We start from the raw sequence: 230,686 nt of genomic DNA on the forward strand, positions 1-230,686 counted from the left end.
ACAGGTTTTGCAAATATATCAAGTATGGGAATCTGTGTATCAGGAATATCAGTATTCTGTCCAGATAAGAGAGGACAACTATCAAAACTTGCTTTTAGAGGGATGATAGGTGGTTTCTGTGTAAGTGTATTAAGTGCATTAATTGTAGGCTTGATTATTGCAATTTAAAATATTATAACAATGATGAGAGTCAATGTTTCTAAAACAAGCAGTTACAAAGTTAGTTATATAAAATAATAATATAAAAAAAGATGTGGGCTTCATAGTTTAAAATGAAGCCCATATCTTTTTTTGTAAATTGAAGTTTTTTTCAGCAGCTTCCTGACTAGTTTTGATTTTTATTCAAATCTACATGGAGTACATGCGTAAGCTCTGGACTATAACTAGCAAGTTGCCCATTTTTTATCTCAACAAAGATATCTCCAGAGCGGTTGTAAGGCATTAGCAAATATGGTAAAATAATAAAAGAAAATGCGATTTTTAGACGTTATAGAATATGGAGGGAAGAGTTTATGACAGAAAAGGAAAAAATGTTAAGTGGGAAACCATATAAAGCATTCGAAGAAGAACTATCATCTGAACGCCAATATGCAAAAGAAATGATATTTGACTATAACACTCTACGCCCAAGTCAATGTGAGAAGCAAAAGGAAATTGTAAAAAAATTATTAGGTGTAGTTGGAAATGGGTTCCATATAGAATCACCATTTCGATGTGACTATGGATATAATATTTTTATTGGAGAAAATTTTTATAGTAACTACAATTGTACTATTTTAGATTGCGCTAAGGTTACAATTGGTGATAATGTTATGTTTGCACCAAACGTAAGCCTTTTTACTGCAGGTCATCCTATTCATTTTGAACCTCGAAATGCAGCACTTGAATATGCATTTCCAATTAATATAGGCGATAATGTTTGGATAGGAGGCGGTGTTATAGTGAATCCAGGAATTACTATTGGTGATAATGTAGTGATTGGCTCTGGTAGCGTTGTAACTAAAAATATTGCATCTAATTCTATAGCTGTAGGTAATCCTTGTAAAATAATAAGAGAAGTTACAGAGGAAGATAAGAAATACTACTTTAAAACTTTAAAATTTAATAAATAGAATACCCCTATAAAATAGGTATTTACAAATAACACCGGCTAGATAGCAATTGATAAATATCTTTCGAAATGTTTGACATAAAAATACTCCTCCTTGCAATTTTTGATAATTAGCTTATCTCAATTATTGCCAAGAAAGAGTACTTTTTATTCTGGTTACACAAAATTATTTACAGGCCTTATCTATATCAATCATTCATAAATAGAATAATAGGTCTTATTTATGAATACATTTATAACTTGCCAAATTTTTTAAGATGGTCAATCACACTCATTGCATTCGTGTCTTTTACATTCATTGCAATCGTGTCTTTTACATTCATTACAATCGTGTCTTTTACATTCATTGCATTTGTGCCTTTTACATTCATCGCATTCATGTCTTTTACATTCATTACAATCGTGTCTTTTACATTCATTGCATTCGTGTCTTTTACATTCATTACAATCGTGTCTTTTACATTCATTGCATTCGTGTCTTTTACATTCATCGCATTCATGTCTTTTACATTCATTGCAATCGTGTCTTTTACATTCATTACAATCGTGTCTTTTACATTCATTGCATTCGCGTCTATTACATTCATCGCAATCATGTCTTTTACATTCATCGCATTCATGTCTTTTACATTCATTGCATTCGTGTCTTTTACATTCATCGCAATCATGTCTTTTACACTCATTCCATTCGAGTCTTTTACATTCATTACAATCGTGTATGAGGGACTTTTTACGTTGTTGTTTATCATATTCGCTCATATCAGCGTGCCAATAACTATACATAGTTTTACCTCCTAGCAGTATCAGTTTTTCTAACTGCTACTCTATGTTATTCAGATAAAGATATATTGTGATTAATTATCTAGTATTAAAATGTTTGAGGACTAGTTGCACCGAAAGGTAAGCTAAGAAAAAATATTAATAGGTTAACAGAGGGGATGTGGTAACTTTTAACCATGCTGAGTTATATATCACTTATAATATGACTTGATGGTGTCATATTATAAGTGTATACTAAAGTAGGGTGATAAAATGCAAATTAACCGATTATTCGAAATCGTATATATCCTGCTTGATAAAAAAACAGTAACGTCTAAGGAGCTTGCAGAGCGATTTGAAGTATCAACAAGGACAATTTATCGTGACATTGAAACGCTGTCCTCTGCGGGAATTCCTGTATATATGAGCAAAGGTAAAGGAGGAGGAATTTCTCTTTTATCTGATTTTGTGCTTAACAAAGCTGTTTTAACTGAGAAAGAGAAAGCGAATATTATATCTTCTTTAAAGGCTGTAAGTTCAGTCAATCTTAGTGAAACAGATACCGCACTTGAAAAACTAAGCAGTTTATTTGGGGAAACTAATACAGACTGGATTGAGGTGGATTTTACATCTTGGCATAATGCAGAAGAAGAAAAAGAGCTGTTTTGCAACTTGAAATCTGCGATACTGAGTAAAAATACCATTTCATTTTCTTATTCTAGTGGCAAGGGTGAAAATACAAAACGTCAAGTTTATCCTCTAAAACTGTGTTTTAAAGGACAAAGTTGGTATTTGTACGGATACTGCAAAACAAGGTGCGATAATAGATTTTTCAAGTTAAGACGAATGAAATCGTTATCTGTTCTTGATGAAACTTTTCATAAACGACCACCCACACAAGTGTTTAGTAAAAAAGATATGTTAAAAGAAGATTTTATTACACTAACGCTCAAACTATCAAAAAAGATGGCTTATCGTATATATGATGAATTTAACACTTTTGAACAGCTTGAAGATGGTAGTTTTATTGCAGAAATTATTTTTCCAAAGGGAGATTTGATTTTTAACTATATCACTTCTTTTGGCGAGGATTGTGAAGTGTTATCTCCTGAAGAAGTTAGACTTGATGTGAAAACAAAGCTTCAAAATACTCTTAAAAACTATTTATAATATGACATACAGTTGTCAGAGTAAGTGTCGTATAATAGCCTTATCAAATAAATGGAGGTTATTAAAAATGAATTATGAAATGGTAAATTTAGAGCAAAAAACAGTTGTCGGTGTTAGCGCAATTACTAGTAACGGTGATCCTAAAATGAGTGCAGTTATTGGTGGACTTTGGGAAAAGTTATATCAAGGTGGAGTGAATCCTGCAATCAAAAATAAGATTAATGAGTACGCTATTGGACTTTATTCTGACTACTCAAATGACCAATATTGTGTGACTGCAGGCAATGAGGTTTCAAAACCAGAGAATGATGAACTGGCTGTAAAAATTATTCCTGCAGGAAAATATGCAAAGTTTTCAGTACACGGACATATGGAAAAAGTAGTTGCCGAGGCTTGGGGCGAAATCTGGAAAATGGACTTGAACAGAAGTTTTACTGGAGATTTCGAGGAATATCATAACAGTGATTGGGAGAATGCAGACATTGATATTTACATTGCATTAAAATAAAATCCAATTTAGTGGGTGTGAAAGGAGTGTGATAATATGGAGATTATAACATTAACAAAGGATTTCTTCTCGCTGATACATCACAACCATTTTATGAACTTTTATATTTACCTTTTAAAGAAAATATATCAAAGCCCCAGTTCAAACCTCATGTGAAAACACCACAAATTATAGAGCGAGGATTTGTTTTGTATTACTCAAATCAATGTCCTTTTACAGTTAAGTATGTTCCACTTATTGAAAATGTGGCAAAGCAAAAAGGAATTCCGTTCAAGAGTATCCTCTTTGAAACAACGGAGCAAGCACAAAATGCTCCTGCTCCGTTTACCACATATAGTCTGTTTTACAATGGTGAATTTCTGACAAACGAAATACTGTCAGAGAAAAAGTTTGAAAAGATATTAACTGAAAAGGGTTTGTAAGGAATTATTTGATTAAGAGATTTAGGGGTGGTTTAATGCATTACCAAGAATACAAATCTATTCTTTCGCCTAAAAACGGAATGAATATATATAGAGGTTGCAGTCATGGGTGCATTTATTGTGATAGTAGAAGTAGCTGTTACAATATGAAACATGATTTTTGTGATATTGAAATTAAGAGAAATGCACCCCAAATGCTTGAAGAGACATTAAAACGCAAACGAAAAAAATGTATGGTTGGTACAGGTGCTATGAGTGACCCATATATTCACGTAGAAGAAGAACTTTTGTATACTCGCAAATGCCTTGAAATCATAGATAGGTACGGCTTTGGACTTTCTATATTAACTAAATCAAATAGAATTTTACGTGACTTAGATTTGCTTAAAAGTATAAATAAAAAATCAAAATGTGTTGTGCAGATGACTTTAACTACATCTGATGAAAAGTTGTGTAGCACCATAGAACCTAACGTTTCAACTACAAAAGAGCGTTTTGAAACTTTGAAAATAATGAGTGAAAATGGAATTCCTACGGTGGTTTGGTTATCACCATTTTTGCCATTCATAAATGACAGCGAAGAAAATTTCCAAAGACTATTAGATTACTGTATTGAAGCAAAGGTTTATGGGATTATGTGTTTTGGAATTGGGTTAACGTTGCGTGAGGGAAATAGAGAATATTTTTATGAAAAATTAGATGAGTGTTTCCCCTATATGAAGCAAAAGTATATTAAAACGTTTGGTAATTCTTATGAGTGTCACAGCGATAACCACAGTAAACTTATGAAAATTTTGTATTACGAATGTAAAAAACATAGTATTTTAGTGGGAGTAGATAATGTTTTTTCCTACTTGAATTCATACGAAGATAAAAATTCAAATGATCAGATTAGTTTATTTTGATAAACTGGGCGGACTAGATTAGCTCGTCCAGTTTTGTATATTAGTAAATATCGACTTTATGAAAGGATACTCTGGACTATTTTGGGCATGTAAGGAAAGAAAACAGATCCATCACATGTTAATATGTGTGGATCTGAAATATATTAATTAAGATTCATTCGTTTATCGTTTTTAAATATCTTTCTTGAGGGGTTGCCCTCAACCCTGTAAACTCTATTGTTTGTTAAATCATAAATTGACGACCAAACGGTGTAGTGAGTCAAAATATAGCTTTATGAAACTATTATTATGATAAGATTATTTTCGATATTATGCAAGTATTTTAAGAAAATTTCTTTTAAAAATGATATAACTGTCTTTGATGAATATGTAAGCTCAATTAATACAGAGACTTTGGTTTGTCCATTTTGTGGCGCTAAACATGCATTATATCCATTTCGGGTACATGCTTTTACTACTTTTAGCACTATTAATCTACTAAAATCATATTGATTGTAAAAATTTATTACAAAGTGTGATAAATAATGATAATATTATGTATAAGAGTTACGACGCAGTTGTTAGATAATGTGCAGTAACAAAAGTTGAGGTTAGAAGGAGTTGATTAAATATGTCTGATAAAAATAATATTAATAATGAGAATCCCAATAATAATGAAAAACAAGATAAACAGAATTATTATCTTGGTGCTGGAATTGGAATTGGATTAGCATTTGGGGCAGCATTTGGAGTACTATTTAATAATATAGCTATTGGAGCTGGATTGGGTATGCTTCTTGGGATAGTCATAGGTGTACTAATGGATAAAAATAAAAAGGATGTAAAAAGAGACTTAATTAAAGTTGTTTTAGTGAGTATTATAGGTGTAATTCTTGTATCATCGGTACCTAAGATTATTGATTATTTATGGTAATTTAACTGTTATTATATAAATTTACTGATGCACATCATTCTTAAAAGGCGCCTAACAAAGTGATACGCCTTTTATGGTTTTGTCATCTATGATAACTAGGGCTTACAGGTACGCTGGACCTTGTTGTAGGTTATTTATAATATGCTAATATACCTTTTTGGCGGGATAGGCAAAACTACCCAATTTAACTTCTTTGACCTTTTAATTTTTTTGCACGAAATCATAAATTTCATATTAATTAGGCAAAATAAATTCCCGATATTTATTATAAAATCCTATTTAATTCCAATGAGTGAAATTAAACCATTTGCTAAAGTTTCTCCCCGTCAACCGTATAGCCTTTTTTTAGTAGTACATTTCTTAATTTTACATTTGTATAAATTATCTGTTCTTTAAGTTCAATAACGCCTACATTCAAATAAAACTTTAAAGGTAATTTATCTATTGCTTCGTATTGGGTAGCTAGCCAACACTGGATTTCATAACCTTTTGGGCAATAACTATAGGAAACAGACTGAGAAAGCACGTTACCGAAAACTTCAGAATGTTTTAATCCGAAGTAAGCCGCAGCTAACCCACCTAAACTAAATTCACCGATTATGGACTCAGAACTTTTAGTAGAAATATTATAATTATCTCTGACCCATGGAATTATTTCTTTAACTATGATATTTCCGAAGGTAAATATGGCTTGCCTTTTTGGTGTACGGGAACCATTCATGTAAAAACGGGCCACCTCCCATTTTTATACATATTATATTTGAATTTACTCTGAATAATAGTGATATATGGTACATAATGGTATACTTTACTTATAAGTTGGTTCATAATGGTAATTTATTGTTCATTAAATGACTTTAAAATGAAGAGGGTTTTTATATGAAAAAAATAATATCTTTTCTTTGTCTAATTTTAGTAGTATTATTTTTATTGGTTTATAAACAAGTTGGTAAAACCGACAATGATGTAGTAAGTATTGGAAAATCAGATAAGTTTAGCCAAGGGGAAATGAATGATGCAACAAATTGTGTAAAGAAAAAATTCAAGGATTTTAGGGGATGTAGTCTTACAAAATTATGGTATGACGAAAAGAAATCAAATTATTTTATTGGAGATTACTTGAAATATGGAAAAGGTTCAGCGAATGGTGTCAAGTCTGAGAATGTAATTGTTTTGCTTTCTACTATTAATGTGGATTTTTCAGGAGGTGATGGGAGTTTTAATCCAAATTCAACTTATTCTAATTGGAATTGGACATTAATAAGGGATAGTAAAACAGGTAATTGGCGAGTTGACGATTGGGGATATTAAGACTAATACAACTGAAATGTTAGCAGTTTATTCAAGTAAGTAAACTACAACTTATTTCTTTGATTTAAATAAAGCCTGTATTTTTAAAATATCTTAATTAGGAAAAATATAGTTTAGATATTTGGGATGTGCTCGTTTGTTTAAAATAAAAAATATTTTACATATTAGGAATGGGAAAAACAAAAGACGTGAAAATTAAATTTCATGTCTTTTTCCTTTAATTATTAACATTATAAACAATTGTTTTTATTTTCAGTTAGACTTTCATTGTACATTTTTTTTGCTCTAAAGGCCCGATTACCGTATATTATTGATAATATAAGAAGAATTATAAAAGGCAGAAATCGTAAAATTACAACTGGGGTTTCAAAAATAAAAGCTCTCCAAAAGTCATCTCCATTTTTCTCCCATAGTCCAGGTGTTAAGTATCTCAAATTATTGGTTTTTAAACTAAACATATAAACTAACATACACACACAACTACAAATACACTGATCAATAAATCTTTTGTATCTTGCCAATTTTGATTCTGTATCTGAAAAAATATCCGACAAACCTATATTTGATAACTTAGGAATAAAATATTGTCCTCCTGATAATGATAATCGTGTTCCTGAAACATGCTCCCAACCAGCATCTTCAAATAAAATTTTATACTCCTCAAATTGTCTTTTACTTTTGAATACACGATAATCAACTCTATAATGTAAATCTACAGAATCTTCTTTAACAAAGGTATAAACTCCAAAAAAACTATATTTTTTAAGCACAAATCCACATTCAGCCATTTCATTTAAGTATTCTTCCTCTTTATCCATGTCTACGAACGTCTTAAATTTTCTCATGATTTTTGCTCCCTTCTACTATTAAACTACATTTTGAGAGATATTTATTAAATGCCTCATTCTAGCAATCTCCAGGTTTAATACCTCTTTCCCCTCATCAGTAAGCACATACACTTTTCTTCGTTTATCTTCACTTTCTACTGATCTTATTAGTTTTTGCTTCAAAAGTTTTTCAATAGCACCATATAATGTACCAGCAGCAACTTTAACTTTATTTTCACTTAACAGATCTACATTTTGCATAATTGCATATCCGTGAGAGGGATTTATAAGAGAAAGCATAATGTAAAATGTTGTTTCTGTAAGTGGTAAGAATTTATTGAAATTCATAAAATCCTCCTATTTTTTTATTCCGTATATTTCATACATTTAAATTTTATAACGTAAAACTGTATAGTTATACTATATAATGTTATACTGTATATGTCAACAGTTTTAGAAAATAATTTAGCGGTCAAGATTCTTATTCCTGACCGCCAAATTCCATATAAAAAATTTGCACTTTTAAACCATAAAAACCATTCAATATAATAAACGTTATAGTGAACCAAAATAAAAAATCATCTGAGATTAGCAGCGGGTTTCGTTTATGAGTGCAAATCACTTAAATAGCATAGGCTTTAGCACTTAAAATAGCACAATATTTAATGGAAATAACGGATGTATTAACAAAAAAATACATGCGTTATAATTTTTTTAAGGAAATATATTCAATTTTATATAATATATTTGTATATAAAATTTAGGCTCTGTTAGACAATAATGTTGATATGAGTATATTCACCTAAAGATGTGCTACCTCAGACCGTCAAATCACCGAAAAAGCCAGCTCAGGCACCAAAAATATGCACAATGCAAGAACTAGGATTCCTATAAAAATAGCAGCTAGCTTTAAAAAGTGTGTCGTAACTTGCTTCATAAAAAGAACATCACTAATTGAATTTTATCAAAACGTTAATCATTTTCTGGTTTTGTATCTAGAAGATTTTTTAATAGTTTTTGAAGCACGTCCACAATAGCGGTGATGATACTTGTTGCTAAAATACCCATTAGACTTAATGATATAGGACCTGCTGGGTCATCCCCTGAGACTTTAGCAATTACCTTTAAGGTTACTATCCCTAACACGATAAAGAAGATGGTTGTTAAACCACATTTCTTTATGACCTTCAAAGATTTAAGTGATAACTCGGAGAAAGCATTGTTCCTTTCAATATAGGTTAATAGTTTAAAAGCTTGATACAATGCAACAGAAAACGCAATACAGCATCCATAAGCATATCCTAATAATGGATATAGCGAGTAGTCCCTTGGATGTGCTTTTGGTTCTCTAATGGCTAGCCTAGGTAACCAAAAGATACACAAAGCAAGCACCGCAATTCCAATCAGAAAAATAATTACCTTTAAGAAAGTGGTTGAACCATGTTTAACATTCATTTAAAGCACCTCACTAACTTTATTCTAAAATGATTTTAACACATAATTTATCGTTTTACAATATATTGATATCGTTTTACAATATATTGATATCGCTTTTTATTATATTATTATTATTGTTGTATTATATCCTTTTAATTTTGACAAAAATAAAATAAGTTTTGCCTGTATAAATTGTAAGTTAGATTTTAGTTAGCCATAATATTCTTTAATTGTGACAATAAGGTAGTCCGATATTGGACTACCTTATATTCGGGTACAGCTGACATACGTGGTGCGTCCCGACAGGGCGTATATTCTAGCAGGTGGGAATCCTGTCAAGGTAAGATTTAGCAAATCGCTTTGTATCGAGTCTTAGAGATGTTGCGGTAACGTAACATTTTAAGCGTAGACAGAAAGTTAGCGAGGTAGAATTGACTGGGTGTGCGACCTTTTTAGTTAGCGAAAACGTTGTGTAGTAGTGATGATAAGCTTTCTAGGCTGATAGAATAGTTACTTAAGAAATGGTTTCTGTTAGTTAACTGATATTTTCGAGTCCGGCATAGGAGCCAATAATCTTATGGATACTGAGGCTTACTAATACTCCTGCCAGCGTTGCAGTAATGTAATGTTGCGAAGCATAGGTGAAGACGGAGACACTGGCTGTAAAGTCACACTTCGGGTACTGTTGCATATGAATATAATTTCCTTGTTGTTAAATTTCGTAATCAATGATGCCTATCCCTAGTTCAGATGGGAGGTTGAATTAATTTTTCTACTTCAATGTATATACCTGGGTACAGATGGAGGATAACCTTATGGTGGTTATAGATTAGGTGTAAAACCTAACCAGGTAAGAACTGAGAAAAACGGAGTAAAGAGGAGTTCTAAGTGCAATATTTAAGGAGAATATATCGGTAAAGGTGATTGACCTAACGGATAAGGATTAATAAGTCGATTCTGTAATGTTTGAGGACTAGTTGCACCGAAAGGGTAAGCTAAGAAAGAATATTAATAGGTTAACAGAGGGGCCGTAGTACCGCTTGGATATCATATCAAGAAATGTGGTAAAGGAAAGGGCCTTAGACGTTTTAGTGTATAAAATTATTTTTGTAAATTCTAATTCGCCAAATTAGATGAAAGAGACTATTCGTACAGAAAGGAGGTGGAGACTCCTATGAGTACAAACAATATTTATTATGTAGATATGAAAAAAAGATTTGAAAATTTCCAGAATAATAGAATAGATATGCGTAAACTGCACGAATTAGTTTGCTCGGAAGAGAATGTTATGTTAGCAGTAAGACAATTAGGGAAAAGTAAAGGTCGTATGACAAAAGGCCCTGATGGCTCAAACTATGATACTTTAACGGAACGATGTTTTTGTGAACTAGCAGTAATAGTTAGAGAGAGACTATATAACAAGAAAATGGATTATGTAAAACGTGTGTATATTCCTAAGGGGAATGGAAAGAGAAGACCAATAGGTATTTGCAGTGTGTGGGACAAACTAGTTGAGAAATGTATACAATTAGTTCATTTGGATTTAGGGAGCAAGTATCTACACATAATGCAATAGCTAAAGTTAAAAATCAATGCACAACTATGCCTTATGTATTATCAGTTGATATGGAAGACTATTTTGGAACATTAGATGCTGATGTAATGTATAGAGAGTTATGGAGTATCGGTATTAAAGATAAAGTGATTTTGAATTATTTATATCGTTTCATTAAAAAAGGATACTTTGAAAAAGGGTGTAAGATATATGACCCTAAAGGAAGTGCACAAGGAAGTATATTAGGACCTTTACTATCTAATATTTATTTGCATAGATTTGACGTTTGGTTAAGAGACCAAGGTGATGATTGGCATGATAAGAGTACGAAAAAGTTTGTTAATAGTAATGGTAACTGTAGAAGAAATATGAGATATACTAATTTGAAAATTGGTATTCATGTAAGATATGCTGACGATATACTTATACTTTGTGAAAGTAAATATCACGCTGAAAAATTTAAATATAGCGTAAATAGGTACTTAACAAAGAACTTGAAATTGAAAATCAATCAAAATAAGACGAAAATATATGATTTGAATAATGATAATATGAAATATCTAGGATATAACTTTAGTTTAAGGAAAGTGAATAATAAATATAATAAGACTAGAAATATGCATTGTGTCAATGACTTACCAGAAGATAAAGCAGATATAATTGTTAAGGAATGTAGAATAAAGTTGAGTAAGATTAAGAAAGAACCTAAATATGAAAACATAATGGCTTGGAATATCTATATAATAGGGTTACATAACTATTTTAGAGGGATGAATGAATTTAACGAAAGCTTTGGAAAGCTAGGATGGCGGATTTACAAGAGATTTTATAACACAATGGAGGATAAAACTACATTTACAACTAATCAAGAATTTAAGGATAACTTTATGAATGGAAAATATAATAGTTGGGGTAAAACTGGATACTATTTGTATGGAAGTAGTAAAATTCCTATAGTGCAGATAGGTTGGGCTAATTGGGATAGTAATCTAACACATGCTATTAGAGGTAAAGTAACTAGGCCTAACCCATATGATTATGGAGAAAAGAAAAATCATAAACCTGGAGTTTCACTGGAAGATATAAAATATCTAGTAGAAAATTCGAAGTGGTCAAATGAGAGCAGTAAGTATTGTGAGTTTAGAATTAGCAAATATAGTAGTTGCAAAGGTAAAAGCTATTTGTCGGGCGATTTTGTGTCTGTTGAAGAATATCATTGTCACCATAAAACACCACGTGGTAAAAACGGCAAAGATACGTTTGATAACTTGTGTGTATTAAGTGTAGAAGAACATAGGATACTACATAGTAAAACTCCCGAAAGACTATTAACAATAGTAAATAAAAAATTTCATAAAAGAGTTAAGAATTGATTGATTTAGTAGCTTAGAAATAAGCAATATAAATATGTTGGAAATTCATAGAAACGTTGGAAAGCTGTATGCGATGAAAGTCGCCCGTACAGTTTGGGAGAGGGGAAAAAGCCGAGGTAAAAATATCGGAGCTTTACCTATTCTCATGGTAACCCAGCAGTGAATGGTATTGAGCTTCGAAAAGTTGGTCAATGATGTGGCAGAAACGTTCACGTACGTGGAAAGCAACATTTATTTGTGCGTTAAAGCGAGTGCAAATAAACGCATCCGTAGTCAGAGGCCCTACCTAGCTAAACATTGAGAATATACGGAAACTCGGGGAGATCCTACTTGGTCTTTTCAAATGAAAAGTATGCAGTACAAACTGAAGAAGTAAGGAACGCAAATGCTAGTAGGAAGTCGGATACTCTCATAGTACTAAAGATAACGGGTAATTCCGGAGGAAGGAAGGAGAGTAACATATGAAATCGCTTAAAAGAGAAACACTGCCCAGGTTTAGAACTGGAATAACAGTGAGAACAAAACTTGTAAGCATAGCACAAGTAACTCGCAGAAATAAAGAAGCAAAATTCTGTTCATTGGCTTATTTAATGAACAAGAATACTTTAACAGAATCATTCAATAGACTGAATGGCTCGGCCTCTGCGGGTATAGATAAGGAAACTAAAGAAAGTTATAGGAAAAACCTAGATGAAAATTTGAATAACTTAGTAATCAAATTAAAGAAAGGAAGCATAAGCAACCTTATGCTAGATATTGGGCATCTGATGGTGTAAGAGTTAGAACAGGAGTTGAAACTTTAAATGCATCTTATAATCCACTTTTGATGATATATTGAAACTTGCCCATTCAATAAAACAAGGTAAGTATCAGCATCATTAATAATGAGTAAATTAGGCTCCTATTCAAGACAAAATGGTTTAGCGAAGGCATTAAGTGAAATTGGAAAGATAGAAAAAACAATCTTCATATTAGATTATCTTTCGGATGAGAATTTCAGAAGAAAAATCAATACGGGATTAAATAAAGGTGAAGCAATAAATGCTTTGGCTAGAGCTTTATTTTTTGGAAAACACGGAATGCTTTATGATAAAGATATTCAAAGACAAGTACAAAGAGCTACTGCTCTCAGCATGATTATAAATTCAATAACCCTTTGGAATACATTATATTTACCTAAAGTTATTGAGAAACTAAAAGAAACAGAAGAAGTTAATGAATTATATATGAAGCATATTTCTCCTTTAGGATGGGAACATATAAATTTTATTGGACAGTATAGTTTTGATGATAATTATGATTATGATTTAGTAAATAATATGAGACCATTAAAAGCAAGCTAATAAAAAACAGTTACCTATTTCAATTAAATTGAATTTATGGTAACTGTTTTTTCTTAATGGGACTTTTGCACAAATTGCGAGCACTACCCCATTATAGTATCATATGGATACTATAATGAAGAAGAAAATTACAGTTAAGAATATTGCACATCAGGTAAAAGTAACTTACTATGATAGAACATTATTTACTTAAAAATTATTTTATTTTTAATGTATAGTAAAATATTTATTATAACATTATCTATATAACCAATGGTCTCAATGACAAGAGAAAGTAATTTCCAAGATGATCAGCTTTTATTATACTCTTTCATTCGGCAGTAAAATGGTAAATATGCTACCTTTTCCAAGTTCGCTCTGCACTTCTATGGTACCGCCGAACAGCTCTACAATTCGTTTTACAATGGCAAGACCCAGGCCATTTCCCGCTTTGGAGTGAGAAGTATCGCCCTGATAAAATTTATCGAAAATGTGAGCTTTAGTCTGTTCATCCATACCGGCTCCATTGTCCTGAATGGAAAACCGGATGCCACCGGTTGAATTTAAAAGACTTACACTGATAAGTCCTCCCTGATAAGAGAATTTGACTGCATTATCCAACAGATTAATCCAGATTTGCTGTGTTAAGTCGTCGTTTCCGTTAAAAATCACTTTATCCAGTTCTACATTTACAAAAATCTCTTTTACAGACCACTTCGGTTCTGTCATAATAATTGACCTTCTGATCTGCTCATCCAGTCTAAATAGGGATTTATCTGAAATGATTTCAACGTATTCATATTTAGACAGATTAAGAACATTGGTGGAAAGTTCCGCCAGACGTTCAGATTCAGCAATAATAATATCAAGGTATTCTTGTTTTTCTTCCTCACTGAGATTACTGTTTTTAAGCAACTTGGCAAAACCTCGGATGGATACAATGGGTGTTTTGAATTCGTGGGAAAAGTTATTGACAAAATCGCTGCGGAGCATTTCGAGGGATGACAGATCATGTATCATTTTATTGAAGCTCTGTGATAATTCTTCCAACTCGCCAACGCCTTTGATATCCAGGTGAGGGCTAAAATCACCCTCGGCGATCTTGTGTGTGGCGTCAATCACTTTGCGGATGGGACCCAGCGCTTTTTTACTAAAAAAAATGGTGATTGTTATTCCAAGAAAAATACAGAACCCGATTAGTGCAAATAAAAATCCGTAAAGTTTGTCTCCGCGTATGTTCGTACTGTCGGTGTTTGATAATGAAAGCAAACCTATATGGTGAAATACCATCATAATGAATATAGTCAACATGAGTGCTGATATCATGACTGCAAAAACAAACAATACTAGTGAGGTGGTAAGGTTCAACTTTTTTTTGATTACATTTTGGTGTTTCATACCTTTTTAACCGCTTTATATCCGATCCCGCGCACCGTTATAATTTCAAACTCCGTCCAATCCCTGAACCTGTCCCTTAAGCGGTTAATATGCACATTAAGTGTGTGGTCATCGGTTTCGGATTCCATTCCCCATATCTCATCCATGAGCTGTAAACGGGTAAATATCATGTTTGGGTATGAGAGCAGCTTGAATAAAAGGTAAAATTCCTTTTGCGGCAGTGTAAACACTTCATGCTCACGGGATACGGTAAGCGTATCATAATCAAGCACTGCTTCGCCGATAGTGAGCTTATGATCACTTGATATTTGTGACCTGCGGAGTAGCGCTTTGATGCGCAGCACCATTTCCCGCTCATCAACGGGTTTGATCATATAATCATCTGTGCCAGCAATAAAACCCTGTCGTTTGTCCTTCGGAGACTGTCTTGCTGTCACCATTAAAATCGGCAGGTTTTTCCACGATAGTCGAAGCTGTCTTGTCAGCTCGTATCCGCCCATGTTTGGCATCATTAAATCCAGAATAACAAGATCAACGTGCTGTTTATCCATAATTTCAAGTGCGGCTACACCATCATTCGCTTGCAATGTTTCAAATCCATTTTGTTTTAAAACTGCGCACATCAGTTTTCTTGTGTTTGTATCATCTTCAACAACTAATATTCTGACCATTATGAACACCTCCATTTATATAAGTATAGCATAAAATAATGACTCTAAAATATCAACTGAATATCAACAGAAATTGTGATTTTTGTTGATATTCAGTTGATATTTATCTAGTAAACTAATGCATATAACGCAAAAGGAAGTGAATTCTATGTTGGACTCAAACTAAATAATGTACAAAGAAACTATAGGAACGGAGAAAATGTTGCCATTTTGAAAGAATTGTCACGAGGATTTGTTTTCCAAATCCATATCATGAATTGGGCATCAAACCTCATTGTGGAATGTTGAGATTGCTTTATTATGATGTGATCTATAAAGAATGTAAAAAAAAGCAAGCTGTTGGAATAATAAAAATTAGCGGGCATGAACGGCATGACCCTTCAGGAAAGGAGAAAATAAATTTGGAATATATAGAAGTAAGTCATTTGACTAAGGATTATGGTCATGGAAGAGGAATATATGATGTTAGTTTTAAAGTCTCAAAAGGTGAGACCTTAGGTTTTCTTGGACCAAATGGTGCAGGAAAATCTACAACGATGAGACAGCTTATGGGATTTTCAAAACCGCAAAGTGGAACCGCAGAAATATTAGGAATGAACTGCAGTGAAAAGTATAGTGAAATATTGAAGCATGTAGGTTATCTTCCAGGTGAAGTTGCACTTCCTGATGGACAAACAGGATGGCAGTTCATAAAAATGATGCAGGGATTACGTAAAAACGGAAATAATGATGAAAGAATTAAGTATCTTATAGACAGATTTCATATGGATCCTTCACCAAATGTGAAACTTATGAGTATAGGGGAAAAAAGGAAACTGGCTGTTATTGCAGCCTTTATGGGTGATCCTGATGTATTACTTTTGGATGAACCCACAAGTGGTCTGGATCCAGTTATGCAAGAAGAGTTTATTAATTTTATTCATGATGAAAAGGAAAGAGGAAAAACAATCCTTCTCTCTAGTCATATATTTAGTGAGATTGAAGAATTATGCGACAGGATAGCCATTATAAAGGAAGGAAAGATATTAACAATTCTTAATGCAATAGATGTAAAACATGGATTAAGGAAAGAATTTAATGTCATTCTCAAAACAAAGGATGAATATAATCATTTTTTAAATGAAGGATTTGAAATAACTTATAAAAATGATAAATATAATAAAGTTGTAATAGTTATGGAAGATGCAATGACAAATAAATTCCTAGAAACGATTGCAAAATACAATGTTACTGGGTTTTCAGAGGCTTCTATAAGTCTTGAAGATTTTTTTATGCATTTCTATAAGAATGATAAAACGTTTGGAGGTGTTAAAAGTGGAAGAAATCATAAAAGTTGAACACATTACCAAGGATTACGGTAATGGAAGAGGAATCTTCGATTTTAATTTTAGCGTTAAGAGAGGCCAGATATATGGGCTTGTAGGAACAAACGGTAGTGGAAAAACAACTACACTTCGTAGTATGATGGGATTCGTAAAGCCTGATAAGGGCAATGTTTCCATACTTGGCATGGATGCATGGAAAGACGCTTTTGAGATTAAGAAGTTTATAGGTTATGTTCCTGGTGAAATTGATTTTCCTGACGTTGGTACTGGGACTACATTTTTAAAACTCCAGGCAGAATTTCTTGGTATAAAAGATATGACATATACTAATGAACTTATAGATATGTTTAAACTTGATACAGATGCAGAACTTAGAAGAATGAGTAAGGGGATGAAGCAAAAAACTGCATTAGTTGCAGCATTTATGTCAAAACCAGATATTCTTTTGTTGGATGAACCATCTACTGGGCTTGATCCTCTTATGAGGGATATGCTCATTGAGCTTATACTTGAACATAAGCGTTTAGGTAAGACAGTATTCATGAGCAGTCATATTTTTAAGGAACTGGAAGCCACATGTGATGCTGTTGCATTCATACATAATGGCCATTTTATAAATTTTGTAGAAAGGTCAATGCGTGATCCAGACATGGCTAAGATCTACAAGGTTGGATTTGAGGATACAAATGAATATGAGAAATTTGCAAACAGCAAAAAATTTAAGATACATCGTAAGAATGATAACTATAAACATCTAATGCTGTTTGTAGATGATGGCAACATAAATGAACTGTTTGCCGAACTTGCAAAATACAACATACGATATATCAAATATATTCCATATACATTGGAATTCTATTATACACAAATTATTGAAAAGGAAATAAAGATACAGGAGGGAAATAAAAATGTTTAGTTTACCATTATTTAAGCAGTCAATAAAATCAAATTGGGGAATTTGGCTTGTTATGACAGTTATTATGGATTTAATTCTTTTACAGCTTACGTCCATGAAAGGAATTGCTAGTTCAGGATTGGTTGATACAATGTTTTACGGCATGCTTGGTATAGTACTTCCTACTATTTATGTAATGGTTACAGCGAATAAACTTCTTGCAGCACAGGTTGACAAGGGTTCAATGGCATATATACTTTCAACACCGACAAAACGTTCAACTGTAGCATCTACACAAATAATATTTATGCTTCTTTCGCTGTCGGTAATGTTTTTATCTACAACACTTGTTCATACCATTACTAGTGTAGTTATTCAAGACAGTATTGCATTAAAAACAGTTATTGAACTAAATCTTGGTGCATTTGTATGTGTAGCTGCATTGGGCGGAATCTGTTTTATGTTTTCAGGAATATTTAATCTTTCCAAAAATGCTACAAGTTCAGGCGGATTAATTTGTATAATATTTATGATGTTTAATATGCTGAAAATGTTCTCAGAGTCTGGTGTTAAAGGATTTGATAGCTTTAAATATTTTACAATAGTATCTTTATTTGATGTAGAGGGTATCACTTCGGGGGGGAATGCATGGATATGGAAGATATGTCTTCTTCTTTGTATAGCAGTAATTACTTATACAGTCGGTTCGATTTCATTTCAAAAAAAAGATTTACCCTTATAGAAACAATTAATATTAAAAAATGTATTTGTAATAAGAATTATATCCTAATGTTGAAATTTCTTGATAGTAATAAAAATAGTTAAAGACTTTGAAAAGATTCCAAAATTGCAATCTACGATAAAGAAAACATGAGTAAAATCCAAATGGCAATTGAGTTTATAAAATCCTTACCACAACCAGCGAATAAATGTTATGTTTTATGTGATAGTTGGTTCATATGGGGAGCCGGATGCCTAAGTGCGACAAGAAGTGGCTTCTTCTTGTAATAATATTAGTGCAGAGTAATCTGCTGTCTTAGTAGTAAAGACATTCCCATCTGAAACTGCGTCAGAAGTAACTCTGGGGTGGGTTGCATGAGGAAAAGGCTAATTGATTATCTAATATCCAAGATGGTCATGGGCAAGGGAAAGAATGGTAAGGTCTATGATTAAGCGTCGTTAACGGCAGCAATAGATAGGATATGATTAGATATTGCATTACAGATAGGAAAATGCAACTTTGGACGTGCATATGCAACTACCCAAATATCTGTCGGTGTATTGATTAGACCTAACCCATTCGCAACTAATGGAAGTCAAACTTGATAAGCCCTATGGAGTCCATGGAAATGGTAGGTCGACCGTAAGGAAGATACAACTCTTTAGAGGGTAAAGGAACGTTAGAAAAAGCAAAAGCTACTATGGTTTAAACCAACAGAAATAAGAAATAACTGTGTAGATAATGTCAAATGACATACCCGAAAGGGTGCCGACTTCTAACTGGTGTACAACACGGAATAAAGCGAAAAGTAAAAGAACTACAAAGATTGCTGAAACCTTTGATAGAGATAGATTAGCTAAGACATATAATAATGGAATTTCTAGTGCTTTACCAGTAGAAAACGTAAATGCCTTTGGTGCTGGTGGGATTTATTCAAGTGCAGAAGATTTATGTACTTTTGCAACAACTTTCACTAAAAATTCAAATGGAATCCCTAAAGGCAATGGAGAATAAGGAATATCTAAAAGGTATTTGGTCAGAAGATACTGATAATACATTGGGCTACGGATTAGGCTGGGATAGCGTAAATTTCTATCCATAATTCGTAAAAGAGATAAATGGGAAAATTTATATTAAGCAAACCGGCTATGCAACTTTTCCATTTCTAGGTCAAACAATATCAAGTTTGTATGTAGCACAAAAAGAGGATGTAAATAAATTAACAGAAAGTGTTTCACAAGCTTGGGCAAAAAGAGAGGGTAAGAAATATTTCTTAATAAACGAAAAATACTCTTCATTAATGTATATGTTGGCATGTCCCGATGTACAAGTTAGCCTTACGAAAGGTCCTGAGGGATATGTTCTCTCAAATAAAATTGTAGATAATAATTCAGCCGTTGCTACCTTAGATGGTCCAGGTGTATTGTCACGTGACCTATTGGACTACACAATTTATAAAAAGGTTAAAGATTGAATCTATTTATTTTTAGTTTATTTTTTGTTGAAAATCTATAGATAATAAGGAGCAATAGGTACAGCTCCTCTGAATTTTTATAAAACGGGTGGACAAAAAAGTTTAGACGATAAAAGTGGATATAAAATCAAACCAACTAATTAAGAAATCCATTATTAGTTCTTCCCGATCATATCTGACTTTTATTTTTACCATAATAACAACCTCCTTGTTCTAAAGAGGTTGTTATTATAGTACTTTATGTGTTAACTAATGTTGAATCCCATATATGTTTGGAAGTTCTGGGGGGGTGTAGTCCCGGTACAGAAATTCATATCCAAGAGGAGAAAGTCGCTTTACGTCATCATGTTTCAATAGATGACCTGCATTTCTGATAGCATCCAATGCCTTTTGAAGATGAGATGTTATATTTAACAATAAGAAAGACCCATCTAGCGTCGAGGCCACTGAAAAAAGCACTCTCTTTTCAGTAAGTTTTTTAGGCTTGAACAGAAAAAACATGAAATACCCATATTTTTGGATGTTTCATGCTTTTTCTTTTTATATTTTTATATTTAAGTTAAAAAAGCCTTATTTCATGCCTTTCAACTTGATTATTCTCTTTAGATTCACAGTGAAGATTGATAACGCACCTTGCATTTGCATGCTAATTAAACCTGACGATGTTGCTACATCATAGCCATGCTGGTGCTTAAGTTCACTGTTTTTAGCCTCTATCATATAACGTTCTCTAGCACGTTTTTTAAAATACTCACTTTTTTCGAACTCTATTTGATCTTTGTGAGTATTTGACTTTATTGAAACCGAATAAGTTTTAGATTTAGCACCTTCTTTATAGCACCCATCTTTATGAACACAATTTTTACACTTTTCTACATTAAAATAGTAAGTTAGCACTTGATTTTTACCAACATTCTTCTTTCCCTGTTTTGCTTTTTTAATAGCCATATGGCCTGCCGGACATACAAATAAACCAGCATCTTTATTAAACTCAAATTCATCTTCTTTTTTTCGCATTCCTTGTGAAATTACAGGATTTAGTCTTGAAATTAATACAATTTTATTTTCTTTTGTATATTTTAAGTTTTTCATTTCAGAATAAGCTGTATCTCCAATTACTTCATTAACATCTATACCAGCCTCACGGCTTTTTTCTATTAAGGCTATGAGCTCCTTTCCATCACTTTTTTCGCCAGTTGTAATAACAGCTGCTGTAATTAAACGTTCTTCACTCATAGCAAGGTGTGATTTATATCCAAAAAAAGAACTATCTTCAGTTTTATGCCCCACTTTTGCATCCTCATCTTTTGATAGTTTTAGATTTTCTAAGTCATCATTAATAGCTTCCATTAAGTAGTTTAATTTAGTTTTCACAGCTGGATTTGCTGCAGTTTCTGGCTTCTCGTTTATGCTATCAATTAATAATTTGCAGTACTCAAGAATATCTTCAAGTACTCCAGTTGTAACTTTATTAGGTAACTCTTCTTTAATACCAGGATGTACTCCATACAATGTTTTTCTTAAGTTTTTTGCACGTTTCAATAATTCTTCGCTCGCTGACTTTTGGTTATAACGTGACTTGGTATGCGTAGCATCAACTATTATTGCTTTACTTTTTAAAACTCCCTCTTTTATAGCAAGTTCTACAGTCTTGTTTATTAATAAATCCAATAAATTCATGTCTTTAAGGCGAAGCTTTCTAAATTTAGTTAATGTACTTGAGTTTATTAAATTTGTTTCTTCTGGGGCTAAATTTAGAAAATATTTAAAGGACATATCATAAAGAGTTCTTTCAACAACATCTTCATCAGACAATTCATATATTACTTTCAAAAGTAAATATTTAAATAGCATTATGGGGTTAATAGCACCTCTACCCATAGATGAACTATAGTTAACCACCAATTCATCATAAACAAATGAAAAGTCAATAAGGTCATTAATTTGCTTTAAAATGTTATCTTCCGGAATAATTAACGAATATAAGCTATGGTATGTATTTATTTTTATTTCCAATTGTCCTTTTAGCATAATAGTATAGCCCCTTTTATTTTAGTCTACTATACTAATTCGACATATCTTTTAAAATTCCTTTTTGTTTTTAGTCTTTTACATAAAAAAAATCGCCATCTTTAATTCGATGACGATTTTTTTTATAGTTTTTCAGTGGCCTCCTAGCGTCAGATGGGTCTTTTAATATTATTTTATGGGCTGTAGCCTCTTTATATTTAACTGACTTTCTCGTATCCATTTCTTAGTATAGCAATAATTATAAAAATCAATAGAAAAATATTAACAATAGTAGAAATACACATGGTAATTAATCTTTTCTTAACGGAAAGCATGGTATAAGAATAGAAAACTTAGTTGTTGTGGAGGAAATTGAAAACACATTATTTATTATAAAGTGACTAACTAAGCTAATGCTAAAAAACCTTTATGGATATGAACACTAAGTAGTGGGTAAAATATTTATGCATATAAAAATAGATTAGGCTAGAATACTGACTTGATATTTATTTAAATGAGATTTAAAGTAATGAATAGGAGAGGTGATTACAACGGGAAAAATAAAAGCTTTTTATACAATGCCACATCCACCTATAATAATTCCAGAGGTGGGACGTGGAGAGGAAAAAAAGATAAAAAACACATACGATGCTTGCGTGCGCATTGGAGGCGAAATATCAGAGTTAAAACCAGAAGTAATAATAGTAGTGACACCACATGGAACTATGTTTTCAGATGCCATAGCTCTTTCTTTTGAAAGTTCTATTTCAGGAAATTTAAAGCAATTTGGGGCGTCAAAAGTTTCTATGAATTTTGAAATAGACATGGATTTGACAGGGAAAATTATGGCTAAGGCACGCGGTAATAATATACCAACGGTAGAAGTAAGCACAAGTTTTCTTAAAAAATACGATAGAGAATATGAATTAGATCACGGCAGCATAGTTCCACTGTATTTTGTTGTTGATAGGTATAATTCTTTTAAGCTTGTTCATATTACCTATGGGGGGCTTAGTCCTATACAGTTATATAAATTTGGTAAACTCATTAAAGAGGCAATAGAGGAGAGCAATGAAAATGCTGTATTTATTGGAAGTGGTGATCTTTCACATCATCTTAAAGATGAAGGACCTTATGATTATAATCCCTATGGAGAAGTGTTTGATGCCGAAATAATAAGTCTATTGACAAAAGGTGATGTATCAGGAGTATTTAATATAAATCCAGAAATGGTTGAAAATGCTGGAGAATGTGGCTTAAAGTCTTATTATATAATGCTTGGAGCAATGGAAGGTAATGAAATAAAGGGAGAACTCCTTTCCTATGAAGGCACCTTCGGAGTGGGCTATGCGGTAATGAAATTTGACCTTAAAAACAGTGATAGAGATATATTATCAGAAATTACTAATGAAAAAAGAAAAAAATATGAGGAAAGAGTAAATAACGAAGATGTTTATGTTAGGCTTGCCAGAGAAAGTCTTACTCATTATCTAATAGAGGGTAATTTCATGGATCAACCAAACTATGTAACAGAGGAAATGATAAATAATAAAAGAGGGGTATTTGTGTCTCTTAAAAAATTTGGACAGTTAAGGGGCTGCATAGGCACAATTTTTCCAGTAACAGAAAGTGTAGCAAGTGAAATAATGCGAAATGCCATTGAAGCAGGAGAAGGGGACCCAAGGTTTAGTCATGTATCGGAGGGAGAACTTGAGGATATTGTGTTTTCCGTAGATGTTTTAACGGAGCCTATAGCAGTTTTAAAAGAACAACTAGATCCAAAAAAATATGGAGTTATTGTGAGAAGCGGTAGAAAGAGTGGACTACTATTACCAGATCTTGCTGGTGTTAAGACCATAGAGGAGCAGATAAGTATAGTATTAAATAAAGCATCAATTTCCCCAAATGAAAAATATTCTATAGAAAAGTTTGAGGTTATAAGGCATAAATAGGAGTGGTAATTATGGAAAAAGAAGCTTTGTTTTATGAAAAACAAGGAGAGGTAGTTTATTGCAAACTTTGCCCTCATAATTGCCATATTCCAGCAGGCGGTCATGGCATATGTAATGTACGGGTAAATAGCAAGGGAAAACTTTATACGATAAATTATGGAGAAATAACTTCTATGGCTCAAGATCCCATAGAAAAAAAACCACTATATCATTTTAAGCCAGGAAGCAACATACTTTCTGTAGGAAGCTTTGGCTGCAATTTTAGCTGTGGTTTTTGCCAAAATTACTCCATATCCCAAGGGAGAGCAAAGAGCGAATATGTACCACCAGAAAAGTTAGTGGAAATATGCAAAAGTCTGGAAGGGAATATTGGAATAGCATTTACATATAATGAACCTTCTATTTGGTATGAATATGTATACAATTCATCAAAACTATTAAAAGAAACAGTAAAAGATATAAATATAGTGGTGGTTACGAATGGCTATATTAAAGAAGAACCTCTAAAGATACTTCTTCCATATGTGGATGCTATGAATATTGATTTAAAAGCGTTAAATAACAAGTATTATAAGGATATATGTGGAGGCAGTGTGACACCTGTTATGGATACTATTAAAATAGCATCAAAACAGTGTCATGTAGAGGTAACTACTCTACTCGTAAATGGAGAAAATGATTCTGCAGAAGAAATTGAGGGAATTGCAGGATTTATTGCCTCATTAAATAAAGATATTCCACTTCATTTATCAAGATATTTTCCAAACTATAAGATGGATAATCCTGCTACAAAAGTTGAGGTAATGTATAAAGATAGGTATACAGCAAAAAAATATCTTAACTATGTATATTTAGGTAATGTAGCAGGCACGGATAACTCAACTTATTGCCCAAAGTGCAGTTACAAGCTTATTGCAAGAGAGGGATACCGGCTCCATGTTAATACTAGTGATGATATATGTCAAAAGTGTGGTTATAAAATAAATATTATACTTTAAATTAACAATAATATCCAAAGCTAAATTTATTTTGCAGAAATATAGTTTGGAGATTTTATTTCACGAGGTTTAATAGATGTTGAGGTACCCAACCACCTACATTCAAACTAATAAAAAAGCCACAGTAAAAAATGTACTGTGGCTTTTTTGATTCAATATAACATCTTGGTTTTTTCACACCAATATACTTAACTTCCCCTATTTATACAATTCTTTAACTGCTTTTCTTGTTTCAATTAAAATTTCTTCAACTTCTTTTATATTATTTCTAACCATGCCTATAAATAACATATCTATTATTGCTAGCTGTGATATTCTCGAGCTAATTGCACCTTCCCTTAAAGATTTTTCTACTGCTGGCACACGTAATACTACATCTGAGATATCAGCTATCTTATTATTTACACTAGCCTTTGTTATTGCTATTACTGGAACCTTCCTCTTTTTTGCATTTTCTACACATTTAATAACTTCTCTTGTTTCCCCTGAGTAGGATATTGCTATTGCTACATCACCTGGCTCCATTAATATAGATGAGGTTATTTGCAAATGTGTATCTGTATGTGATATACATCTCTTATTTATCCTGCTTAACTTATAATAAAGATCTTGACCAACTAAAGCTGATACTCCTACACTAAATATATATATATTTTTAGCATTTATAAGTAATTCTATTGCATTATCTAGTTCTTCTTCCTTTAACAATCTAACTGTCTGTTCCATGATAGAGGCTACTGAATTTTTTATTACATGAATTATATTTTTTGTTCCTAAATCTTTATCTAAGTATTGAAACCTTATTTCTTGATCCATTTTATCTAAATTTATAGATAACTTAAGCTTCATTTCATTTAAGCTATTAAAACCTATTTTTTTAGCAAACCTAACAACTGTTGGAGCTGATGTTTTAGTAGTATAGGCTATATCCTTAGCTGACATTGATATGATACTTTCCTTAGTTTCTAATAAATAATCTGCTATTAATTTTTCACTATCTGTAAAACTATCGTAATTTTGCCTTATATATTGTAATACGTTCATAATATCACGCCCTATTTACATTTGATGGTAGCTCTAATTATTTACTATATTAAAGTAAAATTTTCTACCACCCTTTATATATTTTAATAGATAAATATGCTTTTGTAAAACAGAAGCTACAACATTTGTCCTATAATCACTCTTTTGACTTGTTTTTAATATTTGTAATTCTCCCATATACCTCATGTAATTTTCGTTATCTATAATAATATCTCCATAATTTTTATCCACTGTATTTAATGCCTTTATTTTATTTTCATTAAGAATTAATCTACTTTCACTAGCTCTTATAGCATCTCTAGCCTCATCTTCTCTTTGGGTGTAAGTTTCAGTAAGTAACATTAGGGTTACAGTATCGCATTCTTTTAATTCTATAAAAAGCTCTACTGCATCTGGATTTAATCCAGATAAATCTTCTAGTTCTTTTTTGCTTGGAAGTGAATCACCTATAAATACAGATTTATTTCCTAATGCAAACAAATGATTCGCAGCCTCTCTTACCTCTATATCTCTATGATCTTCTAAACTTGGTAATCCATCATATAATGGACCTCTTTTTCTATTATTTGATTGTACAAAAGCAGAAGCTTCTATTCCTCTTTTACTTAAAATAGTATTTTTCTCTTTCATACATTCTTCTGAAATACCTGTACCCACTCTTGGATAAAAATTATGTAATGCATCAATATTTTTGTAGTTAGGGGGATATCTATCTAGGTTTTCAAAAAAATCTTTAGTTATTGTTGATGCATTTAGTTGAATTTTAATTCCATAAGTGTTTTTGCTCATTTTAGATATTTCTTCTTCTGTATATCCAAAATCTATTCTTATAGTCTTAACCCCCATATCAAATAGTCCCTTCAAATCCATATCATTTAAGTCTAAAAACTTAAATGTGTTAGGAGAAATATCACTTATTATATCCATATTATATTTTTTAGCCAACTTGAAAAATTCTTGTGCCTCAGTCTTTAATATGCTATAATTTGCCTCTGGTATATGAAATGAGGTAAATATTCTAGTAAATCCAAGTTTATGAGCATCATTTAATAACTTTATATTTTCTTCCTTTGTATTGTCTAGTCCAAAATAAATAGAAAAACCATAACTCATAAAAATCCCTCCTTCAAATCATAAATTGCTATTCTACTGGATCTTCAAAACCTAACATGTTAGTAAAGAAATATCCACCTATATAGGATACCAATACACCTAATAAGAATACTGGCATTTTTCCATTTGCAATTAATAATGCGAGTGGTAATCCTGATACACCTAATGCAACTGCTCCTACCTTAAATATTGCCATAACCGCTCCACCTAGTGCTGCTCCAAAACAAGCCCCAACAAATGGCTTTCCAAGTGGTAATGTTACTCCATATATTAATGGCTCTCCTATTCCTAAAAATCCTGGTATTAATCCATTTTTAGCTACTTTCCTTAATCTTTCATTTTTTGTTTTTCGGAGTACTGCTATAGTAGCTCCTACTTGTGCCATTCCAGCTGTTGCTAATATAGGAAGTAATACTGTAAATCCAACATTAGCTATTAAATCTGCATGTATTGGAGTTAATGCTTGGTGCATTCCTGTCATAACGAGTGGTAAGAATAACCCTCCTGATATTGCTCCTGATATAACTGATATTATCATATTATCTGATGCTATGGTTTGAGCTACGACTAAACCTATACTATCTGAAATAAATCCCCCTATTGGTTGGAGTATAAATAATGCTACTAAAACTGAAATTGTAAGTGTAACGAGTGGTGTAACGAATAAATCCAATACATCGGGTACAAACTTCCTACAAACCTTTTCAATGTAACAAGCTAAACTTACTACTAATATTACTGAAATAATTCCCCCACGTCCTGGAGTTAATGCTGTTCCAAAAAGAGTTATCGTTGCAAGTGCTGGCGATGAAAGGATACCACCTAATACTCCACCCATCATTGGCATTTGTGAACCGAATTCTTTAGCTGCATTTACACCAACTAAAATTGATAATATAGAGAATACTCCATTGCCTATAAGAGCTATTATTTGAGCTGCAGTTGTGGTTTTATATACATCTCCAAAATATACTCCTGCTATATTATTAACCGCAAGTACAAGCCCAGAAGCTACGAATAGTGGTATTAAGGGAATAAATATATTCCCTAGTTTTTTTAGTATGTTTTTAAACTTAGTATCATTCTTTTCTTTTAATTTACTTTTAGTTTCTGCTACTGCATCTTCCCCTAAAACTACATTTCCCCCAAGTATTTTTGTGACTTCTTCAGTTACCTTATTTACCTTGCCTGGTCCATAAATAACTTGTAATTGTCCCTCGGACTCAACCACTCCAAGGGCTCCTTCAGATTTTTTTATTTCATCTATTTTAGCTTTTGAAAAATCTTTAAGTTCTAATCTGCATCGCGTCATACAGTTTGTAACAGATTTTATATTATTTTTCCCTCCAACTAGCTCCACTAAATTTTTAGCTATATCTTTATTTACCATAATATTTCCTCCCTATTTTAGATATTATTTAGTGCTTTTGCTATATATCCTTTATTTTCGTCTAATATGATTTTTGCTTCCTCTTTACTAAGATTTGATAATATCATGAATATTGATAGCTTAACATCAAAATCTGTTTTATTTAATATTTGTGATGCTTCTTCAATAGCTATTCCTGTTGCTTCGCAAATTATTAACTTAGCTCTCTCAATTAGTTTTTCATTTGTTGATTTTACATCTACCATAAGGTTGCCATATACTTTACCTAGCTTTATCATAACTCCTGTTGATAACATATTTAATACTAGTTTTTGAGCTGTTCCTGATTTTAATCTTGTTGATCCTGTCACAACTTCTGCTCCAACTACTGGTTCTATTGATATTTTCGATGCCTTTGAAACTTGTGTATTAGCATTACAAGTAACTGAAATGGATAATGCTCCTATTTCATTTGCATACTCTAGTCCTCCTATAACATATGGAGTTCTACCTGATGCTGCAAGTCCTACTATTGTATCATTCTCTGTTATATTTTTATTTTTCAAATCTTTTACTGCGAGTTCCTTAGAATCCTCAGCTCCTTCCATTGCACTAAACATAGCTTGTTTACCACCTGCTATAATCCCTTGTACTAGTTCTTCAGAAATTCCATATGTAGGTGGACATTCCGATGCATCTAAAATTCCAAGTCTTCCGGAAGTTCCTGCACCTATATAAATTAATCTCCCTCCTTTATACATTCTTTCAACTATACAATCTATGGCTTCTACTATTTTAGGAAGTTCCTTTTCCACGGCTTCTGCTACCTTTTTATCTTCATTATTTATTTTTTTTACCATTTCTAAGGTTGAAATCTTATCTATGTCCATGGTATTTTCATTTCTACTTTCTGTTGTTAGTTTTTTTAAGTTTAATATATCCATATTTCCTCCTTTATTACTGCTCATTTTTCTTTTGTGTACGGTTTCATCTTATGAGATTATATTAGCATAACTGAAATTACATTTCAAGTATTTCTTTAAAAAAAGTTATTTCATTTCATCTTTTTTATTAACCAAGTCCTAAAACATATTAATATTATTATTTTCTACATATTTAAAATAAATATTCTGTATAAGCAATTTTAATCAACATCCTATTTTTTTAGAAACTCAAATTATAATATTAAATTCAAAATAATATGGGGGACAAAGACTACTATTAATAAGAGTACCTAATTTGGTATTCTTATTTTTGTTGATTGCCATAGGAATGCATATAGTTCCATTGATAACGTAACCATTGATAAACCTAATTATTTTCAAAAAATCTTATGCATAATACTTGAAAATTATGTTACAATTAGTATGAAAATGTATAAATTATTCATATGATAGAATATATTGGAAATATGAGCTTGATTTTATGTAATGAATGGAACATAGAAATAAAGCTCAATATTGTCTAACATAGCCTAATTTATAAAAGAAACTAATTGAAATTGATGGAGGATATAGCATATGAGAATAGCTGACGCAATAATAAAGACACTTACACTTAATGAAGTGAAGTGCGTATTTGGAATACCATCTGCAACATTTGCGGGTATACTGGATGCTTTAAATGACAGTGATATAGAATTTATAATAACAAAGAATGAAGCAGGAGCTGCTTACTGCGCTACAAAATATTCTGATTTATCAAATAAATTAGGGGTATGTATGTTGGCAGGTGGTGTAGGTGTAAACAATGCCATCAATGGAATTGCAGACGCACAAAGAAATAAACTTCCTATGCTTGTTATAAATGGGGATATAAAAAGGTCTTTCATGGGAAAAGGTGCTTTACAAGAATTTGATAATATAAAATTGCTTAGTAGCTTAACAAAATACTCGAAAAATATTTTAAATGAAGATGAAGTTATTGAAGAGATTGAAAAAGCAATTACAATTGCCATGACACCACCATGTGGTCCCGTTGCATTATCAATTCCTTTTGATATTCAAAATAATGAATTAGTAGGAATTCTTCCTACTAATAAAATAGTTATTGAACCAATGCAGTTTGATAAAAAAAGTTTAAAAGAAGCTATTAATGAGATTAATAATACTCAAAAGGGATTAATCTTAGTTGGTAGAGGTTCAAGAGGTATTAGTAAAGAAATAAAAGCATTAAGCGAAAAACTTAAATGGCCTATAATGTCTACACCCAATGGTAAAGGAGTTGTGCACACAGACTTCCCTTATTATATTGGAAATTATGGATTTTGTTCAGCAGATGGAGCTGTGGAGTATGTAGAGAAAGAACAATTTGGTTGTCTATTAATCCTTGGTTCATCTTTAGGACAAGCCGCAACAAGGGATTACAAGGATATTCTCGTTAAAGATAGAAAAGTTATAAGAATTGACTGGGATGTAGCGGAGTTTAATAAAGTTTATAAGGAAGATATTTCTGTTTGTTATGACCTAAAACAAGCAGTAACTTTAATTAGTAACAATGTATCAGTAAAGGAAAATCCATTCATTAAACCTTTGATGAATAAGCCTTATGTAAAGAACCATACAGGTATGTCTTTAAGACTATTTGCTGAAAAAATATCAGACTTACTACCTGCGGATACTTGTTTCGTAAGTGATATGGGGGACTTTTTTAATTATTTATTTAAGTATATGCCAATAAAGGAGACAATGGATTTTCAAACAAGTATAAATTACGCATGTATGGGAACCGGTGTAGGGGGAGTTGTAGGTTCGTACTTAGCGAGTCCTGATAGAACATATGCTGTAATGGTAGGTGATGGTGGGTTTTACATGAATGGAATGGAAATACTAACAGCTAAAGAATATAATATACCTATTATCTACTTTGTTGTAAATAATTCAATGTTAGGGCTTGTTAATAATGGATTAAATGTACTATATGGTAGAAGTTGCAAAGGCAAAGTTAAATTTGCTAAAAAAAGTATAGCTTCTATTGCAGAAGCTATGGGAGTAGAAGCTATACAGATAACCTCAAATGATGAAGTTGATAAGATAAAGGACTTGCTACACAATAGAACACAACCATTACTTATTGAATTAGTTACTGATGGTTCAGAAATTGTTATAGATACTGATAGATTACAAAAAGTTAAATCATCTCCTGCGGAGAGCTGTGAAGATTCGAGAAGATGAATTTGAATTAAATGAAGAAGTAATAAATTAAGAGCATCCGTTTGGATGCTCTTTTATCAATCTCAGTCTCAAGCTATTTAGGGAAATATCCCGGGGGACATTAACAAATTGGGAATACAATTTGTCTTGCTAAAACTTAATCTGCGGAGTAGCCTTTTCTTTCTCATCCACATTGAAGAAAGGTTCTTCTTTGAAACTAAACATGCTTGCAATCAGGCTTGATGGAAACATTTGTACAGAGTTATTGTAATCCATAGCAACATCGTTGTAAAATTGCCTTGCATAGCTAATTTTATCCTCTGCTTTTGACAATTCTCCCTGAAGCTCAAGAAAATTTGTATTTGCCTTAAGTTCTGGATATGCTTCTGCTACAGCGAACAATTTTCCAAGAAACTGTGTTAACTCACCATTAGCCTTCATCATATCGCCAGGTGTATTTGAGGAAAGATAGTTAGTTCTGGCTGAGGTTACTTCTTCAAAGGTACTACGTTCATGATTAGCATAGCCTTTTACAATTTCAACTAGGTTAGGGATAAGATCAAATCTTCTTTTTAGCTGTACGTCTATTTGGCTCCATGAATTCCTCACCTTATTACGTTTGATTATGAGGTTATTATAAAGAAAAATCAGTATCAGTACTAGTGCAGATATTATAATTACTGGAATTAACATAAAAATCGCTCCTTTATTCTTTTTTAATTATGACGCATTAAAATGCGCCACCGCCGCCACAACCGCCACCGCCACCGGAACTACCGCCACTAAAGCCACCACCACCACCAGAAGATGATGAATTCTCAGAACTTGCAACGCTTTGTGCTGTGGAAATTGCGCCCTCCACGGTATGGATAGTATCATCAAACATTGCACCAAAGCCACTGAAGTAACCATAGCTTGCCCCATACATATAGGTGAGATTATTATTATTTAGATCCTCATCGCTGAAAACAATAGGAAGCTGTTTTATAACTTCCTTTGCGACGCCAAGAGAGATGGCGTAAACAAGATAGTGTTCCCATAATATAATAGACGGAATTTCAGCTTTATCTAATCTGCTGAAGTCTTTTAAAAAGTTTTTGAAGGACTGCCACATTGCATGCTGCTCATTTCCATATGCTGTTCTTCTTTTTATTAATGTTGAGAAAATCACCATTATAACCCCTTGAATTATGGCAACTACAGCAATTGGAGTAAACAGTAGTAATGTAACAGCTATTCCAATTAATAAATAAGAAAATCCTGCTAATGTTCCAAGTAAGATTCCCTTTTTACAGGTTTGATCAAAAAAATCATTTTTAGCAGCTTCCTTACATGCGAGTGTATTCCATTTATCATAATCAGCCTTAAATTCTAGTGCTTCACCCTTTTCTTTAACATAATCTTTTATTTCATCAAGGGCAACATAATTTCCGTTTCCTATTTTATCTATAAACCAGTTTATCAAAAACTCTTCGTGCGTCTTTAAAGTTATTGATGGTGCTTTTTCATTTAAGGTAATTACATATTTATCTATCTCCTTACTATTAAAGAAACCCTTTTTAGTAATCTTATTTTGAGAAATTATAAGTTGCTTTTTTCTTGCAAGATCCATAAGGGTAGCCATTACATCTCTAGTATTTACTTTGCCAAAGGACATTAAAACACTCATTTCTGCGGGGGTATAATCACCCGGAAGCTCCCTGTAATACTTGCCATAAAAGTTTGGTTTAATTTCTTTATCATATTTTTTATATATATAATAAATTATTGGAAACCATAACAGTATGAGAACTATTGCTAGAGGGTTGCCTACAGATTTACGCTGCATTTGCATTTCAACCTGCTGCTGCACCTCCTTCCTTGATTCCTCTCTTGTTTTATTTGCTTCATCCGCAAGGGTAGCTTCATTTGCCATTATTCTAGGTAGTGCAGCTTCATCTACTACATTACTCGATCCAGGAACAAGATTTATAGGGAATAAAACCAGGGTTTCTATAAAAGTACCCGGTGACACTGTAGGCACAGTAAATTCTACAGTACGGTTATCTAATATGGAAGATTCGCCTATAAGGGGCCCATGAGCAAATATTTTCAAATCCTCTTTTGTAGCTCCAGGTGGAAGTGTTATTTTTATTTTTATGTTATCCAATCTAGTTTTCCACCTAGAGTCAACTATCTTTCTGTTAAACTCTGCAATGTCCTTATATTTTGTAACAGCATCAATTAACTTGTATTTTATAACAAAGGTTTTTTCTTGATTTTTTGAAACCTCAAAAAGCTTAAGCCTTGCCAAGGTTCCTTCCTCTATAAAGTTATAGGTGCCTGGTTTGCCTGTGGCATCAAGAGAATTACCGGGATTTAGCTGAAGTTCTTTTAAATTATAATTTTCCAGTACATAAACTTTTTTGTCTTTTAAGCCTTTTGTAATAGAAAAATCAACATCTCTAGTAACTCCATTAAACTTACCGTCGAAATTATAAGTAAGCCGCTCTTCAAAGTTAGCTGAACCGTCATTATTTACTATTACATTAATAGCATACCTAGATAAATTATATGTTTTAGTTCCCGAAGCATATACTTGTTGTTCAAATGTAGAGAGAGTAAAAAGAACAATTGCCAAAAACATTTTAGTAAAAATTGTTGTGAAACCCTTTTTCATAAATTCACCTTCCTATAATCTTATTATATACAATTTATTCAAGGAATTCACTATATTTCATATTTTAACGACATTTCAAAAGGAAAGTTTAATTATGAATGTAGCTAAAGATTTAAAATCAGTAAATAGAGTATAATGTTTTGAAAAATTTGACACTTCCTTGCTTTAATTAGATTTACATATACATAAAGAGGAATTATATTACTTGATGTAGAATGTAGCATATAGAATATTTTACCATATACGGAGGTGTTTTTATGAAAGGAGATTTAAAAGAAGCAAGAGAATATGCAATCATTAGTAGTAATTATGTAAAGGATTTCATGAATTTAGAGGAATGAGAGACTATGAAAAGAATTGAATTAGTATTTAATACGTTATGCAAAGGCATTTATGAAAGTGACGATAAAGCTAGTGGATTTTCAGCTATTGAAATAGCTGAAAAATTAAACATACAAAGAACTAATGCCTGCAGTGATTTAAATGCTTTAATTAGAGAAGGAAGAATAGAGAAAATTAAAGGGAAGCCAGTTTTATATACAGTGAATAATTATGAGAAATTGGCTATTAAAGCAAATGTTGATATTTTTGACAGTATAGTTGGGGCAGGACTAAGTCTCAAAAGTGCTGTTGAGCAGGCCAGAGCTGCAATAATTTATCCACCTAAAGGCCTTCATACTCTTATACTTGGAGAAACGGGTACGGGTAAGTCCATGTTTGCAGAATTAATGTTTAAATATGCAAAAGAAATCGGTAAGTTAAAGAGTAATTCACCATTTGTAATTTTTAACTGTGCTGATTATTATAATAACTCTCAATTATTGATGTCTCAGCTATTTGGAGTTAAAAAAGGGGCATATACTGGTGCGGATAGAGATAGAGTAGGACTTGTTGAAAAAGCAAATGATGGGGTTCTTTTCTTGGATGAAGTACATAGACTTCCACCTGAGGGGCAGGAAATGCTCTTCTATTTAATGGACAAAGGAATATATAGAAGATTTGGTGAAACGGAAGTTTACCATAAAGTCAATATATTAATTATAGCTGCCACTACCGAAAACATAGATTCCTCCCTTCTGAGGACTTTTACAAGACGTATACCTATGATTATTACATTACCTTCACTTAAAGAGAGGACGATTTATGAAAGGTTTCAAATTGCAAAGCAGTCGTTTAAAGAAGAAGCAGTTGCAATAAAAGGTGATATTTCAATAACTGCCAATGCATTAAAGGGGATGTTATTATATGATTGCAGTAATAACGTAGGACAACTCAAAAGTGATATAAAAATCTCTTGTGCCAAGGCTTTTCTTGCTAAGATGATGAAAAGGGATAAAGAGGTTTGTGTGCATAGTGAAGATTTGCCAAGGTATGTACTTAGGGGATTGCTAAAGGCTAAAGAGTTTAAAGATGAATTAGAAAAATACGCAAAGAAAGATATAATAATATTCGCTCTCGATGAAAGTAATGTTACGGAAGAAAAAAATTTAAAGGTATTTAATTTTTATGAAACTTTAGAGGTAAAAAGAAAGCTGCTTGAAGCTAGAGGCTTAAATGAAAATGATATAAAAATTATTATGAGCGTAGATATTGATACGTACTTAAAAAGATATATATTTAATATTTCCAAACAGAACCTAGATGAGTTATATAAGGTTGTGGATAAACGGGTGGTAGATATTGTGCAGGAGTTCCTAGAAAATGCAAGTAGGTTACTTGATAAAGAATTTAGCAAAAAGATTTTATATGCTCTGGCTATGCATGTTGGATGTTCAATAGAAAGAATAAATAGAGGTAAAGAAATAAAAAATCATAAGCTTGAAGAAATAAAAAAACATAATTCATTAGAATATAAAATTTCCAATGAATTAAAAGAGAAGATGGAACAAAAATTTAATGTTTTAGTGCCTGAAGATGAGATTGCATTTATTACTATGTTTCTAATTATAGATAAAGAAGAAATAAAAATCGAGGGAAAAGTAGGAATTGTTGTCGCTATGCATGGCGAATCTGCGGCGACTTCTATTGCAGATGTAACTAACAGGCTACTTGGGGAAAATCATGCAGTAGGATACAATATGCCTCTGGATCAAAAGACTGAGACTGCATTAGTAAATCTGACTCATATTATAAAAACTACTCATAATGGAAAAGGAGTGATACTTTTGGTTGACATGGGGTCACTCGTATTATTTGGAGATATGATTTACGAAAAGACAGGTATACCTGTAAAAACAATTGATATGGTATCTACCCCCATGGTTTTAGAAGCAACAAGAAAGACACTTTTATATTCTACTCTTGAAGAGGTGTACGATTCTTGTATTAATTTAAGCCCTTTTATGGGGAAAATGTATAAGGATTCTTTGAGATTTGAATCTAATATTAAGAAGGATGTCATTATTACAGCGTGTTTAACTGGACAAGGAGCAGCACTTAAGATCAAAAATATACTAGATCAAAAATTTAACTTACAAAGCAAGGGAATTGATGTTATTCCTATAAATATTGATGATAAAATTAGTTTTAACAAGAATATACAAAATATAAAGAAAGAGAGAAACCTGCTTGGAATAATAGGGGCTGTGAAGCCAGAGGATGATAGTGTTTTATATTTAAGCACATATGAAATTTTTATACCTGAAAGGTTGGAGTATTTAGGGGAAACAATCGATACAATTAAGACTATTGAAAACATGAAACAAGTAATTGAAGAAAATGTATCCATTGATGCTAACAAACTTATAGAAAGTTTTAAGCTATTCTACCTAAGACTTTTGAATAATCAAGTAATTTTGGATGAAAAAAATTCAGTGGGCCTTATACTACATATATCATGTTTAGTTGAAAGGATATTAAAGAGAGAAAAGTTAATATCAACTAAAAACAATGAAAAATTCTATGATGAATACATAAAGGAAATTAATATTATTAAAAGTTGCTTAAAACCTATAGAAGAAGTATTTAATATAGGAGTTTCTAAAAGTGAGATTGTTTATATAACAAAAATTGTGTATTTAATATAATACTCATATGTGTATTTACTCATTATTAATATAAATACACATAGATACACATAAATAAATGTTGCTATAAGTCTTAAGATATAAGGATTCTAAAGATAAAATAGTTTTGGCACAATACTTGCTCTATAAAAGAGTGTAAGAGGAAATATTTAAAAGGAGGTATTGGATTGGAAAAATTTATGTTTTTCTTTCAAGAAAAATTTGTTCCACCAATGATTAAGATTGGAGAGCAAAGACATCTTAAGGCTATACGAAATGGTTTATCAGTCACAATTCCTTTCATAATATTAGGTAGTATATTTCTAATAGTGGGCAATTTACCTTTTCCATGGTGGGCGAGTTTTATAGGTGATTTTGCAGCTAAGTTAAATGCCCCAGTTAATACAACATTTGGTATTCTATCTTTACTAGCAACGGCTGGTATAGGTTATAATTTGGCTAAAGATTATAAGTTAGATCCTATAAGTGGTTCCATATTATCTATAGTTGGTTTTATGTTAACTCAAATGACAAAGGATTATGGTCTCGACATAACAAATTTCGGTGCAACAGGATTATTTACAGCAATAATAATTGCATTGATAGCTGTTGAAATATTAAGGTTCTTCGTCAAGCATGATTTTGTTGTTAAATTGCCCAGTGGAGTGCCACCGGCTATTGCAAACTCTTTTGCATCTCTGATTCCAGGTGGAGCAGTTATATTATTAGTATGGTTAATAAGAGTTGTTTTAGGGTTTGATATAACATCATTTTTGGAAATTGTATTCAGCCCGCTGGTATTCGCACTTAATACACTACCAGGAATTTTGGTATTAGTAATATTCATTTGCCTTCTTTGGACTGTGGGGATACATGGGGATGTTGTTATGGGAAGTATTTCAACACCGATATTCCTTCAATATATAGTCGCAAATACTCAAGCTTATGCACATCATCAACCGATACCATATATTACTGCTGAAGGCTTTTATTCAATGTTTTTATGTATAGGTGGTACTGGTTCGGTTATGGCAGTTGTCTTTCTATCATTAGCCTCAAAAAGTAAAGTTTATAAAGCATTTGGAAAATTGGCATTCCCATCATCAATATTTGAAATAAGCGAGCCGGTGGCTTTCGGATTTCCGATAGTTTTTAACCCATTTATGTTTATACCATTTATATTAACACCCGTGATATTAACAATTTCTACTTATTCCTTAATGTACTTTAATATAATTGGAAGACCGATAGCTTTGGTTCCTTGGACGATGCCACCAATAATTGGGCCATTCTTAGTAACAGGTGGAGATTGGAAGGCTGCAGTCTGGTCAATTATATCAATAGGAATATCTGTTATAATTTATTATCCATTCTTTAAAGTAGCAGAAAAACAGCAATTGAAAAATGAAAAAGAGGAGGATGTTGTTGAAGTAACTGAAATAGCTAATATGTAATATTTAGAAACTGCAGGAACTAGAACTATCTTAATCATATGGTGTAAGCTATAGAATTTTTACAAAATTTATTTATAGAAAATGGAGGGTAAAAGATGAAAATAATATTAATGTGTGCAGCAGGTATGTCAACCAGTCTTCTTGTTACAAAGATGGAGGATTACACAAAAAAAATTAACAGGGATGATATTCAAATAAGTGCTAGATCAGTTGAAGATTTAGATGAATTTGTAGATGATTATGATATATTTTTACTTGGGCCACAGGTAAGGTATAAAGAAATATGGGTTAAAAGTATAGTTGAACCTAAAGGTAAAAAATTTGCTAATATTCCACCACAGGTTTATGGCAGGTTTGATGGTAAAAAAACTTTAGAATTAGCATTTAGTTTATAGTAATTATAAGTGGTTTTAAATAAAGATTGAGAAATACCAGGAGGCGAAATATGAACTTAGAAGAAATTATATTTAAAATAATTAGCCATGCAGGAATTGCACGTTCTATGTGTTTTGAAGCTTTATATTTGGCTCGTGAAGGTGAGTTTTCTAAGGCTGAGGGGCTTATTAAACAAGCCAAAGATGAGTTAATTGAAACACATGAAATTCAAAATTCTATGATTCAAAAAGAGGCAAAAGGAGAAAAACAAGAAATTAGTCTTCTACTAGTACATGCAGAAGACCATTTAATGACTGCAATGCTGGCAAAAGATTTAATAAGCGAAATGATTGAGATGTACAAGCGAAACTATAAATAATTAGGAGATGGGTTTTGTGACAAAAAGAGGACTCAAAATTGCTACGATAGGTGGTGGTTCAAGCTATACTCCAGAATTAATAGAGGGTTTTATAAAAAGGTACGAGGAGCTTCCAATCAAGGATATATATTTAGTTGATGTTGAAGAGGGTAGGGAAAAGCTTGAGATAGTTGGAGCCCTAGCTATAAGGATGGTAGAAAAAGCTGGTATAGATATGAAAATCCATTTAACTTTTGATAGAAGAGAGGCTATAAAAGATGCTGATTTTGTTACTACACAGTTTAGAGTTGGATTTTTAGATGCTCGAATTAGAGATGAGCGAATACCACTTAAGCACGGAATTATAGGTCAGGAAACAACAGGCGCTGGTGGATTTGCAAAGTCTCAAAGAACTATCCCTGTCATTTTGGATATTTGTAAGGATATTGAAGAGTTGGCACCAGAGGCATGGCTGATAAATTTTACAAACCCATCAGGAATTATAACTGAAGCCGTGCTAAAATATACAAAAATAAAGTGCATAGGACTATGCAATGGACCCATTAACATGGAATTTCAAGTTGCGAAAACGTTTAATGTACCAAAGGAATATGTTTATATAGATTTTGTTGGATTAAACCATTTATTATATGGAAGAAAAATATTTGTTAAAGGTAAAGATGTTACTAATGACTTTATTGAAATGACTATTAAAGGAAAACAACAAGGTTTAAAGAATATTCCAGAGATATCATTTGAACCGGAATTTGCACGTTCTTTAGGAATGTTTCCAATAGATTATTTAAAGTATTATTATATGAGTGATAAAATGCTTGAGGAAGCCGCAATAGCAGCTGCAGATGGAAGAACAAGAGGAGAGGAAGTTAAAAAAATAGAAAAAGAACTTTTTGAACTTTATAAGGATCCTAATTTAAGTATTAAGCCTCCTCAATTAGAAAAAAGAGGCGGAGCATATTATTCAGATGCTGCATGTTCTATCATAAACTCTATTTATAATGATAAGAGAGATTTGCACGTGGCAAACGTAATGAATAATGGTACATTATTAGATTTACCAGACAATGTTGTTATTGAAAGAAATGTTATAGTTAATGGTAATGGTGCATACCCTATAAGTGGAGGACATCTGCCAGTCAAGATAAGGGGGTTAGTTCAATTAGTAAAGGCCTATGAAGAGCTTACCGTGGAAGCGGGAGTAACTGGAGACTATGGGACAGCACTTCAGGCATTAGCTATTCATCCATTAGTAACATCAGCATCAGCAGCTAAAAAAGTATTAGATGATATAATAGATGCTAATAAAAAATACTTGCCGCAATATAAATAAAATAAAGGCTTATTAATGAAAAATTCCTTATGGAAAGAGGAGATAAATAATGAGACAATTGGGGATTTCAATATATCCAAGCCATGCTAGTTTAGAAGAAAACATAGCATATTTAAAGCTTGCACATAAATATGGTTTTAAAAGAGTATTCACATGCCTTTTATCAATAGAAGGTGATAAAGACAAGATAGTTAAAGGATTTAAAGATATTATAGTTGAAGCAAATAAATTGGGTATGGAAGTAATTGCAGATGTTAATCCTAGGGTCTTTGGAGAATTGGGAATAAATTATGATGATTTATCTTTTCTTAATGATTTACACGTTTACGGAATAAGGCTTGATATTGGATTTAGCGGACTTGAAGAATCAATTATGACATTTAACTCTTATGGACTTAATATTGAAATAAACATGAGTAGCGGAGGCAAGTACCTTGAAAATATAATGAGTTATAAACCAAATACAGAAAAACTTTTAGGATGTCATAACTTCTACGCACATAGATATTCAGGTTTGAATTATGAACATTTTATACAGTGTACAAAACAATTTAAACAATTTGGAATAAGAACAGCAGCGTTTGTGTCTTCTAAGTATGCTACATTTGGTCCTTGGCCAGTAAATGAAGGTCTATGTACTTTAGAAGCACATAGGGATCTACCTTCTAAAGTACAAGCAATGCATTTATTTGCAACTGGACTTATTGATGATGTAATTGTAGCTAATGCTTTTGCTTCTGAAAAAGAACTTAAGGATTTAAGTGAAATTAACAAAGAAAAACTAACTTTTGATGCAATACTTGTAGACAGCATTCCAGAAATTGAGAAGAAAATAGTATTAGAAGAATTTCACTTTAATAGAGGGGATGTATCAGACTATTTAATTAGGTCTACTCAAAGCAGAGCAAAATATAAGGGTCATGAATTTATACCATTTAATTCCCCAGATATAAAGAGAGGGGATTTACTTATAGATACATCACTTTATGGTAACTATGCGGGAGAATTTCAAATTGCACTAAAAGACATGAAAAATTCAGGAAAAACCAATGTGGTAGGAAGAATTATAAAAGAAGAGTTGTTTCTATTATGCTACATAGAGGCTTGGCAAAAGTTTGCCATAATAGAAGACAAGTAAGTTTGAGAAGGGATGTTTGCAATTGAACTCGATACACCAATTTAAGGTAATTATGGTATAATTAAATAGGAATTTTGTGTCGTAATACTTGAAAATGATGATTACATAAAGCTTGTAAAACAGTTTGATAGACAAATATAAAGTAATTATAGCTGTAGGAGATGAAGGAATGAATAGTAATTTCAATTTATCTGAATATATGAATAATGGCATTGAAAATGTTGTAAGGGGGATATTAAAGGCATCCTTTAAAAATACAAAAGAAACAGCATTTGTATTAAAATATGTATTATCAAGTAGGGAAGCAAAAAAGAAGAGAGGGAGATTTGAAAGAAAAGGAGAAAATGTTCCTGCATTTTTGATTTCTAGCATAACCAGTAGATGTAACCTGTTTTGTAAAGGTTGCTATGCAAGGGAATTTAACTCCTGTGGAGAAGGAGTACAAAAACAACAGTTGTCTACCGAAAGATGGGAAAGTATTTTTATGGAAGCTAGGGAGATTGGAATTTCTTTTATACTGCTTGCAGGTGGAGAACCTTTAATGAGAAAAGATGTTATAGAAAAAGCAGCAAAGGTGAAAGAGATTATGTTTCCTATATTCACCAATGGTGTAATGCTCCAGGAAGAGTATATAAAGCTATTACATGAAAATAGAAATCTTGTACCTATACTTAGCATTGAAGGAGATATGGAGCAGACAGATGGTAGGCGAGGGGAAGGAACTTATGAAGTTTTAATGAATGTAATGGACAAACTTAAGGAAAAAGGTATTTTGTTTGGGGCTTCTGCTACGGTGACAACTGAAAATTTCATGACTGTCTCCAGTAAAGCTTTTTTTGACAAGCTATACAATAAAGGCTGTAGGGCATTAGTTTTTGTAGAATACGTGCCCGTGACAAAAGAAACATGGAAGCTTGCACCTACTGAGAATGAGCGCAAAAAATTGGAATGTGAGCAGCACAAACTTAGAAAGCACTATGAAGATGCTATTTTTCTATCCTTTCCTGGTGATGAGAAATACTCAGGGGGATGTCTTGCAGCTGGAAGAGGCTTCTTCCACATTAATGTAGATGGTTCAGCAGAACCCTGTCCTTTCTCACCTTATTCTGATACAAACTTAAAGGAATGTACTTTAAGAGAGGCTCTGAAGTCGCCACTATTTACAAAACTTAATGAAACAGGAATGCTGATTGGAGAACATGCGGGTGGTTGCCTTCTTTTTGAGAAAGAAAAGGAAGTGAAAGAATTAATTAATAGCGGTTAATAAATTTAAAACATATATACGCAAATTTAATAATGAAAAGGAGTGAATTTTTTATGAATATTAATGCAAATGTAAGGTCACTGGTTAATGCTTTCTCAAAAATAGAAGAAGTGGAGGGCATCTTATTAGCTGGATCACACGCAACAAAAACTAATGATAAAGATTCGGATTATGATATATACATTTATACATCTAAGGAAATACCAATATTAAAGAGAAAGGTAATTACTGATAAATATTGTAGTTACATGGAACTAAATAATACCTTTTGGGAAACCGAAGATGATGGATTTCTAAAAGAAGGTAATATCCCAGTAGAAATTATATATAGAGACTTAGATTGGATTGATGGTTTATTAAATAGAAACTTAGTAAAATGTGAAGCAGATGCAGGATATACAACTTGCTTTTGGGCTAACTTCATAAATTCGATTATACTGTATGATAAAAATGGTGATTTAAATAAGCTGAAACAGAAATATGAGATAGGATATCCTTATGAATTAAAGAAAAACATAATAAAAAAGAACTATCCACTACTAAAGCTTCAAATGCCTTCATATTATTATCAAATAGAGAAGGCTTTAAAAAGAAATGATTTTATTAGTGTAAATCATAGAGTAGCAGCATTGTTTGCAAGTTATTTTGATATTATATTTGCAATAAATGAAATGCCGCATCCAGGTGAGAAAAAAATTCTTAAGATCATAAAAGATAATAATTTAAGAGTGCCTACAGATATGGGAATAAACGTTAATAATATTTTAAAGTATTCAGCAGTAAATGATATAACAATATTATTAGAAATAGATTTATTGATTGATAAATTAGATATATTGCTAAAGAATGAGGGGATACCATATGGTAGATAGTTCTTATTAACAACCCCTTCGACGAATCAAGATTGAAAGTGAAATATCATTATTTTGAAACTTCCATAGAGTTGGATTTTAGCTAGCATTTTATAAACTATATTAGTTGAAATAAAATCTGAATTTTGAAAAATAAGAAATATGAATGCAGAGGTGAATGATTTGTCATGTAAATCTAAATATGCTTTGATTATTGTAAGTTTAGTTTTAGTAGGGATTTTTTTTATGTATGGTAGTGTAAATTCTAAGAATAAAAATCCTAAAACTATACTTCCTGAAACTACTGGGGTAGAGACTTTTAGTGGCGTTGTAAAAAATATTGAAACTATTGAAAACATTGTTTTTATAGTTGTCGGTAAAGATAGTAAAGAAACAGTTTATTATACAAGCACAGGTAGGGCTGTTGCAAAGGAAGTTTTAAAGCTCAAGGTTGGTGATAATGTGGATTTAAAATATGCACGTGGAGCTCCCAAAAAATATAAAGAAGTAATTGCAATGCCACTATTAAATATTAAAGTTATAGAATAAACTAATTTTTAATTTCTATTTACTATACACTATAAGACATATGTATGTTTTTTAGACAGTTTTACAAATTTGATTATATACAATCCTTTCGTTTGAATTTATATTGTACCTATAGCAAGTTAACCAAGTGCATGCAAGTGTTGCACTTGGTTAACGTGATAAATACAAAATTGACCTAGGCTTATGGCTTATGCATAATTTTTCAAATGGAGGGGTTTAAAATGAGATTTAATTTTGATCAAACTATTGATGTAGAAAAAACAAATGCTTATATGGTTGGTGCTGGACTTGCATCACTTTCTGCTGCGGTATTTTTAATTAGAGATGGACATGTTCCAGGAAAAAACATTCATATATATGAAGAATTAAACATCACAGGTGGGAGCATGGATGGAAGTGGTGATGCTGAGAATGGTTATGTAATTCGTGGTGGAAGAATGTTTGATAGGGAAGCTTATGCTTGTACTTTTGGAGTAATGGAAAGCATTCCTTCATTAACTGATCCTAAAGTTTCAATACTTGATGAATTTAATGCTTTTAATAAAAAAATTCACACCCATGCAAAAGCTAGATTAATAGATAATGATGCTAAAATAACTGATGTATCAGCTTTGGGACTTGTTCGCGCTGATAGAATGGCATTAATGGATATAATGATTAATTCTGAAGATTCTTTGGGAACAAAAACTATTAGAGAATGTTTCCCAGAACCATTTTTTAAATCAAACTTCTGGCTTCAATGGACTACACTCTTTGCATTTGAAACTTGGCACAGTGCTAAAGAATTAAAGAGATATCTTCATAGATTTATTCAAGAATTACCACGTCTAAGTGATTTATCTGGAATACGTCGTACACCATATAATCAATATGATTCAATGTTATTACCTATGACAAAATGGTTAGAGACGCAAGGGGTTAATTTTGAATTAGATTGCAGAGTAACTGATTTTGAATTTAAACCATCAGATACTGAAACTACGGTTACAGCATTCAAATGTGAAAAAAACGGGAAAGAAACTAGAATAGAAGTGGGTGAGGGAGACCTTGCATTTGCTACTATCGGTTCTTTAACAGCGGGTACTAGCCTTGGTTCAATGACTACACCAGCAAAGATTAACGACAAAAGTGTAGGTGGAGCATGGGATCTTTGGGAGAAAATTGCTAAGGGACGTCCTGAGTTTGGTAAACCTCAAGTCTTTGATGAACGTGTTGAAGAATCAATGTGGCAGTCTTTCACAGTTACTCTTAAAGACCCAACAATGTATAAAAGAATAATAGAATTCTCAGGAAATCAACCAGGAACTGGTGCTCATATGACATTTAGAGATTCTGCATGGCTCATGACAATAGTTGTACACAATCAACCACATTTTCTTAATCAACCTGATAACATACAAACTTTCTGGGGTTATTCTTTGTTCCCATATGCAAAAGGTGATTTCATAAAGAAGAGGATGGTGGATTGTACTGGTGAGGAAATATTAACTGAGGTATTATATCACCTAAACTTTAAAGAGGATATGGAGAAGATTCTTAAAACGTCTATTTGTATACCTTGTATACTACCTTTTACAACAGCACAATTTTTAACTAGAGAAAAGGGCGATAGACCACAAGTTATTCCAGAAGGTTCAACTAATTTAGCATTACTTGGACAGTTTTGTGAAATAGAAGATGATGTAGTATTTACTATGGATTATTCTGTAAGAGGCGCACAAACTGCTGTTTATAAATTCCTAAATCTAAATAAAAGAGTTACACCTATTTATAAAGGACAGCATGATGTTCGTGTACTAATTAATTCTGCCCTTGAAATGATGAAGGATGATAACTTAAGTAAAGAAATAAATGCACTTAAATCTATGATATTGAAATAAGCTAATGACAGTTCAGCTTCGAAGAAGATGAATAGCACCGAAGGTGATAAATAGCACCGAAGGTGATAAATAGCACCGAAGGTGATAATTAACGGGACGGTTGTCCATTTTTCTATAAAAAGAAGATTGGACAACCGTCCTCATTAATGTCTAGATAAAGCACCAAGCATGCTGCCTTCAACCACATTTCGCATCTTTTCTACCATGATTTGAGGTGAGTCTTTCATGCCGGTTTTAATCCACTGAACGATTATACCTACAAAAGCATGGGTATAAAAATCAGCAATAAACTTTTTGTCCATATCAGGAACATTCATGCCTAAGGATACATCATTAACAATCCCCATAATAAGTTCGCAACTAAAGTCAAAGAAATATCCATTAAAAGCATTTTGACCAGGTGTGTTAAGCGCATTAATATAAAAGGAATTATTATTCATTAGGTAGCACAAGGTTCTATACATACCATCAGTCCAATTTTCATAACGATTGCAGTTAGCGATGCATTCTGTAACTTCAGTGTAATAAATCCAATTCACAAGATCGAATTTATCTTTAAAATGATAATAAAATGTTTGTCTATTAAGTCTACAATTGTCTGCAATGTTTTGAATTGAAATCTTTGACAAAGGAACTGTTTTCATTAATTGTTTTAAGGATAAAGCAAGGGCCTTTTCTGTTATTATTGATTCAGACATAATAATCACCTACAAAAACTAGTTTTAATAGTAATTATACACCATAAATATGGATTTTTTGTAGATAGTTCTATAATAGAAAATTAAATTTCACGTGTTTTTTAGACAAACACTCAAAAGTGTGTAAATACAATTAACGTTACTAGGTTTATAATAATAGATAAGATATTTATTATTAACGGGACAAAATGGAGGGAAATTTTATGAGTAAAAAATCAAGCAAAAATGGTATGAACGTATTACTTACGTTAGGTGCAATAGCTGGTGCGGCTGCTGTAGCAACTATTAGTGCAAAGAAGTTTAAAAATAATTCTAAAACAACGATAGATTTATCAGAAAATAGAAATAATGAAGATAGACAAGTTTATTTTATTGGTGGAGGGTTAGCTTCCTTAGCTGGTGCTGCTTATCTTGTACGAGATTGTAACTTTAAAGGAGAAAATATTCATATTATTGAAGGAATGAAAATCTTAGGAGGCAGTAACGATGGTGCAGGAGATGCCATAAATGGTTATGTATGCCGTGGCGGTAGAATGTTAAATGAAGAAACCTATGAGAATTTTTGGGAATTGTTTTCAGGTATACCATCCCTAGATATGCCGGGTAAAAGCGTTAAAGAAGAAATTCTTAATTTTGATCATTTACACCCAACACATGCACAGGCACGGTTAATTGATAAAGATGGAGTAATTCTAGATGTGACTAGTATGGGCTTTAATAATTCCGATCGTATGGCTCTTGGAAAACTTATGATTACTTCAGGAGAAAAATTAGATAATAAGACTATTGAGGAATGGTTTAGTCATACGCCACATTTCTTTGAAACTAATTTTTGGTATATGTGGCAAACAACCTTTGCTTTCCAAAAATGGTCCAGTCTTTTTGAGTTTAAGCGTTACATGGAACGTATGATTTTTGAATTTTCTCGTATTGAAACTTTAGAGGGGGTTACACGTACTCAGTACAATCAATATGAGTCTGTTATTCTTCCATTAAAAGCTTACTTAGATAACTTTGGAGTTGATTTTAGTATAAATGCAACTGTAACTGATTTAGATTTCAAATCAGGAGATGAAATTACAGTAACGGCTATGCATATAGAAGAAAAAGAAGTTGAAAGGGTTATTCAGTTAAACCCTAGAGACGTTTGCATTATGACAAATGGATGCATGACTGACTGCGCAACTCTTGGTGATATGTACACACCTGCAGAATATAATCCAAGCAAACCAATATCTGGTGAACTTTGGGCGAAAATAGCTAAAAAGAAAAGAGGTCTTGGAAATCCAGAACCCTTCTTTGGACATGCAAATGAAACTAATTGGGAAAGCTTTACCGTGACTTGTAAGGGTAATAAATTGTTAAACCTAATTGAAAAATTCTCCACTAATATTCCAGGTAGTGGCGCATTAATGACATTTAAGGATTCTAATTGGTTAATGAGCATAGTTGTTGCAGCTCAACCACACTTTAAAAATCAGCCCATTGATACAACTATGTTCTGGGGCTATAGCATATATACTGATAAAGTTGGTGATTTTGTAAAGAAATCAATGCGTGATTGTACAGGTGAGGAAATGCTAATAGAACTTCTACACCACATGCATATGGAAGACAAGCAAGAGGAAATTATGGACACTATAATTAATGTTATTCCATGTATGATGCCGTATGTAGATGCTCAGTTCCAGCCTCGGAAGATGACTGATCGTCCAAGTGTTGTGCCAGAATGCTCAACAAATTTCGCTATGATTAGCCAGTTCGTTGAAATTCCAGAAGATATGGTATTTACAGAAGAATATTCTGTACGCGCAGCAAGAATTGCGATATACACGTTATTTGATGTAAAAGATAAAACTATTTGTCCAGTAACTCCTTATAGAAAGAATACGAGGATATTAAAAGAAGCATTAAAAACTTCATTTAGATAAAAAATTCGGAAATATAAGTAGGGTTGCTTTTGCAAATCTATTTATATTTTTTTGAGCGGGTAAAATTAAGTTCTATCTGTTACATTCTTTATTGATTCCTTTCAAAAGGTAAGTTGTATAATGAAATGACCGAAGAGTAACAAAAAATAAAGACTCAAGAGAAATACTCTTGTATAATGTTAAGTGACTAAACCAACATATACGGGAGGATTTCAAATGAGTCAATTAGATTTTATCACACAGAGCAGAAAAGGTAAACACATAACATACGAGGAACGCATAAAGTTAGAAGCTTTACACAAAATGGGACTTAATTCAACTCGTATTGCGGAGCAAATAGGTGGGCGTTCAGAACGTACAATAAGGCGTGAAATTGCTAAAGGAATTGTAGAACTATTGAATAGTGACTTAACCACTCGAATGGAATATAGCGCAGAAATTGGGCAGTCAGAGCATGACAAACAAGGTGCCGCTAAAGGTCCTGCATTAAAAATAGGAAAAGATCACAAATTGGTGAGGTACTTAGAAAAAGCTATTGGTATAGATGGCGAATCTCCGTATGCAGCTATTCAAAATATCACAAATAAAGATCTACAATTTGAAACAACTATTTGCTTCAAAACTGTGTATAACTATTTGGATAATAATTTGTTTTTAAATATAAGTAACAAAGATCTGCCTGTTAAAAAGAATGCTAAAAAGAGAAACTATAAAAAAATAAGATCAGCGTATAACAATACCAAAGGAACTAGCATATCGGAGAGACCTGCAGCGGTAGCTGCACGTGATGAGATAGGCCATTGGGAAATGGACACTGTAGTTGGCAAACAGGGTACAAAAACTGTCTTAATGGTGTTAAGTGAAAGAGTAACTCGTAAGGAGTTAGTCTTTAAAATACCATCTAAATCACAGGCGGCTGTCGTGAAAGAATTGGACAAATTGGAGCGTAAAATGGGAATGTTATTCTCAAAAACATTTAAAACAATCACCTGTGATAACGGCTGTGAGAACCTTGATTTCGAGGGTATTGAGAACTCAGTAAGAAATAAACGAAAGAGAACTAAAGTGTATTATGCTCACCCATATAGTTCATGGGAGCGAGGCACAAACGAAAATATCAATAAAATGATACGACGATTTATCCCAAAAGGTGTGGATATTTCAGCATTCTCTAAAAAACAAATTATGCAAATACAGCACTGGATCAACAATTATCCAAGAAGGATTTTCAACGGTTTATCTGCCAATATGATGGAACAGAAAACCATTACAACTTAACATTATATTTTTCTTCAAAATTTCGGACATTTTATATTGCAATCTACATGATTCCTTTCAAAATGAATTTTAAGTGTACTTTATTTTATTTCTATGATATAATATCTTTATACAATACAAACAATAATAATTATTAAGAAATATTTATTGGTGTTTATTAAAAAATTGTCGTTATAACCAATAAAAGTTGAGAATTATTTGTTGAAATAGGAATACTATAATGTTAATGATAACATTTTAATATGGATAAATTTATATAATATGGAGGGATAGCAAATGTCAATTTATGATTTTAAAGCAATTACAATCGATGGTGAAGAAATATCTTTGGAACAATATAGGGGAAAGGTATTGGTTATAGTTAATACAGCAAGTAAGTGTGGATTTACACCACAGTATGAGGGTTTGGAGAAGATTTATGAACAGTACAAGGATAAGGACTTTGAAATACTAGGCTATCCAAGCAATCAATTTGCTGGGCAGGAACCAGGTGAAAGCAATGAAATAAAGAATTTCTGCACAATTAATTATGGAGTGAGTTTTCAATTGTTCGAGAAGGGTGATGTAAGAGGGGAAAATGCCCTTCCGCTTTTTAAATATTTGACAGAGGAAGCAACTTTCAGAGGTTTTGATCTGAATAAGCCTAATGAAAAAAAACTTAATGATATACTCTACAAAAGATTTCCTGAATTCCTAGAAGGGGATTCAGTGAAATGGAATTTTACAAAATTCCTTATTGGTAGAGATGGCAATGTAGTCGGAAGATATGAACCAACAATTGAGCCGTCAGCTATGTCAACAGATATTGAAAAATTATTAGCGGAGAATGATATATCTGAAATTGACAAATCAGAAGTTGACGTAGACAATAAAAAAATTTATACTGGCAAAGATGATGAAGAAGTTTTAAATTGTGAAGGAAAACCTTGCAACTTTGTATATAATGATAAAAATGATTAGTTAGTTAATGACATTTCAGAATGGAATTTAAAAGGATTAGTAATGAGAATTTTACATAAAATTCCTTATTGCTAATCCTTTGATTTACTTAGATAAATCCTTTTTACTTCCATAATAAGAAACATTTATTTTTGTTCCTATATCTACAAGGGTACCGGCCTCGGCATTTTGCATGAATATTTTTTTATTGTTATTTTTGGAATGATTGCCCTTACGGGCTTTGTCATCCATATTTATAGGTGTTTTCTCCCCAAGCTCTAATTGAATGTTATCTAGAATTTCTTTAGCATCATCAAGGGTTTTGCCATTTAATTGTGGGACAGTAACCTGTTCAATTTTTTTTCCTTGGCTTATAACTAAATCTACTTTGCCATCTTTTTCATAGGATGTATTTACCTCAGGTGATTGACTAATAACTAAACCCTGAGCAATACTATCACTATATTCATTTGAAATATTGCCAAGCATAAAGCCATTATTAACTACAGTCTGATTTGCAATATCTTGGGTCCTTCCAATAAGTGAGGGCACAAATTTATTTTCAACAACGGATAGTTGTTCATCTGACTGTTGTTTTTTATCAACATGCTGTATCTCATCTGACTGTAATTTTTCATTTGCTTTTGGAACTGTAGTTTCGACAATGGGAGCTGGTGTATTAATAGAAGTCCCGTTGGATATAAATTTACCTAAAATGGAAGCAATCACAACTAAAATAATTGAGGCAATAATAATTACTGCCTTTTTATTATTAACGGTCTTCTCATTCCCCGTTATTACTTCGTTATCTTTTTTATTTGCTGCTTTTTCAGCGATGGATGCTCCACTCATAACCGTTGTGAAATTGTCTTTTATATCAGGAAATATTGTTGCACCCATAATATTTGTAGCATCATCTAGGTCATTATTTACCTTAACTTCATAATTAGAATCTTCTTTAATTGCATTTATTATATCTGCCATGTCCTTAGCCGTTTGGTATCTTTTAAAAGGCTCTTTTTGCATTGCCTTCAAAATTACCTGGTTTATGTTTTCAGGAATATCTGTAATGATTTCTTTGGGCGCAGTAACGGGTTCATGAATATGCATTATAGCTATGGAAATAGAGCTTTCTGCATTATAAGGTACTTGTCCAGTAATCATTTCATACATTACAATACCTAAGGAATATATGTCTGTTCTACAATCTATAAAATTTCCTTTTGCTTGTTCTGGAGAAAAATAGTGTACGGTACCCATAACTTTACTAGAATTGGTTATGGTTCTTGAATCAGCAACTTTAGCTATTCCAAAATCCATAACCTTAACTATATTATCTTCTGTTATCATGATATTATCCGGTTTTATATCTCTATGAATTACATTGTTAATATGTGCACATTGAAGTGCTTTGGCTATTTGGAGTGAGATATCTAAAGCCTTTTGCGAAGTAAGTCTAACATTTTCATTTATTAATTGCTTTAATGTTATTCCATTAATATATTCCATAACTATAAAATTAATATGGTTTTCTGCACCAACATCATGAATATTCACGATATTTGGATGTGACAATCTTGCGATTGAAGTAGCTTCCCTTTTAAATCTTAAAACAAACTCTTCATCATTACTTAACTCTGCTTTTAATATCTTTACAGCGACAAATCTATTTAACAAGTGGCACTTTGCTTTATAGACAGTTCCCATACCGCCTTCGCCAATTTTCTCTAATAACTCATATCTATTTAAAAGTAATTTTCCTATCATATTTAGCCTCCCATGAAAAACGGCAATGTATTTATTATAACATAGTAGCACTTATGAGACGTTTATCTTTAATTAAACTACTAAGTTTTTAATTGCTTGTTTTGGAAAACCAATGTCCGCATCTGATTTTCAATATAATTTTATCAATAAAAAATGAAAACAGAAGGCTATTTTACTTTTTAAAAGTAAAATAGCCTTCTGTTTTTTATTTTTAAGAGGAAATTTCAATTTTTCCGTTTATTGTATAATCTTTACCATTAACGCATAAAGTTATTTGTTGCTTATTTTCGCTGGTAATAATAACTTTATGTGTTTTGATATTTATTTTAAGTAATGATTCTCTAAACAAAACATTAAAAGAGAATGAACTCCAATTTTTTGGTATAAAAGGATTTAAAAGAAGCTTTCCATCTTTTACTCTCATCCCAGCAAAGCCTTCAACTACGGACATCCAAGTTCCAGCCATACTAGTAATATGACATCCATCTTTTGTATCGTTATTGTAATTGTCTAAATCTAGTCTTGCAGTTCTAAGATACATTTCATAAGCTTTTTCATGTTTTCCTAATTTTGCAGCAAGGATAGTATGCACACAAGGAGATAAAGATGACTCATGTACTGTTCTTGACTCATAAAATTCAAAATTTCTTCTTATGGTATCTAAATCATATCTATCTTGTAGAAAATATATTCCTTGCAATACATCTGCTTGTTTTATAAAGCAAGATCTAAGAATTCTATCCCAAGACCATTTTTGATTTAATGGTAAATTTTTGCGATCCAAGTCTTTTACAAGAATCTGCTGCTTATCCATATATCCATCTTGTTGCATGAATATCCCTAGCTCTTCATCTACTGGATAATACATATTTTTAATGATATCTTGCCATTTACTAACTTCTGCTTCTTTTAAACCTAATTTATTTACTAACTCTGAATATCTCCCAGGTTCATTATTTTTTAAATGATTAATTACACAAGTAGTATATTCTAGTGTCCAAGCAGCAATTCTATTAGTATACCAGTTATTATTTGAATTATTTTCATATTCATTAGGGCCAGTAACTCCAAGTATTACATATTTTCCTTTGTTTGAAGCAAAACTAACTCTTTCTTCCCAGAATCTTGAGATCTCTACTAATACTTCTAATCCATATTGACCTAAATAACATTTATCTCCAGTATAATTAACATAATTATATATACCATATGCTATAGCACCATTTCTATGAATTTCTTCAAAAGTTATTTCCCATTCATTGTGACACTCTTCTCCATTCATAGTAACCATTGGGTATAGAGCACCTTTTGTAAAACCTAACTTTCTTGCATTTTCTTTAGCTTTTTCCAATTGCTTATATCTATAAAGCAAAAGATTTCTAGATATACTTGGATCAGCAGTACTTAAATAAAATGGTATGCAATATGCTTCTGTATCCCAATAAGTACTTCCACCATATTTTTCTCCTGTAAAACCCTTTGGGCCTATGTTTAATCTATCATCTTCTCCAGAATATGTCTGATTCAATTGAAAAATATTAAATCTAATAGCTTGCTGCGCCGAAACATCTCCTTCAATAACAATATCGCTTTGTTTCCATTTTTCACCCCAAGCTATTGCTTGATCTTTAAGTAATAATTCAAAACCGCTTCCATAAGCTTTATCTAAAATTTTTCTATTAACAGCCAATAATTCTTCTACAGCGTAATCTCTTGAAGTTACATTGCAAACATACTTATACACTACGATTTCTTCATTTTGTTTTACATTTAAATTAACTATATTACCTACAAATTTTTCTGATTCTATAAATTCTGCATTAAAATCTACCTTTTTATCTGCTCGAAAAATATCTAGTTTCATTGAAGAACACACATAAAAATCAAGTTTTTTTGTTTTTACTATTAAAGATGATTGTTCTTTATTGCACTGCTTTGAGATTTCATCCCAAAATTTTTCATCATAATTAGAATCCGCATTTTTTATATCACCATCTAAGTAAGCGGATATACACAATGTACCTTCAAAATTAACTGGTGTAATTGAATATCTAATTGCTCCTATTTCTTTTGCAGCAATACTTACAAATCTCTTTGCATCTACATTTACTTCTTTTCCGCTAGTAAGCTTTGCGGTAAAGCATCTATGTAGATATCCTTCTTTCATATTTAAAATTCTCACAAAATTTTTCACTTCACATTTTGCAAGGTCTAGTGTTTCTCCATCAACACTAACATCTATTCCAATCCAATTGGTAGAATTTAATACCTTTGCAAAATATTCTGGGTATCCATTTTTCCACCAGCCAACTCTTGTTTTATCCGGATAGTAAACTCCTGCCATATAACTTCCCTGAAGAGACTTTCCGCTGTACGTTTCTTCGAAGTTAGCTCTTTGTCCCATATACCCATTTCCTATACTAAAAATTCCTTCAGATACTTCATGATTATCTTGGTTAAAACCTTCCTCTATAATATTCCATTCATCTAATTTTAAATATTGTTTCATATTGAGTCTCCTTTACAATAAATTTAATAGTTTAATAATTTAATTTTTCAAATGTCATTTCTTTCAAAGAAGAAACAACGATATTAGCTTTATTTAAAACAAGTGGATCGCCGATTCCAACACTATACATTCCAGCATTTATTGCGGATTCAATACCCGCCTTGGCATCTTCGAAAACTACACATTCAGAAGGGGATACACCAAGTTCCTTTGCACCCAATAAGAAAACTTCTGGATCGGGCTTTGCATTGCTTGTTTTAGTTCCATCGATTATTGCATCAAAGTGATTAACTAATTTTATATTATTTAATATGGTCATGGCATTTTTACTTGCAGAACCTAGTGCAATTTTAATCCCATTATTCTTTAATTCTTCTAAAAATTCCACTGTACCAGGTAAAATTTCATCAGGGGTCATCTTTAAAATATACTCACGATACCAATTATTCTTTTTCTCTGCAAGAGTCATTTTTTCTGCTTCAGTTAAAGTTAAACCTCCTATATTTAAAAGTATTTTAAGAGATTCCATTCTACTTATACCTTTTAAGCTTTCATTTTGCTCCTTTGTAAAATCAAACCCTAATTCCTTAGCTAGTCTTCTCCATGCTAAATAATGATATTTAGCAGTATCTACAATCACCCCATCTAAATCAAACAAACAAGCCTTAATCTTTGTCATTGCTTTTTACCTCCATTTTTTATTATTAATAAACTTTTAATACTTATATCTAAAAAAGCTATATTATTTATACTAATTCTAATTGCCAAACCATTTGGATACTTTTACTTTCACCTGGCATTATGCTGCTCATACCTCCAAGAATTTCAAGCTCAGTGTAGGCTAGCTTATCATCCACATAAACTTCAACATTACTTCCATGTGGATATACAACTTGTCCTTCATACTGAAATTTCTGCGTAAGTAAGAGGGTTTTGTGTTTATATGCACTGCAATAATATCTTAGTATCGCATCATCTGTTACTACACCTACTTTAAACTTCTCTTCATTGTTACAATTCAATCTTAAAATTTTTCTATCTTCTTTTCTCAAAGAATAAGCATTGTTTGAAGGTATATCAAAATCTTGATAAAATGTTATTCCTCCTATAAATACGTCAGAGTTTAGTTTTATATCTATATATCCAGGAGATAATGCTTGGGTATTACCCCAAACTGCCCATTGTACTGGTTCTTCATTTAAGTTAACTATGGTTTCCTTTATAGTTATATGATTACATTTATCTTCAAATAATATTTCCCTTATAAATTTAAGACCAACAATGTTTGATATAGGACTACTTAATGTGACTACTAATGAATTTTCTAACTTAGCTATGTCGTATTCAAAAACATTTAGATCAATATCAAATATTGGAGGCCATGCCCATTTTGTTTGTGGAGCAGGCCAACCTTTATATCCTCCAAAATTAAGCCAGTTTTCTGGAATATATTCAGCTTTTATATCACCTTTAATTCCTATAAGATTCGCATTTCTATATAACACATTTAAATTTTCTGTTGAAAACTCTAAAATCCTACCACCCTGCTCTGGGACTATAATTACCTTTATTATTCCGTTTTCAAGTATTATCTCTTGTGTGTTTTTACACTTTACTATTGAATAATTTAGCATACTCAAAACCCTTCCGTTTTAGGGGAATAACCCCAAACTTGTATCTATTTCTACTCCATAATGGTCTGACACCACGAAGTCGTTTTTGCCATTAAATATTACTTTAGAATATTTAACATCTACACATTTATTTGTTAAAATTAGATCCAGCCTTAAATCATTTTTATTTAAATCCCATCCATCTATTTTACCTTTTACAGTTATACCACAATCTTTTTCCTTAGAGAGGGTATAAGTATCCTTTATTCCTTTTTTCATTAAATAATCATAGCCTTCATTTGATGCAAAAGCGTTATTATTAAAATCTCCCATAAAGAATGTTAATCTGTCATTTTTCATATTATTAAGTAACTTATCTACTTGATGACTGAACGGTTCTTCTTCATCTTGCCACCAGCCTAAATGACAAGAGTAGAAATCTATAATTTCGTTATTTATTCTAATTGAAGCTTTTACGACCTTTCTAGTTTTCCAAAAATCCAAGTCCTTGCTGTTGCTTATGAAAAATGAGTAAGAATCTTCTTCTATTATTTTATGTTTAGTTATAATACTTACCCCTTCTTCATATATTCCATAACCTATATGAGAAAAATCCCACAGCATTGAGTATTCTTTGCATCCTAAGTTCTCTAATTCTTTTAATAAAACTAAAGCAAAATTATCTTGTTTTATGTTATTAAAGGCTATATTTTCCTTTATAGATTGATTTACTTCTTGCAGGGCAATTACATCAAAATTTTTTTCTTTTATAGTATTTGCAATAATGCTCATCTTTTCTTTTGGGCTTTCTTCCATCCAAGAATGACAATTTAAAGTTAATAATTTCATTTTAGACTCCTAATATATCTATAATATCCGATTTTAAAACATCTGCCTTTGGTCCATATATAGCCTGTATCCCTTTACCTTTAATTATTAAGGCTAAAGCCTTATTTTTTTTCCATTCATTTTCTTCGGCAACTAATAAATTATCTTTTACTGTTACACGAAGACGGGTCATACATGCGTCCACATCTACAATATTTTCGTTCCCTCCAAGTAATTCAATAATGGTTGCGGCTTGACTTCCTTTTTTACTAGCCTCAACTTTTTGATTTACAGTAGAATCAATTGAATTTTCCTCCATATCAATTTCATTTCCGTTACGGCCTGGAGTTGCTATATTAAATTTCTTGATCATAAATTTAGATACAACATAATTTATGCAGAAAAATACGACGGTCACCAGTACATATCTTATAAGATCACCTATAATCCCTGCTTTTACAATCATCGGTATACGTGCTACAAGCTCTATAACACCAAAACTGTGAACTCGCAGATTAAATATGTCCGCGCACATAAATGCAAAGCCTTGCATAACTGCATAAGTACCATATAATATTGGTGAAACAAACATAAACATGAATTCTAATGGTTCAGTAACACCTGTTAAGAAAACTGCAATGGCTGCTGAAAAAAATACTGATTTATATTTTGATCGTTTTTCATTTGGTACACTTTTATACATAGCAAGTGCAACACCCATTAAGGAGCCAGCTCCGCCAATCATTTGGCCAACTTTAAAACGTGCTGGATGAATTGTTGCAAGTAAGTTATTATATGCACTCATATCTCCAGCGGCTTTTAAGTTACCTAAGTCAGTAACCCATGCAAGCCAAAGCGGATCTTGTCCAAGTATAAGACTACCTGCATTAGCTCCAGTTAATACTTTATATGCTCCACCAAGATCTGTATAATTTATTGGTATTGTAATCATATGATGAAGTCCAAAAGGTAGTAATAGACGCTCAAGCGTACCATATATAAAGGGTGAAATAAATGGTGCAGTATTTTGTGATGTTGCAATCCATTTGCCAAATCCATTTATAACTGATTGAGCAAATGGCCAAACTATTACAAATAAAAGTGCAACAACGCTGGAGCCTGCGATAACAACGAATGGTACAAATCGTTTACCATTAAAGAATGCAAGTGCATTTGGTAATTTATTATAGTTATAATACTTATTAAATAAAACTGCTCCAAGAAAACCTGATATAATACCAACAAATACTCCCATATTCAATGCTGGGGATCCAAGAACAGAAATAAAGTAATCTTTAACCAAAAGGTGCTGACCTGTTAAGGAAGTTACTGTTGCATGAGCATCCGTGAGCATCTCATTGGTAATATTAAATACATTACCAGTAATTTTATTTATTAAAATATATGCAATGAGTGCTGCAAATGCTCCACCAGCACGCTCTTTAGCCCAAGAACCACCGATAGCTACAGCAAATAATAGCCCTAAATTAACTATTAGCCCCCATCCTATACCTCCCACAACTTGCGATAACGTTTGCACAAATGAAGAATTAGGTGCTGCTATTCCTATAACTGATCCTAATGAAATCATTAGTCCACCTGCTGGCATAACTGCGACCACCACTAATAATGCCTTACCAAATTTTTGCCAAAAATCGAATGAAATTATTTTTGATTTGTTCTTAACCATAGTCCAATTACCTCCAATATTGATTTAATGAATATGTATTTATAAAAATTTCAATACGCAATTGTATTTTTATATTAAACATGTGCAAACGTTTGCGTTCTTTATTAAAGTATATTTCATAGTGAAAATATTGTCAATGAAATATTAAAATAAATTTCTAAATAAAATTGTACCCATGTTTGAACTGTACACCATGTTTCATCCAATAAATATTTTTCAATCAAGTCATTTGCAAGAATGTTGTTGAAATTTTAGGATATAATATATAAATAATCACTTATATGTGGAATAGACATATTATAATAATTAGAACACATATTGACAATTGGAATAGGTTGGAATACAATAGTTTTAAATTAAAAACTGTGAAGAGGAAAAGTAAATAGTATACTGTTCAAAGAGAGAGAAACTCACCGGCTGAAAAGTTTCTTGAATAAGTAATATTGAAAACCACCTCTGAGTTGATTACTGAACTTAAGTAGGTAATTCCGCAAACCGGCGTTAGTGGTATTGAGTGACAGAGGTGAGTTTAAACTAAGCCTTCTGTAATTTGGGTGGAATCGCGATAAAACTCGTCCCTTATTTTGGGACGGGTTTATTATTTTTTGAAGGAGGAATATTTATGTTAAAGGTTGTAATAAAAGATGGAAGTGTAATAAATTCTAATGAAGAAGAAGGAAAAAGGGCGCTTAGACACACCACATCCCATATACTCGCTCAGGCAGTAAAGAGATTGTATCCAAATGCTAAATTGGCTATAGGTCCTGCAATAGATAATGGGTTTTATTATGACTTTGATGTGGAAGAACCCTTTACTATGGCTATACTTGAGAAAATTGAAGAAGAAATGAGAAAAATAGTTAAGGAAGATTTAAGACTCGAGAGATCAGTTATTTCTCGAGAAGAAGCTTTAAAACTTATGAAAGATAAGGATGAGATTTATAAAATAGAACTTATTAATGATTTGCCAGAGGATGAAGAACTAGTTTTCTTTAAGCAAGGAGATTTTATAGAACTCTGTGCAGGACCTCATGTACTATCAACTTCAAAGGTAAAAGCCTTTAAGCTATTATCAGTTGCAGGAGCTTACTGGAGAGGCAGCGAAAAAAATAAAATGCTTCAAAGAATATATGGAACGGCATTTGCAAGGAAAAGTGAACTTGATGAATATTTGAATATGCTTGAAGAAGCGAAGAAAAGGGATCATAGAAAACTTGGGAAAGAGCTAAAATTATTTGCTTTAATGGATGAGGGACCAGGATTTCCATTCTTTCTCCCTAATGGTGTAGTTTTAAAAAACAAATTAATTGAGTACTGGAGAGAAATTCATAAGAAGGCAGGTTATGTTGAGATAGAAACTCCTATGGTGTTAAACAAAGAACTTTGGGAAACATCTGGGCATTGGTCTCACTATAAAGAGAACATGTATACAGTCAATATAGATGAAGAAGAATTCGCTATAAAACCAATGAACTGCCCGGGAGGAATGCTTGTATATAAATCAGAAACTCACTCTTACAGGGATCTACCAATAAGAGCGGGAGAACTAGGTAAAGTGCACAGACATGAACTATCTGGAGCTTTGCACGGACTTATGAGAGTTAGAGCATTTACACAGGATGATGCTCACATATTCATGTTGTCAGAGCAGATAAAAGAAGAAATAAAGGGTGTAGTTAAACTTATAAATGAGGTTTATGGAAGGTTAGGGTTTAAATATAGAGTAGAGCTTTCAACAAGACCTGAAAATTCTATGGGAAGTGATGAAGAGTGGCAATTAGCAGAAAGCTCACTTCAGGGCGCTCTCACGGAAATGAACATGGATTTTAAGATAAATGAAGGAGACGGGGCATTCTACGGACCTAAAATTGACTTTCACTTGCAAGATAGCATAGGACGGGAATGGCAATGTGGAACTATACAACTAGATTTACAGCTACCACAAAGATTTGACCTTCAATATATTGGCAGTGATGGAGAAAAGCACAGACCAATTGTTATACACAGAGTAATTTTTGGTAGTATAGAAAGATTTATTGGCATTTTGATAGAACATTTTGCAGGCAAGTTCCCAACATGGATATCACCTGTACAAGTTAAAGTACTGCCTATATCGGAGCAGTATAATGATTATGCAAAAGATGTAGTAAATAAACTGGAAGAAAATAATATCAGAGTTAGTTTAGATGGTAGAGCAGAAAAAATAGGATATAAAATTAGAGATGCTCGAAACGAGAGGTTGCCATATATTATTGTTATTGGTGAAAAAGAAGAAAACTCAGCGAGTATATCCCTTAGAAGTAGAAAGAATGGTGATGAGGGCAATTGCTTACTTGAGGACTTTATTTCAAGAATCATACAGGAAATCGATAGTAAAAGGCTAGATGATTAATTGTAAAAAACATGAAATTTAATTATACCATTTCGGTTATTTTTAAAATAAAAAACATTCTATTCAATATAATAAGGCTACATTCCTTTAAGATAATTTAAAGGAGTGTAGCCTTATTAGTGATTTGCTGTTCCATGACTGCAGTTTCATTGATAGGTAAAAGATATCGAAGGGATAAATGTACCTGGTACTTTAAAAACCTCACTTAACTTATTTTCTTTCAGGTTATAACAATACAAGCTGTTAGGATAAGTTGTTAGCCCCATGAAGTTTGCTTCATGCGCCCCACTGGGAACTGCAACAAAGTAAATACTTTTCTCATTAGAGCTGAGACAGGCTATATATGGTTGAGAAATTTCAATAATCTTATTTGTTTTTTTTAGCTGTTCTTGAGTTAGTAAGCTACTTACTTTATTTCCATTTACAACTAACTTATAAAATCCTCTTTCAGTGTTTTTTACGCCTGCTCCTCCTAAAATTATAAAGTTGCCTGATTTTGATAAAGAAATTGAATCTAATCTCACAGCATTTATCTTAGCCAACTCTTTTTTTTCACCGCCATTTGTATTCATTTCCATAATAGTGTACTTTATTTTCGAAGATTCATTTTGTTCCTCAAACCTCTTTGTTATAAATTCATTATAAGAAAATGTTAGTGCAATAATCTTATTTTTATATATATAAAAATCTTGTACAGCAATATCAGAACCAAATTCTAAAGTTTTCCCATATTTTTTATCAACATCTATTTTTGATATTTTGGGCACAGGAGAGTTTTTATCTCCACTTTTCGCAAAAATTATATTTCCCTTTTCATCACCAAAGTTTACGTTAAATTGACCTAAGGGATCATTAGTAATTTGATATGTTTCTTTGGTAGACATATTAAGCCTAAATACATCCCATGGGTTGGTTCCGATGGCGTCAGAATAAAGTAAGATATCTCCTTTAGTATTAACTTTACCGGTTACTACTACATCTCTATTGTTTAATATTTTTTGCTTTATTTGTGTCTTAGTATTTAGCATCCATAAATCGCTTTTATTTTGAGAATTGCAAACTGTTATAACTATCCATTCGCCTTTGCTTAAATTTAGTGAGTTCTTTGACAGTGTACTATTTGTTTTATGAAAGACAAACAGTGCACTCAAAGAAATGAAAATAACTAAAATTAATATCATGCACACAATGTGCTTTTTTTTAATACTGAGAATACTTTTAATTTTACTAAGTATCAAAATACAACACCTCAAGTCGCTATTTTATAGTAAATAGGGATAAGATAAATAGAATTGATAAAAAAGAGCGAATAATATATACGATAAATGGAGAGCAATGTTTTACTTTTACTATATATTATGAAGGGAATTGTGAAATAAGTCTTCTACTGTGACTGTTAAATTTAAAAAATCCTGCTAATAAAATAAATTAGCAGGATTTTTTCTAACATTTATTAATTTTCAGTTTTTAAATTTCTCATATATATTCTAAAAACAAGCTCTTCTAAAAAGTTGAACACACTTGTGGTTATCAAGTATATCCCCACTGCAATTGGAGCTGCTTTAGCAACAAATAAACCAGCTACTGCCATTATTATGATATTACTCTTGCTCATTGTAGCCTGGCCTTTAATTTCTAAAAAAGTTACATATGAAAGCAGGCTTGGGGTTAAGGATACAAGCATATATATCAGTGGAACGATAAAATAACTGTCTGAGATCTTAATACTAGACACCCAAGGTATAAGATATGTACCTACGCTCACAGGGATTTTATTAAATACACTCCACATAGTCATTAATATAGGCAGTTGGAGTAGTGTTACTAAGCACCCCATCATACTTTTTGCACTTTGGACAGATTGTTTTTTAACTTCTGCTTCAAGTTTTTCTTTGTTATCTTTATATTTTTCCTTAAGTTCTTTCATTTTTATAGCAAACCTTTGCTGCTGTTGCATGGATTTTTTTTGTTTGAAAGACATTGGTGAAAGTACTAATCTTACACTTATCGTAAGTAAAACTATTGCTAGGCCCCAATCCCCAGTGAAATTAAAAATTGAATTTAATAAACTACTTAAAAAATTAAAAATGATGTTCATATTTATCCTCCTTCGAATAATTTTGGCTAAAACATCATTTCAATTTTAAAACGATCTGTATATATCCACATACCATATTTCTCATAAATAATATAATCTTCTGGAAGTATTTTCTTTATAAATCCGAGCCACTGAATTAAAATATTTCTTGCAACATTTTCTTCAGTTTTATACTTAAGATTTTTATAGGAGTATACAGTATAAGAGACTATGCTAGCAAAACATATAACTAAAAACATTAACTGAATTAAATTTATTAAGTCATAATTCAACTTACACACCTCCTCACTTGCTATTTTTAAACATTATAACATATATTATGGACAATATTACATTTGTAAAAAACAATAGGATCTTTTCATGAATATTTCTATTTCCTGTAAGTCAATTTTGTCTTTGCCCCCAACCTCTTTGCAAAGTAATATATGATATTTCCAAAAAAACATTTATACAAGGGAAGGGGGATTTTTGTTGCATATGCAACATCAACTTGTCCAGTCTCTTTCCAATACTTATTGTCATAAAACTCATCCTCAGTTCCAGCATGGCTCATCCCACGAAAAATATTATAAACCAATAAATTCACAAATGTTGGAGAATATAACTTCCCACTATCAACGTCCTTGTAGAATTTCTCAGCAACTCTTTCGCATCTTTTAGTCACTTTTTGTGGAGGTTCATACTCTCCGTAACTATTCGATATAACTGGAAGTTCATATCCACGATTAAATCCCCAACACATAAATGTTTCTCTTAAGTATTTGGTACAGCTTTTAGCGCCATTTCCACCTGCAGTGGATACCGCGAGCATCTTCTTTCTGAAAAAGCTTGGTCTATGAGTTTTAAAAGCCAAATGATCTATAAAATTCTTCATCAATGCGCTCACATGATTGCTATAGCAAGGACTCGTAATAATTGTCGCATCATTTTCTTCAATTTTATCAATAAGTTTCTGCACTTCCAAGTGATGGGGGCAACTTTTATTTCCTCTAATAAAGCATGAACTACATCCGGCACAAAAGGGGAGTCCTATTTCTTTTAAATGTACCTCGTCAAAATCTATATTTCTATCTGAAAGTTCTTGCATATGTTTTTTTACTATTTCCACAAGTGCCCAGGTATTTCCTTTATGTGCACTCCCATTGATAATTAGTATTTTCAATTAAATCATCTCCTTCGGAGCTGAAAGATTAACGACTTCAGAAGGGGATTTATACTCCCACTTATATAAGTGGGAGACTTCCCTTCTGAAATGTCGTTAACATCACCACCTATCTAAAGGCTTATTTATAATAGTATATCTTGTGATTTTTTCCCACACAACCAAAAGTATGCTTCCAATTAGGTAGCATACAATATCTTTTATATCAAATGAAGTTCCGATAATTGTTGAAATCATTTTATTGTTTTCTAAATGTAGCAAATCTACAATATGATAATATTGACCCAATTCTACGGCTGAAGCAAAAAAGAATAGGTAAATAGGTAAAAACTTTATTGGTTTTTGTATAAACCCTCTTATGAAGGTGTACATTAAAATAACTACCAGAATATCTCCAATGTATGGTCGAATAATGGTGTCATTTATAAAAAGTGCAATAATTGTTTCAGTTATCAATAAAATAATAAAACTCAATATATACTTAATGTTTATTTTCATAAAGACCCTCTACTTTCACTCATTTACTTTAAAATAAACAGAAATACTTAAAGTGGTTTTACTCTAAGTCACTCCAATATTACGTTTATTCCTTGTTGCAAACGGCTTATATTTTCCATTATATTATATATATACAATGCAATTGAATCACCTTTATTATATCGTAAAGCAAACAAATTACCATCATTTTGAATTTATTTTAATTTTAACGACATTTCAGAAGTCAAGTCTCCCACTACTATAAGTGGGAGTTATATACATTAACAAAGAGAAAACTTCAGTGAGAGTATAAATATCCTTCTGAAGTCGTTAATATTGTAGCACCGCAGGTGATGATTTAATGTTATACTTGATGATATAAAAAAAATGGAAATAAAAATACATTTTTTAACCGTAATAACGGTAGGGGGGAAAACTATGAAAAAAAAATCTAATAACTTAATTATCAAACTAATTGTCGGTGTAGCACTAGGGTTAGGTATTGGTTTAGTATGTCCTAAAAGCTTAATGGTTGTAATTGTTACCATTAAATATATACTAGGACAAATAATCTTCTTTGCTGTACCACTTATCATCATTGGATTTATAGCACCATCTATCACTAAGCTAAAACAGAATGCTACAAAAATGTTAGGTATTGCTGTTTTTATAGCTTATGTATCCTCAATTGGTGCTGCAACTATGTCAGCAATCGCTGGATATGCAATTATACCAAGTCTTTCAATAACACCTGCTACTGAGGGATTAAAAGAGCTACCTGCATTAATCTTCAAACTTGATATACCTCAAATTATGCCAGTTATGAGTGCATTAGTATTCTCTATGGTTATTGGATTAGCTGCAACATGGACAAGCGCTAAAACAATTGAAACCGCTTTAGATGAATTTCAAAACATGGTTTTAGAAATTGTTACAAGAATAGTCATTCCTATTCTTCCTGTTTTCATAGCTTCAACATTTGCGACTCTTGCTTATGAGGGATCTGTCACAAAACAACTTCCTATTTTCTTAGGTGTCGTTTTAATAGCAATTGTTGGGCATATTATCTGGCTTACTGCTTTATACGGCATTGCTGGTATATACGCAGGTAAAAACCCTATGTCTGTTTTAAAACACTATAGTCCTGCATACTTAACAGCAGTTGGGACAATGTCTTCAGCTGCTACACTACCGGTTGCATTATCATGTGCAAAAAAATCAGATTCACTGAGACCGGATATGGTAGACTTTGGTATTCCTCTGTTTGCAAATATTCACCTTTGTGGTTCTGTTTTAACTGAAGTTTTTTTTGTTATGACTGTTTCACAAATTCTTTATGGAAAGCTTCCAAATCTTACATCTATGGTAGTATTCGTTATTCTACTTGGTATTTTCGCAATAGGTGCTCCTGGTGTTCCTGGAGGAACTGTTTTGGCTTCTTTAGGTCTTATCGTAAGCGTTTTAGGTTTCAATGAAACGGGTACTGCACTAATGATTACAATTTTTGCGTTGCAAGATAGCTTTGGTACTGCGTGTAATGTTACTGGGGATGGTGCGTTAACGCTGATGCTTACAGGATATGCAAATAAACATAAATTATAAATATATTAAAAGGCCAGGCACATCATGGAATTATTATCTATGATGTGCCTGGTTTTCTAATATGGTAGTTTTAATATCCATATAAGGACATTAATAGAAAATTGGAGAGGGAAACCTCTCCTTCTTTATTAGCAAAAATCTGATTGCTATTAGTGTTTTTTATTGGTAAAATATACCGAAGATAATAAAGAAACACTAGAAGTTGTTGCATGGATATATGGTAGTAATATTATTTGTAAAAAATATAGTAACCAGTGGATGTGCCAAAAGCCTAAAGTATAGGTAAAGTATAAAGCACAAAATAAAAACATATAAAGAGGAATTTAATATGAGCAAAATACTAGTTGTTGAAGATACACAAAGGCTTAGAGCGGAATTAAAAGTATTATTGGAGCGTTATGGATATGAAGTTATAGCTCCTGAAACATTTGATAATATTATAGATGTTATTAAAATGCAGCAGCCGGAACTTCTGATGCTAGATATTAACCTACCTGTATATGACGGTTATTATATCTGCAGAGAAGTGCGAAGATTTTCAGAAGTTCCAATTATTATAGTAACCAGCCGTGACAGTGACATGGATGAACTTCTGAGCATAAAATTAGGTGCAGATGATTTTATAACAAAGCCATATAACACAGAGATACTATTAGCTAGAGTAAATGCAGTACTAAAACGGTGCGAGGCAGGGAATAAATCTAAAGAGGGGATGGAATGTAGTGGACTTACCATAAATTTATATAACAGTTCAATGGCAGCAAATGGAGTAAAGATTGACATTACAAAAAATGAACTAATTTTATTGACAAGCCTTATAAAAAGAAAAAATGAAATTGTGTCAAGAGAAGAATTAATGGAAGAGTTATGGTCTGCAGAATATTTTGCTGATGATAATAGCCTTTCTATAAATATGACAAGACTTAGAAAAAAATTAGATGAAATAGGCCTTAAAGAGTTTATTAAAACAAAAAGAGGACAAGGGTACATAGTAGAATGAATATTAGAAAATATTTGAATGATAAGAAGCTATTTCTATGCTGTAATACACTACTTAGCATTCTGTTAATACTGTTCTTGATCTATATTAATATAGAGAGTATCTGTTTATTCGGTATTTTAATAATCTGGTATTTCCCAATTCTTTTATTTATGACAATTGATTACGTGAAGAAAAAGGAATTTTATGATTGTGTTATTGAAAGTACAGAAAAAATAAATGAATTATATCTGATAAAGGAGACACTTGATGAACCTGACTTTTTCGAAGGAAATATTATATATAATACATTTGGAAAAATTGAAAAAAGTGTTGTTAATAAAATTTGTGAATACCAGCAGGTGACGGATAATTATAAAGAATATTTAGAAATATGGCTGCATGAAATAAAAACACCATTAGCATCCGCTGAACTTATTATTGACAATAATCCGTCACAGGTGACAAAGAATGTTAAAACTGAATTAAAGCAGATAGAACGTTTACTGAATCAAGTATTGTATTATTCAAAGAGTGAGTATGCTGAGAATGATTATTTAATTAAAAAGCTTTCATTAGAGCGTGTTGTCAAAAAATGTTTTAAGACCTTTGCAAAATCTTTTATTTACAATAGAATACATTTAGAATTTGACAATCTTGAGGTGTTTGTATATTCGGATGAAAAATGGCTTAATTTTATTTTACAGCAGATTATAACAAATGCTATTAAATATTTAGATAAGGACGAGAAAATCATAAGAGTTACAGCAAAAAAAAGAAATAATCAAATAATACTTACGATTGAAGATAATGGAATTGGTATATCAGAATCGGATATTGAACAGGTTTTTAATCATGGATTTACTGGTGAGAATGGAAGAATCTACGGCGAATCTACAGGTATGGGGCTATATATATGTAAAAAGTTATCAGATAAGTTAAATATAGCTCTTAGCATAGAGTCAACCGGAGGAGAAGGTACAAAATTTAATATAGTATTCCCAGTAGGCGGAACAATGTGTTTTGAGTCATGATAATCATAATCATGACTTATTTTTTTGCTCAGTAATCTTTCAAAATTGAAAGATTACTGAAATGTAAATCAATATAGGATTATGTAAATACGTATTATACTTAGTACATAAAGTGTTAGACGAGGAGGAAATAAAAGATGAAAGAAATATTAAAAGTAAGTCATATAGAAAAATATTATGGTACAAAAGGAATGCTGACAAAGGCGTTAGACAGAATTTCATTTAGCGTTAATGAGGGAGAATTTGTTGGAATTATGGGACCATCGGGAAGCGGAAAAACAACGCTGCTTAATTGTATATCAACGATTGATGATATTACAGGTGGTGAAATAAATATTAATGGAACAAGAATAGATGGAATGTCTGAGAATAAATTAGAAAAGTTTAGAAGAGAAGAGTTAGGTTTTATCTTTCAGGATTTAAATCTCCTAGACACATTAACAGCATATGAAAATATAGCACTTGCACTAACGATTCAAAAGAAAAATCCAAAAGAAATAGCAGCAATGATAGAAAATATCTCAGAAAAATTAGGAATAAGAGATATATTAAATAAATATCCGTGTCAGATGTCGGGCGGACAAAAACAGCGTATAGCATGTGCGAGAGCGATTATTTCAAGACCATCCCTTCTTTTAGCTGATGAACCGACGGGAGCTTTGGATTCTAAATCAGCTGCTCAGTTTTTAGATTCATTAGAATATCTAAACCGGGATATGCAGGCAACCATACTAATGGTTACGCATGATGCATTTACAGCAAGCTATGCGAAAAGAATTCTTTTTATAAAAGACGGCAAACTCTTTACAGAGATAAAAAGAGGCAAAGATAGCAGAAAAGATTTTTTTGACAGAGTCATTGAAGTAATAACAGAAATGGGAGGAGAAACCAATCATGTATTTTAAGCTGGTATATAAAAACGTTAAAAAAAGTTTTGGCGATTACCTTATTTACTTTATTACACTGACATTTTCGGTTGCCATGTTTTTTACATTTAATTCATTGGATTCACAGGCTGGATTTTCGCAAATCCAAAGCAGTCAGGAAATGATACTTAATCTTTTGGAAAATATTCTAGGAATCATTTCGCTATTTGTATCAGTAGTCATCGGTTTTTTAGTTATATATGCAAATAATTTTCTGATTAAACGAAGAAAAAATGAGTTTGGTATCTATGGAAGCCTGGGAATGGGACGTAACGATATTTCAAGGATGCTTTTGATGGAAACTTTATTAATTGGAATAATAGCAATGTTTTTCGGTATTATTTTAGGAATATTTGCTTCAAAAGGGTTACAGGTAGTAACAATAGAGATGTTTAGAGGCGACAAATCGCTAGATTTATCAAAATATAAGTTCGTTTTTTCGTGGAGTGCATTACGTAAAACTGCTATATGTTTTGCAAGTATTTTTGCATGTGTTGCCGCATTTAATATTAAGATAATTAAAAAGAATAAGCTGATTAATTTATTATATGATATAAAAAGCGATAAAACAAAATTTATGTCTGTGAAAGCAGGGTTCTTAGCTTTTACATTATCGCTTATTATGTTAGTCATTTCCTATGCAATTATTTTGAATATCGGGCTTAAACCAAAAAATAAATTGTTCTTTGTAAGTTTGGGGTGTGGCGTAATAGGAACATATTTATTCTTTTTATCATTGGGAAGCTTTATAACAGAATGCTTACGTAAAGTAGATAAGCTATATCTAAAAAACATAAATTTATTTACAATAAGGCAGATTGGGAATAAAATAAGTAAAAATGTGATTTCATTGACAATTATCACACTCATGCTATTTTTAACAATTACAATTTTATCAAGTGGAATTGGTGTGAATAAAGCTATTATTGGGAATTCTAAATTTAACCAGCCTTTTGAGGTTACAATATATGGATTAGCAGATAAAAAAGCAGCATTAGAAATAATGAATAATAAAGACACGGTTATTAAAGACGACATAAAGGAAATCTATGCATATGAAGTTTATGAAAGTGGAATTCAGATTAAAAGTTTAATGAGTGATAAATATTTATCAGACATTACTAAAAATGACATGAAATTATTAAACACACAGCAGCAGATTGCAGTTATGAAACTGTCAGATTATAATAATTTGATTGGCATGGAAGGCAGAGAAAAATTACAGATTGATGATAAATCTTACGCAATCTGTTCTAACAATAAAATTGTTGTGAATGGATTAAAAGGAAAAGCTAATGCGCTCTCAATAAATGGAAAACAGTTTAAGTCAGAAAAAGATGAGTGTTTATATAGCAATTTTAGTAATATAAATGATCCAGCCTCAACAGCAATCATTATTTTAGCCGATGATCAGGTGAAAAACTTTAATGCGAGCATGGGCGGCCTTGTAATTAATACATTTAAGGATTTAGACATTGCGGTTATTGATAAGTATGATAATGAATTATTAAATTACGGTAATTACATTGCTGCATGTCGTGTAATGAGACAGATTGGAAATTTAACAACATCAATGTTGGCTTCTTTTGTGGGAATATATGTAGGCATAATCTTTTTAGTGTCAAGCGGCGCCATACTTGCAATTCAGGAGTTGTCAGAAGCGAGTGATAGCAAAAGAAGATATAAAATGCTTCGAAAACTTGGGGTTGGAAGAAAACAGGTTAATAACAGTATATTAGCGCAGATTTTGGTTTACTTCTTGGTTCCATTTGCAATGGCATTATTACACTCATGTGTCGCATTAAAAGTTATCGGTAAGCTTATTAAACAGTTGGGCACAACGAATATGATGACAAATATTATTATTGTTTCTGCTATTGTATGCTGTATATATGGAATATATTTAATGATAACTTATGCAGGTGCTAAAAGAATGAATAAGTAGTATGGGAATGTGCAACCATGGGTGCTGATTGAATGAGGTCAACTTAGAGATTTAGTAACCTTAGATGAATACAGAAAACATTTAACTAATCTGAAAAAATAGGTAGGCAACATAGTATTCTATGATGTTATATCTGTTTTTTTAGATTAGTATTTTATTAAGCTTTTAAAATATAACATAAGAATATATTATTGTAACAATAGTTTGTGATAGAGGTTGCTATTAAAAAAGTGAAATTTATGTAATGAAATGAAAAAATTTACGTATTAACATATGAGATTACTTGGCCGGGTAAAAAACAAAGAAGGGAGGGCTTTAAAAAGATGAAGCAACTTGCATTGTGTGATATTTCATATAAAAAAGAAGTTACAGAAGAATTATGTAAAGAAGAAATTGCTCATATTTTTGAAATCTATTACAAAAGAGTTTTCAACTATATGTATTATCGCGTTAATAGCATTGAAACGTCAGAAGACCTTACAAGTCAGGTTTTTGAAAAAATAATGTTTAAAATAGACATTTATTCTAAACATAAGTCACCTTTTGAGGTGTGGATGTTTGCTATAGCTAGAAACATAGTAAATGATTATTTTAGAAGCTTAAAAAAGCATAAATTATTCTCTATTGACACAATTAAGGACTTGGTATCAAAAGGAAAAACTCCAGAAGAGATAATATTATCAGCAGAAAGTAACAGTGAACTTTCAAAGGCTTTGAAGATGTTGAATGAAAGGGATCGAAATATTGTTTCTCTTAAGTTCGGTGCAAATCTTAAAAATCAGGAGATAGCACAAATATTAGATATTACAGAAGGCAATGTTGGAGTAATACTTTATAGAACAATGAAAAAGCTAAAAAAGAAAATTGAGGAAGAGAGGGAACAATATGAGCAATAAGAAAATTGAAGATAAGTTTTCTAGAGAAATAGATGCTTATTTTAATGGGATAGAGGATAAGAAAAAAATAGAACAAAGTGAATATAGCGAACTTTTAGAATTTAGCAAGAGTATGTCAAAAGAAGATTTCAGTAAAGATAGCGATAAAAAAGGGGTATTTAATAAAACTTTGAAAAGTATAAATGAAAATAAAGGAGAGAATATTATGAAGAAATCAAATAAATTTAAAAAAACTGCTATTGCAGTAGCAGCAATATGTATAATAAGCGTTTCTGTAATGCAAACATCCTTTGCTCAAGATATAGCTGAGAAAGTAATAAAAACTATATCTTTAGGACATATAAGTGTTATACAAACGGAACCATCTAAAATAAAAGAGATGAGACTTACGGATGAGTATAAAGGCAAAGTTTTTGATAAACAAGGAAAGCAAGTACAAGTAGTTACGAAGGAGAATCGCAACGAATTATTCACAGCAAAAGGTGAAAAAATTGCTCATATGCAGAATGGAAAAATAATAACTGTAGCTGAGCAAGAAAAAATGGACAAAGAAAGGGAAAAAGGCGTAGTTGAAGTAAAAGATTCTAGTAAATTAAATGAATATACTTGCTTTGATGTTAAGCTTCCAACGTTTTTGCCAGAAGGATATAAATTTGATAGAGCAGAATTTTATAAGGAGAAGAATGAAACAAAAGTTAAAAATAGTAAATATATTGAGTTGTATTTCACTAATGAGAAATCTGGAAAGTGTATACATGTGCAACAAAGGTTTCCAGATGAAACCACTAAAGGTGAACTTTCAACAGACGGTATAATTGAAAAAACGAAAATTAATGGTGTAAATGCTGTAATAAGTAATAATAGAAGCATTGATTGGGAAACTAAAACTGCAATTTATTTTTTAGCGGGTAAAGATGCAGGAATTACAAAGAGTGAATTAATAAAGATTGCAGAATCTATTAAATAATCATTAAGGCATATGAAAATAAATCACAAGTAATGGATATTACCATACTTGTGATTTATTTATTTTTTTTAATGTATGATCTTTATTTATGAAAAAAATGTTCCAATGTGTGGTAAAAAATGATAATATTACATAAAGGATTGAGAAGCAGTTGTATTTTGTGACGAAGGTGTCATAAACAAATATAAAATAGATTGAAATATATAAAGGAAGCGTCTGTGTGAAAAAGTATGAATATAAATGTGTCTTTATAGCAGGGGCTGGTGAAAGAACAACAGGGATAATGAATGAATATGGAGAATAAGGGTGGGGGTTTGTTAGGCCTTCGTAGTGTTGGCATTATTATAAAAGATTAATTGAAAATCACTTTAGGGTCAAAATATGAATCAATTGAGGGAGACGTAATTGAATAATCAAAATGATAATATTAATAAAGCATTACTTGTGATAGATATACAGGAGGATGCTACAGGAAAAACAGCAAAACGACCATATAAAAATTCACAAGAACTTATTAGTAATGTGAATTTAGTTATTGAAAGTAGTGAAAAGAAAGGAATTACTGTTATATATATAAAGCATGAAATAAATAGTAATTTTTTAAATAAAATTGTAATGAGAAACAGATTTATCAAAGGAACGCAGGGAAGTGAGATAGATTCAAGAATAAAGATTGTTAATAATTATATTTATTCAAAAGATAAAGGAAATGCTTTTTCAAATCCTAAATTAGATAGTTTCCTTGAACAAAATCATATCAATGAAGTCTTTATTGTTGGATTAGATGCAACTGCATGTGTATACAGGACATCAATAGGAGCAATAGATAAAGGATATAAATCAATAGTTTTAGAGGATGCAATAGTAACCTCAAATATGAGGAAGATGCCAAAAATATTAGAAAAGTATGAGAACGAAGGGATACTCTTAACTACAATTCAAAAGTTTAAACAAAATAAATAATGAGTTCCTTAGAGTACAATTTTCTTTGAAGGGTACAAGTATAAAATTTATACTTAATAAGACTCATTTTTCATAAAGAGTAGATTAATCCTAAATATACGATTGATGAACAATCGTAAAAAAATGTGTCGTAAGAGTAAGACAATATAAATGAAGGGAGTTAAATATGGTTATTCCAAATTCAGGTAAAGTATATCCAAGAAGTAATGATTACCAAACAATATATCTTAAAAATGTAATTACAAGAGATAATATAAGAGTTGGAGATTATACAATATATAATGATTATTATAGTGATCCAAGGGATTTTGAAAAAAATAATGTATTATATCAGTATCCTGTTAACAATGATAAGTTAATAATTGGGAAGTTTTGTTCAATTGCATGTAAAGCGAAGTTTCTCATGACAAGTGGAAATCACACAATGAAATCAATATCTACTTATACATTTCCAATATTTTATGAGGAATGGGGTTTAGACGTAAGTAATGTAACAGATGCTTGGGATAATAAAGGAGATATTGTAATTGGCAATGATGTGTGGATAGGTTATGACGCTATAATTATGGCAGGTGTGAAAATTGGAGATGGTGCAATTATTGGAACTAGAGCAGTAGTTACTAAAGATGTTCCACCCTATACTATTGTTGGAGGAATACCAGCAAAAGTTATAAAGAAAAGGTTTAGCGATGATGTAATTTTAAAATTGTTAAGAATTAAGTGGTGGGATTGGACAGATGAAAAAATCCAAGCAAATATTAAATATATTCAATCAGGAAACATTGATAAGTTAGATAGAAGGAAACTTAAGGGAATGTAGAAAAATAAATGAACAATACTGGTCATTGCTTAACTTGAGCATCCTTGAGGCTGAATATAGAAATAGTACAATTTATGGGATGGTATACTTAATTTTAAGTTTATAATAGATAATAAGTCTCCATTTCTTTAAATTATTTTAAATCGTGGAGACTTATTATGTTGAATGATGTTCATATGTATTTTTACCAATTTTCATAATGTATTAGTTCTTTAAGTTTTTTTCGCGTACGAGCTTTTGGTGTTTCATTTGCATAACCAAGAGTAATAATGCCAACTACATATTTATCATCAGGTATATTTAAAATTGGTCTTATTTCTTCTTGGATAAACCATGCAACACAACAAGTACCTAATCCTAAGTTATCAGCTTCAAGCAGCATATGTCCTATACAAATTGAGGTATCTCTGATTATCTGCTTAAGTTCTTCTTGTGAACTATCTTCATTTAATAATACACTTACATCGTCTTCTATTCTGCAACGTATATCTGCTACACATACAATAAAAACTGGAGAAGAAATCATCCATTTTTGGTTATGAGAAACTTTAGCTAATTTTTGTCTACTTAATTCGGATTTTACTACAATGAAATGCCAAGGCTGCGTGTTACTACCAGATGGAGCAAGTCTTGCACTCTCAAGTAGCTGTGTTATTTTTTCATTTTCAACTGGTTTATCAATATATTTCCTTATACTTCTACGCGCTGTAATTTCTTTTATCATAGTTTTAGATGCCTCCTTAATATATATAGTGTAGCACAGGCTACACTATAGCCCTGTTAATATAATATTTAAAATTGATACGTAATATTAGGCCTTTACGAGCACTTTTGTAATTTCAGAGATGTACATTGTATGATAATCCTTGTTTGGATACCATTTTGCATCATTCTCTTTGGACTCGAAATTTTCAGGCGACATTGTATCATGATATACCTTCCTACAAACAATTATCATGTTTGCTTCTTCAAAGGATACTGTATCGTCAACAAAATAAGGAGTGAGTCCAGCTTCGTTTACCTTATCTGTGTCTCTTCCTGAAATGCTACCACATATATTTAGGGCTTTCCTATACTTCTCATCAAAAAAAGCAATCGTAAACATGTCATTTGCATCGATAAATTCTTTCGTATATCTCTGAGGCCTTATGTATGTGGTAACAACATTCATTCCCCAATATACACCAACACCACCCCAACTGGCAGTCATTGTATTAAATTTCTCCTTATTCCCTGCTGTTATCAGCAGCCATTCTTTCCCGATTTTTGTGAAAGGGTTGAACTGTAATTCCTCGACTTTAATTTCTTTAAACATAATTGTCCTCCTGTAAATTTTTTTATAGTTTATAACAAATAATTAACTTATTCATTATCTAACCATATTAACATATACAAACATGCAGACCAACTCTTAAAACTTTTATTATACAATTTATACATAATTATGTTAACTGCTTGAATAACTATAGGGATATATCGTATAATTGAATAAAGATATAATGTAAGGTTTTATTTGAAAGCGTACATTCATTTTTGTTTAAAGCATTGGCATCATCAATCGCAAATCAGTAATAATTGAACAAGTGGTGAAGGCGGTAAGTAATATACTATACGAATAGGAGTGGAAATTATGTTTGAAATCATAGATAATAAAAAGGAATCACTAGATGGCAAGAGACCCCTGAGTAGAATTGCTGTAGAAAATTTAAAAAAATATTTTGATGTGGAACTAACATATAATTCTAATGCGATAGAAGGAAATACTCTGACAATAACTGAAACTAAAGTAATCTTGGAGGATGGCTTAACTATAGGAAAAGGTAAGAGCTTAAAAGAACATTTAGAAGTAATTAACCACAAGGAAGCAATTGATTATGTAGAAGACATTGTAAGTGAAGATACGGATATATCAGAAAGGGTTATTAAAGACTTACATTACTTAATATTGAAAAGTATAGATAATAAGTATGCTGGAGAATATAGACAAAATAATGTAATTATCAGTGGTAGCAAGCATATACCTGTAGAACATTTTTTAGTGAAAGAAAAAATGACAGAACTAATAGAGTGGTATAATTGCAGCAAGAATAAAAAACATCCAATAGAATTGGCAGCAGAGTTTCACTTTAGGTATGTGTATATTCATCCTTTTACTGATGGAAATGGAAGAACTGCAAGGCTTCTTATGAATCTTATATTAATGAGAAATGGATACCCTATAACAGTGATAAGGACTGAAAATAGAGAGGAATATATGAAAGCATTAGAATTGGCTAGTTTAGAGGGGAAGTTAGAGGGATTTATAAAAATCATTTCAGGAGCTGTAGATAGAAGCTTAGATACGTATCTATATTTAACAAAATAATTTAGAAATAAAAAGCCATGGTTACTTCTGTTTTATGAAGTATTCATGGTTATTTTAATTTAGATTTAATTTCATCTATAGAATATGGTATATTATAGGTAGATTATAGGAGTATGAACGATAATTCGTAAAATCATTAAGGGGGATGTCATGTATAAAATATTGATAATTGAAGACGAAGAGAAAATTAGAGATATAATAAAAGAATCTCTTTGTAAATGGGGTTTTGAAGCCTATGCAGTTAATAACTTCAATAATGTATTTGAAGAATTTGTGAAGGTAAAGCCGGAACTTGTTCTAATGGATGTAAATCTGCCTGCTTTTGATGGATTTTATTGGTGTAATAAAATTAGAAATGTTTCTAAGGTGCCAGTAATATTTTTATCTTCAAGAAGTACAAATATGGATGTTATTATGGCAGTGAATACGGGTGCGGATGATTACATTACAAAACCTTTTTCTCTGGATATACTTATGGCAAAAATAAATGCAATTTTACGTAGGACCTATTCTTATGGAGATACAAGTTTGGATACTATTGATTATAAAGGCGCTGTGCTATCATTAAGGGATAACACCCTTTACGTAGGCGAAAAATCAATTGAACTAACCAAAAATGAATTTAAAATATTATATGTATTAATGAAAAAGCATGAAACCATAGTAAGCCGCGAGGATATAATGCAAGAACTTTGGCAAGATGAAAACTTCATCGATGACAATACACTAACAGTTAATATAAACAGACTGAGAAAAAAGCTAAAAGAAATTGGTCTTATAGATTTTATTAAGACCATTATAAATCAAGGATATGTTATTAAATGAGCTTTATTAAATATTTAAAGGAGAACCTAAAGCTTTTAGTATTTTACTTTCTTCTCATGGCTTTTATTTCATTAACTATATGTTTAGACAGAAAAAATCGCGTACTTACTTCTAATTTACTTTACATAATATTTGTTTCTTTTTTCATGTTAATAATTTATATTAGTATAGATTATTATGAAAAATCCCAGCATATTAAAAAGCTTTTATTCGTTAAAAATTCAGAAGATAAAACTCCTATTTTACCGGGTCCAATAGATTATAAAGATGAAATATATGCTCAAATAATTCAGATGATTTATGAAGATTTCCTGAAAATTGCAAGAAGCACGGAAACAGATTTCAAAGAAAATGCAGAGTTTATGACTGCGTGGGTTCATGAAATTAAAACTCCAATTACTACATCAAAGTTATTGATTGAGAGCACAGGCGCTACATCTTCATCCTTAAAAGAAGAACTTGAAAAGATTGAGGATTATGTTGAAAAGGTACTTTATTATTCAAGAAGTAATAATTTTTCTGAAGATTATATCCTTTCAGAAGTGAGTATCAACAAAGTAATTAAAGAAAGTATTAAAAAACATTCAATTATATTTATAAAAAAACATATTAAATTAATAAATAATGTACCTGAACCCCTTATTATAGATACCGATAAAAAGTGGTTGCTTTTCATAATTGATCAAGTTGTTTCAAATTCATTAAAATATACCAGCAATGGTGGAAGCATAATATTTAAACATATTAAAGTTGCAAAAGAGGTTTTATTAATAGTAGAAGATACGGGAATAGGCATTAAAAGTGAAGATATAAATAGATTATTTAAAAAGTCTTTTACAGGTTTTAACGGAAGAAACGAAAACTTAAAAGCTAGTGGAATGGGTTTGTACCTTTCTCAAAAAATTGCTAAAAAACTTGGCCATTATATTACCCTAGAATCAGAATATGGTAAAGGCACCAAAGTAATTATTCATTTTCTAAAATGGGATAATTACTATGATGTTACAAAAATGTAAGGTGAAGTAAGAGCGGTATATTTTGATTTTTGTATAATTCAATCTTTTGCGTTTGAGCGCTTTTTATTGTGTGTGAAAATTTACAAGTTGGAGATAACTTGAGGATGAGTGTAACACATTTATAGTACATAATAAAAAATGTAGTCAAAATGACGTATATATATTGATTGCAAATTTATTTTGGAGGTTGATGACAATGAATAAAAAAAGATTGATAAAATTAGTATTGGCAGTTGGATTAATAGCTTCAAGTACGGGAGTAGTCGCATTTGCAAGCCGAAATTCTGCTAGTGTGACTAAAAATGTTGTTAAAGTGGCGAGTGAAAAGACGGAGATTGCTGTGAAGAAGGATATTTCGGACACTTTGGCGGTAAAAGGTAACACTAAAAAAGTAACGAATAATCTTACAAAAGAGGAGCTTACCCAAAAGTTGAAAAAATTTGAAGGTAGAACAGAAAAGGATAGCCTTGCAACTATCCAAGAAATAGAAAATATGATAAAAGAAATTGAAAACGGTGGAGGCCGTGGGGTTTGTGTAGAGATAGATACACAAACAGGTCAGGTTTTAGACATATATAGGCTCGCGGTACCGGAATAATGTTAGAGTTCAGTGGTTCAAATAATTCTATTGTAGGCTTTACGCGTTATAATTTAAATACAATGAAATTTGCAATATAATTCCCAATGCAGAAAAAAATAGTAGGTGGTTAAAGAATGATAAATATATTAATTGTGGAAGATGACGTGCCAATATCAAATTTAATTAAACTTAATTTAAATATGGCAAACTATGAGTGTAAGCAATGCTATGATGGAGAAGAAGCTTTAAAAATGATACAAAATGAAAAATTTGATTTAGTACTTCTTGATATAATGCTTCCAAATATGGATGGTTTTACTTTATTTGAGAAGATAAAACCATTAGAATTACCTGCAATTTTTTTAACTGCTAAAAATTCTGTTGAGAATAAAGTTAATGGGTTACGAATTGGTGCAGATGACTATATTACAAAACCATTTGAAGGCATAGAGCTTATTGCAAGAATTAAAAATGTTCTAAGGCATTATAAAAAAAATACTGAAATATTTAAATGCAAAAATTTAGAAATAAATCTTCGGGAGCGGACAGTAAAGGAAAAGGGGGAAATCATTGATCTTACATTGAAGGAATTTGAACTTTTGGCATTTTTAGTACGAAATAAAAACATAGCACTTACAAGAGAGCGACTAGTAGAGAAAGTTTGGGGTTATGACTATATTGGAGAAACTAGAACTATAGACAATCATATTCAAAAACTAAGAAAAAAATTAGACTTAAAGGACAATATAAAAACAGTGTTTGGTTTAGGATATAGATTGGAGGAGTAAATGAAACTTTGGGAGAAAATATTCATATGTACATTAATAGTTTTTCAGGTTTTTTTCATTTCTTCCAGTGTATATTTGATAAATAAAAGCTTTACATTAAATTTAGATAGTGAAATTAATTCTGGAATAAATGAGCAAAATAGACTATGTAGCTTATTGGAAGCTAATATGTATTTAGCAAAAATCTATAAGTATACCAATCCTGAACAGTATCAATTTAGCAAAAAAGAAACAGATTCAATTATAAGCACATACATGAGTTATTTTAAAGGTGAAAAAATATACATAAATATAACAGATGAGTTCGGCGAAAAAATTTGTAATGATTTTAAGGGAAATGCCAATATTACAAAGGCAGAATTGAATACACCTTTAAATAAAGTTACTTATGCAATACGAGATGTAAATAGTAAATCATATGTGTTTATAAATAAAAAAATAAATTTAAATAATTATTATTACAGGATTTATTATATAAAGGATATATCAAGTATTTATGAAAATCAAAAATCTATGTTTAACCTTTTAACCAGGTTAAATATAATTATATGCATTAGCAGGCGTTATGGTAATATTAAGTAAAGCCATTGTGAGGCCTATAAATAAACTCATAAAATCAACTCAAGAAATATCTGAAGGTAATTTCAGTGAAAGAGTAAGTGTAGGGTCCGATGATGAGATTGGATTACTTGCTAAAAACTTTAATAATATGGCAGACGTAATAGAAGATAAGATAAATGCACTAGAAAATGTATCAGAGGATAAGCAAAGATTTATTGATAATTTATCACATGAAATTAGGACTCCTTTGACTTCAATAATAGGGTATGCTGATTTTTTAAGGATTAATAAATGTGATGAGAAAACCACTATAGAATCCTTAAATTATATATATAATGAAGGCAAAAGATTAGAAAAATTATCTTCAAAATTAATGGATTTGATAATTTTAAAAAGAGAAAGCATAAAAAAGAAGAATATCAATGTAAAAAAACTTTTATATGAAATTAATAGTCATTTACATCGTAAGCTGAGGGATAAAGAAATAAATTTGAAAATTATAACAGAGGATTTTGATATACTAATAGACAAAGAATTGGTTGTTATTTTAATAAGCAATATAATTGATAATGCAGTAAAGGCATCTAAAATAGGGGATGAAATTTGCTTAAAGGCTTATATGAATATAAATCCAATAATTGAAGTTAAAGACAATGGGGTAGGTATTGCTAAAGATGAGATAGAAAAAATTTTTGAGCCTTTTTACATGGGAGATAAATCTAGGAATAGGAGTAATAATGGTGCTGGCTTGGGGCTCTCAATATGTACACAAATTGCTGAGGTTCATAATGCTAAAATTTGTGTTGAGAGTAATTTAGGCAAGGGTACTACTATGCGGATGGTGTTTAAGAATATAAGTTGCCACCTATAAAATAGAGATAATGGGACTAATGTTTTAATAATAGGAATTGTGAGTAGATATAAATAAAATGTTTAAAAAGTCTTTTACAGGTTTTAACGGAAGAAACGAAAACTTAAAAGCTAGTGGAATGGGTTTGTACCTTTCACAAAAAATTGCTAAAAAATTTAGTCATTATATTACTCTAGAATCAAAATATGGTAAATGAACCAAGTAATTATTCATTTTCTAAAATGGGATAATTACTATGATGTTACAAAAATGTAAGGTGAAAGAGCAAAATGTAAGCCAAAGCAATGGCGGTATATTTTGCTTTTTTGTATACTAAGAGTGTAAAGCATATTCAAAATAATTAACATTAACGACATTTCAGAAGGGAAGTCACCCACTTCTATAAGTGGGTGTTACATACTATAACAAAGAAAAAACTTCAGTGGAAGTATAAAACTCCTTCTGAAGTCGTTGATGCTATAGCTTCGCAGAAGATAAGAGTAGTCACGGAAACTAATATGTAAAACTTAATTATGTATAGAGTCATTATAGTGCTATAAATTTTATGTTCAGAGAGCAGTTAGGAATAAAAATAGGTATAGCAAACAAGCCTACACGATGCAGGAATTTTCAGAAAAAAGTACTTAATTGTCAAACAGCTACTCTAATAAATTTAAAATACTAAAACCTGAAACTTTAAGTCTTGCATCTAGATGAATATTAATTCCAGCAATCATAGTCATAAATGAATAACGTTTTTTACCATGTATTCGTAAAGTATGAATTTTATAATCATTTAGAATACGATTGTTTATACGTTCTGAGCAGGTTCTAGTTTTATAAATAGTTTTCCATTGTTTTGAGCCGCGAGGCACAGGAGTAAACAACCGCAAATCCCATGATGGTTTAGTGTAGATTACTCGCCCATAAGGTGAAGGTGAGCACTGTTCACAGCAAGAGCAACTAGCAACCTTTTTTAAAACTAAAGGGCAACGCCATTTAAGGCGTGAACGACTTTTTTCATAACCGTTATAGACCATTTCATGGCCACCAATACAGATAGGAAATCCTTTTTCATTAATATCTAGAGTAACTGGATATTTTGAATTTCCTTTGTTTTTGGAGTTCAGATCAATAAAGGGATTAATGTTCCATTTAGAACATAATTCATATGTAGGGTAGTTATCATTAGCTGAGTCAAGAACATAATTTGATATAGTGAACTGCGGTAACAGTTCTCTAAATTCAGCTAATGCTACTATTCCAGTGACACTGTCGTGTCTGCTTGCCTCTACAAATCGTAGATAAATAGGTAGATCTATCTTATATTTTTTATTATAGACAGATAAAGCATAGAGAGTGTAGCCATAAAACCAACGATTTTCATGGCTGTCCCAACCCCAATTAGCATTTATGTCAGAAAGTCTACGAGGGCATTTGCAATCGTAAATTCCATTTTCACGGCAGTCACAAACTTTAGAACCATAGTAAGAAGACTTACAGTGAACACAAGTACCATCGCCGCCAACTGTAAGGTTATCTTTTTCTATTAAGTTAAGATTAAAAGAGGGTTCTACAGCAACTAATGAGAATATTTTTTGAAGCAGCCTTTCGGCTCTTAGGGAAAATGAGCGACCAGCTTCAAAAAAATCTGAAATTCTCTTAACAACACCAGTTTTTTTATTAGGAAGCTTTTTATTTTTCCCGGGTGCCTTAATTTTAGAGGGTTTCTTCTTATACGAATATATTTTTTTTAGGTTTACCCTGTCGGTAGACAGATTTGAAAGCCATAATCTAGAGATAAAATCATAATGAGCACCAAGTGATGGGACATTATTTTTAGTGCAGCCTATACAGGTTGCAAGTAACTCACAGGCATGAATCTTTTTAACCCAGTTGGTAATGCTTGTTTCCTTTTGAAAAAGCATTAAAGAAAATGAACGAAATATCTCAGGTTGAAGAGTTGCAGGTCTACCAATATTAGAATAATAAGGTTTTAATATCTCTCTAAGAATATCTAAGTCTAAGCAATACAACTTAGAGATAGAAGGTTCAAGTTCTATAATTTTTTTAGGAAAAGCTTTGTAGAAACATGAGAGATTTAAAATAATAAATTGCTGATAATCAGCATGAGAGCTCCAATTTTTAAGCATAAAATAATCCTCCTATTAAAACATGTCTTTAAGAGGAGGACCGCAAAATTTTACAGGCTTGTCAAGTGTTTTATGCAAAAAAAGTGGGGGAATCAACAAAAATTAATGATACTAAAAATGAGTAATCACAGGAGCTAAGGAGTTTCCGTGAAAGCTCGATAATTTAACGGGGGGTATTTATAATGACAGAAGTATTAAAGATAGAAAATCTAAGAAAAGTTTACGGATCAAAATTTGGTGGTGTAAAATATACAGCACTTGATGATATAAATTTGAAAGTAGAAAATGGTGAATTTGTAGCAATAATGGGACCATCTGGTTCAGGAAAAACAACCTTTTTAAATGTAATATCAACTATTGATAAACCAACCTCAGGAAGTGTTTTAATCCATGGTGATGACATAACCAAACTAAAGGAGCCCAATTTGTCTAAATTTAGAAGAGAAAAACTTGGATTTATATTCCAAGACTTTAATTTGCTTGATACTATGACTCTAAAGGAAAATATTGTACTACCTTTAGCTCTTGCAAAAACTCCTTATAAGATTATAAAGACAAAGTTACAAGACATAAGTATTAAGCTTGGCATTAGGGACATATTAAGCAAATATCCTTATGAGGTATCAGGAGGACAAAAGCAAAGAGCAGCGGCCGCAAGAGCAATGATTACTGAGCCTTCTATGGTGCTCGCTGATGAACCTACAGGTGCTTTAGATTCCAAATCTTCCAAAGAATTGCTCGGATGCCTTGAGAATTTAAATGAAAAAAATAAAGCTACAATTCTTATGGTTACTCATGATGCCTTTGCAGCATCTTATTGTAAGAGAATTGTATTTATTAAAGATGGTAAACTATTTAATGAAATTTATAAAGGGGATAAAACAAGGAAGGATTTCTATCAAAATATATTAAAGATTCTTTCAGTCATAGGAGGTTCTACAGATGACCTTAATTAGTATGGCTGTAAACAATATAAGAAAAAACTTTAAAAATTACTGGACATTTTTTCTAAGTTCTACCTTCAGTGTTTTTGCATTATATCTTTTTATGTCTATTGTAAATAATGCAGATGTGAAAGTCCAACTAGGAAATATGAAAAGCTTTATGGTTTTATTTATCGTAGGTGCCTATATGATTGCAGGCTTTTCTGCATTTTTTATGTGGTATTCTAATACTTTCATTATAAAGTCAAGGAAGAAAGAATTTGCAACATATATGTTACTAGGTATGTCTAAAAAACAGACCGCAACATTGAACTTTATAGAAAATTTGATAACTATAGCTGGCGCCTTTTGCAGCGGAATTGCTTTAGGTCTGATTTTCAGTAAATTTTTTATAATGTTATTATATGCAATGATAGGAGCTACAGCTGATGTGTCATTTCAAATTAGTTTAGAGGCTTTAAAAGTTTGTTCTATAGTATTTGGAGCTATGTTTATAATAATTAGTATTCACAGTTCTTTGCTTATATACAGGGATAACCTTATAGATCTTTTCAATTCATCAAAAAAAGCTGAAAAAGGGTTAAAAGTATCCTTTTTAACCATGATAATTAGCATCCTTTCTATAGTTTTCTTAGGCTACGGATATTATATGGCTATTAGAAAGACTGCTGCTAATATTCTTCTGGCTCCTATAGTAGTATTGTTAGTGGTTATAGGCACTATATTATTTTTTACAAGCTTTACTTCTTTAATTATATATATTAGTAAAAAGAATGAAAAAAGTCTATTTAAAGGAACAAAGATTATATACATTTCACAGCTTTACTATAGATATAAAGGTAATGTAGGTACCCTAAGTGTAATAGCAGTTACAACTACTGTAGCACTTTGTGCCATGATTACTTGCTTTGGACTTTTTAATCAAGTCGAAGAAAACTCAAGAAACATGAGACCATTTTCTATAGAATACACAAATGGTACTAATAATACAGATACAATTTTTGAGGATACTATTAAGAATTACAAAGAGATTTCAGTTGTATATAAGGACAATATGGAGTTTCTTAAGGTGAAAACTAAAGATATCTTGCTTGGAAATGATACATTTTTAGTTTTAAACCAAAGTAAATTTAATAAGGTTAATAGTCATGAAAAATCTGATACAAGAGTAAATTTAAAAAATGATATGGATTGTGATTTTGTTCAAGTAGCCAACGCTGTTTCTGATAAAAGTGTAATTGGTAAAGAGGTTAAGTTAGCCGGCGGAGATAAAGAATATAAACTAAAAGTAACCGATACTTATACAAAATTCTTTATAGCACTCGATGGTGCTAGACCAACGTTTATTGTTAAGGATAGCGTCTATTCTCAAATTAAAAGTACAATCTCTAAAGAGAATACCTATAAAGTAACGGGATATATGCTTAATAATGATTTCCTTTCACAAAATTTTATTGTAGATTTGAAAAGTAAAATACCGCCAGAAAATAAGCTTTTAACCTTTTATGAACATTTTATGGATGGCATAAAGTTAATGGGTATGATGGGCTTCATTGGGGTATTTATTGGATTACTATTTCTTACAGCTACAGGAGGTATTATATATTTTAAAATGTCTATGGAAGCTGCGGAGGATAAAAACAAATTTATAATTCTTGAAAAAATAGGGGTTAGTAAAGTTGAAATAAGAAAGGCTGTTTCAAAGGAACTCATGATTTTATTTGGAGTACCCTTCGTTGTGGCAACACTAAATACTTTTGTCGCATCAATTACACTTGGAAAATTCCTGCGATTTAATATTACTAAAGAATTTATTATTGTAATTTTAGTTTATGCAGTGCTTTATAGTATATATTATTTAATAACCTTAAAATCCTATATTAAAACCGTAAGTAGCTCATATTAAAATAGAAGGGTAAATTATCTTCTGCGAAGCTATATTGACGACTTCAGAAGAAGAGTTAGACTCCTACTGAAGTTATCTCTTTATGATTAAATAATCATTTCATATAATAAATGGTATCCTGAGCCAAATCCTTATTATATGAAATGATTTTTCTTTTATTTATAAAAGAAATTATACAAGCATTACTGATTATTTAAACAATCCCATTCTTGTTAGAAAGGGGTTTATTAACAGTAGTATAATTAATAATAATGCCATTTTACCGAAAACACTTCTTAAAATTTTATTTAATTTAGGATAATTTGTTTTACTGCTATAATTTCCTACTGTAAGAAAAGCTAATGTAATAATGCTATCTGTAATTTTAAAATATAATGTATTTGTTATTCCAATTTGTTTCATAAAAAAGGAACCTAAATAAACATCTCCTATGGTTAATGCAAGTAATGTTCCAACAAATACAATACCGATACTAAATACAGATAAAAATTTCTTGATTGTAAAATTATTGCCAATATTAACAATAGACTGTTCTGAAGTTCCTTCTATATCCTCATACTTATGATTATAATAGGTGTAGCAAGAATGATTAGTAATAAACATTAGTAATATTATTATAGTACATAGTTTATACGCCTCTATTGGATATATATACGTAATTAATGCTAAGACTCCAATCAAAACAAAGAGGATATTAATTGCAAGTTCGGATGATTTTTGACTTATCTCAAAGAACCTTTCATCATAAGTTTGTTCAAAATGTTTTTTACCATTATTATTTTTATGGGTATTCCTATTTGGCAAATATGTTATTATCCCCGCTATAATAGATCCTGACCCTATAACAAACATTAAGTTATTATTAAAATAATATTTGCTTGAAAAAACAAAAGTTAAGCCTATAATAATCTCAAATATAGACAGATAATATCGTAGTGCATAGTTTTTTGCGAATTTTTCCACGACTCATTCCTCCTCAAAGATAAATACTTCTTCAATTACTGTACCAAAAAATTTAGCAATTTTATGAGCAAGTAATATTGACGGATTATATTTTCTATTCTCTAACGAATTTATTGTTTGTCTTGATACCACCATAATATTTGCTAATTCTTGTTGGGTTAATTGATTTTCTTCTCTTAACTTTTTAATTATATTCTTCAAAATTTTTCTCCTTTTATCAAGCTAGCTTTACATATATTATATAATTGCTTTTTTTACTTGTCAAGTTAGCTTGACAATAGATTTTAATAGGCCATTAAAGTCGAGGCACTTAATCATGTTCCTGTTTCACTAAATCCTGCTCAAAAAAATGTTATGTTATATTCGTTTATGTAAATTATATTAGAAAAAAATATTGACAACAGTATGATATTTACAGATAATATGGTTAGTGTACATGGAGCGTATGGTGTGTATTAAACACATTAACAGTTAGTTAGGAGATGTAAAAATTCATGCAAGATTTAAAAGCAAGATTAATTGAATCAATTATGCATTCTATTATTATAATGATAATCTCATTGTTCATAACATATCTAATCATTATAAATTTATCTAATATATTTTGGATGTCAATGATCTCTATAATTGGAGCGATATTCTTAATAATTTATATTAAAAAGCCATACGACAAAGAATGTTTAATCATTAATAGTTGGTTATGTATGATATTTGCAATTTTTATTGGAATCTTAATTGGAAAGATTGTTCCATTATCAAATTTAATTGGAGTAAGTATCGGAATACCAGTATTCGATATAATCAGTTTTATGAAAATCGGTTCAAAAACTACAAATGCTAAAGTTATGTCAAATAAAAATTTAATGTCAAAATTAATAGTATATGGTAAGTCATTTAAAAATAATAATCCAATACCAACAAAAGGGTTAGGGGATTTTTTATTTTATACAATACTACTTTCAGGCATATATAAAGTAAGTAATGATTCTAATTTTGTATTTTATGGGGCATGTTTAATATTTTTAGGATGTGCAATAAATTGGATTATAGTTTGTTTTATATATAATAAGAAATGGTATAAGGGGTTCCCAGCAACATTTATCCCTCTTATGTCACTATTACCATTATTTTTGAAGCTTGTAAATTGAATGTTTAGTTCATAAATATTGTTAACATAGCTTTATAATAATCAATAAAAAGTGCCTGTTTCATTGCCAACTATTGATATGGGACATATTATATATATAATATGCCCCATATCAATAGTTAGTTATAAAGTCTTCCCAATGCGTCTGCTCCAAGTATAGCTGCATATACATCATCTACAGTAACCGCAAATGGCATATTATGAATAGTTTCTCCCACTGCGCAGGAAGTTTCAGCGACCCTTCTTATATCTTCTTCTTTTATTTCTTTGATTCCCATTTCTTCTAAAGTAACAGGCAATCCTAAATCAATACAAATGCCTATAACATCATCGAGTTCTTCTTGTGGGCTATTTTCTAAAACTAATTGAGCTAGTAATCCAAAGGCTACTTTTTCTCCATGATATAAGTGATGACATTCCTCAAGAACTGTGAAACCATTATGAATTGCATGAGCAGCTGCTAGCCCACCACTCTCAAAGCCTATACCACTTAAGTATGTGTTAGCCTCTATTATATTTTCAACTGCTGGAGTACAAACTCCTATTTCTACCGCTACTTTGGCTTTAATACTATCTTCTAATAAAGTATTATAACAAAGCTCTGCTAAGGCATAAGCAGCTTTGGTAATTTTACCGCCACTCATATTTGATGCATTAGATTGCTTGCAAGCTCTTGCTTCAAAATATGTCGCTAATGCATCTCCTATGCCTGCTACTAATAATCGAGCTGGGGCCTTAGCTACTATTCCTGTACCAACTAAAACTACATTTGGACTATTTGGTAAAAATAAATATTTGCTGAAACTGCCTTCTTCTGTATATATAACGGAGAGTGAACTGCAAGGAGCATCTGTTGAAGCAATAGTTGGTACTATTACCACGGGTAGATTTTCATAGTAAGCTACAGCCTTAGCAGTATCAAATATTTTACCTCCGCCTATTCCTATAATGACATCGCAATTATTAGTTTTTACGTCTTCTCTTAATCTATCTATTTCGCTGTTGCAACATTCTCCATTAAATTTTTGAAATGTAAGTTTAACGTCTGTCCCTTTAAAGCTTTTATCTATAATTGGTTGGTTTCTCTTGATGCCATTAGAACTTGCAATTATATAAAATGATTTTCCTAAGTTTTTTGTATGTTCGTTTAAGTTTCTTAATTCTCCATTTCCTTGAATATATTTTCCAGGTGATATTATTGTCTTTAGCATTTTTCCAACTCCTATTGTTTAGTGGCATTATTGTTCATATATATTTTAACATCAAAATACGGGTCTTTCTATGAAGCTGGTTAAAAAATTAACATAATGATGTAAAGAATTAGTATAAACTACCGATTTTTTAATGCAATATAGTATTGTTCATAAATTATTATCATATTTGTCATGTTACTGTCACATAATAGGACTAGTATTAATGAATAGGATCCCCCTATAAAATAGATATTTACAAATAACACCGGATAGATACCGGTGTTATTTTTTTGCATTAAATTTCAGGTTTATTGCTATAAAAATCAATGTAATTGCTGATTGTAATAAATAGCTAAAAATCTTATAATGATGAAAGGCGATTAGAAAATGAGTGGGCATTTTTAGTTTGTTTAATAATGAAAATAAAGTAGAATCTCAGTAAAATAGATAAGTGCAACCAGTAGTTGACAATAAGAAAGCTGGAGTTGGTAGCTTTTTTATAACTATTTTCGTAGGATGGATATGGAGGTGTTAATAGTGAATTTTTCAGAAAGACTACGAAAATCAAGAAAAGAGAAAGGATTTTCTCAGGAAGAGTTAGCTGATAGAATAGGAATATCGAGACAGGCTGTTTCAAAATGGGAGTCAGGTCAATCAAATCCTGATACTAATAATTTAATAATGCTAAGTGAATTATATGGAATAAGTTTAGACGTTTTACTAAAAGGAGATCATGAAAAAGTAGAAGAGATAACAAAAGTCATTAATAGAAGGTTCCATTATGAATATAAAAGCAAGAGAAAAATTTTTGGAATTCCATTAGTTCATATTAATATTGGACTAGGAATTTATGAAGCAAAAGGAATAATTGCAATGGGAAATATTTCGAGGGGATTAATATCATTAGGAATAGTTTCGCTAGGCATGTTAAGTTTTGGGGTTGTAGCGATAGGGCTGATAAGTATAGCAAGTATAGCTATAGGTATTTTAGGTGCTCTAGGGGGAATTGCCATTGGTACTATTGCCATAGGGGGAGTAGCAATGGGAGTAATTACCCTTGGAGGGTTATCCATTGGAATGTATTCAGTAGGTGGTTGTTCAATTGCATCAGAAATAGCAATAGGTAATTATGCAAGGGGACATATAGCAATAGGAAGTAGTGCCAATGGGGTGAGAACTATTATTGATACATCATCTAATGGTAATTTTGCCAATATTACAGCTGCGCAGATAGAAAATTTAATCAAAGAAGAGTATCCAAAATTATGGGATCCTATTGTACATTTTATGACAATGTTTTTATAGGGAGGATACTCAGGGAGAAAATTTGTTTAACATAATGATAAGTAGATCTTTTCAACAATATTAATTAGCCTGTATTTGCAATATATATGTGAATACAGGTTAATTTTTTGAGTATCTGGAAACAAATAATTACTTCAAATATTATTTACGACGTAACAATGTTATGTTACACTAAATGTATAATAAAAAAACAATATTGTTAAATAACCTCAAAGCATAAAAGGAGTGGCAATATGGATAAAGAGTTAATAACGAAAAAAGAGTTGCTAGAAGTCACGAATGTTTCCTATGGGCAGTTGTATAGATGGAAAAGGAAAAGTCTTATACCAGAAGAATGGTTTATAAAAAAATCTAGCTATACAGGTCAAGAAACCTATTTCCCAAGGGAGGAAATATTAGATAGAATAGAAAAAATTATTAATATGAAAGGGGATGCATCATTAGATGACCTGGCACAAATGTTTTCACCACAGTTAGCGGATGTGTTTTTAAATGAGAGCGAGTTATTAAAAAAGAAGATTGTTACGAAGCAGACATTAACAATGTATAAAAACATCTATGGAGAAATAAAAACATTTTCTTTTAAAAAAATCTTATATATTTCACTATTAGAAAAGAGCTTAGTATCTGGTAATGTATCTTTAGAAGAAAGTAAACTTATAATAGAGACTTTAGAAGGAAATTATAAGTCGTTAGAAGGTAAAAATTGCGAGATGATTTTTTTAAGAAAATTTGGGATGGCGCTATGTTTTTTAATTACTGTTCCTAATGAGGTTTATATAGAAAAAGATGCAAAAATAGTATTAAGGCTTAATATTTCACAGTGCATCGAGGATCTTAAAATTAAAATTTAACGACATTTCAGCTCCGCAGGAGATGATTTAATATAGAAAAATATGGGAGGTTTAATATGGAAAAGATGAATAATAATGATATAAAAATAAACGGCTCAGGAAGTTCAGGTGGTGGAAAATATAATAGTGTAATTATAAGTGGGTCAGGAAAAATTAACGGTGATTTAGAGTGCATAGACTTTAAAACTAGTGGTTCATCAAAAGTTGCAGGTAAATTAAAAGCAGAAAGTATAAAAATCAGCGGGTCTGCAAAAATTGAAGGTGATGTAGAAGTAGGAGATATAAAGATAAGTGGATCCTCTCATATCGTAGGAAATGTAAAAAGCAAAAGCATAAAAATAAGTGGATCAACTCATATAGAAGGAAGCCTATACGGAGAAGAAGTTAGTGTAGCGGGCTCAGTGAATATAGGGAAAAATTGTGAAACGGAATGTTTTAAGGCTAGTGGTGGTTTTAAAATACAAGGATCATTAAATGCAGGACAAGTAAATGTTAAACTAGGTGGGAAATGCATTGTAAAAGAAATTGGTGGCGAGCATATTGAAATAAAAATTAATTTTTTTGACAATTCTTTGGTTAGAAAAGTAATTGATAAAATGTTTAATTCAAGAAGTGAGTTAACCACAGAGCTAATAGAAGGGGATGATATATATATCCAAAACACCAATGTAAAAATAGTAAGAGGAGATAATATTACGGTAGGTGAAGGTTGTAATATAGGGCTTTTAGAATATAAGGGAGAGATTAATATTTCCGATGCGTCCATAGTTAAAGAGGTAAAGAAGCTATAAATGTAATTAAAGTAAAACTTAATTATCTATTGAAGGTGTTTAAAAGTATGTATTTATTGTATAATCATAGGATATTATCATAAAGTATAAAAGGAGAAATTATGAGTTTAGCTTTTCTAAATATGATTATATATATCATCAGAAATATATTATTAATTAAACAAAATATTTTTTGGTCGAGATTTCTTATAGTGAGGCTTTAAAATCTATTCCCAAAATAGTTATTATAAACCATAGATTAGAAAAATTATTAGTTGAACAATTTATTATTAGTAAGAAACAGTAGTAGGGTTAATCAATAGACGAGGATTAGAAAATTAGTTTTGAAAAAATTTAGAAGATTGGTAGGCGAGTGTTATGAAAAGAGTATTTGCACCGGGATGTGCATTAATGATTTATAAACCAGAGTTAGGGAAAAAAGTACTGGATTTTTTAAATAGTGAGTTAGGAGATATAGATGAATATTTAATTTGTTGTAATCATAAACCTAATTTGGAAAATGGAACACAAATAATAAATGTCTGTGCTGGTTGTGATAGACGGTATAGGGAACTTTATGAAGAAGTAACGACAATTTCACTTTGGGAGATATTAGCTGAGGTAAAAACATTCCCATTCCCAGATTATAAAGGAATGGAAATGACTATACTTGATCCATGTCCTACTCGAGATCAGGAAAGAGTGCATAATGCAGTAAGAGTGCTATTGAAAAAAATGAATATCAATTTGGTAGAACCAGAAAAGACGAGAACAAATGGTACTTGTTGTGGAGATAGCTTTTATGGTGTTCTTTCTGTGGAGCAGGTTAAGGAGCAAATGAAAAAACGTGCTCACGAGATGCCTGCTAGCGATGTTGTTGTTTATTGTGTTTCTTGTTCTAAATCAATGTATATAGGTGGTAAGAAACCGAGGTACTTAGTAGACCTTTTATTTGGAGAGGATACAATACCGGGGACATTTGAACCAGATGATTGGCACGGGCAACTTAATAATTTTATAAATGAACATTAAAAATTTTTTAGTTTCAACAGGTACTATTTTTAAAGTATACTCACGAGGGCAATTATATGCCTTCTTTTTTTATCTCCAATAAGTCCCAAAACAAGCCAAATGGAATACCTGCACGTTTTCTGAATTCGCTTTTATCAAAATTTTATTATACTAAACATATAAGTCATTTAAGCTTGACTGAAGTTAGTTTATTTGACAAAGCCATATTTGTAAATTTGTTAATGCTAATTAACGAATTCAATAATACCAAGTATTATTAGCAATATACCTGAAAATAAGGGTGCGTATTTGCCCAAAATTTCACCTAATACATGATTACCTACGGCCTCACCAAATATAATTGTAAGAATACTTAATATAAATGTAGATATGACTGTAAGTTGAATATTTACTCCGGTTATACTTGCAGCTACTCCGGTTCCTAAATTGTTAAAGGTTAATCCGAATGCTACAATGAGAGCTTCTTTCATATTTATATCGCCAGAGTTATCTAAATCTGATTCTTCAGCATAATCAATCATTTCACTAATGTTTTTCAAGGCAAGTGCCTTTGAATTAGTCTTATTTAAAAGATTTACTATACTTTGGATTATAAAATATAATCCCAATATAATAATAACTATAGCACCTAAACCATTAGCTATTGAGTGAGGTAAAAATTTTGATATATATGCTCCAATTAACATAGATAAAAGTGTTCCTACGGATGTTACAATGGCTATTATAAGATTTGCAATTATACCTATTTTTACTTTCTTTATTCCGTAAGCTATTCCTACAACAGCGTTATCTAGGTTAGAGGATAAGCTAAATGATAATGCTGATATAATTAATGACATATAGGTTCTCCCTTTTCATTATTTACATTTTAATATATGGGTTATAACCTTATAAGGTGAAGAATTATCTTCAATGGAAAAAGTGTATAACATCAAAAAGGGATATCTGATGAGAAAAACTAATGAGAGTAGTATTAATATATAAAAAAATTAGGATACTATTTATAGTATCCTAATCAATGAGTTTTTGTGTTATCTACTACGTAATGCGTCTATCGGATCCATTTTTGAAGCCTTTAAGGATGGATAAAAGCCTGAAATCATACTTAAAACTACGCAGAATAGTAAAATTAAACCAGCATCTGCAAGTGGCAATTTAGCTACTTCCATATAAGGAGCATTTGCAGAGATATTCTTTAAGAAACCATAAACTGCTGAATTGATGAGTTTAGATGCACCTAAAGTAAATAGTAATCCTATGCCCGCTGATAAGACGCCAATAATAAATGATTCTGCAACGAAAATATTCAAGATATCTTTTTTTCGTGCGCCCACGGCGCGGAGAATACCTATTTCCTTAATTCTTTCAAGTACAGAAATATAAACAACTATTGATATCATTAGAGCTGCTACAAGAATTGATATTCCGGAAAATCCCATAAGTGCATAACGCACTTGTTTCATTGCTCCATCAACTTGCGAAGATATAGTTTTACCGGTTAATTCAAATTTGTATTTATCTTGTGAATCATTTAATTTTTGGAGGCTTGCATCTAAGTCTTTAGTATTACTAGAATATAAAACTAAGGAAGGGCTTTCCAAAGTTGTTTTATCTATTTTAAACTCTTTTTCATAAAAATTAATTGCCCAATCACTCGTTGCGTAATAGGTATCAATTAAAGTTGTAGTATTGGCAATTCCGGCGATCTTCCAAGCTTTCACAATGGGTACTTCAGGAATACCACTTTGCTCACTATGTGGATTAGAACCTTGTTTTAAATAGCGAACGTACATATTTTTACCAATTAAGTCCTTGAGATCACCACCATTTTTTTCTAAATCCTTCGCAGTGGAAAGTGAGATAACAATTTCATTTGTGGAACCTGCTTCTGGAAGGCTGCCATATTGAATGTCATTTTTAACATCTTCTAGCACCCCTGGAGCCATCATCATAACCAATTTTTCTCTAGTGGATTGGTCGGACAGTTTAGTCATCAATTTTTCATCTTTAATTATGCTTTTATCTAAAGAATAAAATTGTGCAACAGGAATTCCTTTGCCTCCAATTTGAAAGTAATAGGCATATATATTTTTATCTAAGGACATAACTGAGTTTATATCACTATATTTTAGAGGCTTAATATTTTTTAGAGACTTATCAGTATTTTCTTTTAACCCTACAGTTATTGCATTTGTTGGAAATATGCCTTTAACTTGAGTATCAACTGCATTAGTTGTACCTGAAGTAATAGCTATAGCTAAGGCAATTCCACAAATACCTATAGAAGTACCAATAGCTGTTGCTAGGGTTCTACCTTTTTTAAGCCATGCGTTACGAAGTGATATTTTTAAGGATGATAAAAAGGACATTTTTGATTTTGTTTCTATTTTTTCTATAATAGGCGCAGCGGTTGACACCGAGGCCATATTTTCTTCAATAGAAATTAACTTACCATCTTCCATTTTAACAATTAAATCTGCATAAGCCTTAGCAAGGTCCGGTGCATGGGTAACCATGAGTACTAGTTTATCTTTTGAAATTTCTTTTAATAATTCCATAACTTGCTCACCTGTTTTAACGTCTAAGGCGCCAGTTGGTTCATCGGCTAAAATTATTTCTGGATCATTAGCAAGAGCACGGGCAATAGCAACACGTTGGCGCTGTCCACCTGACAGAAGGTTTACTTTCTTCTTCATTTGATTTGATAGTCCAACTTGCTCTAAGAGGCTACATGCTTTTTTCGTTTTATTTTGCTTAGATATTCCTGATAAATCTAAAGCGAGTTCCACATTTTGGATTGATGTTAGTGAATTAAGCAAGTTAAACTGTTGAAAAATAAAACCCACTGTATTTTTTCTATAAGTGTCTAAATCTTTTTCTCCGGCCTCTTTTAAAGATTTTCCGTTAACAATAACATCACCTTCAAAATCCTTATCCAAAGCTCCTATTAAGTTCATCATTGTTGTTTTTCCGCAACCAGAAGGTCCAACAATTGCCACGAGTTTTCCATTAGGTAAATCAAAAGAAACATCATCTAATGCTATAACCTGGTGCTTACCGATTTTATATGTTTTTCTTAAATTTTTAATTTTTAACATTTACTATTCCTCCTATTCATCACGCAATGCGTCGATAACTTGAATTTTAGTTGCTCTTTTAGATGGAAAGTGTCCCGCTAAAACTGCGACTAATATACTGATAACAATTAGTCCGGCAATAGTTACAAAGGGAATTTTAATATCTGTAAATGGGATACCGGTTAATGGGATATTTACGATATTATCTGCATTAATATTTAATACATTATTGATTATTCTATTTGCAATTGGTTGTATTATAAAAGCTACTAGAACTCCAGTGACCCCTGCAAAAAGACCAATTAAGGCAGACTCAGCTTGGAAAATACGAGCAATATCTTTATTTCTTGCTCCCACAGCTTTTAAAATACCTATTTCCTTTTTACGCTCAAGTACACTTGAGAAAATTACAATCCCTATTAAAATTGTTGAAACTACGAGTGCTAGTGATATAAATACAATCATAACCGCCTCGGCCAAATTAATTAAAGTTTTGATAGCAGTTTTAACCATAACAATTTGTGAGGTTGCGGAAAAGCCTTTTGTTTCCGTCATTTTATTTCCGCCAATACCGCCATTTTCCTTAGCATTAATGTAATTTAATACAGCTTCATTGTTATGAACGTCTTTTATAACCACTTCTGCATTTACTATGCGGTTTTCTTTTCCTATAAAATAGCCATCATTTTTTAGCCATGTATTAACTGCATCATAAGAATAATATGCAGAGGCTGAGCTTAAGGCTATTTCATCCACAACACCGACAACTTTAAAATCCTGTGTATATTTTTTACCTAGAATTTCATCTCCTGTGATTGGATTTGTGGTTTTCTCCTGAATTATTACCTTGAGTTTCTTACCAATGGCTTTTGTATAATCATCTTTATCTGGGTTCATGCCATACATTTCAATTACATTTTTAGCCATATCCTTATTTACTAATAATTCATTCTTATTGTCCGTTGGTACACTACCTTTTAGTGCATGCTCAATGTTTGTAAGATAATTTTCACCAGCTAAGGAGTTAAAGGGAATATCCTTTAATTCTTTATTATTTGCTTCAAAAGAAGTAATATCTTTAACATTTAGGTCTTCTCTAACATTTAATACGTCGGGATTTTTCTTAATGCTGTCATAGACATTTATATTCTTTGGGTAATCAGTTTTTTCAATCGCCGCATCTTTAAACTTCATAGATGCTTGTATTATGTTAGCACTAGCAAAAGAATTTGTTTGAATATCTATGTAATTAGTTGCCCCATTGCTAAGCCCGATAACTAATAAAATACCTGCTATTCCAATTGAACCAGCAATAGTGGTTACGACTATTCGTCCCATTTTCTCTTTAATATTTCTAAGGGATAGTTTTATGGCATTTCCAAAAGACATGCTACCATCTTTCTTTTTTAGCTCTGATTTTAAACTATTTTTTTCAGATTCATTAATTTTCTCGTCTTTTTGAATTTTACCATCTAGAATAGCTACAACGCGGGTAGAGTATTCATATGCGAGTTCTCGGTTGTGAGTAACCATAATAATTAACTTATCACGAGCAACATCTTTAATAAGCTGCATAATTTGAATCCCTGTTTTTTTATCAAGGGCTCCTGTTGGCTCATCTGCTAGTATTATGTCTGGATCATTTGCAAGGGCTCTTGCTATAGCTACACGTTGTTTTTGGCCTCCAGATAATTCACCTGGCTTATGATCCATATGTTTTTCCAGGCCTACCTGTTTAAGTAAGCTTTCTGCACGCTTTATACGATCCTTTTTTGATAGACCGATTAAATTCATAACAATTTCAACATTTTCAAGTGCTGATAAATGTTCAATTAAATTAAAGGATTGAAAAATAAAGCCTATATTGTTTTTACGATATAAATCCCAATTCTTTTTTTTGTATTTTTTAGTTGATTTTCCCTCAATAATTAAATCACCTGAAGTTGGCCTATCGAGGCCAGCGATTATATTTAAAAGTGTGGATTTTCCACAGCCTGACGGTCCGAGAATTGAAACCAATTCCCCTTTTTCAAAATTAAGATTTACAGAGCTAAGAGCGTTGAAACTCTTCTTTTTTTCAATAGTATATTCCTTTGAAAGATTGTTTAATGATAAAAGCATAAATAACTCCTTTCGAATCCATTAGTGTATTTCCATTTTTGAGCTTATACATTTATAATAGCAATTGAATCTTAAATAAGCCCTGTGTTAATCTTAAATCTACCTTAAATCATCCCCTGGGTCGCTGCATTAACAACTTCTGACGGAGCTTTAGATTACCACTTATAGATGTGGAAGACTTCCTTCTGAAATGTCGTTAAATAACAAAGGAACTCCCTCAAGATAGAAACAAATTCTAAAGTGAGATAGTTCCTTTAGTTATTCTAATTTGATGATAAATTTACAGCCTTTTCCTATAGCAGTTTCAAGGCTTATTCGTCCATTATGTTTCTCGATTATAGTCTTAGTAATTGCAAGTCCGAGGCCCGTACCTCCAGTTTGAGAGTTCCTTGCGCTATCCACTCTTTTAAAGGGCTCAAATATTTCAGCGGATAGGTCCAGAGGAATTCCAATTCCATTATCCAGAATTTCTAGTACTACTTTGTTAAAAGAATTCTTTAATAAAATTTTTATTTCTGTACCTCGCTTATTATATTTTAAAGCGTTATTAAGAATGTTAATGAGGGCTCTATCCATTTGTTTCACATCAATAAGAACAACTTTTTTATCGAATGGTATCTCAAAAGAATATTTAAAACCAGCCTCTTCGATTTGAGGTATTAATGAGGCTATAAGCTCTCTTAAATATTCACAAATATCTACGCTTTTAAGATTAAGCTTAAAATCTGAGCTCCCCATTTTAGATAATTCAAATAAATCTCCTATTAAACTATTGGCTCTTGAACTATTATTTATTATAATGCCCAAAAACTTTTCTCTGTCACAGTCCGATATATCCTTGTTATTCATTAGTAAATCAGAGTATCCCATTATATTAGAGAGGGGAGTTTTTAAATCATGAGATATATCTAGTATTAGTTTTCTCCTATTATCTTGAGATTTTTCTTTTAGATTTTTCTCGCTTTCAATTTTTTCTGCCATTATGTTGAAAGCATCTTTAAGCTCCCCAAATTCGTTTGTCGATCTCAAATCAACCCTGGCAGAATAATCACCGCCTGCAATTGTTGTAACTCCACTTAATAATTTTTTTAAAGGTTTTACAAAATTATTAGAGGTTAACCGTGAGTAAATAATAAGCCCAAGGATAAAAGAAGTAATATTAATTAAACCACCTAAAATTAGAATAAATATAAAATTGTCTATGGCTCTAGGAATTCCATTTTTATCGAAAAAAATGCCATTAACGAATTGAGTTTTAATAGGAATAACTATTTTTAACCAAAAATCACCGTTGTTATTATAGCGTACATTATAATAATATTCTTCTTGATGCTTGCCGCTATTAATTAAGAATTCACTAAACTCACTCTTAGTATATTGTTCTATATTCTTCGGATTTATTCCCCTTGAAAAAACAACCTTATAATTTTTGTCAATTACCTGAACCCCACCTTTATATTTTAAAACCTGAGAAAAATCTATATTCTCATAGTCATCTCTCATAATTTGAGAAGCTGATAGTTCTGGTATTTCATCATGTTTTATTAATCCCTTAAAGCTTACTGAAATGATTAAGGACACTATAATGAAGATTATTGTAGAAAAAATAAATAGTAATAAATAATTTAACAAAAGCATGTTTGCAACTTTCTTTTTTTTCATACTTTATTCCTTAGCCCTAAGTTGTTTTCCAGCTTATAACCAATTCCTCTTATAGTTTTTAAGTACTGAGGATACTTTGGGTTATCTTCAATCTTGTCTCTTAAATGGCTAATATGCACCATGATTGTATTATCATCGCCATCGCAAAAGTAAGCATCTTCCCATACCGCTTCATAAAGTTGCTTTTTTGTATATACTCTTCCTACGTTTTCCATAAAAATTTGAAGTAATTTTAGCTCCTTTGCATTACATTCTAATTGTTTATTATCTTTATATACACTGTAACTATTTTTATCAAAAGTTAAATCTCCTATTTGAATAATTAACTTATCGGGTATTTTTAGCGCCATTTTGTACTTGTAGGATCTTCTTAGTTGCGCATGGACCCTTGCGATTAGTTCAATGGGATTAAAGGGTTTGACCATATAGTCATCAGCACCTAGTCCCAGTCCTAATATTTTATCTGAATCTTCACCTCTTGCGGTTAAAAAAATTACAGGGATTTCACTTGTTTCTCTTATCTTTCTCAGTAAATTGAAACCATCAAGCCCCGGCATCATTACGTCAAGAATAGCTAAATTGATTTCGTTATTCTTAAATATCTCCAAAGCTTTTAACCCGTTTTCTGCATCATATACCGTAAAGGCTTCTTTTATAAGATGTAATTCCAATAGTTGCCTTAAATCCTGATTATCCTCTGCTATTAAAATATTTAAGATGTCCACCTCCATGTCTAAAATTTACTCTTTAACGACAGTTCAGAAGGAAAGTCACCCACTTCTATAAGCGAGAGTACCTACTATAAGTAGGAGTTACTTACCCTAACAATAGAAAACTTCAGTGGGGGTATAAATCTCCTTCTGAAGTCGTTAATATTGCAGCACCGCAGGTGATGATTTAATTATGCCCTAGGGTGTAGAAATTATCAATTAATATTATTAAAATTAATTGTCTCAATCAGAAAGTCGTTGTGCAAACAGTTTTAAATTATTAGTATAACAGTTTTAAATAACAATATATATGATAAAATAATAGGTATATATAATTTAGAAAGTTAAGGGGGAAGTATAAATGGCTGATCAAAGACTTAACAAACTTGCAAAGCTACTTGTGAATTATTCTACTAAGGTTAAACCAGGTGATTTTGTATTTGTATCTTGTGATGAGGTTGCAAGACCTTGGATGGTAGAGGTAGTAAAGGAAGCTGTGAAGGCAGGTGCTCATGTGGAAACTGTATTAACTTCGCAGGAGGTATCAGAAATAAAACTTAAATATAGCAGTGAGGAGCAGCTTCTTCAAGAAAATCTGCTTTTTAAAACTATGCTTGAAAAGGCAGATGTGTGGATTTCTGCTTGGGGAAGTAGAAACACAAAGACAAACTCAAGAATTGATGCAGATAAATTTAAAATGTATTCCCAAGGGGAAGCAAGCTGGAGAAAAATATATTCTGAGAAGATGGGCAATGGGTCGTTAAGATGGTGTGGCACACAATTTCCTACTTATGCAGATGCTCAGGAAGCTTCAATGAGTTTTAGCGATTATGAAGACTTTGTTTATGGGGCAGGACTACTTGATGCGAAAGATCCAGTAGCAGAATGGAAAAGGATAAGCGCAGAGCAAGAAAGATGGGTTAGATACCTTGATACTAAAAAAGGATTACAGTTTATTTCTGAGGGAACAGACATCAAAGTAAATATAGAAGGAAGAAAATGGATAAACTGCGATGGAAAAGAAAATTTTCCAGACGGAGAGATATTTACTTCACCTGTTGAGGACGGAGTGGATGGAGTAATTACCTTTAGCTTTCCAGGAATATATATGGGTAAAGAAATTGAAGGGATAGTTTTAGAGGTTGAAAAAGGAAAGGTGGTTAAAGGATCAGCCACGAAAGGAGAGGACCTACTTAAGGCACTTCTTGAAACGGATGAAGGAGCACATAGCTTTGGTGAGGTAGCTATAGGCACCAACTATGGCATTGTGGATTTTACAAGAAATATGCTTTTTGATGAAAAAATTGGTGGGACGGTGCATATGGCTATTGGCGATTCAATGCCTGAAGCAGGTGGACTAAATAGATCTACTATTCACTGGGATATGCTTTGTAATATGAGAAATAGTGGGAAAATTTATGCGGACGGTGAATTATTCTATGAAAATGGAAAGTTTATTGAAGGCATATTAGAAAAGTATAAATTATAATATAAAAGATAGGATTTCCTATCTTTTTTTATCCTGAAATTTGTAAAAATTATTTACTTTTTTCTATTTAATTGCTCTGCAATAATTATTGATAAATACTTACCAGTATTTTTTGCTTCCGAAGTAGTATTAGTATAGGAGCCTAGTTCAATTAATACTGCATTACCACTTCTATTCTGGTTATAAAAACCAATTCCGCGATTAACAAAAGTAATTTCTAGCCCTCTTAAAAGATTAGGATACAATTTATTTGATATTCCTATCATGGAATCTATCAATTTTTTCTGTTGAGCATATTTGGGGTTTTGCTGTGCGATTACAAACATAAATTGGGCAACATTTTCCCCGTCTATTTTCGTCGTTACTGTATTCTTATCGTTTACACTATCTCTATGTAAATCAATAATTAAATCAAAATTTTCATATACTTTTAAATACTTATCTAGAGTAACACCAGATTTCTTGTAGGCTTTAGGATAATATGGCTTATCATTTACCGTTTTATCATGTATAACGGCGATTCCATATTTTTTTTCTAGGTTCTCCTTTATTACATCCCCTACAGCACATACATTTCTTGTTTGATCTGTACTACTGTTAGTTTTAGAGGTATCATTATCCGAGGTCCGATAAGCTTCTGAGGTATGAGTATGATATATTAGGACTCGAGGCTTTTTTCTATTTAAGGGTTGTTTCAAGTCTGGACCAGGGAGATTTGAAACAACATTTGGGTCTTCAGACTTATTTACCTGATTTTCAATTAATTTAAAGGGTATAACTGTTTTTATATTTTCGCCTTCATTGTTAGTGCTATTTTCATTTTTAATTTCATTATTAACATCCTGTTTTCCAGTGTTTGGGGAATTAATTGAAGCTAATGTAAGGTTAACAACCTTAATATAAAAGTGATTTTGAAATTTTCGTTCATTGCTTGCATTAACACTTTTAGTTAAAATTAAGCCTAATAAAATAATAATGAGAAACGTGGAAATACTTAAAAACATTCTTCCACTATCATCTTTTTTAACAACTTTACGCCTCATCTTGATCCCCCCACTACATTTTTATCTTTTATTTAGATGAAGTCTTTTGAGTATTTTTTAATGCTGAAACGAGTGCATTTACACAAACTTCAATATCGCTGTCGCTGGATATATTATTTCCAAGCTCAATAACTGTTGAATTGTTAGATAAATCTTCATTGAAATAAGATATTCCAAATTGATAAAAGTACATTTCGGATTTAACTTCTTTTGAATTTTTAATATTTCCTAATAGACTGTCAACAAATTTTTTATTTGCTTTATAACGCGGGTTTCTTTTAGTAAATTGAAATACCATTTTTCTCGCATTAGATTTTTCATTTTCTATTATATTGGAGTGTATGTCTATTAAAATAGTATTTGAATATTGCTTGACATTTTTTGTTATTAAAGCACGTGCAGCTTGATATGATTTATTATAGTCTGCCGGTGGGTCACACTTTATAAAATGGCTATTAAAACCTTCTTTTACAAGTTTATTGCTCAATAAAGCACCCACGTCAGATACTTTCATTCCAGAGGGATAAGCTTCATCAGCGTGACTATTGTAAATTACTATGTCAGCTGAAAATGGTACTATAGAATAAGTATTATCACTTGTTGATTTTTTTATAATAGCTGCTGAGGCTGTATTTGGTGTGTTTTTAACTGTACTTTTATAAGTTATTACTGGTGTTTTTACTTGCAATGTTGTAGCTTTAACAATATTTTTATCAGAGATTATGTTTGAAGTGTTTATGGCAATACCGAGCCCTCCTATAATAACGAAAACGACCGTCCCAAGTAATATACCTTTGAAATTTATCTTCCTATAGTTTGAAATCATAATAATCCTCCTTTTTATTTCAAAACTATTTAAAACCATTGAAGTAGTTCCTATAAGTCTATTGCTTTTGCCAGCCAGCTCCAATACTTTTATTATTGTATTTCCATATTGCAGGTTTTCGCTAGCTCCTAAATAAGAAATAACCTGACCATCGCAGGAAATTTCACAGTCTTGTCTCATTTTATGAAAAGCATAGAGCAAGAGAGGATTAAACCAGTAAATTATGGACAATAAAGTAATAGCATAATTTATAAATATATCCTTGTTTTTCAAATGGGTTAATTCATGCATTATAATATATTTAAACTCTTCATCACCAATATTGGCGGCTACACTGACTGGAATTAATATCTTTGGTTTAATCAATCCACACAAAGAAGGGCTATTTATTTTTTGCGAATATGATAATTCTACCTCAGTTCTTATATTCATAGCTTTCTTGCATTTATTTAGAATTTCTCTATGTGTGCTGTTTATATTTTTTATAGACGTTCCAACAATATCCTTTAATTTTTTATATCCTGTAACTAATATCGCTATTGATAATGAGGTGCCCAATATCCATATAAAACAAAACACTTTTTCAATATTAACTTTGTGGTTTAAAGGAATACGGTTAGCCTTACTAATTACACTTTTATTTGAAGGGTGCATCGCATTTATTGATATTGGATCGCTTAAGGTTACATTTGTAAGTTCTTTTGAAGAATTACTTTGTGTTATTTGTGTAGCTTTATTTGTAGTACCCTGTACATGAAAATTTTCATATAAATTAGAAATGTTTAAAGGGTTTTGTGGCCCAAATGGAATTATTAATTTTATAATTAATATTAACCATATATAATAGTGGAAAGTAAAATTTAGTTTATTTCTAAATATTCCTTTGAAAATTAATATCATTAGTACAATTACGCTACCAATTAAAGATGAAAGTACAATCATCTCAAAAATATTTAAAAAATCCACACGCATCAACCTTCCCTTTTACTTGATTGGTTTAGTATATCTTTTAATTCCTCTATATCTGTTTCAGATATTTCTTCTGATTGGGCGAAAGTTAAGATCATAGATTTAATAGAGCCATTAAATACCCTATTAATAAAGGAGTGACTTTCAGATTTTATACATTCATCTTCTGATATCAAAGAAAAATATAAATATTCATAACCTAATTTATTAAATCCAATTGCATTTTTATTTAATAATCTGTTTATCAGACTTTTAACTGTAGCTGGTTTCCAATCGGATTTATCCTTTAATTCTTGTATAATATTGATTGATGAAATTTCAGAATTAATCCATATTATTTTCATTATTTCCCATTCAGCATTTGATATCTTGGGAATTTTACACATTCCATATCACCTCATTTCAATTACAACTGTAATTTGTATTATTCTATACTATATTCCTCTAAATAGTAAGTATTACATTTCTATTTAAATAGAACTAAGGAGTAAACCAATAAAGATTTATGATATTACAAATTATGCTTGAATGGAATTTTGAGCTGATAGATTGATATCTTTTTTGCTTTTAGGAATACCTTAATATGGGGTGGTGAATTAGATGAATTGGAAAGAAGAGTTAGTTTTACAATTAAGAAATTTGACTATTGATAAAAATATTATTAGTAGCTTTTTTGTTCCGTGTTAATTGATTTTTAGTACTCAATAATGAGTTACAATTTTTGTGTAGTCATTAAATCATCTTCGCAGGATATGATTTAATAATAAAGGAATCTGAAATAAAATGTGGAATACTAAACTTAATAGGATAATAAATTAAAATTTACCAATTTTTGCTTGGATATTATCGTTGTTATTATTAAAAAATTGGTAGATATAGGATCCTATATCCCTTTGGGGGTAGATAGTAGGGAGAGTGGATGTATTGCATAAAATGAAAAAAGTTTTTGTAAGCGCTAGTATACTAGTAATTATTGCTGCTATAATTTTTAAGTTTGATATACCTAATAAGATATATGCAAAAAAATTCTTAAACATTGATATTGAGAAAGCTAAGAGCATAAAAAATAATATTCCGAAAGATATTTTGGAGAGTATTGTTGAAAGCAGGGATGCAACGAGTGAAAGAAATCAAAGCATAAGGACAATTAATGACTTCAAAAAAGAGTTTCTTTATAAATATGAAAACTTAAAAAATACCCCGGATTATATAGAAGTAGATGAATCAAAAAAAGGAATTTCGGTAGATGGAGAAAAGGCTATAGAGGATATAGAATATATTTTTAAAGAATTGAAGTATGGATATGCTGGTTATAAATATTTTGGAGGAGATGAAAAGTTTCTAAAAGCAAAAGAAAATATTTTAATAGAATTTAAGAAGTTGCAGAAAAAGAATGGCAGAATTGAATGTAACGAATTAGAAAAAGTTATGTGTGAGAATTTAGATTTTATTCAAGATGGGCATTTTTCTATAGGGGGTGGCAGAACATGTAAGGAGTCTATTATGTACACTACTGAAAAATACGAAGTTATAAAAAAGGATAACTCTTATTTTTTGAAATTGAATAACGATATGAAAGGTATTGTTACTATAAATAAAGAGGAGCCTGAAAAATACATTAAGCCTTCTATAGATGAAAATGGAAATATTGTATATAGATTATGTAGATTATATAAGAGTAATGAAGATATGTTATCAATTGACCTAAAATTTAAAGATGGTAATAAGGACAATAATATAAGTATTAACTTAGAGAATACATCAAAAAATTACGTGCATAAAGGAAGTAATAATAGTTATAAATATGAAGAAGTTTATAAAATACCAGTAATTGATTTAAATTCTTTTGAACCATCTGAAAAACTTGAAAAATTTGTGGAAGATGGTAAAAAAATATCTAAGAAAGATTTAGTTATAATTGATTTAAGAGGGAATTACGGCGGGAATGAAATATATGCTTTCGATTGGATTAAAAATTTTACAAATCAAGAGTACAAATCACCGGGCTTTAGTTCAACGCTACTTACTAAAAATTCAAAAGATGCATTGCTTTACAACGGTAAAAAAATGGTGGGACCAAAGGATTATCCTAAATTTGAACAGCAACTTAATGATATGTATAAAAATAAGAAAAGTGATCTTAAATATATCGGTTGGTCAGAAGTAGGACATGATGATTCAACTCATATTAATAATGAAAAGATAATTTTTGTTTTAATGGATAAGAATACAGCTTCAGCAGGTGAAGGCTTTGTAAAGGCATTAAAAAGTTGTAGTAACACATTTTTTATAGGTACAAACACAAGTGGGATGTCAAATATAGGGAATGTGGGATATTATGTTCTACCAAATTCTAAGATCGATATTTTTTTTGGAAATACTCTTTTTGTAGATAATGATTTAGAATGGAGAGATGGATTAGGAGTTTTACCTGACTTCTGGGTTAATTCTAAAGATGAGGAATATAGATTACTTAAATTCATAAAGAATTACTCAGAAGGCAGTATCAAAAAGAATGTGCAGAAATAAGCGGAAATAAGCGGAAATAAGACCAATAATATTAATATAAAACTGTCTAGATTAACTTTATAGTTGATTTAGACAGTTTTTCTCTAATCTCATCAGTAAGGTCCGAACTCGTAATTATAACATCTATATCATCTAAAGTAGCAAATTTATAGGTGCCATCAACATTAAATTTTTCTTTTTCTACAAGTAAAAATACTTCTTTACTATTAGAGACTATAATTTCTTTAACATTACCATCTTCTAATGTAACAGTACCTACGCTATTTGTAATTAAGTTTATTCCAGAACTCCCCACAAAACCTTTATTAAAGGTATATTTAGATATACTCTTAGTTGCCTCTGAACCAAAAACCCCACCAGATTTATTATTATATACTCCACCTATACATATTAGCTTAACGGTTTCATTATCATTAAAAAGGGGTGGTATTAGTGACATATTGGTTATTAAAGTTAAATTTTTAGTACTATTAGATATTAATTTAGCTAACAAAAAGTTGATACTTGAGGTATCTAAAAAAATCACATCTCCATTCTCTATAAGGGAAAAAGCTTTTTGAGATATTAACTCTTTGCTATTTAAGTTTACGTTCATTCTAGTAGTTATAGAGCTGTTTTTAGAGATCTTTCTATTTAGGATAGCTCCACCATAGGTCCTTTGAAGGGCCTCAGATTTTTCTAGTCTTTGTAGATCCTTTCTTATCATACCTTCTGAAACATTAAATCGTTCACTTAGTTCTTTAACTTTTATTCTACCGGTTTCATTAAGTATACTTAAGATTTGTTCTAGTCTTTCTTCAGTAAACATTTAAGCACCTCATCAATTATTATCATTTAGTGTTGTTGCTGATTAATATTATAACATTATTATCTAAACTTACAAAATATATTGAATAAAAACTTTAAATAGTATACAATGATAACAAACAATAGAAAACAACTCAAATTAATTAACAGAAATATTTAAAAGATGTTATAATTTAGCGTGATAAGGTAATGCTTAGCGTGATATTTTATATATTAAGACATTTGAAAAAAAGCTAGCCATGTTAATGGTTAGCTTTTTTATGCATATAGTCACAATGCATAGGCAATATTATAGGATGCTCCGTAACTGTAGTTTTTGTAGCTCCTCTATACAATTTATAAATAGGAGAGCTGTTGAATTAATATATGAATATTTAAAAATTAAAACAAAAAAATCATATAACCATCTTACTGCTCCATTTACCACACCTATCTCCAAAACAGCCTACAGTTTTTTCACCATCTTTTATTTCAATTACTTCACAATTGTTACCACAACCATTGCACTCTATATTTCGAGGGGCAAAATCATTGAAAGCTACTTCAAACCCTTTGAAATTTGTTTTTCCTGTCTTCATAACTGCTTCATTTGCAAGTACTGCCGCTCCAATAGCACCCATTACATCGTAGTGCTCTGGAACATGAATCTCAGTGCCTAAGGCTTTTTCAAAAGCTACTTTAATGCCTATATTCGCTGCAACTCCACCTTGAAAAAATATTTTTGATCGAATTTGTTTTCCTTTCCCTACATTGCTTAGATAATTCCTAACCATTGCCTCACAAAGACCTCCTATTATATCGTCCTCATTATATCCAAGCTGTTGCTTATGTATCATGTCAGATTCCGCAAAAACAGCACATCTCCCAGCTATTCTTACAGGTGATTTTGACTTTAATGCATACTCTCCAAAATCTTCAATAGGTATCTCTAGCCTTTCCGCCTGCCTATCAATAAAAGAACCTGTGCCTGCTGCGCAAACCGTATTCATTGCAAAATCTGTCACTATGCCATTTTTTAATAGTATTATCTTTGAATCTTGACCTCCAATTTCTAATATAGTACTTACATCTTTATCAATTTCGAGTGCTGCCACTGCATGAGCAGTAATTTCATTTTTTACTATGTCAGCGCCTATTAAAAAAGAAGCCATATGTCTTCCGCTACCTGTAGTTCCAACTGAGCTTATTTGCTTACTATCGTATTTTTCACTTAGAATTTTAAGTCCATCTTGGATTGCTTTTATAGGTTTACCTTTTGTTCTTAAATATAATTTTTCAATAACTTTTAATGTATTATCTAATAGTACAATATTAGTACTTACAGATCCCACATCAACTCCCATATAGTACATTGTTTTTCCTCCTCTCTAACATATCTACAAATGCTTCTATTCTAGTAATATACCCTGCCTCTCCAGTCATTTCATCTACTATCAAAGTCATTATCGGAAAATCTTTATCATTTGAAATTGCAGTCAAAATTGATTTTGATACAATTTCTGGCATACATCCCATAGGAAAAATTTGAATGGCTCCATCAAAATTCTCTTTTTCAGCAAGGAGTACTTCTCCTATGCACTCTCTAGCGTGCCCACCGATATAATATGGGAGATATTCTCTAGAAGCTCTCCTTATGTCAATTGAGTTAAGCTTTAAAGGGCGAAGTGCTGTATCTTTAATCCACCAACTAGGAGTAAGCATTCGTTTAGTGGCGACCCCATAATCCATAAGTTTATCTTCTATAGAAAGATTAGAAAAGGGTTCAATTATAGTATAAATTTCACCGATAATTGCAATTTTTACTGGGGACTTATGTTTATTAATAGGAATCTCGTTTATTTTATTTTTATATTCTTTTAGAATATTCACCATCTGTGATGGCGAACTTGCTTTCGAAGCATTAAGGGTACATTCTTTTAAAAGGCCCTTAAATTCTCCTTTGGTTACCTCGAATCCTGTTAAATAATGTGCTTTACTTTCAATTTTTTCTATTAGCTCAATTACATTATAGGCTACCTTTAACGCTCTAATTTTTTGAGCTTTACCTAATGGGCTATTACCCGTGATATTGGATAGGCGATTTAAGAATTCTTCTTTACCTATGTCAAAAGGGCTATCAACTACGATAAAAGTCAAATCGTGTCCTAATTTCTTTAGCGCATTCATCTGTAATTCACAGTACTCGCCAAATCTACAGGGACCACAGCTTCCAGGGATAATTATGGTATCCGCTCCAAGATCTATACTCTGTAAATAATTGCCCATCATAATTTTATAAGGTAAGCACATTTCTTCTGGAGAAAACTTTGAACCGAGCTCTAACGCCTCGTTACTACTAAATGGTGGAACTATGCATTCTATACTCAGTCCATCAAATAGTGCTTTAGCTGCAAGATATGTGTTGCCTAAATGTGGAAATGTTATCTTCATTATTATTTTTCCTTTCAATCATATCAATAAAGGCCTCAAGCCTTGTGTCTAGGCCGCCTTCACCAGTATGTTCATCAACTTTTAAAACTAAAAGAGGGAAATCTCCAATTTTTTCTTTAATAAGTTCTAGTACAACAGAGTCTATTCCACAAGCAAAGGATGATATGTATATTGCTCCATCTATTTCATTATTTTTAGCTATACTAGTTGTAAATCCATAAGAATTTGCAGCAAAAGTCCAAAAGGGCCTTTTAAAAAGAGTTTTTACTTCTGCCTTAATTTGTTCCTCCGCCATATATTCCTCTGTTATAACTCCTACACCTAGTTTGTTTAATTTTTTTACTATATTCATATTAATGAAAGTATCGTAAAGATTATATGGATGTCCTACTAAAGCAACATTTTTTTTAAAGCCTTCATCTTTAATCCCAAATTTAAAATTCCTCTGTGTTTCTAAGGCTTTGTTAAATGCAACGCTTACCTTGCTATTATCTTTCGTAATCATTCGAGCTAGTTTTTTACACCAACAATATAATTCTTTCTCATTAGTTGCATATATAGGTTCTGTCATTACCTTTGGCAAATTGGGTATGCTATACATTATCATTTCTGGAAGTCCACAAAACTTAGGGCATATAAATTCGCGTGCGCGGACCCTCATAATTCTAGGTATTATTAGTAAATCACATCTGTCCTTTATATCTAGTATGTGTCCATGAAATATCTTTATGGGCAAACAAGCCTCGTCTACACAGTATTTAACCCCTCCATTTAAAATGTTTTTGTTTGTATCAGCAGATGTAATTACTTCTGCACCTAATTCAATTAAAAACTTTTCTATAAAAGGAAAGTATTTATAATATAATAAGCCTTTAGGAATACCAACTTTCATAATTTCCTCCTTACATCCTTTTTTACTAGCACTTTTTAATTCTGAACTATTAAGCTGAAAAGTATTCGTAAAATATAAAAAAACTGGATTTAGTATCCATGATTTAGCGACATTTCAGCTTCGAGGGTGATGATTTAATATTATTTATATATGACATAAAATTCCGAAAAATGCATTGGATTTTTATCGTTGTCGTATTATGGTATAATAAAACAATACTCCAAAGGAAGTACGGGATTTAATTTTAGGGTGAAGCTTTATGTGAAATTAAGGTGCCTATACCCTAACCTGTCAACTAACCTGGGAGGAAAAAGGAATGGAAATAATGACCAAATTTAAAAGTCTTAAATCTATTTTATTAACAACAACATTAACAATTGGTGTATCAATGCTTACATCACAAAATATATTTGCAGCTACATCAACAACTAAAACTTATACTGTTAAAAGTGGGGATTGCCTATCTTCAATAGCGAAGATGTATGGACAATCATTAAATAACTTAAGGAAAGCTAATAACAAATGGAACGATTCTATTTTTCCGGGTCAAGTTCTTAAGATTTCAGGAGGAGATAGTGCTACGGTGAAACAAACAACACAAACGAAGAGTGATTCACTTAAAACTTATACTGTTAAAAGTGGGGATTGCTTATCTTCAATAGCGAAAAAGTGTGGACAATCATTAAATGATTTAAGGAAAGATAATAACAAATGGAATGATTCCATTTTCCCAGGACAGGTTCTTAAGATTTCAGGAGGTACTAGTTCTACTGCAGCGCAAACATCGCAAACAAAATCTACGGCAATAAAATATACAGATAGCGATTTGAACTTGCTAGCTAGATTAATAACCGCTGAAGCAGGAGGAGAAAGTTATGAGGCTCAGGTTGCTGTAGGCGCAATAGTTGTAAATAGAGTTAAGAGCAGTTATTTCCCAAATTCAATCAAGGCTGTTATTAATGAAAATACAAATGGGCGTTATCAATTCACCCCGGTATTAAATGGTAACATTAATAGACCTGCAGAGGCAAGTGGAATGAAGGCTGCAATGGAATCACTTAATGGAAATGATCCAACAAATAAAGCTTTGTTTTTTTACAGTGGAGCTACTCCCAAAGGATTGACTGAGCCACAACCAGTTTCCAGAATAATAGGTAATATGACATTTGTACAATTGATAAAAAAGTAAAGTATTACTTTAGTGAAATGTGTAAAATAAAAGTATAATACGACAATACATAATAGTAATATAATTCATTGGCACTTGTAGAAAATTTACAGGTGCTTTTCTAATGGCTAATAATGGAGCTATTAATTCTTATGGATTACACAGTTATTAAAAGTCTATAAGTCAGTAATTATTAAATTTCAGAACTTAATTAAAATCTTTTTTAAGTGGAATTAGTTGTTGAATTTTTTGATTATGCCGCATTCATACAAGTTAGAAAATATTGTTTTAATAATGGCATAAATAGGGACAACAGCAAAGGCAGCCAAAGGTCCACCTACTGCAACTGCACCTATTACTAAGAAGATGTCAGTTAGAGGGTGAATTTTCATTGCATGAGACATAATTGCAGGCACAACAACCCTTCCTTTTAAAGTTTGTACAATGATGAATACAATAATAAGTTTTACTATCATGAGAAATCCCATGCTTAAAGCAATGATAGAGGGAATAATCATGGAAATAAAAAAACCTATAAAAGGAATAAAAGCCAAAATAAAAGTTATTGAGGAGAAAAGTAGAGCATTGGGAATGCCTATTATTTTGTAGGCAATAAATATCATAATGGATAAAGAAAGAGCTACTTTTGCTTGACCTGTAACATAAGCATCCAATACCTTATTGCTCTCAGAAAGAATTTTCAGAACAAGTTTTCCATACTTTTTAGGGGTTATGCACATGATTTTATCTTTAAATTTACAACCATCTTTAAGCAAAAAAAATAATATTATTAACACAAGAAATAGAGTTGAAAATGTGTGCATTGCATACTTTACTGCAAACATAAGGGTTTGACCCAAATTATGCGTATAAGTATTAGCTATATTGGCAAATGTTTTATATATCTCAGGGGGTATATAGTTATTAATTTTATTCATTATTTGATTAACAGGGTCTTGGCTTTTCATAAAATTGGTTAGTTCTTCTATTGTTCCATTAAACTGAATTGCAATATAATTACTAAAAAAGGTTATAGCACCTGTGCCAATAGATACTCCAAGGATTAATGTTAATAGAGCTGAGGTACTTGGTTTTAAACCATTTTTCATGAAAATTGTATTTAATGGGTTCATAATATAAAACAAAAACACAGAAAATATAAAAGGAGTTAAAAATGATTTAAAAAGTATAATTATAATTTTATGAACAAAGAACATCTTACTGAAAAGAAGTATGGCCAAAAAAATTAAATTAATAATCAGCAAATTTTTTAGTATGTTATTTTTAAGCATAGTCATACACTTCCTTTGATTTACTCCATATAATATAGTTTGAGCATGTAGCTATATACTTATTCATTGCTAACAAATAGATATATCTAAACATTAACGTCTTTGTCTTTCTTCTTTTAATGTTTTGTCGCATAATAAATATTTTTGTAGATATAATAATAAAAGATAGTTTATTAAATCAAACAAAAGGGGAGATGAAATTATGAAAAACAAACCAGATGACAGGAGAGATAATGTAGATAAAATTCAGGAGAATATTGATAATTCTATTGAAAATTTTAACCTTGCTGAAGAAGCTATTGAAAAAACAGATGATGAAAAAATTATAAATTCACTAGAGGAAAAGAATGAGAGAAGAAAAGAAGCTATTACAGGCATGAGAACAGAAATTAGAGAAGAGGCAATAGATAAAAAAAACGGATATAGATAGAGTAAGAATACAATAATCAGAAACGGTATAGCAATATTTAGCTATACCGTTTTTATGAATTTTGTATGTAAACATACTGGTATTTCATTTGCTTTCGCAGTATATATTAAGCATCTTTAATTTGATAATTATAATTATTATTATATTTTCATGTTATTATGGTAAGAAATTAGAAAAGATAGATAAAGCTCAATTTATACGTGTGTTTAAATAAATTTAAGGGGTATGATTTTATGAAGAATGAGATATTATTAAAAAGTGTTGATGATAATTTGGAAGAAAAACTTATAGAGATACGTCATAATTTTCATAAGCATCCAGAGTTATCTAAAGAGGAGTTTAAAACAACGCAGACTTTACGTAAGCTATTAAATGAAGCTCAAATTCGAGTACTTGATCTACCACTTGAAACAGGGTTAGTTGCAGAAATAAAAGGATTTAAGGAAGGGCCTATTATTGCAATTCGTTGCGATATTGATGCGTTGCCTATTATTGAAGAAACAGATTTAGATTATAAGTCAGAAGTTTTTGGAAAAATGCATGCTTGTGGACACGATTTTCATACAACTGTTATTTTAGGTGCAGCTTATTTATTAAAACAACAAGAATCAACATTATCTGGAACAGTACGGGTTATATTTCAACCAGCTGAAGAAATAGGGAAGGGTGCAGAAGACATTTTGGCAAGCGGAGTCCTATCAGGTGTTGATGCAATTTTTGGATTGCATAGCTCACCAGATTTAGAAGTAGGCAGTTTAGGAACAAATGTGGGAGCTTTGACTGCAGCAGTTGATCGTTTTGAAGTCGAAATTGCAGGCACTGGAACACATGCGTCATCACCGGAAAAGGGAACAGATCCGATTATTGTTGCAGCTCATATGATTACAGCATTACAAACAATTGTTAGTCGTAATGTTAGTGCATTTGATCAAGTACTCATTAGTGTTACTCACTTGGAAAGTGGTAATACATGGAACGTAATTCCCACTACAGCTTATTTTGAAGGAACTGTGAGGACGCTTAAGGCTGAAACACGTGAGTTCGTCCCTAAAAAAATGCTGCAAATAGTTAAAGGAATGGCTGACTCATTTGGTGCAACTGCCGAGCTAAAATGGTATTGCGGACCGCCAGCAACAAATAACACAGCGAAGTGGACGTCTGTTGCATTAGAAGTAGCAAAAGAACAGGGATATGTTATTAAGGAACTTCCTCAAACCCTAATTGGAGAAGACTTCGCTTATTATCAAGAGCAAATAGAGGGTGCATTTGTTAGTATAGGTACAGGTGTGTCATATTCACTTCATCATCCTAAATTTACAGTAGATGATGCGGCAATTCTACCAAGTTCAAATTATTTTGCGAAACTCGGTAGGCGCGCATTGCTTATTTTAACAGAAAAATAAAGTCGATTTATGAAACAAGATTAAAATGGTAATGTGCTAATAACCATATATGTGCTATAATATACCTTTATACAATCAAATATTATCTGTTGAAAAGTCTTATTTTCAATTGTATTTTATAATGAATGCAAATAAATTATAGTAATGGAGAGATGAAAGTTGAAATACAAAAAAAAATTTACTCTGATTGTTTTATTTCTAGTATTTTCTATGAACTTAAATGTTTTCGCAGTTAGTAGTAATGACACTGCTAGTTTACCAACAATATATGGGAAAGCAGCCATCACTGTAGATGTTGCAACTGGCGAAATAATTTACGCGAAAAATGTTGACAAGCTAACGTACCCAGCAAGTACAACAAAGTTAATGACCGCGCTATTGCTCGCTGAGAACAGGGAAAAAACTGATGAAATAAAATATACGCAAAGTGCAAAAATCCAGCCTGCAGATTCATTAAATGTTAATTTTCATCCAATTGGACTTGATGAAACTATGTCAGGTGCTGACGTAATGGATGGACTGTCACTGTATTCAGCGAATGATCTGGCCTATATGATTGCAGACGATGTTTCAGGAAATGCTACAAACTTTGAGAAAACGATGAATGATAAGGCAGCCCAATTGAACATGACAGGAACTCATTTTGTAACTCCTAATGGGCTTTCGCGTCCCAATCATTATACTACGCCCTATGATATGAGTATATTGGCTAGAGCTGCATTTTTAAACCCATGGGTAAAAGAGTCAATGACTAAAAAGAAAAGTACCATATCAACATCAAAAGGTACAATTTTTAAAATTGAAAATAGCAACAAACTCCTTGGCGTCGATGGTTGTATTGGCGGGAAAACGGGATATACTTCACAAGCTGGAAGATGTCTTGTAGCCTTTTATGAAAGAAATGGTAGAGAAGTTATGGGAGTTGTTATGGGATCAGTTATGGATGCCAAAGACACTTATGTTTTCAATGATATGGAAGCCATAATTAACTATAGCTATAATTTACAGCCAATAGTATTACATACAAATAATTCAGTTATAAGAACTGAAACATTAAAATACAAACCGCTTGTATTCTTTGGTCCAGAGAAAACTATTAACGTACCACTGGTAGCTAAAGAAGACGTTAGCTATTATAACAACGAAGCAAACAAAAAAGAGTTGAAGGAAAATATAAACTTAACCAGTATGTCTGTTTCTAGTCTTAAAGGGAATAAGAGCGTTGGAACTTTGACACTAACTGAAAAAGGGAAAGTCAAAAATTACAAGCTGTATTCAACGGTTTCGAAAGGATCTTTACTAAAAAATAATATGCCTATATATCTTATGGCTACTGGGATATTTATTTTGTTTTTAATAGGAATAGCGGTTATAATAAGAATTATTAATTTAAATAAGAGAAAAAGAAGAACCCATAAATTTAAAAGGAATTTTTAAAAGTGGATAAAAGGCTGTATTATGGATATTAAATCCATAATACAGCCTTTCTTAACGTGGATGGCTGATATACTTGTACTTTCAGTGTCATCAAGGCGAAGTATTTACTCTAAGAATTTAATTAATAGCAGAAAAAAATAAACTCCTTATAGAATCCTTATAATTACTTAGTATTATAAAACTATAGTAAACGAAAGGAAGATGAGTATATATGAATAATTATATTTTACAAACAAAAAATCTTTGCAAGAATTTTAAAAAACAATGTGCGGTAAATAATATTTCCCTGTCCATTGAGAAAAATTCTGTCTATGGATTGCTAGGACCAAATGGTGCTGGAAAATCAACTCTATTAAAAATGATTACGGGAATGCTTCATCCAACATCAGGAGAAATTATTTTCGAAGGTCATGAATGGAGCAGGAATGATCTTTCTAATATAGGAGTTTTGATTGAATCTCCACCTCTTTATGAAAATCTTACGGCTGTTGAAAACCTGAAAGTACGAACTATTCTTTTAGGACTTTCAGATTCCCGTATTAAAGAAGTACTGGAAATTGTGGATTTGACGAACACAGGAAAAAAGCAAGCAGGACAATTTTCTATGGGAATGAAGCAAAGGCTTGGAATTGCAATTGCACTACTAAATAAACCCAAATTGCTAATTTTGGATGAGCCTACAAATGGCCTGGATCCTCTTGGAATACAAGATTTAAGAGAGTTAATACGTTCTTTCCCGGCGCAGGGAATGACAGTTATTCTATCTAGCCATATATTGTCTGAGGTTGAACTTATTGCAGATCACATTGGTATCATCAGCAATGGGGTACTTGGGTATAATGGCAAAATTAATCCTGGTGAAGATCTGGAAGTACTTTTCACAGAGGTTGTGAAAAAAAATAGGAAGGAGGGATTATAATGCTTAAATATTTACAGGCTGAAAATTTAAAATGCAAGGGAACATTTATAAAAAAATTGATTCTTATCGCACCTATAGTTATTTTGTTAGTTGGATTTATGACCGGAAAATATTTCGAAGCCAATAGCTTCAATCAGTGGTACATGATGATTTTGCCCGGATATATTTCAATAATGGCAGTAATGACTAACGAAAAGGAGCAAAAAAAGTTGCGCTATAGGGCTGTATTTGGTCTACCAATTTCTTTAAAAAAAGTATGGATTTCAAAAGTTTTGGTAAACGGGATTTATATGACTTTCTCATGTATGATTTTGTTAGTTGGAATTTTTTTAGGAAGTTATCTAAGGATCACTCCCATACCGGCTTTTAGTGCATTTGCCGGAGCTGGTTTGATTGCAGTTACATCTTTATGGCAGATTCCACTTTGTATGTTTTTAGCGAAGAAACTGGGAATGCTAGGAACAGTTTTGATAAACGCTGGAGTTGGAACTGTATTAAATGTTATGGCTGTAAGTACATCAATGTGGTGGATTTCTCCTTATAGTTGGACGTCACGTATTATGTGTCCCATTCTTGGGATTTTGCCAAATGGAGAGTTAGCAGGCATAGGAGATCCACTGCGAAATCCGGTCGTGATTCCAATTGGAATTGTTTTGTCAGTTGCCCTGTTTATCTTGCTACTGATTGTTACCGCTAATTGGTTTGAAAAACAGGAGGTTAATTAATATGATTGCTTTACTTAGGTGTATAAAATCGGATTTTTATAAATTAAGACATACTTCTATTCCGTGGATTCATTTACTTATTCCACTAGCAGGAGCGCTTATATTTTCATTATATTACCATACGACATCAAAGAACTCAATTACTGATATAGAAGGGTATCTGGATGCACTGGCCATTGTTTTTCCTTTGCTCATAGGATTAATCAGTGGGATAGTAATTGAGCAGGAAGAGCAAGCTGGAGTGTTTCAAGTAATGCTATGTACTTCAAAATCAAAATGTACTACGTATTTAAGCAAGTTAATTCTTTTGCTTTTATTGGGAACTTTTTCTATTGCACTTGCTGTAGGAGTATTTGCACTTGGATTTCACGTATTGCCCTACTTATTTTATTTAAAAGCAGGTGTAGCATTAATTATAGGAAACATATTTCTTTATATCTTGCATGTGTTCATTAGTCTTCAATTTGGAAAAGGAGCTTCCGCAGGGCTTGGAGTTGCAGGAAGTCTGATTTCTGCTCTGATGCTTACTGGTCTTGGTGATTATATATGGTACTTTGTTCCATGGGCATGGAGCGTGAGGTTTTGCAATCGTATGTTTGAAAAGTTGAACTATCCTGCTTTTAGTGCTGAAATAGTACTTGATATGCAAAAGGGATTATTTGTCATGTTATTTGCCGTATGTATAGCCTTTGTTGCAAGTTTATTTTGGTTCAAAAAGTGGGAAGGAAGAAAGTCACATGAATAAGGAGGAATTGTTGTGAAGATTAAAAAAATATTGATACCTTTGCTTGCAGTTTTGTTTTGTACATTAGTAATAGGGTATTTTGCAAAAGATACTATAATTAAAAAAGTAAGGACACATGCACTTAAAGATAAAATTGTTTGCAAGGTCAATGCTAAAAATGCTACTCAAATCAGTTATAAGGAAATAACTTATCAAATTTCAAATGTTTCATTGGATAAGTCTAAAATTGGGGGATGGAACGGAATTATTGACCGAGTGGCAGCTATTGACAAAAAATATTGTATACTTGAAGAAAAGGAAATTGATTCGTCTGCCCAATTAACGATAGAGGATGTAGTTAAGAATCTTCCTAAAGATACAAAGTTTGTTGTCTCTTTTCAAAATGTTTGTTCAATAAAAGATGTGGATACTAAAGACGCCATTGCCGTCCAAGTGGATAATAACTTTTACAAAGCGATTCCGGTAGGAAGCGCGTCTACTGATAAAACAGTCATAAAATTATCTCCTGCGGAGTAAAAATAAAAGTGCTTATAATAAACTTCGATATGATTTGGAATTTATGGATAATATAAGTTGAATTGATGATATTTTGCCTTTATACTATTTATAGAGAACATACGAGGAGTGAGGAACATGGCAAAAATTTTGGTTATCGATGATGAACCCGATATCCTGGCTTTAATTAAAAATATTCTTCAGAAAGATAATCATTTGGTAACTACAGTTGTAAATCCTGAAAAAATTTTAACTAGTGAATTTTCAAACTTTGATTTGATTTTACTGGATGTTATGATGCCGGGTATGGACGGTTTTACTTTTTGCAAAGAAATTCGTGGAATTGTAGACTGTCCCATTATTTTTCTTACCGCAAAAACTATGGAAATAGATATTATGTATGGGTTAGGGCTTGGCGCAGATGATTACATTACGAAACCATTTGGAGTGGGGGAACTAAGAGCCAGAGTAAATGCTTACCTTAGGCGTGAAAATCGCGAAAGACGCAGTACTCTTTGCGTATCCGGGGTGAAGTTTGATTTATCTGGTAAGGAAATTTTAGTAGATGATAAAAAAATTCCCTTTACCAAAAGTGAATATAATATATGCGAATTTCTTGCCAGAAATCAAGGCCAGGTTTTTTCAAAGGATAAAATATACGAGGCCGTTTATGGGTATGATGGTGAAAGTGACAGCTCGGCTATTACGGAACATGTTAAAAACATACGAGCAAAGCTAGCTGTTTTTGAACTGTCCCCAATTGAGACGGTATGGGGGATAGGATACAAATGGAAGTAAAGAAAAAAGCTTTTACTTTAAAAACAGTCTTTTTTAAATATCTATTAACTTTAGGACTTGCATTTATTGTTTTCGCCGGACTAAATATGGGGATTTATAATCTAGGCGTAAGAAATGGTGTAATTCTTATACCAAGTTACAGCGAGGATTTGGCTAGGCAATCCAAATCATTACTTGCATCTACACCTAAAATCACAGAGAATATGATACCTTATGGATGTAAATTTGCTGTTTTTGATAAAAAATACAAAGTTGTAAAAACAAATTTAGAGGGCCAATCCTTACTGAACGCAACAGAATATGCTAAAGGTACTTACCCGAAAAATGGAAGTAAAAAGTACTACTATTTTATTGAAAGGCAAGATGGGTTTTGTGTTTTACAGTACTATGTTCAAATGAGCTACCAATCTGAGTTTTTAAATCAACATTTACCAGATCCCGAAATAATTATGATTATAATCTTTGTTATCTTATATTTTTCTATTGTTTTAATTATTACCACTATTTATGCAAAAAAATTAAATAAACATTTAAGGCCCCTCCTGCAAGCTACTGAAAAAATCAAGAAGCAGGATTTGGACTTTGACATAAAATATTCAGGAATTAAAGAATTCAATAATGTACTTTTATCAATATCAGACATGAAAACAGAATTAAAAAAATCATTAGAACAGCAATGGAATATTGAGGGAGCAAAGAAGGAGCAGATTTCCGCTCTTGCCCATGATCTTAAAACTCCACTAACCATTATCAAAGGAAATGCTGAATTGCTGTCTGATTCAACATTAGATAAGGAGCAACGAGAATATATTGATTATATTTCAAAAAATACTAGGCAAATAGATCAATATATAAAAACACTGATTGATATTTCAAACTCAGAAAAAACTCTTTTTCTACAACTGGAAAGGATAGATTTTGAAAATTTTATTGGCACAATTCACGAGCAGCTTGAAGCCATTGCCAATACCAAGGGACTTAAAGTTGAGTTTACTAAAAGTGACGTTCCTAGGTCGATTATGATTGATAAGTCTTTGCTTCAACGTGCCATTATGAATGTTATTTCGAATGCGGTGGATTACTCCCCAAATAACGGAAAAATTTATTTTGATGTAAAATCCATGGATAATAAAATAAGATTCATTACAACAGACAGTGGAAAGGGTTTTTCAAAGGGAGATATCAAATCAGCCACAAAACAATTTTATATGGGTGATTGTAGTCGCGCATCGAAAAGTCATTATGGGATAGGGCTGTACATTACCCAATCATTTGTAAATCTGCATGGGGGAACCATCCATATCACTAACTCACCTGTAACTTATGGCGCACAGGTAACAATAGAGATTCCAATTTGCAAATAGGGGAATGGAAATTTTTTTGACAGCAAGTTCAGAAAATATAATAAAAAAAGTCCTCAAGCGATTGAAAACCAATCATTTGAGGACTTTTTTTGAAAATAAGCATAAATTATTTTGTGGTTCTATTTTACTATAAAGTAGAAAGGGTCTACAAAATTGAACGATATTACAGAGTATTTTAGTTCTCTTTGGTAAGTTGTATACTCTAATCTTAAGAAATCTTAAGGTTTAATTACAATTTTCTTAAACTCCTTCTTGTAATATAAGAAAGTAAGGAATATTCATTTTACTTTGTTGAAAAATTTTCAACGGTTTATCTGCCAACATGATGGAGCAAAAACCATTACAACTTAATATTATATTTATCTTGAAATTTTCGGATATTTTATATTGCAATCTACAATTTTATTTATTTTTTTACTTTTATGTATACATTTGTACCCAATATGCCTTATAATTACATGGGAAGTTTTACATGGAGTAGCTTTATACCATAAATTGTAAAGGTGCATATAAATGGAGGCAAGGTAAAATGGATAATTAAGCAAAAATGAATGAATGTATGTGTGTAGACAAAAACATTGGATTATGTTAAATAGAATGTTTAGGGTTATTAATATATTTAGATTATATAATGAACATAAATATTGATTGCGAATAAGAATTAAAAGAAGAAAATAGATTTTTGAAATATAGAGAGGAGGCATATTTATGGACTTTATTGATACAATCGAAAGTTATTGTACTGGCGATAAAGTAGCTCATATGTATAGGAATAGTAACTTAACCTATAGGGAATTAAAAACAAAATCTGATTCACTTGCTGTAAATATTATAGATTTATTTGGAAAAGATAAAACTCCAATAATAGTTTTTGGACATAAAGATCATTTAATGCTTATATGCTTTTTAGCTTGTGTAAAAAGTGGACATGCATATATTCCAGTGGATAGCTCAACACCAACTACAAGGATTAAGGATATTTTATTTATTTCGGATGCTAAGCTAATTATAAACACATCAGATGATTTAATTGATATTCCTGCAGATACAATATTGAATAAGAGTGAAATAGAAGAACATTTATTACAATACGAGAATAAAATACCAAGTAGGGGTTATAGAATTAAGGATGAAGAAGTTTATTACATTATATATACTTCAGGAAGTACTGGAAATCCAAAGGGAGTGCAGATAACTAAGAATTGTATTCAAAGCTTCATCGATTGGAGTATGGATTTAACTGATAAAAAAGATAAAATATTTATGAATCAAGCACCTTTTTCTTTTGATTTATCTGTTATGGATACTTATTTATCATTGGTTTCTGGTTCAATACTATATAGTATTGATAAAGAGATGATTGCTAATTTACCTGAGCTTTTTATAAATTTTAAGTCTTCAGGAATTACAACTTGGGTTTCAACTCCGTCCTTCGCAGAAATGTGTTTACAAAGTGAGCAATTTAATGAAAATTTATTACCCAAGTTGAGACAAATGTTATTCTGTGGGGAAACACTTTCTAAGGAATGCGTAAAAAAATTATTCGAAAGATTCCCTAAAATTAAAATAATAAATTTCTATGGGCCAACAGAGACAACAGTCGCAGTAACTGCAATTGAAATAAAGAAAGAAATGCTTTTAAGTAAAGAAAAGCTTCCAGTTGGGTACGTAAAAAAAGACTGTGAAATAATCATAGAAGAAAATACAAATGAAATATTAATAGTAGGTGACAGTGTAAGTATAGGCTATTTTGCTGATTCTATTTTAACAGAAAAATTATTTTTTGAAAAAGAAATTCTAGATGTTAAAAAGAGGGGATACAGGACAGGAGATACTGGTTATATAGTTAATGGTCTATTATATTATGAGGGGCGAATAGATAATCAAATAAAACTTCATGGTTATAGAGTGGAAATTGAAGATATTGAAAATAACATAAGAAGACTTCCTTTCATTAAAAATGCAGTTGTAGTACCTATTAAGGAAAGCGGTAAAATTAAATATTTAGCAACAGTTGTAGTGCTAAATGATAAATTTGAAGGAAATATAATTACCTCAGTTAAAAATTCCTTGAAGGATTTATTGCCTTCATATATGATACCTCGTAAAGTAAAGGTAATAGAAGGTTTACCGATAAATGGAAATGGCAAAATTGATAGAAAAAAGATAATGGAGGAATTTTAAATGCTTCCTTATGGAGATTTTTTGTATTTCTATATAATGATTTTAGTGCTAATTCCAGCAATTGTTGTTGGTTTGCTTGGCAAAAGGATAAAATGGTATGGACTACCGTCAAGCTTATTTATGATGTATTTAATTTTTGGTAAATCAAAACAGCAAATTAAATATTTAATTATATTTTTTATAATGGAATTTTTGTTGATTATTATTTACAGCTTTATAGTGAAAAAATTTAAACAAAGATGGTTACTTTGGATAATGATCTTTATAGGTCTGTCACCTTTAATCTACTCAAAGTTTAGCGATATACTTATACACAGAGAGCTTGGATTTCTAGGGATTTCTTATTTAACTTTCAAAGTCATTCAGATGTTAATACAAATTTTTGATGGGTATATTACCAAAATAAATATTTTTGATCTTGCTTATTTTATGTTGTTTTTTCCAACCTTAAGTTCTGGACCAATTGACCGTTCACTTAGATTTACGGAGGAAAGTAATAAGGTTATAAAGCCCAGACAATATGTTGAATATTTAGGTGATGGACTATTTAAGATTCTACAGGGAGTAGGCTACAAATTCTTAATAGGTTATTACATACAACAACATTTTATTAATGTAATATCATTAAGACCACACACTTTAATAAATGCAATTAAATATATGTATTCTTATAGCTTTTATTTGTTTTTTGATTTTGCCGGTTACAGTTTGATTGCCATAGGCGTAAGCTACATAATGGGAATAAAAACGCCTGAAAACTTTAACCTTCCATTTATAAGTAAAGATATAAAAGATTTTTGGAACAGATGGCACATGAGCTTATCTTTTTGGTTTAGAGATTTTATTTATAATAGATTCGTAATGACTGCCATTAAGAAAAAATGGTTCAAGAGTAGATATACAGCTTCCTACATTGGTTTCATGATAAACATGATAACCATGGGGCTATGGCATGGAATTCAGTTGAATTATGTTGTTTACGGTGCCTTTCATGGGATTTTGCTTATAGTTACAGATTGTTTTCAGAGAAAAGTACTCTACAAAAAAATCAAAGGAAAAGGTTATTTTAAAATTGCTTCAACTTTTGTAACTTTTAATTTGATATGTTTTAGTTTTTTAATATTTTCAGGATATTTATTTAAATAAAGGAGGAATTTATATGCAAGAATTAATTTATAGTATATTAGAAGAAATTACTGGTGAGGATTTACATAACGAAAGTGATGTGAATTTATTTGAAAGCGGAAGATTGGATTCATTAGGAATTATTGAACTGATTGTAGAATTAGAGGATAAAGCTAAAATCAAACTTGATCCTGCAATTGTTGAAAGAGGAGATATAGAAACGCCAAACAAAATTATTGAATACATTCAAACTCTCTCTGAATGTAGAATGTAATGAAAAAGGTCATAGCTTTCGCTTGTTCTATTATTATTAGTATTTGTTTTTTATTTTGTTATCAAAGCTATTATAAAGGTCTTATTTCAAAAAAATATTATGATAAATTCGGAGAAAATTTATCTGCATATAAATTTAAAAGCGTAGCACTTCAAAGCATGGGAGCAAGACAAGGTGATAATCTTTTTATGTTTGGTTCCTCTGAAGTTGTAAAGACTACTGCATATTCTACTCATCCAATTAAGGTTTTTAATGATAAAAAAAATGGTTTCCAAATCAATATTATAGGACAAGGAGGTTATAAATCCTTAGTACATACTGCTAATTTTGGAGCAATTGGTAAGGAACTTACGGGGAAAAAAGTGGTTTTCGTACTTTCTCCACAATGGTTTTTAAAGAACGGCATTAATGAAATTGAGTTCGAAGCCAATTCTTCTGAAGCACAGGTATATGGATTTTTGTTTAATAGGGATATTAGTTTAACTACAAAGCAAGAGTTTTCTAAAAGAATAATATCAATTACTGACAAAAAGGCAAATAAACACTTTGATATTATGAGAGACTACTGCTCTCTTTATAGTAATAATGACCTATTAAGTACATCTAAGAGATATTTAATGACCCCTTATTACAGGATAAGATACGAGCAATTAATGTTAAAGGACAATATAAATAGCATTAAATATCTTAAGCCTAAACTTGCAAAATATAATGAGACGAAGCATACAAATATTAACTGGAATGCGGAATTAAAAAAAGCCACGGAGATCGCAGAATCAAAGTCTAATAATAATAAATTTGGTATGGACAATAATGCGTATAAACACGCGATTAGAGGAAATCTTCATGAAATAAAGGGGTCTATGAAAAAGGACTCTTATAAAGTATCTCCTGAATATGAAGATTTTAAATTGTTGTTAGATGTTTGTAAAGAACAAGGAATCAAACCACTATTTCTAAATATCCCTGTAAACGGCAAGTGGTATGACTATGCTGGATTTAATAAAAATGATAGGCTAGCTTATTATAAAAAAATAAACACTATGGTTAATTCTTATGGATTTGAAGTTGCTGATTTTTCAAAATATGAAAATGAAAATTACTTTCTAATGGATAGTTCACACTTAGGCTGGAAAGGTTGGGTATATGTTAATGAAACTATTGATAAATTTTATAACAAAAATGAAAACTAATATAATTTTTATGACAACTATGTATATTATTGTCATTTTAGGCTGTAGTTATGTATTTTTATTTCAGCCAGATGTTAAAATTTCATATATATATAATCAGTTTTAAAGCTATACAATTATGCATGTAGTACTATCTATATGTAACATTCTAAATAATACAAAAAACTCTCTGCAGCTACAGAGAGTTTTTGCATTATTTTTAATTTTCAATTATTTATTGCAAAATTTCTTAATATAATAGTATAATGATGAAGGATAGGTTTTTAAAAACTATATAGGGTTTAACGACATTTCAGAAGGAAAGTCTCCCAATTCTATAAGTGGGAGTTATATACCCTAACAAATAGAAAACTTCAGTGGAAGTATAAATCTCCTAATGAAGTCGTTAACATTGTAGTTCCGCAGGAGATGATTTAACCTTATGTTCTTATATCATATAAATAATATGTTATATATACTAATTTTCTATAGGAACAGGACTGGCTTTCTTAGTTTTATTAATTAGAATTTTGAATTTTGTATAAATAATATATTCATATTTTTGATAGTAAGAAAAAAGGTTTAAAGTTTTTTAAAAAGATTATTCATTGTATATAAGCAATTTGAAGCTATATTATCTAACATAATTTTAAAAATGTTATTTTTGGAATATTCTAATTTCTGGGTTTTACGTTTTTCTGTGGTACAATAAATTTGAATTTAACTCATATATATCTATAAAATATTAAATTTACAAAAGAAGGGGAGGATAAAATGATGAACTTTTTACAAACAATTATCGGCAAGACAAATGATATTCTATGGTCCTATATACTTATTGCACTACTTATTTTTATGGGGCTATATTTTTCTTTTAAAACAAAATTTGTTCAATTTAGATATTTAAAAGAAATGATTTCTCTTTTAACTGAAAGTGTGGGGAAATCTATTTCTAAATCTGATAAAAAGAAAGGTACATCTTCATTTCAAGCATTTTGCATAAGTACTGCTTCTAGAGTTGGAACTGGAAATCTTGCTGGAGTTGCTATTGCTATAGCGCTTGGTGGTCCTGGTGCAATATTTTGGATGTGGCTAATTGCTTTAATAGGCGGTGCTTCAAGCTTTGTTGAAAGCACTCTAGCTCAAATTTATAAAGTTAAAGATAAACATGGCTATAGAGGTGGGCCTGCATACTATATGGAAAAAGCACTTAATAAAAGATGGATGGGAATTATTTTTTCTGTATTAATTACTGTATGTTTTGGTCTTGTATTTAACTCTGTTCAATCAAACACTATATCACTTGCTTTTCAAGAAGCTTTTGGTGTTAAAACTATAATTACTGGTTTAATTTTATCAATATCTACAGCAATTATAATTTTTGGTGGAGTTCAAAGAATAGCTAAGGTTACAGAAATCATTGTTCCTATAATGGCTGTTGCATACCTGTTAGTTGCTATATTTGTTATTCTTAAAAATATTTCTTCTCTACCATCAGTAATTTCACTTATATTTAGAAGTGCGTTTGGTTTTGAACAAGCTTTAGGCGGTGGTATAGGTGCGGCAATGATGATGGGGATTAAACGAGGACTTTTCTCAAATGAAGCTGGAATGGGAAGTGCTCCTAATGCGGCAGCAACAGCAGAAGTAACTCACCCTGTAAAGCAAGGACTGATTCAAACTTTAGGAGTATTTACGGACACAATTTTAATATGTAGTGCAACAGCATTTATAATATTATTATCTGGAACTTATACAACTAAAGGATTAACTGGAATACAGCTTACGCAAAATGCTTTAAGCTCACAAGTTGGGGCTTGGGGAAGTACCTTTATTGCTGTATGTATATTCTTATTTGCATTTAGCTCAATTGTAGGAAATTACTATTATGGCGAGACAAATATAGAATTTATTAACTCAAATAAAATATATGTTTTATTATATAGAATTACTGTTGTAGGTATGGTTTTTGTTGGCTCTGTAGTAAAGATTCAAGTAGTTTGGGATTTAGCGGATTTATTTATGGGCTTAATGGCAATAATTAATTTAATCGCTATATTCCAACTTGGTAAAATTGCTTTTGCAGCATTAAAAGACTACACCTTCCAGAAAAAGCAGGGTAAGAATCCCGTATTCACAAAGAACTCTATTGAAGGATTAAAAAACGTGGAATGTTGGGATGAAGAATAATTTACCTCAATTTAAATAACTCTTATTATGTGTGCTAATAAAAAAGATGGAAATTAAAATAAACTGCGATCCATGATTTGGATCGCAGTTTATTTTTTTGTGAAAACACAATTATAATTAAGACTTTATCAAATCATTAAAAATAACAAATAACCGGAGTATTAACATCAATATTATTATATATCGTCATTGCAAAATCGTCTGATGCATTTATACAACCATGAGAACCATTTGTTAAATATATACTTCCACCAAAGGAGTGTTTCCACGGTGCACCATGTATCCCAATGCCACCATTAAATGGCATAAAGCAATTGACAGGTGTATTGTAACCCGGTCCCTTTAAGCTGGTATTTTTTGCTTTCCATTTTAATGCATAAACACCTGATGGTGTTGGTGTATTTTTGCTTACATCACCAGTAACAACATCTCCTTCTACAATAAGAGCACCATTCTTATAAAACCACATATGTTGGTTTGTCAAATTGATTTCCACATAGGTATTCCCGATATCATTTGCATCATGAGATACTGCGGTTTGGGCATACTTGGGCTGTTTTGTTATGGTTTGTCCACCTTTTATAGAAACAATTAAATCATTGACTTCTCCTGTGCGATCAACTAACCATCCATAATCGCCCCCACCTACATTTACCGTTGTTCCGTATGATGTAGCAAAATTTCTTTCATTACCATAGGTATTATAATTATTGCTCAGTTCGCTTACATAATCTTTCATTTTATTTTCATCGAATGAAATTGCAAGGTTGTCATTAACTACTAGCCAGTTGTGTATTATAGAACCATCTAAAACTTTCTTACCTCCAGTAAAGGTATAAGTGATTTTTGAAGCTACATATTTATCTAGCAAAATTTTAGTGTTTTTAACTTCTTTGGAACTTGAATTATATTTTGGATTAATGTATTGATTTGTTGTCTCCAAATTTATTGTTGTTTCGCCTTTGAGAATTGCATTTACTACAGTTGCATACATTTGCTTGCTATTGATTATGTTTCCCATAATTTCTTTTACAATCACATAGCCGGTATCTGAATATTTAAAACTAGGATTTTTAGGTTTAATTGCTTTCTTGTTATCAAAACAAGAGAGTTTATCAAAATGTTTTTTTAATAGTTTTTCATCATAGGTCACTATGTCAGGTAGTTCAGAAGCTTTTGAATTAAAAACTTCATAAATCCACGCAAAAGAATTCTGACTGTCTTTTAAAACTTGAATTTTATCCTTTGCATTATATTTAAGTCCAATGTCAGCAGCTTTAAGTTGTTCATTCACACCACTTCGTTCTTGAAGGGTCAGTGTATATGTTTTGCATTTTGATAATAAGGCTTTATCTAATTCATCTACTGTTTTACCAGAAGCATTTATGCCATTAATTACAGAACCAAAATAAAAATGGTTATTAAAATATATTGACATACCTAAATATAGAACAAAGATAATAGAAAAAGAAATTATACTAATACGAATAGATTTTTTGCGTTTTATTGTTTGTATTTCCATGAGGCACCTCTTTTAATGTAAATTTAGTATTTCATATTAATCATATTCCAATATGTAGGAAATGTAAAGTAACCTTAGCGAATATTTTTACATTCATGTAAAATATTCGTTAATAAAAGCAGAGATTAACGAATGATGCTCTAACGCCCCACTTACAGTAGTGGAGGACTTTCCTTCTGAAATGTCGCTAAAGTAATTCGCTTAAATTTTCAGTTGTAAGACAAATACTGTTATTTTTCATAATAAAAAAGACCCCTTAACTAATTATTTAATGCGACATCAAAATTAGTTGGCGCTGCGTTAATTAAACAATATGAAATTAAAATAGTATCTTTGCAATGATCTACCATATAGATTAATTATATCACAACAAGTTTTTATTAGCGAGTTATGAAGAAAAAGGGAAAATTGTGCTAGACAAAAATTAAAGGAATGCACACGGTTGTGGCATCCCCTTGAATTTCATTATTTATTATATTTATTTAAAGAGATTTCTTTTGAAAAAGAAGAATCTTTTACCATGCTAAAAAACCACCCTATTACAGCACCAACTAACGATGGAACTACCCAAACAAGACCCTGCTTAAATAAAGGTATAGAACTCAAAAATGACATTTTAAGTCCAACTTGATCTAATGAATCAAATATACTAAAAACAGCAGTAAATAGCATGCTGAAAGAATATACAGAGCTATAACCTTTAAATAGGTTATGGGAGAATGCAAGTACAATAAGTACTATCGCCATAGGATATATGACTGTTAAAACAGGTACAGATATACTTAATAGTTTAGTTAAGCCTACATTTGCAAATAACATACTAAATAGTGTTATTGCAGTAACCCAAATTTTATAGTTAACCTTTGGAACCATCCTTGAGAAGTATTCACTACATGATGTTATAAGACCAACGCAAGTTGTAAGGCAAGCAAGTCCAAAAGTTAAACCAAGTATTATAAGACCATTTGCATTAAAAAGGTAAGATACTACATTTGTTAATGTTTGCGCTCCATTTTTTGTAGCACCAAATCTAGTTTGAGCAGCAGCGCCTAGGCATGAAAGCATTAGATATATTACAGTTAAAACAAGACCAGCTATAAGTCCAGCTTTTATTGTATAGGAGCTTAAAGCTTTTTCATCTGTAATTCCTTGTTTCTTTAAAACTAATGCAACAACTATACCAAAATTAAGTGCAGCGATGGCATCCATAGTCATGTATCCATCCAAGAATCCTTTTAACACAGGAAAGCTAGCATAATCTCCAATTGGAGCATTGAAGCTACCAATTGGTTTTACTAAACTACCTATAAATACAATTAATATAAGTATTAAGATAGCAGGGGTTAGTACCTTCCCAAAACGATCCATTAATTTATTAGGATTCATACTTAGCCAAAAAGCTAAACCAAAGAAACACAATGTATATAGAAAAAGAGGTAAAGCTCCACCAATAACTGATGGTGGTAAAAATGGTGCTATGCTTGTTTCAAAAGACAAACTTGCAGCACGAGGTATGCCTAAAAATGGTCCTATTGATAAATATATTAATAATGTGAAAATAAGCGCAAAGGGTTTATTAACTCTGCCAGCTAAATTTTGAAGACCATCAGCTTTTGCAACAACTGCGACAGCCAGGATTGGTAGACCTACTGCAGAGGCAAGGAAGCCAGATAACGAAAATAAAAGATTTGTACCTGACATTTGTCCAAGTACAGGAGGGAAGATTAAGTTTCTCCAGCTCCAAAAAACATTGAAAATAGCATTAAACTAACTAGCATTAAACTTTTTCTTGATAATTTATTCAGAGTAATTCCTCCATAAATATTATTTTTTTTTAATTTTGGTATTATATCGCTAATATCAATGTCGCTATCCACTAAACCACCCCCTTTAAAATAAAAAAAGCCCGTCCCTATAAAAGGGACGAGCGAGTATGCACGTGTTACCACCCTAAATCTATTAAAATTATAATGAATAACTTTAATAGCACTTAGCAAGATACCAATCGATATCTGTTCCTTGTAATGGTGGACAACCATTAAACCTTATTATATTTCAGGTTTACTTCTCAGAGATGATTTTCGGATATAGACTGAACGTTGACTCTCACCAAATGTCAACTCTCTTTAGAACAGATACTAAAACGTACTCTTTCTCGTCATCAAATTTATAATTTATATTAAAAAAGAATATATCATATTAAAAAAGAATTGTCAATAAATAAATAATATTACTATTAAAATTAACCCAGTTTTTGACAAGAATCTGACTCTTTATAAAGATTGGAAGTAAAGATAATTACTTTTTAAATATTAGTTAATAGGTGTCACTCAAAGGATTGTTTTTAGGGTATAATAGATTAATAAAATAATAAATCATACCTTGAAAATATTTATTCTTAATATTAAATTAGAAGGTAGAAGTTAATTTTTTTTATATAAAAGATGTAAAAAATAAAAAAAAGAAGGTAAAAAATATGAAAAATAATATAAACAAAAACATGGAAATAATGAAAAAAATTATTGAAGAAAAAAAAGCCAAATCTTCAAGTCAAAAGAATGCTAAGAGACCACCAATTTACGGACCACAAAGTCCAGCATCAGGTAATGGTGGAGGATTAGTTGGTAGATAATCTATAAGTATAGAATGAAAGTTATCATAATTAACAAGGGGATTTGTTCAAATTCCCTTGTTAATTATTTTTTTTCTATAATATTGATTAAGAAGAGTTTAATTATAGTCAAATTAGATAAATTAGAATCAATATGGATATTTTCAGATACATCTTCTTTAGAAATATTTATAAATGGGATATTAGAGCTTGATTGGGAATGAGTTTATAATAATATGAAAAGAAAATAAGTTACTAATTAGGCATACCATATAGTAAATGCCTGAGTAGTAACAATTATAAATATCCCTTATTTTAGAGTAGATATATATATATTTAGTACATTTTGTGCGTCAAGCGGCTTGAAATTTCCAAGTTTTCCTCGTGCAGTAGATTGCTTGGCCATTTTCTCTAATTTTTATTCACCAATTCCAATTTCACTTAATGTGGAAGGTATTCCTAATTCACCGACTTAATTATAATAATTCAATATCCTCATGTTTAGAAAATTCCTCTAAAATATCCTCTACTAGGGCGTGTTGTAAGTTTCTATAATTTCTCGCCTTGCAAATAAGCCTTAAGTTTAAACAAACTTTTCCGGGTTCCATAGAAGTGTATACTGTATGAGAAAGGTTCTCGTAATAAATAGGAAGAGTTTTTGAGGCTATATTTAGTGAATCTTTTGCTTCTTGCTCAATATCTCCTACTTTATCATTAGCAATAGATAGTAATATGCTTTTAGCTTTTTTCCAATTACTTTTAAGTGTAAGGCTTATTTTAAGTTCATTCCAAGTAAAAGGGAATGAGTTAGATTCATTTATAAGATCTTCAGTGAGAACTTTTATATTTGGTATATGAGTAATTCTTCCAGTACTTTGTCCATAGATTTTGTTGTCATTTTCCATAACCTCAATTAGGGTAGTATAAAACCAGTCTATAGCTATTACATCACCAAGACTTTCCCCAAGCTTTATTCTATCCCCAAGTTTAAAAGGCTTATGAGTATTAATTATAAGCCAACCTAAAAAACTTGCTACAGGATCACGAAAGGCAAAGGCTAGTCCAGCTGAGAAAAATCCTAAAAATGTAAGTATATACTTAGACTCATACATCCATATTGGTATAATCACTACAGCAGTTAAGATATTTATTGATAGCGAGGATGTTTTTTTATTATGTTATTGGAATCAAGATTGGATTTATTAATAAATGAACATATACTTTTTTTTACTAAATAAAAAATCATTATTAACATTAAAGTTATAATGATTTTTATCAAAACACCTACGGTTTCAAACTTTAAGCCTAGCTCTAACAAAAATTTAATCAAATGATTTCTACTCCTTTATAACAATTTTAACTATATATAGTTAATCACTATAAAGTAAATTGGTACCTATGTCAATTACAGTGTTAAAAAAGTTGTGAAATTCATTATATAAATTACGAAACCAGATTAAAATGGCAGTGAGCGTATAAAACATATGTGGTATAATATTGTTTTGTACGCTCAAATATTATCTGTTAAAAACTCATATTTTCAATTGTCTTGTAAAATGCTATACTACAAACTTTATGAAATTGACGAATGACATTATAGTATTGAAAGGAGAATTAATATGGAAATAGAATCAGTTGCTGCTATGGGGGTATATATACTTATTTTACTTTTAATAGGCTATTATTCTTACAGAAAAACAAATGATATTTCAGACTACATGATAGGTGGAAGAGGGCTTGGACCTATGGTAACAGCACTATCTGCTGGTGCAAGCGATATGAGTGGCTGGATGCTAATGGGACTTCCTGGTGCGGTTTATACAAAAGGAATATCTAGCATTTGGCTTGGAATCGGTTTAACAATAGGGGCTTACTTAAATTACCTTCTGCTTGCTCCAAGATTTAGAATTTATACAGAGGTTTCGAATGATTCATTAACTGTTCCAGATTATTTAGAAAACCGCTTTAAAGATAAGTCTAATATGCTTAGACTTGTATCTGGGATAATAATACTTGTGTTCTTTGTGCTATATGTTTCATCTGGAATTGTAGCAGGGGGGAAATTATTTGAAAGTATATTTAACTCTACATATACAGCGGGTGTAGTTGTTACATTATCGGTAGTTGTACTATATACATATTTTGGAGGGTTTTTAGCAGTAAGTCTTACAGACTTTTTCCAAGGATCCCTGATGTTTGTTGTACTAGTTGTAGTGCCAATTGTAGCATATATGAATATAGGAGTAGATGCTGGTACATTTGTTAATAAAATAAAAGTTATTGACCCAGCTTTATTTGATATGTTTAGAGGAACAAGTGTTGCAACTATTATTGGACTTTTGGCATGGGGACTTGGATACTTCGGACAACCACATATTATTGTCCGTTTTATGGCAATTAAATCTGCAGGGGAATTAAAGTCAGCAAGAAGAATAGGGATTACCTGGATGACCATAGGTCTATTAGGTGCTGTATCAAGTGGACTTATAGGACTTGTATACTTTACAAAAAACAACATCCCGCTTAAGGATCCAGAAACAGTTTTCCTTCGTCTTGGAGATGTTTTATTCCATCCATTTATTACGGGTATTATATTAGCAGCAGTGCTATCAGCTATTATGAGTACTATTTCTTCTCAACTATTAGTTTGTTCTAGTTCTATAACAAGGGACTTTTATTTAACATTCTTAAACAAAGAGGCATCAGACAAGCAGCAAATGAAGATAGGGAAAATATCTATACTTATAGTTTCAGCTGTTGCCACATTCTTTGCATATTTGCCAAACAAAACTATTCTTAATATAGTTGGGCAAGCATGGGCTGGTTTTGGTTCATCCTTTGGACCTGTTCTTTTACTAAGTCTTTATTGGAAGAGAATGACTAAATGGGGCGCTCTATCAGGTATGGTTGTAGGAGGCTTAACAGTTATTGTATGGATTGTTTCTGGATTATCTACTTATATGTATGAAATGGTTCCAGGATTTATATTATCGCTCATAGCTGTTATAGTTGTTAGCGTTATAACTGAAAAACCAGAAGAGTCTATAAATAAGGAATTTAAAGAAATGGAAGAAATATTAGCAAAGTTTAAGTGAAAATATTGAGTTCTCTTGTATATACATTGAGAACTCAATATTTTTTTATTTGTTACAGTAAATTTTATTTTTATAGTCGCTTTAATATGCTTTATAGCAGGTAATTATCACTTATAGGAGTGGGAGATTTTCTTTCTGGAATTTTAAATATAGAAATAAGGGTATAAAAATACAAGGAATGATGGAAGATAATATAGATATGTAATTACACCGAATTGAGAACTAAGTCAGGTAAATTAAATAATGAATGTGAATGATAGAGGAGGGACAAATTATTTATGAATACAATTGATGGAATAAAACTTGAAATATATAAAAATGAAATATTATCTGAATTAGGAGTTGAATTATATAAACTAAATAATAAAGATATTGAGTGTTTAGACGACGCAATATTATTTAGTAATGAGGGAGATAGACTTAAAAAATTATTATAGAAGAATGTGGGGTTGAGTTCTTTGCATAGTTTAAAAGATCAAATTAAAATACATGAAAATAAATAGTATACAAAAAAATCCTAAAAATATAACTGGAAATTAAATTTCCAGTTATAAAGTATTTCAAATAATAAATTAACACAAATTTATTTATTTTCTTGTATTATACCTTTTAATTTTTCTAATAAGCTCTGTGGAGAAATCTCTTTTCCAGAAGGTATTTTCAATATTTGTGAGGCTGATTTGCTTAAATACACTCGTTCTTCAGTGCCGCCGGCAACATAGAAAATTCCTTGTCCTTGAAATTCAAAATATCTTATTTCTTCTTTAACTTTTAAAGTTTGTTTTATACTTGAGTACAGTTTCATTAAATCTTTACTTCGATTTTCTCCACCCATTTTTACTGGCTTAACATTAGTTGCAACTACAATTCCCTTTGGCTGATCTTGATTCATCATAAACCAAAGTCTTTCGTCTGTTCCTTTCAAAATCCCTGAAATTGTATTTCCATTAAAATCTAAAACATCCTTGCTTTGAGCAATATCATAAATTGGAATAGAAAATTTAGAAAGTTTCACTCCGTCTACTCCACCTTTTTGTACTTGTCCCATTTGAAGGGATTTATCTGTACTCTGTCCTTGTCCTACCACATAATCATTTAATGCTTTATTTGCAATGGTATCTTTTGTTTTATCTGCTGCATTTGTAACCATTGATCCAATGGTAATACAACCTGCTACGGCTACTATGCAGACTAAAATTTTTGTTCCTTTTAGCATTTTTGTTCCTCCTATGAATTTTGAATTTTTCAAACGATTATTGACTGTAATTAGCTAATCTTTTTACATTTTATCTTTTACTGAAATTATTTATGTAACCCACCCATGTTTGTTTTGAACTGTTTTTGTAACTATTAACTTCATAGTCAGAGTGCTCTCCATACCAAGGGTCCATAATTTTCACATAGTTTGTTCCATTATTGCTATAACAGCCATCTAAAACTTGTGCATGTCCACCACCACTAGTCCATGAAATCATTGTCTCCATTGGATTACCTGCATTAATTTCACTTTGAATGCGTGTATAAGAGGGAATAGACTGGCTGTAATTGGCATTTAATCCGAAATTTCTTAAGCCGTTAAGCATTTCATTTGGATAACCTGATTCGTTGACTAAGCTCCCTTTAACGGAAGTAACTACCTGTTCTTGTGTCACATTATAACCATAGTGTTGTAAAATAGCACTTGTTGTAGTTGCCCAACACCATTGGTCCATTCTTTGTTTAATGTTTGGAACTGTTGCACTTGTGTTTGTATTAGGGTCTTCCGGTGGGTTTGTGTTCGTATCTTCCGGAGGATTACCATATACTATAGCAGAAGTAACATAAGCTTTTTGATTATTTCTATCTGTATAAAAGAACCATTTAGTATCTGGTATTCCTGACCAATAATCTCGAACTGAATCTCCTTCTACCCATCCATTAAAATTGACTCTTGTATTTCCAGGAATACTATCTGTTTGTCTTGATGTAAGGGTTGGACCGCTTCGAACATTACACTTTGATCCAGTAACACCTGAAAAATTTACATAATGCTCCTGGGTTGAGCTACCTAAAGCTTTCACCTTAATAGAGTGCTCGGTAGGTGTTTTCGCCTCTATCGGCTTATTTATTGCTCTTGCTGCAAATGCGGGTTGCCAAGTGATTAGAAGCGTACTAACAAATATAACCCCATAGAGACTTAGTTTAGAATAAATTAGTTTCATTTTTGAGCCCTTTTTTTGTTTTAACAATTTTATTTTCCCCCTTTATATAATTAGAGCTTTCACGGAAACTCCTTAGCTCCTGTGATTACTCATTTTTAGTATCATTAATTTTTGTTGATTCCCCCACTTTTTTTGCATAAAACACTTGACAAGCCTGTAAAATTTTGCGGTCCTCCTCTTAAAGACATGTTTTAATAGGAGGATTATTTTATGCTTAAAAATTGGAGCTCTCATGCTGATTATCAGCAATTTATTATTTTAAATCTCTCATGTTTCTACAAAGCTTTTCCTAAAAAAATTATAGAACTTGAACCTTCTATCTCTAAGTTGTATTGCTTAGACTTAGATATTCTTAGAGAGATATTAAAACCTTATTATTCTAATATTGGTAGACCTGCAACTCTTCAACCTGAGATATTTCGTTCATTTTCTTTAATGCTTTTTCAAAAGGAAACAAGCATTACCAACTGGGTTAAAAAGATTCATGCCTGTGAGTTACTTGCAACCTGTATAGGCTGCACTAAAAATAATGTCCCATCACTTGGTGCTCATTATGATTTTATCTCTAGATTATGGCTTTCAAATCTGTCTACCGACAGGGTAAACCTAAAAAAAATATATTCGTATAAGAAGAAACCCTCTAAAATTAAGGCACCCGGGAAAAATAAAAAGCTTCCTAATAAAAAAACTGGTGTTGTTAAGAGAATTTCAGATTTTTTTGAAGCTGGTCGCTCATTTTCCCTAAGAGCCGAAAGGCTGCTTCAAAAAATATTCTCATTAGTTGCTGTAGAACCCTCTTTTAATCTTAACTTAATAGAAAAAGATAACCTTACAGTTGGCGGCGATGGTACTTGTGTTCACTGTAAGTCTTCTTACTATGGTTCTAAAGTTTGTGACTGCCGTGAAAATGGAATTTACGATTGCAAATGCCCTCGTAGACTTTCTGACATAAATGCTAATTGGGGTTGGGACAGCCATGAAAATCGTTGGTTTTATGGCTACACTCTCTATGCTTTATCTGTCTATAATAAAAAATATAAGATAGATCTACCTATTTATCTACGATTTGTAGAGGCAAGCAGACACGACAGTGTCACTGGAATAGTAGCATTAGCTGAATTTAGAGAACTGTTACCGCAGTTCACTATATCAAATTATGTTCTTGACTCAGCTAATGATAACTACCCTACATATGAATTATGTTCTAAATGGAACATTAATCCCTTTATTGATCTGAACTCCAAAAACAAAGGAAATTCAAAATATCCAGTTACTCTAGATATTAATGAAAAAGGATTTCCTATCTGTATTGGTGGCCATGAAATGGTCTATAACGGTTATGAAAAAAGTCGTTCACGCCTTAAATGGCGTTGCCCTTTAGTTTTAAAAAAGGTTGCTAGTTGCTCTTGCTGTGAACAGTGCTCACCTTCACCTTATGGGCGAGTAATCTACACTAAACCATCATGGGATTTGCGGTTGTTTACTCCTGTGCCTCGCGGCTCAAAACAATGGAAAACTATTTATAAAACTAGAACCTGCTCAGAACGTATAAACAATCGTATTCTAAATGATTATAAAATTCATACTTTACGAATACATGGTAAAAAACGTTATTCATTTATGACTATGATTGCTGGAATTAATATTCATCTAGATGCAAGACTTAAAGTTTCAGGTTTTAGTATTTTAAATTTATTAGAGTAGCTGTTTGACAATTAAGTACTTTTTTCTGAAAATTCCTGCATCGTGTAGGCTTGTTTGCTATACCTATTTTTATTCCTAACTGCTCTCTGAACATAAAATTTATAGCACTATAATGACTCTATACATAATTAAGTTTTACATATTAGTTTCCGTGACTACTCTAATTAATGAATTTGGGATGAACATCCCTACACAACAATATCATTTATGTTGAAATATATGTATAATCCTTAATTGTATAGTATAATAATTGCATTATTTGGTATAAAGTATGTTTAAATGTCATTCAATGCAATTTTCGTGTCGTTCAATACAATTTCATTGACAATTAGCTATTTACTTGTTAAATTTGACATATAAGAAATTGTTTTTATTAAGGAAGTAATTGCATGAGATTATCAGAAGAGTTTAGTATGAAATTATCAAATTATATAAAAAGAAAAGTGCCTAATAAGACAGAAGAGGACTTAGAAATTATAAGGTATGGGATAGAAGTGTTATTTATGAATATTACAAAATTTCCTATTATTTTAGCTGTAGGATATGGAGTAGGTTTATTCTGGTATACGCTGTACACCGTAATAATCTTTGGGATTTCGCGTCGCTTTGTAGGAGGAATCCATGCTAGAAAAAGTATTACATGCTTAATCTCTACAGGACTTATAATATTGGGTGCCATATATATTTCTTTAGCATCTCAACTTACCATTATTGTAAAAGCGTTTATTTTTATAGTTGTTGTATGTATATTTTTTAAATATGCACCAGCAGATACAGAGGAAAAACCTTATTTAGATAAAAATGTTAGGCAAAATCTGAAAATAAAAAGTATACTTACAGCTATTGTTTATTTTCTTTTTTCTATATATATAAAAAACCCATTTTTTTCTAATATCTTTATGTATATACTATTGGTAGAAGCCATTCTTATATGTCCGATTACATATAAAATATTAAACAGGAGGTATAACAATTATGAATATTACAGAGAAAGTATCTGAAATTTTAGCAATTAAAATAAGCAATATAGCTACGAATATAGCGCATACATCCACTAAAGCTTGCATTGGTTATGCTTTAGAAGAACCTAAAATGCCAAAATCATTATTAAGAAAAGCTAAGTAGTCTTATCTACCTAGCCTCTATATACAAATCTTGAATAAAAAATTCTTTTTTAACAGATGTTTTTAATAAAACATTAGGATATTTGTTATTTACAATTTCTCTTACATTATTTAAACCTATTCCACGATTTTGACCTTTTGTGGAATAGTTTTTTTTGTATATCTTGCTTATATTTACATTGCTATTATAAGAATTAGCAATAGTTATATTTAAACATTCATCTTGAATGAAAGATATAGATACAAATTTCTCTTTGCTATCTTTTGCCGCTTCATATGCATTGTCTATCAATATACCTACAATTCTACATAGATCTATAATATCTATATGAAAAGTATCTATTGTATCTAAAATCTCTACTGATAGAGTTATATTATCTAATTGAAATTTTACTATTTTAGAAGTCAATAATCCCTTTAAACCAGCATCTTTTATTTTTTTTAGCTTAAGTATTTCATTGTTTTCACATTCATTAATTAACTCTACATTAAAAATTCTTTTTAATTCTTCAATATTATTGTCTTCTAAATATCCTCGTGTCATAAAAAGAATATTATTACAATCATGTTTAAACTTAGCTACATCATCTACTAAATTTTCTATAATACTAGTATATGTTTTTAATTGTATAAATTTTTGTTGCTTTGCTTTTAACATATAATTTTTATGGGAAAAGATCAAAATCAGAATTATGCAAACAGTAGAAATTAGAAGTACAATAACAACGGTATAATTATTGAAGGACTTATATGATAAAAAATAGATAATAATAAATACAATCATTAAATTTGTAATAAATATAGTATTTACCATAAAATCATTATCTTTAATTCTATATTTAGAAATTAAAGATATAGTAAATATTTTTTTAAAGTTAATTATAAAAACAGCAATGAAAAATATTACAATATTAAACAAAATAAATATTATTTTGTTTGTAGATAAAATTTTTAGATTAATATTTAATATATTAGTAAAAAATTGCATTGTTAAAGATTCAGATAATGTCATTATTAGGGTTATAAAAAATGTAGTTTGAATCAAAGATAAGATATTGCGTTCAAGTAATACGGCTAAAATTATCATAAGAAATATAGTGGTAATGATAACCTTATAACCATTTAAATAATTAAACTTAAGCACATAATAGTATAATATAGAGACACTTAGTATTATTATGAAATTGTTTATATTGATAGTAAATTTATATTTTTTTAATTTACAACCAATATATAATTGAACATAAAACATAATAAATAAAAGAACTATATTTATTATCCACACGCATTGTTCACCTCTTTTAAACCTGTCCTAGAAATAGGGCATCTGTCTCCTGTCACCATTTCCACATAAGGATTATTAGAATTTTTACATACGATTTTTATATATTTCTTATTCACTATATTTGTTTTATGGGTTTGAATAAAATTATTATCTAGTGAATTCATTAATTCTTTTAACGTGCTGTAAAATTCAACGATAGTATTGGTACTATGAAGAGTCACTTTGCGGCTATTTTTTATAGTTTCAATATAAATAATATCTTGAAGCAGTATATTAAACATTTCTGCACCTATTTTAATTACTAATTTCTTTGGATCTTCATCTTTTTCCTTATTCAGTATTTGGGTAGCAATTAAAAGGCTTTCTTTTAACTGATTTTCAAGATGTATGCTTTTATTTATGAATGTTACCACACGTAGTTTGTATTGAAACACTTTAAAACTTAATTCAACATGATTGGTAACAAAAATCATTTCACCTGAATACTTATCTAATTTTCTAATCTCTCTTCCTAGGGTTAACCCGGTTTTTTCTTCATTTAAATCGATATCCAATATGTATATGTTATTTTCAACATTATTTTTAACATATGATATAACATCAGTGGAATTATTAAAAGTTAACACAGTGAAATCTTTGAAATCCATTTCTTCTTCGTAAGTTTCCACAACTATATTTTTTAGCAGACTCACTGTTTTGGGACAATCATCACATATAAGTATATTAATCATTATTTAACCTCCTTTTGTTATATGTCTAGTATGTTGCAATTAAGATATTAGAGTGAATAATATGCTTAATTAGATTCTTTAATACGTTGAAATTGAGCTATGGTAATGATGGGTGATCCACTGTAGTTTAAGTATTATATACTTGACAGCAGGATACCAATTGATATGTTGATAGAGGATTGAATTCTAATTTGTTTTCTCTATTATAGATATATTCTACAGATATATTGGAATACCTTCAAAAATTGACAATTATACGGAGAGGTATGAAGGTGAAATTGTTGAATAATGATAGGATAAGCCTGCTTGTTTTAATCTCTAGGGTGACTAGTTGAAGCATAAAAATAATTAATGAAGCATAATAATGATTAATGAAGTTTTAGGAAACTAATTCTGTTAAATAAATATATTGGTCAAAATGTTTTATTAACTTTGATTTCATGGAATTTTATCCCAGAGGTTTATTTAGTCATAATGAATATAAATTCTAAAAAAGTGGGGGAATTTATACTTTGGGCAAAACCACATTAATAAGCAAAAACCAGCAGTTTTATTTTGACTGCTGGATTTCTAAGTTTTATTAACGAAAACGGTCCGAGTAATATTTCAATTCTAATATATATTTATTACAGGTTAACGCATAAATGGTCTTTTTATAAATATTGCAGCTTCGCAGAAGATGATTTAACGTGACTACAATATTTTATAGACATTTTACTAGTTAAATTTTGATGTTTCATTATAAATCATTTAAAATAATAAAAAAAATGTCATATATTATGTTGCGAAATTAGTTGACTATAAAGAATATTCTCTTTACTATATAAGTAGTTATATACATAAAAACACTGTATATACAAATTATAGAGGGGGAGATTATATGAAAAAAGCAATTTCAATCTTAACTGCAATGGCAATGGTGGTTTTAATTAATCCAGCTAATGCAAATGCATCACAAGGAAAGCCGGCAAATTTTGTAAAGGTACAATCATCAGAAAAATTGTCAAAAGACATGAAAGGCGTGCATAAATTCTTTAAGGGAAATAAAACCGTAGTTGAAGATTCAGTGAATAAGTTGGAAGAAGTAAAATCAAATGATGATAAATTGGGTTTTAAGCATATCAAAACTCAACAAATGGTAAATGATATTCCGGTTTATGGTAATGAATATATTGTTCATTTTAATCAAAAGGGTGAAGTATATGCTGTGAATGGTAAATATGATGCTAACGCAAAAAATGCAAAAATAAATAAAGAACAGTTAATAGGTGAAAACAAAGCTCTTGAAATTGCAAAAACGCAAGTTAAATTTGATAAGCTTGAGGCGGATCCAACTACTAAACTTTACCTATACAATATAAATGATAAATATGTTCCAGTTTATGTTGTTTCATTAAGCTTTCTATCACCAACACCAGGAAATTGGAAGTTCTTTATAAATGCTGAAAATGGAGATATAGTAAAAAAAGGCAATAAAATATCTAAGGTTGCTGCTACAGGAACAGGTTTAGGTGTACTTAATGATTCTAAATCATTAAATCTTGACAAGGTTTTGGTACGTAACAAGGCTCAATATCAATTAAGAGATACCACAAGAGGTAATGGCATAACTACTACTTCAGCGGCTAATACTACTAACAAAATTGGTTCTATAGTCTATTCAACTACAAACGTAATTAATGATAAAGCTGCTGTAGATGCACATTACTATGCAGGAGTTGTATATGATTATTATAAAACTAAATTCAATAGAAATGGTTTTGATGGAAAAGATATGGAAATTAAATCTACAGTTCACTACGCTAAGAACTATGTTAATGCTTTTTGGAATGGAACTCGAATGATTTATGGAGATGGGGATGGTATTGATTCTATTGAATTATCTGGAGCTTTAGATGTAGTGGGTCACGAAATGACACATGCAGTAGATGAAAAAACAGCAAATCTTGAATATGAATTTCAATCTGGAGCATTAAATGAATCTTTGTCAGACTCTTTTGGTGCATTCATCGAAAATTATGGACAAGCTGATAAATTTGACTGGTTAATGGGTGAAGATGTTTGGACACCTAAAGTAGAGGGTGATGCATTAAGAGATATGTCCAATCCAACTAAATATGGCGATCCAGATAATATGAGTAAATTTGTAGTTACTCCTAATACGCAAGAAGGAGATTGGGGTGGAGTTCATACAAACAGTGGAATTCCAAACAAAGCTTGTTATCTTATAGCTTCAAATGCTAACGTAGGGATAGCTAAAGCAGAACAAATTTATTACCGTGCTTTATCTAATTATTTAATTGCAACTTCTAACTTCCACGATGCAAGGGTTGCACTTGTTCAATCCGCAACAGATCTTTACGGTGCAGATGGATCAGAAGTTGCTGCGGTGAATGCATCTTGGGATGCAGTAGGAGTAAAGTAAAGAATGGACTATTTGATGCTGATTGTGATAATTTAATAGATTAGGATTAAAAAAACTAACTCGAATTTTTATTTGTGAGTTAGTTTTTTTAGTAATTAGTTCCAAATCAAATTTGCCCATTCTGGATGATCTATAAATGGATTTCTATTGTGTTGATAATTCTTATAGATTACATCATTTCTGTGTCTTTCAAAAGCATCAACTGGATCCTGGGCATTCCATTGTAATAAAACAGATAATTTACCTATATAAGGAGCTGTATTATTATTGGTTAATTCGTTTAGCTCTAAATTTACTTCTCCATGCTCTCCTTCATAACGCACTGCCATATAAAACAGCATCCTAGCGATATCCCCTTTTACGCTATCTCTTGGTTCAAAGGAATCACTATCAGATTTACATAGAGGTGCTTCAGAATTAGGTGTACCACCCATATCAAAGTCTAAATTTCCTCTTGCGCTGTTTACAGATACATCGGCTGGTCTAAGGTGATGCAAATCCGTTCCAGCTCCTGCGGTAGTTCCAAAATTACCATGTGATTTTGCAAATACATGTTCTCTATTCCAATTATCTACTCCGCCTCCAGTTGTAAGCTCTCCTTGGGAACGTCCGGTATAAAGCAAGATCACGTTATTTGCATTGTTTGGGTCTTCATCTGTATTTCTTAATGCATCCCAAACCTGTTTATAAGAAAGCTTAGTATGATTATCAATGATATCGTTTAATGTTGATTTAAGACTTATGCCTGTTTTACCAATTGCAGATGCATAGTAGGTACTGTCGTATGGTGAAGTAGTACTTGAAGCTGTAGGTTGCCTAGCTAGATGACCTTGTACTGCTTTTAAGGTGTTGTTTTGTGTAGCTGCAAATGATAAGTCAAATAAAAAAGACGAAAGAACAAAGGATAAAATAAGCACAAAACTAATTACGAAGCTTCCTTTTTTGAAAGTTTTCTTGTTCGAAATTAACGCCCCCTAATAATAATTTAACATAATTAATAAAACTTATAACTTTCCCCATAGCATCTAAATTTAATTCATATAAAATATCTATATGCTTTTAGGTGATAAATTATTTCATTGATTATTAAATAATATAAATAAACACAAAAGGAATGACTTATTTCCCTTACAGAGATTGGAATTGATGCAGATAAGCTGTGTTGATAAAAGCTATAAAAAATTGTCCGTCACATCACCAATCTTTTAGAGAGAAAGAATGGAAATGAAACGAACAATCTATGTTAATATAGTTATGAGAGCCAAAGTGGATTTTTCAACGACATTAAAAATGCAAAAAATATCTAACACATAACAATAATTTTATATGGTGTGGTCTGAGCTGGTACACTCTTTGTGGTAGCGCCATAGACAATAATTAGATTTCGATTTGTAGGGTTATTGCTAAATGATTGCCCATTTTCTAAAACTATCTGAGTATTGGGGGCAATGTTTAATTTTAAATTATTATCGCTACTAACCAACTTATCGTTAAAATAGTCTACTTTCACATTTTGATATTGTGTATCTCTTGCCATAACAATTGATCTAAATTGTGGCGGAAAAATGAAAGGAACAGGTGCATTTGCATCATAAAAGCCAGTTACCATATCTCCAGGTATCACCATTACATGGTCTACAAAGTAAGTAGTCGGCGTAACCACGAAATTAACTAAAGTTCCATATACGTCTTCTACAGACATTAATTTATAACATCCCGCGCCTTCTTCATTTGCCCCTATCCAAAAGTCATTAATCATGGTAATCATACCATGGAAAGGTTGGAATTTTTCCATCTTTATTCCTCGATTCTTTAATTAATATTTTAAAAACATTGGAAACTATTAATATTTCTCAAATCCATTCCGAAAAATCTCCATCTATTTCTATTCCAGCGGAAACCGGATATAGATCTAGGACCAACAAATGTAAGCCATGCCCAGAAGCCTCTTTCTCTCCTTGGCCATATATATACAAATCTATAGAGGCAAGGTCTAATTGCACCTGGGTCTATAGCTAGAGGGGTAGCACCAAATTGTTGTGATTGAGGCTGCGATGGTGTAAAGTTTGGAGGTGCAGAAGACGGTCCACCCTGAGGCCCTTGTGCGAAGGATGTAAAATCATCCATTTGTCTGTATGGATACATTAAAGGGAAATCTTGAGTTTCTAGTTCATAGTTATACGTTGGATTATAAAATCTAATAGTATCTTCATCAATATACATTTAACTAACTCCTTAAAGTATTTACAATACAGTATATGATTACTTATAGGTTTTGTTATTCTTAATTTTAGGGGCTCGTAGTAGAAAAACGAATTGAGTTAAGTGAATTTAATAATAATATATAAAACAATGTAAAATATTGCAAAAAAGTGTGAATGATGTTAATATGAAAAGGATTTATAGAAAATTTTAGGAAATGAAAGATTTGTAAACGATTCCTAGAATATTAATTAATTGGAGGGGGTTCATAATATGAATGGGACAGGGGTTAAAAAACTTACATGGAAAAATCTAGCGCTGATGGCTTTTGTTATGGTATGGGGATTTGGGAATGTTGTTAATAACTTTGCAAATCAAGGGTTAAAAGTTGTTGGATCATGGATAATTATTATTTCATTATATTTTATACCTTATGCATTAATGGTAGGGGAATTAGGTTCTACATTTAAGGACGGAAAAGCAGGAGTTAGTACATGGATAAAATCTACAATGGGTACAAAATTAGCTTACTTAGCAGGTTGGACTTATTGGGTAGTGCATGTACCATATTTAGCACAAAAACCCCAGTCAATTTTAATAGCATTAGGATGGGTAGTAACACAAAATGGAAAATTCATTAATGGTTTTAGCCCATTAGTGTTACAATCAGTAACATTAGTACTATTTTTATTTTTCCTGTGGTTTGCTTCAAGAGGTGTTAATTCATTGAAAAAAATAGGAACCATAGCAGGAACATCAGTATTTGTAATGTCAATGTTATACATAGTGATGATGATTGCAGCACCTTCAATTACAGGAGTGAAAATTGCAACAGCACACATAACATTAAAATCTTTTATTCCGGATTTTAACTTTGCATACTTTACTACAATATCTATGCTGGTGTTTGCGATAGGTGGCTGTGAAAAAATAGCACCTTATGTTAACGATACAAAAGAGCCATCAAAAAATTTCCCAAAGGGAATGATTGTACTTGCAATAATGGTAGCAATGTCAGCATTATTAGGTTCAGTTGCAATGGGAATGATGTTTGATGGAAATAACATTCCAGTAGATTTAAAAATGAATGGACAGTACTACGCATTTAAAACATTGGGTAATTACTATGGCGTAGGAAATTTATTTTTAATTTTATATGCAATTGCGAATATGCTTGCTCAAATTTCTGCATTAGCGTTCTCCATTGATGCTCCTTTAAAAATATTATTTGCAGAAGGAGATAAAAAATATATTCCTGCTAGTCTAATGAAAACAAATAAATATGGAGCTCCAATTAATGGATACAAAATGACTGCTGTTTTAGTTGGAGTTTTAATAATTGTACCAGCCTTAGGTATTGGAGATATGAATACCCTGTACAACTGGTTATTAGATCTAAATTCAATTGTTATGCCAATAAGATATTTGTGGGTATTCTTAGCATACATGGCTTTAAGAGGCTTTGCTAAAAAGAAATTATCTTCTGAATATAAATTTATAAAAAATGATAAGATAGCATTCATAATAGGTTCATGGTGTTTTGCATTTACTGCATTTGCATGCATTATGGGAATGTTCCCAAAAGTAAAACCAAGCTCATCAGAGTATACTTTCCAACTTGTGCTTAATTTATTAACACCATTTGTACTTTTATGCTTAGGATTAATATTGCCTCTAATTGTAAAAATATCAAATAAACGAATTACCATAAATAAAACAAATATTACAAAAAAATCTTAGAATATATCTTAAAATCTAAGGGGAAATAATAAAAATTGACTTAAGCGGATAAAGCCCTAAATTCCATGGGCTAAGGCCGTTTAATTTTTTTTGTAGTCTAATTCCATTACTAAGGGAAATTGACAGTAAACTGAAAAAATGGTAAGATGGGATATTAATAATAATTTTAGATCTAAAGTTGAAAGGAGAATTGTATAATTTTTTTGGAGTACAGGTAATTGTTTGTATTTAAGGAGAAAGTAATCATTGTAATAGCTGAATTCCAATTTACCGACAAGTTCTGTTTCTATTTATATGAATATGAAGTTAATATGTACAAAGTAAATCATCTTTAAAAGAAGTACTGATTTATTTATTATAAAAACTATAAAGATTAATTAAGAGGGAGGTTACATAAATCAAAAATTCAACAAAGCATTCAATAGTTATAGGTTTTGCATTATTTGCAATGTTCTTTGGCGCAGGAAACCTAATTTTTCCACCAACATTAGGAAAAGCAGCAGGGAACTCAGTTTTATTATCAATTATAGGCTTTCTTATTACAGGAGTTTGTCTTCCTCTATGTGCAATAATTGCCTGTGCTAAAATTAATGGTACTTTCGAAAAAATGGCAGATAGGGTAGGTCCAATATTTTCTGTGATAGTCTCTATTGCTTTAATTCTTGTAATAGGACCTTTATTCGCAATTCCAAGAACTGCTGCAACAACTTTTGAACTGGGAATACATCCTTTATTTCCATTAATTGGACAAAACATATCGATTATAGCTTTTTTTGCAATAGTGCTTGCATTTGCGCTTAAACCTTCTTCAATAATTGATAATATAGGTAAAATACTTACACCAGCACTTTTATTAATGTTAACTATAATTATAGTTAAAGGAATAATAGATCCTATTGGGCCAACTGTATCTACATCTTACCAAGGTGGATTCTCAAAAGCTTTAATAGAAGGATATCAAACAATGGATGCTATGACTGGTGTTATATTTTCATCAATAATTCTTGCATCTATTAGGGCAAGAGGTTATGAAAGCTCAAAAGATATAATGAGGATAACTATGAAATCGGCTGTAGTGTCTTTAATCGGTTTATCCTTTGTATATACTGGACTTATGTACCTTGGAACTCAAACGACTACTTTGTTCTCAAAAAGTATATCTAGAACTAGTCTGGTTACAGAAATTGTTAGATTAGACCTAGGTAGTATTGGTAGTGTTATACTTAGTTTATGTGTTACTATTGCATGTTTAACGACTGCTATAGGAATACTTTCAGCTGGATCAAAATTCTTTGCTAAACTTTCTAAGGGGAAATTATCTTATAAAAGTATTGCTATTAGTATGGCTTTAGTAAGTGGAGTAATGGCTACAAAGGATGTTGATAGTTTAATTAAATTGGCAGGTCCAGTTTTACAAATTATATATCCAATTGTAATTGTTCTAATAGTTACTACCTTGCTTGGCGATATAGTGAAAAATAATAAGGTAGTTGCTATAACTACCTACACAGTTTTAATAGTAAGTGTTTTAAATACTATAAATGATTTAACAGCAAATAGCATTGGGTTCTTTAAATATGTTCCTTTATCCAATCTAGGATTTGCATGGATTATACCAGCTATACTTGCTTTTGTAATTTCTAACAATTTAGTGAAATTAAATGAAATTACTAAAAATAGAGGATTAGTGGATTAATCCACTAGAATCTTTTAAGTTATAAAGACTACATAAAAACTGGAAGCTTTTGATTCCTATTCATTATTAAAAATCTTATTTCGATACTCCGTAGGTTTTAAACCAGTATTATTTTTAAAGAGTTTATTGAAATAAGTTACGTCTGTAAAACCTATCATTGCTGAAACCTCATAAATTTTATATTGGGGTTGAAGTAATAGTTTTTTAGCCTCATCAATACGTATTTCACTTAAGATATCAATAAAGTTACTACCAGTCTCTTTTTTTATCAGCTTACTAAGGTACCAGGTACTGATATATAAATAGGCTGATACATCTTTTAAGGTTAAGCCCATAGCTACATTCTCCTTCATAAAAGACAGGGCTTTAACTACAAGAAACTTAGAACTTTTTTCATTAGTATTAAGTGATTTATCTTCCATGATTGTAACGTCATCACTTAAATTGTAATTTTCTTTAACTTTTCTTTTCAAATTCTTAAAGATTTCTTCATTTGATTTTACTTTTTTAAGTTCAAGAATAGCTTCTTTAATGGAGAGGATTAATTCCTTAGTATTTGTGGGTTTAAGAAGAAATCTAAAGGCTCCAAGTTTAACAGCTTGTTGGGCATACTCAAAATCTCTAAAGCCAGATAATATTATTATTTTACATTCATGCTTATGTTTTTCTAGTTTAGAGATCATTTCTAAACCATTTAAACCTGGCATCCTAATGTCAGTGAAGACAATGTCAGGTTGCATTGATGAAATCATTTCTAGTCCTTCATCCCCGTCTGAGGCTTCACCTATAACGCTGCACCCTAATGAATTCCAATCAATAACAGTTTTTAGGCCTTCTCTTATGATTTCTTCGTCATCAATTATAAGTACTTTAAACATTTAATATACACTCCCTTTTATATGTCGGCGGGTACTTTAATTGTAACAATCGTACACATACCCTCTTGACTTTCTATTGTTAGTCCGTAATCTTTACCATAAAGTAGTCTAATTCTGCGATGCACATTAATTACGCCAATCTTAGAATTATCCAAGAAATTTTCTGACTCTGGAAATTTATCATCACTCATGTCTTCTATTAGGGCTAGTAATTTGCTTTTTTCAATACCTAACCCGTCATCTGCCACAGTAATAATTAGTTGATTGTTTTCCTTCTTTATTATAATATCTACTGTTCCTCCACCCTTTTTCATTTCAAGTCCATGGTATATTGTGTTTTCAATTATAGGTTGAATTAAAAGCTTAGGAAGCCTGTTATTTAGGGTGTCTTCATCAATATTTAAATTAAATCCTATTTTCTTTCCAAATCGTTTCTGTATTAAGAATTTATAGCTTTGGATATATTCGATTTCTTTATAAACAGGAATAAATTTCTCGTTGCTCCTATTTAGGTTTGCTTCTATAATGTACGAAAAAGCAGAAATCATTTCACTGACCTCATCATCACCGTGAATTTTTGCTTTCCAGTTAATGGACTCAAGTGTATTATATAAAAAATGAGGATTAATTTGAGCTTGCAATGCATTAATTTCAGCTTGCTTCATTACAATTTGCTCTTTATATACTGTATCAATTAGGGTCTTTATGTTTTTCGACATTTTATTAAAGGTACGAAATACGAAACCAAATTCATCCTTGCGATCACTTTCTATTATTACACCCATATTACCATTTTCTATTTCCTTCATTCTTTTTATTAATACCTTCAGTGGATGTATCATTGTATTATATAAGTAATTTATAAGTAATAAGCAAATGGGAAGAGTGGCTATACATAGAATTATACTAAATTTGGCTACCTTTCGTATCTCTTTAAACAATACGTTTCCTGAAATTCCAACAACAAGTTTCCATTTGGTTGGTTTAATTGTGTCATATATCATATATAGAGAGTCACTTTTAGTCTTTATCTCTCCTTCACCTTTGTCTAAATTAGAATTAAGAAAAGATTGTATGGATTTATTAGTATTTACATCAAAACTATCATTTATAAATATTAATTGGCCATCGCTACTATAGAGACCCAAAGTTTGCTTTGAGTTAATCATGGTATTGTTAAATATTTCCATAAAACATTGATTATCTATTTTAAGGGCTAAAAGACCCACTACCTTATTCACATTTAATGAATCGTATATGGATTTTGCTAAGTATATACCATCTATTTTCCCGTTTTTACTTGCTACATACCACACTGGAGAGCCTTTTCCTTTTATGGCTATCTCATTTAACTTATCCATATTAGCGTAACAATCCGTAGTAGCAGCAAAGGCTCTATTTGCTTGAAAAACCTTTCCACTATCAGAGTATTTAATGAGAATTTCGTTTAGCTCATATTTAGCGAAAAGTAAAGATTGTAAATACCGTTGAAAACTGTTTTCATATATAAAATCTAAATTATTAGTATTAATTAAAGTGTTGGTATCAATTATTTTACTATCATAAAAAAGCTGTATAGAGTAAAGGTTAAGCTTATCCATTCTGTCTGAAAGCGAATGGGTTAGTTGTTGGGCCGCACTTTGATAGTCCATTATAGCTTTTTCTTTAATCGTTTTTGAATAATTCACATATCCTAAATAGCCAATAATTATTATAGGATAAAGAATGAATAGAATTGCAATAATAATAAGCTTGGATTTCATAGAATGTTTTGTCATAATAAAAGTCCTTTCATAAGCTGATTTTAATTTTAATATGTTTTCTATAAGTATACCTTATATTAGGCTGAATGAATTCCGGAACTAATTATATATTAAAAAGAAATTATCACAAAAAAGCATTGATTCATATGTGTAAATTACCATATTTTGGAGACAAGCCAAAATAAACAAATAAATACCAATATGGACTGATTTAAGTTTTTGATATGAATGTTATAATATGATTGTAAGTAAGAAGTATCATGTAAACATTTACTTGCTAATTTGAAAAGATTCAATCAGTATTATTAATAAGCACAAAGCTCATAATTTAATATTTTAATAATATTGTAGAAATAAAAATAGGGGGATATCAAAATGAAGAAATCCAAAAAATTGTTTTGTTTGCTCATGACAACTGCTGTTTTAACTTCAGCTTTAGCTGGATGCGGTAGCAAGAATTCAGCTACAAGTACAACAGTTGCAGAGGAGACGGAAGTAACAATTAGAGTAGAAACAACTTTTACTGGTGCAGACCCATACACCGAAGTATGGCAACAGGCTATAAAAGATTTCCAAGCTAAAAATCCGAAAATTAAAGTTATAGATGAAGCTACTTCTGCTGCAAGTGAGGCTTTTAAAACAAAAATAAATACTGATTTCGCTTCAGGTAATGAACCAGATGTAACATACGGATTTAATAGCGCATCTGGAAAACCGCTTGTTGATTCCGGTAAGGTAATTTCTTGGGAAGATGAATTAGCTAAAGATGCTACTTGGGCTGCAAACTTTAAGAAATCAGGACTAGATGCTGCAAAGTATAATGGTAAGCTTTATGCACTTCCTTACATTGGTTTTTTTGAAGGAGTATGGATAAATACCGATTTATTTAAGAATAACGGACTTGAGATTCCTAAGACTTATGAAGATATTATAAAGGCTATTCCAGTACTTAATGCAAAGAACATAACCCCAATCGCTTGTTCGTTTGCTGAAGAACCACATTATTTAATTGAGACATTATTACTTTCACAAGGTGGAGCTTCCGGTCATAGTAAATTATTTGATGCGAGTTGGGCTCCAGCACTTGCATTAACTAAAGACCTTTATGATAAAAAAGCATTTACAAAAGATGCCTTAACAATTAAACAAGCTGCTTGTTCTCAGGCTTTTGCTGATAAGAAAGCTGCAATGTTTATTTCAGGTTCTTGGGCAGGTGGAGCATTTCAGGGTATGGAAAATGTTAGTGTAATACCGTTCCCACTAGTACCAGGTGCAAAAGCTAATGCTAATGACATCATTGGTGGTACAGGCACAGGTTGGTATGTAACTAAGGCTCTTAATGATAAGAAAAATGGAGCTGGTATTAAATTTGTTAAGTTTATGACAGAGCCAGAACAACTCGCTAAGTTTGCTGAAAAAGGAGGGGTTCCACTTGAAAATGTACCATCTTCAACTACAGGTGGTGCACTAGCAAAAAATATCGGTGACTTTACGACTAAAGCTACTAGCATGACTGGTCCTGCTGGAGATAATATGAATCAGGAAGCCTTTACAGCTATATGGAAAGGTATGCAATATATAGCTTCTGGAAAGAAGACATCACAACAAGTACTCGATGAGGCACAAAAATTAGTAAAATAGTCAAGACTCAGTAGTAATATCTCTAATTAATAATATTTTTAATTAATAATACACAATGCTCAATATATAATAAATTTTATTGATCATTGTGTATTTTAAAATAATGTTTCGGGGAGTAATGAATATGATTTTAAAGGATAAAAAATATGCTTTTTTATTTTTAGCGCCAGCCCTTACTTTAATTACGGTTTTTCTATTCAATCCGCTAATCCAAACATTATATTTTAGTTTAACTGATTGGCATTATTTTTCAATGAAAAAGTCTTTTATTGGTTTAGAAAATTATCGGAGACTTCTACATGACCCAGTAGTTGGGATAGCAATTAAAAACACACTATTATTAATAGTATTATGTATTATATTTGAAATTGGATTCGCTCTACTCCTTGCTATGTTAATGGATGGAGTCAAGAGGGGTTTTAAGATTTATAGGACAGTTTTCTTTTTTCCTGTTGTAGTATCAGGTTCCGCAATAGGACTTTTGTTCTCACTTACATATCAGTATGATGCAGGTCTTTTGAATAACATTTTAGGTGTATTTGGTATGTCAAAGACAATATGGCTAACTGAAAAATCTTCAGCATTACTTTCTATGATGCCGTATATTTGGCAAATGACAGGTTTTTATTTTGTAATATTTATGACCGCACTTACAAAAATACCAAGTGATATATATGAATCAGCATCTTTGGATGGTGCAACGGGATTAACCAAATCAATATATATAACACTTCCACTTATAAGGGATGTAATAATTACAACTATTGCTTTGGTAATTACATCAGCTATAAAGGTTTTTGATATTATATTTACAATAACGCAGGGTGGTCCTATGAATTCAAGTCAGGTTTTGAGCACATATATATATCAAACTACATTCCAATCTATGAATCAAGGCTATGGGTCTGCACTATCTATTCTTATGGTTGTTATAGGAATTGGTTTGACGATTATTACTACATTAATATCAAGGAAAGATCCAATAAGTTATTAGTTGTTATGGAGGGGTGTTAGAGTATGTTAAATTCGAAAGTTTCAAAAGATATTTATATAGAAAAAAAGCATATTAATTCAAAAGTTAAGATGTCGAAGATTATTACACATTTTATATTAATAGCATGGGGTATAACAACCATTGCACCAATAGCATGGGTTATTATGAATAGCTTTAAGAGTTCATCTGAAATAATTTCTAGCGCTCTTAGTTTTCCAACTAAATTTAATTTAGATAACTTCAAATCGCTTGGAAAATATTCTCAAATAGACATTCCTAGGGGGTTTTTTAATAGTCTTGTTATTTCTGGTACTGTTGTTGTATTAGTATTAATTCTTGGAGCAATGGCTGCATTTGTACTAGCAAGATTTAAGTTCTTTTTAAATGGACCAATAATGATACTTTTAGTTGCTAGTATGCTTGTTCCACAGTTTGCAGTTATTATTCCTAATATTAAAATATTGCAGTTTTTTCATTTTAATAACACTTATTTAGCTGTAATAGTACCACATACTGCTGGATTTTTAAATTTTGCTATAATTATGATGACAGGATTTATGAAGTCTCTTCCTGTTGAGCTTGAAGAAGCTGCGATAATAGATGGGTGTAGTATACCAAAAATATTTATGAGAATAATAATCCCATTGTCTACTCCAATACTCGCAACCTCAGGTATAATGATTTTTTTATGGTCTTATAATGATTTACTTCTCCCACTTGTATATCTTACAGGGGAATTAAGACCTATAAGTGTGCTTTTAACACAAATTTCAAGCCAGTTTAACACGGATTATGGTGCGATGATGGCAGCGCTCACAATAACAATAATTCCAGTGATAGCACTCTATGTAATTTCTCAAAAATATGTAATTAAGGGTATGATGGCTGGTGCTGTTAAGGGATAAGGAAAACCAACCTAACTGAAAGGATTTGATAATATTACTGTGCTTGTACTTTAGAAATATCCAGCAATGCTAAGGAGTTATTTAAAGAAGAACTAAATCAAGTTAGTAGTACAATTAAATTATAGTAAAGGGAGAAGATAAAATGAAATATGGATATTTTGATAATGTAAACAGGGAATATGTTATTGAACGCCCTGATGTACCAGTATCTTGGACGAACTATCTTGGGGTAAAGGATATGTGTGCTGTAATTTCTCAAAATGCAGGTGGGTACCTATTCTATAAAAAGCCACAGTACAATAGAATAACTCGTTTTAGACCAAACGGCGTACCACTAGATAGACCTGGCCACTATGTTTACCTTCGTGATGATGAATCTAGCGACTATTGGACAATTTCTTGGCAGCCAGTTGGCAAAGACCTTAAAAAGGCAAATTATAAATGCCGTCATGGGCTATCTTATTCCAAATTTTCCTGCGAATATAGCGATATAAGTGCAGAACAGATTTTGTTTATTCCAGTAAACGATGATGTAGAATTATGGGATGTAAAGATAAAGAACAATGGAACAACTCCACGTAAATTAAGTGTGTTTTCTTATGTAGAGTTCTCATTCCAAAATATTGATATGGATAATGAAAACTTCCAGATGAGCTTATACGCATCAGGTTCTAGTTATGAAGATGGAGTTATAGAAAATGATCTTTTTTATGATAATGGTGAGACAGGTTATCAATACATAGCATCGAGTTTTAAACCAGAGAGCTATGATTGTTTAAGAGATAAATTCTTAGGAAACTACCACACTGAAGATAATCCAATAGCTGTAGAAAAGGGAATTTGTAGTGGGAGCTCAGAACTCGGTGGAAATCACTGTGGTGCTTTACATAAAAAAGTAATCTTAGCTCCAGGAGAAGAAACTAGACTTATATTTATGGTTGGTGTTGGTGCAAGGGCTAAAGGCATGAAAATGAAGGCTAAATATTCAAATGTTGCTACTGTAGATAAAGCATTTGATGAACTTAACGAATACTGGGAAAGGAAATTATCGGCATTCCAGATTAAGACACCAAATGAAGGCATGAATACCATGATAAATACATGGAACCTTTATCAAGCAGAAACAAACGTTGTGTTCTCAAGATTTGCTTCATTTATAGAAGTAGGTGGAAGAACAGGACTTGGATATAGAGATACTGCTCAAGATGTTATGTGTGTTCCTCATACAAATCCTAAAAAGTGCAAACAACGTATAATTGAACTTCTTCGTGCACAGTCGAGCATAGGCTACGGATTACATTTATTCCAACCAGAATGGTTTGATTCAGAGGTTGCTAAAATTTTACCTTCAAAATCACCAACAGTTTTACCGACTCCAAACATGTCAGATGTAGTACATGGATTAAAGGATGCATGCTCAGATGACGCATTATGGCTAATTGCAGCAATATGTGAATATGTACAAGAAACTGGTGAAGTCCAGTTGTTTGATACGATGGTTACTTTTGCTGATGGAGGAGAAGCCACGGTATATGATCACATGAAGAAAATACTTGATTTCTCAAGGTCGCAGGTTGGAGCTACAGGGATATGTAAAGGTCTTAGAGCAGACTGGAATGACTGCTTAAACCTTGTAGGAGGGGAAAGTGCTCTAGTATCTTTCCTGCATTTTTGGGCACTTAACAACTTTGTTGAATGTGCTAACTTCTTAGGTAGAACAGAAGATGTATCGGTATATAGCGCAATAGCGAGTAAAGTTAAAAAAATATGTGAAAATGAGCTTTGGGACGGGGAATGGTATATTCGTGGAATTACATCGGATGGAGAAAAAATAGGAACTCAAAAAGATGAAGAAGGAAAGGTTCACCTTGAGTCAAACACTTGGGCTGTTATTTCTGGTGTAGCGGGCCCAGAAAGGTCTAAGGCTTGTATGGATGCGGTAGATAAATATTTATATTCAGACTTTGGTCTACACTTAACATCACCATCCTATACCAAACCAAATGATGGAATAGGTTTCGTAACTCGTGTATACAAGGGAGTTAAGGAAAATGGAGCTATCTTCAGTCATCCTAATCCTTGGGCTTGGGTTGCTGAATGTATGATTGGACGTGGTGAGAGTGCTATGAAGTTCTACGACGCATTATTACCTTATAATCAAAATGATATGATAGAGACTCGTGAAGCCGAACCATACTCATACTGTCAATTCGTGATGGGAAAAGATCATACAGCTCACGGTAGAGCAAGGCACCCATGGCTTACAGGAAGTGCTGGTTGGGCATACTATGCAGCAACTCACTACATGCTAGGAGTTCGTCTTAACTTTGATGGCATGATTATAGATCCATGTATACCAGGAGATTGGACAGAATTCGAAGTTACTCGTCTATGGCGTGGAGCAACTTATAATATAACCATAAAAAATCCAAATGGAGTACAGAAGGGTATTAAAGAAATAATTTTAAATGGAACGGCAGTGGAAGGTGCTATTAAGCCACAAAAAGCTGGTTCACAAAATATTATAGTTGCTATAATGGGCTAATAAAAGTAAGTATATTAAAATTAGTAAAGGAGTTAAAAATATGATTAAATTTGGTACTGGTGGATGGAGAGCTTTTATAGGCGAAGATTTTACAAAAAAAAATGTACAACTTCTTTCTCAAGCTCTTGCAAACCTTATGAAAAATGAAAAATGTGAGGGCAGTGGCTTTGTAATAGGTTATGATAATAGATTTTTATCTGACAAATCAGCAAAATGGGTTTCAGAAGTAATGGCTGGAAATGGAATAAAGGTTTTTTTAGTAGGAAAATCTGCACCTACCCCTCTAATAATGTTCACTGTGAATTCTTTAGATGCATACTATGGTGCAGCTGTAACAGCAAGCCATAACCCAGCTGATTACAATGGACTCAAAATATTCACCAGGGGTGGAAGAGATGCTAAAGAAGACGTTACAAGAAGTCTTGAAGAAATTATAAACAATATTACTATAGATGATGTTAAGCTTGTTATCTTTGATAAAGGAATAGCAGATGGTTTAATTGAAATTATAGATCCGTTTAATGAATTTATAGATTCAATTATCAGCATGATAGATATAGAGTCTATAAGGAATAGCAAACTAAAGGTAGCTCTTGACCCAATGTTTGGAGTTTCAAAGACTTGCCTTCAAACTATACTTTTAACTGCAAGATGTGAGGTTGAAATAATAAATAATAGACACGATACCTTATTTGGTGGAAGATTACCTTCCCCAAGCACACACACACTACATCGTTTAAAGGATTTAGTAGTTGAAAAAGGATATGATATCGGGATAGGGACAGATGGGGATGCTGATAGACTTGGAATCATAGATGAAAAAGGTAACTTTATTCATCCAAACGATATTCTTTCTGTGTTATATTACTATTTATTAAAGTACAAGGGATGGAAAGGTGGAGCTGTAAGAAACCTTGCAACCACTCACCTCCTAGATAAAATAGCAGCGAGCTTTGGTGAGGAATGCTACGAGGTTCCAGTTGGTTTCAAGAACATAAGCTCAAAAATGGAAGAAAAGAATGCATTAATCGGAGGAGAAAGCAGTGGTGGATTAACTATTCGTGGGCATATTAAGGGAAAAGACGGAATATTTGCTGCTAGCCTTCTAATCGAATTGCTTAGTGTAACAGGAAAAAGCTTATCGGAATTACTTGAAGAAATTCATAAGCAATATGGATACTTCTACATGACAGAATCTGATTATAAATTCAGCATAGAAGACAAGGAACAGATAAGGACAAAACTTTTCGTAAATAAGTTAATCCCAAATTTTGGTTATAAAGTAGAAAAAACAAACTACGAAGATGGCTTAAAGGTATATTTTAGAAATGGTGGCTGGATTATAGCAAGATTCTCTGGCACAGAACCGCTTTTAAGAGTATTTTCTGAAATGGAAAATGAAGCTATGGCCAATGAAATAAGTAATATTATGAGAGAATTCTTAAACTTATAAGTATATTAATATTGCAGCACAGAAGGTGATGATTTAACAAAAGGTGTATTTTATACCTAATTATGGTATAGAATACACCTTTTATTTTTTGATTTAATTTTAAAAAGTTACCCATAACAAAAGGAATTGTGTTCACAATTTGTTTGCGGCCATTGGTGGTGTCCATGTGTTTCAATTAATTAGTGGACTTGCTGTAATATTACATATATAATAGTATGTGGAATATTTTATTAAAAGGGGGCAATTTATGAGAAATGAAGTTAGTATTAAAAAAATAAGAAGAGATGCAGAAGAGTCATTCAGAAAAGGTGATTTTTTTTGTTCCGAAGCTATTGTTAGCTCAATAAAAAACAATTTTGAAATTCCAATGCCAGATGAGATGATTGCAATGTCTTCAGGATTTCCTCTTGGAATAGGAAAATCAAAATGTGTTTGCGGTGCTGTATCAGGCGGAGTAATGTGCATAGGTTATTTCTTTGGAAGAACAACAGCTGGAGATCCTAAGGTGCAAAATGCTCTTAAGTTTGCTAATGAATTACAAGAGAGCTTTAAAAATAACCATAAGGTGTTATGTTGTAAAGTCCTTACTCACGGAATGGACATGACTTCTGGAGAACATCAAGCACAATGCATTTCCTTTACTGGGGAAATAGCTGAAAAAGCTGCGCAAATTATAGTTAGAGAGCTCGGCCTTGTAAATATTGATGAATAAGGTGGTAAAAAAATGAAAAGCCTGATAGAAAAAACTCCTGTACCAATTGCAGGGTTAATGTTAGCTTTAGCAGCAACTGGTAATCTATTATTATCTTATGGTGATATATACAGGAACATCTTTGGAGTTGTAGCTTCATTAATATTAGTACTCCTTATATTTAAGATATTTTTTGATACAAAAAGTGTAGTAGAGTCTTTTAAAAACCCAGTTGTTGCCAGCGTAATGATTACTTTTACTATGGGTTTAATGATTTTGGCAACTTACATAGTTCCGTATGCTCATTCAATATCCTTTGGTGTGTGGTCTTTTGGTTTATTACTGCATTGTTTTTTACTAATTTGTTTTACTGCAAAATTTATTTTTAACTTTGATATAAAAAAAGTTTTTCCAAGCTATTTTGTAGTTTATGTTGGTATTGTGGTAGCAAGTATGACTGCACCTACCTATAATTTAATTAGTCTTGGAAAAGGTATTTTCTGGTTTGGCCTTATATCATATTTATTATTGTTGCCTATTGTGATTTATAGGACATTCTTTATTAAGGGAATTCAAGAGCCGGCACTACCAACTATTTCAATATTCGCGGCTCCAGCTAGCTTATGTTTAGCTGGATATTTAGCATGTTTTACAGTGAAAAATAATTTTATATTAGGCTTTTTAGGAGGTCTAGCATTTATAATGTTCTTAGTGGTGATTTTGTATTTACCAAAGCTACTTAAAACTAAATTTTACCCAAGTTATTCTGCTTTTACTTTTCCAATGGTGATAAGCGCAGTTGCTATGAAGCAACTTAATGGGTATCTAGTTAATATTAAAGAACCAATATATATGTTAAAATATTTGGTTAAATTTCAAGAAGTACTAGCTGTTTTAATCGTTATTTATGTTTTAGCAAGATACTTTAAATTTCTTTTTCTTGAGGATAAAATCTCCAAAAATTCTAAAATAGACGAAGCGATCTAAACATATAATAAATAGGACTGTGATTAGATTGGATATAAAGCTAATTATAGTCTTTTTATTACTTATATTGGAAGAAAAAAGCTTAAGAAGCTATTAACAGAAAAGCCTCAAAATGAACAGAATATATATGATAGACAATTTGATAACTGGGCGCCATATTACAAATAATTCAAAGACCAATATTTGCTAAACATATCTCTGTATGTTATTATGTTCAGATGATAAATACTTTTAAACATAATATATTTAAAAATAAAATATTATGTAGGGGGAATGGAAAATTGAACAAAAAAATTATTTCAGCCGTAATGGCACTTGGTGTAATTATAAGCGTTGGTTCTACTACCGTATATGCAGATTCTGCATCAGATAAGGCAAAAATTCATCAGGTTCAAACTCAAAGAAACGACCTTGAAAGCAAAGTTGAGATTATGAACAATAAGCGTGAAACAATTGTGTCTAATATCGATAGTAATGAAAGCAGTATAGCTATAACACAAAAGAATATTAAGCAAACAAAAATAAATATTGAAAAAGCAGAGGTTGATATCAAAGCAGAACAGATTATTTTTAATAAAAGAATGAGAGTAATGTATATGAATGGGTCATCAAGCTATCTAAACATTATGCTAAGCTCAAATGGTATGGATGATTTTATATCCAGAGTAGAAAATATTAAAAGGGTAGTAACATTTGATCAAAAGGTTATGAAAAATATGAAAACAAAAGAAGCAGCAATTAATTTAAAGAAGGTAGCGCTAGATGCAGAAAATACAAAGTTGCTATCTTTAAGGGTTGAGAATAAAAAGAATTTAGCGATTTTAACAGAACAAAAATCAGACCAAGATGTATTAGCATTAAAATTGAATGCCCTAGAAAATCAATATGGCGCACAACTGGTAATAGATCAAGCTAATGAAGCAAGACAAGCAACAGAAGAAAAACAAGCATTAATTGATTCAAAAAAAGCTAATAACAAACGGAATGAATCTCCTAAACAAGTTGTAAAAACTCCAGAAATAGCTAGTTATACTTCAGTGCAAACTAAACCTATAGCAATCAAAAATGACTCAAGTGATTTGGACTTGCTATCAAGATTAATAACTGCCGAAGCAGGAGGAGCATCTTATAAAGCTCAAGTTGCTGTAGGCGCTGTAGTTTTAAACAGAGTTAAGAGCAGCAGTTTTCCAAATTCAATCAGTGCTGTTATTAATGAAAAAACAAATGGTTTTTATCAATTTACTCCAATACTAAATGGTAACATTAATAGACCTGCACAGGCAAGTGCTGTTAAGGCCGCAAATGAAGCACTCAGTGGAAATGATCCAACAAATAATGCACTGTTTTTTTATAGTGGTAGTGCACCTAAGGGCTTGACTTTACAGCAACCAGTGTCATTAAGAATAGACGATTTAACATTTATTAAAATGCTAGAAGACTGACTATAGAGTATTTTTGATAACTTCTTAACTAAAGATTTAATTTTAATACAATCATATATATTTATTGCTTAGGACTACATAATTATTAATCATCTTAAACTCAGATGTTGTTACTGGGATGGTACAGAGAATTATTATGAATAAGGGAGTTCACTTTGTGAACTCCCTTATATATATACAAATATTTAATTTTGAACTAAGTAGAGATTAGTAATTTTTTTAACTAAAGTATTTTTCTTTGTCTTATCACATATCTTAAAGACCTCTTATTTATAAATTGTACTAACCTCTAAAAACTTTAACAACTTAATTTGAAACATTGGACTATCCCCTTTCTATTAGCAATTCTTTTAGTTTATCTAATGAAGGTTAATATCTTTGTGGAATCACTTCCATCTCTTGTACTAATTAAATTCTGTTGTTTTGTTTATAAATTAATAATATCATAGTAATAGATGTTTGTAAACAACTATTTTCAATTAATAATAAATGTTATTTAAGAAGAAATTTCAATGATTGTTAGTGGAGGAGGGATATATAAATAATAATGATGAGTATGAGTAAAAAATATATGCATTTACATCTCCTATATTAATAATACGCTGGTGTGAAAAAATTTGCAAACTAGTGATTTAAGTAGAATATATGTTAGTATTAAAATATCATATGTATATATTAATAGAAAACTAAATGCTTCACAGTATTCTTAAACTGTGGTGCATCCGAAAGAAAATACGTACGTAATATAAAGAAGGAGATAAAAAAATGAAGTTAAATAAGATTCATCATATAGCTATTATTTGCACAAATTATGAAAGATCTAAAGAATTTTACGTTAATGTTTTAGATTTGAAAATCATTAAAGAAACATATAGAAAAGATAGAGAATCATATAAGCTCGACTTAGGTGTTGGAGAGAATTATCAAATAGAATTATTTTCTTTTCCGCAATCACCTAAAAGGGCGAGCTATCCTGAAGCAAGAGGACTAAGGCATCTTGCTTTTGAGGTAGATAACATTGATGAGGCGATAAAAGAACTGGCTGATAAGAATGTAATTTCTGAGCATATTAGAATTGATGAGATTACGGGGAAAAAATTTACTTTTTTTAGTGATCCAGATGATTTACCTATAGAATTATATGAAAAATAGTAGGATAGCATTTTAAAATTGACAACTGTATGTCATAGCATAAATATCTTTGAAGAGCTTTTTTAACTTGAATAATTTCCCAAGGGTCTGGCCCATTACAGAGATAAAACAGACAAGCAGTGTTGCTCAAAAGGCTGTTTGTAGGGTATAATAAATTAGTAAAATAACAAGACCTACCTTGAAAATATTTATCGTGAATATTAATTTAGAAGGTATTAGTTATGAAGTTTTTTTAAGCCGTAAAAAATAAAAAAAAGAGGGTAAAAATATGAAAAATGATATAAACAAAAACATGGAAATAATGAAAAAAATTATTGAAGAAAGAAAAGCAAAATCTTCCACGCAAAAAAATAATAAGAGAGCATCAATCTATGGATCACAAAGCGCATCATCAGGTAATGGCGGAGGTTTAGTTGGTAAAAATAACAGGGGTCAATGAATAAATTCCCTTGTTATTAATAAAATATATGTAACTCTAAAAGTTTATTTCATAGAGAAATCTAGGGGTAGGCTTTTTTTTATTGATTAGCAACTCTCAAATTCAACTAAATATGATATTATCATTAACTTATGGGCATTATAATATAAAATAATTAGTAAAGGAGATGCTTTTTATGAGTCAAAATAAAACCATAGCTGAAAACAATCAAAATATTATACCTAATAGTGAAAATAGTCTGAGCCAAAATATGACCATGAAACAAAAAGATCAAAGCCTTATGGCTAATAGTTTAGATAGTGAAAATGCTAAAAATGGATATAAGGTTAATGGAAATGCTAGCGTGCAAGCTGCTAATCAAGGAACTAGAAATAAAAACTAGATGAATTAATTTACTTGGAAATCTTAAAATGTGAAAACACAGTAGAGTTATACTTTCTCTACTGTGTTTTTTATATAAATTAACAAGATAGTGAATTAATTAGTACAAAAGTTAATTTATTGGTGTACATATTCCTTGTGTAAATTGCGTAATTGCGCCAGTATTAATGTTTACTAAATATAAACATAAGGAATATTCTTGTTCAGGATTAACAGGATCTTTGTAAGATTTTCCTATCGCGTAATAATCATCACCATTATAAATACCTGTTCTCTGGAATCTTTGATTAGTTGTATTAAAAGTTTCGTTAGTATCTAATTTTACTTTTGATTTAACTAAATCCATTGCCTGTAGTTAAATACACAAAGGGGAACAGCACACATATTATTACTACTGGGGTTGGTATAGCATGCATAGTTATCGCTCCTTTCTCAAAATGTATAAGTTATACTGCTGTTATAGCAATTCTTTCTTTGAGTAAATGTTTATAGATATATTCATAGAAATAAAGAGGATAGCAATTATAGCCACAATCGGTATCAAGTACTGGACCAATATAGGCATTGCAGACAATACCGTAAAATCGAGTTTAATATTGGCTTTTATTAATACAGTCAATAAAAATGGAGTTCCCATGATCAATATCATGAAGAAATACTTTGTTTTTTCAAAGCCAAATTTATATTGTACAGGTGTGTATACGCCAAATAGGATTACTGAAATCAGCAGTGCAATAAGATAGTTGTATGGAGTAAGATATTCAATTTTGACAAATAGCAGTGCTAATACGTTATATGCCACACAGCAATAAGCAAAGATCAATAGGAGAAAAGCATATCTTGCTTTTACAAGACTACTGCGGGAGTATGGCGTAGAACACAGCAGAGCTTCAGCTTTAGGGTATTTCATTTCGGCCATCAAAACATATTGATACAACATAAACACCGAAAAAATCACCGATAACAAAAAAGCACTAAGCCCCCAAAATTGGGATGGTTGTATCATCATAAAAAGGGGTATAGCAAATGGAAAAGTAACTAAAAGCAGCAAATATTTTTTTATAAGTAAGATATCTTTTTTAACAAGATGTACCAGCATTATTTTCCCCCTCCTTCGACATAGCCCAGCATAATATCTTCTATGGTAGGTCTTTCAACCAAAATGTCTTTTATGCTTTTTTGAACTTGAGATAATTTATTGGTGATACCAGTAAATCCAAATCCTGTTTCTTGAATATTTAAGAACAGTTTTCTGGTTTCAATAGTCAAATCCTTGCTATCACCTTTTACTAATCGATGGGTATCAATCAATGTATCCTTTTCTTCCTCGAATAAAATTTTGCCATTGTTAATAAGAATTATCATATCTGCAACTTTATCAAGATCTGAAGTTATGTGAGTTGAAAAGAAAACGCTCTTGCCACCTTGTTTCATATAATCTGTCAAGATATTCATGAATTGGCTTCGAATTAAGGGGTCAAGTCCACTTGTAGGCTCATCCATAATAAGTAAGTCTGCCTCATGGGAAAGTGCCAAAGTTAATGCGAACTTCATACGCATACCTTTTGAAAGTGTTGAAATCTTTTGGCGTGGATTGAGTGAAAAACGTTCCATATAGGTTTTGTAATCCTGCTCATTCCAACTTGAATACGACGGTGCAATAATGCTTTTCATTTCTTTCATTGTCAATTCATCATAAAAGCAGCCATCATCCAGCACAACTCCAATACGGTTTTTCAACTCATGCCCATGTTTATCAATATCCTTTCCAAAGAATTTGATAGTACCGGCACTTCTCATTACAAGACCAAGAATGGTCCGTATAGTGGTTGTTTTACCAGCCCCGTTAATACCTATAAAACCTGTAATACAATCTTCCTGTAAAGAAAAACTAACATCGGAAAGGGCAAATTTATTATAAGATTTATTTAATCCTGATACTTCTAATACATTGTTCATTGTTCATCCCCCTCATATAAAATAGAGCTTTCACGGAAACTCCTTAGCTCCTGTGATTACTCATTTTTAGTATCATTAATTTTTGTTGATTCCCCCACTTTTTTTGCATAAAACACTTGACAAGCCTGTAAAATTTTGCGGTCCTCCTCTTAAAGACATGTTTTAATAGGAGGATTATTTTATGCTTAAAAATTGGAGCTCTCATGCTGATTATCAGCAATTTATTATTTTAAATCTCTCATGTTTCTACAAAGCTTTTCCTAAAAAAATTATAGAACTTGAACCTTCTATCTCTAAGTTGTATTGCTTAGACTTAGATATTCTTAGAGAGATATTAAAACCTTATTATTCTAATATTGGTAGACCTGCAACTCTTCAACCTGAGATATTTCGTTCATTTTCTTTAATGCTTTTTCAAAAGGAAACAAGCATTACCAACTGGGTTAAAAAGATTCATGCCTGTGAGTTACTTGCAACCTGTATAGGCTGCACTAAAAATAATGTCCCATCACTTGGTGCTCATTATGATTTTATCTCTAGATTATGGCTTTCAAATCTGTCTACCGACAGGGTAAACCTAAAAAAAATATATTCGTATAAGAAGAAACCCTCTAAAATTAAGGCACCCGGGAAAAATAAAAAGCTTCCTAATAAAAAAACTGGTGTTGTTAAGAGAATTTCAGATTTTTTTGAAGCTGGTCGCTCATTTTCCCTAAGAGCCGAAAGGCTGCTTCAAAAAATATTCTCATTAGTTGCTGTAGAACCCTCTTTTAATCTTAACTTAATAGAAAAAGATAACCTTACAGTTGGCGGCGATGGTACTTGTGTTCACTGTAAGTCTTCTTACTATGGTTCTAAAGTTTGTGACTGCCGTGAAAATGGAATTTACGATTGCAAATGCCCTCGTAGACTTTCTGACATAAATGCTAATTGGGGTTGGGACAGCCATGAAAATCGTTGGTTTTATGGCTACACTCTCTATGCTTTATCTGTCTATAATAAAAAATATAAGATAGATCTACCTATTTATCTACGATTTGTAGAGGCAAGCAGACACGACAGTGTCACTGGAATAGTAGCATTAGCTGAATTTAGAGAACTGTTACCGCAGTTCACTATATCAAATTATGTTCTTGACTCAGCTAATGATAACTACCCTACATATGAATTATGTTCTAAATGGAACATTAATCCCTTTATTGATCTGAACTCCAAAAACAAAGGAAATTCAAAATATCCAGTTACTCTAGATATTAATGAAAAAGGATTTCCTATCTGTATTGGTGGCCATGAAATGGTCTATAACGGTTATGAAAAAAGTCGTTCACGCCTTAAATGGCGTTGCCCTTTAGTTTTAAAAAAGGTTGCTAGTTGCTCTTGCTGTGAACAGTGCTCACCTTCACCTTATGGGCGAGTAATCTACACTAAACCATCATGGGATTTGCGGTTGTTTACTCCTGTGCCTCGCGGCTCAAAACAATGGAAAACTATTTATAAAACTAGAACCTGCTCAGAACGTATAAACAATCGTATTCTAAATGATTATAAAATTCATACTTTACGAATACATGGTAAAAAACGTTATTCATTTATGACTATGATTGCTGGAATTAATATTCATCTAGATGCAAGACTTAAAGTTTCAGGTTTTAGTATTTTAAATTTATTAGAGTAGCTGTTTGACAATTAAGTACTTTTTTCTGAAAATTCCTGCATCGTGTAGGCTTGTTTGCTATACCTATTTTTATTCCTAACTGCTCTCTGAATATAAAATTTATAGCACTATAATGACTCTATACATAATTAAGTTTTACATATTAGTTTCCGTGACTACTCAAAATATTCATCATTGCATTTAATTCCTCTTTAGAAATTTTTAACGTCTTTGCTGTTTGAATTAAGTCCTGCATTTTTTGTTCAACAATACGCCGTTTAGAGTCACGAAGCAGCTCTAAATTACCAGCAGAAATAAAAGTGCCAATGCCCACCTGACTTGTAATAAATCCCTCTTGCTCTAATTCATTGTAGACACGACGAATAGTAAGAATGCTTACTTTCAAATCAGTGGCAAAATTTCTGATAGATGGAAGTGGATCACCCTCAGACATCTCACCTTTAAAAATAATATCTTTTAGTTGGTCTTTTATTTGTTGGTATAGGGGCATATTGGATATATTTGAAATTAAAATCTTCATATCACCTTATCACCTCCCTAAGTGTATAGTGTGTATTAACTTAATACACACTATACACTTAGGTTGTGTTTTTGTCAACATGTTAGTGGGTACCCGGCTCGCAAAGACTTTTTAGAATTAACGGATATCACGAGAAGCTTTAATATGAAATGATTGAATTTAGTCGTAAAAAATGTTATGCTAACAATGGTAAACTCAGTAGAATGTCCTTACTACATAAAAATCAAGTGTAGAGTTGCAATTGAAAATACAATATATTGAAGAGCTTATTTTTATAGGCTCTTTTTTAGTGATAAAGAGAGGTAATAATATGATAAAAATTGATAACTTGTCCTACTCATTTCCGCAAAAGGATCTATATAATAATATTTCATTTACATTAGAAGATGGTCAACATTGTGCTTTTATAGGAACAAATGGCAGTGGAAAAAGTACACTGATAGATATAATTATGGATCCAGAAAAATATATGTTCGATGGTAAGTTAGAGATGGACCCAAATTGTAGAATTGGGTATGTAAGTCAATTCTCGCAACAGGGCGAAATGAAAGAAATTACAGTTTTCGAATATATAGGGGAAAAATTTATTAAACTACAAAATGAAATAACATCTATTTGCAGTGAAATGGAAACATCTTCGGATATTGATTCTTTACTAGAAAAGTATCAACAAACTTTAGACGCATTTGATGCAATTAATGGGGATGATTTCGAAAACATCATTAATAAAAACTTAAATCTTGCAAACTTAAGCAAGTATAAAGATCTAATGATATCTGAACTTAGTGGTGGGGAATTCAAGCTTATTCAAGTAATTAAGGAAATGCTAAATAGTCCAGACTTAATGATTATGGATGAACCCGATGTGTTTTTAGACTTTGAAAACCTTAATTCGCTTAAAGATCTAATTAATTCGCACATTGGAACAATGTTAATTATTACGCACAACAGATATATATTGAATCATTGTTTTAATAAAATTCTACACCTTGAAAACATGGAGATCCAAGAGTTTGATGGAAACTATATTGAGTATAACTTCTCATTACTTCAAACTAAAATTGAGTTACAAGAACTAGCTGCTACTGATAATGAAGAACTTGAGAGAAACGAGATCTTAATAAAGAAGTTAAGATTTCTCGCAACTGAGTATAATCAATCTTCTAAAGGGAAAGCTCTAAATGCTAGAGTTAAAATTCAAGAAAGATTAGAAAAAAGTAGAATTAAATCGCCATTTGTAGATATTAAACAACCGAATATCAGTTTAGTTACAGATAATGAAATCGAAGAAACCATTGTTTTAAAAGTTAATGATTACAGTGTTGCCTTTGATGATATGCTTCTAGAAAATGTTAACTTTGAGATTAAATCTACTGATAAAGTAGCTCTTATCGGTTCAAATGGTGCCGGGAAAACGACGTTACTTCGAGAAATATTTAAAAACAATCATGATTCTATTGAGATAAATGAAGATGTTGAAGTGGCTTATTTGTCTCAACTTCAAGGCAAAACACTAAATGAGTCTAATACGATACTTGAAGAGTTCTTAGATGCTGGTTTTAAAACTAATCAAGAGGTTAGAGCATATATTTCTGGTTATGGTTTCGAAGAAGAAGCCATTAATCAAAAGATAGGGGCTTTATCTGGTGGAGAAAAAAATATGCTTCAACTGGCTAAAGTTTCTGCTAGTAAAGCAAACATTTTGCTTCTTGATGAACCGACAAGTCATTTAGACACATATTCACAAATAGCACTGGAAAAAGCCATAGAAAACTATAAAGGTGCCATTCTCATGATTTCCCATGATTTCTATTCTATAGTAAACTGTATGGATTTTGTTTTAATCATTGAAGATAAGACAATTAGAAAAATGAGTATGCGAAAATTTAGAAAGATGATTTATGCTAATCATTTTGACAAAGACTATTTAGAAATTGAACAAAAGAAAAAATTAGTCGAAACAAAAATAGAATTGGCTTTAAAAGATATTGATTTTACGCTTGCAAAAGTTTTATCGCAGGAGTTAGAAGAGCTGATTAAGTTACTCTAAATTTAGCAAAGTTTAAGTGGAAATATTGAGCTCTCTTGTATATACATTGAGAACTCAATATTTTTTATTTTTATAAAAGTGTTTTAGCAAATTGTATATTATCAAGTTTATTTTCTTTCATATAATTTATTGAATCAATTAAAAAAGTTCTGTGATGTTCTATGGTCTTCGATAAAGATTGAATAAATTCAACTATATTTTCTTTGTTATCCTGTTTATTATATAGATAGTTACCAACTAAATAAAATCTAATAAATGAATATCTTACTAAAAGCATAATATATCCATCGAATATTGATTCTGATTCAGAAAATGGAAACATATAGTTATACATAAAATTCACCAAATAATTTTCGAAAATATAGCTATTATTATTCATAAAATTTTCAGTATAATCTTCAAATGCTTTTATGTACATTTCTGAATGTTTACTAACGTCGCCACCTTCATCAAACTTGAATCCAGCTATAATTTGCTTAGTATATTCCTTAAAATAAAGACTATCCACTTCTTTAGATACATTTAAGAAGCCTATCATCTTTTTGAAAAAATCTATCTGAACAATATAACTTAATTGATCTCTTTCATAACCATCACTAACTAAGTTCATATCATATTCCCTAATAAATTTAGGTACATTAGTATACTTATATTTAAGTTCTTCTTCTAATGTTTTTATAAAATCACCTAATATATAAAGTCTTTTACTTAAGTCGAACTTTCTGTTTTGTATTATTTCAACACTTAGATTTCTAATTTCTTTAAAATATTTAAAAGGCGAATTATCATATTCTTTAGAGCTGGTTTCAATATCACCTGATAGTATATGTTTGCCTAAAGTTTCTTCACTTTCTTTAAACCCAATTCCTTCTTCTTTTAGTAAAATAATTCTTGCAGCTTCCGGACAGGCAATATCAAGTGATATTTCATAACATGTATCTACTTTATTAATTATTCTAGGAAAAGTTGTGCAAACATTTGAAAGATACTCTTCTCCAATTTTGGAATAAATAATACAATAATTTTCGTCATCTAAAAAAGCACACCTTTTTCCAGTTTTTAATTCTATTTTTCCATAATCTATATCAGGACTTAGGTATTCATCATTATTATGTACATTTTTTTGAATCATTCGCTTCATTTCTTTGTCTTGAACCTTATAATATTGCCTAAAGGTAACCTTATCGATATCTATATCCCATCCAATACAACAGCTATCTGTACATTTTCCACCTATACATTTAAATTCTTTAAGATAGCTCGGATATCTCATTTTTATATTTTTTTCCATTGTATACTTCCTTTGTATATAAATTATTTCAAGTTTTCTGTTTCATATTTATTTTACTATAGTATTTTAAGTCTGTCAGATGTATTTTTATTGCCAAGGGTCTGACCCTGTTGTGGGGACACGCTTTGCTGGACCCACTTACTAATTAAACCATAAACCATTAAGGAAAAGCTACTACATTACTTTAAACTAAGAAATATAGTAGCTTCGTCTACATTCTAAATAACTATTTATTATTTGAGTTTAAGATTTATTTCAACAATTTCCGAGCGGCTACCTATCCTAATTGGAGGTCCCCATGTTCCATAACCTGAAGATACAATAAATTGAGAATTGTTCTTTTTTAAATACCCATAGTCTATTTCAAAAATTCCATTGGTTATAATATTTGCAGGAAATATCTGACCTCTATGGGTGTGACCTGATAGTTGTAAATCAATCCCCTGGTTTTCAGGTTCACTTAAATTTACTGGCTGATGATCCATAAGCAAAAATGGTTTTGTCTTATCTAAGTCCTTTACTAAGGATGACAAATCTTTTCTTTTAATTTTTGTAACACGCTCTAAGGATGGGTCTTGTCTACCTATAACATAAAAGCTATCACTTACCAAAACTGAAGTATCACGCAGCACAGTTATACCTGCATTCTCAAAATTTTTAACTACATCATCTACATTACTTCCCATTCCATCATGATTACCAAGGGAGGCATACACTCCATACTTGCTTTTAATTCGCCTAAAGTTATCACGCATGTTTTCTTTTACAAAAGGGTCAATGCTACTATCAATAATGTCTCCAGGTATTAACACAATGTCAGGTTTTAAATCATTGATTTTATTTACCATACCTGTAAGCCTATTATTATCTACCATAATCCCAAGATGAATGTCCGAGACCATAATAACCTTCAAGGTCTCTAGATTACCCGCAACTTTATCAACATTTAGATCATACTTTGTTACTCTTACGCTACGAGCACTCCAAGTACCATATATCATTACACCAAATATAAAGGCAACTACTAGACCCATTACTATTAACGAAACATTAGTATCGCCAGATAAACTTCTTGGGATAATTATAATTTTTCTATTTATAACTCTTATTAAATCTATTATAGGCAATATTAAAATAAGATAAAACATTATTGCCATCCAATATGATCCTATAATATTTAATTTAGTTGATATTATTGCTGGTATGAAAGAAGGTATAAGCGTTGTTACAATATATGATGATGCTATTATTGAAAACAGTATCCAATATATTTTGGGATTTATAAAAGGAATATGGCGAAATAGGTTCTGCCACATCCTTAAACCTATATAATAATTTATGCTTCCATACAAGCAAATAAATAAAATAGCAATAAGTATCATTAATCCATTCATTTTTTTGCTCCTTCATATTGTTTTTTCATTATAAAATTCTATACTCATATATAAAATTATACCATGATGCTGTGTTTTCGCACAGTCTATTGGTGAGATTGCAAAGATTAATTACCAATAATTCATACTGTAGGGTTAGAAAAACAAATACCATAAATTCGAAGTGAAACGGACAAGCTGTGTTGCTATTCTATTCTCAATAGAAATCATTTAAAAAACTGATATATAAATCCTTTATTTTCTGTAAAAAAAATACTATAATTAATAACGATAATATATTAATTATAGCTACAAATAAAAAATACTAAAGACAAACCATTTCAACTATAAATTTACGTAAGGTTTGTCTATAAATTAAGGAGTTTATACATGAGAAGAAAAGATATACTTGAGTTAAAAAGACGTTTTAAAAAAGAACAATGCACCTTCACTAAAATGTGTGGCTGCTATGTTAATGGAGAAAAACATACTATTTTAAAATTTAGAGAAAGCTTTCTAAATTTAGATGAGGATGAATACTTTAAATATTTAGAAATTGCTAAAAAAGTACTGTCTGGAACTATTGGGAATAATATTTTAGAACTTAACTTTTCAACTAATGAAGAATTTACAAATGAAAGGCAGACTTCACTTATGCAGCTTAAAAACAGTCAATTAAAAGATGATGCTCTTGTAGATAACCTTTATGATTTGATTATAGACAATTATGATTACACTGGTAATTTTTTAATACTCTTTTTTCATGATGCTTATGATGTTGTTAGCAAAACCAGAGATAATATAAAGATAGATGAATCTGAAGAAGTATATGAATATGTGTTATGTGCAATATGTCCAGTTTCACTTTCAGAGCCTGGTCTTGGATACTTTGAACAGCAAAATGAAATAAAAGCACGTATTAGAGATTGGGTAGTCGAGTCCCCAATTAATGGCTTTGTGTTTCCTGCTTTTATTGATCGTAGTTCAGATGTTAACTCTATTATGTATTATACAAAAAATGCAAAGGATACACATACTGAATTAATGGAAAATGTTCTAGGTTGTCCTTCAAAACAAACGGCTACGGTGCAAAAGGAAACATTCCAATCAATTATTAAAGATTCTTTTAGTTCAGATGAAATTAAAGCTGATAAAATTTTTATGGATATACAAGAAAACCTAAGCACTATGATAGAAGAATACAATGATTTAAACGATGATGCAGACTGTGAACCTATAAGCTTAACAAAGAAGGATATACAAAAACTTTTAATAGAAAGTGAAGTTCCACGAGAAATTACTACTGAGATTGAAAACTCCTATGTAGAGAACTTTGGTGATGATATCACAATAGCTAAAAATTTAATTGACGCAAAGGCTCTTAAGGCAAATGTGCAAAGGAAAAAGGAAGAACGCCTTCAAAAACAAGTGGAAATACTTCAAGCTAGACTTGATCAAGTTGAAAAAGAGAATACTATAGATAATGAAACTGACCTGTCTACAGAAGTTAATGATGATAATGTGGTTTTAGAAGAAGCTTCAATAACTGATTTAGAAGAAACTTTAGAAACTAATTTAGAGAAAGTTCCAGATGCATTTTCAGAAGATAATAATGTTACCCCTCATTATGATGTTATACTACAAGTAAAACCAGAAAAAGTATCTCAAATAAAATCTCAAATAATTAATGGCCAAAAATGCATAGTTATTCCTATTAATGACAATGAACAAACTACGGTTAATGGTATAAATAATTTGATTTAAAACAACTAACTTTACACCTTTCGACAAGTGACAGTCGGTAAGTTGTAAAATGAAATGACCATAGAACAAAAAATAAAGACTCAAGAGAAAAAATCTTGTACAATGTTAAGTGACTAAACCAACACAAGTACAGGAGGATTTCAAATGAGTCAATCAAATTTTATCACAGAGAACAAAAAAGGTAAACACCTAACATATGAGGATCGTATAAAGATAGAGACATTATACAAAATGGGGCTAAATTCAAGCTGTATTGCGGAGCAAATAGGTGGACGTTCAGAGCGTACAATAAGGCGTGAAATTGCTAAAGGAATAGTAGAATTATTGAATAGTGATTTAACCACTCGAATGGAATATAGCGCAGAAATTGGGCAGTCAGAACATGACAGACAAGGCACAGCAAAAGGGCCTGCATTGAAAATAGGGAAAGATCACAAATTGGTGAAGTACTTAGAAAAAGCCATTGGTAAATATGGCGAATCTCCGTATGCAGCTATTCAAAATATAACAAATAAAGATCTACAATTCGAAACAACTATTTGCTTCAAAACTGTGTATAACTATTTGGATAATAATTTATTCTTAAACATAAGTAACAAAGATCTGCCTGTTAAAAAGAATGCCAAAAAGAGAAACTATAAAAAAATAAGGCCGGCGTATAACAATACCAAAGGAACAAGTATATCAGAAAGACCTACAGCGGTAGCTGCACGTGATGAGATAGGGCACTGGGAAATGGACACCGTAGTAGGAAAGCAGGGTACGAAGACTGTATTAATGGTATTAAGCGAAAGAGTAACTCGCAAGGAGTTAATCTTTAAAATACCTTCTAAATCACAGGTCGCTGTTGTGAAGGAATTGGACAAATTGGAGCGTAAAATGGGAATGGCATTCTCAAAAACATTTAAAACAATCACCTGTGATAACGGCTGTGAGAACCTTGATTTCGAGGGTATTGAGACCTCAGTAAGGAATAAACGAAAGAGAACTAAAGTATATTATGCCCATCCATATAGTTCATGGGAACGAGGCACAAACGAGAATATCAATAAAATGATACGACGATTTATCCCAAAAGGTGTGGATATTTCAGCATTCTCTAAAAAACAAATTATGCAAATACAGCACTGGATCAACAATTATCCAAGAAGGATTTTTAACGGTCTATCTGCTAATATGATGGAACGGAAAACCATTACAACTTAACATTATATTTTTCTTGAAAATTTCGGACATTTTATATTGCAATCTACAGACAAGTGACAGTCACCCTTTGTTATTTACACTCAATTTATGTAGTGATACAATATAAGAATAGGAAGGTGAAATATTATGATAGAATGTTTAAAAGATTTCTATGCATTAGATAATATTTTTAATACAAGTAATAATACCAATTATAAATTTGAAAATTTAATTGGGTTGGATAATTATGAATGTATACATCCAGTCAAACAAAGGAAAGTTTATGAAATTGCTAATCTATTATTAAAAGATAATGTTGGTAAGCACATCACTGATATTATAGTGTTTGGTAGTGCCACAACGCTTTTCTGTAGTAGCTTTAGTGATATTGATATAATCGTTTTAGGTGATTTTTCTGAGTTTTATCCAACTGTAGATTTACACGAGTTTGGAGAAATTGATTTATTTGGATATAATAAAAAACTATTCCTTAGTGATATGGAAAATAATAATTTTTATAGGAACGCTTGGGCGAAAGGGGTAAGAATATATGAGCAATTATCTGCATCTTGCTAAGAGTGATTTGAAGTATGCGAATTTTGGTCTTACAAATTGCACAGACGAAGTAGAAATTAATTATGCGGCTTATCATGTAAATCAAGCAATTGAAAAAATAATTAAAGCACTTTTAGAGCTTAATGGGAATGATTTGACTGACAGAAAGTATAAGACACATAATATAAGTTATTTAATTTCGTCTCTTCCTAAAGGGACACAGGTGCCGAATATAATAGTCGAAAGGAAATTTGAAATTATTAGATGGGTATCAGAGCCAAGATATAATGTGAATTTTAGAGAATCTAAAGAGGATATTTTAATTATATATACTGCAGCATTTGAGTGGCTTAATCAAATCATGTTGATGCAGAGTAGATAATGTTTATTTTATTTTTACTGCCTTTCTAGTCTTTAACAAGTTAAAAGGGAATTCAAATGAATTCCCTTTTAATATATTCGTATAGTCAATCCACCATGTTATCATCTGCAATAAAATCTACATAAGCATTCTTCTCCCTAAGCTTATTAATATAAACCACTGCACACCTAAATGTCTTTTTATTCTTTGGATTTTATTGTCTCACTGAAAAATTCACAGGCTTATTGTAACATTTACAAACTACTATTCAATTTGAAGTCAATATATTTTTCAAAACTAATTACAGTTTTGAATTTACAATAAAAGAAGATAGCATAAAAGGGATGAATGTATTAATATTTCTTATCAGCTATGTTATCATTGATATAGATGTTTAGCATTTAGAGAACAATGTTTGCGATAAACAATAACTAAATAAAGGGGAAATGCAATCTTGGTAAAGGATAAATTAAAAGACCATATTATGGAAACTGTTGAAAATCAAATAAAGGATAACAATCCTAAATGTACAACTGAAGTTTTTGAAAAATTAGTAGCTTGTGGATATGCACAAGATATGGCAAAGAAAATGATTGGAGCAGTTTTAGTGGAAGAGCTATATTATGTTTTGAAAAACGAGGAGTTATTTAATGAAGAAAGATATAGTGAAAAATTAGATAAGTTACCATTATTAATTAAGAAATTATATTGAATTCATAGAAAATGTATAGTAAAATCAAATTTTGCTATGCATTTTCTAATACAAGTTCCATAATGTATTTGTACAATAGAGGAAGCATTTAAAAATATAAATAAGACTAAAGAAGGAGTATAACATATGGTTAGATCAATTATGAAAGACATATTCTTTCTTAATCAAAAATCAGAACTTGCTACAAAAGCAGATGCTCAGGTGATACAGGATTTGCTTGATACGCTTAAAGCAAATAAAGAAGGCTGTGTAGGAATGGCAGCTAATATGATTGGTGTCAAAAAAAGAATTATTGTGATCAGTATGGGTGATATGAACGTTCCGATGATTAATCCTGTGATAGTGAATAAATCGGGTCAATATGAAACAGAAGAAGGATGTCTTTCACTTATAGGTGTTAGAAAAACTAATAGATTCAAAGAGATAGAAGTAGAGTATTTTGATTCGGGATTTAAGAAGCGAAGGGGAAAATACTCAGGATGGATTGCTCAAATTATTCAACATGAAGTAGACCATTGTAATGGGATAGTCATATAGAAAAAAGGTAAGAGCGCTGTTCAAGGTACAATCACAGCAATTAAAGAAAAATTCATGATAATTAACCAGTTATAATATAAAAAGCTATAAGTAAAATAAATACACAAACAAAATTGACTAAATTGTTGCTATATGATACTCTAACGAAGAATATATATATGTAGTTTTTATAAATATCAAAGCATAAAAGGAGTAATAATGAAATACGAATATAAAACACTTACTGATATTAGACACAAAGTTTTTACGGCCGTAAGTAAGATGGCCTTTGAAGACAATTTAAAAGATATAGAGAATATTCCATATGAGATCATTCGTGGAGAGGTGGGTAAGTATAGAGAAAGTACATTTCTTGAAAGAGCAATAGTTAGTGAGCGAATCCGTTTGGCAATGGGACTAAATTTAAGACCAAGTGATAAACCAAGATCAATTACGGAGGGATTAGAGGGGGCAACAAAACCTTCAAAATATTATGAACCGCCACTTGTAAATATTATAAAATTTGCTTGTAATTCTTGTCCAACAAATAGCTATGAAGTTACAAATATGTGCCGTGGCTGCCTAGCACACCCTTGTGTAGAAGTTTGTCCTAAAGGCGCAGTTAGTATAGCTAATGGGAAAAGTGTTATTGATCAGGAAAAATGTATAAAGTGTAGTTTATGTGCTAAAGTGTGTCCGTATTCAGCAATAATAAAACATGGGCGTCCATGTGCCATGGCATGCGGAGTGGATGCAATATATACGGATGAATATGGCAGAGCATCAATAGATTATGATAAATGTGTTAGCTGTGGAATGTGTTTGGTAAATTGTCCTTTTGGAGCAATATCTGATAAAAGCCAAATATTTCAACTAATTCAGGCAATTAATCAAAAGAAAGAAGTAATTGCAATTGTAGCTCCATCATATGTGGGGCAGTTTGGTAAAAATGTTGGATTTAATGATTTTAAAAGAGCGATGATTACAATTGGATTTAAAGATGTTGTTGAAGTTGCGATTGGTGCAGATATTTGTACAATTGATGAGGCAAAAGATTTTATAGAAAATGTACCTGAAAAACTTTCCTTTATGGGTACTTCATGCTGCCCTTCATGGTCTGTTATGGCTAAAAAATTATATCCTGAATATGCTGAAAATATTTCAATGACTTTGACTCCAATGGTTTTTGCTGCTCGACTTGTGAGAGAAAAACATAAAGATGCAATGATTGTTTTTGTTGGGCCATGTAGTGCGAAAAAATTAGAAGCTTCCAGAAAAAGCGTAAAAAGTGAAGTTGATTTTGTAATTACATATGAGGAGTTATCTGGAATGCTTGAAGCCAAAGAAGTAGAAATAATTGGTACAGATATGAGCTTGAGTAATGAAGCAACTAGTTCAGGAAGAGGCTTTGCGGTTGCAGGTGGAGTCGCTAAGGCTGTAGCTGATTTGATAAAAAAAGAACATCCAGGGCGAGAAGTGAAGATTAAAGCTGCGAATGGACTGAGAGAATGTAGGGAGATGTGTAATGATGCCGCAAAAGGAAAGTATGATGGATATCTCATTGAAGGAATGGCGTGTCCGGGTGGATGCGTTGCTGGAGCTGGGTGTATTGTCAAACCTAACATAGCTGGTGCTCAGGTTAAACAAGCGGCTAAAAATTCTGAGCTGAAGATTTCAGATGAGTCTAAATATGCTGATAAACTTTACTTGTTAGACGGAAAAAAGCTAGAGGAAGAATAGAAAATCGTATTTATTATACAGTAAAACCCACAACTATTTAATTAGTTGTGGGTTTTCTTACATTTTAATTTAATTATATTAGAGAGATCAAGGATAATTCTATATTTATCCACCTTTCTCGAAAACAGGCGAACGAGGTATGACCTTCCTGGAATTCTATATATGCTGGCGATGAAGATTGTAGTGTGACAGGTGTGTACTGGATGTTTAGATATGCAAATTTATTTTGAGGAGATATTTTGTTTAAAACAAGCAAATCTTCTATATTTAAAACGTTTGATATATAAATCTGTTTGAATTATAGTAAAACAAATTGTGTTCACAATTTGTTTACTTACCCCGAGGGTTTTTATGAACGGAGTGAATTTGTTATTGCTTTGCTGACACGACCACGTTATAGAAATTGGTAACGTAGAGGATAAGTTCTGTTTGCTAATTTTAAATCGAGACTATGAAAATATTGATGAATATTGTATAATTTACAATATAAAGAAATAGTAAAGATGCAGGGGGATTATATTAATGATTACTATACCAAAGAGGTTTGAAGAAAAATTAAAACAAGATATTAAATTACACTCTAGTGTATTATCAACTATAAGTAATTTTGAATCCATTTTTGAAAATAATATGTTGGAATTTTTTCCCGAATATACTTATCATGGGGAAAATCATATACAATGGGTGTTGAATTTTGAAGATAAATTGATAACAGAAGAAAGTTTTAATATATTGAAGCCTAAGGATATATGGGTTTTGATATTAGGTACTATTGTTCATGATCTAGGAATGTATATTTCGCATGAGGGTTTAAAGACAATTATGAATTGTAAAGTGATTATTGAGGATTTTGATGACAAAACGTGGAAAAGTTTATGGGATGACTTCTTTGAAGAAGCTAAGAGATATAGTGATAAAAAAATTAAATCGATATTTGGTCAAGTTAAAAATATCAATATAAGAATTCCTCCTATTGATACAAATGAGCTAAATAAAATTGATAAAATGCTTTATGGAGAGTTTCTTAGGAAGTATCATCATAGGTTAGCACATGAAATAGTGATGTCTGGGTTCCCAGAAGCGAATGGCTGTTATAAACAATTTGTTGATGGAATAGATGAAGAGGATAAAGATATAATTGCTGTTCTGGGTAGAAGTCATGGTATGGATATTAGAGATACATTTGATTATTTAAAATTAAATTACGATATAATGTACCATAGACCTAATGATGTTTGTATATTTTATTTAATGTCATTAATTCGTATTGCTGATTATATGCATGTTGGAGGGGATAGAGCACCTCATTTGTTACAAAATATTAGAAAAATTCAGAGCCCTATATCTTTAAAGGAATGGGATTGGAATGAAGCTGTTAAATATCAAATTTTAGGAGATTCAGACCCTGAACTATTATATATAAAGTGTAATCCACAAAATAGTGAAATATTTATAAAAATAAAAAATTGGATAAAAGATATTCAACGAGAACTTGATACTTGTTGGGCTATTTTAGGTGAGACTTATGGTGGAATTGAAAAATTAAAGGATTTAAAATTAAGAATTAGAAGGTTTGAATCAAATATAGTTAATCAAAAATCACAATTTGCAAAGAAATTTATACCAGAACAAGTAACATTTGATTTTGATTCTGATTTACTAAAATTATTAGTAGCCCCATTATATGGAAATGATCCATCCTATGGAATAAGAGAGTTAATTCAAAATGCTGTTGATGCATGTAGAGAACGACAACATCTTACTAAAGATAAAAACTATACACCAGAAGTTAATATAACAATAAATGAAAATAAAAATAAAGAATGGATTTTTATTATCTCAGATAATGGTGTTGGTATGACGGAGAAAACATTAATTAATTATTTTTTAAAAGCAGGTGCTTCTTTTAGACGTAATGATGAGTGGATAAAAAAATTCACTGATATAGATGGGAAATCAGAAATTCAGCGGACTGGTAAATTTGGAGTTGGAGTATTGGCTAGTTTCCTTTTGGGGGAAAATATTGAGGTTACCACAAGAAATGTAAATGATCTGAAAAAGGAAGGATTATGCTTTGAAGCTGAGATTGATACAGATCAAATAGAAGTTAAAAAGATAAAATGTAAATTTGGAACAACTATAAAAATAAAATTAGATGAAGATAAATATAATCAACTTAGTAAGCAGAGTAATTATAGTAGTAATAGTAGTAGTACTGCGTGGTATTCTTGGTATCGTTCTACAACTCCTATAATAAAATTTAAGGTTCCTAGCGATTGGAAAACCAATACAATATATGACAATCCGGGAGATGGACAATTATCGCATAAATGGTACAACATATCAAGTGATATATTTAAAGACATTAAATGGACTTACAATAATTATAACAGAAGATGGAACAATGATTGGATATTGTGTTGTAATGGAATAGTAATACCAAGAGGATACTCAATTAAAGGATATAGTTTTCCTGAGTTTTCTGAAGTGCCGCGTGTTTCCATATATGACTATGATGGAAAATTAGAATTAAGTTTGGATAGAAATGCATTAAGTAATGATAAATTACCGTTTGAAAGACAATTAGTAGTAGATGTTTGTAAGGATATAATTGCAAAATTACTTATAACTACAGATATATTAGATGAAAATGGGAATATTAGGCAGACTAATTTTATTCATAGATCACTAAGGAAAGAGCATTGGTTAAAGAAATTGAGTGAATATATAATATTTAAAGAGGGATATTGTTTGAATAATTCTTATAATATTCAAAAACTAGATAAAAAAAACATAACTTATGTTTGGATGAATAATGAATGTAATTTGAATGAAAAAAATTTTGATTTTGGAGATGGAATAGTAATTAAATATGAAAAAGTTACTAAAACTAACTTTAAATATATTTTGGAAAAAAGTAATTTAACTATAGATAAAATATATGAGGTTAAGGACCGAAGATTTTATATAGATCAAGCTATGTTTAAAGTTATAACTGACGAAAAAAAATCATATCTAACAAAACGATTTATTAAAAATATGGTATATGATTGTAAAGATGAAAAATATATTTGTATTGAGGTCGGAACTCCTTCAAAATCAATAATTGATATGACAGAATTAAATAGAAGTGAAAATATAAATTTAATAACAGAATATTATTTAGGAGATTGTAAATTGGTATATGATGAAATAGACATATTTTCAGATATTATGACAGAATATATAGGCGATGATGTTATAATACCATTTTCATTAGAAGAAAGAAAAAAGAAGTATCCTAAGGCATTTAGGGAATTACAAAAGTATATGAAAACCTATATTGATAGTGAAAAGTAGATTTGATACTAAGAGATAATACTGTATAAATGTTGATATACAAGAGATGAGGAATATTTATAGCAAATTTAAATAATCAGCCTACTACACTACGAACCAGGTTGGCCTTAGTGAGGACCTTAGCTTATTAAAATAAGAGCAAATAAGATGTTAGATGTTTATAAGGTGTAGGTAGTGATAATAAACTGTATGTTTTAGATGACATTTGATCTATAGAAAGGTAGTTATTATTGAGTAAGTGCAGGTATACACATATAAAAGTCTAGCTAACATTGTGTGTAAATTACACAGTTTGACTTGGAAATAGACAGATTAGTATAACATATCATAAGTTTAACTTTTTTATCAATATGAAGAGCTCTAGCAAACTTGCTAGAGCTCTTTTGGCATGTTAGCATTAGCAACAATGAATAATTTTCTTTTTTAAAGAAGGCAGACTCTTTATAAAGAATGATATCAAACCAATCAAATTTAGCTGATATAATAAGTATAAGACAATAAAAATAATTATCGATATTTGCAGCTGTGGTAATAAGTAAAAAGGGAATCATCATTAAATCACGAATACTTTATATAATAACAAGTATAATGGGTGTAAAAGCCACCATGTTAAAAATACACGAATAGATTATATTATATTTGAAGATCTTAAAGAAGTTTATAAAAGTTTAATGCAGCGATTTTTAATTTGAAAGCGAAGAGTTTTATAAGTAAAGGGGTAGTGGTTATGTTTTTATATAAAATAGATGGCAATAACTTAGAAGAAATAAAGGAAAAGACTTTCTCAAAGGAAGTGGAACTTCATAAGTTATGTGAAAACAATTTAGAAAATATATTTGGGTTAAGGTTTGTTAAGAGAGAGTTCTCTTTTAACAACTTTAGGCTTGATACTTTAGCATTTAATGAGAGTAGTAAGTCCTTTGTTATAATTGAGTATAAAAATACTAGTAACTTTAGTGTCATAGATCAAGGCTATGCGTATCTTTCTTTAATGCTTAATAATAAGGCTGATTTTATACTTGAGTATAATGAAAACTGTAATAGTACATTAAAGAGAGAAGATGTGGATTGGTCGCAATCAAGGGTTATATTCGTATCCCCAGCCTTTAGTAATTATCAAAAGGAGTCTATTAATTTTAAAGACTTGCCTTTTGAGTTATGGGAAGTAAAGAAATTTACAAATGATACAATGTACTTTAATCTAATAAAATCATCAAAAACTAGTGAGTCTATAAAGACTATAGCTACAAGCAGTATTGAGGTTGATATTGTAAATACAGAAGTTAAGGTATATACAGAAGAACAGCACTTAAATAACTCTAGTGAGGAAATTGTAGAGTTATATGATAAGATAAAAGATTTTATACAATCATTAGATGACACCATTGATATAAAAGCTAAAAAATTAGAATTAGGGTTTATATATAATAACAAGGTAATGGTAGATATACATTTGCAAAAAAAAGCTTTGAAAATTTGGTTGAATACAAAAGTAGGGATGTTAGATGATCCTAGAAATATTGCAAGAGATGTTTCCAATACGGGTCATTGGGGAAATGGCGATTATCAAATACAAATAAGCAATGATGAAGATATAGAGTATATATTTAGTTTGATAAAGCAGTTATATAAATCAAAAAAATTATAAGGTAAAACTGATAAATTGGGGTATTTGTATAAGTGGAGAGAATTTACAATGTAGATACAAATATATACATACTAAATTATGGGGGATAATATGAATTTAACATTTGATAAAATAGACATTAAAGAACATCAGCAGCTTAGTTATGTTGATGTTAAATACAAAGAAATAGAAAACACAGAATTTCTAGTAAACAACAAGCTAATAGTGAATTCAGAAAAAGGAAATCTATTAGATGAGCTTAAGAGATGCTTAAATGAGTGTGAAAAGTTTTATTTTAGTGTAGCATTTATTAATTTTAGTGGACTTCAGCTTTTATTAGACACTTTTAAGGAACTTGAGGAAAAAGGCGTGGAGGGTAAGATATTAACATCTACATACCTTAATTTTACTGAGCCAAAGGCACTTGAGAGGATAAATAAGTTTAATAATATTGATTTAAAGATTTTTGTGGCTACTAATAAAAAAGGTTTTCATACTAAAGCTTATATTTTTGAAAATAAAGAAGAATATAAAATAATTATAGGATCTTCTAATATAACTCAAAGAGCTTTAAAAAGTAATGTAGAGTGGAATGTTAAAGTTATTTCTAAAAAAGATGATAGCTTTACTCGTGAGGTTTTGGAGGAGTATTTAAGTTTGTGGGAAGTAACTTCTATTGTGGATGATGAATTTATTAATAGATACAGTGAATTTCTAAAGCAAATAAAGAAAACTTTACAAAATAACAACTTAGAGTTTAGCAGCTATGAATTAATTAAGCCTAATCTTATGCAAAAGAAAGCTATGGATAATTTACATAGATTAAGAGCTTCTGGTGAAGATAAAGCATTGGTTATTGCGGCTACTGGCACAGGTAAAACATATATGTCAGCATTTGATGCTATTAGCTATAAACCTAAAAAGTTACTCTTCTTGGCTCATAGGGAAGAAATATTAAGAGGTGCGGAGCGTGCTTTTAAAAAGATCGTTAAGAATAAAGATAAAACCACAGGCCTTTTAACTGGTACAAGTAAAGATTTAGATGCAGATTATTTATTTTCAACTATACAATCAATGAATAATAATCTTGAGAATTTTAAGTGCGATGAGTTTGGATATATGATTATAGATGAGGCTCACCATGCTTCGAGTTCATCTTATGAAAGGGTTATGGAGTATTTTAAACCAAAGTTTTTACTTGGTATGACTGCAACCCCAGAAAGATGTGATGGAGGAAATATATTCGATATTTTTGATAATAATGTGGCTTTAGAAGTAAGACTTAGGGAAGCTTTGGAGCTAGAACTAGTTATTCCTTTTCACTATTTTGGTATTTCTGATATTGAGGGTATTGATTTAAGTGATGTAAATCTTCAGGATATAGATGAAGTAGTTAAAAGATTAAAGGTTAATGAAAGAGTTGATTTCATAATCGATAAGATGGAATTTTACGGTTATGATGGAGAGAAACGTAAAGGAATAGGCTTCTGTGCGAGTATTGATCATGCGCAGTATATGGCAGCTGAATTTAATAAAAGAGGGATAAGAAGTATATGTTTAACAGGAGAAAATTCTGCTGATGAAAGAGAACATAATATAAAAAAACTAGAATCAGATGAGGATGACTTAGAAGTTATATTTACTGTAGATATTTTTAATGAAGGTGTGGATATTCCAGCTATTAATTTAGTTTTAATGCTTAGACCAACCAATTCTCCTATAATATTTATACAACAGCTGGGTCGTGGGCTTAGAAATCATAAAGAAAAATCTTTTTTAACTGTACTAGATTTTATAGGAAATCATAAAAAAGTATTTTTAATAGCATTAGCTCTAAATGGTGCAAGATATTATGATAAAGATAGCTTAAAGGTAGCTGTTGCAACTCAGTTGGTAATATACCTGGATGTTCAAATATTCAAATAGATAGAATTGCTCAGGAAAGAATATTAGAGCAGTTAACTGAAGAAAATTTTAATTCCATGAAATACTTAAAAGAAGAATATTTAGAGTTTAAGATGATGAATTGTGGAAAAACTCCTTATTTTCTTATGGATTATATAAAGTATGATGGAGCTCCAAATCCTTTAAGATTTTTAAATAAGGAAAAAACTTATATTGGGTTTGTGGCTAAAATGGAGAATGATGAAGAGTTGAAAAAACTATTGGAAGAGGAAGTTTTCTTCAAAATTATTAAAGCGCTTTCAGCAAGACTGCCTATAAAAAGAGTGTATGAAGTTAGTATAATTAAATATTTACTAAGTCATGAAGAAATAAGCTTAGTGCAGGCTAAAAATGAAATATTAAAGTATATTGAGTTTGTAGATGATAATAGCATTATGCACGCCTTTCAGTGTTTAAATCAAAACTATTATGATTCAGCTCAAGTTAAAAATAATATTAAATGCTTTGATCTTAATGGTGAAATATTAAGCTGTAAATGGGATTTTAAAGCAGTAATACATAATAAAAAATATAGAATGTACATTGAAGATGTTATAAATTATGCTCTTATAAGATATGAAAAAGAGTTTGAAAGTAAGTATTATGGAGTGCCATTCTTTAAGTTATATGAACAGTATCAAATGATAGATGCAGCACTACTATCTAATTACACTAAAATCCACAGCTCATTTAGGGGAAGTGGACTTATAACAAATGGGAGTGAATATTTTCTTTTTGTAGATTTACATAAGGAAGAAGATGTTAAGGAAAGTATAAATTATAAAGATAAATTTATAGATACCAAATACTTTCAATGGCAAAGTCCCAATGCTACATCTCAAAGTTCAGACAGAGGACAAAATATTATTTTTAATAAACAAAGAGAGATTAACCTACATATTTTTGTAAGAAAGTATAAGCAAATTAATGGAGCCTCTGAGCCTTATATTTACATAGGTAAGGGTGATGTAATAGAGTATGAAGGTGAAAAGCCTATAACGGTTAAGATAAAATTAAAGAATGAAATGCCAACAGATAAATATATAGAATTCATAAAAAAGGTATAGCAAAAAAAAATGCTATACCTTTTCTGATAGGAGTTGCTTTACAGCTTGTACATCTGCTGGAGCCCATTTTAGTGAAAGTAAATTTTCTCTATGTAACCATATCAATTTTGAATGTTCACATGCGGTAGGAGTACCAGATGCTATGCGACACCTAACAGTAATTAAATTTACTATGAATTTATCATATTCGTGAGTATTATCATTAAATATATTAATAAATTCAACCTCACATGATAGCTCTTCTTGTATTTCTCTTTCAATAGCTTCTTTTAAAGTTTCACCATCTTCAATTTTACCACCAGGGAACTCCCAATGGTTTGGAATGGTCATTCTTGGAGAGCGAAGAGCACACAGGATTTCATTATTTTTATTTTCGATAATAGCTCCTACGACTTTTATTAATTTCTTCATACAAAACACCTCTAAATAAGTTTAGCATAAAAGGGGTAAATGTAAAAGTGAAGGGTTTTAGTTAACATTTTTTAAATCATCACTTTTCTAGCTATATCCATAATTTCATTATCAAGTTCGTATAAATCGTCTATTGATTTAAAATCATAAGTAATTTCACCTGATTCGTTATTATAAGGTAAACTTATTTCTTTTTTATTTTTCATATAAACATTACATACCCATTTTTCTAAATTGTTGTTTATTATTACAGTGAAATGTGTCTCGCTATCAATGAAAGTTATATTTTTAGGATCAATAATTTTTCTTATTATTAATTTAACTATATAAAAAGATTCTACTTCAATTTGTGACATTGTTACTTGATTTTCTATGTTTGCAACTTCTAAATTGGTATCTTTATTAATGGGTTGCCCACTATCAGCAATTAAGTTTTTTAAGGATGACTTTGTGTATTCTCTGAAAATATCAACTAAGGTCTTAGTCTTTTTACCAATATGCATTTCACCCAGTATATAATTTACAAAAGCATCACTTGTTTTTTTGCTTTGAGAAATAATTAATTGCTTGATTTTATTTGAATATCTTAATTCTGAAGCAGATTCATATATTTCATCCACATTAAAATTACTCTTTGTGTATTTGCTAATCTCAATAATATCATTATCATTTAGATCCATTATGTTAAAGTGAAAAAAACTTTCTGTATCCATAATATTTTTCTCATCTAAATCAGTATAAAATATAAAACTAAAACTATTTGTAAGCATTCCATACCTGGTCTTGCTAACAGCAAAATACCTAAATAGTTGAGAAACGTGTTTTTTTAAGTTTTTATTCGGACAGTTTTTAACCTCAATAAGAAGAACCGGACTTAATTCGTTCATAATCACATAATCAATTTTTCCGCCTTTTTTTATGACTACATCTGTAGTATATTCTGGGATGAATTCTTCTGGATTAAAAATATCATATCCCAATAGATGAAAAAAGGGTAGGAACTTAAGGAATTTACGGATAATGATAACCATAAACTTAGGATAATTACGACATCTTATATGGGAGCAACAGATTACAAGGCTATAGAAGAGCTGAGTAAGCTGAAAAATACAGAGATTATGGTTTCATATGATACGGATAGAACAAGGCTTCATGCAAAGGCTTATCTTTTTAAAAGAGAGACAGGGTTCACTACAGCCAATATTGGTTCCTCAAATCTATCAAATGCAGTGTTAACCTCAGGCCTTGAATGACGATGAGTTTACTTCCTTTAATGGGCAGAATGAAGAGGATAAAAGAAGGCTTAAAAATTCATTGAATAAGGAAGGGAAAACCGATAATGATGTAAACTTTATGTTTGATATAAAGCCATATTATTATCAAAAGGAAATTCTGGAGGAATTGAAGGCTGAGAGAACTTTATTTAATAGAAACAAAAATCTTATTGTTGCAGCTACGGGAGTTGGGAAAACTGTAATAGCGGGGTTTGATTATAAGGATTTTACAAAGGCACATAGGAAGGATAATAATAGGCTTTTGTTTATTGCTCACAGAGAGGAAATATTAAAGCAAAGCAGAAATACATTTAGAATTATTTTAAAGGAAAGCAGAGATACATTTAGAGTTATTTTAAAGTAAAATAATTTTGGAGATTTATTTGTAGGCGGCAATGTGCCAGATTCATTAGATCACCTGTTCATGAGCATACAAAGTTTTAACTCAACTAAGCATTATGAAAAAGCCACATCGGATTTTTACGACTTTATTATAGTGGACGAATTTCACCATGCAGAAGCGCCATCGTATCGAAGGCTACTGGATCATTATAAACCTAAAATGTTATTAGGGTTAACTGCTACGCCAGAAAGAATGGATGGCAAAAATGTGTTGGAGTATTTTGATGATAGAATAGCAGCAGAAATGAGACTGCCCGAAGCTATAGATAGAAAGCTTTTGAGTCCATTTCAGTATTTTGAAGTTTCCGATTCCATTGACCTTTCTAAAATTAAATGGACAAGGGGAGGCTATGATAAACAAGAATTAGAAAATGTGTATAACAATAATGATATTACGGTAAATGGAGTAATAACAAGCCTTAAAGGATGCAAGGATCACAAAAGCAAATTTGATAAGTAAGTTAAAATACTTTGAAGGTGACACAGGCAAAAAGCCTACCTTAAGTAATTTTTTAGAGCATTATAACTATACGTTGAATGATGTGTATGGTAAAAATGGGATAGAAGTTTTAGTAGAATGAAGGTTGAGGCAGGAATAAGGCAGAATTTTGTAATCAAAGATGAAGAGGTTATGACAAAGAGACTTAAAAATTTGTTCCATATTAATTCAAGAAAGCTTATTGAGTTTACAATAGAAGTATTAACTCGAGGTATAAAATTAGAAGGTGTGGAGTTTAATAAAGAAGAAAAATTAATGCTTGGAATGATACATTATAGCTTTTATTTAGAAACTCCAAAAAACTTGGGTTTATCCCTTTGAGGATGCTCTTTATAAAGATAACAAGGTAATTATTGAAGAGGTAATTGAGATACTACAGTATAACTATCTTTATATTGATTTTGTTGATAAGGTTTTAGAGTTAGGGTTCCTTTGTCCTATAGATTTACATTGTGCATATTCTATAGATCAAATTATGGCAGCATTAGAATACTTTAATGAAAACAAAAAAGCCAACATTTAGAGAAGGCGTAAAGCATTTTAAAGAAAAGAAGCTGGATGCATTTTTCATAACATTAAATAAATCAGAAAAAGATTATTCACCATCCACGTTATATGACGATTGCGCTATTAATGAAACACTATTTCATTGGCAAAGTCAGAGTAGGACTACGGTGGATAGTGAAATGGGACAGAGGTATATAAATCATGCAAAGACTGGTAATACGATAATTCTGTTTGTACGTGAAAATAAGAGTAAGGAAGGATTACCTTCAGCATATACTTATCTTGGAGAAGGAGAGTATGTAAGCCATAAAGGGAACAGTCCTATAAGTTTTGTATGGAGGTTAAAGGAAGAGGTTCCAGCAGGACTTATGAGAGTAGCCAATAAAAGATCATCATATTTTGAACATATTGTAATGCAATTTATTTAAATGACATCAAAATATGTTGAGATATCACATCTATGTAATAAAAACATAAGTGGATTTATTAATACAAATCTACTTATGTTACCCACTTTTATTTTATGTTATAATATTTTTTTAGCTTATTATAATCAATGCTTAATTTAACATTTTCTAATAAGGATTTTCTCTTACTATAAAGAATCTTTAAAATTTTTTCTCTCTCATTATCTGCACCGTAATGTAGACAGTTATGACAATTACTACATAAACTACAGATGTTTTGTTCTATATCTAAGGAGTATTTAAAATCTTCATGTTCACTTAATAGTATAAGATGATGTGGTTCAGTATATGGTTTGCCAGATATTCGCCTTGTAAATGTAGGATGGTTCATATTAATTTCACATTTATAGTTTGCTAAGTTCAATGCATTTGCTGATACTTTAGGATCTCTTGGATAGTTTTCTTTAGCTTTATTGCTTTTGGTTACTTTCTTTTTTTTCTTGGGCTCACCACTATAGGTTATATTAGTACTATATTGATGAGTTATAATTATATCTAATGAATCATTAATTTCTGCATCATTAGATATTGCAGATTTTTGATTCCATTCATATATATTTTGATCTTTTCCATCATAATCTTGTGCTAGTTCTGATAAATCATGCTTATAAGATAATATTAATCTTTCTTGATATTTATTTAAATCGCCAACCATAAGGATTTCTGATGATAACTTTTCATAAATGTTAAAAACATCTTTGAGGTCATTAAGCAGGATGTCGTCATTGTTCATTCCATTTAAAGTGGTAATTGTATATAGTTTAGATATTATATTGCCAACTTCATAGCTTTCTGCTCTTACAGTTTTACTTTTTTTATTTTCTGCCTTGAACTTATCTGCTAACTTTATCTTAGTTTTGTAGTCGTCAAAAGTGGGAATTCTATTTCTAATTAATTTAGATGCGTATAAAATCTCTTTATTTTCTCTACCTTCTGTTCCTTGGTTTAAAGAGAGGTAAACACCCTCATCTTCTTTAAATAAATACACGATGTATATTCCCGTACTAAATTTAGGAGAGAGTTGTTTCGAACGTATACTAACCATGGGAATAAATGGTATGTTAGGGTTGCCTTGTATTCTGTTTCTTTCTATTGTATATATACTATCATCTATATATTTTAGATTTTTAAGAAGCATTATAAATTTATTATCTACGATATCAAGTATGTGTTTTTTGTTAATAGGATTTGTGTTTTTCCTATAGTCTCCATAAGAACAAATAATATCTAACATAAGTTCGCTTATCATAAGTTGATCCTTCTTTCTTAATAATAAATAAGCTAGGGAAATATTTCATTTATATTTATTATTATTTCATTACCAACTTTATAATATTCAGTAGAAAGCTAAAAACACATGAAATTCAAGTAGCAAAAATCCGCTGTTATTTTAGTTCACTGTCACAGGGGCTATTAATTCAAGTTATTCTTAATTTGTTTCAAAACCAATAATTTATATTGATTGCTTAATTATAAAACTTTTATAATTAGTCCACCCTAAATCATTAATATATGCATAACATTTAAATCTAAAGATATATGGATGATTAAAATTGTACATATTTAACCATGTTAAGCGTTTTATAATACAATATAAATTAATAGGCATAGAAAATATAGCAAAGAATGAAGGAGAGCTTGACCAAAAATTCTCTGGATTGGTATTACAAAATCAAAAACAAATTAGTATATATGGAGTTTATAAAATAAATGGTAAATTCAAATGGAGTGAACCATATTTGACTTTTTATAAATCTTGTGAGATGTAAGTGCGTGAAATTTATGTTATTTTTCGCTTAACAATATAACCTAGTTAGATAAGAGCAACACCACATACAAGAGTTTTATATGAGGTGTTGATTATAGTAATAGTGTAATATTACAATTTTTTTATAGTATCATTAGCATATTTAGTGTATTTTTCAGAAAGTTCAAAACCAATGTAATTTCTTCCTAATTTTTTAGCTACTAAACAAGTAGTGCCATTTCCTGCAAATGGATCCAATACAATGTCGTTTCTGTAAGAGTACAATTTTATTAATCTACTTGGTAATTCCTGTGGAAAGGGTACTGGACAACCATATTTATTCTTCTTTTCCCCTTTTATTTCCCAATGACCATTTGAATACGTTTGAAATTCATAATCTATAATTTCATTAACATTATCTTCAACTTTTTCTTTCTTGGGACTTCCTTTATAAAATACTATTATTTCTTCAAATGGAATCAATATGTTAGGACATGATGCTGATTCATAACTTCCCCATGCGGTTCTATTTTTAATATTTTTTTTGTCCCAATATATTTTATCCTTATATTTAAATCCATTGTCATAAAAAATATTCTTAATAATATAAGAAGTATCACACTTAAGACTCTCACCATGTGAGGTCATTTTACCATCACATGGAATATTTAAACATACCCTACCATTTTCTTTTATAACCCTAAACATGTCTTTTGTAATTTTATCCAAAAAGTTCTCATAGTCTTCTTTGGTTTTGTTATCAGCGTATACATCATAGTTTATATTAAAATTATATGGTGGAGATGTAACTATTAAATCTATACTTTTATCTTGTATCTTTTTAAAGCCTTCTAAACAATCAATATTTATTACTTTATTAATTAAGTTTTCCATTTCTCCCCTACTATAATAAATTGTTATATTTTAATATATATTAATATTGTTATTAAATTATGCTAAGTAGGGGACTAGATTTAGGAGATGGACTTTATCAGATGACTCCTAAAAAACTATATTTACTATATGAGATGTGGTGCTATAGGTCCAGTTGAGGATGATATAAATGTAATGAATAGATATAGGGATGCAATAGTATCAAAACTTAGTAACAAGGTTCAATTTAAATATGATACCTTTGGAGCTTATGTTATATTTCCTTTTTGAGTTTTAATTTTATCATTGTTAATATTAATATAAAATTTTTAAAATTCTTGCCAAGTTAGGAACTCTGGTAGAACAGGCAAGAACACAAGGATATATTAGTCTAAAAAGCCACCTTCATATAAGAGGCCGCTGAAAAAAGCACTCTTTATTTAGTAGAGTTTTCAAGCTTGAATAGAAAAAGCATGAGATGTCCATATTTTGGATATATCATGCTTTTTATTTTATAATTAAGTTTTAAAAGCCCTATTTCCTGCTTTTCAACTTAATTATTCTCTTTAGATTCACAGTGAAGATTGATAATGCACCTTGCATTTGCATGCTAATTAAGCCTGACGATATTGCTACATCATAGCTATGTTGGTGCTTAAGTTCACTGTTTTTAGCCTCTATCATATAACGTTCCCTAGCTCGTTTTTTAAAATATTCACTTTTTTCGAACTCTATTTGATCTTTGTGAGTATTTGACTTTATTGAAACTGAATAAGTTTTAGATTTAGCGCCTTCTTTATAACACCCATCTTTATGAACACAATTTTTACACTTTTCTACATTAAAATAGTAGGTTAGCACTTGATTTTTACCAACATTCTTCTTTCCCTGTTTTGCTTTTTTAATAGCCATATGACCTGCCGGACATACAAATAAACCAGCATCTTTATTAAACTCAAATTCATCTTCTTTTTTTCGCATTCCTTGTGAAATTACAGGATTTAGTCTTGAAATTAATGCAATTTTATTTTCTTTTGTATATTCTAGGTTTTTCTTTTCAGAATAAGCTGTATCTCCAATTACTTCATTTACATCTATACCAGCCTCACGGCTTTTTTCTATTAAGGTTATGAGCTCCTTTCCATCACTTTTTTCGCCAGTTGTAATAACAGCTGCTGTAATTAAACGTTCTTCACTCATAGCAAGGTGTGATTTATATCCAAAAAAAGAACTATCCTCAGTTTTATGCCCCACTTTTGCATCCTCATCTTTTGATATTTTTAGATTTTCTAAGTCATCATTAATAGCTTCCATTAAGTAGTTTAATTTAGTTTTCACAGCTGGATTTGCTGCAGTTTCTGGCTTCTCGTTTATGGTATCAATTAATAATTTGCAGTACTCAAGAATATCTTCAAGTACTCCAGTTGTAACTTTATTAGGTGGATCTATGTCAATATCTTAGACATAAAAAGTCGAACTTTTTATGAAGCCTTTTTAGCCAAATCTTCACACTGTTGAGGAGTAATATATCCAATACTACTATGTATCCTTTTTATATTGTACCAAGCTTCTATATATTCAAATATTCCTAATCTTGCAGCATCATAATCAAAATATTTAACATGGTAAACTTCTTCTTTTTTCAATGAGGCATGAAATGACTCAATGCAAGCATTATCATATGGGCAACCTTTGGCACTAAATGAGTGTTTAATAATTTTAGTGCTCTCTATATATTCTTTAAAAGCGAAGCTTGTATATTGGCATCCCAAATCGCTATGAAGTATTAGAGGCTTAGTTGGTTTTTGTAGCTGTATACCATTTTTAACAGCTTGTAGGGCTAATGTAGTATCAATGAATTTAGCCATAGCGTGACCTATTATTTTTCTGCTATAAAGATCCATGACTGATGCTAAATAGCACCAACCATCTTTAATAGTATGGATGTAAGTGATATCTGTTACCCACTTTTCATTAACTGTAGTAGCTGTAAAATCTCTCTTTAAAATGTTTTCCTGCTCTATTATTTTATTTTTAGATGAAGTTGGTCTATATTTTTTTACTATTAAAGATCTTATCCCCAATTTTTTCATCAATCTTTGTGTTCTTTTTAAACTAATAGTTATCCCCAGTGCATTTAGTGATTTATTTATTTTAGGAGCCCCATATCGATTTTTGCTTGTGCTGTGGATATTTATAATTTCTTTTTCTATATTCTTGTTTTCAATTTCTCGCTTGCTTGGTTTCTTGTGTAAATAATTGTAATAAGAGCTTCGTGCAACACCTAAAACCTCACACATTAGTTTGATATCATGATATTTTTTGTTGTTAGTAATGAATTCAAATACAGTAGTTATTTCCTTGCGAATATACCCATTGCTTTTTTTAATATTTCAACTTCTTCTTCAAGCTTAGCATTTTTCTTTAATAAGTTTTTGTATCCTTCTGCAGTTAAAGTTATATTTTTATCCACAGCTATTGGCTTATTTTTATTTATCCAACCTGTTACCGTTGATTTTGAAAGGGCATATTCACTGCTTAACTCTGCTAAGCTTTTTCCAGAGTTATATAGCTCTACTATTGTGTTTTTAAATTCATCTGTATATTGTTTTTGACCTCTTGCCATTATAAACACATCCTTATCTTATTTATATTTTAATGTGTTCGGCTTTCCGTGTCTACAATATTATACTAACACCAAGGTAACTCTTCTTTAATACCAGGATGTACTCCGTACAATGTTTTTCTTAAGTTTTTTGCACGTTTCAATAATTCCTCGCTTGCTGACTTTTGGTTATAACGTGACTTGGTATGCGTAGCATCAACTATTATTGCTTTACTTTTTAAAACTCCCTCTTTTATAGCAAGTTCTACAGTCTTGTTTATTAATAAATCCAATAAATTCATGTCTTTAAGGCGAAGCTTTCTAAATTTAGTTAGTGTACTTGAGTTTATTAAATTTGTTTCTTCTGGGGCTAAATTTAGAAAATATTTAAAGGACATGTCATAAAGAGTTCTTTCAACAACATCTTCATCAGACAATTCATATATTACTTTCAAAAGTAAATATTTAAATAGCATTATGGGGTTAATAGCACCTCTACCCATAGATGAACTATAGTTAATCATCAATTCGTCATAAACAAATGAAAAGTCAACAAGGTCATTAATTTGCTTTAAAATGTTATCTTTCGGAATAATTAACGAATATAAGCTATGGTATGTATTTATTTTTATTTCCAATTGTCCTTTTAGCATAATAGTTTAGCCCCTTTTATTTTATTCTACTATACTAATTCGACATATCTTTTAAAATTCCTTTTTGTTTTTTAGTCTTTTATATAAAAAAATCGCCATCTTTAATTAGATGACGATTTTTCATATAGTTTTTCAGTGGCCTCTCATATAAAGGTGGCTTTTTAGACTATAAATATTAATTCTTAATCAACAGTGTTAGTTTATCTCACCTTCAAAAATTGAAGTAGCTTCATCTTCATTTATAACTTCTTTTGGTTTTATTAAAATGTTAGAAATTATAAAAGCTAGTAAAGCAGGTATAAGCCATGAGAATCCTGCACTTGCTAGAGGAATAAATTTAATAAATCCAATGCTATTTGCATAGATACCATTTATAGTATCTAAAATACTTATAAATAGCGCTGTGTATGTAGTTATAGCAACAACCGTATTACTCTTCACAATATCTCCAAGTAATGTAATAACTATTAGGACAATTACAATTGGATATAAAATTTGTAAAACAGGGCCTGCCAATGTAATTATACTATCAACGTTTTTCGTAGCTATTAATCCACTTACTACAGCCATAATAACAGCAGCAGTTTTGTAAGACACTTTATTATTTGAAAGATTAGCAAAGAATGATGCTCCACTTGCGAGTAATCCTATAGCAGTTGTTAAGCATGCAAGAGCAACACATAAACTAAGAACAACTGCACCAACGCTGCCTAGATCTAACTTAACAAGCTCGGTAACCAGATTAGTTCTAGATATATCTGCGGGGAACAAAGTACTTGTTTGAGTTCCAAGATACATAAGGCCAGCATATACAAAGGTTAAACCTGCTACAGCAACTAGTGCTGATTTTATAGTCATCTTCATTATATCATTTGTATTTTTATAACCTTTTGATCTAACAGATGAAATAATTATCCCTGCAAATATAACAGAAGCCATAGCATCCATTGTTTGATAACCTTCTATTAAAGCTTTTGAGAATCCACCTTTGTTAGATGTAGCTACAATTGGTCCAATAGGATCTATTATTCCCTTAAATATAATTATAGCGAGCATTAATAAAAGTGCGGGTGTAAGTATTTTACCTATATTATCAATTATTGAAGAAGGTTTAAGCACAAACGCAAGTGCTATTGCGAAATACAATATAACGACTATGTTTTGTGACACAGATGGAAATATAGGATGTATTCCAAGCTCGAAAGTTGTTGCAGCGGTTCTTGGAATCGCAAATAACGGTCCTATAACAAGAATTAAAGCTACACCGGTTATTATAGCAAATTTAGTACCTACTCTATTGGCCATTTTGTCGTAAGTACCATTAATTTTGGCACAGGCAATTACTCCAGTTAGTGGAAGACCAACGCCGGTAATGAGAAAGCCTAGTATGGATGCAAAAAATGCGCTTCCTGCAGTTTTTCCTAAGAATGGTGGAAAAATTAGGTTCCCTGCACCGAAAAACATTGCAAATAGTGCAAAACCTATAATAACGGAATGTTTTGTTGAATCTTTCATTTATGCATACCTCCAGATTAATTAATATATGTAGTTTAAAAATTAAATTAGTTCTATTATAGCTATTTTTTTTAATAAAGCAAGGAATAATTATCTTTTAGTTTCCGCTAAAGCTAAAAAACATACACTTTGAGTACAGTGTATGTTTTTTAGACAAATTAAGGAAATTGATTGTTTAACACCTTTTTTATTAGCGTTATATTATAAACATAGAATTCTTGTATAAAAATATAAATTTAAAGAGAGGATGGCGATGATGTAGATATTAGTAAAACAACTCTGAAATATAAAATATAGGGAGGTATCATTAATGAATAGTTTTGTAAAAAATCCAAATGATATTAAAAAATATATTAGTAAACCTACAACTTTTTACGATGCTCAGATGCTCACAGCTTATTGGGAAACAAAGCCTGAGATTATTGCACGTATACTTCCAGCACCTCTAAAGCCTCTAAAAGTACCTTTGGTACATGCTTTTGTAGCTAATTATCCTAGAACAAATTTTTGCCCTCCATACAAGGAAGCAGCTTTATTTATACCAGCAGATTTTAATGGTCGAAATGGAATGTATTGTCTTTCAATGCCTATAAGTGATGGCATGGCTATGGGGCTTGGCAGAGAAATTTATGGTTTTCCAAAGAAGATGGCAGAAATCGAACTTAAGAAAGATGGAGACTCTGTTTACGGAAGTGTATCTCGAAATGGAATAAACTTCTTTAGTGTAAAAGCAAATCTTAATGGAAAATGTAATGCTGAAGATGGACAGAAAATAATTGCTGATAATTATGGAGAGGGATTACCTATATTCAATTTCAAATATTCTAAGTCACCAGATGGCAGTGGATTCGACTTAAGCCCACTACTTATAGAGCAAGGTGCAACTATGGATAATAAAGTGTTTAAAACTGGAGAATTTGAGATGGATCTGAAAGACTCACCACATGACCCTTGGGCAGAATTAGAAGTTGTAAAGATGCTAGGTTGCACTTACACTGTAGGAACTTCAGTACTTTTAAGGGGTAAAGTTTTGGCAGAAGTAGATCCAATTGCGTATTTACCATATTCAAATTCAAAATGGGATTGGTGGGAAGATACTCTATAAAACAGTATAAAAAGGAGGAGTTATATTATGAAAGAGTTTAAAGGTAAGGTAGCAGTTATTACAGGGGCTGCAAATGGAATAGGCTTTGCAATAGCTAAGGAATGTGCACGAAGAGAGATTAAAATAGTTATAGCAGATATTGATGGAAGGGACTTAAAAAGAGCGGAAGAACAACTTAAGGCAGAGGGAGCTGAAGTATTAGCTGTTGAAATGGATGTCATGAAATTTGAGGACATGGAGATGCTAGCGAAGATTGCCCTTGAAAAATTTCAACACATAGATTTATTGTTTAATAATGCAGGAGTCGTGGTTGCAGGGCCAGCTTGGTTACTATCTTTAAATGATTGGGAATGGGTTATGAAAGCTAATGTCTGGGGCATTATCCATGGCGAAAAAGTGTTCATTCCAATAATGTTAAAACAGGATACTGAGTGCCATATTGTTAATACTTCTTCTGTAGCTGGGCTTTTGGATTTGAATGGAATGTCAGCTTACCATACTTCGAAATTTGCAGCGGTTGGTCTTTCTGAATCTACCTACTTAGATCTTCAGTGCGAAACGGACAAAATAAAAATGTCAGTATTCTGTCCAGGATTTATTCAAACAGACCTTGATAATTGTGAGAGGCACAGACCAAATATTTATAAAAATGATATGAGTCAGCCTTATTATCAAAGTGATTTATATAAAGAAGAAGAGCAAAAGAAACATAAGGTTATCAAAGGCGGCATACCAATTGACACAATTGGGGCAACTATATTCAAGGCAATTGAAGAAGAAAAATTTTATATCTTAACACATGAAGAGTTAAATCCACTTATAGGTCTGAGAGTAAAAAACATGTTTGAAGGTGGAAGTCCATCTATGAATGTAATAAGAGGTGTTAAGTAACTTTAATGCGTTAAAGGATTAGTGAATAAACCAAAAAAACAGGAGGCGAACATGGAACAAAACTATAAAAATATAAATGGATTTTCTAATGGTGATAATGATAAAATAAAAGCTTATCTTGTTGGAGGTGGAATTGCATCCCTTGCGAGTGCTGTTTATTTTATTAGAGATGGACATGTTTCTGGAAAAAATATATCTATATTTGAAGAATCAAATGTAACAGGTGGTAGTCTAGATGCTCAGGGTTCAGCTGAAGATGGGTATGTCTATCGTGGTGGAAGAATGTTCGATGAAGAAGCCTACACCGCCACTTTTGATCTTTTATCAAGCATTCCGTCATTAACTGATTCAGAAAAAACATTATATGATGAATTTGTTGAATTCAATAAGAAATTTAAGTCTAGTGCTAAAGCTAGATTAGTTGGTGAAAATAAAGAGGTAATTGATGTATTTTCTCTTGGATTTAATCAACAGAATAGATTGGATTTAATTAAAATTATGGCTCAATCTGAGGAATCACTTGGAACAAGTAGGGTAAAAGATTGTTTTGAAGATTCATTTTTCAAAAGTAAATTTTGGTTTATGTGGTGCACAACTTTTGCGTTTCAACCATGGCATAGTGCAGTAGAATTTAAGAGATATCTTCATAGATTTATTCATGAGTTGCCTCGTATTAACACTTTGTCTGGTGTCCGTCGTACGCCGTACAATCAATATGATTCTATGGTTTTGCCAATAGTTAAATGGCTAAAAGAACAAGGCGTCCACTTTGAAATGAATTGTGAAGTCACTAATCTAGATTTTAAAACTTCTGAAAATGAAAAAACTGTAGAAAGTATTCATTGTACTTGTAATGGAAAACAAAAAAGTATTCACATTAAAAACGGCGACTATGTTCTTGTAACCATTGGTTCTATGACAGCAGGGTCAAGCCTCGGATCAATGTCAACTGTACCTAAGGTTGAAGCTAAGAGCTTAGGGGGCTCGTGGAAACTTTGGGAAAATATAGCGAAGAATAGACCTGAGTTTGGTAAGCCATCCGTTTTTGATGATCATATAGATGAATCGCTATGGGAATCATTCACAGTTACTTTTAGAGATCCAACATTTTTCAAATTAATGGAGAATTTTAATGAAAATTCTGTATTTACTTTCAAGGACTCCAATTGGCTTATGTCAGTTGTTTTACCTCATCAACCATATTATAATAATCAACCTGAAAATGTTAATATATGTTGGGGCTATTGCTTGTCTCCAAATAAAAAAGGTAACTATGTGCAAAAAAAGATGTCTGAATGCACTGGTGAAGAGATATTAACAGAATTATGTTGCCATCTTGCTTTGAAAGAAGAGATGCCTTTAATTCTTAAAACATCTACATGTATACCATGTATAATGCCTTTTATAACAAGTCAATTTTTACCTAGAACAATGGGAGATAGGCCTGCGGTTGTACCAATAGGATCAACTAATTTAGCATTTATTGGACAATTCTGTGAAATGCCTGACGATGTTGTTTTTACAGTTGATTACTCGGTTAGATCAGCACAAACAGCAGTTTATTCTCTTCTCAAGTTAGATAAAGAGGTTACTCCTATTTACAAGGGCCAATATGATACCCGTGTAGTAATTGATTCAGCTATGACTATGCTAAGGGATGATAATCTCCGTGAATCACTTAGCTCAGTATTGAATATATTTAAGGCTCCTGAAACAAAATAACAAGTCAAAGATGCCTAAGTAGATTAAATAAACTGGTACCTATAGCGAATTAGCTATAGGTACTTTTTATGGACTCAAAGGATATATGAATAGAATGCGAGCATAATATCAAAGTTAAACGATTTTTTAGTATTAAAGAAATTAATAATTTCAATATATGCTTGACATAATCAGTAAACTATCGGTATAATAATATAAATTAAGTAATAATAATTAGTAACGAATAATCTTAAAAAAGGAAATTAAGGGGTGTATTTAAATGAATTTAAAAGAAGTTTTTGAAAATAGAAGAGCTATTAATTTTTTTGATGTAAATAAAGGTCTTGAAGAGGGAATACTAAAGGATATAATTAACCTTGCGGTATTAGCTCCATCAGCATTTAACCTTCAACCTTGGGAAATTATAGCAGTGAAATCTAAAGAAGCTAAAGAGAAATTGTATAAACTTTCAAGTAGTCAGCCTAAGATATTAGAGGCTCCAGTGACCCTAATAATTGTAGGTAATAAAACTGGATATAATGAAACAAATCCTACATGGAAGGATATGTTAAATCTATTTGGTGGTGATAAAGAAAAATTAGCAGGTACACAAGGGTTTGCACATAGTTTATATGGTACATCAGAGGAAAATAAATTAAAGTTCGCTGAGAGTAATGCAGGACTTCTAGCAATGTCTATAATGTATGCAGCTAAGAACCTTGGAGTAGATTCTCATCCAATGAGTGGCGTGGATTTTGAGGGTGTGAGAAAAGAATTTGGACTTGATGAGAATAAGACAGTAGTAATGCTAATCTCACTTGGATACTTAGATGAAAGTAAGACACTTTATCCAAGGGCATATAGAAGAGGCTACGATGAGATAGTTAAAGAAGTTTAACGACATTTCAGAAGGAAAGTCTCCTACTTCTATTAGGGGGAGTACCTACTATAAGTAGGAGTTACTTGACTAACAAATAGAAAATTTTAGGGCGAGTATAAATCTCCTTCTGAAGTCGTTAATATGCATCTCCGCAGGAGATGATTTAATAGAGTTTCCTCGGGGTATTGAACATCTGTATTTGGTTATTCAATACCACAAAAACACATCCAATTGTAGTTTTGAAATTCTACAGCTTGGATGTGTTTTGTATTATATATGAACACCTTTCTTTGTAATTTTCTTATTATTTTTCATAATGGCTCTTACAACTTTTATTAATTCCTTCATATATAGACATATAAATAAGTTTAGAATAAAAGAGTTTGAATGAAGGTCCGTGAATATGAGAAGAATATGATAGTATATAATCATATAAGGTATACCCTATATTTTTGTGGATTTTAAGTTCGAAATTGATATTCTTATTAAGTTGTAAAGAGGAATAATAGGATTCAACTTGGAGACTTTAGCATATTTTTCATGTTGAAACAATAGATGAGGTGATTTAATTGGTTGATTTAGCACTGCTAGGATGTGGAGGGGGAATGCCAATTCCCGAAAGATATTTATCTTCACTTCTCATAAACTATAAAGGAAGAAAAATACTTATTGACTGCGGAGAAGGTACCCAGGTATCCATGAAAATACTTGGCTGGGGGTTTAAGTCGATAGATGTGATTTGTATAACTCATGGACATGCGGACCACATTGTAGGACTTCCAGGTATTCTTGCAACGATTGGTAACAGTGGTAGAACTGATCCCATTACTATAATTGGGCCTAAAGGTATTACTGATATTGTGAAAGGGCTAAGGGTTGCAGCACCTTACCTTCCTTACGAACTTAATATCTTAGAAAATCCTCAAGAACCCGTGAAAATACAAGCTTCATTAAAATGTATTAATACTTCAGTAGGAGAATTTAATGATTTAATAATTTCAACACTAGAACTTGAGCACTCAACTAATTGTTTGGGTTATAGCCTCTATTTTAATAGAAAACCAAAATTTGATGTAGGAAGTGCAGCTAAAAATGAAATACCAAAGAGATTTTGGAGTAGATTGCAAAAAAATGAGATTATAAATGAACATGATAAAACATATTTTCCAAGCATGGTGATGGGAAAAGAAAGAACAGGGATAAAAATTAGTTTTATAACAGATACAAGACCAACTCCTAAAATAACAACTTTTATTAAAGGAAGTGACTTGTTCATTTGTGAAGGTACTTATGGTAATGAAAATGATATTGAAAAAGCCATAAGGAACAAACATATGACCTTTAGTGAGGCGGCAGAACTTGCTTTAAGTGGAGATGTACAAGAACTTTTATTAACACATTTTAGCCCTTCAATGTTTAACCCGCAAGAGTATAAAGATAGAGCAGAAGGCATTTTTCAAAACACTATTATTGGCTTTGATAGAATTGTACGGACTATGTCTTTTAAAGATTAGAAAAAATATTCCTTAATGTAACCCACTACTTATAGGAGTAGTGGTTTTTTTAGCTAGTACTACAAATGACGCAAGTTCTTTTATGGTAGATAAAGAGGTGGTTTTAGTATTTAGCCATGCGTATCAGGATGCGAAATATTGAATTATTTAGACTAATATGTAGAAATATGAATATAATCTAGCTAGGGTACCTATGTTGTGAAATTATGCTCTTATTTATGTGATAAAATACTCCTTGTCGTCACAAACTAGTGGCACGATAAGCTAACTGTTGATAACTATTTAATATGTTTTCAAATGAAAATAAGTTTTAAAAAGTTATTGACAAAACAAGAAATACCTAGTAATATAGTAGAAGTCGTCACATGATGACAAAACAAATTGGTCTTTGAAAATTAAACAGAGAAATAGGTAAAGATAGCGAAATAATATTTCGTTAAACCAGTTAATTACTTTAGTATAAAGTAAAATTTAGTCGTAAGACTAAAAGTATGTAATGAGCTTGCGTAACAACTTAACAGTTGTCGCAGATTAATCATTTCAACTAAAAAAGTGTAAACTTTTAAATTGAGAGTTTGATCCTGGCTCAGGACGAACGCTGGCGGCGTGCCTAACACATGCAAGTCGAGCGATGAAACCTTTCGGGGTGGATTAGCGGCGGACGGGTGAGTAACACGTGGGTAACCTGCCTCAAAGAGGGGAATAGCCTCCCGAAAGGGAGATTAATACCGCATAATATGTTTTGGTCGCATGATCGAAACATCAAAGGATTTTTCTTCGGAAAATTCCACTTTGAGATGGACCCGCGGCGCATTAGCTAGTTGGTGAGGTAACGGCTCACCAAGGCGACGATGCGTAGCCGACCTGAGAGGGTGATCGGCCACATTGGAACTGAGACACGGTCCAGACTCCTACGGGAGGCAGCAGTGGGGAATATTGCGCAATGGGGGAAACCCTGACGCAGCAACGCCGCGTGAATGATGAAGGCCTTCGGGTTGTAAAGTTCTGTCTTCTGGGACGATAATGACGGTACCAGAGGAGGAAGCCACGGCTAACTACGTGCCAGCAGCCGCGGTAATACGTAGGTGGCAAGCGTTGTCCGGATTTACTGGGCGTAAAGGATGCGTAGGCGGACATTTAAGTCAGATGTGAAATACCCGAGCTTAACTTGGGTGCTGCATTTGAAACTGGGTGTCTAGAGTGCAGGAGAGGTAAGTGGAATTCCTAGTGTAGCGGTGAAATGCGTAGAGATTAGGAAGAACACCAGTGGCGAAGGCGACTTACTGGACTGTAACTGACGCTGAGGCATGAAAGCGTGGGGAGCAAACAGGATTAGATACCCTGGTAGTCCACGCCGTAAACGATGAATACTAGGTGTCGGGGGTCGAACCTCGGTGCCGCCGTTAACACATTAAGTATTCCGCCTGGGGAGTACGATCGCAAGATTAAAACTCAAAGGAATTGACGGGGGCCCGCACAAGCAGCGGAGCATGTGGTTTAATTCGAAGCAACGCGAAGAACCTTACCTAGACTTGACATCCCCTGCATAACCCAGAGATGGGCGAAGTCCTTCGGGACAGGGTGACAGGTGGTGCATGGTTGTCGTCAGCTCGTGTCGTGAGATGTTGGGTTAAGTCCCGCAACGAGCGCAACCCTTATCATTAGTTGCTACCATTAAGTTGAGCACTCTAGTGAGACTGCCCGGGTTAACCGGGAGGAAGGTGGGGATGACGTCAAATCATCATGCCCCTTATGTCTAGGGCTACACACGTGCTACAATGGTGAGTACAAAGAGATGCAAGACCGCAAGGTGGAGCCAAACTCAAAAACTCATCCCAGTTCGGATTGTAGGCTGCAACTCGCCTACATGAAGCCGGAGTTGCTAGTAATCGCGAATCAGCATGTCGCGGTGAATACGTTCCCGGGCCTTGTACACACCGCCCGTCACACCATGAGAGTTGGTAACACCCGAAGTCCGTGAGGTAACCGTAAGGAGCCAGCGGCCGAAGGTGGGATTGATGATTGGGGTGAAGTCGTAACAAGGTAGCCGTAGGAGAACCTGCGGCTGGATCACCTCCTTTCTAGGGAGTAGATGTATTGACTTCGGTCGATGCAATAGAAGAATATTAATTTGTTCTTCAAAAATATCTATTGTAATTAATCGTACCTAGTTCTCTGTTTAATTTTGAGAGACTAATTTTATCTAACTCTTAGGAGTTAGATAATGAATAGTTTTTCTTAAAATGTTCTTTGAAAATTGCACAGTGAAAAAAGTTGTTTTAAAAAAATTAAAACTACGCAAGTAGTTTATAAATTAATTTAATACAATTTCGCAAAATTAATATAACCGTCTATGTAAATAGACAGAATCAAGGTCAAGCTACAAAGGGCGCATGGCGAATGCCTTGGCACTAGGAGCCGAAGAAGGACGCGTTAAGCTGCGATAAGCTTTGGGTAGGCGCAAATAGCCTGTGATCCAAAGATTTCCGAATGGGGGAACCCACATAGTAACAACTATGTACTGCATACTGAATAAATAGGTATGCAGAGGTAGACCCGGGGAACTGAAACATCTAAGTACCCGGAGGAAGAGAAAGAAACATCGATTTCCTAAGTAGCGGCGAGCGAAAGGGAAAGAGCCCAAACCCAGGTCTTTGATCTGGGGGTTGAGGATAGATCATAAATACTGCAATTCCTTAATTGAAGATAGCTGGAAAGCTGCTCCGCAGAAGGTAATAGGCCTGTAAATGAAAAGGAAAAACAGTCAGATCTAATCCAGAGTACCACGAGACACGTGAAACCTTGTGGGAAGCTGGGAGGACCACCTCCCAAGGCTAAATACTACCTAGTGACCGATAGTGAAGAAGTACCGTGAGGGAAAGGTGAAAAGAACCCCGGAAGGGGAGTGAAATAGAACCTGAAACCGTGTGCCTACAACCGGTCGAAGCACTTTATATGTGTGACGGCGTGCTTTTTGTAGAACGAGCCAACGAGTTACGATATGTAGCAAGGTTAAGTACTTAAGGTACGGAGCCGAAGGGAAACCAAGTCTGAATAGGGCGCATAGTTGCATGTCGTAGACCCGAAACCGGGTGACCTATCCATGGCCAGGATGAAGCGGAAGTAAAATTCCGTGGAGGTCCGAACCACGTTGGTGTTGAAAAACCATGGGATGAGCTGTGGATAGCGGAGAAATTCCAATCGAACTCGGAGATAGCTGGTTCTCCTCGAAATAGCTTTAGGGCTAGCGTCGATTAATTGAGTAATGGAGGTAGAGCACTGAATGGGCTAGGGGCTGACAACAGTTACTGAACCCTATCAAACTCCGAATGCCATATACTTTTATTTCGGCAGTCAGACTGCGAATGATAAGATCCGTAGTCAAAAGGGAAACAGCCCAGACCATCAGCTAAGGTCCCAAAGTGTAAGTTAAGTGGAAAAGGATGTGGGATTTCTAAGACAACTAGGATGTTGGCTCAGAAGCAGCCACTCATTTAAAGAGTGCGTAATAGCTCACTAGTCAAGAGATCCTGCGCCGAAGATGTCCGGGGCTAAAACTTACCACCGAAGCTATGGGTGTACACAATTGTGTACGCGGTAGAGGAGCTTTCTGTACTGGCTGAAGTCATACCGTAAGGAGTGGTGGACGGTACAGAAGTGAGAATGTTGGCATGAGTAGCGAGAGTTAAGTGAGAATCTTAACGGTCGAAAACCTAAGGTTTCCTGAGGAAGGCTCGTCCTCTCAGGGTTAGTCGGGACCTAAGCCGAGGCCGAAAGGCGTAGGTGATGGACAATCGGTTGATATTCCGATACCACCAATGGACGTTATTAGAAATGGGATGACGCAGGAGGATAAGATGTGCACACTATTGGATGTGTGTCTAAGCATTTAGGCGGAGCAGACAGGCAAATCCGTTTGCTCTTAACGCTGAGATGTGATGGGGAAGGGAATTTATTCCTGAAGTATCTGATTCCACGCTGCCAAGAAAAGTCTCTATCGAGGATATTGGTGCCCGTACCGCAAACCGACACAGGTAGGTGAGGAGAGAATCCTAAGACCATCGGAAGAATTGTTGTTAAGGAACTCGGCAAATTGACCCCGTAACTTCGGGAGAAGGGGTGCCTACGTAAGTAGGTCGCAGAGAATAGGCCCAAGCAACTGTTTAGCAAAAACACAGGTCTCTGCTAAAGCGAAAGCTGATGTATAGGGGCTGACGCCTGCCCGGTGCTGGAAGGTTAAGGGGATTACTTAGCGCAAGCGAAGGTATGAACTTAAGCCCCAGTAAACGGCGGCCGTAACTATAACGGTCCTAAGGTAGCGAAATTCCTTGTCGGGTAAGTTCCGACCCGCACGAATGGCGTAATGATTTGGGCACTGTCTCAACAACACATCCGGCGAAATTGTAGTGCAAGTGAAGATGCTTGCTACCCGCGATTGGACGGAAAGACCCCGTAGAGCTTTACTGTAGCTTAGCATTGAATTTCGGTATTGTCTGTACAGGATAGGTGGGAGACTGAGAAACATGGGCGTCAGCCTGTGTGGAGTCATCCTTGGGATACCACCCTGACAGTACTGAGGTTCTAACTGGAGGCCATGAATCTGGTCACAGGACATTGTTAGGTGGGCAGTTTGACTGGGGCGGTCGCCTCCAAAAAAGTAACGGAGGCGCCCAAAGGTTCCCTCAGCGCGGTTGGAAATCGCGCGAAGAGTGCAAAGGCAGAAGGGAGCCTGACTGCGACACTTACAAGTGGAGCAGGGACGAAAGTCGGGCTTAGTGATCCGGTGGTACCTCGTGGGAGGGCCATCGCTCAACGGATAAAAGCTACCTCGGGGATAACAGGCTGATCTCCCCCAAGAGTCCACATCGACGGGGAGGTTTGGCACCTCGATGTCGGCTCGTCGCATCCTGGGGCTGAAGTAGGTCCCAAGGGTTGGGCTGTTCGCCCATTAAAGCGGCACGCGAGCTGGGTTCAGAACGTCGTGAGACAGTTCGGTCCCTATCCGTCGCGGGCGTAGGAAATTTGAAGGGAGCTGTCCTTAGTACGAGAGGACCGGGATGGACAAACCTCTGGTGCACCAGTTGTCACGCCAGTGGCATCGCTGGGTAGCTATGTTTGGAAGGGATAAACGCTGAAAGCATCTAAGCGTGAAGCCCACCCTGAGATGAGATTTCCCATAACTCGCACGTAAGTGCGATGTTAGTAAGACTCCTGGAAGACCACCAGGTTGATAGGTTAGAGGTGTAAGCATGGTAACATGTTCAGCTGACTAATACTAATAAGTCGAGGGCTTGACCTAAATATATAATTAAAAGTAATGCGATATACTTCTTTCGTAAGAAAGAAGCGAGGCTTTGAGCGTGAGCGAAAAGACTAATTCACTGTGCAATTTTCAGAGAATATTTATATTCTCAATCTGGTGATTATGGCATGAAGGTAACACCCGTTCCCATACCGAACACGAAGGTTAAGCTTCAATGCGCCGATGGTACTGCAGGGGTGACCTTGTGGAAGAGTAGGTTGTCGCCAGGTAAGAAAAAAACACTAAGTTATAAACTTAGTGTTTTTTATTGTGCGCCCGGCATGGGCGCAATCTAATGGGTGAAAGTCCCTAGCACGGGTTAATAGTGCCAAGTGCATAGCTTAAGACAAGGGTGTCCATCGTGAGATGGAATCTGAAGGAAGTTGGCGGCCAAACTCCGGTCTGACGAACAGAAACTACATATAAGGCATATGCTTGTGGGTAAGTTTGCAATACAAAACGAAGCCCAAAACTATTCGAAACAAGTGGTGTAAATGTAGCAGATAGATGGAGTGAAAGATTGCGTTCTTACCCGGGGAGATCTGATAGGTAAGTTGTGGATATGAATTTAGAAATAACAACCCATACAGTGATGTATGGCTGAACTATCAGAAGTCAGCAGACGTCATAGTACCATGCAAAACGCGTTAGCGTGGGAAGGACTGAACAATAGGAGGTTTTGGAATTTTGAAGGATACGAGAAAATATGATAAAAGCAGACAACTTCATAAAGAAGGCTCTCTACGAGAGAATAGAGTGGAACTCGAAGGTAATGTAGAAGTGCATAGTATTTCCTCTATGTCAGAAGAAGGAAGAAACGATGTGAATGAATATGATAATGGTTTACTCGAGCAGATATTATCGAGAGATAATATGAATAAAGCATATAAAAGAGTAAAAGCCAATAAAGGAAGTCATGGGATTGATGGTTTGACAGTAGATGAACTTCTACATTATCTAAAAGAGCATGGACAAGAATTAAGGCAATCATTATTAGAAAGTAGATATAGACCTCTAGCCGTAAGAAGGGTAGAAATACCAAAACCTGACGGTGGAATTAGGCTACTTGGAATACCTACTGTATTAGATAGAGTTATTCAGCAAGCGATATCACAAACTCTAATACCAGTATATGAAAAGAAATTTTCTGATAATAGTTACGGTTTTAGACCTTTAAGAAGTGGAAAACAAGCTGTTGAAAAATGTAGGGGATATATTAATGCTGGACATACATGGACGGTGAATATAGACCTTTCTAAATACTTTGATACGATAAATCATGATAAATTAATAAGGATACTATCGGAAGATATTAAAGATAGTAGAGTAATTTCTCTGATACGAAAGTATCTACAAAGTGGAGTGATGATAAATGGGGTATTTATGAATACAGAAGAAGGAGCACCTCAAGGCGGGCCTTTGTCCCCATTATTAAGTAACGTAATGTTACATGAACTCGATGTAGAACTAACAAAACGAGGACTAAACTTTTGTAGATATGCTGATGATGCGAATATATACGTCAAAAGTGAGAAATCAGCAAATAGAGTAATGAAGAGTATTACGAGATTTATTGAGGAAAAGTTAAAGCTTAGAGTGAATAAAGAAAAGAGTACAGTAGATAGACCTTGGAAACTTAAATTTTTAGGATTTTCATTTTACCGAGCAAAAGGTGAATACAGAATGAGAGTTCCTCAAAAACCTATAATCAAATTCAAAGCAAAGCTAAAAGAATTAACTTCAAGAAGTAATGCGATGAGCATGAAATATAGGTTTATGAAACTTAAGCAAGTGATAGTTGGATGGATAAATTATTTTGCTATTGCAGACATTAAAAGTATTCTTAAAACACTTGATGAATGGTTAAGGCGAAGAATTAGAATGTGTTTTTGGAAACAATGGAAAAAGATTAAAACAAAATATGGGAACCTTGTTAAATTAGGAATACCAAACAATAAAGCTTTGCAATATGCAAATACAAGGAAAGGCTATTGGAGAACATCCAATAGCCCTATATTAAACAAAACATTGACCAATAAATACCTTAAAAATATAGGATTAGTTTCTATATCTGAGACATATTTATTAAAACATTAATTTCTATTGAACCGCCGTGTACCGAACGGTATGCACGGTGGTGTGAGAGGTCGCTAAATAAATTAATTATTTAGCTCCTACTCGATTGGTTAAAATAAATATATCTAATTACATCATAAAATACTTTATCACAATTATTCTAAAGGATACGTATAATATAGTATCAAATATTTAGGAGAAATATTATGAGTAAATATAAAATTGTTAGATATAATCCTGTAGGCCCAACTAATGTATATTCATATTTTGTTAGTAGTAATCCACCTACGTCTTTTAATCCTATTAGTATGTATCCCAGTATTGATAAAACTGCTTTCATAGGCCCTTTCGCGAGCATTATAGGCGATGTAAGAATCGACGCAAAAGTATTAATTGGATGTAATACAACTCTTAGAGCGGATGAAGGAACACCATTTTATATTGGAACTAAAACTAATATTCAAGATGGAGTAATATTACATGGGTTGAAAAACATGAAAGTCTCTGTAAATAAAAAAGAATATTCTATTTATATAGGAAATGAAGTTAGTATTGCTCATGGAGCTTTAGTTCATGGTCCATGTATTATTGGAAATAATACTTTTGTTGGATTTAACGCTATTGTTTTTAATTCTATTGTGGAAGATAGCTGTTACATTGATTTGGCAGCTGTTGTTACAGATGGGGTAAGAATTCCTGCTAATAGATATGTTCCTGCTGGTGCCATAATAAATACCCAAGAAAAAGCCAATGCTCTAGCAATGGTATCACAAAGTAATGAGGATTTCGCTAAAGGAGTAGCTAAATCAAATATCGAACTTTCACAAGCTTATTCTCTACAATTTGGTGATACTAGATGTAGTTGTGGTATTTGCTGTAATAGTGATACTTTTAAGAATTTAGAAAATGAATAATACATAAAAGACACAATAATACAAAACCGTATTGTTGTGTCTTTTATGTATTATTAGCAAAACAAATTATATTCGTAATTTATTAATATCCCCGGGGATCTTCTAAGTGAGCTTATTAGTTTCAACCTAAAATAAACCAATTTACTATTGACAATGGAGTCATTTGGTTATATAGTTAGTTACATAAGTAATTAACCAAGTAAGTGAAGAAGGTGATAATATGAAATTAGATTTTAATAATGAGCTACCTATATATATGCAGATTGCTAAAGCTATTGAGAACAATGTTCTTAAGGGGGTATTTGAGGAAGAAACTGCAATTCCATCTACAACAGAAATATCTGTTAAGTATAAAATAAATCCAGCTACAGTAGCAAAAGGATTTAATCTACTTGTAGATGAAGGCATTATATATAAAAAAAGGGGCGTTGGTATGTTTGTTGTAACTGGAAGTAAAGAAAAGTTAATGAAAAAAAGAAAAGAAAATTTTTATGAAAGCTATATATTAGTCTTAATAGAGGAAGCTAAAAAATTAGATATTTCAAGTACTGATATTATTAAAATGATTGATGGGGGGATTTAATATGGGCACAATAAAGGTTTTAAATGCAAGTAAGAAATATGGGGATACCTTTGCATTAGATAATATTACATTAACATTAGAAGAAAATAAAATTTATGGATTATTAGGAAGAAATGGTGCAGGTAAGACAACTCTTTTAAACGTTATAAACAAAAGAATTTTCTTGAATGAGGGGACTATTTCTATAGATAATAATAGCTCGCCCTCGGATGGAAATGGTCTAGGGAAAATTCATTTTATGACAGAGCAAAACTTATATCCACAGTCTATGAAAGTAAAAGAGCTATTTAATTGGACTAAAGAATTTTATCCAAACTTTGATAGGTCATATGCATTAGAGCTTTGTAAAAAGTTTGAACTAAATATAAATAAAAGGATTAAGGAACTTTCAACTGGGTATTCCTCCATATGTAAAATTATAAATACCATGGCATCAGGTGCCGAAATATTAATGTTCGACGAGCCAGTTTTAGGATTAGATGCTAATCATAGAGAGATGTTTTATAAAGAACTTATGGAAAGTTATATAGAAAATCCTAAGACTATTGTATTATCTACTCATATTATAGAAGAAGTTGCACAATTAATAGAGCGGGTAGTTATTATTAAAGATGGGAAATTAATTAAGGACGAAAGTGTAGAAGAACTATTAAAAGGGTGCTACTGCGTTTCTGGATTAAATAAAAATATAGATGCTTATATTGAAGATAAAAATTGTGTAAGTGTAGATGGAATAGCATCTTTTAAATCAGCTATTATAATAGGAAAAAATGCAGATGATGAAAAAAGGCAACAGAAAAAACTAGATTTAGAAGTTTCAAAGGTTGAACTACAAAAACTATTTATTAATTTGACTACTGACGGGAGGGTAAAATAATGACAAGTTTTAAACTTGCTAAATACAATATTAAAAGCAGCCTAAAACCAATAATAATTTATTACACTATTTTCATAGGTGCATTAACATGTATAGAAATGACAAACAAATTTTCAAATGGAGGAAGTGGTTATACAAAAGGATTAGAATTTTCATCTGTAGTATTTTTATTTGTGATAGGGTTAAACTTTTTTAAAGAAAATTTTCATTTTGCCCAAGCTAATAATATTACTAGGGTAGATTATTTTAAAGCTGCAGCAATAGCTATTTTATCAATAGGACTCGCTATGTCAATATTGGATGTCATAATAAATAGAGTGTATAATATATTTATGGTAAGTCCAACAATGTATGATATGGTCTATAACGAGTCTTATAGTGTAGGCACAGTATGGATACAAAGCAATAGCATGCAAACACTATTTGGGACAGTTATATTTTTATTTGCTGGTTACATTGTAGCGTTTGCAATAGGATTATTAATAACTATGATATATTATAAGTGTAATAAAATAATGAAAATTTTACTATTTTTAAGTCCTTTAGCTATTAAGGATATATATGGAGGGATTGAACACTATAGGCCTAATGTGGTGGGAAATGTAAAATATTTTATTGTTAATCTACTGGGGAAAAACACAGGAAAATCTTATATGGCTGTATTGACATTTATATGTTTATTTATAATAACAATGGTTTTTGTTTATTTGCTTGTTAGAAAAGCTGTGGTTAAAAGGGTTTAACAGCTTCGAAGCTGATTTAACGACATAGATATTATGGGAGGGCTATTATGAAAGTCACTGATCTAACACATATTATTTGTTCCGACATGCCAGTTTTTCCAGGAACTGAGAAACCGATTTTTGAAAAGTCAAATACTTTGGAAAAGGATGGTTTTCAAGAGGCTAAAATCACTATGCACTCACATACAGGCACACATATAGATGCACCTGCACATATGCTCAGTGATGGTCCTTATTTAAATGATTTAGATATAGAACATTTTATTGGAAATGCTACTATTCTTGATTTCTCAGATGAAAGTATGAAACTAATAGATGTTGATAGCCTAAGGTCCTATGAGGAAAAGATAAAAAATGTTGGGTTCATTATAATAAAAACAGGATGGAGTAAATACTGGGGTGATAAAAAATACTTTGAGGATTTTCCTTCTTTAAGTGAAGAATCAGCCAATTGGTTGTCAAAATTTAATTTAAAAGGCATTGGTATTGATGCAATTTCAATTGATGATATAAACTCAACCACATTTGCAGTTCATAAAATATTAATGCCAAAGAACATCATAATTATTGAGAACCTAGCAAATTTAGATTCCATTAGCAGTGAGTATTTTTATTTTGAGTATTATGCCACTTAAAAATAAAAATGCTGATGGTTCACCAGTCAGAGCTATTTCTATAGAAGATATGTAACAAGAGTAACTTCTATGACTCTACATAACTCAGCTACTTGCTTTGATTTTTTTTGAAAACTTACTCCCCCCTAATAATTTGTTTGAACAATATTTTAAAAACAGTATAATTATCTTCAAAGAATAGCTGAACATCACTGCCTTTTTTTTCAGCTATTTCTTTTATATAATAAAGTCCATAGCCTCTATTATCTCCTTCTTTAGTAGAAAAGCCTCTTTCAAATATTTTTTCTATATTATCAAACTTTACTGTTATTCCACTATTTCTAACCTCTAGAATATTAGCATTTTCTTCTTCACATATATTTAATATAACAACCTTATCCTTAGTGCTATTTATGACAGCTTGAAAAGCATTATCCAATAGATTATTTAGCATATCTGAAATTTCATAATCATTTAGACTGTTTTCTAGTGTATTATTGGCTACATTAAATAAGAATTTTATATTTAATCTATTCGATTCACATAATTTATTGTAGATTATAGGTTTAACAATAATATTATATATATATATAATATCTTCTATAATATTATTCGAATATTTTAAAGACATAATATACTTGTTCAATTCATTTTTAACTTCTTTTTCACTTGTAATTTCTACTATTGCATTTATGGTGTTTAAATAATTTTTAAAATCATGTTGTTTCCTCCTCGTCTCTTCTACTATCTCAAATACCAATCGTTTTCATCTTTCAAAGGAAACTTTGACCATAATAACATAAAGATAGTCAATTCAATAAAGCTAAGTAAATAATATATAACTATTTAAAGTTTAATGAGTAAAATATTGAAGATAGGAGAATATATATGAATAATAAAAAAAGAGAAAGACTTTAATAAAAGCATATTAGTTATACTGCGTGAGGAAAAGAATTGATAAGCATTAAGGAGGTTCATATGACTGTTGGCTCTAAGGTAAAGCAAACATTAGCAACTTTAAAAGGTTCTGAAGCTACTTTAAGATTATATTCATTGCAAGAACGAAATAAAGAAGCTAGGGCTATTTATACTGAGGCATCTGAAGAGATAGGTAAAATTAAAATAGATTTGGAAAAAAGAGTAGGCTCTATAGAGTTTCAGGAGCCTCAATACAAAGGTGACTAAGTGAGGTGAAATGATGAGTAATTGGTTAACAATATTATTCAAAACGATAATTTTATATTTTTTAACATTGGTTTTAACAAGATTTATGAAAAAAAGAAACTTATTTAAGGTTACGCCTTTTGAGTTTATTTCTTATGTAATTATTGCTCTTATAGTTACTTTAATTTCATTGGGTATAATTACGAATATTTATTTTGGACTAACTGCACTAGCTGTTTGGGTACTGATGCCTATTATCTTAGATTATTCCTCCATGAAAAGTAAATGGATTTACAATGTAATAAAGGGTAAGGAAAGGGTATTAATTAAAAATGGTAAAATCATGGAAGATAATCTAGCTAAAGAAAGGATGACTGGGCAAGAGTTTCTACAAGAATTACGTTCAAAAAAAGCATTTGATTTAGCCGATGTTGAATTTGCCGTTATGGAAACAACAGGAGATATCAATGTTAGTTTAAAAGCTGATAAAAAGCCTGTTACCTCATATGATTTAGGAATAAAAGTTGCGTCTAAGGCTGAATCACAAACAGTTATTTTAGACGGGAATATGTTAAATGGAAGTCTTACCAATATTGGATTGAGTAAAGGGTGGCTTAAGACTGAGTTAGAAAACAAAGGAGTAGCACTTGAGAATGTTTTTATTGGTCAAGTAGATTCTTCTGGAGATTTATATCTGGATCTTTTTGATGATTTGATTCAAGTCCCAAAATCACAAATTAAAGAAATGCTATATGCCAGTATTCAAAAAAGTCAGGCAGACCTTATGTCCTTTGCTTTAGAAACAGAAACTGATGAAGCAAAATCTATGTACTTAAAAAATGCTGAAAATCTAGAAAAGGTTATGAAAAAAATAAAACCATATTTATTACGTTAGAAGGTGAAATAATGTCTAATATGAAAAAGAAAAAACTAACGCCAACTCAACTGCAATACGGTGAATTGGTGAAAAGCATAGAACCTAAAAGACGTATTTTAAAAAATTGTATTAAAGCATTCCTTGTAGGTGGTATCATATGCACCATTGGTCAATGCTTACAGGTGTTCTTTATCACTTACTTTAATTTTAATGAAAAAACAGCAGTTAGTCCGACTTCAGTAGTTTTAATCTTTGTTTCAGCGTTACTTACTGGACTTGGGATTTACGACCGCATTGGCCAATGGGCTGGAGCTGGATCTGCTGTTCCAATTACAGGTTTTGCTAATTCTATAGCTTCTGCTGCAATTGAGCATAGAAGCGAAGGATATGTACTTGGAGTCGCTGGAAATATGTTTAGGCTTGCTGGAGCAATCATTGTTTATGGAGTTTTTTCTGCTTTTGTGGTCGCTACGATAAAAATCACAATAAAATGGTTGGGAGTGATGTAGATGCTTAAAGGACATCAATCATGGATTTTCAATTCTAAACCTACAATATTAGGTTCTGCGGCAGTTGGTGGTCCTTTTGAAGGTAATGGGGCCTTAGCTGATGACTTTGATATAATTCATGAAGATTTATGGATTGGACAGGATAGTTATGAAAAGGCGGAAAGAGTTCTTCTTGAACATGCTTGTGAAAGAGCGATAAAGAAATCAAGTATAAAAAAAGAAGATATAAATTTTTTTATAAGTGGAGACTTGATGAATCAGATTACTTCCAGTAGTTTTACTGCACGAACATTAGGGATACCTTTTTTAGGAATTTTTGGCGCTTGTTCTAGTTCCATGGAAGGTTTAGCTATGGCTGCTCAATTGATAGAAAGTAAGTCAGCTAAATATGTTATAGCATCTGCAAGTAGCCATAATGCGGCTGCAGAAAAACAATATAGATATCCTACAGAGTATGGTGGACAAAAACCACCTACTGCTCAATGGACAGTAACAGGGGCTGGAGCTGCGGTGCTTGGAAGAGAAGGATTCGGACCTAAGATTACTTCGACTACAATAGGAAGAGTAATAGATATGGGAATTTCAGATCCATTTAACATGGGGGCAGCTATGGCACCCGCGGCTGTAGATACAATTGAAGCACACTTTAGAGATTTAAATGTTGATGCCTCCTATTATGACCTTATTGCTACTGGTGATTTAGGCAAGGTAGGGCATAAACTCGCTATTAGTTTATTAAAAAGCCATGGTATAGAAATGCCATCAGATATATTTACAGACTGTGGACTTTTAATATATAAAAAGGACCAACCAGTTTTTTCTGGAGGTAGTGGCTGTGGCTGTTCTGCTACTGTAACTTATGGGCATTTTCTTAACCGTATGCGAAGAGGGGAATTAAAGAGAATATTAATAGTTGCAACTGGTGCTCTAATGTCTCCAATATCCTATCAACAAAAGGAAAGCATACCTTGCATTGCTCATGCAGTTTCTATTGAAATGTAAAAAAGAGGTGTGAGTTTATTTATGGAAAAATTTATTTATGGATTTGTAATAGGCGGTCTAATTTGCGTTATTGGCCAACTTATAATGGATATTTTAAAGATTACGCCTGCACATACTACATGTACACTAGTTGTAATTGGAGCAATTTTAGGAGGACTAGGTTTATATGATCCTTTAGTAAAACTTGCCGGTGCAGGGGCATTTGTACCTATAAGCAGCTTTGGAAATACTCTAGTAACAGGGGCCCTAATTGATGCTGAAAAAACAGGATTTATAGGGATATTTACTGGCATTTTCAAGACAGGAAGTTCGGGGATTTCTGCTGCGATAGTTTTTGGATTTATTGGTGCTATACTATTTAAACCCAAAGGTTAAATACATATTTGAAGGGAGGTGAAAACTATGACTGTAGGAACTCAAATGCAACAAGCAATTGCAGGAATGCAAAGCGCTTCTGCTACAATGAAGACTTTTTCTCTAGAAACAGAGGATCAACAAGCAAAAAATGATTTTACACAAATCGCAGAGCAACTTGATTCTGCAATGGACATTTTAAAGGGAAGACAGAAATATATTCAAAAACAAGAGCCTCAATATAAATAGTGTTAATTCTTATATTTACAATATAAAAAGAAGTTCTGAACTCAGATTTTGTATTGAAATTAGCCGAATGGTGAAAACATAAAAACTTTAAATTAAGTATATTTAGTTTTAGATATTTTTATGCATAAAATAACAGTGACTGTTAATATAATTATAAAGAACATATCTACATCCTTAAGGATATTTGTTCCTCATTTAGTCCTCCACATTATTATAAGAAAAGTTATTATCTATAGAGATAATAACTTTTCGTCTTTTATTAAATAAATTTTACTTTCATACCCTTATGGAAAATTGCCTATTTCGACATGAGTATGGTATTCGCATTTTGTTAATGCAAGATTACATAACAAAAGACTGCATTTAATTTAACTGATGTCAGTTTAATCAAATGCAGTCTTAATTGCATAATACAAGAAATAAATTAAATCAATAGTTTTTTTATGTAAGATTTAATTTTATTTGCTATTGCTCAAATGTTTATAGCCAAGCAATATTAATTTTAAACCGCCGTAATATCTTCAGATTCTGGTTTTGACCTATCATGTACGTTCCAAGTAAGAGATAGAAATACAATAGCAAGTACAGCAGAAATCATAAGAAGCGTGAATCCTCCATCCCAATTGTATTTATCTACAACCATTCCCATTACAATTTCAGCTGAAACTTGTCCAATAAGATATCCAAAGAGTCCTGTAAAGCCAGCAGCAGTCCCAGCGGCTTTTTTAGGAACTAGATCTAAGGCACTTACTCCAATAAGCATAACGGGTCCATATATTAAGGCACCGATTAAAGCTAAGGTAATATTTATTGCTAAAATACTTGAAGATTGCCAATAAACGAACACACCAGCTGTAACACCTATCATGCAAGCTACACCTACTGGTGCACGACGACCATGGAATATCTTATCACTGATCCATCCGATGAGTATAGTTCCCGGAATTGCGGCATATTCAAATAAAGAGAATGCGACCGCTGACTCTGTAACATTAAAACCTTTTACTTCTTGTAAGTATACTGGAGCCCAATTAATAATACCATATCTCACCATATATACAAAACCGTTTGCAAGAGCGATATACCATAGATATTTATTATTAAGTACATATTTAAATAATATTTCTTTTCCAGTCATTTCTCTTTCTCGATTGTCTACTTTTACAGCAGGGTAATCATTTTTATATTCTTCTATAGGAGGAAGTCCTACAGATTGAGGTGTGTCTTTTGCAAAAACCATATACAGTGTTCCAATCACGATTGCAATAATAGCTGGTAAATAAAAAATTCCTTTCCAACTTCCGAATATCTGAACACCAAGAAGAGCAACGACAGCTATAAATCCACCACCCACATTGTGTGCGGTATTCCAAATAGACATTTTAACGCCACGTTCTTTATCTGAGAACCAGTGAGTTATTATTCTTCCACATGGAGGCCAGCCCATACCTTGAACCCATCCATTCACAAGCATCAATATAAACATTATTGTAAGACTTGAGGTAAGGGGGAAAAATATATTCGTAACACCAGACAAAATTAAACCGATACCTAAAAAATACCTCGCATTGGATCGATCTGATACGTTACCCATAACAAATTTACTGATACCATAAGCTAGCCCTAGTGCAGATGCAACGAATCCAAGTTGCGTTTTTGTAAATCCTTCTTGAATGAGGTATATCTTAGCTAGTGAGAAGTTACTTCTAACAAAGTAGTAACCCATATAACCAATATATATACTTATAAATACTTGTAAACGATATTTTTTGTAAGCTGGATCAATTTTTTCTTTTGGTAATCGCTCAATAGGTAGAGCGGGTTTTAAAAAATTAAATAAATTTCCCATGTCTTTCATCATCCTTTCATTCTTTGTTATTAAAATACATCTTGAACTTGTTGCTTATTGGGCTACTGCCATTATTTTCGCGTTAATACCACTATGCAGCTCCAATATCCTTAGTTGCTATAATATTCACTCCGGTGTCAAGTACGTTTTTTAGAACCACATCACCTATAGAAATAGGAGCTTTTACTATAACATTTTTTAATGCTCTTACGCAGTCATAAATCATATCCTTTGGAATATCTCTCTCAGTTTTAACAGGAAGTATCTCATTTTCGCCACCTGAAACTAAAACAGAGGATGTAACGACTCTTGTTGGATTAGTACATTCTTTCTTGCCGTAGGTTTCTCCGATCTTACAGGTATTTCCTTTAACGCTGATAACTTCTTCGCCCTCAAGCGCTACCACAAGTGCACAACCTATTGGACAGCCTATGCATGTTAATTCCCTTGTACTCATAGTTAACTACTCCTTTTCTACTTTTATGGTAATCTTTTTACAGTTACTATATTTATCCAAAACTGCTTTAGTTAATTTAACGCTTTCCATTTCACCTGGTGTAAGAATCTTTTTCTTTAAATGCATTTCGCGGACATCATCGAAATAAACAGATATATAAGCAGATTTATGTACCTCACCAACCCTAAATCTAACATCTATTACGTTACCGATATTTTCAGGATTGATAGTACTAGGTACTGTATACCTAACTCCGCCTGTCGCGAAAATCTCAATACTATTTCCAGCATGGTAAATTCCTTTTATATAATCAGAAGCATTTCTACCAGCAGTGTAGCTTTCAGTGGTTACATTATCTACTAAATCATGAACGTGAAGCACATTGCCACAGGTAAATATTCCAGAAATGCTCGTCTGCATGCTTTCATCTACCTCAGGACCCCCAGTAACTCTGGAAAGTTTAACATTAGCTTTTCTAGAAAGTTCATTTTCGGGTAGAAGGCCAACAGATAAGAGTAATGTATCACAAGCAATGTATTCCTCAGTACCCTTAATTGGTTTCCTATAGTCATCAACTTGAGCTATAGTAACTCCGCAAAGTCTATCATGCCCATGTATATTTGTTATAGTGTGGCTTAATTTTAAAGGAATATTAAAATCGTCTAAGCATTGTACAATATTTCTCTTAAGCCCACTTGAATGAGGCATTAGTTCTACACAAGCCTTTACATTTGCACCTTCGAGGGTCATTCGTCTTGCCATTATAAGTCCGATATCTCCAGAACCAAGTATTACTACTTCTTTTCCTGGCATTAGACCCTCAACATTAACATATTTTTGAGCTGTTCCAGCTGTATAAATACCTGCGCATCTTGCACCTGGTATGTTTAAAGCTCCTCTTGGTCTTTCTCTGCATCCCATTGCAAGTATAACTGCTTTTGCCTGGAGCTCCAATATACCATCTTCTGTATTTACAGCAGTAACTTGTTTACTATCATTTACATCTAGAACCATGGTATTTAGTTTATACTCGATATTAAGTGCAATAACCTTGTCAATAAACCGTTGTGAATACTCAGGACCAGTAAGTTCTTCTTTAAAGGTGTGAAGACCAAAACCATTATGAATACATTGATTGAGAATACCACCTAATTGATTATCTCTTTCTATAATTAAAATGCTGTTTATCCCTTGATCCTTTGCAGAAACTGCAGCTGCAAGGCCTGCTGGACCTCCACCAATTATGATTAAATCATATTCTTGCATATATATTCCTCCAATTTATAAAGATTGTTTATTTTTGCCAGTGAGCAGTATAGAATTTTCGCCTGATTTTGTAATGGCGCATCGTGGTATATTAAGTTCTCTTGAAAGAATATCTACAACTTTTGTTGCACAAAAGCCCGATTGGCATCTCCCCATTCCAGCTCTTGTCCTTCTTTTAACTCCATCAAGTGTTTTTGCTCCAAGAGGTCTTCTTATAGAGTCTATAATTTCACCTTCTGTTACAGTTTCACACCTACAAACAATTGTTCCATATTCAGGTATTTCCTTGATTATTTTTTTTCGTTCATCGTTTGACATTTCTCTAAATTTTCTTGTACCTTTTCGTATAGGGTTGAATTTTACATTTTCCTGCGGTGCTAATTTTTCTGTTACTATATCAGCTACCATTGCAGCAATACTTGGAGCACTAGTTAAACCTGGAGAATCAATTGCTGCTACATTAATAAAGTTCTTAGCGTCTTCTGCTTCCCCAATTATAAAATCATTTCCCTCGCATTTTGATCTATTCCCTGCAAAAGAAGTTATAACCATATTCATAGGAAGTGGCATTTGGATACTTAATTGAGCATTTAAAACGATATCATCGATGCCTTCGCGAGTTGTACTAAGATCAGTTTTGTTATCTTGATCTACAGCATTAGGTCCAATTAGAAGGTTACCATCAACAGTAGGGGTAACTAAAACTCCTTTTCCAAGTTTAGTTGGAAGTTGAAAAATAGTTTTTGTAACTAAATCTCCGCAAGCTTTATCAAATAAGACATATTCTCCTAGCTTGGGAAGTATTTTAAATTTATTATTGCTTACCATATTATTAATTTCATCCGAAAATAAACCGGCTGCATTTATTACTACTTTTGTTTCAATGTCGCCTTTATTAGTTTTTATAACGTAACAACTTTGTTTTTTTTCTATATTAAGGACCTCAGTTCCAAATTCAAATTCCACGCCATTGGTGTATGCGTTTTCAGCCATAGCAATAGTCATTTCATATGGGCAAACAATTCCTCCTGTTGGAGCATATAATGCACCGACACAGCTCAATGTTACATTAGGTTCCATTTCTCTAACTTGATTTCCATCAAGAATAGCTAGATTAGGTACTCCATTTTTTTCGCCTTGTTCTAGTAAATCTTTAAGATCATTCATGTGTTTCTCGTCAAAGCACAGAACCAATGATCCATTCCTCTTAAATGGGAAATCTAATTCCTTTGCAAGCTTTGTATACATTTCATTACCTTTTGCGTTTAATTTTCCCTTAATAGTACTTGGATTAGCATCATACCCTGCATGTACTATTGCACTATTTGCTTTTGTTGTACCAGAAGCAACATCACTAGATTTTTCAATAACACATGTTTTTAAATTATATTTAGATAGTTCTCTTGATACTGAGCATCCCGCAATACCAGCGCCAATAATAGTTACGTCAAACATTATCTTACCTCCTAAATGCGAATAAAAAGAGAACCTTAATTAATAGGTATGAAATACCCATACATTAAGGCTCTCTTTTCTCCGCCCTTAATTATTTAATGTTATATTACCATAATAACCAAATTAATGCAAAGCAAAATAATGGATGATGTAGCGAATTCAGTTGTTCTTCCCTCATAAATATTCGTCGGGTAACTTGTTTTTACATTTATGTAAAATACGCTGTTAATTTAAAGTTAGTGATAAAATATGAAAATGCTAGAAAAACTTTCTGTTTTTTTTCTTGAATTCTTCGTTTGGTTTAGTTATAATCAATTTGGTAGCTAACAGAAAACGTTATCACATCTACAAGATTTGAAAACGTATAACTAGATTGAGTAGTCACGGAAACTAATATGTAAAACTTGA

The 230,686-nt window shown here is 31.6% G+C and carries 199 protein-coding genes, 3 rRNA genes, 7 pseudogenes and 2 other annotated features (1 of these 211 running past the window's edge); of the genes and pseudogenes, 132 read left to right on the forward strand and 77 right to left on the reverse strand.

Annotated elements, in window-relative coordinates:
• On the forward strand, positions 1–168 hold the 3' end of the coding sequence (locus tag ACWJKS_RS06055; RefSeq protein ID WP_165413976.1) for a NupC/NupG family nucleoside CNT transporter. Its footprint begins 1,035 nt before the window's first position; 168 of the gene's 1,203 nt are visible here — the last part of the coding sequence; its start codon lies beyond the left edge, outside the window; its stop codon occupies positions 166–168.
• Positions 169–328: 160 nt separating this feature from the next.
• Here ACWJKS_RS06055 and ACWJKS_RS06060 read toward each other — a convergent pair.
• A pseudogene (locus ACWJKS_RS06060) lies at positions 329–421 on the reverse strand (MerB-like organometallic lyase SaoL); the annotation flags it as partial.
• 91 nt (positions 422–512) lie between these two features.
• Here ACWJKS_RS06060 and ACWJKS_RS06065 point away from each other — a divergent pair.
• Positions 513–1,112 (forward strand): sugar O-acetyltransferase, encoded by a 600-nt coding sequence (locus ACWJKS_RS06065; protein WP_165413975.1) that lies wholly within the window; start codon positions 513–515, stop codon positions 1,110–1,112.
• A 232-nt stretch (positions 1,113–1,344) separates the two neighbouring features.
• Here the strand turns inward: ACWJKS_RS06065 and ACWJKS_RS06070 are convergent, their stop codons facing one another.
• On the reverse strand, positions 1,345–1,860 hold the full coding sequence (locus tag ACWJKS_RS06070) for a hypothetical protein (protein WP_462960718.1): 516 nt from the start codon (positions 1,858–1,860) through the stop codon (positions 1,345–1,347).
• 283 nt (positions 1,861–2,143) lie between these two features.
• Here ACWJKS_RS06070 and ACWJKS_RS06075 point away from each other — a divergent pair, with 283 nt between their 5' ends.
• From ACWJKS_RS06075 to ACWJKS_RS06090, 4 genes are all read left to right on the forward strand, one after another.
• Positions 2,144–3,040, forward strand: coding sequence for a helix-turn-helix transcriptional regulator (locus tag ACWJKS_RS06075; RefSeq protein ID WP_462960719.1), 897 nt, complete (start codon positions 2,144–2,146; stop codon positions 3,038–3,040).
• A gap of 67 nt (positions 3,041–3,107) precedes the next feature.
• Positions 3,108–3,548, forward strand: coding sequence for a GyrI-like domain-containing protein (locus ACWJKS_RS06080; protein WP_462960720.1), 441 nt, complete (start codon positions 3,108–3,110; stop codon positions 3,546–3,548).
• Between the two features lie 188 nt (positions 3,549–3,736).
• The gene (locus ACWJKS_RS06085) at positions 3,737–3,970 is read left to right on the forward strand and encodes a YoaP domain-containing protein (RefSeq protein WP_462960721.1); all 234 of its coding nucleotides are present in this window, start codon (positions 3,737–3,739) and stop codon (positions 3,968–3,970) included.
• A gap of 35 nt (positions 3,971–4,005) precedes the next feature.
• Complete coding sequence (locus ACWJKS_RS06090) at positions 4,006–4,875, forward strand: radical SAM protein (protein WP_462960722.1); 870 nt, start codon at positions 4,006–4,008, stop codon at positions 4,873–4,875.
• Positions 4,876–5,018: 143 nt separating this feature from the next.
• On the opposite strand, the pseudogene ACWJKS_RS06095 reads toward ACWJKS_RS06090, so the two are convergent.
• Positions 5,019–5,126 (reverse strand): annotated as a pseudogene (locus ACWJKS_RS06095) (C45 family autoproteolytic acyltransferase/hydolase); the annotation flags it as partial.
• A gap of 359 nt (positions 5,127–5,485) precedes the next feature.
• Between ACWJKS_RS06095 and ACWJKS_RS06100 the strand changes: the two are divergent.
• The gene (locus tag ACWJKS_RS06100) at positions 5,486–5,788 is read left to right on the forward strand and encodes a hypothetical protein (protein WP_462960723.1); all 303 of its coding nucleotides are present in this window, start codon (positions 5,486–5,488) and stop codon (positions 5,786–5,788) included.
• A gap of 310 nt (positions 5,789–6,098) precedes the next feature.
• On the opposite strand, the gene ACWJKS_RS06105 is transcribed toward ACWJKS_RS06100, so the two are convergent.
• A complete protein-coding gene (locus ACWJKS_RS06105; protein ID WP_462960724.1) occupies positions 6,099–6,509 on the reverse strand; it encodes an alpha/beta hydrolase in 411 nt (136 codons plus the stop codon).
• Positions 6,510–6,667: 158 nt separating this feature from the next.
• On the opposite strand from ACWJKS_RS06105, the gene ACWJKS_RS06110 reads away from it, so the two are divergent.
• Positions 6,668–7,099, forward strand: coding sequence for a DUF4829 domain-containing protein (locus ACWJKS_RS06110; RefSeq protein ID WP_462960725.1), 432 nt, complete (start codon positions 6,668–6,670; stop codon positions 7,097–7,099).
• A gap of 230 nt (positions 7,100–7,329) precedes the next feature.
• On the opposite strand, the gene ACWJKS_RS06115 is transcribed toward ACWJKS_RS06110, so the two are convergent.
• The 3 genes from ACWJKS_RS06115 to ACWJKS_RS06125 form a co-directional block, all read right to left on the reverse strand.
• Complete coding sequence (locus tag ACWJKS_RS06115) at positions 7,330–7,944, reverse strand: DUF2812 domain-containing protein (protein WP_165413968.1); 615 nt, start codon at positions 7,942–7,944, stop codon at positions 7,330–7,332.
• Positions 7,945–7,965: 21 nt separating this feature from the next.
• Positions 7,966–8,274: a PadR family transcriptional regulator gene (locus tag ACWJKS_RS06120; RefSeq protein WP_462960726.1), complete on the reverse strand. Its 309-nt coding sequence runs from the start codon at positions 8,272–8,274 to the stop codon at positions 7,966–7,968.
• 624 nt (positions 8,275–8,898) lie between these two features.
• Positions 8,899–9,381 carry a DUF2975 domain-containing protein gene (locus tag ACWJKS_RS06125; RefSeq protein ID WP_165415061.1) on the reverse strand — a complete coding sequence of 161 codons (483 nt, stop codon included), beginning with the start codon at positions 9,379–9,381 and terminating at the stop codon, positions 8,899–8,901.
• Positions 9,382–10,537: 1,156 nt separating this feature from the next.
• On the opposite strand from ACWJKS_RS06125, the gene ACWJKS_RS06130 reads away from it, so the two are divergent.
• The 4 genes from ACWJKS_RS06130 (at position 10,538) to ACWJKS_RS06145 (ending at position 13,634) form a co-directional block, all read left to right on the forward strand.
• Positions 10,538–10,939 (forward strand): hypothetical protein, encoded by a 402-nt coding sequence (locus tag ACWJKS_RS06130; protein ID WP_462960727.1) that lies wholly within the window; start codon positions 10,538–10,540, stop codon positions 10,937–10,939.
• Entirely contained in the window at positions 10,882–12,291 is a 1,410-nt protein-coding gene (locus ACWJKS_RS06135; RefSeq protein ID WP_462960728.1) for a reverse transcriptase domain-containing protein, read from the forward strand. Before ACWJKS_RS06130 ends, ACWJKS_RS06135 begins: the two co-directional genes overlap by 58 nt.
• 461 nt (positions 12,292–12,752) lie before the next feature.
• Positions 12,753–13,067 carry a hypothetical protein gene (locus ACWJKS_RS06140; RefSeq protein WP_462960729.1) on the forward strand — a complete coding sequence of 105 codons (315 nt, stop codon included), beginning with the start codon at positions 12,753–12,755 and terminating at the stop codon, positions 13,065–13,067.
• A gap of 108 nt (positions 13,068–13,175) precedes the next feature.
• Positions 13,176–13,634 (forward strand): Tn3 family transposase, encoded by a 459-nt coding sequence (locus ACWJKS_RS06145; RefSeq protein WP_462960730.1) that lies wholly within the window; start codon positions 13,176–13,178, stop codon positions 13,632–13,634.
• 300 nt (positions 13,635–13,934) lie between these two features.
• On the opposite strand, the gene ACWJKS_RS06150 is transcribed toward ACWJKS_RS06145, so the two are convergent.
• Both ACWJKS_RS06150 and ACWJKS_RS06155 read right to left on the reverse strand, forming a co-directional pair.
• Entirely contained in the window at positions 13,935–15,011 is a 1,077-nt protein-coding gene (locus ACWJKS_RS06150) for a HAMP domain-containing sensor histidine kinase (RefSeq protein ID WP_224578854.1), read from the reverse strand.
• Complete coding sequence (locus tag ACWJKS_RS06155; protein WP_462960731.1) at positions 15,008–15,682, reverse strand: response regulator transcription factor; 675 nt, start codon at positions 15,680–15,682, stop codon at positions 15,008–15,010. Before ACWJKS_RS06155 ends, ACWJKS_RS06150 begins: the two co-directional genes overlap by 4 nt.
• A gap of 401 nt (positions 15,683–16,083) precedes the next feature.
• On the opposite strand from ACWJKS_RS06155, the gene ACWJKS_RS06160 reads away from it, so the two are divergent.
• From ACWJKS_RS06160 to ACWJKS_RS06180, 5 genes are all read left to right on the forward strand, one after another.
• Complete coding sequence (locus ACWJKS_RS06160; RefSeq protein ID WP_462960732.1) at positions 16,084–17,019, forward strand: ABC transporter ATP-binding protein; 936 nt, start codon at positions 16,084–16,086, stop codon at positions 17,017–17,019.
• A complete protein-coding gene (locus ACWJKS_RS06165; protein WP_224578860.1) occupies positions 16,997–17,923 on the forward strand; it encodes an ABC transporter ATP-binding protein in 927 nt (308 codons plus the stop codon). Before ACWJKS_RS06160 ends, ACWJKS_RS06165 begins: the two co-directional genes overlap by 23 nt.
• On the forward strand, positions 17,916–18,644 hold the full coding sequence (locus ACWJKS_RS06170; RefSeq protein WP_462960733.1) for a hypothetical protein: 729 nt from the start codon (positions 17,916–17,918) through the stop codon (positions 18,642–18,644). Before ACWJKS_RS06165 ends, ACWJKS_RS06170 begins: the two co-directional genes overlap by 8 nt.
• A gap of 720 nt (positions 18,645–19,364) precedes the next feature.
• The gene (locus ACWJKS_RS06175) at positions 19,365–19,637 is read left to right on the forward strand and encodes a hypothetical protein (protein ID WP_462960734.1); all 273 of its coding nucleotides are present in this window, start codon (positions 19,365–19,367) and stop codon (positions 19,635–19,637) included.
• A gap of 172 nt (positions 19,638–19,809) precedes the next feature.
• On the forward strand, positions 19,810–20,097 hold the full coding sequence (locus ACWJKS_RS06180) for a hypothetical protein (protein ID WP_462960735.1): 288 nt from the start codon (positions 19,810–19,812) through the stop codon (positions 20,095–20,097).
• A 570-nt stretch (positions 20,098–20,667) separates the two neighbouring features.
• Here the strand turns inward: ACWJKS_RS06180 and ACWJKS_RS06185 are convergent.
• On the reverse strand, positions 20,668–22,128 hold the full coding sequence (locus ACWJKS_RS06185; RefSeq protein WP_462960498.1) for an IS1182 family transposase: 1,461 nt from the start codon (positions 22,126–22,128) through the stop codon (positions 20,668–20,670).
• Positions 22,129–22,685: 557 nt separating this feature from the next.
• On the opposite strand from ACWJKS_RS06185, the gene amrA reads away from it, so the two are divergent.
• Together amrA and amrS are read left to right on the forward strand one after the other, a co-directional pair.
• Complete coding sequence (gene amrA, locus ACWJKS_RS06190) at positions 22,686–24,059, forward strand: AmmeMemoRadiSam system protein A (protein WP_462961055.1); 1,374 nt, start codon at positions 22,686–22,688, stop codon at positions 24,057–24,059.
• 11 nt (positions 24,060–24,070) lie between these two features.
• On the forward strand, positions 24,071–25,057 hold the full coding sequence (amrS, locus tag ACWJKS_RS06195; protein ID WP_165413798.1) for an AmmeMemoRadiSam system radical SAM enzyme: 987 nt from the start codon (positions 24,071–24,073) through the stop codon (positions 25,055–25,057).
• Between the two features lie 198 nt (positions 25,058–25,255).
• On the opposite strand, the gene ACWJKS_RS06200 is transcribed toward amrS, so the two are convergent.
• Genes ACWJKS_RS06200 through murQ form a run of 4 tightly spaced genes read right to left on the reverse strand, consistent with a single transcriptional unit; the run spans position 25,256 to position 29,527 of the window.
• On the reverse strand, positions 25,256–26,101 hold the full coding sequence (locus tag ACWJKS_RS06200; protein WP_165413799.1) for a MurR/RpiR family transcriptional regulator: 846 nt from the start codon (positions 26,099–26,101) through the stop codon (positions 25,256–25,258).
• A 33-nt stretch (positions 26,102–26,134) separates the two neighbouring features.
• A complete protein-coding gene (locus ACWJKS_RS06205) occupies positions 26,135–27,214 on the reverse strand; it encodes a DUF871 domain-containing protein (protein ID WP_165413800.1) in 1,080 nt (359 codons plus the stop codon).
• Between the two features lie 28 nt (positions 27,215–27,242).
• A complete protein-coding gene (locus ACWJKS_RS06210; RefSeq protein ID WP_165413801.1) occupies positions 27,243–28,604 on the reverse strand; it encodes a PTS transporter subunit EIIC in 1,362 nt (453 codons plus the stop codon).
• Positions 28,605–28,621: 17 nt separating this feature from the next.
• Complete coding sequence (gene murQ, locus ACWJKS_RS06215) at positions 28,622–29,527, reverse strand: N-acetylmuramic acid 6-phosphate etherase (protein ID WP_165413802.1); 906 nt, start codon at positions 29,525–29,527, stop codon at positions 28,622–28,624.
• A gap of 576 nt (positions 29,528–30,103) precedes the next feature.
• Between murQ and ACWJKS_RS06220 the strand changes: the two genes are divergently transcribed.
• Positions 30,104–31,756: a thiamine pyrophosphate-binding protein gene (locus tag ACWJKS_RS06220; RefSeq protein WP_165413803.1), complete on the forward strand. Its 1,653-nt coding sequence runs from the start codon at positions 30,104–30,106 to the stop codon at positions 31,754–31,756.
• Between the two features lie 129 nt (positions 31,757–31,885).
• On the opposite strand, the gene ACWJKS_RS06225 is transcribed toward ACWJKS_RS06220, so the two are convergent.
• Complete coding sequence (locus ACWJKS_RS06225) at positions 31,886–32,428, reverse strand: LemA family protein (RefSeq protein ID WP_462960736.1); 543 nt, start codon at positions 32,426–32,428, stop codon at positions 31,886–31,888.
• Between the two features lie 37 nt (positions 32,429–32,465).
• Positions 32,466–34,394, reverse strand: coding sequence for a DUF2207 domain-containing protein (locus ACWJKS_RS06230; RefSeq protein WP_462960737.1), 1,929 nt, complete (start codon positions 34,392–34,394; stop codon positions 32,466–32,468).
• A 347-nt stretch (positions 34,395–34,741) separates the two neighbouring features.
• Between ACWJKS_RS06230 and ACWJKS_RS06235 the strand changes: the two genes are divergently transcribed.
• The 10 genes from ACWJKS_RS06235 to ACWJKS_RS06280 all read left to right on the forward strand — a co-directional run bounded on the left by ACWJKS_RS06235 (position 34,742) and on the right by ACWJKS_RS06280 (position 46,616).
• A complete protein-coding gene (locus ACWJKS_RS06235) occupies positions 34,742–37,420 on the forward strand; it encodes a sigma 54-interacting transcriptional regulator (RefSeq protein ID WP_462960738.1) in 2,679 nt (892 codons plus the stop codon).
• A 167-nt stretch (positions 37,421–37,587) separates the two neighbouring features.
• Positions 37,588–38,853: a PTS sugar transporter subunit IIC gene (locus ACWJKS_RS06240; protein WP_462960739.1), complete on the forward strand. Its 1,266-nt coding sequence runs from the start codon at positions 37,588–37,590 to the stop codon at positions 38,851–38,853.
• 95 nt (positions 38,854–38,948) lie between these two features.
• The gene (locus tag ACWJKS_RS06245) at positions 38,949–39,248 is read left to right on the forward strand and encodes a PTS sugar transporter subunit IIB (protein ID WP_165413807.1); all 300 of its coding nucleotides are present in this window, start codon (positions 38,949–38,951) and stop codon (positions 39,246–39,248) included.
• 50 nt (positions 39,249–39,298) lie between these two features.
• Complete coding sequence (locus ACWJKS_RS06250; RefSeq protein ID WP_165413808.1) at positions 39,299–39,607, forward strand: PTS lactose/cellobiose transporter subunit IIA; 309 nt, start codon at positions 39,299–39,301, stop codon at positions 39,605–39,607.
• 16 nt (positions 39,608–39,623) lie between these two features.
• Positions 39,624–40,934, forward strand: coding sequence for a 6-phospho-beta-glucosidase (locus ACWJKS_RS06255; RefSeq protein ID WP_165413809.1), 1,311 nt, complete (start codon positions 39,624–39,626; stop codon positions 40,932–40,934).
• Positions 40,935–40,983: 49 nt separating this feature from the next.
• Complete coding sequence (locus tag ACWJKS_RS06260) at positions 40,984–42,072, forward strand: DUF871 domain-containing protein (RefSeq protein WP_462960740.1); 1,089 nt, start codon at positions 40,984–40,986, stop codon at positions 42,070–42,072.
• A gap of 169 nt (positions 42,073–42,241) precedes the next feature.
• Positions 42,242–43,336 (forward strand): radical SAM protein, encoded by a 1,095-nt coding sequence (locus tag ACWJKS_RS06265; protein WP_462960741.1) that lies wholly within the window; start codon positions 42,242–42,244, stop codon positions 43,334–43,336.
• A 53-nt stretch (positions 43,337–43,389) separates the two neighbouring features.
• The gene (locus tag ACWJKS_RS06270; protein WP_462960742.1) at positions 43,390–44,208 is read left to right on the forward strand and encodes a DUF4037 domain-containing protein; all 819 of its coding nucleotides are present in this window, start codon (positions 43,390–43,392) and stop codon (positions 44,206–44,208) included.
• 162 nt (positions 44,209–44,370) lie between these two features.
• On the forward strand, positions 44,371–44,736 hold the full coding sequence (locus ACWJKS_RS06275; RefSeq protein ID WP_220287089.1) for a hypothetical protein: 366 nt from the start codon (positions 44,371–44,373) through the stop codon (positions 44,734–44,736).
• A gap of 221 nt (positions 44,737–44,957) precedes the next feature.
• On the forward strand, positions 44,958–46,616 hold the full coding sequence (locus tag ACWJKS_RS06280) for an oleate hydratase (RefSeq protein WP_462960743.1): 1,659 nt from the start codon (positions 44,958–44,960) through the stop codon (positions 46,614–46,616).
• Between the two features lie 143 nt (positions 46,617–46,759).
• On the opposite strand, the gene dhaS is transcribed toward ACWJKS_RS06280, so the two are convergent.
• Positions 46,760–47,314 carry a dihydroxyacetone kinase transcriptional activator DhaS gene (gene dhaS / locus ACWJKS_RS06285; protein ID WP_216302954.1) on the reverse strand — a complete coding sequence of 185 codons (555 nt, stop codon included), beginning with the start codon at positions 47,312–47,314 and terminating at the stop codon, positions 46,760–46,762.
• A gap of 203 nt (positions 47,315–47,517) precedes the next feature.
• Here dhaS and ACWJKS_RS06290 point away from each other — a divergent pair, with 203 nt between their 5' ends.
• The 3 genes and pseudogenes from ACWJKS_RS06290 to ACWJKS_RS06300 all read left to right on the forward strand — a co-directional run.
• Positions 47,518–49,245, forward strand: coding sequence for an oleate hydratase (locus ACWJKS_RS06290; RefSeq protein WP_462960744.1), 1,728 nt, complete (start codon positions 47,518–47,520; stop codon positions 49,243–49,245).
• A gap of 216 nt (positions 49,246–49,461) precedes the next feature.
• Positions 49,462–50,523, forward strand: coding sequence for an IS30 family transposase (locus tag ACWJKS_RS06295; protein WP_462959495.1), 1,062 nt, complete (start codon positions 49,462–49,464; stop codon positions 50,521–50,523).
• 276 nt (positions 50,524–50,799) lie between these two features.
• Positions 50,800–51,342, forward strand: a pseudogene (locus ACWJKS_RS06300) (glutathione peroxidase); the annotation flags it as partial.
• Between the two features lie 225 nt (positions 51,343–51,567).
• Here ACWJKS_RS06300 and pknB read toward each other — a convergent pair.
• The 6 genes from pknB to ACWJKS_RS06330 form a co-directional block, all read right to left on the reverse strand.
• Complete coding sequence (gene pknB, locus ACWJKS_RS06305; protein WP_462960745.1) at positions 51,568–53,229, reverse strand: Stk1 family PASTA domain-containing Ser/Thr kinase; 1,662 nt, start codon at positions 53,227–53,229, stop codon at positions 51,568–51,570.
• Positions 53,230–53,440: 211 nt separating this feature from the next.
• Entirely contained in the window at positions 53,441–55,738 is a 2,298-nt protein-coding gene (locus ACWJKS_RS06310; protein WP_462960746.1) for a glycoside hydrolase family 65 protein, read from the reverse strand.
• A 31-nt stretch (positions 55,739–55,769) separates the two neighbouring features.
• Entirely contained in the window at positions 55,770–56,417 is a 648-nt protein-coding gene (gene pgmB, locus ACWJKS_RS06315) for a beta-phosphoglucomutase (RefSeq protein WP_216302959.1), read from the reverse strand.
• Between the two features lie 67 nt (positions 56,418–56,484).
• Positions 56,485–57,372: a DUF4380 domain-containing protein gene (locus ACWJKS_RS06320; RefSeq protein ID WP_216302960.1), complete on the reverse strand. Its 888-nt coding sequence runs from the start codon at positions 57,370–57,372 to the stop codon at positions 56,485–56,487.
• An 18-nt stretch (positions 57,373–57,390) separates the two neighbouring features.
• Positions 57,391–58,200, reverse strand: coding sequence for an endonuclease/exonuclease/phosphatase family protein (locus ACWJKS_RS06325; protein WP_462960747.1), 810 nt, complete (start codon positions 58,198–58,200; stop codon positions 57,391–57,393).
• Position 58,201: 1 nt separating this feature from the next.
• Complete coding sequence (locus ACWJKS_RS06330; protein WP_220320049.1) at positions 58,202–59,869, reverse strand: PTS transporter subunit IIBC; 1,668 nt, start codon at positions 59,867–59,869, stop codon at positions 58,202–58,204.
• A gap of 356 nt (positions 59,870–60,225) precedes the next feature.
• Positions 60,226–60,452: a binding site (T-box leader), on the forward strand.
• 39 nt (positions 60,453–60,491) lie between these two features.
• On the opposite strand from ACWJKS_RS06330, the gene thrS reads away from it, so the two are divergent.
• Positions 60,492–62,261: a threonine--tRNA ligase gene (thrS, locus tag ACWJKS_RS06335; RefSeq protein WP_462960748.1), complete on the forward strand. Its 1,770-nt coding sequence runs from the start codon at positions 60,492–60,494 to the stop codon at positions 62,259–62,261.
• Between the two features lie 146 nt (positions 62,262–62,407).
• On the opposite strand, the gene ACWJKS_RS06340 is transcribed toward thrS, so the two are convergent.
• The 5 genes from ACWJKS_RS06340 to ACWJKS_RS06360 all read right to left on the reverse strand — a co-directional run bounded on the left by ACWJKS_RS06340 (position 62,408) and on the right by ACWJKS_RS06360 (position 66,019).
• Complete coding sequence (locus ACWJKS_RS06340) at positions 62,408–63,499, reverse strand: hypothetical protein (RefSeq protein ID WP_462960749.1); 1,092 nt, start codon at positions 63,497–63,499, stop codon at positions 62,408–62,410.
• A 215-nt stretch (positions 63,500–63,714) separates the two neighbouring features.
• The gene (locus ACWJKS_RS06345; RefSeq protein ID WP_220287105.1) at positions 63,715–64,359 is read right to left on the reverse strand and encodes a YidC/Oxa1 family membrane protein insertase; all 645 of its coding nucleotides are present in this window, start codon (positions 64,357–64,359) and stop codon (positions 63,715–63,717) included.
• Positions 64,360–64,385: 26 nt separating this feature from the next.
• Entirely contained in the window at positions 64,386–64,631 is a 246-nt protein-coding gene (locus ACWJKS_RS06350) for a hypothetical protein (protein ID WP_216302965.1), read from the reverse strand.
• 98 nt (positions 64,632–64,729) lie between these two features.
• Positions 64,730–65,521, reverse strand: coding sequence for an NAD(P)H-dependent oxidoreductase (locus ACWJKS_RS06355; RefSeq protein WP_462960750.1), 792 nt, complete (start codon positions 65,519–65,521; stop codon positions 64,730–64,732).
• 102 nt (positions 65,522–65,623) lie between these two features.
• A complete protein-coding gene (locus tag ACWJKS_RS06360) occupies positions 65,624–66,019 on the reverse strand; it encodes a ribosomal maturation YjgA family protein (RefSeq protein ID WP_216302967.1) in 396 nt (131 codons plus the stop codon).
• 417 nt (positions 66,020–66,436) lie between these two features.
• On the opposite strand from ACWJKS_RS06360, the gene ACWJKS_RS06365 reads away from it, so the two are divergent.
• From ACWJKS_RS06365 to ACWJKS_RS06405, 9 genes are all read left to right on the forward strand, one after another.
• The gene (locus ACWJKS_RS06365) at positions 66,437–67,600 is read left to right on the forward strand and encodes a dicarboxylate/amino acid:cation symporter (protein WP_462960751.1); all 1,164 of its coding nucleotides are present in this window, start codon (positions 66,437–66,439) and stop codon (positions 67,598–67,600) included.
• A 328-nt stretch (positions 67,601–67,928) separates the two neighbouring features.
• Positions 67,929–68,600: a response regulator transcription factor gene (locus ACWJKS_RS06370; RefSeq protein WP_462960752.1), complete on the forward strand. Its 672-nt coding sequence runs from the start codon at positions 67,929–67,931 to the stop codon at positions 68,598–68,600.
• 167 nt (positions 68,601–68,767) lie between these two features.
• Positions 68,768–69,613, forward strand: a complete 846-nt coding sequence (locus ACWJKS_RS06375; protein WP_220287515.1) for a sensor histidine kinase — start codon at positions 68,768–68,770, stop codon at positions 69,611–69,613.
• Positions 69,614–69,750: 137 nt separating this feature from the next.
• Positions 69,751–70,518: an ABC transporter ATP-binding protein gene (locus tag ACWJKS_RS06380; protein ID WP_216302971.1), complete on the forward strand. Its 768-nt coding sequence runs from the start codon at positions 69,751–69,753 to the stop codon at positions 70,516–70,518.
• Entirely contained in the window at positions 70,508–72,484 is a 1,977-nt protein-coding gene (locus ACWJKS_RS06385; protein WP_462960753.1) for an ABC transporter permease, read from the forward strand. The genes ACWJKS_RS06380 and ACWJKS_RS06385 overlap by 11 nt, the downstream gene beginning before the upstream one ends.
• A gap of 323 nt (positions 72,485–72,807) precedes the next feature.
• Positions 72,808–73,380 carry a sigma-70 family RNA polymerase sigma factor gene (locus ACWJKS_RS06390; RefSeq protein ID WP_462960754.1) on the forward strand — a complete coding sequence of 191 codons (573 nt, stop codon included), beginning with the start codon at positions 72,808–72,810 and terminating at the stop codon, positions 73,378–73,380.
• Positions 73,370–74,347, forward strand: a complete 978-nt coding sequence (locus ACWJKS_RS06395; protein WP_462960755.1) for a DUF4367 domain-containing protein — start codon at positions 73,370–73,372, stop codon at positions 74,345–74,347. The genes ACWJKS_RS06390 and ACWJKS_RS06395 overlap by 11 nt, the downstream gene beginning before the upstream one ends.
• A 405-nt stretch (positions 74,348–74,752) precedes the next feature.
• A complete protein-coding gene (locus ACWJKS_RS06400; RefSeq protein WP_462960756.1) occupies positions 74,753–75,310 on the forward strand; it encodes a cysteine hydrolase family protein in 558 nt (185 codons plus the stop codon).
• A 166-nt stretch (positions 75,311–75,476) separates the two neighbouring features.
• Positions 75,477–76,130, forward strand: coding sequence for a CatB-related O-acetyltransferase (locus ACWJKS_RS06405; protein ID WP_216302976.1), 654 nt, complete (start codon positions 75,477–75,479; stop codon positions 76,128–76,130).
• 184 nt (positions 76,131–76,314) lie between these two features.
• On the opposite strand, the gene ACWJKS_RS06410 is transcribed toward ACWJKS_RS06405, so the two are convergent.
• The gene (locus ACWJKS_RS06410) at positions 76,315–76,854 is read right to left on the reverse strand and encodes a nitroreductase family protein (RefSeq protein ID WP_462960757.1); all 540 of its coding nucleotides are present in this window, start codon (positions 76,852–76,854) and stop codon (positions 76,315–76,317) included.
• An 87-nt stretch (positions 76,855–76,941) separates the two neighbouring features.
• Positions 76,942–77,448, reverse strand: coding sequence for a flavin reductase (locus ACWJKS_RS06415; protein WP_216303024.1), 507 nt, complete (start codon positions 77,446–77,448; stop codon positions 76,942–76,944).
• A gap of 312 nt (positions 77,449–77,760) precedes the next feature.
• Here ACWJKS_RS06415 and ACWJKS_RS06420 point away from each other — a divergent pair, with 312 nt between their 5' ends.
• From ACWJKS_RS06420 to ACWJKS_RS06450, 7 genes are all read left to right on the forward strand, one after another.
• Positions 77,761–78,495 carry a Fic family protein gene (locus ACWJKS_RS06420; RefSeq protein ID WP_462960758.1) on the forward strand — a complete coding sequence of 245 codons (735 nt, stop codon included), beginning with the start codon at positions 77,761–77,763 and terminating at the stop codon, positions 78,493–78,495.
• 150 nt (positions 78,496–78,645) lie between these two features.
• Positions 78,646–79,320, forward strand: a complete 675-nt coding sequence (locus tag ACWJKS_RS06425; protein WP_462953990.1) for a response regulator transcription factor — start codon at positions 78,646–78,648, stop codon at positions 79,318–79,320.
• Positions 79,317–80,336, forward strand: coding sequence for a sensor histidine kinase (locus ACWJKS_RS06430; RefSeq protein ID WP_462960759.1), 1,020 nt, complete (start codon positions 79,317–79,319; stop codon positions 80,334–80,336). Before ACWJKS_RS06425 ends, ACWJKS_RS06430 begins: the two co-directional genes overlap by 4 nt.
• Before the next feature lie 196 nt (positions 80,337–80,532).
• Positions 80,533–80,934, forward strand: a complete 402-nt coding sequence (locus tag ACWJKS_RS06435) for a hypothetical protein (protein WP_462960760.1) — start codon at positions 80,533–80,535, stop codon at positions 80,932–80,934.
• 116 nt (positions 80,935–81,050) lie between these two features.
• On the forward strand, positions 81,051–81,704 hold the full coding sequence (locus ACWJKS_RS06440) for a response regulator transcription factor (protein WP_462960761.1): 654 nt from the start codon (positions 81,051–81,053) through the stop codon (positions 81,702–81,704).
• Positions 81,705–82,286: a hypothetical protein gene (locus ACWJKS_RS06445; RefSeq protein ID WP_462960762.1), complete on the forward strand. Its 582-nt coding sequence runs from the start codon at positions 81,705–81,707 to the stop codon at positions 82,284–82,286.
• Positions 82,270–83,136 carry a HAMP domain-containing sensor histidine kinase gene (locus ACWJKS_RS06450; RefSeq protein ID WP_462960763.1) on the forward strand — a complete coding sequence of 289 codons (867 nt, stop codon included), beginning with the start codon at positions 82,270–82,272 and terminating at the stop codon, positions 83,134–83,136. The genes ACWJKS_RS06445 and ACWJKS_RS06450 overlap by 17 nt, the downstream gene beginning before the upstream one ends.
• A gap of 638 nt (positions 83,137–83,774) precedes the next feature.
• On the opposite strand, the gene ACWJKS_RS06455 is transcribed toward ACWJKS_RS06450, so the two are convergent.
• Positions 83,775–85,268 carry a hypothetical protein gene (locus ACWJKS_RS06455; RefSeq protein ID WP_462959674.1) on the reverse strand — a complete coding sequence of 498 codons (1,494 nt, stop codon included), beginning with the start codon at positions 85,266–85,268 and terminating at the stop codon, positions 83,775–83,777.
• A 182-nt stretch (positions 85,269–85,450) separates the two neighbouring features.
• On the opposite strand from ACWJKS_RS06455, the gene ACWJKS_RS06460 reads away from it, so the two are divergent.
• On the forward strand, positions 85,451–86,224 hold the full coding sequence (locus ACWJKS_RS06460) for an ABC transporter ATP-binding protein (protein ID WP_462960764.1): 774 nt from the start codon (positions 85,451–85,453) through the stop codon (positions 86,222–86,224).
• Positions 86,211–88,118, forward strand: a complete 1,908-nt coding sequence (locus ACWJKS_RS06465; RefSeq protein ID WP_462959268.1) for an FtsX-like permease family protein — start codon at positions 86,211–86,213, stop codon at positions 88,116–88,118. The genes ACWJKS_RS06460 and ACWJKS_RS06465 overlap by 14 nt, the downstream gene beginning before the upstream one ends.
• Before the next feature lie 189 nt (positions 88,119–88,307).
• Here ACWJKS_RS06465 and ACWJKS_RS06470 read toward each other — a convergent pair whose 3' ends face one another.
• Positions 88,308–89,081: a DUF2178 domain-containing protein gene (locus ACWJKS_RS06470; RefSeq protein ID WP_462959267.1), complete on the reverse strand. Its 774-nt coding sequence runs from the start codon at positions 89,079–89,081 to the stop codon at positions 88,308–88,310.
• A 3-nt stretch (positions 89,082–89,084) separates the two neighbouring features.
• Positions 89,085–89,282: a helix-turn-helix transcriptional regulator gene (locus ACWJKS_RS06475; RefSeq protein WP_462960765.1), complete on the reverse strand. Its 198-nt coding sequence runs from the start codon at positions 89,280–89,282 to the stop codon at positions 89,085–89,087.
• Positions 89,283–89,575: 293 nt separating this feature from the next.
• On the opposite strand from ACWJKS_RS06475, the gene ACWJKS_RS06480 reads away from it, so the two are divergent.
• The gene (locus tag ACWJKS_RS06480; RefSeq protein WP_216302985.1) at positions 89,576–90,229 is read left to right on the forward strand and encodes a hypothetical protein; all 654 of its coding nucleotides are present in this window, start codon (positions 89,576–89,578) and stop codon (positions 90,227–90,229) included.
• A gap of 118 nt (positions 90,230–90,347) precedes the next feature.
• Here the strand turns inward: ACWJKS_RS06480 and ACWJKS_RS06485 are convergent, their stop codons facing one another.
• Positions 90,348–91,439: a glycerol dehydrogenase gene (locus ACWJKS_RS06485; RefSeq protein WP_462960766.1), complete on the reverse strand. Its 1,092-nt coding sequence runs from the start codon at positions 91,437–91,439 to the stop codon at positions 90,348–90,350.
• 519 nt (positions 91,440–91,958) lie between these two features.
• Here ACWJKS_RS06485 and ACWJKS_RS06490 point away from each other — a divergent pair.
• The 4 genes from ACWJKS_RS06490 (at position 91,959) to ACWJKS_RS06505 (ending at position 95,382) form a co-directional block, all read left to right on the forward strand.
• Complete coding sequence (locus tag ACWJKS_RS06490) at positions 91,959–92,726, forward strand: helix-turn-helix domain-containing protein (protein ID WP_462960767.1); 768 nt, start codon at positions 91,959–91,961, stop codon at positions 92,724–92,726.
• A 233-nt stretch (positions 92,727–92,959) separates the two neighbouring features.
• Entirely contained in the window at positions 92,960–93,580 is a 621-nt protein-coding gene (locus tag ACWJKS_RS06495) for a YhbD family protein (protein ID WP_216302993.1), read from the forward strand.
• 56 nt (positions 93,581–93,636) lie between these two features.
• Positions 93,637–94,371, forward strand: coding sequence for a polymer-forming cytoskeletal protein (locus ACWJKS_RS06500; RefSeq protein ID WP_165414459.1), 735 nt, complete (start codon positions 93,637–93,639; stop codon positions 94,369–94,371).
• A gap of 357 nt (positions 94,372–94,728) precedes the next feature.
• Positions 94,729–95,382 carry a (Fe-S)-binding protein gene (locus ACWJKS_RS06505; RefSeq protein WP_216302994.1) on the forward strand — a complete coding sequence of 218 codons (654 nt, stop codon included), beginning with the start codon at positions 94,729–94,731 and terminating at the stop codon, positions 95,380–95,382.
• 224 nt (positions 95,383–95,606) lie between these two features.
• Here ACWJKS_RS06505 and ACWJKS_RS06510 read toward each other — a convergent pair whose 3' ends face one another.
• The 5 genes from ACWJKS_RS06510 to ACWJKS_RS06530 all read right to left on the reverse strand — a co-directional run bounded on the left by ACWJKS_RS06510 (position 95,607) and on the right by ACWJKS_RS06530 (position 102,973).
• Positions 95,607–96,221, reverse strand: coding sequence for a manganese efflux pump (locus tag ACWJKS_RS06510; RefSeq protein ID WP_462960768.1), 615 nt, complete (start codon positions 96,219–96,221; stop codon positions 95,607–95,609).
• 192 nt (positions 96,222–96,413) lie between these two features.
• Positions 96,414–98,480: an ABC transporter ATP-binding protein/permease gene (locus ACWJKS_RS06515; protein ID WP_462960769.1), complete on the reverse strand. Its 2,067-nt coding sequence runs from the start codon at positions 98,478–98,480 to the stop codon at positions 96,414–96,416.
• A 12-nt stretch (positions 98,481–98,492) separates the two neighbouring features.
• Complete coding sequence (locus ACWJKS_RS06520) at positions 98,493–100,580, reverse strand: ABC transporter ATP-binding protein/permease (RefSeq protein WP_462960770.1); 2,088 nt, start codon at positions 100,578–100,580, stop codon at positions 98,493–98,495.
• Between the two features lie 258 nt (positions 100,581–100,838).
• Positions 100,839–102,242, reverse strand: a complete 1,404-nt coding sequence (locus ACWJKS_RS06525) for a sensor histidine kinase (RefSeq protein WP_216302998.1) — start codon at positions 102,240–102,242, stop codon at positions 100,839–100,841.
• Positions 102,239–102,973 (reverse strand): response regulator transcription factor, encoded by a 735-nt coding sequence (locus ACWJKS_RS06530; RefSeq protein WP_216302999.1) that lies wholly within the window; start codon positions 102,971–102,973, stop codon positions 102,239–102,241. The genes ACWJKS_RS06525 and ACWJKS_RS06530 overlap by 4 nt, the downstream gene beginning before the upstream one ends.
• A 340-nt stretch (positions 102,974–103,313) precedes the next feature.
• Here ACWJKS_RS06530 and ACWJKS_RS06535 point away from each other — a divergent pair, with 340 nt between their 5' ends.
• Positions 103,314–104,441, forward strand: coding sequence for an aminopeptidase (locus tag ACWJKS_RS06535; RefSeq protein WP_462960771.1), 1,128 nt, complete (start codon positions 103,314–103,316; stop codon positions 104,439–104,441).
• Positions 104,442–104,494: 53 nt separating this feature from the next.
• On the opposite strand, the gene ACWJKS_RS06540 is transcribed toward ACWJKS_RS06535, so the two are convergent.
• Genes ACWJKS_RS06540 through ACWJKS_RS06550 form a run of 3 tightly spaced genes read right to left on the reverse strand, consistent with a single transcriptional unit; the run spans position 104,495 to position 107,665 of the window.
• A complete protein-coding gene (locus tag ACWJKS_RS06540; RefSeq protein ID WP_462960772.1) occupies positions 104,495–105,484 on the reverse strand; it encodes a stage II sporulation protein P in 990 nt (329 codons plus the stop codon).
• Between the two features lie 28 nt (positions 105,485–105,512).
• Entirely contained in the window at positions 105,513–107,276 is a 1,764-nt protein-coding gene (locus ACWJKS_RS06545; protein ID WP_462960773.1) for a M56 family metallopeptidase, read from the reverse strand.
• 5 nt (positions 107,277–107,281) lie between these two features.
• The gene (locus ACWJKS_RS06550) at positions 107,282–107,665 is read right to left on the reverse strand and encodes a BlaI/MecI/CopY family transcriptional regulator (protein WP_462960774.1); all 384 of its coding nucleotides are present in this window, start codon (positions 107,663–107,665) and stop codon (positions 107,282–107,284) included.
• 547 nt (positions 107,666–108,212) lie between these two features.
• On the opposite strand from ACWJKS_RS06550, the gene ACWJKS_RS06555 reads away from it, so the two are divergent.
• Positions 108,213–109,808, forward strand: a complete 1,596-nt coding sequence (locus tag ACWJKS_RS06555; protein WP_462960775.1) for a S41 family peptidase — start codon at positions 108,213–108,215, stop codon at positions 109,806–109,808.
• Positions 109,809–109,854: 46 nt separating this feature from the next.
• Here the strand turns inward: ACWJKS_RS06555 and ACWJKS_RS06560 are convergent, their stop codons facing one another.
• The 4 genes from ACWJKS_RS06560 to ACWJKS_RS06575 all read right to left on the reverse strand — a co-directional run bounded on the left by ACWJKS_RS06560 (position 109,855) and on the right by ACWJKS_RS06575 (position 113,937).
• Positions 109,855–110,616 (reverse strand): DeoR/GlpR family DNA-binding transcription regulator, encoded by a 762-nt coding sequence (locus ACWJKS_RS06560; RefSeq protein ID WP_216303005.1) that lies wholly within the window; start codon positions 110,614–110,616, stop codon positions 109,855–109,857.
• 394 nt (positions 110,617–111,010) lie between these two features.
• Entirely contained in the window at positions 111,011–111,967 is a 957-nt protein-coding gene (locus tag ACWJKS_RS06565; RefSeq protein WP_216303006.1) for an acyl-CoA dehydratase activase, read from the reverse strand.
• Entirely contained in the window at positions 111,948–113,045 is a 1,098-nt protein-coding gene (locus ACWJKS_RS06570) for a 2-hydroxyglutaryl-CoA dehydratase (RefSeq protein ID WP_462960776.1), read from the reverse strand. Before ACWJKS_RS06570 ends, ACWJKS_RS06565 begins: the two co-directional genes overlap by 20 nt.
• Positions 112,999–113,937 (reverse strand): acyl-CoA dehydratase activase-related protein, encoded by a 939-nt coding sequence (locus tag ACWJKS_RS06575; protein ID WP_220286956.1) that lies wholly within the window; start codon positions 113,935–113,937, stop codon positions 112,999–113,001. The genes ACWJKS_RS06570 and ACWJKS_RS06575 overlap by 47 nt, the downstream gene beginning before the upstream one ends.
• Positions 113,938–114,253: 316 nt before the next feature.
• Here ACWJKS_RS06575 and ACWJKS_RS06580 point away from each other — a divergent pair, with 316 nt between their 5' ends.
• The gene (locus ACWJKS_RS06580; protein ID WP_462960777.1) at positions 114,254–115,126 is read left to right on the forward strand and encodes a cell wall hydrolase; all 873 of its coding nucleotides are present in this window, start codon (positions 114,254–114,256) and stop codon (positions 115,124–115,126) included.
• Between the two features lie 212 nt (positions 115,127–115,338).
• Here the strand turns inward: ACWJKS_RS06580 and ACWJKS_RS06585 are convergent, their stop codons facing one another.
• On the reverse strand, positions 115,339–116,397 hold the full coding sequence (locus ACWJKS_RS06585) for an AI-2E family transporter (protein ID WP_462953040.1): 1,059 nt from the start codon (positions 116,395–116,397) through the stop codon (positions 115,339–115,341).
• 202 nt (positions 116,398–116,599) lie between these two features.
• Between ACWJKS_RS06585 and tlp the strand changes: the two genes are divergently transcribed.
• The 14 genes from tlp to ACWJKS_RS06655 all read left to right on the forward strand — a co-directional run bounded on the left by tlp (position 116,600) and on the right by ACWJKS_RS06655 (position 131,658).
• The gene (gene tlp / locus ACWJKS_RS06590; protein WP_216303011.1) at positions 116,600–116,827 is read left to right on the forward strand and encodes a small acid-soluble spore protein Tlp; all 228 of its coding nucleotides are present in this window, start codon (positions 116,600–116,602) and stop codon (positions 116,825–116,827) included.
• A 233-nt stretch (positions 116,828–117,060) separates the two neighbouring features.
• The gene (locus ACWJKS_RS06595) at positions 117,061–118,230 is read left to right on the forward strand and encodes an amidohydrolase (protein ID WP_220320069.1); all 1,170 of its coding nucleotides are present in this window, start codon (positions 117,061–117,063) and stop codon (positions 118,228–118,230) included.
• Between the two features lie 210 nt (positions 118,231–118,440).
• On the forward strand, positions 118,441–119,667 hold the full coding sequence (locus ACWJKS_RS06600) for a D-alanyl-D-alanine carboxypeptidase family protein (RefSeq protein WP_462961056.1): 1,227 nt from the start codon (positions 118,441–118,443) through the stop codon (positions 119,665–119,667).
• Between the two features lie 211 nt (positions 119,668–119,878).
• Entirely contained in the window at positions 119,879–120,586 is a 708-nt protein-coding gene (locus ACWJKS_RS06605; protein WP_462960778.1) for a lantibiotic protection ABC transporter ATP-binding protein, read from the forward strand.
• Positions 120,586–121,311, forward strand: a complete 726-nt coding sequence (locus tag ACWJKS_RS06610; protein WP_462960779.1) for a lantibiotic immunity ABC transporter MutE/EpiE family permease subunit — start codon at positions 120,586–120,588, stop codon at positions 121,309–121,311. The genes ACWJKS_RS06605 and ACWJKS_RS06610 overlap by 1 nt, the downstream gene beginning before the upstream one ends.
• Before the next feature lies 1 nt (position 121,312).
• On the forward strand, positions 121,313–122,056 hold the full coding sequence (locus ACWJKS_RS06615; RefSeq protein ID WP_462960780.1) for a lantibiotic immunity ABC transporter MutG family permease subunit: 744 nt from the start codon (positions 121,313–121,315) through the stop codon (positions 122,054–122,056).
• Between the two features lie 12 nt (positions 122,057–122,068).
• Positions 122,069–122,572 (forward strand): NisI/SpaI family lantibiotic immunity lipoprotein, encoded by a 504-nt coding sequence (locus ACWJKS_RS06620; protein ID WP_462960781.1) that lies wholly within the window; start codon positions 122,069–122,071, stop codon positions 122,570–122,572.
• Between the two features lie 117 nt (positions 122,573–122,689).
• On the forward strand, positions 122,690–123,349 hold the full coding sequence (locus ACWJKS_RS06625; RefSeq protein ID WP_462960782.1) for a response regulator transcription factor: 660 nt from the start codon (positions 122,690–122,692) through the stop codon (positions 123,347–123,349).
• Complete coding sequence (locus ACWJKS_RS06630; protein WP_462960783.1) at positions 123,340–124,713, forward strand: sensor histidine kinase; 1,374 nt, start codon at positions 123,340–123,342, stop codon at positions 124,711–124,713. Before ACWJKS_RS06625 ends, ACWJKS_RS06630 begins: the two co-directional genes overlap by 10 nt.
• Before the next feature lie 708 nt (positions 124,714–125,421).
• On the forward strand, positions 125,422–126,897 hold the full coding sequence (gene dltA, locus ACWJKS_RS06635; protein ID WP_462960784.1) for a D-alanine--poly(phosphoribitol) ligase subunit DltA: 1,476 nt from the start codon (positions 125,422–125,424) through the stop codon (positions 126,895–126,897).
• Entirely contained in the window at positions 126,898–128,043 is a 1,146-nt protein-coding gene (dltB, locus tag ACWJKS_RS06640) for a D-alanyl-lipoteichoic acid biosynthesis protein DltB (RefSeq protein WP_462960785.1), read from the forward strand.
• Between the two features lie 13 nt (positions 128,044–128,056).
• Positions 128,057–128,296, forward strand: coding sequence for a phosphopantetheine-binding protein (locus ACWJKS_RS06645; RefSeq protein ID WP_165412251.1), 240 nt, complete (start codon positions 128,057–128,059; stop codon positions 128,294–128,296).
• On the forward strand, positions 128,296–129,489 hold the full coding sequence (gene dltD, locus ACWJKS_RS06650; RefSeq protein ID WP_462960786.1) for a D-alanyl-lipoteichoic acid biosynthesis protein DltD: 1,194 nt from the start codon (positions 128,296–128,298) through the stop codon (positions 129,487–129,489). Before ACWJKS_RS06645 ends, dltD begins: the two co-directional genes overlap by 1 nt.
• Positions 129,490–130,245: 756 nt before the next feature.
• Positions 130,246–131,658, forward strand: coding sequence for an alanine/glycine:cation symporter family protein (locus ACWJKS_RS06655; RefSeq protein WP_165412308.1), 1,413 nt, complete (start codon positions 130,246–130,248; stop codon positions 131,656–131,658).
• A gap of 136 nt (positions 131,659–131,794) precedes the next feature.
• Here ACWJKS_RS06655 and ACWJKS_RS06660 read toward each other — a convergent pair whose 3' ends face one another.
• Both ACWJKS_RS06660 and brnQ (ACWJKS_RS06665) read right to left on the reverse strand, forming a co-directional pair.
• On the reverse strand, positions 131,795–133,180 hold the full coding sequence (locus ACWJKS_RS06660) for a L,D-transpeptidase family protein (protein ID WP_165412253.1): 1,386 nt from the start codon (positions 133,178–133,180) through the stop codon (positions 131,795–131,797).
• A gap of 465 nt (positions 133,181–133,645) precedes the next feature.
• A pseudogene (gene brnQ / locus ACWJKS_RS06665) lies at positions 133,646–134,985 on the reverse strand (branched-chain amino acid transport system II carrier protein).
• Positions 134,986–135,096: 111 nt separating this feature from the next.
• Positions 135,097–135,351 (reverse strand) — a binding site (T-box leader).
• Positions 135,352–135,656: 305 nt separating this feature from the next.
• Between brnQ (ACWJKS_RS06665) and ACWJKS_RS06670 the strand changes: the two are divergent.
• Positions 135,657–135,812, forward strand: a complete 156-nt coding sequence (locus ACWJKS_RS06670; RefSeq protein WP_165412254.1) for a hypothetical protein — start codon at positions 135,657–135,659, stop codon at positions 135,810–135,812.
• Between the two features lie 455 nt (positions 135,813–136,267).
• Here ACWJKS_RS06670 and ACWJKS_RS06675 read toward each other — a convergent pair whose 3' ends face one another.
• Positions 136,268–136,921: a mechanosensitive ion channel family protein gene (locus ACWJKS_RS06675; protein ID WP_462960787.1), complete on the reverse strand. Its 654-nt coding sequence runs from the start codon at positions 136,919–136,921 to the stop codon at positions 136,268–136,270.
• A 489-nt stretch (positions 136,922–137,410) separates the two neighbouring features.
• On the opposite strand from ACWJKS_RS06675, the gene putP reads away from it, so the two are divergent.
• Positions 137,411–138,886, forward strand: coding sequence for a sodium/proline symporter PutP (gene putP, locus ACWJKS_RS06680; protein ID WP_462960788.1), 1,476 nt, complete (start codon positions 137,411–137,413; stop codon positions 138,884–138,886).
• A gap of 278 nt (positions 138,887–139,164) precedes the next feature.
• A complete protein-coding gene (locus ACWJKS_RS06685; protein ID WP_165412256.1) occupies positions 139,165–139,323 on the forward strand; it encodes a hypothetical protein in 159 nt (52 codons plus the stop codon).
• A gap of 146 nt (positions 139,324–139,469) precedes the next feature.
• Here the strand turns inward: ACWJKS_RS06685 and ACWJKS_RS06690 are convergent, their stop codons facing one another.
• Both ACWJKS_RS06690 and ACWJKS_RS06695 read right to left on the reverse strand, forming a co-directional pair.
• Complete coding sequence (locus tag ACWJKS_RS06690) at positions 139,470–140,102, reverse strand: hypothetical protein (protein ID WP_165412257.1); 633 nt, start codon at positions 140,100–140,102, stop codon at positions 139,470–139,472.
• 70 nt (positions 140,103–140,172) lie between these two features.
• On the reverse strand, positions 140,173–141,114 hold the full coding sequence (locus ACWJKS_RS06695) for a papain-like cysteine protease family protein (protein WP_224578874.1): 942 nt from the start codon (positions 141,112–141,114) through the stop codon (positions 140,173–140,175).
• A gap of 183 nt (positions 141,115–141,297) precedes the next feature.
• Between ACWJKS_RS06695 and ACWJKS_RS06700 the strand changes: the two genes are divergently transcribed.
• From ACWJKS_RS06700 to ACWJKS_RS06710, 3 genes are all read left to right on the forward strand, one after another.
• On the forward strand, positions 141,298–142,791 hold the full coding sequence (locus tag ACWJKS_RS06700; protein ID WP_462959674.1) for a hypothetical protein: 1,494 nt from the start codon (positions 141,298–141,300) through the stop codon (positions 142,789–142,791).
• Between the two features lie 389 nt (positions 142,792–143,180).
• Positions 143,181–143,792, forward strand: coding sequence for an accessory gene regulator B family protein (locus tag ACWJKS_RS06705; RefSeq protein WP_165412258.1), 612 nt, complete (start codon positions 143,181–143,183; stop codon positions 143,790–143,792).
• A complete protein-coding gene (locus tag ACWJKS_RS06710) occupies positions 143,767–143,916 on the forward strand; it encodes an AgrD family cyclic lactone autoinducer peptide (protein WP_165412259.1) in 150 nt (49 codons plus the stop codon). The genes ACWJKS_RS06705 and ACWJKS_RS06710 overlap by 26 nt, the downstream gene beginning before the upstream one ends.
• Before the next feature lie 6 nt (positions 143,917–143,922).
• Here the strand turns inward: ACWJKS_RS06710 and ACWJKS_RS06715 are convergent, their stop codons facing one another.
• Together ACWJKS_RS06715 and ACWJKS_RS06720 are read right to left on the reverse strand one after the other, a co-directional pair.
• Positions 143,923–145,200: a sensor histidine kinase gene (locus tag ACWJKS_RS06715; RefSeq protein ID WP_462960789.1), complete on the reverse strand. Its 1,278-nt coding sequence runs from the start codon at positions 145,198–145,200 to the stop codon at positions 143,923–143,925.
• A complete protein-coding gene (locus ACWJKS_RS06720; RefSeq protein WP_462960790.1) occupies positions 145,191–145,931 on the reverse strand; it encodes a LytR/AlgR family response regulator transcription factor in 741 nt (246 codons plus the stop codon). The genes ACWJKS_RS06715 and ACWJKS_RS06720 overlap by 10 nt, the downstream gene beginning before the upstream one ends.
• Before the next feature lie 880 nt (positions 145,932–146,811).
• On the opposite strand from ACWJKS_RS06720, the gene ACWJKS_RS06725 reads away from it, so the two are divergent.
• Positions 146,812–148,356 (forward strand): M4 family metallopeptidase, encoded by a 1,545-nt coding sequence (locus ACWJKS_RS06725; RefSeq protein ID WP_165412262.1) that lies wholly within the window; start codon positions 146,812–146,814, stop codon positions 148,354–148,356.
• A 95-nt stretch (positions 148,357–148,451) separates the two neighbouring features.
• Here ACWJKS_RS06725 and ACWJKS_RS06730 read toward each other — a convergent pair whose 3' ends face one another.
• The 3 genes from ACWJKS_RS06730 to ACWJKS_RS06740 all read right to left on the reverse strand — a co-directional run bounded on the left by ACWJKS_RS06730 (position 148,452) and on the right by ACWJKS_RS06740 (position 150,579).
• Positions 148,452–149,273 (reverse strand): endonuclease I family protein, encoded by an 822-nt coding sequence (locus tag ACWJKS_RS06730; protein ID WP_462960791.1) that lies wholly within the window; start codon positions 149,271–149,273, stop codon positions 148,452–148,454.
• Positions 149,274–149,659: 386 nt separating this feature from the next.
• On the reverse strand, positions 149,660–150,151 hold the full coding sequence (locus tag ACWJKS_RS06735) for a hypothetical protein (protein ID WP_462960792.1): 492 nt from the start codon (positions 150,149–150,151) through the stop codon (positions 149,660–149,662).
• Positions 150,152–150,180: 29 nt separating this feature from the next.
• A complete protein-coding gene (locus tag ACWJKS_RS06740; protein ID WP_224578878.1) occupies positions 150,181–150,579 on the reverse strand; it encodes a hypothetical protein in 399 nt (132 codons plus the stop codon).
• Between the two features lie 252 nt (positions 150,580–150,831).
• Between ACWJKS_RS06740 and ACWJKS_RS06745 the strand changes: the two genes are divergently transcribed.
• Both ACWJKS_RS06745 and brnQ (ACWJKS_RS06750) read left to right on the forward strand, forming a co-directional pair.
• A complete protein-coding gene (locus ACWJKS_RS06745; RefSeq protein WP_462960793.1) occupies positions 150,832–152,298 on the forward strand; it encodes an amino acid permease in 1,467 nt (488 codons plus the stop codon).
• A 397-nt stretch (positions 152,299–152,695) separates the two neighbouring features.
• Positions 152,696–153,994, forward strand: a complete 1,299-nt coding sequence (gene brnQ, locus ACWJKS_RS06750) for a branched-chain amino acid transport system II carrier protein (RefSeq protein ID WP_258280763.1) — start codon at positions 152,696–152,698, stop codon at positions 153,992–153,994.
• 56 nt (positions 153,995–154,050) lie between these two features.
• On the opposite strand, the gene ACWJKS_RS06755 is transcribed toward brnQ (ACWJKS_RS06750), so the two are convergent.
• The gene (locus ACWJKS_RS06755; protein WP_462960794.1) at positions 154,051–154,872 is read right to left on the reverse strand and encodes a response regulator transcription factor; all 822 of its coding nucleotides are present in this window, start codon (positions 154,870–154,872) and stop codon (positions 154,051–154,053) included.
• 17 nt (positions 154,873–154,889) lie between these two features.
• Entirely contained in the window at positions 154,890–156,650 is a 1,761-nt protein-coding gene (locus ACWJKS_RS06760) for a cache domain-containing sensor histidine kinase (RefSeq protein WP_462960795.1), read from the reverse strand.
• Positions 156,651–157,010: 360 nt separating this feature from the next.
• On the opposite strand from ACWJKS_RS06760, the gene ACWJKS_RS06765 reads away from it, so the two are divergent.
• The 11 genes from ACWJKS_RS06765 (at position 157,011) to ACWJKS_RS06815 (ending at position 169,266) form a co-directional block, all read left to right on the forward strand.
• Complete coding sequence (locus tag ACWJKS_RS06765) at positions 157,011–158,276, forward strand: ABC transporter substrate-binding protein (RefSeq protein ID WP_216303744.1); 1,266 nt, start codon at positions 157,011–157,013, stop codon at positions 158,274–158,276.
• A gap of 124 nt (positions 158,277–158,400) precedes the next feature.
• Complete coding sequence (locus tag ACWJKS_RS06770) at positions 158,401–159,270, forward strand: carbohydrate ABC transporter permease (protein WP_216303743.1); 870 nt, start codon at positions 158,401–158,403, stop codon at positions 159,268–159,270.
• Between the two features lie 23 nt (positions 159,271–159,293).
• Entirely contained in the window at positions 159,294–160,175 is an 882-nt protein-coding gene (locus tag ACWJKS_RS06775; RefSeq protein WP_165412270.1) for a carbohydrate ABC transporter permease, read from the forward strand.
• Between the two features lie 142 nt (positions 160,176–160,317).
• Entirely contained in the window at positions 160,318–162,720 is a 2,403-nt protein-coding gene (locus ACWJKS_RS06780) for a GH36-type glycosyl hydrolase domain-containing protein (RefSeq protein WP_220320079.1), read from the forward strand.
• A 40-nt stretch (positions 162,721–162,760) separates the two neighbouring features.
• Positions 162,761–164,173, forward strand: coding sequence for a phosphoglucomutase/phosphomannomutase family protein (locus ACWJKS_RS06785; RefSeq protein WP_216303741.1), 1,413 nt, complete (start codon positions 162,761–162,763; stop codon positions 164,171–164,173).
• 247 nt (positions 164,174–164,420) lie between these two features.
• The gene (locus ACWJKS_RS06790) at positions 164,421–164,885 is read left to right on the forward strand and encodes a C-GCAxxG-C-C family (seleno)protein (protein ID WP_165412273.1); all 465 of its coding nucleotides are present in this window, start codon (positions 164,421–164,423) and stop codon (positions 164,883–164,885) included.
• 12 nt (positions 164,886–164,897) lie between these two features.
• Positions 164,898–165,851, forward strand: a complete 954-nt coding sequence (locus ACWJKS_RS06795) for a TDT family transporter (protein WP_220286941.1) — start codon at positions 164,898–164,900, stop codon at positions 165,849–165,851.
• A 281-nt stretch (positions 165,852–166,132) separates the two neighbouring features.
• Positions 166,133–167,293: a cell wall hydrolase gene (locus ACWJKS_RS06800; protein WP_462960796.1), complete on the forward strand. Its 1,161-nt coding sequence runs from the start codon at positions 166,133–166,135 to the stop codon at positions 167,291–167,293.
• Positions 167,294–168,058: 765 nt separating this feature from the next.
• Positions 168,059–168,445, forward strand: a complete 387-nt coding sequence (gene gloA2, locus ACWJKS_RS06805) for an SMU1112c/YaeR family gloxylase I-like metalloprotein (protein WP_165412275.1) — start codon at positions 168,059–168,061, stop codon at positions 168,443–168,445.
• Between the two features lie 268 nt (positions 168,446–168,713).
• Complete coding sequence (locus tag ACWJKS_RS06810; protein WP_165412276.1) at positions 168,714–168,884, forward strand: hypothetical protein; 171 nt, start codon at positions 168,714–168,716, stop codon at positions 168,882–168,884.
• A 175-nt stretch (positions 168,885–169,059) separates the two neighbouring features.
• Entirely contained in the window at positions 169,060–169,266 is a 207-nt protein-coding gene (locus ACWJKS_RS06815) for a hypothetical protein (RefSeq protein ID WP_165412277.1), read from the forward strand.
• A 456-nt stretch (positions 169,267–169,722) separates the two neighbouring features.
• Here the strand turns inward: ACWJKS_RS06815 and ACWJKS_RS06820 are convergent, their stop codons facing one another.
• Together ACWJKS_RS06820 and ACWJKS_RS06825 are read right to left on the reverse strand one after the other, a co-directional pair.
• A complete protein-coding gene (locus tag ACWJKS_RS06820; RefSeq protein ID WP_165412279.1) occupies positions 169,723–170,364 on the reverse strand; it encodes an ABC-2 transporter permease in 642 nt (213 codons plus the stop codon).
• A complete protein-coding gene (locus ACWJKS_RS06825; RefSeq protein ID WP_462960797.1) occupies positions 170,364–171,224 on the reverse strand; it encodes an ABC transporter ATP-binding protein in 861 nt (286 codons plus the stop codon). Before ACWJKS_RS06825 ends, ACWJKS_RS06820 begins: the two co-directional genes overlap by 1 nt.
• Positions 171,225–171,405: 181 nt before the next feature.
• On the opposite strand from ACWJKS_RS06825, the gene ACWJKS_RS06830 reads away from it, so the two are divergent.
• On the forward strand, positions 171,406–172,899 hold the full coding sequence (locus ACWJKS_RS06830; protein ID WP_462959674.1) for a hypothetical protein: 1,494 nt from the start codon (positions 171,406–171,408) through the stop codon (positions 172,897–172,899).
• Between the two features lie 142 nt (positions 172,900–173,041).
• Here the strand turns inward: ACWJKS_RS06830 and ACWJKS_RS06835 are convergent, their stop codons facing one another.
• The gene (locus ACWJKS_RS06835; protein ID WP_462960798.1) at positions 173,042–173,419 is read right to left on the reverse strand and encodes a GntR family transcriptional regulator; all 378 of its coding nucleotides are present in this window, start codon (positions 173,417–173,419) and stop codon (positions 173,042–173,044) included.
• A gap of 310 nt (positions 173,420–173,729) precedes the next feature.
• Between ACWJKS_RS06835 and ACWJKS_RS06840 the strand changes: the two genes are divergently transcribed.
• On the forward strand, positions 173,730–175,469 hold the full coding sequence (locus ACWJKS_RS06840) for an ABC-F family ATP-binding cassette domain-containing protein (protein WP_462960799.1): 1,740 nt from the start codon (positions 173,730–173,732) through the stop codon (positions 175,467–175,469).
• Positions 175,470–175,539: 70 nt separating this feature from the next.
• Here ACWJKS_RS06840 and fliB read toward each other — a convergent pair whose 3' ends face one another.
• Together fliB and ACWJKS_RS06850 are read right to left on the reverse strand one after the other, a co-directional pair.
• Positions 175,540–176,760: a flagellin lysine-N-methylase gene (gene fliB / locus ACWJKS_RS06845; RefSeq protein ID WP_462960800.1), complete on the reverse strand. Its 1,221-nt coding sequence runs from the start codon at positions 176,758–176,760 to the stop codon at positions 175,540–175,542.
• Positions 176,761–176,993: 233 nt separating this feature from the next.
• Positions 176,994–178,154 carry a metallophosphoesterase gene (locus tag ACWJKS_RS06850; protein ID WP_462960801.1) on the reverse strand — a complete coding sequence of 387 codons (1,161 nt, stop codon included), beginning with the start codon at positions 178,152–178,154 and terminating at the stop codon, positions 176,994–176,996.
• A gap of 369 nt (positions 178,155–178,523) precedes the next feature.
• Here ACWJKS_RS06850 and ACWJKS_RS06855 point away from each other — a divergent pair, with 369 nt between their 5' ends.
• From ACWJKS_RS06855 to ACWJKS_RS06905, 11 genes are all read left to right on the forward strand, one after another.
• A complete protein-coding gene (locus ACWJKS_RS06855) occupies positions 178,524–179,897 on the forward strand; it encodes a DUF4317 domain-containing protein (protein ID WP_462960802.1) in 1,374 nt (457 codons plus the stop codon).
• 144 nt (positions 179,898–180,041) lie between these two features.
• Positions 180,042–181,103 (forward strand): IS30 family transposase, encoded by a 1,062-nt coding sequence (locus ACWJKS_RS06860; protein WP_224578950.1) that lies wholly within the window; start codon positions 180,042–180,044, stop codon positions 181,101–181,103.
• Between the two features lie 126 nt (positions 181,104–181,229).
• The gene (locus tag ACWJKS_RS06865) at positions 181,230–181,658 is read left to right on the forward strand and encodes a hypothetical protein (RefSeq protein ID WP_220286932.1); all 429 of its coding nucleotides are present in this window, start codon (positions 181,230–181,232) and stop codon (positions 181,656–181,658) included.
• Entirely contained in the window at positions 181,633–182,019 is a 387-nt protein-coding gene (locus tag ACWJKS_RS06870) for a HEPN domain-containing protein (protein ID WP_220286931.1), read from the forward strand. The genes ACWJKS_RS06865 and ACWJKS_RS06870 overlap by 26 nt, the downstream gene beginning before the upstream one ends.
• 433 nt (positions 182,020–182,452) lie before the next feature.
• Positions 182,453–182,710: a hypothetical protein gene (locus ACWJKS_RS06875; protein WP_216304105.1), complete on the forward strand. Its 258-nt coding sequence runs from the start codon at positions 182,453–182,455 to the stop codon at positions 182,708–182,710.
• Positions 182,711–182,836: 126 nt separating this feature from the next.
• Positions 182,837–183,247: a peptide deformylase gene (locus ACWJKS_RS06880; RefSeq protein ID WP_165412288.1), complete on the forward strand. Its 411-nt coding sequence runs from the start codon at positions 182,837–182,839 to the stop codon at positions 183,245–183,247.
• A gap of 198 nt (positions 183,248–183,445) precedes the next feature.
• On the forward strand, positions 183,446–184,966 hold the full coding sequence (locus ACWJKS_RS06885; protein WP_462960803.1) for a 4Fe-4S dicluster domain-containing protein: 1,521 nt from the start codon (positions 183,446–183,448) through the stop codon (positions 184,964–184,966).
• 522 nt (positions 184,967–185,488) lie between these two features.
• A complete protein-coding gene (locus ACWJKS_RS06890) occupies positions 185,489–188,305 on the forward strand; it encodes an HD domain-containing protein (RefSeq protein WP_462960804.1) in 2,817 nt (938 codons plus the stop codon).
• 727 nt (positions 188,306–189,032) lie between these two features.
• Complete coding sequence (locus ACWJKS_RS06895; RefSeq protein WP_462960805.1) at positions 189,033–189,953, forward strand: DUF5655 domain-containing protein; 921 nt, start codon at positions 189,033–189,035, stop codon at positions 189,951–189,953.
• Between the two features lie 90 nt (positions 189,954–190,043).
• Positions 190,044–191,858, forward strand: a complete 1,815-nt coding sequence (locus ACWJKS_RS06900; RefSeq protein ID WP_462960806.1) for a DEAD/DEAH box helicase family protein — start codon at positions 190,044–190,046, stop codon at positions 191,856–191,858.
• A 56-nt stretch (positions 191,859–191,914) separates the two neighbouring features.
• Positions 191,915–192,943 (forward strand): DUF3427 domain-containing protein, encoded by a 1,029-nt coding sequence (locus tag ACWJKS_RS06905; protein WP_462960807.1) that lies wholly within the window; start codon positions 191,915–191,917, stop codon positions 192,941–192,943.
• 12 nt (positions 192,944–192,955) lie between these two features.
• Here the strand turns inward: ACWJKS_RS06905 and ACWJKS_RS06910 are convergent, their stop codons facing one another.
• Positions 192,956–193,354: a (deoxy)nucleoside triphosphate pyrophosphohydrolase gene (locus ACWJKS_RS06910; RefSeq protein WP_462960808.1), complete on the reverse strand. Its 399-nt coding sequence runs from the start codon at positions 193,352–193,354 to the stop codon at positions 192,956–192,958.
• Between the two features lie 71 nt (positions 193,355–193,425).
• Positions 193,426–194,385: a type I restriction enzyme HsdR N-terminal domain-containing protein gene (locus ACWJKS_RS06915; protein ID WP_462960809.1), complete on the reverse strand. Its 960-nt coding sequence runs from the start codon at positions 194,383–194,385 to the stop codon at positions 193,426–193,428.
• Here ACWJKS_RS06915 and ACWJKS_RS06920 point away from each other — a divergent pair.
• The 3 genes and pseudogenes from ACWJKS_RS06920 to ACWJKS_RS06930 all read left to right on the forward strand — a co-directional run.
• Positions 194,353–195,433 (forward strand): annotated as a pseudogene (locus ACWJKS_RS06920) (DEAD/DEAH box helicase family protein); the annotation flags it as partial. The gene ACWJKS_RS06915 and the pseudogene ACWJKS_RS06920 sit on opposite strands and share 33 nt — an antisense overlap.
• A gap of 174 nt (positions 195,434–195,607) precedes the next feature.
• Positions 195,608–195,850 (forward strand): hypothetical protein, encoded by a 243-nt coding sequence (locus tag ACWJKS_RS06925; protein ID WP_462960810.1) that lies wholly within the window; start codon positions 195,608–195,610, stop codon positions 195,848–195,850.
• A 176-nt stretch (positions 195,851–196,026) separates the two neighbouring features.
• Positions 196,027–196,464, forward strand: a complete 438-nt coding sequence (locus ACWJKS_RS06930; protein ID WP_462960811.1) for a DUF3427 domain-containing protein — start codon at positions 196,027–196,029, stop codon at positions 196,462–196,464.
• 88 nt (positions 196,465–196,552) lie between these two features.
• Here the strand turns inward: ACWJKS_RS06930 and ACWJKS_RS06935 are convergent, their stop codons facing one another.
• A complete protein-coding gene (locus ACWJKS_RS06935; RefSeq protein ID WP_462960812.1) occupies positions 196,553–197,752 on the reverse strand; it encodes an MrcB family domain-containing protein in 1,200 nt (399 codons plus the stop codon).
• A gap of 304 nt (positions 197,753–198,056) precedes the next feature.
• Between ACWJKS_RS06935 and ACWJKS_RS06940 the strand changes: the two genes are divergently transcribed.
• Positions 198,057–198,272, forward strand: coding sequence for a hypothetical protein (locus ACWJKS_RS06940; protein WP_462960813.1), 216 nt, complete (start codon positions 198,057–198,059; stop codon positions 198,270–198,272).
• Between the two features lie 110 nt (positions 198,273–198,382).
• Here the strand turns inward: ACWJKS_RS06940 and ACWJKS_RS06945 are convergent, their stop codons facing one another.
• Positions 198,383–199,144 (reverse strand): DNA-methyltransferase, encoded by a 762-nt coding sequence (locus ACWJKS_RS06945; RefSeq protein ID WP_462960814.1) that lies wholly within the window; start codon positions 199,142–199,144, stop codon positions 198,383–198,385.
• A gap of 129 nt (positions 199,145–199,273) precedes the next feature.
• On the opposite strand from ACWJKS_RS06945, the gene ACWJKS_RS06950 reads away from it, so the two are divergent.
• A complete protein-coding gene (locus tag ACWJKS_RS06950; protein ID WP_462960815.1) occupies positions 199,274–199,414 on the forward strand; it encodes a nuclease domain-containing protein in 141 nt (46 codons plus the stop codon).
• A gap of 243 nt (positions 199,415–199,657) precedes the next feature.
• On the opposite strand, the pseudogene ACWJKS_RS06955 reads toward ACWJKS_RS06950, so the two are convergent.
• From ACWJKS_RS06955 to brnQ (ACWJKS_RS06970), 4 genes and pseudogenes are all read right to left on the reverse strand, one after another.
• Positions 199,658–200,563, reverse strand: a pseudogene (locus tag ACWJKS_RS06955) (transposase); the annotation flags it as partial.
• Positions 200,564–200,604: 41 nt separating this feature from the next.
• A protein-coding gene (locus ACWJKS_RS06960) for an IS3 family transposase (protein ID WP_462959637.1) occupies positions 200,605–201,749 on the reverse strand; the annotation gives its coding sequence in 2 pieces (ribosomal slippage) (positions 200,605–201,500 and positions 201,500–201,749; 1,146 coding nt in all).
• 74 nt (positions 201,750–201,823) lie between these two features.
• Positions 201,824–202,381, reverse strand: a pseudogene (locus ACWJKS_RS06965) (transposase); the annotation flags it as partial.
• Positions 202,382–202,576: 195 nt separating this feature from the next.
• Positions 202,577–203,896, reverse strand: coding sequence for a branched-chain amino acid transport system II carrier protein (gene brnQ / locus ACWJKS_RS06970; RefSeq protein ID WP_462960816.1), 1,320 nt, complete (start codon positions 203,894–203,896; stop codon positions 202,577–202,579).
• Positions 203,897–204,206: 310 nt separating this feature from the next.
• Here brnQ (ACWJKS_RS06970) and ACWJKS_RS06975 point away from each other — a divergent pair, with 310 nt between their 5' ends.
• From ACWJKS_RS06975 to ACWJKS_RS07040, 14 genes are all read left to right on the forward strand, one after another.
• On the forward strand, positions 204,207–205,001 hold the full coding sequence (locus ACWJKS_RS06975) for an acetoacetate decarboxylase family protein (RefSeq protein ID WP_462960817.1): 795 nt from the start codon (positions 204,207–204,209) through the stop codon (positions 204,999–205,001).
• A 27-nt stretch (positions 205,002–205,028) separates the two neighbouring features.
• The gene (locus ACWJKS_RS06980) at positions 205,029–205,892 is read left to right on the forward strand and encodes an SDR family NAD(P)-dependent oxidoreductase (protein ID WP_220287455.1); all 864 of its coding nucleotides are present in this window, start codon (positions 205,029–205,031) and stop codon (positions 205,890–205,892) included.
• 51 nt (positions 205,893–205,943) lie between these two features.
• Positions 205,944–207,614, forward strand: coding sequence for an oleate hydratase (locus tag ACWJKS_RS06985; protein ID WP_462960818.1), 1,671 nt, complete (start codon positions 205,944–205,946; stop codon positions 207,612–207,614).
• A 259-nt stretch (positions 207,615–207,873) separates the two neighbouring features.
• Positions 207,874–208,491, forward strand: coding sequence for a nitroreductase family protein (locus tag ACWJKS_RS06990; RefSeq protein ID WP_220320567.1), 618 nt, complete (start codon positions 207,874–207,876; stop codon positions 208,489–208,491).
• A 551-nt stretch (positions 208,492–209,042) separates the two neighbouring features.
• The gene (locus ACWJKS_RS06995; RefSeq protein WP_220320568.1) at positions 209,043–209,987 is read left to right on the forward strand and encodes a ribonuclease Z; all 945 of its coding nucleotides are present in this window, start codon (positions 209,043–209,045) and stop codon (positions 209,985–209,987) included.
• Positions 209,988–210,550: 563 nt separating this feature from the next.
• A 16S ribosomal RNA gene (locus ACWJKS_RS07000) occupies positions 210,551–212,068 on the forward strand.
• Positions 212,069–212,360: 292 nt separating this feature from the next.
• Positions 212,361–215,286: ribosomal RNA gene (locus ACWJKS_RS07005) — 23S ribosomal RNA — on the forward strand.
• 116 nt (positions 215,287–215,402) lie between these two features.
• Positions 215,403–215,519 (forward strand): 5S ribosomal RNA (gene rrf, locus ACWJKS_RS07010).
• Together the 16S, 23S and 5S rRNA genes form the textbook arrangement of a ribosomal RNA operon.
• 457 nt (positions 215,520–215,976) lie before the next feature.
• Positions 215,977–217,386, forward strand: coding sequence for a group II intron reverse transcriptase/maturase (gene ltrA / locus ACWJKS_RS07015; protein ID WP_258280593.1), 1,410 nt, complete (start codon positions 215,977–215,979; stop codon positions 217,384–217,386).
• Between the two features lie 185 nt (positions 217,387–217,571).
• Positions 217,572–218,279 carry an LbetaH domain-containing protein gene (locus ACWJKS_RS07020; RefSeq protein WP_216304565.1) on the forward strand — a complete coding sequence of 236 codons (708 nt, stop codon included), beginning with the start codon at positions 217,572–217,574 and terminating at the stop codon, positions 218,277–218,279.
• Positions 218,280–218,499: 220 nt separating this feature from the next.
• Positions 218,500–218,862, forward strand: coding sequence for a GntR family transcriptional regulator (locus ACWJKS_RS07025; protein WP_216304564.1), 363 nt, complete (start codon positions 218,500–218,502; stop codon positions 218,860–218,862).
• A gap of 1 nt (position 218,863) precedes the next feature.
• Complete coding sequence (locus ACWJKS_RS07030) at positions 218,864–219,739, forward strand: ATP-binding cassette domain-containing protein (RefSeq protein WP_220287851.1); 876 nt, start codon at positions 218,864–218,866, stop codon at positions 219,737–219,739.
• The gene (locus tag ACWJKS_RS07035) at positions 219,739–220,482 is read left to right on the forward strand and encodes a hypothetical protein (protein WP_462960819.1); all 744 of its coding nucleotides are present in this window, start codon (positions 219,739–219,741) and stop codon (positions 220,480–220,482) included. The genes ACWJKS_RS07030 and ACWJKS_RS07035 overlap by 1 nt, the downstream gene beginning before the upstream one ends.
• Before the next feature lie 47 nt (positions 220,483–220,529).
• Entirely contained in the window at positions 220,530–221,117 is a 588-nt protein-coding gene (locus ACWJKS_RS07040; protein WP_462960820.1) for a cyclase family protein, read from the forward strand.
• A 115-nt stretch (positions 221,118–221,232) separates the two neighbouring features.
• Here the strand turns inward: ACWJKS_RS07040 and ACWJKS_RS07045 are convergent, their stop codons facing one another.
• A complete protein-coding gene (locus ACWJKS_RS07045) occupies positions 221,233–221,856 on the reverse strand; it encodes a sensor histidine kinase (RefSeq protein ID WP_462960821.1) in 624 nt (207 codons plus the stop codon).
• A gap of 218 nt (positions 221,857–222,074) precedes the next feature.
• Here ACWJKS_RS07045 and ACWJKS_RS07050 point away from each other — a divergent pair, with 218 nt between their 5' ends.
• Genes ACWJKS_RS07050 through ACWJKS_RS07075 form a run of 6 tightly spaced genes read left to right on the forward strand, consistent with a single transcriptional unit; the run spans position 222,075 to position 225,251 of the window.
• Positions 222,075–222,281: a DUF1657 domain-containing protein gene (locus ACWJKS_RS07050; RefSeq protein WP_165414807.1), complete on the forward strand. Its 207-nt coding sequence runs from the start codon at positions 222,075–222,077 to the stop codon at positions 222,279–222,281.
• Between the two features lie 13 nt (positions 222,282–222,294).
• A complete protein-coding gene (locus tag ACWJKS_RS07055; RefSeq protein ID WP_462961057.1) occupies positions 222,295–223,155 on the forward strand; it encodes a DUF421 domain-containing protein in 861 nt (286 codons plus the stop codon).
• An 11-nt stretch (positions 223,156–223,166) separates the two neighbouring features.
• The gene (gene spoVAC, locus ACWJKS_RS07060; RefSeq protein WP_462960822.1) at positions 223,167–223,646 is read left to right on the forward strand and encodes a stage V sporulation protein AC; all 480 of its coding nucleotides are present in this window, start codon (positions 223,167–223,169) and stop codon (positions 223,644–223,646) included.
• Positions 223,647–224,648 (forward strand): stage V sporulation protein AD, encoded by a 1,002-nt coding sequence (spoVAD, locus tag ACWJKS_RS07065; protein WP_165414805.1) that lies wholly within the window; start codon positions 223,647–223,649, stop codon positions 224,646–224,648.
• A gap of 21 nt (positions 224,649–224,669) precedes the next feature.
• Positions 224,670–225,023: a stage V sporulation protein AE gene (gene spoVAE / locus ACWJKS_RS07070; protein WP_165414804.1), complete on the forward strand. Its 354-nt coding sequence runs from the start codon at positions 224,670–224,672 to the stop codon at positions 225,021–225,023.
• 27 nt (positions 225,024–225,050) lie between these two features.
• Complete coding sequence (locus tag ACWJKS_RS07075; protein ID WP_165414803.1) at positions 225,051–225,251, forward strand: DUF1657 domain-containing protein; 201 nt, start codon at positions 225,051–225,053, stop codon at positions 225,249–225,251.
• Positions 225,252–225,753: 502 nt separating this feature from the next.
• Here the strand turns inward: ACWJKS_RS07075 and pgtP are convergent.
• From pgtP to ACWJKS_RS07095, 4 genes are all read right to left on the reverse strand, one after another.
• Positions 225,754–227,100: an MFS transporter gene (gene pgtP / locus ACWJKS_RS07080; protein ID WP_411955879.1), complete on the reverse strand. Its 1,347-nt coding sequence runs from the start codon at positions 227,098–227,100 to the stop codon at positions 225,754–225,756.
• Between the two features lie 91 nt (positions 227,101–227,191).
• Entirely contained in the window at positions 227,192–227,557 is a 366-nt protein-coding gene (locus tag ACWJKS_RS07085; protein ID WP_165415027.1) for a DUF1667 domain-containing protein, read from the reverse strand.
• Between the two features lie 6 nt (positions 227,558–227,563).
• The gene (locus tag ACWJKS_RS07090; RefSeq protein WP_462960823.1) at positions 227,564–228,823 is read right to left on the reverse strand and encodes an NAD(P)/FAD-dependent oxidoreductase; all 1,260 of its coding nucleotides are present in this window, start codon (positions 228,821–228,823) and stop codon (positions 227,564–227,566) included.
• A 15-nt stretch (positions 228,824–228,838) separates the two neighbouring features.
• Positions 228,839–230,278 (reverse strand): FAD-dependent oxidoreductase, encoded by a 1,440-nt coding sequence (locus ACWJKS_RS07095; RefSeq protein WP_462960824.1) that lies wholly within the window; start codon positions 230,276–230,278, stop codon positions 228,839–228,841.
• Between the last annotated feature and the right edge of the window lie 408 nt (positions 230,279–230,686).

The sequence above is a fragment of the Clostridium sp. CM038 genome (assembly GCF_055081105.1).

Coding starts and splice junctions, on each gene's coding strand:
- ACWJKS_RS06580 (WP_462960777.1), top strand. CDS start 114,254: ATGGAAATAATGACCAAATTTAAAAGTCTTAAATCTATTTTATTAACA.
- ACWJKS_RS06710 (WP_165412259.1), top strand. CDS start 143,767: ATGAATATTACAGAGAAAGTATCTGAAATTTTAGCAATTAAAATAAGC.
- amrS (WP_165413798.1), top strand. CDS start 24,071: ATGGAAAAAGAAGCTTTGTTTTATGAAAAACAAGGAGAGGTAGTTTAT.
- ACWJKS_RS06935 (WP_462960812.1), bottom strand. CDS start 197,752: ATGATAAGCGAACTTATGTTAGATATTATTTGTTCTTATGGAGACTAT.
- ACWJKS_RS06720 (WP_462960790.1), bottom strand. CDS start 145,931: ATGATTAATATACTTATATGTGATGATTGTCCCAAAACAGTGAGTCTG.
- ACWJKS_RS06555 (WP_462960775.1), top strand. CDS start 108,213: ATGAAAAAAGTTTTTGTAAGCGCTAGTATACTAGTAATTATTGCTGCT.
- ACWJKS_RS06405 (WP_216302976.1), top strand. CDS start 75,477: ATGGTTATTCCAAATTCAGGTAAAGTATATCCAAGAAGTAATGATTAC.
- ACWJKS_RS06265 (WP_462960741.1), top strand. CDS start 42,242: ATGAATAGTAATTTCAATTTATCTGAATATATGAATAATGGCATTGAA.
- ACWJKS_RS06145 (WP_462960730.1), top strand. CDS start 13,176: ATGAGTAAATTAGGCTCCTATTCAAGACAAAATGGTTTAGCGAAGGCA.
- spoVAC (WP_462960822.1), top strand. CDS start 223,167: ATGTCTAATATGAAAAAGAAAAAACTAACGCCAACTCAACTGCAATAC.
- murQ (WP_165413802.1), bottom strand. CDS start 29,527: ATGGATATATTAAACTTAAAAAAACTAACAACAGAAAGTAGAAATGAA.
- ACWJKS_RS06110 (WP_462960725.1), top strand. CDS start 6,668: ATGAAAAAAATAATATCTTTTCTTTGTCTAATTTTAGTAGTATTATTT.
- ACWJKS_RS06205 (WP_165413800.1), bottom strand. CDS start 27,214: ATGAGTTATGGTTTTTCTATTTATTTTGGACTAGACAATACAAAGGAA.
- ACWJKS_RS06270 (WP_462960742.1), top strand. CDS start 43,390: ATGAATATTAATGCAAATGTAAGGTCACTGGTTAATGCTTTCTCAAAA.
- ACWJKS_RS07095 (WP_462960824.1), bottom strand. CDS start 230,278: ATGTTTGACGTAACTATTATTGGCGCTGGTATTGCGGGATGCTCAGTA.
- ACWJKS_RS06395 (WP_462960755.1), top strand. CDS start 73,370: ATGAGCAATAAGAAAATTGAAGATAAGTTTTCTAGAGAAATAGATGCT.
- ACWJKS_RS06370 (WP_462960752.1), top strand. CDS start 67,929: ATGAGCAAAATACTAGTTGTTGAAGATACACAAAGGCTTAGAGCGGAA.
- ACWJKS_RS06440 (WP_462960761.1), top strand. CDS start 81,051: ATGATAAATATATTAATTGTGGAAGATGACGTGCCAATATCAAATTTA.
- ACWJKS_RS06985 (WP_462960818.1), top strand. CDS start 205,944: ATGGAACAAAACTATAAAAATATAAATGGATTTTCTAATGGTGATAAT.
- ACWJKS_RS06460 (WP_462960764.1), top strand. CDS start 85,451: ATGACAGAAGTATTAAAGATAGAAAATCTAAGAAAAGTTTACGGATCA.
- ACWJKS_RS06840 (WP_462960799.1), top strand. CDS start 173,730: ATGATAAAAATTGATAACTTGTCCTACTCATTTCCGCAAAAGGATCTA.
- ACWJKS_RS06360 (WP_216302967.1), bottom strand. CDS start 66,019: ATGAAAATAAACATTAAGTATATATTGAGTTTTATTATTTTATTGATA.
- ACWJKS_RS06425 (WP_462953990.1), top strand. CDS start 78,646: ATGTATAAAATATTGATAATTGAAGACGAAGAGAAAATTAGAGATATA.
- ACWJKS_RS06775 (WP_165412270.1), top strand. CDS start 159,294: ATGTTAAATTCGAAAGTTTCAAAAGATATTTATATAGAAAAAAAGCAT.
- ACWJKS_RS06880 (WP_165412288.1), top strand. CDS start 182,837: ATGGTTAGATCAATTATGAAAGACATATTCTTTCTTAATCAAAAATCA.
- ACWJKS_RS07075 (WP_165414803.1), top strand. CDS start 225,051: ATGACTGTAGGAACTCAAATGCAACAAGCAATTGCAGGAATGCAAAGC.
- ACWJKS_RS07025 (WP_216304564.1), top strand. CDS start 218,500: ATGAAATTAGATTTTAATAATGAGCTACCTATATATATGCAGATTGCT.
- pknB (WP_462960745.1), bottom strand. CDS start 53,229: ATGATAGGAAAATTACTTTTAAATAGATATGAGTTATTAGAGAAAATT.
- dltB (WP_462960785.1), top strand. CDS start 126,898: ATGCTTCCTTATGGAGATTTTTTGTATTTCTATATAATGATTTTAGTG.
- ACWJKS_RS06235 (WP_462960738.1), top strand. CDS start 34,742: ATGAAAAGAATTGAATTAGTATTTAATACGTTATGCAAAGGCATTTAT.
- ACWJKS_RS06780 (WP_220320079.1), top strand. CDS start 160,318: ATGAAATATGGATATTTTGATAATGTAAACAGGGAATATGTTATTGAA.
- ACWJKS_RS06130 (WP_462960727.1), top strand. CDS start 10,538: ATGAGTACAAACAATATTTATTATGTAGATATGAAAAAAAGATTTGAA.
- pgtP (WP_411955879.1), bottom strand. CDS start 227,100: ATGGGAAATTTATTTAATTTTTTAAAACCCGCTCTACCTATTGAGCGA.
- ACWJKS_RS06535 (WP_462960771.1), top strand. CDS start 103,314: ATGGCTGATCAAAGACTTAACAAACTTGCAAAGCTACTTGTGAATTAT.
- ACWJKS_RS06125 (WP_165415061.1), bottom strand. CDS start 9,381: ATGAATGTTAAACATGGTTCAACCACTTTCTTAAAGGTAATTATTTTT.
- ACWJKS_RS06225 (WP_462960736.1), bottom strand. CDS start 32,428: ATGTTAATTCCAGTAATTATAATATCTGCACTAGTACTGATACTGATT.
- ACWJKS_RS06910 (WP_462960808.1), bottom strand. CDS start 193,354: ATGAAGAAATTAATAAAAGTCGTAGGAGCTATTATCGAAAATAAAAAT.
- ACWJKS_RS06105 (WP_462960724.1), bottom strand. CDS start 6,509: ATGAATGGTTCCCGTACACCAAAAAGGCAAGCCATATTTACCTTCGGA.
- ACWJKS_RS06740 (WP_224578878.1), bottom strand. CDS start 150,579: ATGTATATTGATGAAGATACTATTAGATTTTATAATCCAACGTATAAC.
- pgmB (WP_216302959.1), bottom strand. CDS start 56,417: ATGACAAAGATTAAGGCTTGTTTGTTTGATTTAGATGGGGTGATTGTA.
- ACWJKS_RS06550 (WP_462960774.1), bottom strand. CDS start 107,665: ATGTGTAAAATTCCCAAGATATCAAATGCTGAATGGGAAATAATGAAA.
- ACWJKS_RS06815 (WP_165412277.1), top strand. CDS start 169,060: ATGAGTCAAAATAAAACCATAGCTGAAAACAATCAAAATATTATACCT.
- ACWJKS_RS06745 (WP_462960793.1), top strand. CDS start 150,832: ATGAATGGGACAGGGGTTAAAAAACTTACATGGAAAAATCTAGCGCTG.
- ACWJKS_RS06505 (WP_216302994.1), top strand. CDS start 94,729: ATGAAAAGAGTATTTGCACCGGGATGTGCATTAATGATTTATAAACCA.
- ACWJKS_RS06950 (WP_462960815.1), top strand. CDS start 199,274: ATGAGATGTGGTGCTATAGGTCCAGTTGAGGATGATATAAATGTAATG.
- ACWJKS_RS06170 (WP_462960733.1), top strand. CDS start 17,916: ATGTTTAGTTTACCATTATTTAAGCAGTCAATAAAATCAAATTGGGGA.
- ACWJKS_RS06390 (WP_462960754.1), top strand. CDS start 72,808: ATGAAGCAACTTGCATTGTGTGATATTTCATATAAAAAAGAAGTTACA.
- ACWJKS_RS07035 (WP_462960819.1), top strand. CDS start 219,739: ATGACAAGTTTTAAACTTGCTAAATACAATATTAAAAGCAGCCTAAAA.
- ACWJKS_RS06560 (WP_216303005.1), bottom strand. CDS start 110,616: ATGTTTACTGAAGAAAGACTAGAACAAATCTTAAGTATACTTAATGAA.
- ACWJKS_RS06520 (WP_462960770.1), bottom strand. CDS start 100,580: ATGCTTTTATCATTAAACAATCTTTCAAAGGAATATACTATTGAAAAA.
- ACWJKS_RS06915 (WP_462960809.1), bottom strand. CDS start 194,385: ATGGTTATCATTATCCGTAAATTCCTTAAGTTCCTACCCTTTTTTCAT.
- ACWJKS_RS06465 (WP_462959268.1), top strand. CDS start 86,211: ATGACCTTAATTAGTATGGCTGTAAACAATATAAGAAAAAACTTTAAA.
- ACWJKS_RS07055 (WP_462961057.1), top strand. CDS start 222,295: ATGAGTAATTGGTTAACAATATTATTCAAAACGATAATTTTATATTTT.
- ACWJKS_RS06100 (WP_462960723.1), top strand. CDS start 5,486: ATGTCTGATAAAAATAATATTAATAATGAGAATCCCAATAATAATGAA.
- ACWJKS_RS06850 (WP_462960801.1), bottom strand. CDS start 178,154: ATGAATGGATTAATGATACTTATTGCTATTTTATTTATTTGCTTGTAT.
- ACWJKS_RS06510 (WP_462960768.1), bottom strand. CDS start 96,221: ATGTCATTAATTATATCAGCATTATCATTTAGCTTATCCTCTAACCTA.
- ACWJKS_RS06075 (WP_462960719.1), top strand. CDS start 2,144: ATGCAAATTAACCGATTATTCGAAATCGTATATATCCTGCTTGATAAA.
- ACWJKS_RS06540 (WP_462960772.1), bottom strand. CDS start 105,484: ATGAGGCGTAAAGTTGTTAAAAAAGATGATAGTGGAAGAATGTTTTTA.
- ACWJKS_RS06890 (WP_462960804.1), top strand. CDS start 185,489: ATGATTACTATACCAAAGAGGTTTGAAGAAAAATTAAAACAAGATATT.
- ACWJKS_RS06820 (WP_165412279.1), bottom strand. CDS start 170,364: ATGCTGGTACATCTTGTTAAAAAAGATATCTTACTTATAAAAAAATAT.
- ACWJKS_RS06835 (WP_462960798.1), bottom strand. CDS start 173,419: ATGAAGATTTTAATTTCAAATATATCCAATATGCCCCTATACCAACAA.
- thrS (WP_462960748.1), top strand. CDS start 60,492: ATGTTAAAGGTTGTAATAAAAGATGGAAGTGTAATAAATTCTAATGAA.
- ACWJKS_RS06760 (WP_462960795.1), bottom strand. CDS start 156,650: ATGACAAAACATTCTATGAAATCCAAGCTTATTATTATTGCAATTCTA.
- ACWJKS_RS06830 (WP_462959674.1), top strand. CDS start 171,406: ATGCTTAAAAATTGGAGCTCTCATGCTGATTATCAGCAATTTATTATT.
- ACWJKS_RS06980 (WP_220287455.1), top strand. CDS start 205,029: ATGAAAGAGTTTAAAGGTAAGGTAGCAGTTATTACAGGGGCTGCAAAT.
- ACWJKS_RS06930 (WP_462960811.1), top strand. CDS start 196,027: ATGAAAACAAAAAAGCCAACATTTAGAGAAGGCGTAAAGCATTTTAAA.
- dltA (WP_462960784.1), top strand. CDS start 125,422: ATGGACTTTATTGATACAATCGAAAGTTATTGTACTGGCGATAAAGTA.
- ACWJKS_RS06290 (WP_462960744.1), top strand. CDS start 47,518: ATGAGTAAAAAATCAAGCAAAAATGGTATGAACGTATTACTTACGTTA.
- spoVAE (WP_165414804.1), top strand. CDS start 224,670: ATGGAAAAATTTATTTATGGATTTGTAATAGGCGGTCTAATTTGCGTT.
- ACWJKS_RS06945 (WP_462960814.1), bottom strand. CDS start 199,144: ATGGAAAACTTAATTAATAAAGTAATAAATATTGATTGTTTAGAAGGC.
- ACWJKS_RS06770 (WP_216303743.1), top strand. CDS start 158,401: ATGATTTTAAAGGATAAAAAATATGCTTTTTTATTTTTAGCGCCAGCC.
- gloA2 (WP_165412275.1), top strand. CDS start 168,059: ATGAAGTTAAATAAGATTCATCATATAGCTATTATTTGCACAAATTAT.
- ACWJKS_RS07030 (WP_220287851.1), top strand. CDS start 218,864: ATGGGCACAATAAAGGTTTTAAATGCAAGTAAGAAATATGGGGATACC.
- ACWJKS_RS06345 (WP_220287105.1), bottom strand. CDS start 64,359: ATGAACATCATTTTTAATTTTTTAAGTAGTTTATTAAATTCAATTTTT.
- ACWJKS_RS06825 (WP_462960797.1), bottom strand. CDS start 171,224: ATGAACAATGTATTAGAAGTATCAGGATTAAATAAATCTTATAATAAA.
- ACWJKS_RS06450 (WP_462960763.1), top strand. CDS start 82,270: ATGGTAATATTAAGTAAAGCCATTGTGAGGCCTATAAATAAACTCATA.
- ACWJKS_RS06525 (WP_216302998.1), bottom strand. CDS start 102,242: ATGAAAAAAAAGAAAGTTGCAAACATGCTTTTGTTAAATTATTTATTA.
- dhaS (WP_216302954.1), bottom strand. CDS start 47,314: ATGTCTGAATCAATAATAACAGAAAAGGCCCTTGCTTTATCCTTAAAA.
- ACWJKS_RS06380 (WP_216302971.1), top strand. CDS start 69,751: ATGAAAGAAATATTAAAAGTAAGTCATATAGAAAAATATTATGGTACA.
- ACWJKS_RS06210 (WP_165413801.1), bottom strand. CDS start 28,604: ATGGTAAATAAAGATATAGCTAAAAATTTAGTGGAGCTAGTTGGAGGG.
- ACWJKS_RS06870 (WP_220286931.1), top strand. CDS start 181,633: ATGAGCAATTATCTGCATCTTGCTAAGAGTGATTTGAAGTATGCGAAT.
- ACWJKS_RS06810 (WP_165412276.1), top strand. CDS start 168,714: ATGAAAAATGATATAAACAAAAACATGGAAATAATGAAAAAAATTATT.
- ACWJKS_RS06765 (WP_216303744.1), top strand. CDS start 157,011: ATGAAGAAATCCAAAAAATTGTTTTGTTTGCTCATGACAACTGCTGTT.
- ACWJKS_RS06365 (WP_462960751.1), top strand. CDS start 66,437: ATGAAAAAAAAATCTAATAACTTAATTATCAAACTAATTGTCGGTGTA.
- ACWJKS_RS06605 (WP_462960778.1), top strand. CDS start 119,879: ATGAATAATTATATTTTACAAACAAAAAATCTTTGCAAGAATTTTAAA.
- ACWJKS_RS06325 (WP_462960747.1), bottom strand. CDS start 58,200: ATGAAATTATTAACTTTAAATTGTCATTCTTGGATGGAAGAAAGCCCA.
- ACWJKS_RS06595 (WP_220320069.1), top strand. CDS start 117,061: ATGAAGAATGAGATATTATTAAAAAGTGTTGATGATAATTTGGAAGAA.
- ACWJKS_RS06500 (WP_165414459.1), top strand. CDS start 93,637: ATGGAAAAGATGAATAATAATGATATAAAAATAAACGGCTCAGGAAGT.
- ACWJKS_RS06230 (WP_462960737.1), bottom strand. CDS start 34,394: ATGAAAAAGGGTTTCACAACAATTTTTACTAAAATGTTTTTGGCAATT.
- ACWJKS_RS06885 (WP_462960803.1), top strand. CDS start 183,446: ATGAAATACGAATATAAAACACTTACTGATATTAGACACAAAGTTTTT.
- ACWJKS_RS06660 (WP_165412253.1), bottom strand. CDS start 133,180: ATGGAAATACAAACAATAAAACGCAAAAAATCTATTCGTATTAGTATA.
- ACWJKS_RS06485 (WP_462960766.1), bottom strand. CDS start 91,439: ATGCTAAAGACAATAATATCACCTGGAAAATATATTCAAGGAAATGGA.
- ACWJKS_RS06600 (WP_462961056.1), top strand. CDS start 118,441: ATGAACTTAAATGTTTTCGCAGTTAGTAGTAATGACACTGCTAGTTTA.
- fliB (WP_462960800.1), bottom strand. CDS start 176,760: ATGGAAAAAAATATAAAAATGAGATATCCGAGCTATCTTAAAGAATTT.
- ACWJKS_RS06865 (WP_220286932.1), top strand. CDS start 181,230: ATGATAGAATGTTTAAAAGATTTCTATGCATTAGATAATATTTTTAAT.
- ACWJKS_RS06150 (WP_224578854.1), bottom strand. CDS start 15,011: ATGAAACACCAAAATGTAATCAAAAAAAAGTTGAACCTTACCACCTCA.
- ACWJKS_RS06670 (WP_165412254.1), top strand. CDS start 135,657: ATGAAAAATAATATAAACAAAAACATGGAAATAATGAAAAAAATTATT.
- ACWJKS_RS06585 (WP_462953040.1), bottom strand. CDS start 116,397: ATGCTTAAAAATAACATACTAAAAAATTTGCTGATTATTAATTTAATT.
- ACWJKS_RS06735 (WP_462960792.1), bottom strand. CDS start 150,151: ATGGAAAAATTCCAACCTTTCCATGGTATGATTACCATGATTAATGAC.
- ACWJKS_RS07090 (WP_462960823.1), bottom strand. CDS start 228,823: ATGCAAGAATATGATTTAATCATAATTGGTGGAGGTCCAGCAGGCCTT.
- amrA (WP_462961055.1), top strand. CDS start 22,686: ATGCCACATCCACCTATAATAATTCCAGAGGTGGGACGTGGAGAGGAA.
- ACWJKS_RS06280 (WP_462960743.1), top strand. CDS start 44,958: ATGAGATTTAATTTTGATCAAACTATTGATGTAGAAAAAACAAATGCT.
- ACWJKS_RS06975 (WP_462960817.1), top strand. CDS start 204,207: ATGAATAGTTTTGTAAAAAATCCAAATGATATTAAAAAATATATTAGT.
- brnQ (WP_462960816.1), bottom strand. CDS start 203,896: ATGAAAGATTCAACAAAACATTCCGTTATTATAGGTTTTGCACTATTT.
- ACWJKS_RS06515 (WP_462960769.1), bottom strand. CDS start 98,480: ATGTTAAAAATTAAAAATTTAAGAAAAACATATAAAATCGGTAAGCAC.
- ACWJKS_RS06435 (WP_462960760.1), top strand. CDS start 80,533: ATGAATAAAAAAAGATTGATAAAATTAGTATTGGCAGTTGGATTAATA.
- ACWJKS_RS06330 (WP_220320049.1), bottom strand. CDS start 59,869: ATGGTTAAGAACAAATCAAAAATAATTTCATTCGATTTTTGGCAAAAA.
- ACWJKS_RS06120 (WP_462960726.1), bottom strand. CDS start 8,274: ATGAATTTCAATAAATTCTTACCACTTACAGAAACAACATTTTACATT.
- ACWJKS_RS06630 (WP_462960783.1), top strand. CDS start 123,340: ATGGAAGTAAAGAAAAAAGCTTTTACTTTAAAAACAGTCTTTTTTAAA.
- ACWJKS_RS06135 (WP_462960728.1), top strand. CDS start 10,882: ATGTATACAATTAGTTCATTTGGATTTAGGGAGCAAGTATCTACACAT.
- ACWJKS_RS06155 (WP_462960731.1), bottom strand. CDS start 15,682: ATGGTCAGAATATTAGTTGTTGAAGATGATACAAACACAAGAAAACTG.
- ACWJKS_RS06655 (WP_165412308.1), top strand. CDS start 130,246: ATGAACTTTTTACAAACAATTATCGGCAAGACAAATGATATTCTATGG.
- ACWJKS_RS06115 (WP_165413968.1), bottom strand. CDS start 7,944: ATGAGAAAATTTAAGACGTTCGTAGACATGGATAAAGAGGAAGAATAC.
- ACWJKS_RS06070 (WP_462960718.1), bottom strand. CDS start 1,860: ATGATAAACAACAACGTAAAAAGTCCCTCATACACGATTGTAATGAAT.
- tlp (WP_216303011.1), top strand. CDS start 116,600: ATGAAAAACAAACCAGATGACAGGAGAGATAATGTAGATAAAATTCAG.
- ACWJKS_RS06990 (WP_220320567.1), top strand. CDS start 207,874: ATGAATTTAAAAGAAGTTTTTGAAAATAGAAGAGCTATTAATTTTTTT.
- ACWJKS_RS06220 (WP_165413803.1), top strand. CDS start 30,104: ATGAGAATAGCTGACGCAATAATAAAGACACTTACACTTAATGAAGTG.
- ACWJKS_RS06090 (WP_462960722.1), top strand. CDS start 4,006: ATGCATTACCAAGAATACAAATCTATTCTTTCGCCTAAAAACGGAATG.
- ACWJKS_RS06250 (WP_165413808.1), top strand. CDS start 39,299: ATGAACTTAGAAGAAATTATATTTAAAATAATTAGCCATGCAGGAATT.
- ACWJKS_RS06860 (WP_224578950.1), top strand. CDS start 180,042: ATGAGTCAATCAAATTTTATCACAGAGAACAAAAAAGGTAAACACCTA.
- ACWJKS_RS06790 (WP_165412273.1), top strand. CDS start 164,421: ATGAGAAATGAAGTTAGTATTAAAAAAATAAGAAGAGATGCAGAAGAG.
- putP (WP_462960788.1), top strand. CDS start 137,411: ATGGAAATAGAATCAGTTGCTGCTATGGGGGTATATATACTTATTTTA.
- ACWJKS_RS06310 (WP_462960746.1), bottom strand. CDS start 55,738: ATGAAACAATATTTAAAATTAGATGAATGGAATATTATAGAGGAAGGT.
- ACWJKS_RS06260 (WP_462960740.1), top strand. CDS start 40,984: ATGAGACAATTGGGGATTTCAATATATCCAAGCCATGCTAGTTTAGAA.
- ACWJKS_RS06575 (WP_220286956.1), bottom strand. CDS start 113,937: ATGAAAGTTGGTATTCCTAAAGGCTTATTATATTATAAATACTTTCCT.
- ACWJKS_RS06570 (WP_462960776.1), bottom strand. CDS start 113,045: ATGAAGATAACATTTCCACATTTAGGCAACACATATCTTGCAGCTAAA.
- ACWJKS_RS06615 (WP_462960780.1), top strand. CDS start 121,313: ATGATTGCTTTACTTAGGTGTATAAAATCGGATTTTTATAAATTAAGA.
- ACWJKS_RS07050 (WP_165414807.1), top strand. CDS start 222,075: ATGACTGTTGGCTCTAAGGTAAAGCAAACATTAGCAACTTTAAAAGGT.
- ACWJKS_RS06080 (WP_462960720.1), top strand. CDS start 3,108: ATGAATTATGAAATGGTAAATTTAGAGCAAAAAACAGTTGTCGGTGTT.
- dltD (WP_462960786.1), top strand. CDS start 128,296: ATGAAAAAGGTCATAGCTTTCGCTTGTTCTATTATTATTAGTATTTGT.
- ACWJKS_RS06245 (WP_165413807.1), top strand. CDS start 38,949: ATGAAAATAATATTAATGTGTGCAGCAGGTATGTCAACCAGTCTTCTT.
- ACWJKS_RS06685 (WP_165412256.1), top strand. CDS start 139,165: ATGAATACAATTGATGGAATAAAACTTGAAATATATAAAAATGAAATA.
- ACWJKS_RS07040 (WP_462960820.1), top strand. CDS start 220,530: ATGAAAGTCACTGATCTAACACATATTATTTGTTCCGACATGCCAGTT.
- ACWJKS_RS06185 (WP_462960498.1), bottom strand. CDS start 22,128: ATGCTAAAAGGACAATTGGAAATAAAAATAAATACATACCATAGCTTA.
- ACWJKS_RS06905 (WP_462960807.1), top strand. CDS start 191,915: ATGAAATACTTAAAAGAAGAATATTTAGAGTTTAAGATGATGAATTGT.
- ACWJKS_RS07085 (WP_165415027.1), bottom strand. CDS start 227,557: ATGAGTACAAGGGAATTAACATGCATAGGCTGTCCAATAGGTTGTGCA.
- ACWJKS_RS06430 (WP_462960759.1), top strand. CDS start 79,317: ATGAGCTTTATTAAATATTTAAAGGAGAACCTAAAGCTTTTAGTATTT.
- ACWJKS_RS06420 (WP_462960758.1), top strand. CDS start 77,761: ATGTTTGAAATCATAGATAATAAAAAGGAATCACTAGATGGCAAGAGA.
- ACWJKS_RS06065 (WP_165413975.1), top strand. CDS start 513: ATGACAGAAAAGGAAAAAATGTTAAGTGGGAAACCATATAAAGCATTC.
- ACWJKS_RS06445 (WP_462960762.1), top strand. CDS start 81,705: ATGAAACTTTGGGAGAAAATATTCATATGTACATTAATAGTTTTTCAG.
- ACWJKS_RS06175 (WP_462960734.1), top strand. CDS start 19,365: ATGTCAAATGACATACCCGAAAGGGTGCCGACTTCTAACTGGTGTACA.
- ACWJKS_RS06690 (WP_165412257.1), bottom strand. CDS start 140,102: ATGCTAAAAGGAACAAAAATTTTAGTCTGCATAGTAGCCGTAGCAGGT.
- ACWJKS_RS06755 (WP_462960794.1), bottom strand. CDS start 154,872: ATGTTTAAAGTACTTATAATTGATGACGAAGAAATCATAAGAGAAGGC.
- ACWJKS_RS06565 (WP_216303006.1), bottom strand. CDS start 111,967: ATGTACTATATGGGAGTTGATGTGGGATCTGTAAGTACTAATATTGTA.
- ACWJKS_RS06385 (WP_462960753.1), top strand. CDS start 70,508: ATGTATTTTAAGCTGGTATATAAAAACGTTAAAAAAAGTTTTGGCGAT.
- ACWJKS_RS06200 (WP_165413799.1), bottom strand. CDS start 26,101: ATGAACGTATTACAATATATAAGGCAAAATTACGATAGTTTTACAGAT.
- spoVAD (WP_165414805.1), top strand. CDS start 223,647: ATGCTTAAAGGACATCAATCATGGATTTTCAATTCTAAACCTACAATA.
- ACWJKS_RS06295 (WP_462959495.1), top strand. CDS start 49,462: ATGAGTCAATTAGATTTTATCACACAGAGCAGAAAAGGTAAACACATA.
- ACWJKS_RS06320 (WP_216302960.1), bottom strand. CDS start 57,372: ATGCTAAATTATTCAATAGTAAAGTGTAAAAACACACAAGAGATAATA.
- ACWJKS_RS06480 (WP_216302985.1), top strand. CDS start 89,576: ATGCAAGATTTAAAAGCAAGATTAATTGAATCAATTATGCATTCTATT.
- ACWJKS_RS06625 (WP_462960782.1), top strand. CDS start 122,690: ATGGCAAAAATTTTGGTTATCGATGATGAACCCGATATCCTGGCTTTA.
- ACWJKS_RS06495 (WP_216302993.1), top strand. CDS start 92,960: ATGGATAAAGAGTTAATAACGAAAAAAGAGTTGCTAGAAGTCACGAAT.
- ACWJKS_RS06700 (WP_462959674.1), top strand. CDS start 141,298: ATGCTTAAAAATTGGAGCTCTCATGCTGATTATCAGCAATTTATTATT.
- ACWJKS_RS07020 (WP_216304565.1), top strand. CDS start 217,572: ATGAGTAAATATAAAATTGTTAGATATAATCCTGTAGGCCCAACTAAT.
- ACWJKS_RS06610 (WP_462960779.1), top strand. CDS start 120,586: ATGCTTAAATATTTACAGGCTGAAAATTTAAAATGCAAGGGAACATTT.
- ACWJKS_RS06895 (WP_462960805.1), top strand. CDS start 189,033: ATGTTTTTATATAAAATAGATGGCAATAACTTAGAAGAAATAAAGGAA.
- ACWJKS_RS06785 (WP_216303741.1), top strand. CDS start 162,761: ATGATTAAATTTGGTACTGGTGGATGGAGAGCTTTTATAGGCGAAGAT.
- ACWJKS_RS06725 (WP_165412262.1), top strand. CDS start 146,812: ATGAAAAAAGCAATTTCAATCTTAACTGCAATGGCAATGGTGGTTTTA.
- ACWJKS_RS06705 (WP_165412258.1), top strand. CDS start 143,181: ATGAGATTATCAGAAGAGTTTAGTATGAAATTATCAAATTATATAAAA.
- ACWJKS_RS06925 (WP_462960810.1), top strand. CDS start 195,608: ATGAAGGTTGAGGCAGGAATAAGGCAGAATTTTGTAATCAAAGATGAA.
- ACWJKS_RS06855 (WP_462960802.1), top strand. CDS start 178,524: ATGAGAAGAAAAGATATACTTGAGTTAAAAAGACGTTTTAAAAAAGAA.
- ACWJKS_RS06410 (WP_462960757.1), bottom strand. CDS start 76,854: ATGATAAAAGAAATTACAGCGCGTAGAAGTATAAGGAAATATATTGAT.
- ACWJKS_RS06645 (WP_165412251.1), top strand. CDS start 128,057: ATGCAAGAATTAATTTATAGTATATTAGAAGAAATTACTGGTGAGGAT.
- ACWJKS_RS06900 (WP_462960806.1), top strand. CDS start 190,044: ATGAATTTAACATTTGATAAAATAGACATTAAAGAACATCAGCAGCTT.
- ACWJKS_RS06530 (WP_216302999.1), bottom strand. CDS start 102,973: ATGGAGGTGGACATCTTAAATATTTTAATAGCAGAGGATAATCAGGAT.
- ACWJKS_RS06140 (WP_462960729.1), top strand. CDS start 12,753: ATGAAATCGCTTAAAAGAGAAACACTGCCCAGGTTTAGAACTGGAATA.
- ACWJKS_RS06795 (WP_220286941.1), top strand. CDS start 164,898: ATGAAAAGCCTGATAGAAAAAACTCCTGTACCAATTGCAGGGTTAATG.
- ACWJKS_RS06455 (WP_462959674.1), bottom strand. CDS start 85,268: ATGCTTAAAAATTGGAGCTCTCATGCTGATTATCAGCAATTTATTATT.